Source organism: Dyadobacter sp. UC 10, assembly GCF_008369915.1.
Lineage (GTDB): Bacteria > Bacteroidota > Bacteroidia > Cytophagales > Spirosomataceae > Dyadobacter.
In genome coordinates this window covers 4,737,975-4,968,660 of record NZ_VSRN01000001.1, presented here as the reverse complement: position 1 = coordinate 4,968,660, position 230,686 = coordinate 4,737,975, and the positions used below count along the sequence as shown (strand labels likewise).

Genomic DNA, 230,686 nt, shown 5'->3' with positions numbered 1-230,686 from the left:
GCGCGGCAAGAGAAACGGTCGCCAGTAAAATGCCTGTGTTTTTTAATTTCACTTTGTCTTTTGATCTAATTTGAAAACAAAAACTGCATTCCTAGCTCAGGATGATTTCGCGTTTCTTTGGATCCCAGCTTACTCTTTTGCCCGTATGCAAAGCCTCGGTGGCCATGATATTCGCGACGGAGTGGTTGAAACCAACGCGTGCGGGGGCATTCGATTCTTTCCGGCTGCGGATACAATCCATCCAGTTGCGCATATGCAGCGAAGTCATCGGGTCGGCACCTGTGTTGGCGTCAGTCGCGATTTTGTCGCCGGTTTTCAGGGACATTTCAGGGAGCAAGTTCGCCTGTAAACCCATTCCCTTGGCATCTTTTTCTTTCAAGCCGCCTTCCGACGTAATCTTATTCGTATCCAGGTTGATCATACCACCATTTGAATAGTAGTACTCTTTCACGCCGCCCGCTTCATTATTGAAACGCGACGAATAGATCACCTGAAAACCTTTGCTCTTATCGTCAAAAGGACCATATTCAAATGCGGCGCTGAAAGTGTCCACATTGGTACGACCGTCTTTCCAGGTGTAAATACCACCGTTTGCCACTACATTACGCGGCGCGTCCAGTCCCGAAAACCAGTGGACGGTATCAATCTGGTGTGCCATCCATTGTCCTGGAATACCAGATGAATATGGATAGAAAAGGCGGAATTCAAGGTAGTAGCGTGGGTTCCACTCTACTTTCGGACGGTTCATCAGGAATCGGTCCCAATCGGTATCTTCTTTGCGGATCTGCGAAACGAGCTCTTTTCTTCTCCACCTGCCTGGCTGGTTTACATTCCAGGTCATTTCAACCGTAGTAATATCTCCAAACTTGCCGGATTTGATATATTCATAAGCTGCCCAGTAGTTCGGCGCGCTGCGGCGCTGAGAACCTACCTGCACGATCTGTTTCGAACTTTCCACCGCTTTCAATGCCACTTTTGCATCTTCCAGGGTTTCGGCAAAAGGCTTCTCCACATACACATCCCGGCCCGACTTAACTGCCTCGGCGCAATGCAGTGCATGTTGAAAATCCGCCGTACTGATGATCACCGCGTCCACATCCTTACGACCGAGCAGTTCTTCGTTGTTACGTGCCTTTATAAATTCCTTTGATGCATAAGCCTTGTCTTTCATAAACGCAGCCGCTTCGTCGCGCCGACGGTTCCACAGATCAGATACGCCCATAAATTCGAAATTCAATTCTTTGGCGTGATCAGAAAAACTGGGGGCCAGTGAGCTACGAAAACGGTCTGAAAAGCCGATTATCCCCACACGCACGCGGTCGTTCGCACCCAAAATCCGACGGTAACTCGCTGCTCCGAAAGCGTTGGCACCAACCGCTACACCTGCGGAAGCCAATGCTGCATTTTTTAGAAATTCCCTTCTACTTTTCATCTTTTATAAAGGTTAATTTTTGATTGTCAGGCGTGATTGCTGAACAGCAATCAGTTGTAAATAATAGCTGCCGGTTTATCTACTGTAATTTTTAATCTTTTTTAGGCCAGAAATTCAATTCAATTCCCGCACTTTTAAACTCCTGAAAGAAACATTGTCACCGTGGTCCTGCAATAGCAGATTCCCCTGGGTCGACATGCCGAAACCTTCAAAATTTTTGAACTTGGAACCCATCACGAACTCCTTGAACTGCGGTGAGCCACGTACATATTCCACCACTTTATAGCCATTCAAAAAGTGTTGAACAGTACCATCTTTCTGAACAACAATGCGGCCCTGGTTCCATTCGCCGATTTTCTTTACCGAATTTTTCGGCCTTTCGGCGGGTATCACGTCGTAAAACGAAGCGATCGTCCGGTTACCATTTTTACCCAATTTTGCGTCCGGATGTTTTTCGTCATCCAATACCTGGTACTCGCAGCCTATTCCGGATTTTCCTTTTGAATTGAATTTCTGGTCAACAAAATACTTCACCCCGCTATTTGCGCCCTCGGTAAGCTTGAAGTCGAACTCAAACTCAAATGCGGGGCCGTACAGCTTCTCTGTCACAATATCATTTCCTGTTTCTGAACCATCTGATTTTGCAATCGTAATGGTGCCGTCTTGATAAGCCCAGCGTTTGGAAGGAAAATCGGTGCCGCCGTAAGAGCGCCACTGATCTGCTGTTTTCCCGTCGTAGAGCAGCGACCAGCCCTGGGCTTTTTCCGCTGCATCGAGTGCATTAGGAATCAGGTTTACAATACGGATATTCGTTGCAGGGCTCGGTTTCAGGTTTGTTGTCTGAATGCGGACATTTTTCCAGCTTACCTGCGTTCCTTCGAGGTCCTTACTACCGATAGAATGCACCTGCAGACAAATAAAGCCGCTGGCAGTCATATCATCGACCAAATGTGCGACCGGCACCCCATTCAAAAACGTACGGATCGAATTGCCGATCGCCTCGATGCGGTATTTGTTCCAGGCTTCTTTTTTGAATGCTTTTTTAGCTTCCGGGTTCAGGTCGAGCGGGTAAAGCCAGCCGCGGCGGGCCTCGTCGTACAAGCCGGCTGAATAAGCGCGGTCGCTTGGGTCGATTTCGACCTGATACCCGTGAACCCGGCCGTTCTGATAATCCGGTTTGGAAAGACTGCGTATCTGAATGCCGGAATTAAGTTTGTTATCTACTTTTACTTCCAGTTCGAGGATAAAATCACCGTAATCCTTTTCGGTAGTCAGAAATGAATTAGGCGTTCCCATGACAGAAGTACCCACTATCGTCCCGTCTTTTACTTCATATTTCGCCTGTCCGTTCAGCTGTTTCCAGCCGGTCAGATCCTTTCCGTTAAATAGATCAACCCAGCCGTTTTTAGACTTTTGAGCCTGCACCTGACACAGTGTAACGAACAATAACATGCCTGCCAGGGTAATTCTGTATTTTTTCATTGCGATACCGGAATATTTGATATAACTAAAACGGAGCGTCTTGCCATATTTTGATAAACGAACTAATTGAATAACTACCCTTACAAATGCAGTTAGGACTAGTAATTTACTTTAAATGCACGTTAAATGCATTAAAACACGGCTCTTCAAAACATTTACAAATGTTTACACCGGATATTTCAACACCTCAGTAATGTATTTTTTATTAATCCCGGCGCAGATCAGCGGGGACTTTTCCGGATCAGGCACACCGTCCAGTTCCACGACCGCCCAGCCTTTGAATTTAATCTTGTCCAACGAAGCAAACACAGCCGGAACGTCCACCCTACCCTGCCCCAGCTCTACAAACTTGTAGCCATTTTTGGTCTCCGCCGGTTTGGTATCTTTCAAATGCAGGGAATGCAGAATGCTTTTATATTTGATGACAGCATCCTGAGGCTCTCCGCCTCCTTGCTTGTAATGTGCGATATCGAGTAACAATTTAATATACCTCGGATCCATTGCCTGCACTATCACATCCACTTCTTCCGGCGTTTCGCCCAGCTGGTTCATGTGGTTATGATAAACCGCCTGTACACCCAGATCCGCCGTTTGCTTACCGATCTCGTTCATTACCTGGGCCAGCTTTTTCAACTCCTCAGTAGTTGGCTGCCGGTCTTTCGGCCGCAGACTGTTGGTCAGCTGCAATGCATTTCCTCCCAAAGCTTTCACAAAACTCGCGTGTGCCACGTGCGTATCTACCGTACTTTCAAACTTCGCCGGGTCAGTTTCCACATTCCCGCTTGAAAACATAGCAAGCGTCAGTTTGTGTTTCACCAAAGCATCCTTCAACTCCGAAACCTTATTACGGTACGGCCCGAAAGTATTGGCTCTCAGCTGGATACCTTTAAACCCCAAACCGGCCAGATCTGCAATGGCCTGCTCGTCCTTGCCTCCCCAGGTAATCGACGAATAGCCGATTTTGAAATCTCCTTTTTTCAGAAATGCCTCAGCCCAGCTATCAGCTGTGACCAATGCAGCTCCGGCGGCGAGTGAATATTTCAGAAAATCCCTGCGGTCAGGGTTAGATGTAAAATTCATTTTCATATGGTTTTTTATATAAAGTCAATGTATTGTTACATCATAGACTACATAAACAAAGACAGCCCCTGAACGGAGGGGCTGTCTTTATTGGGAGTATGCGAAACTATTCCGGCAAACTTGTCAGCGGCGGTACATTTCGTTCGTAACCGGCATACCCTTTGTTTTGATTGATAATACCCCGCGTATTACCCTGGATCGTCGGCGATGGAATCGGCCAGAGCACGTGATAAGGGCTGATCAGGTATTCGTCGCCATGCCGGGTTTTTACGCCTTTATTATAGAAGTTGTTTTTTTCCATAATCCGGTCATAAAAGAAATTGTTGTCAGAAAAATCATTCAGATTATACGTTTTTCCGTTATAAGCCGGCTTCCCGGTCATCGCCAAAATATAGGAAATGCGCGTCAGCTCAGTTTTGCGCGGTTCTTCGTAATACAATTCCCTGGCGCGCTCATCCAGTATAGTGCCGATATTGATCCTCGCCGGGGCGATTGGTGCAGCACCGGCACGGGCACGTACTGCATTCAGGTCCTTGGCTGCATTGGCAAGGTCGCCTTTCCAGAAATATGCTTCTGCTCGCAATAAATGGGTTTCTGCTAGCCGGAACACATACCAGTCGGTATGACCTCCAGCAGCCTGAACTCGCTCTGGGTCGGGGACAAATAATTTGTAATGCGGCCAGTCAAACCAGCAGCGGATCGTATCAATAGTGAGTACAGCACCTGTATTAGTCCGTAGCTGAAGATTTTTACCATAGTAAGGGTCCTTACCTTTCAGGGCCGGATTATTGTAGACCAGATCCTGCATACGCATCCAGTTCCCCGGCGCGTGACGCAGATCATTTTTATCGTCCCAAACCGCGTGCGTGGAATACCACGTCGGGCGGAGCCTGCCTATTCCACGGCCCACTTTGTTGACCTGATCAATTTCAATATTGTAAGTATCGATCGTCCCTCTGTTTCCGGTCGGCGTATTGATATTGTTGAACCAGAACGGTACCCCGTTCCGCATACTCTGAATCCCTCCTTCAAAGTTTCCGTCGATCAGCAATCGGTCGATTACAAGCAGTAGTGCTTCTGTATTGTTTGCAAGCGATTTATTTTCCGGACGGTGCAAATCCCAGATCACATTCCGTGTCGCATCGTTTTGGTTCACCCCGAATCTCGATGTCATCAGCTTGTGTGCACCTCCGTCGATGACATTACCAGCCGATTTGATCGCATCATCAAAAAGGCCTAGCGAAAGGTTGATTTTGGTAAGCAAATGACTAACAGCTCCTTTTGTGACCGTACCTTTATCCGGGTTTGCCGGTACCCACTGTTCTGCAAATTCCAGGTCCTCTTTCATCTTTTGCAAAATGACCTCTCTTTTGGTGGAGTAGAAATCCAGTTTAGGCTCCACTACTTCATCCAATATCAATGGAACATCTCCAAACTGGTGAACAAGGCGATAATAGCGGAATGCCCTGTGGAAATACGCCGCTCCCAGGATTTCATTCTTTTGCTGTTCGCTTGCATATTTAGGCTGGTCAATTCTGGAAATAGCCACATTCGCGTATTTGATACCCTTGTAACCTTCCAGCCAATACCAGCCTATTTTGTTGTAATCCGTATGATTCAACTGGGCATCGGGCGTTATCTGAAGGTTCATGTTCTGCGCCGGGCCTGATTTATCCGTAGTACCTTCTACGGCAATATCCGAGAAAATACTTTCGGTGAGAATCGGCGGATTATCTCCATACCATTCATAACGCATATTGCGCTCACAAGCGATCAGCGTTGCGCGCAAGCCTTCCGGATCGTTGAATGTATTTTCCGGGGCAAAAAAGGATAGCGGTTTGGGTTCGAGCCGCGATTTATCACAACTCAGTAGCGAGGCGAAGAGCATGAAAAAGCCTGCCGCCTTCCGATATCCGGTGATTTTAGTTGCTATTTTTTTCATAGTAAGCTTTTCAATTTTAACCGATTACAATGTCAGATCAATACCCAGGCTGAGTATTCTCGGTGACGGTACATTATTGTTGTCCTGATCAGGTTCTGCATCCCACCAGTCCCACTTAGGCGCGTAGTAGCCCAGGTTTTTAGCAGAGAAAAAGAACTTCAGATTGCTCACCTTGATCTTTTCAACCACACTTTTCGGCAAAGAATACCCTAGGGAGATATTGTCTAGGCGGATAAAAGATCTGTCCTGGTAAACACCGAAGCCGCTTGCGCCACCTTCGCTGGAATAGAGGCGAGCCCATTCGTTGGAGCGGTTTTCCTCAGTCCAGTAAGGGAAACGGTATGAACTGGTACGATCAAGAAATCCGTCGCGGTTCTTCCGCTGGTTGAAAGAGGCTTTGTGACCCCAATATGAATATATCGAGATACCCACGTCAAGCGTTTTGAAAAGTTTAAAGTCGTTCCGCAAAGTCCAGCGGAAACGAGGATTTGTCCATCCCTGAAACTGCTTGTCGGCATTGGTGAATTTCCCGTCTCCGTCCACATCTTCCAGCTTGAAGTCACCAGGTTTTACGCCGTATTTCGCGGCCTGATCCCGCTCTTCTACCTGCCATACTCCCAATATTTTGTAGTCCCAGATCTCGTCAAGCGAATGTCCGATAAATCGGCGGTTAGCTACATCGTCTTTCTCCCGACCATTTTCATCCAGGTCTCCATAAAGTCTTGCAATTTTATTCCGGTTCAATTGAAACGTAAATGTGGACCGCCAGGAGAAATTTTCACGGTTCATGTTCACTGAATTCAGCGTCGCTTCAATACCTCTGTTTTGGACTTCTCCCAGATTATCCCATACAGAGCTGAATCCAAGGATATCGGGCAATGCACGCTGCACAAGCAAGTCGGTTGTGGATGAACGGTACACTTCCAGTGATCCTTCCAGTTTATTGTCGAACAAACCGAAATCAATACCGAGGTTGTAAGATGCAGTGCGCTCCCATCTCAGGTTCGCATTCTGCATTCTGTTTACATAAAGCTGATTCGCCAGATACACTGTCCCATCGGGTCTTACATGAAGATATTTGCCCGTTTGTAAGTCGGAGATTGCCGAATACAGACCAATATCTCTGTTTCCGTTACTACCCCAGGTAGCACGCAGTTTTCCGTAGTTCATCCAGCTGCTTTTCCAGAAAGCCTCGTCCGTAAACACCCAACCCAGTGCAACAGATGCGAAGGTAGCGCGTGGGTTAGCCTGCCCGAATGCAGAGTATCCGTCACGACGGGTCGAAAGCGTCACCATGTATTTGTCTTTCCAGGAATAGAATAGCCGCGCCATCAAGGCATCGCCGGTGCTGTATTCATCATAGGCCGAGACTGTTGGGTTAATACCAGTGCTGATCCCATGGTAACCCAATGCATCTGTTGGCAAAAAGCCTTTGTTAGTCATCGTATTGTCCCACCGCTGATACTTCTCGGAATTGGCAAGCAAGGTCAGATCGAAATTGTGCTTGCCGAAAGTCTTGTTCCATTTCAGAATGTTGTCAACCTGCCAGCGAAATTCTTTTCGGTTTTGGCGACTTGCGCTTCCGCCCGTGGCCGCCCACTCGGCGTGCTTCGCAGATTCATGATTAAACCGCTCGAAAAATTCAAAACGCGGTGTATAATTGATCCGGTAGGAAAAACCAAAAGGCAGCGTGACCAAACCATATAAGGTCGTATTGAAGGTGGTGATCTTTTGTCTCCGGTCAATAAACTGACGGGCGTAGTAGGGATGGTTACCACCGCTGGCTTCACTATTCGGTCTCCATTTGTAGCTTCCATCAGCCTCAAATTCAGATCCCCAGGGAGATAGAATCCTAGCGAGACCATAGTCCACAGGCACCTGGCTTTCATCCCTGTCCGCAAATTGGGTATTAATCCCTACGGAAAAGAACTTCGCCACCTGGCCTTCGAGATTAACCCGTCCCCTGACCGTACTAAACTTATCGCCTGTGATAATACCCTCATTGCTCAGGTATCCCAGCGACATGAAATAGGACACGGCATCCTTCTTTCCTGACAAACTTACCGTGTGATCCTGTCTCTTGCCGGTTTGAAAAACTTTTGAATTCCAATCCACACTTCTCCCGGCTTTGTAATTTTCTATCTCAATGGGCTGCATCCCCAAACGCTGCAGCCAAACCGTAGTAGGATCTCCCGTTGAGCCATCGTATGCCAGCCACTGGTCCAGTGAAATATTGGAAGGCAGGCCCGCAGGATTTTCGAACTGAAAAGGCTGGTAGCTGGAATTGATATTTTTCATTACCTCGCCCCGCCAGTCAATAAACTCCTCTGCACCGAGCACTGGCTGCTTCTTTGAAATAGTACCTATTCCAACATTCGAATTGATATTCACCCTTGCTTTTCCTTCTACCCCCTTTTTGGTAGTGATCAGAATCACGCCGCTTGCTGCCTTCGAACCGAATACCGCCGCCGAACTGGCGTCTTTCAGCACATCAATTGTTTCAATGTCATTGGGATTGATATCAGACAGCTCTCCATAATAAATCGCTCCGTCGAGCACCAGCAATGGGCTTGTACTTGCATTGATCGAATTACGGCCGCGAACCAGCAAGCTGCCGCCACCTTTTGCAGACGGCGTCATACCTACATTCAAGCCGGCAATGTTTCCCCTCAAAATATCCTGAACCGAGTTTGGGTTTTCATTCTCCAGCTTGGAAGTGTTGATCTGGGAAACGGCCCCGGTCAGATCCCGCTTTTTTTGCGTTCCATATCCCACAACGACAACTTCGTCGAGCGCCTTCTGATCGCTCAAAAGTGATACATTTACCGTAGACGCGTTCCCGACTGTTTTTTCCTGAGAGATGTAGCCTACTGATGAGAAGACCAGAACCGAGTTGGCAGAGGGAACAATAATCTCAAACTTGCCGTCCACATCCGTTGTAGTTCCAAGGGTCGAGCCCTTTACCAGGACAGTTACCCCGGGAACCGGGGAGCTGTCGTCCGCTGACAATACCGTTCCGCTGACCTTTTGATCAGCTAGAACCAACTCTTTAGATCCGGCCGAAACAATCGTGGTGGCACTGGCTGTGGTGAAGTCACAAATTGCTGCCAGAATGCAAACCATCGACACTCGCAGGAAGAGCCAGGTAGATCCTTTTTTCATTTTTAATTAGAAAAGATTAATTAAACTGGTGATTGAAATATATCAATTTACGCAGACGTAATTGAATCTTTCCCACCCTGACACTCACTCTTTCTGAAAGTTACCAGCAATAAACGTCCCCTCATTATACGTTTTGACCAAAACACGATAAGAATCAGCGACTTAGCACTATTTCTACAATACAATGAAATTTTTGTAATTAAAATAAAAAAAAATGCAGACCGGCGCTACTTCATTCCCCGGTTTGAAGCCTGGGAAATCGGTACTGCTGGTCTGCTTTATTTTCTTAAAACTTACAAAATCCGTCGCTCAATACCCCGGGTTTTGAGGATAGGCAGCCGGTCCGCCGGCTGTGCGGTCGATTTGATCCTGTGGGATCGGTCTCAGATTATGAAACTCTTTTACGTTGGTAGCGCCCTCCGGATTGTGTGCCTTAACCCTTTCAACAAGGATACCCCAGCGTTTCAGATCAAACCAACGAAACATTTCGCCTGCCAGCTCCCGCTCGCGTTCTTCCATGATGAATTCCATTGTCGCTTTCGCTGCGGTGATCTCCATAGCAGCCTCCTTGCCAGGCCACGCAGCTCTGCGGCGTACCACATTGATATGGGCAGCTGCTTCCGCATTTTTCTTTTGCATAATAAGCGCCTCAGCAGCAATCAGATGCGTTTCCGCCAGGCGGAACATCAAAAAGTCCCTGCTTCCCTGCTCATAAGTACGGTCGGGACGAAGCGCATCGAGGAACTTGCGGTTCACAGGGAACAGGTTTGCTTTGTATAAGCTTGGGGTAAGTACCTGATAAGGTCGCTTGGCCCGCTCCTCCACCGACATTTCATAACCTGGTATAAAGATCGTCGTGTCACCGGATGCAAAAGTCAGCTCTTTCTTGGATGTATCGAACAAGTTGGTATATTTTCCAGGCTTGTTGCTCAGCCAGGTATCTTTGAACGTTTTCTTGTAACGTGAATCATTAACCCGGTCGGCAGGAGCGAAAACCTTTTCCAGCATATATGTAGTGGGTCTGAAGCGCTTGAACGGCCGGCCGTTCTCCGTATCGCGCTGCATTCCTGCCTGGGTATCGTACTCCATCCCGAAATACAAATGTGTACGGTTTCCGATTCCGTTGGTCAGCGGGTCCGAGGTATATTGGGTTGCAAAAATCACTTCATTATTGATCTCGCCACCGCCTTGTACCCACACACTCGCAAAGTCAGGCAACAGGGAGAACGAGTAATTTTTGACCACGTTTTCCGCATAAGTAGCAGCTTTCACAAAATCGTCGGCCGCTTTTGCTTCCGAAGTTGCCTTGGTTAAGTATACCCTTGCCAGCAAATGCTCCGCTGCTGCTTTTGTAACCCGGCCATAATCAGAAGTTGCCAGCCCAAGGTCAGGCAGCCCCGATTCCAGATCGGAAATGATTTGCGCGTAGATCTCCGGGACCGGGGCACGTGTAAATTCCTTCTGCGACACAAGGTTGCCTTTTGTCACCAGAGAGACCGGGCCAAACATCTGAACCAGAATAAAATAATGGTGCGCTCTCAAAAACTTAACCTCAGCCACCCGACGCTTTACAAGCGCCGCGTCCAGCGCAGTCATTTCAGGAGCTACGTCAATCACGATGTTGGCTGTATTGATAGCCGGGTAAAAGCTGTTCCAGATTGCATTCGTAACCCCCAAACGCCCGTCTATCTGAGAGGTATACTCATTCACGAATTTGAAAGATCCGTCAGCCCCCATCGTGTAAGTATCCGTTCCGAACACAGTCAGGGTCATGGCATCCTCCGTTCCGTAATAGTTCCGCAGTGAACTGTAAACACCCTTCACCGCGGCCTCGAAACCTGCCGGGGTATTGATATATTCACTTCCGACCTGCGAGATCGGGGTTTCGTCAAGAAGGTCATTGCAGGACTGGCTTCCCAAAAGCAGTATAGCAGCCAGTAAGGTTTTAAAACGAAGTAACACTTTCATATTTCTTTGAGATTAATTTTGATATCTGTTCGGGTATACTAGATTTTCAGATTGATACCGAAAGTGATCTGTCTGACAGCCGGTGTCTGGCTAGAGTTGATATCGCCGTCAGTTTCGTTGTCAATACCCTTGTATTTGGTTCTGTACTCAGAGAAGATAAATGGCTGCTGAGCGCTCATAAATACGCGAAGACTACCAATTTTCATCTTTTCCGTCAGCTTATCCGGGAAATTGTAGCCCAGGTTGATGTTACGAACCTTGATAAACGTTCCGTCGAAATACAATACAGTTGACCGGAATGGAGGGAACTCCTGGCTTTGATTTGGTCTTGGAAATTCATTGGTCGGGTTCTCGGGCGTCCAATAGTCAATATCCAGGTTGTTGTAGCGGCCGGCCAGTGTCATATTATCCTGGTGGAACAAGCTACGGAACATACTTCCAAACCTTGCAAATACGAATACCGACAAATCAAATCCTTTGTATTCAAACCGGTTGGTCATACCTGCTGAGAACTTCGGAACCTGTGATCCCAGAATAACCCTGTCGAACGGATCAATTTTACCATCTCCGTTTGTATCCTGAATCTTGATCTGCCCTGGTACGCTCTGGTATTTCTTGGCCTGCTCCAATTCACTTGTCTGCCAGATACCAATCTTTTTATAGTCAAAATAAGCGGTCAGCGGCTGTCCGATAAAGCGGGCATTACCGATGTCATCTACTTTTCCATTGAAGAGTTCAAGTATTTTCTCTTTGTTTTTTGTCAACTGAAAATCGGTATTCCAGCGAAAGCCGCCTGGCGCATCAACATTCACGGTAGATAAAGTTACCTCGATACCGGTATTGCGTGTGCTGCCGACATTCCGCCGAACCTGGTTGAACCCGCTGGTAATAGGCAATTGATCAAACAAAAGCAGGTCTCTTGTATCCGCCTGGTAGTATTCAAGTGACCCCGATACGCGGCCTTTGAAAACGCTGAAATCCAAACCAATGTTACCGGTTGTGGTTGTTTCCCATTTCAGCTCCGAGTTACCCAGCGAACCCGGTGCATAACCGAAAGCGCCGGCAGCTCCGAAAGCGTAGGAAGTTCTGCCTAGCAAAGCCTGCGTCTGATACGGATCGATAGCCGTGTTACCGGTTGAACCATAGCTCGCACGAAGCTTCAACTCATCCACCCAGCTTACATTTTTCAGGACAGGCTCGCTGCTGATATTCCAGCCGACAGCTACTGAGGGGAAAAATCCGTATTTCGTATCCGCCCCGAACCGGGAAGAACCATCGTATCGTCCGGTTAATGTAAACAGGTATTTTTCATTAAAATCGTAGTTGATACGCGCCATGTATGAGTTCAACACCCACTGGCTGAGAGATGAAGCTACACCACTGATGATTGTGGCTTGCCCCAGGTTGTAGAACTGCTGTGTTTCAGCCGGTATACCTGTTACGTTAATAAAGTTTTGCTCAAGATCATCTTTCTGCAATGAATGCAAAAGCGTCACCCCCAGGTTGTGCTTCCCACCCAATTGTTTGTTATACATTAAAATATTTTCCAATGTATAGTTAAACTGGTATTCGTTGAACTGGTAACCGGTAGGTTCGCCTCCACGCCGCGCATTGGTCTGCGAGCCGGTGAAACGTCCGATGCGGCGGTTGTTCAGATCCGGGCCGAAGTTGACGCGGTATTTCAGCCCTTCCAGAATCGCCCATTCTGCATAGATACTGTTGAATATCCTGAAACGTTTGGTCAGGTCGACCTGTGCGCCTGGAATGATCTCAGCGATCGGATTGGTTCTCAAACCGTCGGAAGTAGGCAGGAAGATCAGTTTTCCGTTGTCATCGTAAGGCTTTCCAAGTGGATTTTCAGCTAACGCTCCACCGTAAGGGTTGAAGTTTTCACCGTTCCTGGTGCTGTAAACCCCCATCATGGAAGTACCGATCTTGATCCGCTTTGTAATCTGATGATCCAGATTTATACGGAAGGTATAGCGTGTAAAATCCTGATTATAAATGATCCCTTTATCGTTGAAGTAGTTACCGGAAATCGCAAACTGCGTTTTTTCCGTTCCTCCCTGCACCCCAACCTGGTGGCTCTGGATTGTTCCCGGACGCAACAAATAGGATTGATAGTCGGTAGAACGATTGTTTTTAATCCCGTCCAACTCGATCGGCTCGAAAAGCTTAGCATCCGCCTCGGGCGTCGCCGGGCCTGCCGGATATAGCGGCAGACCGGTTTTCGCGTCAATAACCGCTCTTCTCGATTCCCGTTTGTATTCTGCAAATTCGGGACCGTTCATGACGTCGATTTGCCCCAGCTCTTTGGAAGAACCGTAATAACCGTCGTAGCTCACTACCGTTTTACCTGGCTTACCGCGTTTTGTCGTGATCAGAACAACACCGTTAGAGCCACGAGAACCGTAAATGGCGGTCGCAGAAGCATCTTTCAAAACCTCCATCGAAGCAATGTCGTTCGGGTTGAAATCGTCGATATTTCCTGCCAAAGGAATACCATCTACCACATAAAGCGGGTCATTGGATGCATTAATAGACCTTCTCCCGCGGATCCTGACCGTCGGGCCGGCGCCTGGCTTACTGCTGTTTTGTACCACATCCACACCCGCGGCCCGTCCCTGCAATGCCTGGCGTGCATTCGTGATCGGCAATTCCCCGATCTCTTTGGAACCGACAGAAGATATGGCACCTGTAAGCTGGCTTTTCTTTTGCGTTCCATAACCAACAACCACTACTTCTCCAAGCGTTTTCAGATCACTCACAAGTTCAAGATCGACAACGCTTTTGCTACCTAATTCGATCTCCTGCGTCACGAAACCCACCGCAGAAAACACAAGCACTCCACCGTTGTCCGGTACGTCTATCTTGAATTTTCCATCAGTGTCGGTATTGGTACCTGTCCGGCTGCCTTTCAGCACAACTGAAACTCCGGGGATAGGTGTCTTGTCTTCTGCCGCGAGTATTTTACCTGTTACAGACCGGTCGATCACCGAGACCACATTTTCGCCTGGCCTGAAACCAAACGTGTGCCCTGCTGAACCTGTAACAATTACACCCGCCATTGTCAGCCGTATCAGATGCTGACTAATAGTCGTAAAGTTTTTTTTCATACGCGTAAGTTTAATTACCATTAAAGTGTTTCTGATTTAAGTTGACGGTGATTGAAATATATACCCCTACAAGAAAAATAATATTTTTTCTTTGAATAGTAAAAATAAGTAACTAGTAGGTACCTTATTGGGTCGCAAGGTGATTTGAGGCACGCGTTCAAAATTGATTATTGAACAATTCCAATAACCATATTATCTAAACAGATAATGCAATTCGAAAATCTGGTTGAGAATAGAGATTCGTGAAGAAAATCGAAAAGATTCTAGGAATTTTATTTATGCAATCGTTATCGGGAACGTTGCCATCATATGCATTAACAAATAAATTATTGTAAAATCTTGACATAAAGTTCAATTATATATACATAACTGAACATTGCGGACACAATTGTTTTGGACTTAACCCAGATTTAATTTGAAATCACCAGCAGAAAAGTACCAGCATACCGGTAGGTGATTTCGTAACCGGGTAGTTACCGGGAAGTTAACTAGGCGGCAGTTTCAGTGGTTACTGAAAATAAAGTAGAATAAAAAAAAAAGGAAGGTTACCGACATCAATATCAAAATAATACCCTTTGTCAGAAAACCTGCGTTGGGTGAATCAGGAGAGTTTTTCTTCTGGTCACGGTCGCCGATAATGTCCAGTGAGCTGCGGATCCTTCCCCATATCGAATTAACTTCCTGATTAGACAGCATTTCTGGCTTCCAGTCAGAAGCGATCAGCACTAGTTCACGTGCTTTATCCACTGTGTCTTTTCGTGACGGGTATTTAATGATCCAGTTTTCCCAAAAAGACCGGATCGCCTGGTCATCAGGAAACCGCACCCAGCGAATGAAGAGGTTTTCCATCGCCAATTCCTCTGCCGATAACTCTGAAAACGGTTTCATTTTTAGTAGCGCGTTAATATTAATAAGCCCGAAAGAGCCTGACTTGTCCAACAGAACCTGTGTTAATTCTCTGTTAAGCTTTTCATTTGAAAAAGAAACCGGTTCGCCGATTATACTCACCTTATTATCCCTTCCAGAGGTTACTGGCGCTGATCCCACAGCTACTGCCCGCACAGGATTTCAAATTTCAGTAAGGTGAAGCATACATATCCGCGCGGATGACCGTCATGTCCGCAACCACACTAAACATAATTTGCTATGAAACACTTACTTCGTGCATCACTGCTCGTCTCCTGCCTGCTACAAATGGCATTTGGACAAAACAAAATGCTTTGGAACGGTGAAAATCCGGGTACCCCTGCCTGTAATACTGCATACGGATCTATTCTATCCGGGCCCGATGCCCACGCAGGCGACTACTATTTCCGGGCAGAACCAGACAACTGGCATGCCCCGCGGATCGGCTTCAATTGTACAGGAATGTGGCGGGGGGATATTTCCCGGTTCGATGAGCTCCGCTTTTTCATTAAATCCAATAAACCGCTTCAAACTACATCCATTCGTTTCACCACCTTCTACGCGCAGGGAAAATGGGTGAGTCTGGCACCCTACCTGCCTGCCGGAACATTGATCGGGACTGATTACCAGGAGGTCGTGATCCCGATCGACTCACTCAAAACAACCGGTTACGACCTGAGTTCGGTCGACTACCTCGAATTCGCGACATCCGGAGCAAGCGGGACCCTGTTTTACATTGATGATATTTTACTGACCGATATTACCTCCCCAACCATCTCCGCGCAGCCGCTCTCTTACCAGGTAATCAGGCTAGCGGTCGACGAGCGTTTTGACACTACCGGCTGCTATCAAACTTCAAGCTACGAAATGAGCAGCACCACGGATCCGGAATATCAGCCCGCGAAAAACCCCTTGCGCGTGGGCCGACATCTCCGCGTTGCCGGATTAGCCCCCATTTCGGGCACTCCGCTTATCCAATCGGAACTGTTTCTGGTATTTGAAAAGCCTTTCGAGAACGGTATCGAATACCGGCTGCAGGCAGAGAATTTGAAAGATCCGGCGGGCAATATGACTTCACTGGACACCAGTTTCACTTTTTCTGATCAGGTCAAGCTGGGTAATGTAAAGCTAAACCAGGTCGGCTACCTGCCCGAAAGCCCGAAGCTGGGAAAACTGGGCAACTTTCTCGGCGATGCCTGGTTTCTACCGATCGATCAGTTGAATAGCCCCGATTTTCAGGTTTTGGACGGGGCTGATAATGTTAAGTTCTCCGGAAAAAGCAGCTTCCTGAAATCAGATTCGGCTTTTAGCGGAGAAATGGTTTTCGAACTTGATTTCTCCGCTTTCAAAACTCCCGGTACTTATTATTTGTATGTGCCTGGTTACGGCAGGTCGGAAGAGTTCAGGATATCAGCCGATGTATATAATGGAACCTACTTTCACACAGCGAGGGCGCTCTATTTTCAAAGATCCGGGGCACTTTCTCAGGAAAACGCATTTGAATGGGCAAGAAACGGACTGCCTAGTACCGCTGCGGAGATACACTCAAGCCACTCTTCTTCAAACCTTTTCAGTGCAACAGATTACCCGCCCGGCAGCAGTATACCGATGCAGGGAGGCTGGCTCGACGCCGGCGATTATGGCAGATATGTTCCGACGGCAGCCAGCGCACTTTTTATTCTGTTCACGGCTGTTGAGCTCTATCCTGAAAAATTCCCGGACAACCATCTTAATATTCCTGAAAGTGGTAACAAAATCCCGGATATACTTGACGAAGCGAAATACGAAACGACGTGGCTGAAATCAATGCAGGCACCGGATGGTGGCGTTTACTTCCGGGTTACTCCCGCGATCTGGTCTACGGGAATGCCCGAGGATGAGTCAAATACCCTTTACGTTTCAGTGAAAACGACCCAATCCACCGCCTTGTTTGCCGCGGCGATGGCGATGGCTTACAGGAACCTGAAACCATATTACCCGGCCCACGCAGATTCCTGTCTTGCGCTGGCTGAAAAAGCCTGGGATTTTTTGCAAGCACATCCGGAGGCTTCCGCACCGGTCGTCACGCCGGGTATTTCAGCAGGCCCGTACCCTGACCCTGAAGACCGCGACAACCGCGCCTGGGCTGCAGCAGAGCTGTACAAATCGACCGGCAACGCGCAATATCAGGCTGAATTCCTGGCATATTATGCACAAATACCGCACGAATTCCAGGCTACCATGAGCTGGCAGCAACATACTTTTAAGGCCGCCTGGGCTTATGCGACCTCGAAGTTCCCAACAGATGCGGCAGTTGTAACAGAATTCAAAAACAGTCTTGAAACTATCCTCATACCTGAGTATAATAACCGGACGATGTCGGTACATGCCTACCACGGGGCTTATCACCCATTTAAAGGATATATAGGGTATGGAACGTTTGCAATGGCCCAGAGCTACGCATTTGATTATGTTTTGTTCAGCTATTTACTTGGACAGCCTGCGCTGCTGGACTTTGCGAAAATGCAGCTCGATATTCCACTGGGCAATAACCCCTTGTCGCTGACATTCATAACGGGGACCGGAAATAATAGTCCGAAGTATCCGCTGCATTGGTCCACGGTTGCGGATCATTTCCCCAATCCGGTACCTGGCTTACCGGTTTTCGGACCGGCAGCTTCACTGGTAATGAACCGCCCGTCGAGCTTCGCTATTCAGGATTCGCTTAACCGGTATCCTTATGGTTTCAAAAAAGAAGATCCTTACCCGGTTCTGAGAAGATATACGGATGCCAGGGAAGCGGTAGAAATGTCGGAGTTCACGGTTCAGGAAATTGCGGTTACTGCGGCAGTATTCGCATTTTTCAGCGCTGTGGTCAACGAGGCGCTTCCGGTTAAACTTTCCGCTTTTAATGCTGCTGCCGATGCATGCAAGGTGTTGCTGCAATGGACAACTTCGGAAGAGATTAACGCGGGGTATTTCGCCGTCGAGCGGAGCGCGGATGCCCGTAATTTCTCAGAAATCGGCCGGATTGCAGCCACCGGTAACAGCCGTCTGAGCAATAACTATACTTTCGCGGATTCACTTCCCGGCGCGAAAAACTATTACAGATTAAGGCAAATTGATCTGGACGGAACCTCTGAATACTCGCTGATCCGGTTCGCGGAAGGACCTTGCGCCGAGTCCAGCCTGATATTGAAGCACATTGGCCGAAACCACTACCAAATTCAAATAAAAGAACCTAATCAAATGCCTGTCCGGGAATTGACCGGGCATATTTACCATATTACGGGTTTCGAAAAACGCACGTTCCGGATTCCGAAAAACGGTTTTGCAGATCTTAACTGTGCAGGATTCGGTCCAGGTGTTTACATTTTGAAAGTGTTGGACAACCGGAAGGAAGAATTTTTTACCGGCAAATTATTGATTTACTAATCTCACACCTTGAACCCAGCCATTGAATAACGAGAACTGAAAATGGCAATTATTTTCTGCAAACTGGTCTGGTTTCTGCAGCTGCCGGAGCTATACACTATCCCGAAACCGACTTGCAAAATCCAGAGCATATTGCGGAGGAAGAGCTGCTACACCTTTTGCAGGCAGACGACCGCCCGGCATTCCATTATTTTTACAAAAAGTACCACCGGCGGGTGCAGAATTATGCACTCAGGTTCACCCAATGCCGCGAAAATGCGCAGGACGTGGCACAGGATGTATTTCTCAAATTGTGGGAAAACCGCAAAAAACTGGCAAACGTAAGTTGCCTGGAAGCCTATTTGTTCAAGATATGTAAAAACAAAAGCCTGACCCTGCTCAACAGGAAACTTTGCGAAAAACGAATGCTTCTGAATATAGTTTATACCGGTCAGGATTTCGAAGCCGAAGCTTGCAAACAGGTAGCCGCTGAGCAATTTGAGCGACTCATTTATTTGGCAATCAGTCGACTGCCGCCACGGCGGAGGCATGTCTTCCGGCTTTGTAAACTGGAAGGCAAAACTCACAGGGAAGTTGCTGCCGAGCTTCATATCAGCCCGGGTACAATCCATGATCATATCGTGAAAGCCACGAGGGCAATTCGTAAATTTCTTTACCTTTGCGGCTCATTTCAGGAGACTTAGTACAACAATTACACAATGACTTCGCATCAAATACGTCAGGCTTTTCTCGATTTTTTTCGCAGTAAGGAACACCTTATCGTTCCCTCGGCACCACTGGTTGCAAAAAATGACCCTACCCTTATGTTCAATAATTCGGGTATGGCCCAGTTCAAAGACTACTTTCTGGGCAATGGTACACCTCCTTCGCGAAGAATTGCCGATACGCAGAAATGCCTCCGTGTTTCGGGCAAACACAATGATTTAGAGGATGTTGGATTTGACACGTATCACCACACGATGTTCGAAATGCTCGGCAACTGGTCATTTGGTGATTATTTTAAAAAAGAAGCGATTGCGTGGGCGTGGGAACTTCTGACGGAGGTTTATAAGCTGCCGAAAGACAGGTTGTACGTTTCCGTTTTCGAGGGCAATGCCAGCGACGGCGTACCTTTTGACCAGGAAGCCTGGGATTTGTGGAAAGGCATTGTAGGCGAAGACCGCATTATTCTTGGGAACAAAAAAGACAATTTCTGGGAAATGGGCGATACAGGTCCCTGTGGGCCCTGTTCTGAAATCCATGTTGACCTGAGAACCCCTGCCGAAGTTGCCGAAGTTCCTGGTAAGTCGCTCGTGAACAACGACCATCCGCAGGTTGTAGAGATCTGGAACCTGGTATTTATGCAGTTCGAGCGCAAGGCCGACGGCTCTCTGGTCCCCCTGCCCGCCACACACGTGGATACCGGAATGGGCTTCGAACGGCTTTGTATGGCCATTCAGCAAAAAATTTCCAATTACGATACCGATGTTTTCCAGAATACCATTCAGGTTTTGGAAACGCTCTCGGGTAAAAAATACGGCTCAGGCGAAGAACCGTTCGCAGATATCGCGATGCGCGTTATCTCTGATCACATACGCGCCGTTGCATTTGCCATTACCGACGGCCAGCTTCCTTCCAACGTGAAAGCCGGCTATGTGATACGCCGCATTTTGCGCCGTGCGGTCCGCTACGGTTATTCTTACCTCGGTTTTCAGGAGCCGTTTTTCTACAAGCTGGTAGCAGTGCTTTCCGAGCAGTTCAAAGACGTTTTCCCGGAACTGAAAGCGCAGGAGGAATTTGTCGCGAAAGTGATTCTGGAAGAAGAAAAAAGCTTTTTACGGACGCTTGAATCCGGTTTGAAACGACTGGATACCATCACTTCGACACTCAAAGCAAAAGGTATCAATACGATTCCCGGCGATGAAGTTTTCGAACTGAGCGACACTTTCGGCTTTCCGGTCGACCTTACCGCTTTGATTGCCAGGGAAAAAGGACTGCTGGTCGACGAAGCCGGGTTTCAGGATGCATTGGCAGAGCAGAAAAAACGCTCCCGCCAGGATGCCGCCAAAGAAGCTACGGACTGGATCGAGCTGCGCGAAGCCGATGGAGTGGAATTCCTCGGTTATGATTTTGAAGAAACACACAGCCATATTGTAAAATACCGAAAGATGAAGACCAAAGGCGGAGAAGAATACCATATTGTACTCGATCGGACACCATTTTACGCTGAAATGGGTGGACAAGTTGGGGATACGGGCGTACTGATCGTCAAAGGGGGTGAAAAAGAGGACGGAGGAAGGAAGATTAATATTGTCGATACAAAAAAGGAGAATGACCTTTTTGTACATATTTCGCGCGATAAGGATCTGGATGATGTATTGCAGAATGCGGGTATCGTCACTGCGAAGATCGACAATACAAGAAGACAGCAAATCCAGGCAAACCACACTGCTACGCATTTAATGCTGTCTGCGATGCGCGAAGTACTGGGCACGCATATCGGACAAAAAGGTTCTTTCCTAAACGACGAAGTTTTGCGTTTCGACTTCTCGCATTTCACGAAAGTTACCGACGAGGAACTGGCGAAAATTGAAGACCGCGTCAATGAAAAGATCCGAGAGAACATAACATTGGATGAACGTCGCAATGTACCGATCCAGCAGGCTTTGGACGCAGGCGCGACGGCTACTTTCGGTGAAAAATATGGTGATTTCGTCCGTCTGATCATTTTTGACCCAAACTATTCTTTCGAACTTTGCGGTGGAACACACGTGCCTTCGACCGGTAAAATCGGGGTGTTCAAGTTTGTGTCGGAGGGCTCTGTTTCGGCAGGCGTTCGTCGGGTGGAAGCGGTTACGGGCGAAAAAGCACTTGCAATGCTGCGCGATCAGGAAGCGGTTCTGACGCAAATCAAAGATTTACTTAAAAATCCAACCGACCTCGTAAAAGCTGTGGAAAGTCTGATCGACGAGCGCAGCGCTTTGCAGAAAAAGATCGTTTCACTGGAAAATGAGAAAATTCAGTCGTTGAAAATTTCGCTGATTGAAAATATGGAACGGCACACTACTTTCAACCTGATCGTTGAGAAAGTAAATGTTCCTTCTGCCGATTCATTGAAGCAATTGTCCTACGAACTGCGGGACCAGGTTGAAAACCTCATCGCAGTTTTTGGTGCAGAGATCGGTGGAAAACCGCAGCTGTCTGTTTTTATCGCCGAAAATATCGTGCAGGAAACGGGGTTGAATGCAGGTAAGATCGTAAAAGAACTTGCGCAGGAAATTCGCGGAGGCGGTGGCGGCCAGCCATTTTTTGCGACTGCCGGCGGCTCCGACGCTTCCGGGCTCGACAATGCGCTGGACAAGGCAAAGAGCTTATTTTAAGATCAATTGAACTGGCATAAATGCAAAAGAGCGGATCTGATAAAGATACCGCTCTTTTTTTGCAGCGTGTCTTACGCAACGTTGAGTATACTATTCTTCTGTTTTGAGCTGCCCGCGAATTTCTCCGTCCGGATATTTCGCGCTGTGAATGTTCACGTAATATAAGCCCGCTTTCAAATCGGCAACCTGCGCCTCCGTCAGCGTATCAACAAACGCGAATGGCGAGGAGAATTCTTTTCCAAAGTCGATCACCACTGACCCGGTCGAGTCTGCCGGCGCTTTGTGAATATGCCAGGCTGTTGGTGTAAATACTGAATCCGTTGCTGTTGAATCGGAAGTGGAATCGCTGTACATAATGTTAAGTTTCAGAATTCTCGACTCCTGATCCAACGTACCATCTACTGAACCGGTAGCTGTTGAAGGATTAGCTGGTACCTCGTTCGCCCCGGAGAGTGTAGTACTCACTTTCAACTCGGGCAGTACGGGAGTTGGGTCTGTTGTGTTATCGTCATCATTACATGCTGCGACCATCCCGGCGACTAAAAACACACCCACAAATGCTAATTTTCTCATAGTCCTTTGTTTTCGTACATAATTGGTTTGGCCACTCACAGGGAAAATATAGTTCCCCGGAGTGGCCAAACCAACAAACAACTGATTATGAGAAAATTACAATTTTGAGGCTACAACCTGAATGTGTGGAGTATGACGACCTATTGCCGAATTTTACAACAACTTCTACAAAAAATTGATGCTGCTGTTAGAGAATGATCTGCAAGCCAGCGTTAAATCCAATGAATACCCCCTGGAAGTCGGTAGACTTGCTGTTTTTCCAAAGATACTTGTCAACAAAACTGAATTCGTCTTCACGCTCGTGGGTCACGTAGTTGACAGTAGGCCCTGCAAAGATCTCAAAGCGGCTCCCGAGCTTATATCCAGGCAAAATGCGTACTGAGTTCTTGAAATAATGGCCGCCTTCGAAGTCAGAAAGTGAGTGGCTGACAGCTTCCAGGTTAATGCGCAACTGTTTTGCAAGACCAATATGAGCACCTAATCCTGCCTCTACGGCATACAATGGTTTTGGGTTACTTTTCAGGTTATACCCCACTCCCGCGATCCCGTATAAAACGCGGCCTCCTGATCTGAATGAAGCAATACTCGTCATGGATTCGTCCAATGTGAGAGCTATTGATTTTTCCCCGGTTTTAATAAAATTGAAGATTGCGATCGGGTAATCGCTGCTGTCAGCAATGTTGACAAAACCGGCAAGCTGAATACCCCTTACCTTCCTCGCGATATTCATAAATCCGGAAACCTGGGCATTCGTTGTGCCCGCCTTATTCAGGAAACCCGAGATCTGCGCGCCTTGTACACTATCTTTCACGATGTTGGTAAAACCGGCTATCTGCAACCCTTGTGCGCCGCCTGACAAATTCATGAAACCTGCTGCCTGTGCCCCTTTTGCTTTTCCCTTAACGATATTGGCAAAACCCGCCATTTGCATTCCAGAAGCAGATTTGCCTACCATATTCAGCGCACCTGCAACCTGCATTCCACGCGCGCTCCCGCCGATCAGATTTACAGCTCCCGCGATTTGCCCTCCCGACGCATCCTTTTTGATCAGGTTAGCTGCGCCTGCAATCGCCGCGCCCGTTTCATTTGCCGATACTCCGGCAATCGCATGCAGAGAAAAACGATTGGTATAGCTGGCAGCGCGCTGGCCGTTTGAACTTACGGGATAAATAAATCCGACATGAACAAGCGAAACAGAGTCGCGCTGTGCAAAAGCATTGAATGAAAAAATAGCAAACAGAATCGTGATTATGGATGAATTCGGTGACATTACAAGTCGATTTTTCATGGGTGATGTATTTAAAATAATGGATTCAAATACACACGGCTTTCACGATCGGTACAGTTGCAGGCCTACAACACATCTCGCCGCCGTATGTATAATACTGACAACGTGAAGTGGGGTGACCCTAAAAATGGGCGGCTTTTTCTTAATTTTTTAAGAAATTCGGGTATATTCAAACTGAGTTTCGCAATTCAATCAGCTAACAATCAATCATGCACCAGGACGAAATCAGACTCAACCAAAAATTGGAAGAGTTGAGGTTAACCACGTTAGAATCTGGGTCAGCATTTATGATTCGGGATACCGAGTTCTTCGCGGATGGATTTATCAACGAATATCCCGACGGCTCAATGAAGCTCATGCAGCTCAGTGAAGACCAACGTTTCGCCATTGAAATACGAACTTTAACTATTTCAGAAGTGGCTCAAATCAGAAAAAAACACGGTATCGCAGGCGTACTCTATGCCTGAACTTTTTGTGATAACTGGCCCAAATGGTGCCGGGAAGTCTGTTCTGGGTTCGGAGCTATTGCCCATTGCAATAAACCTGACTGTTTTCGATGGAGATAAAACCTTCTATCAGTTATTTGATCGGTTTTATCAGGAAAATAAAGTATCCAAATATGCCAGAGAAAGAGCGGGAGAGGCATTGCAGGTGACTTTCGACCGGCTAGTAGAAGACGCGATTTTGCTCGAAAATAGTTTTGCTTACGAAGGTCATTTTAGTGCCGAGAGTTCCTGGCAGGTAATTGAGCGGTTCAAAAGTGTCGGTTACAAGATCAATTTCACATTTCTATCACTTGAAACCGTTGAACTTTCCTTGCAGCGTGTCGCTATGCGGGTAGCGCATGGTGGTCACTTCGTTTCTCCTATTCACATCAGACATAATTTCTACGCCAACATTGAAATGCTGGATGCGCATTTGCATTTAATGGATCGGCTCGAAATAATCGATAACAGCAGCTTCAAATCGAGCCTATTGCTGAAAATGAGAAATGGAATCGTTACTTATTTTAGGCCGCAATTGTTCCCACCCTGGAACAAAAACATTGCGCCTCAGCTTTTTGAAAAAATTGCGGATTGCATGTAAACTTTAAAATTTTCCATAACGCCAGCTAATCCCCCCCTGCCAGCCTAGCCAGGATGCTATTGTGTCATTGATTTTGCTAGAAGGATAGTGGGCAGGGGGATATGATCTGTAACCGGGGTTGGGCTCTTTCAGATCATTGTAGTAAAAAGAATAGGTCGGGCCGGCGAACACGACGAGCCGCCTCACTGGCTTCCATGTGACCGCAGATTGGAACCGATGCAGGAACGGGGTATTTTCCCAGCTTCCCTGGTAGATATTCAGGCTAACCAGCTCGGTAAGAAAGCCGAATTTTTTAAATGGAAAAAACTCTTTGCCAAAACCGAAACCGAACTGATAAGTCCGTTTTTCAGCCCCGGCGTCGGCCCCACCAGTAAGAATGCTGTAAAAACGATGCGTACCCATTTTCCAGGCGAGATTAACAGGCGCAATTTCAGTAGCGAAAACAGAGATATTCGAAGTACTTTTTTTAATGATGTTGATTAATCCAAGACTGGCTCCGGATGAGCTGTCGGCAATGTTCACTACCCCAAGCTGAAAGCCTTTCATATTTTCAGCAAAATTAAAAGGGCCTATTTGCATTCCCTGCATTTCATTTTTGACAATATTTAACCCGCCGGTGATCTGTATTCCGTGCATTGACTGCCTGGTACGATTCGCCGCCCCACCGATTTGCGCTCCTCTAAAATCGCCGGAAGTGTGATTAACTGCTCCCGAAATCTGCATTCCGCTGCCTTGCCCACCAATGAGTCCCAACGCGCCTGAAACCTGCACACCTTCGAAAGTACCTCGCGCCCTATTCATAAAACCACTTACCTGGACTCCTTTTACACTTTTCTTGACGATTCCACTAAATCCGGAAACTTGTACGCCACGCAGCGAATCGATGATCTGATTATGAAATCCCGCAATTTGCACGCCTTCCACTTTACCTGAAACCACATTAAATGCACCCGCCACCTGCAGGTAACGTACATCTTGCCTGGATATATTAAACCCACCTGCCAGCTCGGCTCCGTTCACACCAGCAGTATAACCACCTAATATATTGAGTGAGAATTTATTAACCACCTGCGGACTCATTTTTCCGTGTGTGCCCAGGCCCGGCGTGAGCGAAGCCTGATAAGGCAATGCAGTAAAAAACCGGCTGATATTTCTGCTCTGCATCCTCGTCCTTGCGGAAAGAAATAATCTGCCCAGCCAGGTAGACTGACCTTCCGAATACCGTACGATAAGCGGGTCGAGTTCCACAGCTTTCTGATTGATCAGTATGCGCATTTCTTCATGTAAAGGCTGTTCGATCACAATCGTCGTATCGGCATAACCCACTTTACTGATCACCAGATTTACCGGAAAACCGCGCTCCCGTACCCGCAAACGAAAGTGTCCATTATCCTCCGACATCGTCGAGACGAGCAGCTGACGTGAATAAACGCTGGCAAAATCGACCGGCGTATTATTTTCCTTATCGATGATATAACCTGCAATATGAATAGACTTGTCTTTCAACGCAGGCAAAATAATCACATAGTCACCCTTTTCGCGGTACTGATATTTATCCTTGAAAAGCAGCTGCAAAACGTCCCGGACAGGCTTTTGGCTAACATTGAGCGTTACCAGACTATCGCCAGAAACGATATTGCTGTTGTAAGAAAAGTAAAACTTGCCCTGTTCACTGATCATTCTCAAAACCTCAGAAACCGGTTGCCCTTTCACTGAAACGGCAACCGGTTTATCAAGTATTTGCTGCGCCTGCGACAGGATCGGAATCGTGATCAGGATGACGGCCAGCCGCAAAGCAAGGATAAAGCTAAAAGTCAGATTCATTCCGAAAGATAAGGTCTATTTCAAAATGATCCGCTTTCCGTCTTTCTGTGCGGTTATTGAAAAAGTTTCGCTGATCACTGCAATGATGTTTTCCAGCGTTTTTTGTTCAAAAGTGGTGTTAATCGGAAAGTGGCGGATCCGCTCATTTTCAATTACAATATCGGCGTCGTAGGCTTCATTCAGGATTTCCACGAGCCGCCACAATGGAGTATTGTCGCAAACCAGCTTATTGGTCCGGTAATAGTTGTAAAAATCATCCTCCGATCTCTGCTTTACCAAACCCTTTACGGCACGGATAGCCGTCGCTTTTTCTTTGGGCCTTACCTTGATTTTCTGCGTGTCGCGGGTTACTTCCACCAGCCCGGTCTCCACAATCACCTCCGTTTTCTCCTTACTATCTTTTACATTAAATGAGGTACCTACTACCCTGACGGTCACATTATTGACAGAAATAATGAAGGGCTTGCTCTTGTCAGGCGTTACATCGAAAAACGCTTCTCCGGTCAGTGCGACATTTCTTTTGTCACCTTCGAAATGCGCAGGATACGTGATGGTTGATTTTCGGTTTAAGAACACAACAGAACCATCGGGTAACGTATCGGTCAAAGTCCGGTCGCCGGAGCTGATGGTAATGGGCTGGTTATTAAGTTGATTGCCTACTAAAAGATAGGCCAGCCAGCCCGAGCAAACCGTCAGCAATATGGCAGCCGCAATCCTCCACGGATTAAAGACCGGCTTTTGATACATAGGAACGACGGTTGCCTCGCCCGGTTCGGCTTGAACCTTCTTTTTGAATCGCTCCCAGGCAGCATTTTCATCTACCAAACTCCTGATCTCCAACTCTTTGCTTTGCTGCCAGATCAATTCGAAATGCTCGAAGTAACGCAGGTTATCATCGCTGTCAGACAACCATTGATTAATTTCCATTTGTTCTGCCTCTGTCGCTTCGTCAAGCAGCGATTTGACGAGCAGATCATCTATCGGGCGGTCTAATTCTTGTTTCATGACTGATTAACTGAGGAAAAATAGAATGAATGAGGCCGGTAAAAAATCGACCAGTTTAAGTCTTAAAAGTCGCAATGCTTTGCCCATCTGGTTTTCTACCGTTTTCACGGGCAAGTCGAGGCGATCGGCGATTTCCTGGTATTTGAGCTCCTCGAAACGGCTCATCTGGAATATGGTCCTGCACTTTTCCGGCAGTTCCCTCAATGCGATGTCCAGTCTCGTTTCCAGTTCCGACAGCTCGATTACGTGCGCGGCATTGTCACTGTGCTCGATCTGGTGGACCGCATAGGACTGGTAGGCATCGCGCACTTTCAGGTGCTTGATATAGTTCAGGCTCTCGTGGTACACAGACCGGTATAAATAGCCGCTGATCGACTCACGGATTTCGAAATGGTCGGCTTTTTCCCATAACCGGCAAAAAACATTCTGTACCATTTCTTCGGCCATAAAATCGTCCCGCAGGATCGTGCGGGCATAGGCGTGCAGGCCTTTGAAGTGTTTTTTAAAGATTTTCTCAAACTCCCACTCCCTGTCACTGCTCAAATGTGTTACATGATCGGCTATGGCTACATTCATTGCACTCGTCAGATTTTAAATAAAAAAGCGCCCGACTTGGGTTGTTCATTGGAATGACAACCAGTCGGGCGCTTACCCTAAATTTTCTAACGAATATTTGCTACCGTCTAATTTTTCTTCCCAGCCTTTTCAGAATCAGCTGCTTTGCTGGTTTTATAGCGTTTATCGGGCGTGCCGTCTTTTTTCAAATTCTTGTTTTCGTTGTAACGTTTGTCCGGTGTACCGTCTTTTTTCAATTTTTTGTTTTCGGCGTAACGTTTGTCGGGCGTGCCATCCTTTTTGGTTTTAACCTCGTTTTTGGCTTTTTCCTGCGTTGCCTGTGCGAAAATCGGGGCAGTCACGGCAAGAAATGCCAGCATTAACAGTGCGTTCAGATTTTTCATAGTTCAAATTTTAAAGTGAGCGATAGTTGGTTAGATAACTAATATATCTGTCAAAGTTGAAAAGTCAATCCAGTACCTCTAATCAAAATAAAATTTAATGGTGATTTAATACAAAATAACTAGCCTCGGGAATCTTGCGTCTGCTCACATTCTATCAATACAGTGAAATCGGACTTTCTAATTGAGGGCATCGGAGTAATAATTAATATTTTTGCATCAATAAAATCTATTTGAAAATCAACTTCAATCGATTCGCCTTACAAATCCGACCTAATAGTTCCACTTAGTAAATGAATATCCAGCAACTCGAATACATCGTCGCCGTAGACAATTACCGCCATTTTGTTCAGGCTGCCGAGCATTGTAATGTAACGCAGCCTACCCTTTCTATGATGATCAGGAAACTGGAAGAAGAGCTTTCTGTCAAAATTTTCGACCGCACCAAACAGCCGATCGTCCCCACCAGCATTGGCCGGGAGATTATTGATCAGGCGAAAATGATACTGCGCGAAACTTCCCGGATGAATGAGATCGCCAAGCATTTCAACGGCGACCTGTCCGGCGAGCTGCGCGTTGGCATAATCCCAACGATCGCCCCCTATTTGCTGCCTCATTTCGTTAATCCTTTCATTTCCGAATATCCGGAGATCAAGCTGCACGTTTCAGAAATGATCACCGAAAAGATTATTTCTGAGCTTAAAATAGGAAATCTGGACGTGGGGATCATTGCTTCGTTGTCGGAAGAAAGCAGCTTGCAGGAGATACCTTTATATAAGGAGCGCTTTTTCGCTTTTGTTTCCGAAAATACAGATCTCTATTCCAAACAATACATTTTGCCTACCGACATTGAACCAAACGAATTGTGGCTATTGGAAGAGGGGCATTGTTTCAGGACCCAGATACAGAGATTGTGTGAACTGAGCCGGAACAGCCAGTTTGGCAGCAGTTTCAGCTACCGGTCGGGCAGTATGGAAACTTTAATCCGGATGGTGGAGCGGAATGGCGGGATCACAATCTTGCCTGAAATGGCTGTCATGGAGCTTTCTGATGACCGCAAAAAGCATATCAGAAGTTTCAAATTTCCCGAACCCGCCCGCGAAGTCTGCCTGATCGTCAACCGCGAGCAGATGAAAACACGGCTGATCGAAGTGCTCAAAAATGGCATTACCAGCTATTTGCCCGCAGAAGTTTTCGAGCAGCGTCCGGAATTGAGGGTACTTTAAGCGCCGTAGGCAATAGGCCGTAGGCAGTATGCTAAATGCCGAAAATCACAGCATTCAGCTAACAGCTAATAGCTAACAGCCAATAGCCAATAGCTTAAAGCTTAAAGCCCACCGCTTAAAGCTTCGCCCCCCGACGCTCTCGCAGATAACCCTCCATTTTTGTCAGGTCAAATGCATTGAAAGTCATATCTTTTGTCAATCCGCCTTTTCTTGCATTGGCTACACCGTAATGCATATCCAGGTAGCCTTCCATGGCATGGGCATCGGGGTTAATGCTGAGCAGTACCCCTTTTTCCATACAATACGAAATCCAGCGCCAGTCCAGGTCCAGTCGCCAGGGTGAAGCGTTGATTTCGATCACTACCTGATTAGCAGCACAAGCGTCTATAATAACCTTATGGTCAATGGGGTATCCTTCACGTGAAAGCAAAAGCCTGCCCGTTGGGTGGCCTAAAATGGTGGTATAGGGATTTTCGATCGCTTTCAGTAGCCTGGCAGTCGCCTTTTCCTGCGACATCGTAAGGTTACTGTGCACGGAAGCCACGATATAATCGAAAGACGCCAGTATTTCGGTCGGGTAATCCAGCGAACCGTCGCCCAGGATATCTGATTCTATTCCTTTTAATATTTTAAATGGCTTTGCGGGATTTTCAGTTGCGAAACGGGCATTCAGCTTTTCAATTTCTGCATGCTGACGGACCACATCTTCAATCGGAAGTCCTTGTGCGTAGACGGCAGTTTGCGAGTGATCGGCGATCCCGAGATATTCAAAACCAAGCTCCCGGCAGTACAGCGCCATTTGCTCCAAGGTATGCTGCCCGTCGGAATAGGTACTGTGATTGTGTAAAATACCTTTGAGATCGTCCCAGGTGACCAGGTCTTCGGTCTTATGGGTTTCGGCCCAGACAAATTCCTGCGCCCCTTCCCGCATCTCAGGAACAATATATGGAAAGCCTGCTTTTTCATAAATAGCGGCTTCGTTATCTGCAATTTCATAGTTAGCCTGCCGCCAGATACTGGCTCCGGACGAATTCTGAAAACCGAGGTGTTCTGCGTCTGCGGTTTCCAGAAACAATTCATTTACAGCACGTTCAGGTTTCACCGCCACGACTTCGATCGTAACTGCCACATCCTGCACATTTCCCCGCCAAACGAATGGAGAGGATTGTTTCTCGTTCTGCACCAGCCATTCAATTTCTCGGATCGTATTTTGTAATAAAGCCGGCGATTCGGTAACCGCCAAAATGCGGATCGTCTCCACTATTTCGGATTTGCGGCGTATATCGCCTGCGGCTTCCACCAGTTCGAAGGTTTTTTTCAGTTCATCGATAATAGCATTCGCAACTGCTTCCGCCTTATCCATTCTCAATTTACCGGCCTGGTCTTTCAGGAATGCCAGCGAATCAAGTATTTTTTGCTGGATACTGTTCCCGAAACCTTTCAATTTAGAAACCGCGCCGTTCAGGCAGGCCAGTTCGAGTTCGTGGAGATTGTCAATGCCCAGTTCCCGCCACAGTACCGCAATCTTTTTAGGACCAATTCCTTTGATATTGAACATTTCCATCACTCCGAGCGGCGTATTGCTGATCAGCTCTTCCAGTTCAGGAAATGTACCTGTCTGCGCGATTTGAGCAATTTTAGCAGCTGTGCTCTTCCCTACTCCCTGCAACTTGGTAAGCTCCTGCTCGGTCATATTACGCAACTCACCTTCCTTGTATTTGTCAAGATAAAAAGCTGCAACCGAGTATCCCTTAATTTTGAAAGGATCGGCATTATGCAATTCGAGCAATTTGGCGGTTAGTTCAAGGAGTTCGACGATTTCAGGATTGCTCATAGGATGAAGATTAACGGAATGTTCTGCGAATTAAAAAGTATGCGGCAGCATTTCCAAGTGATTTACATCTTAGCTCCTGCTTCCATGCGGCTCAGTAGTTATTTTATTGGCTGTACTTAACTAGTTGAACAGGCTGATTTGATCAGAAAGGACTGCAATAAATGCAAAATTTTTCAGCAGATAGCCCATTTGGACAAAACCACAGTTAAACCAAAAAACTTACCTTTTTATATACAATGAACATTGATCAATTAAAAAGCTATCGCGCAGAAATTCACAATCACCTTACCAATGAATTGTTACCGTTCTGGGAAAATCGATGTGTAGATAGGGAAAATGGTGGCTTTATCACGCATTTCGACAATGCAGGAAACGATTCTGGCGAAGATGAAAAATCGCTGATCGCGCAAACCAGAACAGTTTTTACTTTTTCGTCCGCACACCGGGCGGGTTATGGTGAAGGCCGATATGTAGAAATCGCCAGGCACGGGGTTGATTTTTTGATCGATAAGATGTGGGATAAGGAATACGGCGGTTTTTACTGGCTGATGGACCGCAAAGGGAATGTCAAAATTGATGAAAAGATCATCTATGGTCACAGTTTCGCCATGTACAGCCTGGCCGAATATACGCTGGCAACCGGCGATCCGCGTGGTTTGGAATATGCGGAAAAAGTTTTTGACCTGCTTCAAAAATACGGGGCAGATACCTATTACGGCGGGTACTTCGAAATGTTCCACCGCAACTGGGAGCTGAAAGGCGCTGGCCCCGCAGGTGGCGACCGCAAGACGCTCGATGCGCATATGCATTTAATGGAGGCATTTACGACATTGTACGAAGCCAGCCAGCAGCAGGTCCACAAACGTAAATTACTTGAAATCATCCAGTTATTGATCAATAAAATCATGCACCCCGTTTATAAAACAGGTATCCCACAGTTCTGGGCTGACTGGTCGGTGGCGCCGCAGATCAAATTTGACATTATCTGGGGCTGGGACAGATTCAGTGAAGACGGGATGAAAAGTGCTGCGGAGGACAATACCAGTTACGGGCACAATGTAGAGTTTGCCTGGCTGCTCATGCACGCCCTCGACATAGCCGGGGTACCTTATGACGAATACCAGGAGCAACTTCTGGCTTCCTACGACCATGCGGTCGAGCATGGAATCGATTGGGAGTATGGCGGGGTTTATGTGGAAGGCTCACACGCGGGCGAGGTTTATGACCGTGAAAAAGAGTTCTGGCAACAGGCCGAGGTGATCATAGGCATGCTCGATGCTTACCGGGTTTACGGAGATGAAAAATATCTCAAAGCCTACAACGCAACCCACCGTTTTGTATTCGATCACATGATACACTCGGAAGTAGGCGAATGGTTGCCCTTGCTCACGCGCCAGGGGGAACCGATCTGGAAACATATGAGTCATTCCTGGAAGGTCAATTACCACTCGGTGCGCTCGATGGTACAGGGAATTGTCCGGCTTGATAAGCTGATCAACGCATAAAATTTTAAGGTAAGAACAAGGCAAATCATTATATTTGCGTCATCACCACAGGCATTCGTCTGTGGTGATTTCCTTTTGGAGGAACGACCTCCCCCGTATTGGGAAAGCACGCCGGGACGACCTGGCCTAACCCAATACGAGACAAAATGGCTTGGGTATTATTAGTTATTGCAGGGTTACTGGAAGTAGTTTGGGCCTACACCATGAAACAATCCGAGGGGTTCACCCGATTAGGCCCGTCCATCATCACATTTATCGCAATGATCGCCAGCTTTGGGTTGCTTTCTATGGCAATGCGGTCGCTTCCTCTGGGCACAGCGTATACGATCTGGACGGGAATCGGCGCGATCGGGGCTTTTGCTGTGGGTATCGCTTTCCTGGGTGAAAGTGTTAATTTATTGCGCCTGCTTGCGGCGGGGCTGATTTTAGCGGGAATTATATTAATGAAGCTTTCCACCTCGAATAGCTAAAAGTAGAGCTTATTAAGTATAGGGCCAGTGACAATGCCGGGCCGACGATTCGCAAAAACTTGGACAGTTGAGGGAAATTCTTACTCAAAATCAATACTGACGAGGCCTTTCCAGGCTCATGAACGAATGGTATGGTTCTTGAACATTAGTTTGAAATGAATTTGCAAACTAAATAACCAAAGTCATGAGTGCTTTCACACAACAAGTAAAAGGAAACTGGAATGAATTGAAAGGAAAATTCAAGCAACAATATGCTGATTTGACTGACGATGACCTGCTATATGAGGATGGAAAAGAGGATGAACTTCTTGGAAAACTTCAGAAAAAACTAGGTAAGACCAGAGAGGAAGTAGAATCGGAAGTGGCGAGTTGGTCGAGATAGTTTTAAGCAGAAGTATAAAAGCCCCGGAATCAATGATTTCGGGGCTTTTTTTCGTAAATAGCACTCCAAAACAATCCTTTTTTCTGTTCAAATTTTCTATTCAAAAAATCACACTACCAAAGTATGAATACAAATGAGATACCTGTCGGAATCGTAGGCCTGGGCTTAATGGGTTGCAGTATTGTCACCTGCATGTTGATTGCCGGTCATCAGGTTGCCGCCGTTGCCCCGCTCAGTGCGGACATGGACAATGCTGAACGGCGCATTCGCGAGCATTTACAAAATTCCTGGGAAAATGGTCTGATCGATAACGAGCCTGAATACTATTTGCGTAGGCTGATTATTACAGAGGATTACGACATCCTGTATCCGTGTAAGCTGGTCGTTGAGTGTACGATAGAAAATGTTGATATCAAGGATTCTGTTTATAAAAAAATCGAATCTGTGATCAAGCCTGACGCGATTTTAACAAGCAACACTTCCGCCATTCCGATCAGCCAGCTCCAAAAACTGACTAAATATCCGGAGCGTTTTCTCGGCCTGCACTGGGCGGAACCTGCACACACCACTCGTTTCTTGGAAATCATCTGCGGCGAGCAGTCGGATATTAAATACGGAGAATACCTCTATGAACTTTCACATGAATGGGGAAAGGAACCGATTCTGGTCAGGAAGGACATTGCCGGTTTTATCACCAATCGCTTAATGTATGCAATGTACCGCGAAGCGATCAGTCTGGTAGAAAACGGATATGCGACGATTGAGGATGTAGATCGCTCCTGCCGCAATAATGCGGGCTATTTCATGACACTGGTCGGTGTTTTTCGCTGGATGGACCTGACGGGAGTTCCTGCGTATCACACAGTTATGAAAAACCTGCTCCCCACATTGAACAACAGTACGAAAGTTCCCGAGCTGATTGACAAGGTAGTACGTGAGGGCGGCAGAGGAGTACTCAATTCCCACGGTTTTTACGATTATGAACCCGGCGAGGCGGAAGTCTGGGAGGAAACTTTCAAGGAATTTACCTACGAAATCAGAGAGTTGGCACTGAAGTATCCTGCTGACATTGTAAAGCGGCGTCTGGCGGAAAAAAATAATTTAAAAGATATCGCGGAATCGTGATTCTTTTCAGTCTAAAAGCGGTTGTTCTAACAGACTTCATTAGTTTTGAAGTACCTTAATTCGACTCCAAATGGACGATTTCATTGCCGCGAGATCCCAAATGGCCCTTTCTCTGGGATTTCATATTATTTTTTCCTGCATCGGTATGGTCATGCCGTTTTTCATGGCGGTTGCTCATTTTTACTGGCTCAAAACCGGTGACACAGTTTACAAGAACGTTACAAAAGCGTGGAGTAAAGGCGTCGCTATATTCTTCGCAACCGGAGCAGTCTCGGGGACTGTCTTATCCTTCGAGCTGGGGCTGCTCTGGCCGGAGTTTATGAAGCACGCCGGACCGATTTTCGGAATGCCGTTTTCTCTCGAAGGAACGGCATTTTTTATTGAAGCGATCGCGCTGGGCTTTTTTCTATATGGCTGGGACCGCTTTAATAAATGGTTTCACTGGTTTACCGGCGTGGTCGTAGGCGTAAGCGGGCTGGCTTCGGGGATTCTGGTTGTTGCCGCCAATGCCTGGATGAACAGTCCGGCCGGTTTTGATTTTGTAAATGGACAGTACCTTAACATCGATCCGATCCAGGCAATGTTCAACAAAGCATGGTTTTCGCAGGCCCTGCACATGACGGTCGCGGCATTTGTAGCCACCGGTTTTGCCGTGGCAGGAGTACATGCCTTGATGATCATGCGTGGGCAAAATGTTCGTTTCCATACCAAATCATTTAAAATAGCGGCGATATTCGGTTGTGCGGCAGCTATTTTGCAACCATTAAGCGGCGATATATCTGCCAAGGATGTGGCAGTAAGACAACCCGCAAAGCTGGCTGCCATGGAGGCGCATTTTCATACTGAAAAAGCCGCGTCGCTCATTTTGGGGGGCATTCCCGATGAAGAAAACCAGGAAGTTAAGTATGCCTTGAAATTACCCGGCTTCCTAAGCTTTCTGGCCCATGGTGATTTCAAATCAGAAGTGACAGGACTGGATCAAATTCCTGCTGAAAACCACCCTCCGGTGGCGATTACCCATTATGCGTTTCAGATTATGGTCGGAATGGGAATGGCTATGCTGGCGATTTCACTGCTCTATTTTCTTGCATTATGGAAGAAACGGTCATGGCTGGATGCCAGATGGTTGCTTAAACTTTTCGTTTTCGCGACACCTCTAGGCTTCATCGCAGTGGAAGCCGGGTGGACCGTCACAGAAGTAGGCCGGCAGCCCTGGATCATTTACGGAGTAATGCGCACCGCCGACGCCGTAACACCCATGCCAGGTATTGCATATTCATTCTATCTGTTTACTGCAGTCTATGTTTCCCTGGCAGTTTTCGTTGCATTCATGCTCTACCGCCAAATCAAGATGGTGGGGACGTTATATGATAATCACTAAAAAATGCTCTACGTAGTAATTACATTTCTCTGGGCTTCCATTTTGCTCTACCTGTTACTGGGGGGAGCGGATTTCGGGGCGGGTATTATTGAACTGTTTACTTCGAAAAAGAACAAAGCAGTTACGCGCAAAACACTCTATTCGGCGATTGGCCCTATCTGGGAGGCTAATCACATGTGGCTCATTATTGCAATAGTAATTTTGTTTGTAGGATTTCCGGTGATCTATTCAACCATGTCGATCTACCTGCATATTCCACTCACGGTGATGTTAATGGGAATTATCGCCAGAGGAACTGCATTCACTTTCCGGCATTATGATGCGGTGGTCGACGATATGCAATCTATTTACAACACGATCTTTGCCATTTCAAGCTTTATCACGCCTCTGTTTCTAGGAATAATAGCAGGAAGTGCGGTCTCCGGACATATTGATCCAGATGCGGATACTTTTCTCGACGCCTATATTTTCAGCTGGCTTAACTGGTTTTCAGTCGCGGTGGGGCTTTTCACAGCATCTATCTGCGGGTTTCTAGCGTCGGTATATTTGATAGGAGAGACTGAAAGTGAAACGGACAGGTTGCGGTTTGCGCACAAAGCGCAGTTTTTCAATATTGCTGCTGTTGTGTGCGGAATATTGGTCTTCACTGCGGCTTATTTCGAAAACATTCCGTTGTTAGAATGGGTCTTTGGAAATTGGGTGGGGAGAATTGCAATTATGGCTGCTACGCTTTCACTGGTCTACATGTGGTACGAGTTGTACCAGGGCAGGATCAGCCTGTTGCGACCTTTGGCTGGCTTTCAAGTGACAATGATCCTGCTGACTACCACCTTCCGGCATTTTCCTAATATTGTGATTTTGAAAAACGGGTACTTATCACTGATGGAACATAGCGGACAGGAAAAAACAATGCAGGCGCTTGGAATGGCTTTACTTTTAGGCAGCGTGTTCATCCTGCCTGCATTGTTTTACCTGATTTATAGCTTCCAACGTAAACCCTATCAGGAGCAATCAGGTCACTGAAATAAAAAGGAGGTATAAAATAACGATTACAGGCAGACCGCTGACAGCCAGCGACCAGCCCATTGAATGCTTCTGCATCAGATAGTAGGATATAGCAGCCAAACCAAGCAGCAAAAGAATCGGTAACATTACCATTCCCCTTCCTGCCGCATCCTGACCGGAACTCATGGAGGAAAGCAGGAGAAAAACCGCAGCAGCAACGTCTACCAAAAGGCATATCCAGATCAGTATAACCATCGTATTTCTATTTAACTGAGATAGCAGAACTTTTCGCAAGACTCGCCTCGATGGCTTCTAATCTTTTACGCAATTCCATGACTTCGCCTGCACTCGAACTCAACCTTTCGTTTTCGCTGCTTAGCTTCCTGTTTTCCTGCTTTAACTCTTTAACAGCTTCCAGCAGGTGTGGAATGAGGCCAATATAGTTGACCGATTTATAACCGTCCTTCCCAGTCTCCACCAGCTCAGGAAAAACTGCTTCAACTTCCTGGGCGATCAGGCCGGTTTGTAAGCCCTGGCTCCGCTGCGGGTCTTTCCAGTAGTATTGTCTGCCGGATATGGAAGTCAGTTTTTCAAAGCTGGGTGTAAGCGGGCGTATATCTCGTTTAAGGCGAAGGTCAGAATTTTGTGTAAGGGCACCGGTCAAGAAAGCATTTCCATTTTTGTTGACAGTAAATTTCCATCCGAAATTCTCAAAGTAAAATCCTGCCTGATCATTGTCGTAACCGCCAATGAAACAATATTGTGCGCCTCCGTTATCGTCCAGCCACAGCCCTGCGGTATACCCTGGGTTACTTCGCAGCCGCATTCTGTGGCCGACATCCAGGATGTGGGTTGGCTGTAAAACATTGTTTCCTATACCTACATTCCCATTGTACAAAATTGTGAGGGCATTACTCCGTGGGCCATCATGTTTTTGATCTCCGTTGCCTATCTGAAAAAGCCGCTGAGTTGGTAGGATTTCGTCAGTCACCACGTCGGAAATATCATTACTCATCCCCATCGCAATCCCATATTTCACCCGGCTCTCTAAATTATAACCAAAGGTAGCCGAATGAGCATTCAGGCTTTGATTGGCAGTACCGATAGCTATTGAGTTATTCGCAAGCGCGTTAACCCCGTATCCGAACGCAACCGAGCGTCTTGCAGCCTCAGTGTAAGCGCCCATCGCAATCCCATTTTCTCCTGTTGATTTCACCCTGAATCCAAATGCAAAACCATCTGGTGCCGCCATTGCGTTAAATCCTCCCGCAAAGGAAAAATGCCCTATGTTAGCATCCGTCCACACATTTTCATCCGACCATGCGCCAAATCGCAATGCTGCTCTTTTGGGGTACCATAAAAGGCGGTGTATTCCTGGCCCCCATTCCAATTCCGGTAAAGATTTTCCTAGTAAGAGGCTCCCCTCCTGTATCACCGGATCAAAATTCTTCCACCTCCCTGCTTCCGCCGCATGCAAAGCGTAAGGCACGCTCAACAACTGCGTCGCGCCAAGATTCACATAATTACCTCCCCCATCAGGGTCAAGCTCCGTTTGAAGAAAAAACTTATCGCTGTCCCATTTAATTGAGCCGAAATCCCCGCTTTGCACAAGCCCTGCGCCGACTGAAATATTAAAGATCCCGGTGGCAGAAGTCTGAGTGACGTGTGTTTCCTGATACACAGGTGCCCCAAGCGCAGTGGTTGGACGGATCGTTAAGCGCAGGCTGACATTTCGGTTTACAATGGCCTTTCCAGCCGCATCACGGGCCGCTCCCTGGAAGGCAAATCGCTGAGGTACCTGAGCCGCTGAGCAAAGAGCAAGCAGCATGGCTAAAAGAAAAAATAAAGGAAGTTTCATAGTAAAGAGAATTGAGTGATTGATGCGAGAATGATCAGATCACAAACATAACCTAGCGGTGGAAGGGCTCTGATTCCGATTACTCTGCGGTAGACCGCATTGAACCAATGGAAGAAGAGATAAATGTGTGCGTGTCCATTTAATAATCTGCTTTTACCGATTGCACATTAGAACTGTCAGGTGCTGCTCCCGCGCGTACCTTGCATTGAATCTTAGCAGAATATACAAGCCTGCCGAGCGAATCCTGTCCTTTTCAATCCATGATAAAAGTCCTGATAATCGACGATGAACCACGGGCGCGGCATATCCTGCACTATTACATCAGTACACTGGCACCGGAAGTGTCTGAGATAAGGATGGCAGGTTCGGTACGGGAGGCCCAGCAAATCCTCGACACGTACTGTCCCGGGATCGTATTCCTGGACATCGAAATGCCCCATCAAAGTGGATTCGATCTTCTGCTCCGCATACGTAAACCCACTTTTGACATTATTTTCACAACCGCCCACAACCAATATGCCATCCAGGCTATACGATTCAGTGCACTGGACTATCTGCTCAAACCAATCAATCCCGACGAATTGATCATGGCGATAAAGCGGCATTTGAGTAAACAAGACTCTGTACGACAAAAAACGCAGCTCTATGAAAACCTTGTAAAAAACGTCAAAAAGAAGGATGGGAAGGGTCTTCGGTTGGCTGTCCCGTCCAACGAAGGTGTGTTTTTCTTTCTTGTTGAAGAGATCCTTCGCCTTGAAGCCGACCGTAATTATACGCTGATCCACTTGAAAGACAGGAGGCCGTTTATCGCCAGCAAAACGCTTAAACACTTCGAAGATATGCTGGAAGGTTTCAAGTTTGTGCGCACACACAAGTCACATCTGGTCAATCTGGACCATGTTGTCCGAATCAGCAACAGCAACGAATTCGTAATCATGTCCGACGGTGTGCAGATAAAAGTTTCCAGGCGTAAAAAAGAGGAAGTGCTGCGTATGCTTCATATCAGATAGCGATTCGGGCGTGTTTGGGCAGTATAAAAAAAATCAGACTCCTTTGAGTTGAATTGTTTTATTTTACACCCGTTCCTGAATTTCTAATTTCTACCTCTATGACCGATCGTAAAACGCGGCTGGCAATTATCCTTATCACGTCATTATTTTTCCTTTGGGGCTTCGCGCTTAATCTCAACCCAATTTTAATCCCGCATTTGAAGAAAGCCTGTCAGCTCAGCGACTTCGAATCGGCTCTGATCGATTCGGCCTCCTACATCGCCTACTTTCTGATTGCCCTTCCCGCCGGACTTTTTATGAAAAAATACGGCTATAAGGCTAGTATTACTTTGGGATTGCTATTGTTTGCATTCGGTACCTTTCTCTTTTACCCGGCAGCAGAAATGCGGCATTTCGGTTTTTTTCTGATCGCGTTATTTATTATTGCGAGCGGACTGACTATGCTTGAAACCGCCGCAAATCCGTACATAACCGTACTGGGAGATGCCGATTCGGCCACACAGCGGCTCAATTTTGCACAATCTTTCAACGGTCTCGCCGCCTTTCTGGCGCCTTTGATGGGGGGGACGTTTATTCTTTCCGGAAAAACATTAACCGAACAGGAACAGCAGGCGATGTCCGGTGCGGAGCTCGACAGTTACCTCAATGCAGAAGCCGCCTCCGTGCAGGTTCCATTTATTGTAATCGGCCTGGTAGTGCTCCTAGTCGCCATTATGATCTGGCGCACCGCACTTCCCGAAATTAAAGATGAAGAAGAAACACCGGGAACTACCCGAGGCTCGATCTGGGGAGAAACAAACCTGTTGCTGGGTACGCTTGCACAGTTTTTCTATGTTGGGGCGCAGGTATGCATTAGCAGTTTTTTTATAAGGTTTTCTGATAAAGTTGCTGGGATTGACGAAAAAACGGCGGCTTATCTGTTGTCCGGTGCGTTTCTAAGCTTTATGATCGGCCGGTTTATTGGCACCTATCTGATGCGTTTTGTCGCCCCTCCCCGCCTGCTTGCGCTGTACAGTATTATTAACGTAGCATTGCTCGCGCTGGCCGTAACCACTTCGGGCATGGCGGCGGTTTATGCGCTTGTTGGTGTCCAGTTCTTTATGTCGATCATGTTTCCCACGATTTTTGCATTGAGTATCAGGGGGCTGGGCGAAAAAACGAAGATCGGCTCTTCGCTGGTTATCATGTCCATTGTCGGAGGGGCATTTTTCCCTGTGATTATGGGTCAGGTGTCGGATGTTTCGTCCATCCAAACAGCCTATGTCGTGCCGGCGGTTTGTTTTATTGTTGTTTTCTATTTCGCAATCAAGAATAACAGGATCAAAAAAGTGACGCTTGGGACGTCCCATTAAGGTTTTCAGCAATCGGGTTTTATTTCAATTTAAATCATATGGACTTACAGCTTTTTAATAAAATAGTCATTGTAACAGGCGGCGCGAAGGGCATTGGAGAAGGAATTGTGCAGGTATTAGCCAAAGAAGGCGCTATTCCTGTCATTGTAGGAAGAAACGAAAACGATAACCAGAAACTGGTGACTGAGCTTGCTTCAAAAGGCTTCGAATCTTTTCAGGTAGCCGCAGAACTGACCCGCCCGGAAGAATCAGAAAAGGCAGTTAAAGCTGTGATCGAAAAATATGGCCGGATCGACGGGCTGGTTAATAATGCCGGGGTAAACGATGGTGTCGGGCTTGAAAAAGGTGATTACGAAAGCTTCATCGCGTCTTTGCACAAAAACGTAGTGCATTACTATTTAATGGCACAATATGCATTGCCTGAGTTAAAGAAATCGAAGGGTGCGATTGTGAATATCAGCTCCAAAACGGCGGATACCGGCCAGGGCGGAACTTCTGCCTATGCCGCTGCAAATGGAGGCAGAAATGCGCTGACGCGGGAATGGGCAGTGGAGCTCCTGAAATACGGGATCCGCGTCAATTCAGTGATCGTAGCCGAATGCTGGACGCCGCTTTATGAACGCTGGATCGAAACTTTGCCAAACCCGGCCGAGAAACTCGAATCCATCACCGCACATATTCCGCTGGAAAACCGGATGACGACCGCCGAGGAAATTGCGAATATGACCGTATTCCTGCTTTCACAGCGTTCCAGCCACACGACTGGCCAGTTGATTTACGTAGATGGCGGTTATGTGCATTTGGACCGCGCGCTGGCCAATTCTTAGCTCGCCGCTGCTATTTTCTCAACGAAAAATTAACATTTACCAAAATGAAAACGCTGGTTTGCACCACACCGGGGCATTTCGCCTACCAGGAAATGCTCACTCCTGAAATCCAGGAAGGCTATACTTTGATCCGAATTCGTAGAATTGGCATCTGCGGCACCGATCTGCATGCATTTGAAGGCACCCAGCCTTTCTTCAATTATCCGAGGATTTTGGGACACGAACTGGCAGGAGAAATTGTAGAAACCGACAGGCCGGATTTTTCGGTGGGAGAAATCGTCACTTTTATCCCCTACTTCAATTGCAAAAAATGCGTGGCCTGCCGGAACGGAAAGCCCAACTGCTGTACCAGTCTGAAAGTATCCGGGGTGCATATTGACGGCGGAATGGTGGAATACCTCTCCGTCCCCTCCTATTCACTGGTTCACGGCGACGGGCTGAGCTTTGACGAGCTGGCATTGGTCGAGCCGCTGGCAATAGGTGCGCATGGCGTCAAGCGGGCAATGGTGCAAAAAGGTGAAAATGTGCTGGTAGTAGGCGCGGGACCTATTGGTTTGGGAACAATGGAGTTTGCAAGAATAGCAGGCGGAAATGTGATCGCGCTCGATATTAACGATTCAAGACTGGCTTTTTGCAAAGAAAAACTTGGCGTGGCGCATACTATCAATGCAGTAACCGGGGACGTCGCGGCTACACTCGCCAACCTGACCGACGGAGAAATGCCTACCGTGATCATTGACGCAACCGGCAGCCTGCGGGCGATCAATAATGCATTCGCTTACCTCGCGCATGGCGGGAGATATGTGCTGGTAGGGTTGCAGAAAGGAGACATTTCATTCAGTCACCCCGAATTTCACAAGCGGGAAGCCACATTGATGAGCAGCCGCAACGCAACCCGGGAGGACTTTGAGCACGTCATTTCAAGCATGAAAAGCAGGCTGGTTGACCCGAAAACCTATATCACGCATCGCGTTAATTTTGATGAAGTGGAAAGCAATTTTCAAGGCTGGCTGGATCCCGCAAACGGGGTTATCAAAGCAATGGTTTCGCTGGACTAGATTCAGTTCGTTTTCTTGTAATTCAATATCGCCCAGCCATTCAGAACCACTGACATTAATGTGACAGCACCCAGATGAGGCAGTACGTCAACCAGCGTACTGCCTTTTAATATCACCATCCGCATCACCTCGATCATATATCTCACCGGATTAAAGCGGGTGATTACTTTCGCCCAATCGGGCATACTGTCGATCGAAGTAAACAGTCCGCCGAGCAATATAAACAGCATCATGAAAAAGAACATGATGAACATCGCCTGCTGCTGCGTGTCGCAAAATGTGGAGACCAGCAAACCGAAGCCAAGCACAGTGAGCAGGTAAACGGCGATAAACAGATATAACACCAGCAGATTACCTACCGGCGCAATGCCATACACAAACCGGGCGAGCAGCAGCCCGATCGTGAAAACGATATTGGCCAGAACCCAGAAGGGAATCAGCTTGCCTAGAATGAATATATGTTTTTTGATAGGTGTAACATTGATCTGCTCGATGGTACCTATCTCTTTTTCCTTCACAATATTCAGGGCCGACAAAAACCCGCCGACCATTGTCACCAATATCGCCATAATGCCCGGCACGATGAAAAGTTTGTAATTCAATACCGGATTAAACCAGTTGGAAACGACGATATCAATCACCGGAACCTGACTATATCGGGGTTGCTGAACGAGTTGCATCCGGATATCCGCATTGAAATTCCCGATAATCGTGTTCAGGTAAGAGCCACCCAGATTGGCTTTTGTACCATTGATCGCATTGACGGCCACAAAAAGCTTTTGCTTATCCTCGCGGATCAGGTTTTTTTCAAAACCGTGCGGGATTTCAAGGATCAGATCTGCCTCGTCGGATTCGATCAGCCTGAAAGCTTCGTTAAATGAGCGATTGTAACCCTGCAATCTGAAATAGCCAGAGGCAATCACTTTCGAAATCAACTTTTGAGAATAAGGTGACCTATCGTTATCAACCACCGCCAGATTGACATTCCTGACCTCATAATCGGCAGCCAGCGGCATGATGATCAGTTGAATAACGGGCATAAAAAAGATCATCATCACAATCGCCTTATCTCTGAAAATCTGCCGGAATTCTTTCCTGAGTAAAAATCTGAGTGTCCTCATTGCAGGCGGATTTTAAAACTTTTTAAACTGATCGTCAATAAAAACAGGGTCATCCCAAGCAGTATCAGCGTTTCTTTCCACAATGCAGACAAACCTAACCCTTTGATCATGATCGATTTGACTATGATGTAAAACCATTTGGAAGGGACGATATTGGAGATAAACTGCAATGGCAGCGGCATATTTTCAATCGGGAACAAAAAACCGCTGAACATCATCGTCGGCAGCAGCATGCCCATCAGCGAGATCAGCATGGCGATCTGCTGCGAGTCGGTTTTGATGGAAATAAATATCCCGAGCGCCAGACAGGTGATGATGAACAATGTGCTTTCCGCAAACAGCAACACAATACTGCCTTTCACCGGAAGTTCGAGCGCGAAAACGCTCAGGAAAAGGATCGCACTCACATTTACCAGCGACAGCAAAAGATAGGGAAATGCTTTCGCAAAAATCACGAGCACCGGCTTGAAAGGAGAAACCAGCAATATCTCCATCGTGCCCGTTTCCTTTTCCCTGACAATTGAAATCGCGGTCATCATCACCGAAACGAGCATTAACACCAGCGCCATCACACCAGGTACAAATCCATGCGCGCCTTTGAGCTGCGGATTGTAAAGCATGCGCGTCTCCGGAATGATCTGGTAAGGTATTTCCAGATTTTCGTTCAGGCGGGTTTGGTAATCGAGGACGATCGCAGAAAGGTAGCTGGTGATCATATTGGCTGTGTTAATGTCGGTCGCGTCCGCAATGATCTGAATCTGCGCTTTATTGTTGTGTAAAAGCTCCTGATTAAAATGGACCGGAAAAACCACCACCGCCTTTATTTTCCCTTTTTGAAATGTGGACAGGATTTCATCGTGCGTCAGTGCGGCCTGGCTGAATTTAAAATAGCGGCTTGCGCCAATCTTCGAAATCAGCTGCTGCGACGCATTGTCTTTTGCATAATCCACCAGCAATATCTCCGAATCCTTCACCTCGTTGGTCAGTGCAAACCCGAAAATCAATATCTGGGCAATCGGCATTCCAAACAAAATGAGCAGGGTCCGGCGGTCTCGCAGGACGTGATAAAATTCCTTTCTGACGAATGCAATGAATTGTTTCATAGCTTATTCTCCCCTTTTTGCGCCCCGCGCCAGTTGATAAAATACCTCGTCCATGGAGCTCGCGCCAAAGCGGCTTCTCAGGTTAGCGGGCGTATCGAGCACCTCTATTTTTCCGTCGACCATAATCGAAATGCGATTACAGTATTCAGCTTCATCCATATAATGCGTGGTCACAAAAACGGTAATGCCACGATCGGCAGCCTCGTAGATCAGGTCCCAGAACTGCCGCCGCGTCACCGGATCTACCCCGCCGGTCGGCTCGTCGAGAAAAACGATTTTGGGCTCGTGCAAAACAGCGACCGAAAACGAAAGCTTTTGTTTCCAGCCAAGCGGCAATGCAGCCACCAGCTTTTTAGTCTCCGTTTCTAAGCCTAGCCGGCCCACCATTTCCTGCGATTTGCTTTCAATATCCCGGTCAGAAAGCCCGTAAATACCGCCGAAGAATTCGATGTTTTCAAGTACGGTCAGGTTTTCGTAGAGCGAAAATTTCTGGCTCATATAACCGATATTCCGCTTGATATTTTCGGTTTGGGTATACACATCAAAGCCTGCAATCGTCGCTGATCCGGAAGTAGGCGCCGAAAGTCCGCACAGCATGCGCATTGCGGTTGTTTTGCCCGCTCCGTTCGCGCCCAGAAAGCCGAATATCTCCCCTTTATTTACCTCAAATGTAATTTCATTCGTCGCCACGAAATCGCCGAAACGCTTTGTCAGCTTGTCACAAACGATCACTTTCTCATCCTGTGCCATATCTTGCGGCCACGCCGTTTTTAATTCAATAACCTGATAAATGAATCCTCAATGGTTGCGTCGATCTTCATGATCTCAATGTTTTTCATACCGAGCCCTCCGAGATAATCCCGCAGGCCATTTTCACTTTCCGTTTGGGTTGAAATATGCGCGTATTCGCCGAATGCGTAGCTATTGATCCGCTCCGGATATGTTTCCAGTGCTTTCAGCAGCGGGTACATTTGTTCAGATTTCACGGCCCAGAGCGGGTCGGGGTAGCTGCCTGTAATGTTCATTGGTTGATCGATCGACAAGATCTTTCCGCTCTGTATCAGTGCAATACGGTCGCAAAGTGCGGCTTCATCCATGTAAGGCGTGGAAACGATGATCGTAATATCCTGCGCTTTCAGCCGCCGCAGCATTTCCCAGAATTCCTTCCGCGAAACCGGGTCGACGCCCGTCGTGGGCTCATCCAAAAACAAGGTCGTCGGTTTGTGGATCAGCGCACAGCATAATGCCAGCTTTTGCTTCATTCCACCCGACAATTTCCCTGCTCTCCTATTCTTAAAAGGCTCGATCTGAACATAGATATCCTCGATCAAATGGTAATTTTCATGAATAGTAGTCCCGAAAACCGTGGCGAAAAAGTTTAAATTCTCTTCTACCGTCAGATCCTGGTAAAGTGAAAATTTGCCCGGCATATAACCGACCGTATTCCTGATCTCCCTGAAATTACGTACCACATCAAACCCGTCCACTGTCGCAGTTCCCTGGTCCGGAAGCAAAAGCGTAGTCAATACTCTGAAAATGCTCGTTTTCCCTGCTCCGTCAGGTCCTATTAATCCAAACAGCTCGCCTTTTTTAACCGCAAACGAAACATCGTCGACAGCCAGCGTCTTTTCCTTTCCGTATGTTTTGGTAATATGTTGCAGGTTGATCGCGTCCATATCTTACAGAATTACCTCCCCGTACATGCCGATTTTCAACAAACCGTCATTTTTTACCCTGATTTTCACCGCGTAAACCAGGTTGGCGCGCTCATCTTTTGTCTGGATTGTTTTGGGCGTAAATTCCGCTTTATCACTAATCCACTCGATCATGCCCGGCACCTGCCGGTATTTCCCCTCGGCGCTGTCAATCAACACTTTAACCTGCTGATTGAGCTTAATTCCCGTCAACTGATCGCCGGTAACATAAGCGCGAAGTACCAAGGTCGACAGGTCGGCAACCTTATACAGCGGCTTACCTGCGACCGCCATTTCGTTTACTTCCGCATATTTGGACAAAACAGTCCCCGTAGTTTCATTGATGATCTTCGCCTTGGCCAGCTGGTCGTTGATCTGCTCAATCTGCACGTAAAGCGGCTTTGCATCCGCCCGGAGCCCGGAAGTCTGCGTTTTTAGTACCGAAGCCTGCGCCGCGTCCTGCCTGCGGATCACTTCCAGTTGCTTTTGCAGCTCCTCCACCTGCGCGGTGATATCGTCAAGCTGTTTGGGCGTCGCGGCGTCGGCTTTCAGCAGGTTCTGTACCCGTTGTTTTTCATGGAGTAAATTGTCCAGCCGGACTTCCGAAACCGCTATCTGTTGTTTATATACGTTGGTTTGCGCCGCAATATCCGGAACCCGGCTACCAGTCGCCCTGATTTGCGCTTCAAGCTGCTTTTTTTTCAAATGCAGTTGCAAACTGTCCACATACCCTACTACCTGGCCCGCTTTCAGCTGCTGCCCTTCTTTCAGGTCAAGCTTCAAAATGCGGCCGGTCGCCTCTGCCGACACGATCGTTTCCACTGCTTCAAAAGTCCCCGATGCATCGTAGACATTCTTCTCCGGGCCGCACGAAGCGAGCAAAGTCACTATTAATGAGAGATATACTATGGTTTTCATGCTATTCGATCGGTTTTCCTAATGTGGTTTGAAGGTTGTACGCTGACACCAGCAGCTGGATTTCATGCAGGATCTTTGCCTGCCGCGACTGATCTTCTGCATTCACTTCGCGCAGATAGTCGCTGCTATTGATAATCCCATTTTCCAGCTGCGCGGCCGAAGCAGCTTTGATACGCTCGCGCAGTGCGATAATCTCGTCGTCGGTTGCCAGTAGTTGCTCAAATCTTTCCAGTTCGGCATTTTGCTGGCGGGCACTTAGACTGGTATTAAACAAAAATGTCTCGCGTTGTAACTGAATAGCCTGCCTGTTATTACCGATCAGTTTCCGCTCATTTTTCGCCGTGTAAAGTCCTGACAGCGACCAGCTCAGCCGCGCTCCGGTAATGTAATAGGGATCAAAACTGTTGTTCAGGATATTCAGCGCCGGCCTTCCAAAACCTCCCTGAAAAAACAGATTAAGCCTCGGCCTGTTCTTAACCGATATCAATTGCTCCTGAACTGCAAGGCTCTGGTTTTGAACCGTGTATAAGGTCAGCTCTGGGCGATCTATACCAGTTTCAGGTTTTAAAAATCCAGGTTTTACCAAAGTTACCGCCTCGCCCAGCTGCTGGTTGAGCAGCATACTGAGCATATCCAGATACGCTTTTCGGCTCGTTTTCAGCTCGATATCGCGTTGCTGCGCTTTTAACAATTCCGCTTTCAGGATATTGGCATTGCTTTTCAATGCAGTACCATTCGTGATCTGAGCTTCCACCTTATTGATACCCAGCTGAATATCCCTTTTCAGCATATCGCTTTGCTCCAATTGCGCATCCGCGATCAATACCCCAAAAAACAGCTGGTTAACCCGCTCGTTCAGCTTATACAGCTCCACTTCCAGTTTTTGCTCTTCGACCAAAGCACTGGCTTCCTGCGCTTTTACGTGCGTTTTCACGTTACCTCCATCGTAAACTACCTGGTTCGCCTCACCATAGAGCTTATATTGATCCTTGCTGATCTTCGGAAATTCAACGCCAGGGATCGACACCGGCAACCTGAACTCCGTCACCTCGGACTGATAGGTTGCCTGTCCCTGAATGCTAAATTGCGGCAGATATCCCTTTTTGGCATTCTCGACTGAAAATTCCCTGCTTGCCGCGATCAGGTCGCGCTGTTTGATCATCGGGTAATTTTGCCGCGCCAGCTTGTAAGCTTCCTCTATCGTCAGAATCTGATCCTGCGCCCTGGCGGGAGGTAATAACCACCAGAAAATCAGCTGACATGCTAAGATTTTGATTAGTTTAATCATTTTGTTTACTCATTTTATTTAATCATTTGATTAATGAAAGGGCAAAAAAAATCAGGTTTCGTCGAGCATCAGTCTGATCCATTTCGGGATCAGTTTCTTCCGCTGCTCCAACAGTGCAATGTAGTTTCCTTCGCTACCCGCGATTGGCTGCAAAATAGGTTTTGCCAGAAATGGGAAAAGGGTCATTCCCAGCAGGTTCATCAAAAAGTGGAATGGGCTGATATCACTTCGCCGTTCTGCAATCTGTTTGATAAAAACCGACTCAGTCAGCAATTTCTTGGCCTGAAAACGGTTCGCAAGCTGCTCGGGATTGTTCCTGATCTCGCTCAATACAAATATCGGCAGGTCGGGATGCTCGATGAGCATGGATATATAGTTGTCCGTAACCTTTTCCAACTTCTGTTCCAAAGTGGTAGAAGAATCGTTCAAAACAGGCGCCAATACGCTGAAAAGCTTATCTATACGCTCCGCCATGACGATCTGAAACAACTTTTCCTTGCTCCTGAAATAATAGTTCAGTAGCGCCAGATTAATCCCCGACTCTTCCGCAATATCCCTGGTACGTGCGTTTCCATAACCTTTTTGGGTAAACACCTTTACTGCCGCTTCTTTGATTTTCTGCTCGGTCGTGAGATCCAGTTCCGCCTTCGCCATGCCATTTTTACTTTGAATACAACAAAACTAAACCCGGAATCTGATTTAACCAAATTTTTTAATCAAATGATTAATATTTAATGAACCTCTTCTCTGACCGACCATCACGATTCCCCCAATGCTGTCGAATTTCCCATAACTGCCGCATTACTTTCAAGTTCGCTGAGAAAAGGGGTTGAAATATTAATTACCCTTGTAATTTTGTGATTGCTTTGCGCCCAAATTGAACTTCAAAGCATTGGAATAGTAGCTATTTTCATGAAGAAAATCCGTAATTTTTGCATTATTGCCCATATTGACCACGGCAAAAGTACACTGGCCGACCGCCTTTTGGAATTTACCAAAACCGTAACGAAGCGCGAAATGCAGGCGCAGCTACTGGACAATATGGACCTGGAACGTGAGCGAGGCATCACGATCAAGAGCCACGCGATCCAGATGAACTATCTTTATAAAGGAGAAGAATACATTCTTAACCTGATCGATACGCCCGGCCACGTCGATTTTTCTTACGAAGTTTCCCGCTCGATCGCCGCCTGCGAAGGCGCATTGCTCCTGGTCGACGCCTCACAAGGCACAGAAGCCCAGACGATTTCGAACCTTTACCTGGCGATTAACCACGATCTGGTAATTATTCCGGTACTGAATAAAATCGACCTGCCCGGCGCGATGCCAGAGGAAATTAAGGACGAAATGGTGGATTTGCTCGATTGTAACCGCGAAGACATTATCCCCGCCAGCGGCAAGGAAGGAATCGGGATTGAGGAGATTTTAAATGCAATTATTGAACGTATTCCAGCTCCCGTCGGCGATCCGAAGGCACCACTGCAAGCCTTGATTTTTGACTCCGTATTCAACTCTTACCGCGGTATTGAAGTTATTTTCCGGGTTAAAAACGGTACGATCAGAAAAGGCGACCGCGTCAAGTTTATGGCGACTGGCAAAGAATATATTGCTGATGAAATCGGCACGCTCGGACTCGCGCAAATCCCCAAGCAAGTAGTGGAATGCGGCGACGTGGGTTACCTGATTTCGGGCATCAAAGTAGCCAAAGAAGTAAAAGTAGGCGATACTTTCACGCACATCGACCGCCCGGCGAAAGAAGCGATAGTCGGTTTCTCAGAAGTAAAACCGATGGTTTTTGCAGGTATTTACCCGGTAGATACCAGCGAATTCGAAGAGCTGCGCGAGGCAATGGAAAAGTTGCAGCTGAACGATGCGGCGCTGGTTTGGGAACCTGAAACTTCGGCCGCCCTCGGCTTCGGCTTCCGTTGCGGCTTCCTGGGTATGCTGCACATGGAAATCGTGCAGGAAAGGCTTGAAAGGGAGTTTGATATGACGGTAATCACTACCGTCCCTTCCGTGCAGTTCCGCGTTTTGACAACCAAAGACAAGCTGCTCAACATCAGCGCACCTTCCGAAATGCCTGAGCCTAATTTTATCAAGACCATTGAAGAACCTTATATTAACGCGCAGATCATTACGAAGGCAGACTACATTGGGCCGATCCTCAACCTTTGTATGGACAAAAGGGGTATCCTGAAAAACCAGGTTTATCTGACTTCCGAGCGCGTGGAGCTGCAATTCCTGATCCCGCTGGCGGAAGTTGTTTTCGACTTTTTTGATAAATTGAAAACCATTTCACGCGGTTATGCCTCGCTTGATTACGAACTGGCGGGTTACCAGGAGTCGGATATGGTGAAGCTGGACGTCATGTTAAATGGCGAGCCGGTGGATGCACTTTCAGCGATTGTACACCGGTCGAAATCTTACGAATGGGGTAAAAAGCTCTGCGAAAAACTGCGGGAGCTAATCCCTCGGCAAATGTTCGAAATTGCGATCCAGGCCGCGATCGGTCAAAAGATTATTGCCCGCGAAACCGTGAAAGCAATGCGGAAAGACGTTTTGGCGAAATGTTACGGTGGTGATATTTCCCGTAAACGTAAACTGCTGGAAAAACAGAAAAAGGGTAAAAAGAGAATGCGTCAGGTTGGAAATGTGGAGATTCCGCAGGAAGCATTCATGGCGGTTTTGAAAATAAATTAATGCAAGAAAATGAAGGCAAAAGGTCGGCAATTCCAGTTTTTATGGGTACTGCTGATCTTTTGCCTTTATCATTTACCTACCATTCTGTTTGGTAAAAAAGCCTATTACAATGCCTTCGACTCCCTCGATTCGTACGTTACCTGGTACCGGATCGTTACGCAGGGCGGTTATGCCTGGGCTCCTCCATTTTCTATCATAACGCCTTTCATGGGCGGCGTGCCCAAGTTCACGCTCGTCAGCACTTACAATATTTATTACTGGCTGAACCTGATTCTGCCCACTTTCAATGCTTATCAGATTTTAACATGGCTGATCAGCTTCGTTGCATTGACCGGCATGTGGTTGCTTTCGCGCAAGCATTTGGGTATGGACCGCATTTCTGCTGGCTTTTTAGCATTGTCCTTTGCATTCACGCCTTTTTTGCAAACGTGGGTTTTCAGTATCGCCGGCCAGCCGCTGCTGCTATACGCGATCCTGAATATCAGAAAGCAGGAGCGCAACTCGTGGAACTGGCTGATCGTCGCTTTCTTCCCTTTTACTTCCAATTTTCAGTCGGCCGGGGTGTTTATTCTGTTCGGTCTTGGCTTGCTGATCTTGTATGACAAATATAAAAAACGCCCTGTTTCCCGGCTGGTCACTGCATTGATAGTGCTGCTCGTGGTTTTCTCCGCAACCAAAATTGATCTGATAGAGAACATCCTCGGCGGCTCGGGTTTTGAGTCGCACCGCATGGAAATGCGCCGGTTTTCTACGCCGGTCACGACTTGCATGATCGTAGCGGCCAGGTATTTTTTATTAGGAAATATAGACGTTGCGCTTTCCCTGCACAGCTTTGTCCTGCTCCCCTTCACGCTGCTCACGTTTTGTTTCTTTTTAGTCAAAAATAAAAAACTGCCTATCCCCCTGTTTCTGACGCTGACGGTGATCTCCCTGATCTGCGTTTATATCGGAGCGTTGCAGTGGGAGCCGGTCGTGAATCTCCGGAACCAATCGGACCTGCTGCGGATGTATAGTCTGGAGCGCTTTCATATTTTCCTGCAGCTACTTTGGCACGTCGCTACGGCCCAGGCAATTTTATTGGTCCCGGTCCCTTTCAGAAAGCGACTGGTTACCTGGGTTTGTGCATTACAATTAATCGTTTGTTTTGCCTATCAGCCAGGATATTACGCCACGTTTTTTAGTAAAATAGTTAGAATACAACCCTACCACTACATTTTCAGGTACGAGGATTATTATGCGGAGGAGATGTTTGCCCGGATCAAATCATACATTCCTCAACCTTCGGACAGCTATCGTGTAGCCTCCATCGGTATCCCGCCGGCCATTCCGCAATACAACGGTTTCCGGACGATCGATGGGTATTCGAGCAACTATCCGCTGACTTACAAGCATGCTTTTCGTAAAATCATCGCTACCGAGCTGGAAAAGAACGAGGTTAACAAGGGTTTTTTTGACTATTGGGGCAGTCAGTGTATCATTGTTTACGACCAGGGAACCGGCTTTTTTGACACCCAGATGACAAAGTATAAAACGCCCGGAACCAGGGACATAACCCTCTCGCCGGTGGCCCTTAAAGCATTATCCTGCTCCTACATTTTGTCGGCGGAAACCATTTCAGACCCTGAAAAATCGGGTTTACAGGAAGTAGCGACTTTTGAGTCGAAAATCTGGAAGGTAATATTGTACAAGGTTCGTTGAATAAATGTTATTTACCTTTCACTAATTATTTTGAGGTGCAAAAAGTAATTTGACGTAGGCAAAGTTGTTCCAACTATCTTTTTATTCTATATTCAGGCATCGTGAATCTCAACGGACTGGATATGAGTATAGTTGTATCTAACATCAAGTTCCATAACAACCAGCAGCTCGATTACTTTGGTCACAAGATCAAAAAGACCATGATCCCTGTTTATTCGCCTTATGTGAGGCGCCACGTGAGGGAAGTGATCGACTTTGGAGGAATCAAAAAAACAGACAGGATTATCGATGTGGCTTGCGGTATGGGCAAATACACGCTCAACTTCCTTGCCCAGGGTTACAAGGTCGAAGGCCTTGACCTCTCCCCTTTCCTGTTGCAGCAGCTGCTGATCCACAACGACAACAAATTCCCGGTCAAGCTGCACGCAGCCGATATTCTCGATGCCCCGGAAGAGCTGACCGAGCAGTTTGATGTGGTGATGGGTTTCATGGCATTACATCATTTTCACAATCTGGCGGCTTGTTTTCAGGCGATGTACCGGATCGCTAAGCCGGGTGCGAAAATCGTTTTTCTCGAACCCAATGCGTACAATCCGCTGTATTACGCGCAAATCGCATTTACGCCCGGCATGTCTTGGGAAGGCGATAAAGGTGTCGCGGACATGACCAAAAGCAAATTGTTCAATGCAATGACCTACGCGGGCTGGACAGATCTGAAAATCAAACGTTTCGGATTTTACCCCCCATTTCTATCCAATACAATGCTTGGACAAAAAAGTGAGCCGGTACTGGAAAAGATCCCCGGACTCAATACGTTTCTTCCCTTCCAAATTATCACTGGACGCAAGCTGTAAATGGAAAGCAACAGAGAAAACTGGATCGTATCCTACCCGGACGATGGCAATTCGGTTTGCTACGAGATGGAAGATATGTCTTTCTGGTACCAGCACCGAAACGAATGCCTGGTACAGGCAATGAAGGCCAATGACTTCCCGGCTCAATTTTACGATATCGGCGGAGGAAACGGCATTACTGCGCAGGCCATGCAAAATGCGGGGTACGAAGTTACATTGCTCGAACCTTATCGTGCAGGTATCGACAATGCGATCAAAAGAGGGATCAAAAAAACGATTCACAGCACATTGGAAGCTTATTTGCCGGAGGCACCAGGTACAGTCCCGGCAGCGGGCTTTTTCGATGTCATGGAGCATATTGAAGATGATCATGCTTTTTTAAAACAAATAAACTCCCTGCTCGAAGAAAACGGCCTGATCATGCTGACCGTTCCTGCATTTCAGAGCTTATGGTCTGACAACGATGAGCAGCTGGGACATTTCAGGAGATATGACCTGAAACAACTGGAACGGAAACTGGCTCTTGCAGGATTTAAAATACAATATAAAAGCTACTTTTTCTCACTGGTCTGGCTGCCGATGTGGCTGATGCGCGTTTTGCCAAACAGACTGGGAAAGCGAAAAGTAAATACCCCTCAAAAGAAGAAATCAGAACATATGGCGGGCAGTCCGTCGACGTCGCGCTTTTTACGGAGCCTGCTGCACTGGGAAATCGGTGCGATCAGGAATAAACATATCATACCTTTTGGAACAAGTTGCCTGGTAATCGCGAAGAAAACGATAAGCTTGTGAATCTAACATTGCCGATCAGGGAATTTCAGCTTTTTCTATTCTCAACCGATCCTGTCACCGCGCGAAAAGCGATCAATGCGGGGATAGATGCTATTATCATAGACTGGGAAAATCAGGGCAAAAAGCTCCGGCAGGAGAATTTTGACACCCAGATCAATTACGATACCTACGACGACCTCTGCCGGATTCGGGATGCGGTACCGTCCGGTCAGCTCATATGCCGGATCAACGGCTTTTCGAAAGAACATACGCCGATGGAGGTGGAACTGGCAATTCAGGCCGGAGCCGACGAGATTTTCCTGCCAATGGTCTGCGATGTGGAGCAGGTAGTTCAAACTTACAACCTGATCAGCGGAAGGGCTGAACTGAATATACTGGTGGAGACGGTCCAGTCACTGGAATGTCTTTCAGAGCTGAGCAAACTGGATCTTAACCGCGCTTATGTCGGATTGAACGATTTGCATATTCAGCAAAACAGCCGGAACATTTTTGTCCCGCTAATGGACGGTACCATAGAAAGCGTCCGACGGCATTTCGACATTTCGCTGGGGGCGGGAGGCGTGACCTATCCCCCAAATGGCAGGCCAATCGCCAGTAAGTACCTGATCAATGAATATGCACGTCTGGGAATCGATTTCAGCTTTTTGCGGCGTACTTTTTTAAAAGATCATCTCTCAATGGACATGGATTACATGGTCCACCACATTAAAACCGCTTACTATAATGCATTGCTCAGAACCGCGGAACAAATAGAAGAGGATTTCAGGTATTTCCGGGAGCAGGTAGGAAGCTGGACAGCCAATCCGCACTACATATGATCCTGCTGATGTACGAGCCGGTTCCCGAGCATTTAACCATATTAAAGGAAATTGCCGGCGACCGGGAAATCAGGTGGGCGACAACCGAAGAGGAAGCAAAATTGCTGATCCGGAATGCCGAGATTGTACTAGGCAATCGTTTTTTCATTCAAAGCCTGCCTTTTGCTGAAAAGCTTCGCTGGATGCAGTCCAATTCTGTGGGGGTCGATATTATCCTGGCAAAAAAGGAGATCCTGCAACAAAAAAACATTATCCTTACCTGTGCCAAGGGCGTTTATGATACCGAATTAGCCGAACATACCATCGCATTACTGCTCAGCCTTTTCCGATCACTACATTTACTGCGCGACGAACAAAAAGCACATTCCTGGCAGCGCCACCGGCTATCTACGTTAAATAATAGCAATTGCCTGATCATCGGCTGGGGAAGTTTGGGAAAGGAAATTGCGCGGTTATTGCATGCATTCGGGGCAAATGTAGCAGGAGTAAGAAGCCGGGAAGAGGATTCAGAGGAAAACGGTTTCACGATTTTCGGTTCAAAAAACTGGAAAAATCAGCTGCCTCAAACCGACGCGCTGATCGTTTGTCTGCCCAAAACGGAAAGCACCTATCATTTCGTAGGAAAAAGTGAACTGGAACAGCTGCCTGTCAATGCATTTGTAGTAAATATCGGTCGCGGCGGTACTTTGGATGACAATGCGGTATTGAGGCAAATTCAATTGAATAAACTGGCAGGCGCGGCACTGGATGTTTTTGAAAACGAACCTCTGCCGGCAGCGCACGAAATTTGGGACGAGCCGCGGATACTCGTCAGTCCGCATGTGGGGCGCAGCCTGGAAGGTCCGGCTTTCAAATGGCAGTCAATTTTTGAGGAGAATCTCAGGCGATACCTGACCGGAGCGCCGATGCTCCACGTTGTCGATTACGAAAAGGGTTACTGATGGTTGATCTGAGTGTAGTTATTCCAGTTTACAAAAGTGCAAACACGTTAGTAGCACTGCACCGGCGGCTGGGAGCAGTTTTTCGAAGTGCGGGACTTACCGGTGAGGTCATTTATGTAAATGATGCTTCCCCCGACAATTCGGTTGAGATGCTCCGGTCACTTCCGGAAACTACTCCATTTCAAATTGTTAATCTTCGTCATAACCTGGGACAAAGCAGCGCACTCCTGGCTGGGATGCTGCATTGCAACGGAAATCTGATAGCGACGATGGACGCCGATTTACAGGACGAGCCCGAAGTATTGCCCAAGCTGATCCACGCATTGGAGAGCAACGACATCGTTTTTGCACAAAGGAGCGGCAGGTATGAGTCGGGAACGAAATTAGTCACTTCCGCCCTATTCAAATCAATAGTTCATATTGCTTCTTCGGGGCGCATCCCAATGCAGGCGGGGTTATTTTTAGTAATCAAAAAAAATGCTGCGCTGCGCCTCGTTCCTTATCTGCCGTTTTCACCTTATCTGATTGGTTTGATAGCCAAAGAAAAGCTGACCTGCACCGCCATTCCTGTCACCCGGAGGGAGAATGATCTGGGCGAAACTTCTTATACTTTTCGTAAAAGAATGCATGTAGCCGGGCGCTTTTTCAATACCCTTCGAATGAAGCCGGTATCCGACGTCGTGGCCTCAAAGCGCTGGCTATCGTCACACCTTGCTGACTAGGAAATCCACCTAATTGGTCAATTTTATCCTATAAACGCCGCGCGTATTCACGTTTTATTGTAATTTTGACTAAAATCTAATTTTTAGACCAAGAAACTAAAATACCTTAACAAGCGATATGGCAGAAGTAATTCGTATGCCCAAAATGAGCGACACCATGGAAGAGGGTGTTATCGCAGAATGGCACAAAAAAGTAGGTGATAAAATAAAATCCGGGGATATCCTGGCCGAAGTCGAAACCGACAAAGCCACGATGGAAATGGAATCTTACTATGATGGTACGCTGCTGTATATAGGCGTAAATAAAGGTGATTCAGTGCCTGTGGATGGTGTCATGGCGGTTGTGGGTAAGGAAGGTGAAGATTACAAATCACTGCTTGAAGGAGGTAGCGGCAATGGCGCTGCATCCAACGGAAGCGCTGAGGCTGCCCCGAAAGAAGAGGCTAAGGCGGAAGCCGCAGCTCCTGCAGTAGAAACTGCCACTCCCGAGCAACCAGCCAGCAAACCTGCCGCTCCTGCCGCATCCAATGCCTCTACCGAAAAAATCAATGCGGTTGTGGTTCGTATGCCGAAAATGAGCGATACGATGGAGGAGGGAACCTTGGTTTCCTGGCAGAAAAAAGTGGGTGACAAAGTGAAATCCGGCGATATATTGGCGGAAGTCGAGACTGATAAGGCGACGATGGAGCTGGAAGCATATGAAGACGGAACCTTGCTGCACGTTGGTATCAAAGAAGGCGAATCTGTGCCTGTTGATGCAATCATCGCTGTAATCGGTGAAGAAGGTGCGAATGTGGAAGCATTGATCGCCCGTGAAAACGGCGAAGCAGCTCCGGAAGCAGCAGCTCCTGCGGCAGAAAGCAAGGAAGCGCCGGCAACTGACAATGGTTCCGGAAAATCGGTATCAGTAGCTGATTCCAGCGAACGTATCAAAGCTTCTCCACTTGCAAAACGGCTGGCTGACGAAAAAGGCATTAACCTGGGCCAGGTGGAAGGCAGCGGAGAAAATGGCCGCATCGTGAAACGCGACGTGGATGAATTCAAACCAGCCGCAAAAGCTGCTGCACCTGAAAAAGCAGCAGAACCAGCCGCAGCAGCTCCAAAACCGGCAGAACAGGCAGCAAGTGCGCCTGCTGCGCCAGCGCAAGGTGATTTCACCGACACGCCGATCTCACAAATGCGTAAAACAATTGCCCGCAGGCTAAGCGAAAGCTTGTTCACTGCGCCGCATTTCTACGTCACCATGGAGATCGTGATGGATAAAGCAATGGCGCTTCGTCCGCAGCTGAATGAAGTGAGCCCGGCGAAGATTTCTTTCAACGACATGGTGATCAAAGCCTGCGCGGTTGCATTGAAACAACATCCTGCGGTTAACTCGGCCTGGCTGGGAGACAAGATCAGAAAATACAATTATGTAAATATAGGTGTAGCTGTGGCCGTAGACGAAGGTTTACTGGTACCAGTTGTGCGCGACGCTGACAAAAAGACGCTCTCTGCGATTTCAGGCGAAGTGAAAGAACTGGCCGGAAAAGCGAAAGACAAAAAATTGCAGCCAAAAGAGTGGGAAGGAAACACATTCTCCGTTTCTAACCTGGGTATGTTCGGGGTGGATGAATTTACGGCAATCATTAATCCACCGGATTCTTGTATCCTTGCCGTGGGTGGTATCAAAAAGGTTGCCGCATTCAAAGAAGACGGAACGGTGTATCCGACCAATATCATGAAAGTAACACTTTCCGCTGATCACCGTGTGGTGGATGGCGCTACTGCTGCTCAGTTCCTGCTGACTGTTAAAAAGTTATTAGAAGAGCCTATGAGCATGCTGGTTTAGTGACAAAATCGGTGATCTGATCATATTAAATGAACAAAGTGTCAGGCTATCCCGTCTGGCACTTTTGTTTTAAATCGCTATTTAATCATTTGAGCATCTTATTCATGGAAAAAATACACGCAACGACTGTACTTGGGGTACTTCATAATGGGACTGTGTCACTGGGCGCCGACGGCCAGGCGACGATGGGCAATACGGTTGCCAAAGGGAACGTAAAGAAAATCAGGGTATTAATGGGCGGTAAGATCCTCGCCGGTTTTGCCGGCTCAACAGCCGACGCATTTACATTGATCGAAAGATTTGAAGAAAAATTAAATGCTTACGGAGGCAATATGAAACGCGCCGCTATTGAATTGGCAAAAGATTGGCGCACAGATCGTTATCTTCGAAAACTGGAAGCAATGATGATCACAGCCAGTAAAGATGAAATACTGGTTATTTCAGGTACCGGAGACGTATTGGAACCCGAAAATGGTATTGCTGCAATCGGATCAGGCGGGAACTTCGCATTGTCTGCAGCGCAGGCATTGAAAAAACACGCGCCACATTTATCAGCAGAAGAAATGGTACGGGAAAGCCTGACAGTCGCGGCTGATCTTTGTATTTATACGAATCACAATTTTGTAATTGAAAAGGTGCATTCCTAACAGCTAGCAGCTAACAGCTAGTAGCCATTAGCTGCTAGCTTTTTTCAATATCGGTCTCAAAACCATTCCAATTGCCTTCTTTGCTTTGTGTTCGAAAAGCATTTTCTTCTTTTCAACTTTGCCGGTTATATTTCTGATTTTGGCCAAAAGCGAATACTTTCCTTCGAGAGAAGCGTCGGTCCCGTAATGTTCTTTAAGATACTGCCATGCATTCGCCTCACTCAGATTATAATTATCCTGCTTCGAATAGGCATGAATTCCCTGCCCGATCGGATTAAACTGGGAGTGGGAAGCGTAATCTTCGAGTACAAAATGCTGAAAGCGGAAACCCTGGTTCACCATTTGGTGGAACCAGCCGGTACCTAAATCAGCCGTAAAGCCCCAGTTTCCTCCAAAACATACATTATCACCTTTTGGTAGCGTTTGCTGCCGGTACAATGACAATCTGATCATACAGGCATATTCGTTCAGCCTGCATTCCGGCATGGGATGCACGCGGCCGGTTCGCAGTACTTCTATATCCTTTTCCTTCCGCGGCGTATTATAAGTTTCATGAAGTAAAATCGCCTCTTCCTGCGTCGGAACGTATTGTTCAAATTTGGAACCATGACACAATTTTGCCGAAAAGCCCGGACACGACCAGCATTGGCCGATCGAACCGGTACCCGCTACATTCGGATCCTGGAAAACGGGCAGCATTTCGCCGATCATATCGCGGTGAAAAACCATGTCGTTGTGCATGATGAACAGGTAATCGCTTTCCGCTTTTTCCAGCGCGTATTGGTAAGGGATCTGGTACCGGTAATCGCTGTCGCGTTTCGTGCGTTCGTAATCCAGGTAACCCAGCTGGTAAAAATATTTGGGAAAATACAGGTCAATATCGATCAGCGGGCGGATCGTTTTGATGACGTGATACACATCTCCGAACTTGTCGTAAGGCTGTGTTTTCTCAACGGTAATATAAAGTTTATTGACGTGCTGACCGCTGAATTTTAGCAGGGAAAGTATCGAAATAATGGTCTGGTAGGGTTTTCCGTAGTAGATTACACATACGTCAATTTTCTTCATAGCCTGATTTTGCATTCAATTATCCCGTAAAACTATGCAAGACTTGTCACAATTGCGCCATTAAGGTCATAAGCTTTACCAGCTCGTCGGAAACAATCCGCTGACTGCCCGGCATATATTTGTTGGCGATAATGGTAAAACTCATTAAAGTCCCTGCTTTGGAAGTGAAGTATCCGGCATAAGCCCGCGTGCCTTCAATAGAGCCGCTTTTGGCATGCACATTCCCCGCTGCCTTCGTGCCTTTGCCCAGATTTCTTACAGTACCGTTCTGGCCGAGTATCGCAATACTTTTGTAAAAATCGTTGAAGCTGACATCCTTATTCGCCAGGTTTAAAATTTCCGTCAGACTACCGGCAGTAATAGATCCCGAAGGAGAAAGTCCGCTGCCATCTTTAATATAAAAACCCCTCAGATCAGCCCCCTTACCCGACCAGTAACTGGTGACCGCCCTGGCCGCATTGTCAAAATCTGACTGCCCCGAAAGTCTTTTGCCCGCTTGCTTCAAAAAAGCGTCGGCGTATAGATTAATACTCCAGAAATTGGTTTGCTGGCAAAGCTCCCGTAAAGCCGGAGATTTGTATTCGTCCAAAACCTTTCTCTGACTTGAAACCGTAAGTGTACCGGGAGCTGGCAGATTTTGATCGTAAATGGTCACTGCTGTGTTGCCTAATGCAGTTTTCAATGCAAATGCAGCATATTCCGCAGGATTCGGGATAGAACCTTTTACCGAAAAACCAGCCACCCCGGCCGGTACAGTTCCTGTCAACACGACGCGGTTTCCAAGCGGGCTGCTGTACAAAATCGTTTTATCACCAGATCCTCTTTCTCCTGTTGTAACCTGGTTTGTAAATGTTAAATAGGGAATAGCCGGCTCAATCCCCAGGAAAGTCGCCGGATCGCCCGGTTCAACACCCGGTTTAAATTTGGCGCGATACAGATTTTCGTTGAAATTGAGTCCCTCAACACCCGCTCCGTAATAGTTTCCCATATCTCCCCAGATCCACGTGCTGGCCACAGTATTATTGTCAAAAAATGAAGCGTCGGGCAACACTTTTCCTTTAATATGCCTGATACCAGCCTTTTTCACAGCCGCTACCCAGCGGTTAATCAATTCCGCGGATTTGAGAAAACCTGTAAACCGGTCGCTGCCGAGGGATGGATCGCCGGTGCCGCGAATGTAAAGGTTACCTATCAAACTGTCTCCTTTGACCTGCCCGTCATGTTCGAGATACGTTTGATATTTAAAATCCCCTCCAAACACCGCGAGCACAGTCGCTGTTGAAACAAGTTTTAAAGTCGATGCCGACGGCAGTGAAAGTTCCTGGTGAAGTCCAAACACAGTTGTGCGTTCTTTTACCGCCTTCACACTAATAGCCAGCGACCCGCTGCGCATGATTTCGCTGTTCTGGAATTCCAAAGCCGCGTCGCGCAGGTTATTCAATGCGGTACTGTCGATATTTTGGGCAAAAACCGTATTGCAAAAAAATATAAGACAGGCAAGCGAAAGCAATTTCATATAGTTAAATACAGCTGTTGGTGAGGCCCGAATCCTTGACCCAAAATCTAAACTAATCAGTAAAGTCCAAATCACAGTCTGTTTTTTGGTACTTTTGTCGGATGCATGAAACCAGTATAGGTTTTCACCCCATTTTTATATGAAATTGACATTTTGGGGAGCTGCACAACAAGTGACCGGTAGCATGTTCCTGTTGGAATCGGATGATTACCGGATTTTGATTGACTGCGGCTCAGATTTTGACCTGGACGAAATTGGCAGGAAAAACAGATATGAAGAGCAAAAAGGCGTATTTCCGTTTGAACCAAGTCTGATCAACACAGTACTTTTAACGCACGCTCACATTGATCACTCAGGCAACATTCCTAATTTATACAAAGAGGGTTTCGAAGGCCGCGTAGTTTGTACCGAGCCTACGCTTGCCCTAACCTCGCTCCTGCTCAAAGACGCCGCCAACCTGCACCAGAAACGATTGAATGCGCGGCTGGGATCCAAAAAGCGCGGCAAGAAACAGCGGGAAGTTCCAAAGGATTATTATGTTGAAAAGCATGTACTGGAAGCGATGGACAATTTTGTGCCCGTTTCTTTCGGCCAGCGCTACCGCATTGCTGATAATGTAACTGTTACCTTTTACGCTGCGGGACATTTGCTCGGTGCGGCGCATATTGTGGTCGAGGTTTATGAAAACGGCGAAAAGAAACGGCTTTGCTTTTCGGGGGATATCGGCAGAAAAAACTATCCACTATTGATTGATCCTCAGGAAGTTCCACAGGTAGATTACCTGATCTGCGAATCAACTTACGGGAACAGGCTGCACGAAAATACCGCCTCGCCGGTGGAAGCACTGGCGGATGTGATCAAGCGTACCTGCATTGATATTCCGGGACGGCTGATCATTCCTTCTTTTAGCGTGGGCCGCACACAGGCGTTACTTTATACGCTTAACAAGCTTTATCTCGATAAATCCTTTCCTTACATCAAAGTATTCTCAGATAGCCCGCTCGCGCACAGCAGTACGAAGGTTTACCAAAAGCACGGCCGGATGCTTAATAAAGAAGCGCGGAGTTTTCAGGAGGACAATGATATGCTTTTTGATTTTGAGAATCTGATTTACCTGGAAAGCTCGGACGCCAGCCGGGCAGTGTCGAATTATAATGAACCGTGCATTATCATCTCTTCATCAGGAATGGTGCAGGGTGGACGGGTGGAACAGCATGTGGAGGCCAATATCGGGAATCCTTATGCTACTATTTTGATGATCGGTTATGCTTCCGAAGGCACATTGGGATGGCGGCTGCTTAACGGGCAGGATACCATCTCGATACGTGGAAAGCAGCTGCCTGTCTTGGCTAATATTGAAAAAATTGACGTATTTAGCGGCCACGGAGATCAGAACGATCTCTTGAAGTTTGTAAAAATGCAGGACCCTGAGAAGCTGAAAGGCATTTTCCTCGTTCACGGAGAGCAGCAAAGCATGGCTGATTTCCAGTCTAAAATTCAAGAAATTGGCTATAATACGGTAGAGATACCGCTACGGGGACGGACTTACGAACTCTGAAAAACGGCCCCTCATCAACCAGAACCTAAATATGAGAACATACCTGGATTTCGAAAAACCTATGGCCGAGCTAGAACGTAAGCTCGAAGAAATGAAGACATTGGCACAAGAAAACAATGTAGATTTTTCGGACGCCATTTCCTTGCTGGAAAACAATATCACAAATCTTCGAAAAGAAATATTTGAAAACCTCACGCGCTGGCAGCGTGTGCAGCTTTCCCGCCACCCTGACCGTCCCTACACGCTCGACTATATTGAGCTGATCTGCGACGAATTCATTGAACTTCATGGCGACCGTCAGGTGCGCGACGATCCGGCTATTATCGGTGGTTTGGCCAATGTAGGCGGACAGTCTTTTATGCTGATTGGTCAGCAAAAAGGCCGCAATACTAAGCAGCGCCAGCACAGGAACTTTGGTATGCCCAATCCGGAAGGTTACCGCAAAGCATTGCGGTTGATGAAGCTGGCTGAGAAATTCAATAAGCCTATCGTAACACTAATAGACACGCCGGGCGCATTTCCCGGAATGGAGGCAGAGGAACGCGGACAAGGTGAAGCAATCGCCCGCAACCTGAAAGAAATGTTCATGCTGAAAGTGCCCGTAATCTGTATCGTGATCGGCGAAGGTGCTTCGGGAGGTGCATTAGGAATCGCGATCGGAGACCGGGTGTTGATGCTTGAAAATACCTGGTATTCAGTCATTTCTCCCGAAAACTGCTCGGCAATCCTTTGGAGAAGCTGGGATTTCAAAGAGCAGGCGGCAGAGGCAATGAAAATTACTGCCCGCGATATGAAGAAAAACAAGCTCATCGACGGTATTATCTCTGAACCTCTTGGCGGTGCTCATCTCGACCATAACTGGATGGCGGAAGAACTGAAAAGGGTTATTCTAGAAAATATCAACGAACTAAACACGATCAGCGAGCAGGACAGGATCGATCAAAGAATCGACAAGTTCTGCGCAATGGGAGTGGTTGTTGAATAGCTATTGGCTGTTAGCTATTGGCTGTTAGCTATTGGCTTTTAGCTTTTAGCTGTTAGCAAGTAAAAAAATGCAGTGAATAAGAAAGTGCTGACAGGTACAAGCAAATAATAATCAGTTAAGAACAGCCAAGGGCTAAAAGCTAACGGCTAATAGCCAACAGCTAAAAGCCAAAAGCCAAAAGCCAACCGCCAAAAACAACATCAATGAAAAACACCCGAATAAAGAATATCATTTTTGATCTGGGCGATGTCATTCTGAATATTGATGTGCCAGTGGCTTCCAGGTCATTTGCTGAATTGAGCGGTAGGGAACAGAGTGAAATTCTTGCTATCTTCAATGAAAACGAGATATTCCGGCAGTTTGAGACAGGATCACTGGATGAAGCGGGATTCAGAAATTTTATCCGTGAAATCCTGGACTTTCCTGATCTGTCCGACGAAGCAATCGACACGGCCTGGAACAGCCTGCTGCTGGACCTGCCGCCGGAGAGGGTTGATCTTTTGAAGAAGCTGGCTGCCGATTACAGGTTGTTCCTGCTCAGCAATACCAGCTCTATTCATATTACCCAGGTAAACAAAATACTGAAAGCCTCGACCGGAATTGAAAAACTTGAGGATCTTTTCGAAACCGTTTTCCTATCCTACGAAATGGGCGTTATGAAACCTAATCCGTTGATATACCAAAAAGTACTCGATCAGGCAGGCATCAAAGCCGAAGAAACTTTGTTCCTCGATGATAACTACGATAACATTCAAGCTGCCGCTAAACTTGGCATTGAAACCATTCACGTTCAAAAGCCTGACACCATTCTGGAATATCTGAAAGATTATGCAGTCTAGCGCGCGTACCTATTTGATTCAGGGAATTTTATTCATTGTTACCGTCGTAACGACCACAATGGCCGGTGCCGAATGGATGTTTGGTAATATTTTCTCTTTTGTTTACAATTTTTTCGCTTCGCTGGGTGACGTTGATCCTGCTATCACTGCGGAAGCGCAGTCTAAATTGTTGGGCTGGCCGCAATTTTTACAAGGCTTTCACTTTTCAATACCTTTTCTTGCTATTCTCACGATCCACGAGTTTGGCCACTATTTCGTCGCAAAAGCGCACCACGTGAAGGTTACCCTGCCGTTTTACATTCCGCTGTGGTTTGGGATACCTCAGAGTATCGGGACAATGGGCGCCTTTATCCGCATTAAATCTGTGGTCACGTCCCGTCTCAAATTTTTCGATATCGGAATTGCGGGTCCATTGGCCGGTTTTATAGCGGCTCTGGCCGTTCTATGGTACGGTTTCACGCATTTGCCGCCCGCTGAGTACATTTTTACGATACATCCTGAATACGCCCGCTACGGATTCAGCTACCCCCAGTTCGTTTACGAAAATGCGAGTGGCAACCTGATTTTAGGTGATAATATTCTTTTCTGGCTGTTCAAAAATTACGTAGCAGACCCCTCGCTACTGCCGCATCCCAATGAAATGGTGCATTATCCGTACATTTTTGCGGGTTACCTGGCGCTTTTTTTTACTTCCCTGAACCTGATCCCAATAGGCCAGCTCGATGGCGGGCATATTTTATATGGATTGATCGGTAAGAAAAAATTCAATGTGGTAGCGCCTGTACTGTTCGGCTTTTTCGCATTTTATGCAGGCCTCGGCCTTTTCACCGCTGAATCTTTCGCGACAGGTAACGATGCCATTTTTTACGAACAACTCATTTATCTCACGATTTACATTTACCTGCTCTATATCTGTTTCAAAAGGGTAAGTGAAATCAACGCTACGGCCTTTATGATCAGTTTGATTATTGTGGTGGCGCAATTTGCAGTTTCGTATTTCCGTCCGGAGTGGGAAGGATCCACGGGTTTTCTGCCTTTTGTATTCATTCTCGGTCGCTTTCTGGGCATCAAGCATCCTGAAACCGAACAAAATGAACCGCTCGATGCACCCCGCATTATCCTGGGAGTCTGCGCCCTGATCATCTTTGTCATTTCTTTCAGTCCCAACCCTTTTATCATCGTCGAGTAATGAGCGGCGTGGCGATAAACCGTTTCTCCCGCAGAAAATTCCTGAAAGCGGCAGGAGCTGCGCCATTGATTCTGATGGATTTCAAGGCTCAAAATGCATTCATCAATACCGTTGACGGAAAAATAAAACCGGCTGAACTCGGCCCTGCATTGATCCATGAACATGTACTGGTCGATTTTATCGGCGCAGACAAAATTTCGTCCGATCGCTGGCAGCATGAGGATGTGATTAAAAAAGTGCTGCCTTATTTACTCGAAGTAAAAAAGAAAGGTATCAAAAGTATAGTCGAATGCACACCTGCCTTTATCGGTCGCGATGTCAGATTGCTTCAAAAATTAGCAGTAGCTTCCGGACTTAAACTGGTTACCAATACCGGCTATTACGGCGCTTCCGACAACAAATACCTGCCTGCATGGGCATTTACAGAAACTGCCGAAGCGCTCGCGGCCCGCTGGATATCAGAATACGAAAACGGGATCGATGGAACGAATGTAAAACCGGGATTTATCAAAACCGGCGTGAATAGCGGCCCTCTTTCTGCATTACATCAAAAGCTGGTTACCGCCGCTGCACTGACACACCTCAAAACCGGACTGACCATTTGCTCACACACGGGCCCGGCACTTCCTGCCAACCAGGAAATTGAAATATTGAAAAAACTGGGTGTCGATCCGAAAGCATTCGTCTGGGTGCACGCAAACGGAACGCGCGAAGAGATTGTGAATACTGCTAAAAGTGGCTGTTGGGTGAGTCTGGATGGAATTGGTGACGAGGATAAAAGTGTTACCGCAAACGGCGAGCTTATTTTATTTCTTAAAAAAGAAGGCTTTTTCAACCAGCTGCTCATTTCACACGACGCCGGCTGGTATCGTCCGGGAGAGCCCGGGGGCGGCGAATTCCGAGGCTACACGACCATTTCCGACAAGGTTATCCCCTATTTAAAAGCGAATGGCTTACGCGAAAAGGAAGTGCAGCAGTTGATGGTGCACAATCCGGCGAATGCATTTACAGTAAGCGTCAGGAAATTATAGCAGGTTTCAGACAGGCATTTCAATGGTAAATGCTGTCCATCCGTCTTCACCGGTACGCAGTGAGAAACCAAATCCGTGATTTACGAGAATCTCTCTGGTCAGTGTCAGCCCTATACCCTGTCCGTCTTTCTTAGTGCTGAAAAAAGGATTAAAAAGTTTCGCATCACTATCAATAGGGTTCCCGTTATTTCGGATCACTATCCCTGATTCTGAAACATACAACTCGACATGATTGCCTGCAACGCACGCTTCAATCGCATTCTTGATAATATTAACAAGGACATGCTCGATTTGGCCCAGGTCAAGCATTTTGATAACGTCGTATTCTGACAGAAACAAATGCATTTTAATCCCTTTATCAGCCGCTGCCGGTTCCATGAAGATAGAAACGTCTTTTACAAGTTTCCCCACATTGGCCGGAGCTTTGACCGGCAAAGGCAGCCTCACTACATCCGCAAAATTGCGCATAAAACGCGTCAGGCGCTGGTTTCTCTCCGAAGCAATACCCAATGCCTCTTTCAAATCCTGGTACTCTGCGTCAGGCAGGATGTGTTGCGTGGTTTGTAAGATCGAATCCGTCGCGCCGAGGGTATTGTTCACCTCATGCGCCATCATCCTGATCACTTTTCCATAGGCATTTTTTTCAGATTCCAGTATTTCATTGGTCAGTTCCTCAATCATTAAAAACGACCTTTTGAAACCTTTATCCATAAAATGCGACCGCTGCACCTTGAAAGTCACGACACCATTGGTCTTCACCACGCGAGAATCGCCATCCTGCATATTAACCAGCTCTTCCAGAATGGATTGCGCAGTATCTCCTAATTCCTTGCCGACGAGATCGTCAGCCTGTTTGCCAAAATGAGCCTTCGCTTTGAGATTAAGTGATTCAATGCGGTTATCATAATCCAGGATAATAATCGAAATAGGTGAAGCCTCAATTAACTTTTCCAGAAAGAAATGCTGCTCATAGAGCCGCGTCCGTTCTTCCCGAAGCTGATCGATCATCAGATTATAAACTTCGATTAAAGTGTCGATCTCGCCTTTCCCGGTAGGCACAAATTTAATCGAGAAGTCTTTGTCCTTGATTGCCTCGATCCCTGATTTCACAAATTGGATAGGTTGCATAAAATTGCGGTATAACTGAATGGAAACCACGGCTGAAAGCAACAGGAACACCTCCGATACGATAAACAGCAGCTTATCCTGAGCCAGTATTTTATACACAAGGCCGATCAGCACCAGGTGCAGTACCGTTATATAACCGATGTATTTAGTCCGTGTAGAGATTTTCATTGCTCGTCCGGATCGAAAGAGATACCGTATTTTTCCAGTCTGCGGTACAATGCAAACCGGGTGATCCCGAGCGACCGCGCCACCTTACTGATTTTGTTCTGATGAAATTGCATTGCCCTGGCGATCATCTGGTATTCCATTTCTTCCAAAGTGACCGATCCGACTTCCGGTAAATTTTTCGCAGCCGCCGATTGTCCGACCGTCAGGTTCTTTTGAAAATCCGCAATGTCCAGCACATCTTTTGACGAAAGCAGGACGGTACGTTCCACCAGGTTTTTCAATTGCCTGATATTACCCTGTAACTGCAACGTTTTGAGCCATTTGAGTGCCGCCGGACTGATCGTGATATCGGGTCGCTGGTAGATGATTTTCAGGTTATTTACAAAAAAACCTGACAGTAAGGGGATATCGTCGGGGCGCTCGCGCAATGCGGGCAGCTTTACTGTAATCAGGTTAATGCGGTAATAAAGATCTTCGCGGAAAGTACCGTTGGCGACCATTTCTTCCAGATTCCGGTTGGTAGCGCAGATGATCCGCACATCAACCGTCCGGCTCTTGCTGCTGCCCAGCGGTTCAAATGTGCGTTCCTGCAATACCCGAAGTAATTTCACCTGGCTCGACAGATCGAGCTCCCCTATTTCGTCCAGAAAAATCGAACCTTTATGTGCCATTTCAAACCGGCCCAGGCGATCCGACTTGGCATCGGTAAATGCGCCTCTCACGTGCCCGAACAGCTCACTTTCAAATAAGGTAGATGAAATTCCACCCAGGTTCACTTTCACAAATGGCCTCGCCTTTCGTTTGCTATTTGAATGGATTGCCTCTGCGATCAGCTCTTTCCCGGTACCGCTTTCGCCGGTGATCAGGACGGGCGCGTCGGTAGCTGCCACCCGGCCCACCGTCCCAAGGATATCGAGTAGCTTGGCATCCTGTCCTACGATATTTTCGAAATGGTATTTTTGTTCGAGCTTACGGCGGCTGTCAGACTGCGGCTCCTGAGCAGCCAGGTTCAAAATAGTCCGCACCGACTGGATCAGATATTCATTCTGCCAGGGTTTGGTGATAAAGTCGGTCGCGCCTTCCTTCATTCCCTTTACCGCCAGATCAATCGTCCCCCAGCCTGTGATCAGGATCACCGGAATGGCGGGATAACTCTTTTTAATACGCTGCAAAAGCTGCATTCCCTCTTTCCCTGAAGTTTCAATGGAAAAGTTAAGATCTAATAAAATCAGTTCAGGCCTGACCGTCCGCAGCACTTCAAACGCCTCCTCGGGCGAGCCCGCACCCTGCACAGAAAACCCTTCCTTTTTTAAAAGTAGTGCAAGAGAAGTCCGGATCGCAATATCATCGTCGACTATAAGAAGCATATTAAATTGGCATTAGGCAGTAGGCATTAAGCAGTAGGCTTTCGGCGGCTCATTCACCGTTCCACGGCGGCTCATTCAATCATTCAATCATTCAGTCATTCAGTCATTCATCGCACCGACGACCCGGTCATTCAACATTACTCCTCATGCAGCGCCACTGCCGGGTGGATCCTGGCAGCTTGCTTGCTGGGAAACCAGGCGCAGAGGGTTACGATCAGGTAAATGACTAGAATAGCTGCGAAAATAGCGATAATATATACTTCCCGATCGAGATCAAAAACATTCATGAGCGGGAATTGAACTGCGAACAGCAAACCCAGGATCATACTGAAAGTTGCGAGCACCCATATTTCCCCCAGGAACTGCGTGGTAACCCTCCCCTCTGTTGCGCCCATCGCACGCCGCAGACCGATTTCTCCTTTTCTTTTGGAGATATTCAGATTTAGAATACCAAACAGGCCCAAGGCTACATTAGTAAGCAAGAATCCACTCACAATGAGAAAGATAAGTACCGGAACAAGGGTCAGATTATGCCTGTTTTTCAATGATTCTTTCAGGTAACTTATTTCAATGCCCCAGCCTGGAAGCATAACCGCCATATCCCTGACCAGTTTGGCCTCGAAATTAGCGTCTGTTCCGGGTTTTGTTTTAATTAAAAGATTCGAATTCCAGCCATCGTCCTGCGCAATGAGTTGAAAAAGCGCCGGCCCATCGGTCATAAATTCTCCTTTTGCCTTAAACTTATCCACGACGCCAATAACCTTGAAAGAAGTTTTATCATCGACTTTAATCACTTTCCCTATCGCTGCCTCGTCCTGAAACAGTTTCGCTTCCATTGCCTTATTGATCACAATAGGTACGAACTTGGCGACCCGGTCACCTTCGCGGTACCAGCGGCCTTTCAGCATCGGCAGGTCCATTGTCCGGCTAAACTCGCTGTCGGTATAGTAAAAGTCTGCGCCGACGGTCACTTTATTATATGTGACAGAATTACCGATCTGATTGGCTGAAAAAGGCGTGTTGCTACTCATGCGGGAAACTGACTCAACCTCGGGATAAGCCTTCACGCGCTGCAAAGCACGATTCAGTTTCGACGAAACTTCAACAGTATCCTGGTTGTTCGCCAAATCCATGTTCCAAACATTTTCGTACTCAAAACCAATCGGTTTGAGATAGTTACGCACATTATAGACAATCAGCGAAAGCACGCCGAATAAAACCATAAACGAAGCCCAGATCTCGATAATCAACAAAGAATGAGCCCCCTTTTTGTTCCAGATGAGTTTGAAGAGATGTGAAAACATAATTTTGAATGACTGAATGACCGGATCGCCGGTGCGATGAATGACTGAATGATTGACGGGTCGCCGGGACGATAAATGACCTGGTGACCAAAAATGCTTAAATCGGCGGCACGACAGCCTATTGCTTATGGCCCATGGCCTACTGCCGTCACGCCTTTAATGCGTCCACGATTTTCAGTTTCGACATTCTGAATGCCGGGAGGACGCCGGAGAGGAAACCGAACAGGAGGCAAACCGCTATACTTACCAAAAACACCGGGACATTGATCGTCAGATCGGCATAGGCGATCCAGCCGCTCGCATTGATCATGCTGATTATCAGCAGGGAAAAGATCAATGCAAATGCGCCGCCGATAAAAGTGATGAATACATTTTCAATGATGAACTGCCAGAGCAGCGCCTTCGCAGGTGCCCCGAAAGCCTTCCGGACCCCTATTTCGGAAGCACGCTCAAGAATCCGGCTCACATTCACATTGACCAGGTTGATCGCAGGCAGCCCCATGAACATCAGTAATACAAACCCGACAATCGCATAAAACATAACCCTTTGCGTATCATTTCTCGCCAGCGTATTCAAGAAGTGGTCAAAATATTGGTCAGCCTTGACGATCAGTACCGGGTATTGCTTGCGGTCGGGGATCTCGGAATCAGGGATACGGGCAATGCTATTGTCAAATTCAGCCTGCACGCCGGGAATTTCAGACTTGCTTTTAGTCAGTATTACTGCTATGAACCTACCGCGCAGCCCTTTGTTTTCATAATTGCTTTTCGGCGCTGTATAAGGAAAATATACGTCCGAGTAGCTATACAAACGCGTCGGCGGGCTACCTTTTACGACGCCGATCACCCTGTAATTTACATTCTCAATCTCGATATTTTTCCCCACTACATTACCTCCATCGGCATCAAAATACTGCTCACGCAATGCGTCAGTAATTACTGCTACGTGGTCGCTGTTTTTAATGTTGGTCTCGTTGTAGGGCTTTCCTTCCAGAAACTGAAATCCCATTACCTCCCAAAATTCAGCATCCGTATACTTGGTATTCAGCTTGATGCGCTTTCCATTTACGTAGGTGTTTGAAAAGCTGAAATTGGAGAAAATGGACACTTTCTCCGCCGATTTAAGTGGTTTGGCATGTTTGACCAGGAAATCGAAACTGGCTGGCCCCGACGACATGGTGGTTCCCGAAGAATCCGTCTGGATCACCGTCCCGACATACACCGACCTGTCGCGCTTGTTTTCGGGATAGTGACTGCCAAACAAATGATCAATAAAAGAAGTCAGCACCATCAGCACCGTCAGCGTCAGACTTATACCGAACAAAGTAATAAAAGTATAGAAAGGATGCCGCAGCAAAACTTTCCAGGCGATTTTGATATAGTTGGATAGCATATTTTTATGTATTAAGAATTTTTTGTTTGGGAGGAAGGAGGAAAGGGACGATGGAGGAAAGGGACAATGATAAAAACACAAACTCACACAACGCACCATCGAACCTCCTTCCTCCTTCCTCCCTTCCTCCTTCCTCCCTCCTTCCTCTCTTCAAACCACCTGCGTTCCGTCAAAAAGGCGAATCAGCCTGTGCGTTTTTTTGGCCATGGCGTCGTCGTGGGTTACCATGACGATCGTGGCACCGCCTTCATTGAGTTTCTGGAGAATGTTCAAAATTTCATTGCCCATCACACTATCCAGATTACCCGTAGGTTCGTCGGCGAGGATGATTTCGGGTTTACCCACAATTGCGCGCGCGATTGCTACCCGCTGTTTTTGTCCGCCCGATAATTGTTTTGGGAAATGCTTCATTCTGTTACTCAATCCCACTTTTTCCAGTGCCTCCTGCGCCAGCTCCTTTCTTTCTTTGGAAGAACTGCTGCGGTACAAAAGCGGGATTTCCACATTATCGATCACCGAAAGGTCATTGATCAAGTGGAAACTTTGAAAGATGAAACCCAGTTTCTGGTTACGTAAATGTGCCAGACTTTTGTCGGTATACTTCTCAACCCGGCTGCCATCGATCTCGATATATCCCTTCGAAGGCGCATCGAGGAGCCCCATGATATTGAGCAGCGTACTTTTCCCACACCCCGACGGCCCCATAATCGAAACAAACTCCCCCTTCTTTACATTAAGATTAATATTATTAAGTGCCAGCGTCTCAATAGAACTGGTCCGGTAAACTTTTTCAACATTTTCAAGTCTGATCATGGCAGTTGGTAAATTAATTTTGAATGAGTGAATGAATGAATGTTTTAACAAATGACGATTTCTGAAAGCCAATGGCTAAAAGCTGACAGCCAATCGCCAACAGCTCCCCTAATACCCAATCTTCCTGTTAAGTTCGAAATCATACAATGTGAGCAGTCTCAGGCTGTAATAAGATTGCCAGTAATCTCTTAGTGCAAGAATATAATCTCTTCGCGCGATATCCTTTTCCTGGGTGGCTATGCCGAGATCGGTTACGCTGAGGTCACTGAGGATGAATCTTTCTTTGGCGATCTGGTACCTTTCTGCGGCGATCTCGTCGGCCAGCTTTGTCAGTTTCGCCTGCTTTTGCAGCATTTGTAAAAGTGTTACCTGCGTAAATATCTCCTGCTCGAACGTAAGCTTGTCCTGCTCTACCGATTGCTGCGCGAATTCCTGGTTCGCCCGCGCCACTTCCGTCCGGGCTTTGTTGCGGCCCCACGTGAGGATAGGCAGTACCAACTGCAACTCCACAAATTCGCGGTCCTGCGGACTTACATAAATCTCTCCCGGCTTGCTTCCCTGGTTTGAAAGACCGAAAGTGGCATTCAGTGAGGCGTTCAATCCATTATCTTTCCTGGCAGACTGAACGTCTCTTTCCGCTTCCAGCAACTTCCGACGAAAACCGATTGCGGCCGACCGGTTTGCAAAAGCTTCGTCCAACGCAATGCGGGTATCAATGTCAAATTCCTTCGCTTCCAGCGGGATACCCAGTTCCAGGTTTCGCTCATCCCTCGATCCCATGTACAACTTCAACTTAAGGGACGCCACTGCGGCCGACTGCTGCGCCGAGGCCAGATCTTTTTGTGCAGTAAGCAAGCCCATTTGCAGTTGTAGCAGGTCATTTTGAGAGATTTTCCCTAACTCCAGCTTGTGCTGCGCGATTTTGTACAAAGTATCATTGTTGCTCCTGTTTTTTTCCGCTATCTGTAAATTCACCTGCGCTACCAATAACTCAAAATAGTACCCCGTAGCGTCCAGCGCAACCTGTTCGAGCGACTGGATAAATTGCTGGTTACCTTCCTGGTATTTCAAAGGCTGGATCTTGCGGTCCCATTTCAATGGATTAAACTGAAAAAGCGGCTGCTTCAAACCAACTTCGAAAGGGATACCGTTATAGCGCGTGGTTTTTCTGGCAAAATCGTCAAAACGCTGCATTTGCTGCTGCACATAAATGGTACCGCCGGTCAATGCGATGCTCTGGCTGAGCGAAAGTCCCAATATGCCGTTATTGTACGACACAGGTTGAAAAAGAATGGTACCGTCGGGCTGCACGACCTCTACAAAACTTCTGGTGAATCCCGGAACCGTCCCTTCCAGGCCGAGCTGCGGCTTGTAATCAGCCAAAAAAGACCGGTACTGCCAGTAATTTGTCTTTTTCTGGGTGACTGCCTGCTTGGAAGCGATCGAATGCTCGCGTGCGATCTGTACCACCTCCGGCAAAGTCAGCTGCTGCACTTGTGCGTAGCTATTCCCGCACCATAAAATGATCAGAACAGGGAAAAGTGATCTCATAGCGCGGCTCATTGAATGATTAACTCTTCCAGGTGTTCGTAATCGTTCAAATCCGTCAGGATCACCTTCTCCCCCACTTTCAAGCCGCTTTTAACTTCCACAAAATCAAAATTGGATAATCCTAGCTCCACTTCCCGCCGGTGTGCTACGCCATTTTCCAGTACGAAAATGTATTGTTTACGTTTCCCGGTAAATGCAGGCCCGTTTGCAACACGGAGCGTTTTCGCACTTTTACTGGTCACCACATACACTTCCACCTTCATATTAGGCCGCAACGACTCGTTTTTCGCATTATCCAGCTGAATTGTGAAACCGATCACACCATCTTTTACAGAAGGTTTAACCTGTGTGATCAATCCCCGCATTTCAGTTTCATTGACTTTGATGATTACCGGCAGTCCCGATTTGACCTGATCGGCGTATACGTCCGAGCAACTGCCCTCCACCCTGAAGCTGCCCAGGTCGGCTACTTTCGCCAGCATTTCGCCTTCGTTTACCGACGAGCCGATATTTTCGTTAACCCATGTCAGAACCCCTTTACGATCGGCCACGATATCTGCCATTCTCAACTTGTGCTGCAATTCTTTGAGATTCTTCCCCTCAATCTGCGCACCAAGTTCAGTTTCCCGTAGGCTTGCGCCCATTGATTCGCGGTTATATTTGAGGTCGTTTTCCAGCTGCTGCTTTTCCAGTTCCGCAATCTTCAAAGCATTTTCGGCCCTGGTAATGTCCTCCGCAGTCCCGCCACCGACTTTCTGCAAACGCCTGGCATCCTCGTAATCCGCTCTTAGCTTATTGATATTCAGAGATTTGATCTTGTCATTAATCTCCGCGTCGTACAGATCTTTATTCAGCTTCATTTTCAGCTGATCAATGCTGTTACGTTTCAATTCGAGCTGGTCCTGGTAACGTTCAAATTCTATTTCGGTCAGGGATTTATCCAGTTCCACGATCGGCTGGCCAGGCTGCACACGGGTGCCTGGTGTGATCAGGATGCGCTTAATGCTGGCTCGGATCGGGCTGGTGAAGATTTGCTCGTACGCCGGGATCACCTCGCCGGAAGCTGTGAGAGTGTTCTCAACATCGCCGGTTTCCACTACCGACGTCCTGATCCGCGCGCTTTCCAAAGTGCTGGAAAGTGATTTCTTAAAAAAGTAAAAAATAACACCCAATGCGCCGACGATGGCAAGAATTACGAGCCATCGCCGGTTTCTCGATGTTTTCAGATAGTCAGGGGCAATTTCCCGGTCCATTGGAGGCTATTGATTGTTTTCAAATTCATGGCTAATATGCCTTCTAATATTCGAAATTCATGCCAATAGCTAAACAACTTATTATCAATATTTTAACCCGAAATTAAAAACAAAAAACCGTGCGGAAGCGCACGGTTTGTGTGATTTGGAACAGCAGAAAAGCAGATCAGGTTTTGAGCTTTTTCTTTTTCGCGGCAGGGAAAAGGATGTTGTTCAATATCAGCCGGTACCCTGCCGAGTTCGGGTGCAGGTTCAGGTCGGTAGGTTCTTCCCCTACTCGGTGCTGGTAATCCTCCGGATCGTGGCCACCATAAAATGTGAAAAAGCCTTTTCCGTGCGTGCTGTGAATGTAACGGGCTTCCTTAGCCGGCTTATTTTCGGCCAAAATAATCACCTCCGGCTTGATCAGCCTGTTTTTAAAAGCTGTAGTCTGTCCTAAAAAACCTTTGATCAATGTTTTGTGATTCTGGGTCAGCATGCTGGGTACCGGGTCCCATTTGGCGGAAAACTGAAATAATGAGAAGAAATCGTTCGATTCGAGTAAACCGCGTTCGTCCGGCTGGTTATCAATATCAGAAAACTCGATTTCGTACGGATATGGTATCGTTTTGAAATCTTTGAAGGCAAAGGTATTTTCGTAATTGAGCTTACTGTTGGCCGTTGGATCTGCCGGCGTGCCGTCATACATCGCGTCCACAATGTCGATACCCTCGGCGGCCAGTGTAATATCAAAAGTGTCGGTTGCATTGCACATGGCAAACATGTACCCGCCTCCGCTTACAAATTCCGCGATTTTTTTCGCGACAGCCAGCTTCATCTGCGGCACGTTCGCAAACTGAAATTTAGCCGCAGTTTCCTCTGCTTCCATTTTCTGCTCGCGGTACCACGGAAAATCCTTGTATTGGTAAAACTTACCGAACTGGCCTGTAAAGTCCTCGTGATGCAAATGCAGCCAATCATATTCAGGAAGTTTGGTACTCAATACTTCTTCGTCATAAATCACATCATATGGAATTTCAGCGTAAGTAAGTACCAACGTTACCGCATCGTCCCAGGGCAATTTGGATTTAGGCGAATAAACCGCCACTTTCGGCGCCTTTTGTAGTTTGACCGCATCCATGTTCACATCAGGCGCGCTGATCTGATTCAGTATCTGTCCGGCCTGCCCCTCTGAAATCACCTCAAAACTTACTCCGCGCACCGTCATTTCAGAAGCGAACTGTTGGGTGTAATTGACCATAAAGCTGCCTCCCCGGTAGTTGAGCAGCCAGTCCATTTCCATTTCAAAGGTTTTAAGAATCCAGAAAGATATTCCATATGCCTTCAAATGATTCTTTTGACTATCATCCATCGGTATCAGGATCCTGTTGGACATCCCTTTCAAAGACATTGCCAAAAAAATGATAAGCGGGACAATCAGGCGTATCATTGGTTTGATTCTTTCACGTATCATGCGCAGTTTTACATATTGTAATGATTAAATATAGAAATAAAATCAAACGATCAGGAAACCATACCAGACGGATCGGCGATTTATATTTCTGACACTGGTCTTTTTTAACGACAGACGACAGATTATGGTGCATCAGCTATCGTACTTATGAATATTCGCGAAAACGTAGACGAAGGCCTCAGGTCGATTCAAAGTAACCTTTTAAGAACGGTGCTCACGGCAATGATCATTGCAATCGGCATTACGTCGCTGGTTGGTATCCTCACGGCGATCGAAGGCATTCAAAGTTCTGTAAACAGCAGTTTCGCCGATCTGGGCGCCAATACATTTACGGTGCGAAACCGGTACGACGATGATTTTTTCAGCCGCGGCCGCAGAAGTAAAAAGTACCCTCCGATCAACTATCGGGAAGCCAGAAGTTTTGCCGAAACCTTCCGGAAAACTTACGCGGACGCGAAAGTGTCACTCTCTGCCGACATTGCAGGTGCAGTCCAGGTGAATTATCAATCTAAAAAAACGAATCCAAACAGCAGCGTAGTCGGTACGGATGATCAGTTCCTGACAATCAAAGGCTATAAAATCGACCAGGGAAGGAATATTGACAGGAACGATATGGAAAAGTCACTGAATGTAGCGGTGCTTGGCCAGGAAATCGCCAGGAAACTTTTCGAACGGGCGGATCCGATCAACAAAGAGATCACATTCATGGGCAGCCGGTACAAAGTGATCGGCGTGTTACAGAAAAAAGGCTCGCTCGGCGGCGACAATGACTCCGACCGGATCATCATCATCCCGCTTGAAAACGGCCGGGGGTTGGCTGCTAATCAATCCCTCACGTACAGCACTACCGCCTCTGCGCCCAATATTGCGGATGGAGATCTGGTTGTAGAAGAAGCGCGGGGAATTATGCGGCGACTGCGCCACGACGCATTAGGCAGGGAGGACTCCTTTGAAATCGATCGTGCAGATGCCATTGCCAAGGATTTTGAGGAAGTGTCGGGATACCTGCGGCTTGGTGGCTTCGGAATCGGGATTATCACCTTGCTTGGCGCCTCCATCGCATTGATGAATATTATGCTCGTATCCGTCACCGAGCGTACCCGTGAAATCGGCATCAGGAAATCTCTTGGCGCCACCCCCGGCGTAATCCGTTTTCAGTTTTTGATAGAAGCGATCGTCGTGTGTATTCTCGGGGGGATCGGCGGCCTGCTCCTGGGAATCGTTATTGGAAATATCATTTCGACCTCGATCAGCACCGACAGCAGCTTTGTAGTTCCGTGGCTTTGGATGGCGATGGGCATTGCGGTTTGCGTGTTCGTAGGCGTGATCTCCGGAATTTATCCTGCAATAAAAGCATCACGTCTGGATCCGATAGAAGCATTGCGCTATGAGTAAGGCAGTTAGCGGGCGACCTTTATAAAATGTGTTTTAAACGCCTAATTTTTTCTTCCCTGGGCTTGCTAAATATGTTTTTCTCCCTACTTTTGCACTCCCAACAAGTAAGAGAATGCCCAGATGGCGGAATCGGTAGACGCGTTGGTCTCAAACACCAATGAGGTTACACTCGTGCCGGTTCGACTCCGGCTCTGGGTACATAGAAAGGGTTCAAATAATTGAAAATCAATTATTTGAACCCTATTCTTTTTCTTGCGTTACGCGATTGGTCACGCATTGACACTTAAACTACGGATCAAATCAAAAACTTGTGGAGCGGATAGGATTTATCTAGGTTTGTGTTTTTAATCAAACCAGTTTGTTTTGGAGAGTTTCCTGCCGCTTATCGAGTTAATCTTACCGGATTTTATAATTGAGAATTACTTACTGACCCATGTAGAGAAGTCAGAGGAACGTTATCACGTCTATTTGGAAGAGAAAAATTATCCAGAAGCTGATCCAATAAAGGCAGACTTGCTCTCCAAAGGTTATTTCCCCACCATTACCCTGCAGGATTTCCCAATTCGGGGCCACAAGGTATTCCTTCATATTAAACGTCGTAGGTGGCTCAATACCAAGACTGGCAAAGTTGTCCATAGAGACTGGACAGAAGTAGCAGAAGGCACGCGAATGACTATTGAATTCGCGGATTTTTTAAAAGAAATTGGTGGATACGAGGGCTAATGATATTTGGAGCATTGGTCGTTTCTATGGCGTTGATGGTAGGGCTTTGCTACGGCAGTATCGTGATTTTCAGAGTGGATTTAAAGATTGGAAGCAAAGAGGTCATGCAAAAAAATGGCTCTTGTATCCCGAAAACCTAGGATCTCATCTATCGATCGACGAAACCAGTCTTTCGCACGGCGAATTGTATACAATCCTTACCAATAAATCTGCCAAAGGTGGCCGTGGCAGCATTGTAGCAATAGTGGCTGGAACTAAGGCAGAAGCAGTGATTGAAGTACTTCGCAAAATCCCGGAACCACTGCGGAAGAAAGTGTCAGAAATCACCCTGGACATGGCGGGCAGTATGTCCTTGATTGCCAAGCGATGCTTTCCACGGGCGGTGCGAGTGACTGACCGTTTCCATGTTCAAAGACTCGCAGTTGATGCCCTCCAAGATATCCGGATCAAACATCGCTGGGAAGTCCTGGATCAGGAAAGCGATGCTATTGAGCAGGCTAAAATGTCTCAGAATGAATATCATCCAGAGATATTATCTAATGGCGACACCATTAAACAGCTACTGGCTCGAAGCAGGTACGCGCTATACAAAAAGCCCAATACCTGGACAGACAGCCAAAAAGAACGCGCCCTGCTTCTTTTTGAACGCTTCCCCGATTTGAAAAAAGCGTACGAGCTAACGATAGGGCTCAGTAACATCTTCACGACTACAACGGAAAAAATATATGGGTTGACCAGATTAGCCAAATGGCATGAAAAGGTCCGGCAATCTGGCTTCAAGTCATTCAATACCGTAGCCCGCTCGATTGAAAACCACTATAAGACAATCGTTAATTACTTTGATAACCGCAGCACTAACGCATCTGCCGAATCCTTCAACGCGAAAATCAAAGCGTTCAGAGCACAGTTCAGAGGGGTAAGAAACGTTGAGTTCTTCCTGTATCGCCTTACTCAATTATATGCTTAATCCAAGTTGCTCCACAAGTTTTGGTCTTGAGCCTAAACTACTCCATTCTGACCTGCCTCAAGGATCAATCTCGCGTATCGAGGGACATTTTTGAAAGCAGTTGTTCACGATCGTAACCTCAACATCAATGTCAAGGCAAACCCTAATTTATTGAGGTCGAGCCAACGTTGATTAATTCCGGCGAGTCATTCAAAATCGGCATGCTAGTGGACGGGCCACATTCAACTTTGAATATTCCAGCAAGGATAGAGGGAATTACAGAAATACTGCTTATTGCACCACAAAACACTTCGTTTGCGCTCCGCATTACGCTAATTGTAAGCTTGAAAACCCACTAACAACTAGTTAACTAACCTTTTAATCCTGATATTTTTGAAATAAGCCTTGTTCCCGTGATCCTGCAGTGCGATTTTACCTTCGTCAGAAATCGCGTAGTCCGGAAAATCATTCCATTTGCCACTGTTTCGCTCTTTTTTCCATTCTTCTGAGGATACTTCGAAGGATAAAATAAGCGCGCCGTTCAGCCAGTGCTGCACTTTCCCGTTGTCGTACACAATCCGGCTGGTGTTCCATTCGCCCACCTGTTTCAGCTTTTTCTCAGGTCCCGCTATTTTCATAGCGTAGTCAGCACCCGTTTTTTGCCAGTCTTCCAGCTTTTCGGGAAAACCGATATCGTCAATGATCTGGTATTCAGGGCCCGTTTCGTAGGGAGCTTTGTATTTCGGATCTTCCACCACATGGTACATCACGCCGCTGTTACTACCCTTGTCAACCTTCCATTCCCAGCTAAGGTCGAAATCCTTGAATGTGCCGTCGTACACCAGATCTCCCCCGTGCGCATCTTTGGCAGCACCCAGACAAACCAATGCACTGTCTTGTACAACCCAGTTTTTCACTTCTTTGCCGGGCTGGTTGAATACATGCCAGCCCGACAGCGAAGCCCCGTCGAACAAGACTAACTCCTCTCCCGCCCCCGACGATTCAATGGATACGGAATCCTGGTCATTTTCAGAATCCGACTCTGGTTTGGAAGTACAGGATAACGCAACAGCCACGGTCACAGCGGCTAGCAATGATAAAAGTTTCATACAATTATGTTTGGTTTAGTGATTATTCAAATTGCCTCTTCCGGGCTGCATTCGCCTTCTTCCGGCCTTTCAATGAAGCCCTCGTTTGTATTGATCGGCATTTCAGCCCGATCGATTTTCTTAAATACTTTCCCTAGAGAATACGGACTAATCTTCGACGACGCTACAATTTGCCCGGAACCTGGCGGCGTGCTGTCATACCAGAAGGTGCGCAAATCGCCGGGCGGAAGTTTGACGTTCAGGGTTTGCAGAATGTCTATACAAATGCCCGCCCCTGTTCGGTCAGCCTGCATACTTCCCCTGCTTTCGAGTGAAGAAAGGTAGCCTACCAGCAAATCAAATTGGGCGCTATCCAGTTGGAAGCCGACAGTCAGATCGATACTTTGCAGCGGCCTGGTCATTTTTACAATATGTGCCGCTTTGTTGGTTGAATCGGCATAAAAGGCGATAGTCCTTGTAAGTACAGCGCCCTCCTCATCCTCCGTACTCAACTGCATGTACACCCTACCGGCAGGATACCCGCTCGGATTGAATGGATTAAAAGGAAAATTCACATCTGCCACAGGCTGGTCGACCAGTATCCGCAGCGTGCGCACGACCTTCTTATCCCGGACAAAACAAGCGAAGTAGGAATCGGGATCGGCGACCAGCCCGGCTGGCTGCTGCCTGGGTTCCACGGCTATAAAATTGACATAGCATATGTAAATCACCGGCAGCATTACCGCCAGTATTTCCGGAAAACGTTTCATGGGATTTTTTATTTTTAGTTAGTTGTCGTGAAGGTGGTAAGCGACCAAGTGATCAATCAAATTGGGTACAATCGCGCCGGTTTCCATGCCAAATGCATCGGCCGTTTCCCTGAGCATATCTGCATAATAGTAACCGACCGATCCCACACAATTGAAAATCAGCGAGCGGAAATCAGGATATGCACTGACCAGATTCTGAAAAAATTCATGGAAACTATCCCGGATCACACCCTCCGAGTAGGCTTTGTCCATATCGGGGTGATTCAGGAATAATACATAGTTAGCGCAGTACCGATTCGGTAACGGAGTACTATATACTTCATCCATTACTACGACCGGTGTCTTTTTGTATTCCTGATAGAAAAGCTTCCGGGCCTTTTCCGGCATGCGGCCCCGGATATAGTCAGATAAGATCTTTCTTCCCATATAAGAACCGCTGCCTTCGTCTCCCATTAAAAAACCAAGTGACTCGATTTGCTGGTCTATCTGCACGCCATCGTATGTACAGGTATTGGTACCCGTACCCAGGATCGCAACAAAACCAGCTTCTTTTTGCAGCAAACCGCGCGCTGCCGCCAGCAGGTCCACTTCCACCTGCAATGCTACGCCCGGAAAAAATTGTTCGAGCGCATCGGCTACCAATGCTTTTTTCTCATCCTGACAACCTGCGCCGTAGAATATTACTTCGCTGATTTTCGATGTGTCGACAAACTGCGGAATGCTATTTCCAAGCGACTCAAAGATGTATTTTGAATCGACAAAAAATGGATTATACCCCTCTGTAACGAATTTACAGACTTCCTGACCCGCACTGATCAGACACCAATCTGTTTTGGTTGAGCCACTATCCGCAATCAATTTCATAGCAATCAGGCATTAAATGTTTCCTCCCGCTTGCCGGCTTTGTAACCCGACAGGGAGTAATAAAGAATAAACAAATAGCAAGGCACCAGCAGCCAATAAGCCGACTGCGGGTCGTGCTGATCGGCATAGTAACCGTATACTAGCGGGATTACCGCCCCGCCCGCGATCGCCATTACCAATAAAGCCGAGCCGAGGTTGAGTAATGCACCAAGCCCGTCCAGCGCCAGCGGCCAGATCGACGGAAAAACGAGCGCATTGGCGAAACCGAGAAAAGCAATGAAGAAGACAGAAGTGCTGCCTTCCGTAAAGATAGCCGCCAGCGCAAAAGCAACTCCTAATACCGCAGAGCCTGTGAGTGCGGTGCGCTGACTGATAAACCGTGGAATACTGAAAATTCCGATCAAATATCCGGCAAGCATGGAAGTGAGTGTAAATGAGGTAAAAAACCGCGCGCTCGCCATATCCACGCCTTTAAAAGATGCATAACCGATAATCGTATTGCCCGCGATCACCTCCACGCCTGTGTAAAAAAACAATGTTGCCACACCCAGCAGCAAATGTGCGTGAGACCAGATCCCGGCAGGTTTTTTGTTTCCCAAAATCCCTGAATCGTCAGCTTCTCCTTCCAGTTCAGGCAGGGATGATTTTTGTACAAAAACAGCCAGCGCAATCAGGACAATCGTGATCACAATGTAAGGGTTGATCACTTTAAGCGCCAGTGCATCCAGTTCTTTTGCCCTTTCCACAACTGAAAGCGATGCGATCGCATCAATTTGTTCCTGTGTATTGTCAAGAAGCACAAAGCCCAATGCGAGCGGCCCGAGTATTCCCGCGACGCCATTGCAGATACCCATCAGGCTGATCCGCTGCGCCGCACCTTCCATAGGCCCCAAAACGGTAACGTAAGGATTGGAAGCTGTTTGTAAAATAGCCAGACCCGTTCCCTGGATAAACAATCCGATCAGAAAAAGCTCAAATGTTCTTACAAATGCTGCCGGAATGAAAACCAGTGAGCCTACCGCCATTACAGCCAATCCCAGCGCCATCCCATTTTTGAAACCGGTTCTTTTCAAAAGCATTCCCGACGGTACCGCCATCACGAAATAGCTGATATAGAAAGCAAACCCCACCAGCTGCGACTGAAAATGATTGAGCTCGCAGGCAATCTGCAGGTATGGGACCAGCACGGAATTCATCCACGTCACAAACCCGAAAACGAAAAACAGAAAACCGATGATAACGAGTGGGCGCATACTTCAATAATTTTTAGTAGAGATCCGGTTCACCACACGATCCAGAATGTCTAATGGAAATAGAGACGGAAGTCCGTACCAGAAACAAGACCCTTCGCCTTCATACACCCGCGTTTTAATATGCCGCTCCACGGGCAGATAACTGGATACATCATTACAATAACCGGCCACCGAAACCAGCTTGTCGGGCCATAGCTTTTTAATGGCCAGACCATATTCCGTCACCACTTCCCGCGAAAGCCCGATCAGTTTCCACTCTCCTATGTTGATCGTCTGGATATAAACCGGCATTGATTTGGGCATCGTGTTTTGTTCGAGGTGACTGAGCATCAGATCGGCCCAGGCTACATTTCGCTCCGGCTCCATTTGCGCACCCAGCCTCCGGTTAGCCTCCCGGAACTCGACCAGCTTGTCTTTGCTCCACGGCCTAGTTTCGGCCAGGACACTATCCATATGAAATGAAATGGGTCCCGAAAGTGGCTTCATATTGCTGTCGATTACCTTCAAGGCATCGGCAGCAAGCTTCGCTCCGGTAATCTCCGGCTCGTCCACGGGATTGATATCTCCCGCGCAGCCCTGCATAAAAAGCGCAGTCGTTTTGATCTTGCCAGCTTCTTCGAGCGCATTTCTCATAAATCCCGGATAGTTGCTGCTGACTGTGAAATGTTTGACACCGGTGGTACCGGCCACCGGGTGGCAGCCGCTCAGTACCATCACCGTTTTTTCGCTTCCGTCTGTCCGCTCGGCAGTCAGCACGTCCACGGCGTTATCGTAAGGTGTAGCCAGTTCGCCGTTACTCCTGTTGCGGCCAATCGCAGTTATGCCCCGGCCCACTTTCACGTATGAAGGCGCCGAGGATGCCAGCGCCCGGTCGGCCGCTTTCAGCATGGCTGGGCGCACGACTTTGTTCATGTAAGCTTCGTCGGGATACCGGTTATGCGGTGCCCAGGTCAGCCATTTTTGCGTTCCGGGTGCAAAGTGCGTGTGCGACGCATTGATCAGGATCGCTTCCTCGGGTAGCCGGTGCTTTTTAGCAATATCTTTTTTAATTCCATTGATAAAACTTCCATCAAACCCGCATAGGTCCAGGCACATCAGCAGCACCAGGCTTTGCTCACTTTTCAATGCAAGCGCCCGCGCAAACAGTTGTTCCGGCTCCTTTCCGTGGATCACCGCGGCTTCAAAAACCGAATCAGATTCAGTCAATGCATACAATTTACCCTGTGACACAAAAATCTGTTTCGGTACCACACGCGGGATCTGTCCGTTGGAATAAGCCGCGCGCATCCAGCCCCTTTCCGGATTGGCCAGGTGCAGCCGGTACAGCGTATCACTTCCGGCAGCGGCGTACATGTAATTGCTTTTGACGACAAAACTGGTTATTCCCGGCAATGCGGGAATACTGGGTTTGGATTTCCCGCCACTGATATTGCCTTTGCTGTCCAGCTTATAGGTTACCTTGTCGACAACCGCAGTTTGCACCGAGCCTTTTCCGGCTTTGGGGATTGATCTGGAAATTGCAGAATTGCTGCCCCTCAACCCTTTGGGAAGCCAGGTGAATGCAAAGCGCCCCGCCCAAGGCGCGGCATAGCCTGAAAGTGGGACCGAAAAAGATTCCTCTCCCGGTTCCAGACTTTCACTGGCAACACCTACCTGGTACACCTGCTGGGCATTTACCAACTCACTTCCTGCGAGCAATACCACCAAAAACAATCCTGTCAGACTACGCATCATGTCTACTTTGTTTCTAAAAAATCCATTGCATTGCTCACACTTCCCCGGCTTACCAGCAGGTCTTTTGCTTCGGTATAGTCTGAGATATTCCCCATTCGCATCAGCATTTTCACCGCGCGGTCCACGATTTTGTCGTTGATCAGCTTCACGTTCACCATCTTATTTCCCTTCACCCTCCCCAGCCGGATCATCGTGGTCGTGCTGATCATATCAAAGATCATTTTTTGCGCAGTCCCGCATTTCATGCGCGTACTGCCCGTAATAAACTCGGGGCCGGTAATTACTTCCACCGGAAAATCGGCGTAGCTGGCTATTCCCGAATCGGGGTTGCTCACAATGCAGCCGGTTGTTATCCCCGCAGCCATGCATTGCCGCAATGCGCCGAGTACAAATGGAGTACTGCCGCTGGCCGATATGCCGACTACGATGTCATTTGCACTTACTTCCGCCTCCAGAAGCGCAATCCACCCTGCTTCGGGATCATCTTCTTTTTCTTCAAGCGCATCCGCAAGTTTGGGAATTCCGCCTGCCAGGATTGCATTAAAAACACCCTTTTCAATACCGTAAGTTGTCGGCAGCTCGATAACGTCCAGCACGGAAAGTCGGCCGCCGCTGCCTGCGCCGACGTAAAACAATCGACCGCCGTTTTCTATCTTCTGTACGATCGCGGCGATCAGGTTTTGTATTGCGGGCAAAGCGATCTCTATCGCCTCGGCCACGGTTTTATCTTCCTGGTTGATCAGCGTGGTAATTTCCTCAATACTCTTTTGATCGAGGTGATCGTACCGGGAATCACTTTCTGTAATTCTAGTCATATTCGTTATCATGCTTTGGCCAGCTGCGGCGCGTATTTTTGAATTCTTTTAATCGCATAGGCGATCTGTTCCATGTCCTTTCTGGTGCCCAGCAACATATTCTGGAAAAACCAGACCGATTCATTGTTGGTCAGATAATCGTTTTGCGGACACTGGTTTCTTTCCAGCCAGTCTTTCATGGTTTTCTCTCCATATACTTTCAGATAATGCCGGTTGCTGGCCAATCCTGTCACATACGAGTTCTTGTTCATTTGCCCATAACCTACCGCACACGGAACTCCTTCTGCACCAAGGGCATTCAGGAACTTTTCGCGGCTTAAACCGGCAAAACCTTCTTTATTATACCTGAACATATAAAGGTGGAATGCGCTCTTGGTTACCCCCTTATATAGTTTTGCGGGTGTTATTCCCTTTATTTCGTTCAAAAGGCTGGAAAGGTAAGCTGCATTCTTCCAGCGGGTTTCAGTCTGTTCCACCACGCGCGACATTTGCGCACGCAACAGATTCCCCTGAAACTCGGTCAGCCGCAGGTTTGTACCGCGTGTACCGGACGACCCCGGCAGGAAACCCGTCGATTTTTCACCTTGTCCCTGGTTATGAAAATCGTAGCAGGTTTGGGCAAACTTTTCATTGTTGGTGATAATAGCGCCACCTTCACCGGAGTTAAGGTTTTTGGTAGCCTGAAAACTGAATGCGCCGCCCAGGCCCAGGTTGCCCACTTTTTTACCCTTCCATTCTGCCAAATGCGCCTGGCATGCATCTTCGATCACAGGTATCCCCGCTTTTTCCGCCATTGGGATAATCGTATCCAGGTCGGCCGGAGAGCCGCCGATGTGCACCGGCATGATCAGCTTCGTTTGCTTCGTGATCGCCGGTGTAATTTTCGAAGGATCGATCTGGAAGCTTTCAGGATCAGTATCGACCAGGATCGGCAATGCGTAGTTGAGTGTCACCACATTGTAAGTGGCGATGAATGTGTATACCGGGATAATTACCTCGTCGCCGGGGCCGATATCCAATGCGCCCAGCATGGTTTGCAGCGCGCTTGTTCCGCTTGAAACACCGAGTGCGTGCTTTGCACCAAATAGCTTGCTGTATTCCTGTTCAAACTTATCAACCACACTGTTACCGCCAAGCCTGCCCCAGTTTTTGCTGTCCAATGTTTGTAAAATAGCGGATTTCTCGGTGTTGTCGGCGATCGGCCAGGCAGCGAACGGGCCGGGATGTGCTTTACTGCCACCCAGCAATGCAGGCTTGGAATCATCCGCTGTTTTTCCGATCGAAAACGTTGGAAAACTGACCGTAGCGCCTAATGTTGCGAGCGACGCGCTTTGTATAAATTCCCTTCTGTCAATATTCTGGTCCATTGAAATATCTGTTTTATTAAGAAAAAAATAATAATGCTTTGTTACTCAGTTTTCAGCACAAGCTGTGGACTGTAATTGTAGTAGTTACCGGGGTTAACCGTGCGCGCAGCCGCCCTGATATAGTAAGTTGTTTTGGGACTCAGGCCCGTGAGCTGATAGGTACGCTCGCCCGAATCAGGAATTTTATCAGCTGAAACATCATCCAGAATCGTTTTTCCATGCGGGAAGACCAGCATATTGGGGTTTGGAGAAGTGCTCCATGTAATGCCCAGCGCCGCGGCCTCCTGTTGCGCGTTCACTTTCTGATACGATATCTTCACCGTGGCAGCGTTCGTCGACGAACTTACCAGCGTGCTTTTCACCCGCATATTCGGAATCACTTCAATATCCACACTTTCGTTTTTGGAAAGAGAAACCGGTTGCTCGGCCCTGACGAGTGTAAAAGGTCCCTCCGCCACCAGCCGGTACTCCGCCGGGAACATTTTACTGTTCACAAAATTTCCGTCCGGAAACGTGCTCAGCAACAGCGGCTGCTCCGAACTTCCTTCATAGGTTTTCACAACGGTACCCGCATTGATCCCGCCCGATTCCACCAGTTCTTTGCTTTCCGAATCGATGATCTTCCCCGTCAGTTGCAGGGAAGGTTTTTCGTAATTATCAATGGAGCAGCCGGAAAGCAATGCGGCTACCATGAAAATGCTTACAGATCGTTTCATAAGGTTGTCGTTTTTGATTACATCCCGGATATTACCATCCGGGATTATTGCGAATGTTGGCATTGGAGCGGATGTAGGCGGATAAGTCGCTGTAATAGTCGCGCTCCTGGAACAGCCGCGTGTAGCCATTGTCGATCGGCGCTCCCGATTGCTTCCTGAATGTGTACTTGTAATTTCCATCCTTATATTGCAGGTAGGGCCACAATCCGTGCATCTGGGTATTGCGGAAAAGGCTGGTTCCGATGCGCCATCTTCTCATATCCCAGAACCTTTTGTCTTCAAATGCCAGCTCTATCTTTCTCTCGTTGCGGACTTTTTCGAGCGTCAACTGCGCGGTGGTCAGTTTGGCAATACCTGCCCTGGACCGTATCTGGTTGATTGCATTCAATGCAGCGGCTTTGTCAAGATTTGCCTCAAAATTGGCTTCTGCCAGGTTCAGCAGGATCTCCGCATATCTGAAATCGACGTAATTCTGCGCTGAGCGTCCGTCGGGTACGATCCCTCCTTTTGTATTGATGTATTTGCGCAGATAAAATCCTGTTTTCCCAACATCGCCAAGCGGCGCAGGCCCATCCAGCCCGACCTGCTTGCGGCTCGGGTCTAATGGAAAATCAGCTCCCGGCGCATCGTACACAGTTCCGTTTGGCGCCACAATCCCGCGGTAGATCTGAATATTTCGGCCAATGAACGGAGATTCAGACCTCGAAACCGTTGCTTTGAACCTGGGGTCTTTATTTTTAAAAAGCACATCCGGCGTTTCGAAAACCTTATTCTCATAGTCCAGCTTTCCGGGTGTACCGTCGATATTCTCGTAGGATTCCACCATTTCCAGCGTCACCGATCCCACACTTCCGCAGCAGGCCGGCTTGAAACTATGCGGCAGCACGTAAGTATCATACAAATGCGTTTTGTTAGGGTCGCTGTATGCTTTTTGGAAGATTACTTCCACGTTGTTCTCATCCGTAAAAATGCTCTCGTAATTAGCCGCCGGGTCGCCCGACCCTGTTTCCGGATCGTAGCTTTTCGCGTACAGCGAATATTTCTTTCCATCAACAATCGCTTTGGAAGCATCCAGTGAATGCCGGTAATACTGCAGTGCCTGGTCTGCCGGAATGCCGATCAGCCCATTGAGTTGGACCGCGCCATACTTAGCGATCGACGCGGCGTAAAGCATGGAACGTGATTTGAGCGCCAGTGCCGACCATTTGGTGGCCCTGTTGGAATTGGTTGCATCCCAGCTTTCGGGCAGCCCGGCAGCCGCCGCATCCAGTTCGGCGAGGATGTAATCATATACTTCTTTTTCGGTATTGCGGGAAACTCTGAGTGCCTCGATATCAGTGTCAAAGCCCTGGACTTCGGTAATAATTGGCATACCACCGTACTTTTTGACCAGATCAAAATAGTAGTAGGCGCGGATAAACCGGCACTCCGCAGTCCGCGTAGCGATTTCCTCAGCTGTAAGTGCGCTCGTCGGGATCATTTCCAGGAAATAATTGGCCTTCCTGATCCATGAGTACATGGTCGTGTTCAGCGCCAGAGCCTGAATGCCGTAATCAGACACAAATATAGAACCCGCATAAGGGTGGGAAGCTTCGTCGGTGTAGTGAAATTCAAAGGCAGCGCCGCCCCGTGCCATTCCCGTTGGGATGTTGTCGTACAGCGCGACCAGGTAAAGATCGACCAGCTGGGTTGACTGCCACACATCCGCGTCTGACACCAGGTTCAGCGGCTTGCGGTCGAGCACATCATCAACGCAACCCATAAAGGCCAGCAGCATAAATGAAAGTAATATTTTGCTCTTCATCGTAGTCAGTTAAAAAGTGATATTAAAGCCCAGGTTGTACGTTTTTTGCAGCGGGTAAACCGAATTTCTGCCGGTAGGCGTTTCCGGGTCCATGTATTCCAGACCTGAAAAAGTGATCAGGTTTTGTCCGCTCAAAAAGGCTGTCAACGATTTCACGCCGATCCGTTCCAACCGCGGCAGGTCGATTGTATAGTTGATATTCAATGCTTTCAAACGAATGTAAGAGGCATCTTTTAACCAAAAAGAAGAAAACCGGTTGTTGTTATTCGTACCATTGTTACGGATCGCCGGATAGCGGCCGGGTATCCATTCCGAATCCGGGTTGGTAATATCCGCGCGGTGCCACCGGTCCATAAAGTACGCGTAGGTGCTCATATCATTGGCAAAAGGCTGGATCAGGAAATGCTGCATTTGCATTACAAAATTGGCCCCGCCCTGCCAGTTCATGGTCACTGAGAATTTCTTCCAGGATGCGTTGAGGTTCAACCCGTACATGATCTCCGGAATTTCGCCGCGACCCAGCGGCTGCCCATCGTAATCATTGATCACCCCGTCATTGTTGAAATCCTGGTACTTTATATCTCCCGGAAGCAGCGTGGAATTCCCAAGTGCGTCCTGAACGGGCGAGCTGAGGATTTCCTCTTCCGACTGAAACTGCCCAACCGCTTTCAAACCCCAGAACCTGTTTTTCCACCTGCCCTGAACGCTGTTTCGCCAGTATGCATCCTGCGAGGGAAATTCGCCCTGTTCGTAATCCGTCCATTTCGATTTCGAGAATGAGACATTTCCTGAAATATTGAATTTCACCTGACTGATCTTGTTGGAATGACTTACCACAAGCTCCATACCCGAAGTCTGGTCTGCATTCAGGTTCTCCGCAGGCAGTCCGGCGCCAAATGTACTTGGCAGCTGCAATGCCCTTGTGCCCAGCATACCTTTACGCTGGCGTCTGAAAATATCGAATTCAACGTCCAGCAGGTGATTTTTAAGACCAAAATCAATTCCCGCATTAAACATGCTCGTACGCTCCCAGGTAATGTTGGGATTGGGCACACCTGCATCAACCAGTCCGCTTGAAACTTCATTGCCTCCCATAATATAGGTTTGGGAAGGATAATTGTAACCTGCCAAATATTGGAAAGCGCCGGTATTATCATTCCCGGATTCCCCGTACGAGCCGCGCAGTTTCAGGTTTCCGAGAAAGGGAAGACGGTCTGAAATGAATTTCTCTTCCGACAATCTCCATCCTGCCGAAACTCCTGAGAAGAGTCCCCAGCGTCTCTCAACCGGAAAGCGCGGCGATCCGTCATACCGAAAGCTGTATTCGAGGAGGTATTTGCCATCGTAATCGTAGCTGAACCTGCCCACGAGGCTTTGTCTCCCATCATCCATCGCAGTTCCCGAATTGGTCTGGCCCAGTAGCGGGCCCGCGAAGAGCTGGTCGATCGGCACTACATAATTATCCCTTCTGGCAGAAATGCTCGTTCCTTTAATCTCATTTTCCTCATACAGAAGCATTGCGCCTACATTATGGTGATTTGCGATGAGCTTATTGTAGTTGAGCGAAGCCTGAATCCGGGTTGACGAATTTTCTCCTTTTCCCAATACAAGAAAATTACTGTCGCGCCCGCCTACTACCCGCGATTTTCCCGTGGCCGGGTCCCAAACGTGGTGCTTGATCTGCTTTTGCCAGTGCTTGGAATCTTCATATAGCAAATCGTAGGCCGCCAGAAACCGGGCATTTAAGCCGTCAACAAAAGGGATTTTGTAATCAATGGCGAGGTTACCCTGCAATGCATTCCGGCGGTTTCTGGCATATCCCGATAGTTCCGGTTCCAGGTATCCGGAAAGCCCGTAGTTGGTATTTGCGATCTTTCCATCTGGCGTTTTTGGGTTCACGATTGGCCAGGAGTATTGCAGCCAGGAAGCCATTAAGTAAGCGTCCTGCACGAGGTCGTTCCGCGTTTCGCTCCTTGCACCTATATCCACGGACACTTTCAGGTTGTCATTAATCTGCGCCTCTACATTCGACCTGAAATTGTATTTTTTGTAAGTCTGGTCTCCCTCGCCCCACATGGCAGTAGCTTTGTGCCCGCCCAGCAAAAAGAAATATTTGATCTTATCGCTTCCTCCTCTTACGCTTAGGTTTTGCTGCACAACCGGCGTATAATCTCTTACATATAAATCGTAATAGTTATAGTTTGGAAAATTCATCGGGTCGCTGCCGTCGCGGAATTTCTGCACATCGGCCTGGCTGTAAACCGGTGTGCCTCCGATGTTTACGGCTGCCTCATTTTTCAATGTTGCAAATTCTTCGGAGTTAACCAGCCTTGGATATTTGGTCACATGCTGCACCGAGTAATTCATCGAATAACTCAGCTCAGGTTTGCCCGAAACGCCTTTTTTGGTTGTTACAAGGATTACACCGTTACCTCCGCTGACGCCGTATACCGACGCAGATGCCGCATCTTTCAATATGGTGATACTCTCGATCTCATTCGGATCAAGCCGGAAGAAATCCCTGCCTACGATACCATCAACCACCACAAGCGCATTCCCGAAACCGCGGATCGACAAAGTAGGATCATCTTTCCCGGGTTCGCCGCTACGCTGTACGGATATGAGCCCCGGCAGGTTTCCGGCAAGCAGGTTACCCACGTTCCCCGACGGTACGACAGACAGCTGCTTCGCATCCATCGTAGCCACAGAGCCGGTGAGATTTACTTTTTTCTGCGTTCCATAACCTACTACCACCAGCTCTTCCAGCGAGTTGAGCGCCGGTTTCAATACCATTGACACAAAACTTTTCGTACCTACCGACGTTTCCTGCGAGGTAAATCCGATAAAGCTGAAAACTAGGACTGCGGAAGTATCTGCCACCTTAATCTCAAATTCACCTTTTTCATCCGTAATCACGCCGGCTGTGGATCCTTTGAGCAGGACACTCACGCCGGGTAATGCTTCGTTCTTTTCTGAATCCGTCACTCTTCCTTTCACCACGATTTCAGCCTGTTGCGGCGCTAACACGCGTGGCCCATCACTGACCAGCGTTTTCAGATTGCTGTGATCGGGCCCTTTTTTTTGACTGGGTGTTATTTCCGGCGTACCTGCTGCTTTTGTGCTTGCGGGCAGTATCACAAATGAATTCCCCCTTACTTTTCTGTGTCTGAGACCGACTGGTGCAAGCAACTGCCTCAGGTTTTCTTCAAGCGTACTTTTGGGCTTCACCGTCATTCCCTTCGCTTCGAGTCCTTCCAGGAGTTTTTCTTCAAAAAGAATATCTGCTTTATAGAGTTCCTTCAATTGCAGAATTACCTCCCGTACCTGTTTTACTTGTGTTTCGGATCTTTCCTGGCTCACTTTGTGCTGTGGAGACAATGCCAGGATCTGCGCTGGGATCTCAATGGAAATGAAAAGAAATACAGCCGCGGACCAAATGCTGATAAACCTAAATTTTTGTCTCATGTAGCAAGAAAGGTTTAGTAATGGACATGGGTTTAATTGGTGTTTGTGGGTTTAGGAATAAGGTGCACTTGCTTTTTTACTTTAATTACTTCAATACCAAGCATTTCTTTAAGAACTTCCAGAAGGTCATCGGCCGTCTGAGCTTTGAAAGTTCCTGTCAGCTGCCTGCTTGCCAGCGAAGGGTCGTCAATCCGGATGTCTGTTCCGAAAACGTCTCGGATCTGTACTGCAATTTCTGTAAGTGTAGTGTGGTTGAATGCAAAACGCTGTTCCTTCCAGGCTGTCTGACTGGAAAGCTCCCCGGGAGAAAGTGCCTGGATATAAATGCTTCCGTCCGGCGCAAAACTTCCTTTTTCACCGGGTTTCATGACGGTAGGTTCGAGCGAGTTTACAGAGGCCAGCTCTACTTTTCCTTTGTTTAATGTTACGTCAGTTTTATTATTCCTGCTGTATACTGAAAACTCGGTCCCCAATACAGTAACCGTATTATTGCCAGGGGTATGGACTACAAAACGAAGCTTATCATCCCGCCTTCTCACATGAAACTCCGCTTCTCCGGCTAGACGAACTTCCCTGGACCATACGGCGAAGGTGAACCGGGGCACGCGCAGGGTACTGTTGGAATTGAGTACCACGCTGCTGCTGTCAGAAAGTGTAAATGAGCGCAATTCACCGTACGCTGTCTCATAGTTTTCATAAAGGATATGATCGCGAAAAAAGTACCCGGTCAATCCGAGCACGAATAGGCAGGCTGCTACTTTAACAGCAACCAGGCTGGTTAAAGCGTGAAGCGGACGGATTGCCGCATCCTTGCGAAGCCGGCGTGGCTGCCGTTCGGTGCTGTGTATACGTTTGAGATTTTTAGAGAATGCGGCTGGGAGATCCGGCAAAAACTGCGGCTGGCATTTTTCCCATTCTTCGAGATATGCATAATAGATTTCGAGATTTTTTGGATCTGCCAGGCTCTCCGCAATCATTTTCTTTTGCAGCGCCGAAGCATGTCCCGAAAAATAGTTGAACATGATCTCTTTTGTAATTATAAATTCCATTTCAATTTTGTGTTGATTCTCTTGTTAATTGGCTAATTCTACCTGCTCCAACCCTACTTCCCCGGCATTCTGTAAGCAGTCAGCGCCTTGCGGAACACGGCCAGCGCCTTGCTCATGTGTCCCTCTATCGCTTTCACGGATACACCCATTGTTTTCGCAATTTCAGAGTAAGACTTTCCTTCAAACCGGTTGAGCAGAAATACCTTGCGACATTGGGGAGGCAGTGAGGCGGCGATCTTTTCTATGTACATGCAGAGTTCATCGTATTCAAGTACCTGATCCGGTTCGGGTGTTCCGCCCATTTCATCATCCTCCTGCAATTCGAAATTATCCTCCTTAAAAAACTCCCATTTCAGATAGTTAAGGGCCTTGTACCGGACGGAAGCAAACAGGTAAGCCCGAAAAGATGTATTGATCTGCTGATAAGCCTGATTTTTCCAAAAAGTATAAAATACCTCTGAAACCAGATCCTCGGCAACCTCCCTCGTATATACGTACCTCGCCGCGTGGCTGCATAGTGAACCGTAGTATTGCCTGAAAAGCAGTTCATAGCCGGTAAGCGCGTTGATGTGAAAAGCTTGCCGGATAAAGTACTCCTTGTCCTGCGTGCAATCCGCTGCATGAATCTCACCGATCGTCACCGAAGCTTCAATTGGTATGCTGCCCGAAGCGGTTGTTAGCTCAGTTTTTTTCTGATTCAATGTCCTGATTGATTGATGCTTTCAATAGTAAAGACAAGTTCCGCTACAAAACACCCTAGCTCTGCATAATAAATTAAACTTTTATCATTGCACGACAGTATCCCACTTACGCTTAATTTCTGGCTTCCAAAGATAGAAATGACAAATTATTGGCACTACTATGTGTTTTAAAACCCACTTCCGACCGCATCCTTCCCGCTCTTCGGAGAGCGAGCTAATTCCTTCTATTTGATCTACCTGATCGGCAATTTTAATTTTTTCAAGGTTTTTTGTTTTTATTTGCGGAGAAAGCGCATCTTGAAACCGTTTACCGAACATACCGACGATCAGGCACTTTGGGCCGCTATGAGGGCAGGCGATGAGTCTGCTTTCGAGTCGTTGTATAACCGGTATTTTCAGATCCTTTTCAGTTATGGGAAGAAGCTTGCAGCGGAAGAAATAGTCAGCGATGCGATACAGGATTTGTTTATCAACATCTGGCGGAGTCGTCGCACGCTGGGCCAGGCGGAGTCGGTCAGGTTTTACCTGTTCAGATCCGTCCGCCGGGAAATCGTAAGAAGTCTGAAAAACGAAACGAGGGGTGAGGATTGGGAGGATCTTGATGAAAACCTGCTGCCTGTCCAGATGTCGCCCGAGACGATTTACGCGGGCGACGAAGAAACTTTTGAACAAACCGAACAGATCCGCCGCTGGCTGGACCTGCTTCCACCCCGCCAACACGAAGCCCTGCTGCTCCGTTACTATCATAACCTCGAATACGCAGAAGTTGCCCAGGTGCTTAACATCAAGGAGCAGACCGCCCGGAATCTGGTGCAGAAAGCACTGGCCATTTTGAAAAGGGTTGCCATTCTGTTGATTGTCGGGCTTTTACTTAATCAGTAATTTTTTTTCAAAGAATATTGCTTTTACAAGGTTAAAACCAACCCCGCTACTCTCTGTACATAAAAGGAACCACACGAACCCCTTTTATGAACTACGAACATTACTTGGTAAAGGACTTTCTCGAGGACACTGCATTTCGAAAATGGGTGCAGTCGCCCTCGGCAGAATCAAATGCATTCTGGCAAAAATTCCTCGACCAGCACCCTCAGAAATCCACAGAAGTCGCACAGGCCCGGAAGTTTTTGCTGGCATTGGACGAACACGTCAGCAGCGGTTTCGTCCCGGAAGAGCAGCAAAAGCAGGTTTTCCGTAATATCAAAACGCAATTGAACCAGGAAGACGAACGTCCGGTCCGGAGGTTTTTCCCCACCTGGCCCTACTGGTCGGCCGCCGCGTCAATCGTTTTGCTGCTGGGCTTCTGGTTTTACGGCAAGCAGTCCGACAAAAGCTATTCCTATCAGTCCAATGTAATCGACTCAGGAAGACGGCTGGTCGAAAAGGTCAATAATGGCGGTACGCCCATGTCCATTGTCTTTGCCGACGGCAGCAAGGTGCGCCTGGCACCTGCAAGCCGGATTTCCTTTCCGGAGGAATTTAATGCAGGTGATAAACGTGAGGTTTTCCTGAGCGGAGAGGCATTTTTTGATGTAGCCAAAAATCCTGAACGCCCGTTTTTTGTGTATTCCAATGAGCTGGTTACGAAAGTGCTGGGTACCAGTTTTAACATTAAAGCTTACGAACAGGATCAGGACATTACGATCAATGTTACCTCGGGAAAAGTGGCAGTATCTATTGCTGAGGATGCCAAACCGGCTGCGGGCAGCACCGAAGGTAAAGTGCGGGACTTATTGCTGCTTCCCAACCAGCAGGCAGTTTTGTCAAGAAAAGAAGCCGAGCTGGTGCGGTCGCTCGTGAAGGAGCCGGTGCTGGTGAAAGCCAATGCGACGCACAAGGACTTCGTCTTTGTCAGAACGCCGGTAGACGAAGTTTTTGAAAAGCTCAAAACCGATTACAGCGTTCAGATCACTTACGACGCTGCATTGTTTGCCCGCTGCGAGCTCACCGCCGACCTTACTGCCGAGTCGCTTTACGAGAAACTGGACGTGATTTGCAAGACCATCGAGGCCACTTATAAATCGGAAGACGGCCGGATCGTCGTCACCGGAAACGGTTGTAACTAACCCTTTTTCATGAACCCTAAACCCTTACCTATGCATTAAAAGTACCGTGTGCCAGAAAAGAAAAAACCGGTGATGCTGAAACATCACCGGCCCTGAAAATCCCCGATCATGTTGCCATGAACATCGCTTGAGACCCGATGTGGGGTGTTTTGCTTCAATGTTGGTCAAACCAAAACAATCAAAATTATGAAAATAATTGACGCTATCCCTCTGTGGGTAGTCAAAACCATGCGATGGACATTTCTACAATGCTGTATAGCAGCCATCATTGCCAATATCTCCTTAGCGGCCGACGTGCGTGCGCAGGAATTGCTTAACCGCAAAGTATCTGTCAGCGTCGTCAACCAGCAGATCTTTTCCGTACTTCAATCAATTGAAAAAAGCGCGGATGTCAAATTTTCTTATAGCCCGAACCTGATCCAGGCTTCCCGTAAAGTTTCCCTGCAATTTTCCAATGAAAAGCTTTCGGTTGTCCTGGACAAACTCTTGAAGCCCTATAACCTGCAATACGAGATCGTAGGCCGGCAGATCATCCTGAGACGAAACCTGCCGGATGTGCCCGAACAAGTCCCGGTGAAGGAAAAAGCGGAGGAAAAATCAGCCCTGAAAGTATCGGGAACCGTTTCCGATCAGTCGGGTGTGGGACTGCCGGGCGTGAATGTGCTCGTCAAAGGCACGCAAACCGGCGCGATCACAGACGAAAACGGCAGATACAGCTTTGACATTCCGGATGCAGGCGCAACCCTCGTTTTTTCCTTTGTCGGTTATATCTCCCAGGAAATCGTGGTCGGCACGCAGACGAGCGTTGATGTGATTTTAAAACAAGACGATAAGCTGCTGAGCGAGGTAGTGGTGGTGGGTTATGGTGTGGTCAAAAAACGCGACCTGACCGGGTCGGTGGCCTCCATCGGTTCCACGGAGCTGAAAGAACAGCCCGTCAGCTCTTTCAACCAGGCGTTACAAGGCCGGGTGCCCGGTGTGCAGGTGACCAATTCGTCCAATGCGCCCGGGGGCGGCATTACGATCCGTGTGCGCGGCGGAAACTCTATTTCGGCCAGCAACGATCCGCTTTATGTGATCGACGGATTTCCGATGACCAACCCGGACCCAGCCAGCGGCGCAGGCAACTCGACCTCCTACCCTAACCCGCTCGCGGCCATTAACCCCAACGACATCGAGTCTATCGAAATCCTGAAAGACGCGTCGGCCACGGCCATCTACGGTTCCAGAGGTGCGAATGGCGTGGTGCTCGTTACAACAAAACGTGGCAAGGAAGGCCAGGCAACGGTCGATTTCGACGCATTTTACGGCGTGCAGCAGGTGACCCAGATGCTGGATATGGCCACTGCCGCCGAGCATACTGCCTCGAAAAACGAGCAATTGCGCAACCTGAATTTCGCCGAACGCTACGGCGATCCGAAGGGGGCTTACCCGAAGAAACCAGCGGATTATGGCGCAGGCACCAACTGGCAAAAGGAGATTTTCCGCAGCGCGCCCATGCAAAGTTACCAGCTATCAGTGTCGGGCGGCACGGAGAAGATCCGCTATCTGGTTAGCGGCAACTATTTCAGCCAGAACGGGATCGTGATCACTTCCGGTTTCAAGCGTTACACGACGCGCGTCAACCTGGATGCGAGGGTTAGCAAGCGTGTGAAGATGGGGACGAACTTTACGATCAGTCGCAGTAATAATAACAGTGTTAATGAAACCGGGTCGCTTAGTCTCGTCGGGCTTGCGCTGCGTGCCTCACCGGCCAGCCCCATCTTCGATGCGAATGGAAACTACCAGTTGCTGAACGTCGGTCCCGGCTCGGGATTCAGTTCGGTAGCCAACCCTGTAGCCGTCGCGCGGACTTCCACCAACACCCTTTTGACCGATCGTATATTGGGTAGCGTTTTCACGGATATCACCCTGGCGGAAGGTTTGACTGCCCGCGTAAGTCTGGGTGCAGACATCCTTAACACGCGGCGCAACATTTTTTACACCCCGCAAACATTGATCGGCAACACGCAGAATGGCTACGGCAGTAATGGCTCGTCCAACAACCTGAACCTGCTCAACGAAAACGTGCTGACCTACTCGCGCTCACGCGGGGCACATGCATTCGACGTGGTGGCCGGGGTGACATTCCAGAGCAACCGCGAAGAGCGGGCCTATGCCGAGGCGCAGGATTTTCCCAGCTATTCGCTCGGTGCGAATAATATCGGAATGGGCAACAAGCCACTGCCGCCCCGCAGCGATCTCAGGGAATGGGGCCTGAATTCGTATCTGGGACGCGTGAATTACCGGTTTTCGGATAAATACCTGTTTACACTCACCGGCCGGATCGACGGTTCCTCGCGCTTTGGGACCAACAACAAATACGGCTTTTTCCCCTCCGGTGCATTTGCCTGGCGTGTTTCCGACGAGGCTTTTATGAAAAGCGTGAAAGCGGTGAGCGACCTGAAATTCCGCGTGAGTTACGGCGTGACGGGAAACGATGGGATTGGTTTGTATAACTCTTTGTCGCAATACACCACTTCTCGCGGCGTGTTCGGCGATCAAGAAGTGCTGATCAATCAGGCTTCCCGCATTGCCAACCCTGATTTGCGCTGGGAAAAAACGGCCCAGTTTGATGTTGGTTTTGACCTGGGAATACTTAATAACCGCATTTTACTCACCGCCGATTATTATATCAAAACCACGAGCGACCTGCTTCTTCAGGTGCAGCTTCCGGCCACCACGGGATTTGCGGAGGTTACCAGAAACATTGGTAGTCTGGTCAACAAAGGGTTTGAAGTGGGGATTAACACGGTAAACCTCGACGGCAACTTCAAATGGAGAACCAACGCCAACCTTTCACTGAACCGCAACAGGGTGTTAAAGCTCAATAATGCAGACCAGATTTTCACAGGTAACTCCATCGTCAAAGTGGGCGAATCGGTAGGGTCTTTTTACGGAAATGTTTTCGACGGGATCTGGCAAAATGCAGAGGAGATCAAAGCGGCGGGAAACCTGGCCCGGGCCGGTGATCTGCCGGGTGCGATCCGTTACAAAGATGTCAATGGTGACGGGGTTTTTAATGAAGCCAGCGACCGACAGATCCTCGGCAATGGCCTTCCTAAATTCATTTTCGGTATGACCAACAATTTTACATTCAAGGGCTTCGATCTGTCCATTTTTATCCAGGGCGTGCAGGGGAACAAAATCCTGAACGAAACGCGCAAATCCATGGAGCAGTCGGACCCGAGCGACAACCTCCTGCGGACGGTGATCGAAGGCGCCTGGCGTGCCGACCGGCCTTCCAACACATTGCCCTCGATCCGGCAGTGGCGGAGCACAGGCACCGATTCATTTTACATCGAAGACGGCTCTTTCGTGCGGCTTAAAAATATTTCACTCGGCTACGTGATCCCTTTCAAACCGGGCTGGATCAAAAGGGTGCGCGCTTATGTGAGCGGCCAAAACCTGGTGACCCTGACCAAATACAGGGGTTTTGATCCGGAGGTCAATTCCAATTTCAGCAGCAATGTGCAATATGGTCTCGACAGCTATGCTTACCCGGCGGCGCGTGTTTACACAGTAGGCGCTTCGCTGTCATTCTAAACCCGAAATTTTGATATCATGAAAATAAAAAACTACCTGATACTGACCGTGATGCTCATGCTGTCGGTATCCTGCGAAGACAATCTGAAAGAAGAGCCTCTGAGCTTTCTGGAAGAATCCAATTCATTTAATTCCCCCGCCGATGCGACCTCCGCGTTGAATGCGGTCTACGACCGGCTGAAAGGCATTTACGGCATGACGATGATCGATCTGGCCGACCTGAACAGCGACGAATGCGAAGTGCGCGAGGACAATGGAGGCGGAAATGAAATCCATAAAAACCTTTTTAACAGCGGCACGCGCCTTTTCGACACTTTTTATACCAACAGCTACACGCTCATCGACCGGGCAAACCGCGTGATCGCCAATGTGCCCGGCATTGCCATGGATACCAAGCTGCGCGACCAGATCGTGGGCGAAGCCAAGTTCCTGCGTGCACTGGCGTATTTTAATCTGGTGCAGGCATTCGGCGACATTCCGCTGGTGACGGTGGTAAGCAATGATGTGGTGAATGTGGAAATGCCCCGCGACCCGGTGGAAAAGGTTTATCAGCAAATCGTAGCCGACCTGCTCGATGCCGAAAAAGTATTGCCTGCGAAATACACGCTGGCGACGGAAACCGGACGTGCGACCGTCGGTGCTGCGAAAAGCGTGCTGGCGAAAGTATACCTGACCCGCAAGGATTGGGCGAATGCGGCGGCCAAAGCGAAAGAGGTGATCGACGCGGCGACATACAGTCTGGTCCCAGATTACCGCGACGTATTTCTTCCTGAAAAAGAAAACGGTCCCGAGCACATTTTTTCGGTGCAGTACAGCTGTGTGCTGCCGACATACGGAAGCGGCATGGCGGAGAGCTTTGCGATCTATTTCAGCTACCCGATCAACCTGACGGGCGGCAGTTACCAGGTGATACCTGCACACGTGGCATCCTATCAACCAGGCGATTACCGCAAAACGGTGACGGTGATCGAAGAGAAAACGATCGCCAACGGGACGGTTGTCAAGTCGCGCACAGGCCCGCATATGGACAAATACTGGGACCCGCTGGCCTGCGGAGCCGGCCGCGCGAGAAACAACTTTATCGTAATGCGCTACGCCGATGTGCTGCTGATGTACGCGGAAGCATTGAACGAAGCAGGTACCGCAACGGCGGAAGCCTACGCGGCTATCAACCAGATAAGAGCCCGCGCCAGAAATGGCGGCGCGGCCACTGTTTTGCCCGACCTTAAAAACCTCACCCAGGCTCAATTCCGCGAAAGCGTGTACCAGGAACGCAGCTGGGAACTGTGTTTCGAAGGTCACCGCCGCTGGGACTTGCTGCGAACTGGTCGTTACATTCCGCAGATGCAGAAAATAGGCGTGACAGCGGAAGAGCGGCACTTGCTCTACCCGATTCCCGTACAGGAAATCGACGTAAATCCCGCATTGGAACAAAATCCTGGTTACTGATTCTTCACGGCTGGCGGGCATTCGTTTTCCCGCCGGCTCAAATTTAACCTTATGAAACATTTACTGATACTTGTTTTTGCATTGCTATCATGGACGGGCATGGCCCAGGAGAAATACGACGTGATCGTGTACGGAGGCACGCCGGGGGGCGTAATTGCTGCTGCGGCGGCCGGGCGAGAAGGAGCGAAAGTGCTGCTGATCGAGCAGACGAACCATGTGGGCGGGCTCAATACGAGCGGGATAGGCACCGCCGAATCGGAGCATATGATCGAGGAAACCATTTCAGGGCTGCCCCTGGAATTTTACCAGAGAATGTCGAAGTTTTATGGAAAGGACAAGGTCGAGTTTTACTTCGAGTCACACGTAGCCGAGAAGACTTTCAATGACCTGCTTTCGGAGGCGGGCGTGAAGGTTTTGTATGGAGGTTTTGTTCAAAAAGTCAATAAAAAAGGAAATGCGATCCAGTCGATCAAACTCACAGACGGTAAAGATTTTACTGCAAAAGTTTTCCTCGATTGTACTTACGAAGGTGATTTAATGTCCCGCTCGGGGGTTTCGTACACCTGGGGCCGCGAAAGCAAACAGCAATATGGCGAATCTTACGCGGGCGTCAGGTTTATGGACGAGCCCATTGAAGCGTCGCCTTACGATGATTCCGGAAAATTGCTGCCCGGTTTTGTCGAGCGCAGCACATTGACCGAAGGCCAGGCCGACAAACGTGTGATGAATTACAATTTCCGCGTAGTGATGTCGACGCTGGATAATCGTGTCCCCTTTCCCAAGCCGGAGCAATACAATCCGGACCGTTTTGTTTTGTTGAAACGCCTTTTGAAAAACAAACCTGAAACCAAATTCCGCGACCTGATCGACCTGTACAAATGGAATTACCCGACGGGAAAATTTGAAACCAACAACAAACAAAAATCGGTGATCTCGCTGGGGCATTTCGGGGGCAATGTCGATTATCCCGATGCGGATTATGCCGCACAAAAGGCTATTTATGAAGATCACAAAAACTGGACATTAGGTTTTCTATATTTTCTGGCCAATGACCCTTCGGTGCCCAAAGCCCTGCACGATGAGGTGAACCAGTACGGACTCACCGCGGACGAATTCAAGGATAACGGGCATTTCCCCTACTATCTCTACGTCCGTGAGGCGCGCAGGATGAAAGGAGCATTGATCCAGACCCAGAAGGACATTCTCGAAACACGCGCGAAACCAGACGCGATCGCCCTGGGCTCACACTGGATCGACAGCCACCATGTACAGCGCGTGGCGGTTTCCAAAACCCATTTTGTGAACGAGGGCCGCATCTGGCATACGACGGCGGCACCTTACGAATTTTCATATCGGACACTCACGCCGAAAGCTTCTGAATGCACCAACCTTCTCGTGCCGGTTTGTCTGTCGGTCTCGCATGTAGCCTTTTGTTCGGCACGGGTAGAATCGACCTGGATGCAGCTTGGAAACAGTGCGGGCATTGCCGCGGCGATGGCTGCGAAACAACAAAAAACCGTACAGGCGATCGACGTGAAGGCATTGCAGGCGCGGCTCAAAGAAAAAGGCGTGATCATCAGCATCGACGCCCAGGTGTGGAACGACAAGGAAACCCGTAAAAAATAGGTAATGCAAAAATGGATCGGAACGCTCCTGCTGCTGGCTGTGGCATGGGCAGGTTATGGACAAGAAAAGTTCGACGTGGTCATTTATGGTGGCACGGCAGCAGGATATGCATCGGCCATTCAGGTCGCGCGACTGGGTAAAACGGTCGCGCTGCTTGAACCTTCGGCTCACATCGGCGGGAATGTGGTGGAAGGTTTGGGCGGGGCGGATATTGATAACCACAAGGAATTCCGGAACAGTCCGGCGGTGAGCGGCATTGCGCTGGAATTTTACAGGCGCGTGGCCGATGTGTACGGACGCAGGGAAGCTTTTGAAAAAATGCTTTCGGAAAAACGCAAAGATCCCGGCCTTTGGAGAATGGAATCGAAAGTAGCCGAAAAGGTGATCGCCGACTGGCTGGCCGAGCACAAAGTCCCCGTTTTTAAAAATACAGCACTGGCGGAATCTGCGGACGCTGTAAAAAAAATCAACGCTAAGATTACCCAAATAAGGTCGGTCGACGGCCGGACTTTTTCGGCGGCTGTTTTTATAGATGCAACCATAGAGGGCGATCTGCTGGCGGCAGCGGGCATCAGCACAGTTGTCGGCCGGGAGTCGAACAGCACTTACGGAGAGACGCTGAATGGTATACGCGGCGAAACGACGCATGCACAATTCAGTGTAAGGGTAGATCCTTACCGCATTCCCGGTGACGCGAAAAGCGGCCTGATCCCGACCATTCAGGACGAGCCGCTGGGCAAGCCGGGCGAAGGCGATGATCATTTGCAGGCATTTTGTTTTCGGGTTTGTCTGACCAAAAATCAAAACAACCGTCTGCCTTTTTACAAGCCGGAAGGCTACCAACGTAGTGAATACGAGATTTATATTCGCTATCTCAAAGCCGGCGGCAAACTGTACACGCCCCATGCAAATCTGCCCAACGAAAAAACCGACCTCGGCGCCTGGCACGATCTCTCGCACAATTTGTACGGCATGAACAAAGCTTATCCGCTGGGCAGTTATACCAAACGAAAAGACATCCTTGACTACCACGCGACGTTCACAAAGGGACTTTTCTACTTTCTTTCCACCGACCCGGAAGTGGCAACGCTCGCGCCGCAGTTGCAGCAGGAATGGGCCAGATGGGGTTATGCCAAAGACGAATTCCCCGATAACAACCATTTCCCGCGTATGTTCTACGTGCGTGATGCACGTCGCATGGTTTCTGACTATGTGGTTACCCAACACCACGTAAAACGCAAAAATCCGACGCCGGTTGAAGACCCCGTTTGCATTGCCTACTGGCCCACGGACGTGCACAGTGTGCGCCGCATTGTGCGCGATGGAGCGGCCTATAACGAGGGGTTTGTTTTCGGAGGAGATTACTGGCGGCCGCTGCCGGTATCGTACCGCTCAATGGTTCCCAAAAAGGCTGAATGCATAAATCTGATCACACCGACCTGCATTTCGTCCAGCCACATTGCCTACGGTGCGGTCCGCATTGAATGGACATTCATGCTGCTGGGCCAGGCGGCAGGTGTAGCAGCCGCCCTTAGCATTGACCAAAAACTTCCTGTTCAGAATTTAAAATATCAATTATTATCAAATCAATTAAAACAATTTAAAGTAGTCCTTGATCACAGACAGGTTGGCGCCCCGGAATGAAAGGCGGCGTGCGATAGCAAGGATAGTTCAATTAATGTAAATAATGCTTTTCAAGCAATGTCTTGTACGCTGCAACATCTGCTTCCCACTTGTCTTATAATAGGTACCTTTACGACAACACCACCCCTATAAGTCAATGAACGAGGTAAATGAATACGCTAAGCTAAGATCCGCTATTGAAGGTCTGGTCGATCTTTCCGATCAGGAATGGAATGCATTGAAGAGTGCCTTTACAATCCGAGTTGTCAGAAGCAAAACAATCATTACCAGGGAAGGGGATATTGCAAATGAATTATACTTTGTTTGTTCAGGTTTGGCCCGGCTCTTCTATCACACAAAAGATAGTGATCAGATTACTGCTTTTATATTCAGCGAAAATATGTTCGCCAGTTGTCTTGAAAGCTTCATCAACCAGCAGCCCAGCATCCAGACCCTGGAAACGCTGGAAGACTGCACATTGCTGGTGCTCAGCAAAGAAAACCTGGAAACCCTATATGCGCAGCTTCCCAAAAGCCATGTCATCATGCGCAAAGTAATGGAAGCACGGTTTATTTCCGCACAGCAGCTTTTGTCGTCTTATATTCTGGCTAGCCCCCAGGAGCGCTATGGGCTTTTTGCAGTGCGTTACCCCGAACTGGTCCAGCGCGTGCCGCAATATATTTTGGCATCCTTCCTCGGTATCACGCCTGTTTCGCTTAGCCGTATCCGTAAGCGGATTGCCCGTCCAGATTGATTTCTTATCTTTTGTTAAGGAATGGCCTTACCGACTACGGGTATCTTTGCTAACAATCAATTTGCAAATGATATGAATAGGGCCACAAGGATTATCCTGGTTTCCATCTTACTTTGTCCCCTTCTAGGTATTTCACAAGGCCAGCCTGCACAGAACCGTTTCGAGCTGGAAGCAGACCCGATAGCCTTCATATTTAAAGGCTACTCCTTTCATGCAGGATATACCATAGAACATGTCAGGTTCGATATCGGTGTTTTTGGTATTAAACAACCCAATTTTGCCCTGGAAAACAAGCTGTTTTCTGTTTTTAGCTCAGGGGCAGGAATAAAGGTGGATTATCTGGTACGAAAAAACAAGGGGATTTTCGTGGGGTTGCAATCGGATTATGCAACAGATAAAATTGGCCTGAAAAACGACGATCAGCGGCAGTCAACAGGCGGTATGACACTCGGCCTGAGAACAGGATACCGTTTTATGCTTGGCAATAAGCAAAACCAATATAAGGGCCTTTACCTGGTTCCGTGGGTGGCATTGATACATTCCTTTAATCCTTCCATGATAACCAGAAACGGGCACCGATATTCTCAATCGCAATGGTCTGTTTTCCCTACTCTTCACTTGGGATACAGGTTTTAACGTCGGGCTTTGTTTGAAGGCAACCTTCGGAGGTGAAGTCCCGGAAATGATTTCGAAAGCATATAGCACAAGCTGAACGGACAGCTTGCGCCATATGCTAATCTCAGATTACAACTTTTCGATCACCACATCTTTCAATTCACCAGTGAAGGTGAAAGGTGCCTTATAAGCGGGTGTCACGGTTGTACCGACGTCCCTGCCAACTTCCAAACCTTCATAACCGCTGGCAGCTGTGGCCACTGTACCCAGGTTCAATATTCCAGCCTTTTCGTTATTGATAAACAAAGTAACGGCCTTGTCTTTTTTGTCGTTGCCGTATATAACCTCTGCCTTCAAGGTGATTTCACCTGCCGGCAACGGCTTGTCCGATGCTACTTCACGCACTTCTCCTTCTGAATTATATGCAAAAACCAACTTCTTGTCTTTTACATACAAGCTCAGTCCCGACAATGTATTCCCAAACGATAATAGCACACCTTCTGCACCTTTTGAAGGAATAACGGCCCGCGCAGAAATGGAGTAAGATGAAGTGCCAAACCGGAATGCCGACGCACTGGTAAAACTTGATTCGGGGTACAGGGTTATCTTCGTTTTTCCATCATAAATACTTTGGTTGGCGATTTCCCACTTGTCTTTCAACGGATATACATTGTATTTCCAGGCTTCCTGATCAAATACCTCCGCCAGCTCTTTCACCTTGTCCGGATACTTGTCTGCCAGATCGTTCAGCTCATTGAAATCTTCTCTGAGGTTATACAAATGCCACTTTTCTTCTCTTTCAGGGATCCTTTTGGAGCGGTCGTGCGGGAAAGATGCTTTCCAGCCGTCTTTGTAAATCGCATAAGATCCTGTCATTTCGTGGTACTGCACCGTGTGACGCTCGGCCGCATTTTTGTTGGCAACATCCACTGAATACCCCAGACTCACCCCTTCGATCGGCTCCTGCTTGTACCCGTTGATCACGTCCGGCACCTTTGCTCCGGCCAGTTCGAGCGTAGTCGGAAGGATATCATTTACGTGCGAATACTGGTGGCGGATACCGCCCTTGTCCTTGATCTTATTGGGATAAAAAAGGATCAGCGGATCGTGCGTCCCCCCCTCGAAGTTCCCGTAACTTTTATAATAACGGAAAGGCGTGTTCGTAGCCGCCGCCCAGCCATCCGGGTAAAGAACGGATGAATTTTCTGTACCCAGCTGGTCGATATTTTTAACATATCTGGCTACGGTTTGTTGCTCTGTTTCATTTGGTTTATTGGCCAAAAATCGTCCGACCTCGCGCCCGGCACCCTCTGCCCCGTTGTCCCCAACCAGCACCACTACCAATGTATTATCCAGCTGACCTATCTGCTCGATATGGTTGATAATGCGCCCGATCTCGTGATCCGTATGTGAAACAAAAGCAGCATAAACTTCAATGTACCTTTCAAAAAGCCTCTTTTCATCCCCCGAAAGTGCATCCCAATCTTTCACACCCTGGTTTTTGGGAGCCGGTTTGATGTTCGCCGGGACTACACCGAGCGCTTTTTGGTTTTTCAATACCGTCTCCTTGTATTTATCCCAGCCTGCGCTGAATTTACCTTTGTATTTGTTAATCCATTCCTGACTGACCTGAATTGGCGCGTGTACTGCACCAGGCGCGAAGTAGAGGAAGAAAGGCTTATCAGGAGCCGCGGACTTCTGACCGGAAATGTAGCGGATGGCCTCATTGGCGAGCAGCTCAGTTACGTGCCTGCCTTGTGGATCCTCAGGTTCGCGCTGCGTATCGCGGTATAAGGTCGGGTGCCATTGGTCTGTCGCAGCTACCTCGGGCGCAAATCCGAAATAATGATCAAAACCCCTACCGGTCGGCCAACGGTTAAAAGGCCCCGCCTGTGTGGCGTCGGACGGATGTGTAAGATGGTATTTACCGACTGCGAAGGTATTATAGCCATTTTCCCTCAAAATTTCTCCGACCGTAGCTTTTTCAAAAGGAAGGTAACCGTCGTACCCGGGCGTGTTATAGGAATTGCTGGCAAAAAACCCGAAATGGACAGAATGCTGGTTTCTTCCCGTCAGCAACGCGGCGCGGGTGGGCGCGCAGAATGCAGTAGTATGGAAATTGGTATAGCGCAAGCCTTGCTTGGCAAGCCGGTCAATGTTGGGCGTCTCGATCAGCCCGCCAAACGCGGAAATCGCCCCGTAACCAATGTCATCAATCTGGATCCATACAATGTTCGGCGCGCCTGCTGGTGCCCTGGGATTGATCTTCGGCGCCGATTCCGTAGTTGTTTCAACAGTTTTGCCAATTTTCCCTTCAAAAGCTGGTGTAGGGCTATGCTGCCCCAGCACCGTGTTCCAGGTCAGTAAAAAAAAGTACAACGAAACACATGTTCCAGTTTTAAATCGTCTTTTCATATCGAAAAATTTAAGAGGTTAAAACCAAAAAAAAGTATTGGGGCAGTGGGTGGTTAGCTATTAGCGGTTAGCTATTGGCGGTTAGTGATTAGCGGTTAGTGATTAGCGGTTCAATTGCGCTTACCGTGACAAGTTCTTTCAGCCAGGTTTCAAAGCACTCATTCATCGCACCAGCGACCCGGTCATTCATCGCACCGGCGACCCGGTCAGTCATTCAATCATTCAGTCATTCAGTCATTCAATCATTCATTCATCGCACCGGCGACCCGGTCATTCAATCATTAAAACTCAACTCACGGCACCAGATCCCTCTTCGGTCTCACATACTTACCATGCTCATCCAGCGGGCGGGGATCGGCGTAGTTGGGGTTGATATAGCCTACTGCCTTTTCTTGTTTTGACAATTCCCCCTGCAATTGCGTTTTCAGCTTTTCCCCCTCTTTGGTATGGAAGAGATTTCTGGATTCGCCCGGGTCGCTGCTGAGGTCATATAATTCCGACCAGCCCTCTTCTCCCGGATATAGGATTAGTTTGCTTCTTTCGGTCCGGAGCGCTTTGATCGTAGGGGTTTGGTTATTTCGTTCGTAGAAATATTCATAGAGAAATGAGGTTCGCCAATCTTTGGCTTTGTCCTCTATCAGCGGCACCCAGCTTTTGCCCTGAAACGATTTGGGCGCTGCTACGCCCGCCAGGTCCAGCAACGAAGGCGCGGCATCCAGGTTAAGTACCATTTTGTCTATTTTTTTGCCCTTTGGAAAACGGGCGGGATAGCGGACCAGCAGCGGGATGCGAATCGACTCTTCGTAGGCCGCGCGCTTGTCACCCAAACCGTGCTCACCAAAGAAAAACCCATTGTCACTCGAAAAAATAATGACGGTATTCTGGTCAAGCTTCAAAGAGTCGAGCGTTTGCAAAATGCGCCCCACATTTTCATCAACTGCCTTTAATGCACCGAAATACCCTCTGATCCGCTGCTCATTGTTCGCTGTCCACGGGCCGCCTTTGGACTGGGATGCATTCGCATTGTTATTGCCGGGCCTTCCGGTTTCGATCTGCCCTTTGTAAGGAAATAGTGCCGCCTCATTACCTGGCTCGGTCAGCTTAACTTTGGCATAAGTATCCTGATGACGCACCGGCGGCTGAAAAGGCCCATGCCCCGACTTGAATGCGAGTGTTACCAGAAAGGTCTTTTCCCTGTTTTCGCGGATGTAGTCGATTGCATTCGTGGTAGATACGTCATCAACCCATCCCTGACTGGGCCGGGCTTTGCCATTGACCTCAATGGGGCAATCGAAATACTTACCTTGTCCTACAAAACTGGCTGAATAGTCAAACCCGGGCCGCTTGCCGGTTTCATTTCCCATGTGCCATTTGCCAAAATACGCAGTGTTATAACCTGCTTTACGGAGCTCGGTGGCGTAAGTTACAGTCGTGTCAGACAGGCCTGTATGGTTATTGGCAATCCCATTCAAATGATTGTACCGGCTGTTGAGCAGTGTCGAGCGGCTTGGCGAGCAAAGTGAATTGATCACGAATGCATTGCGGAAGCGAACTCCTTCATGAGCCAGACGGTCCAGGTTTGGCGTTGAAAACCAGGGGAAGCGCGCTTTGTCACCTTGCTCCTGCTGTACCACACTCAAGGCATCAAATCGCTGATCATCCGTGTAGATAAAGATAATATTAGGCTTTGAAGGCGACTGGGCACGGGCAACAAGTGCAAGGGCAACCAATGCGGCAGAAAGAATAGATTTGAGCATCGTATTTAAGTTAGTTTGGTTGTTAAACCATTGCCGGTGTTGTCACCGGCAAATGTGAGTCGGCGCAGGTTGTTGGTGACAACACCAACAATGCCTTAGGGTAAAAAAGGTGCTAATAGCTAAAAGCCAACAGCCAATAGCTAATAGCTAATAGCTAATAGCTAAAAGCTAAAAGCCAATAGCTAAAAGCCAACACCCACCATCACCACCCCGGGTTCTGTTTTCCCTGCAACTTTGGATTATTGTCAATTTCCTGCTGTGGGATCGGGTATAGGTAGTGTTTGGGTTGTACATTATTTTTCCCGGCTGCTTTTAAGGATTTGATCAGGTATGCCTCCGCACCGGTGAGCGGTTTGTAGCGGATCAGGTCAAACCAGCGGGAGTATTCAAATACAAATTCCAGGCGGCGGTCAATGCGCAGCGAGTCGCGGAACTGCGCCTGGGTAAGCCCGGGTGTGAGGTTGTCCAACCCGGCGCGGTTCCGTACTTTGTTATAGGACGCGTATGCTGCCGCAGTTGGACCAGACTGCTCGTTAATTGCCTCCGCGTGGATCAGCAGCACATCTGAAAACCGCAGAATCGGCACGTTGGCAGCTGATTGTCCGAGGTTACCAACCTGCGCAGGGTCCCACCATTTATTGAAGTGCGGGTTTGGCTTTGTATTTCCGGAAATTGGATCTTTTACCGTCAGCTGATAAGTCTGCCCGTTCGCGGGACTTACAATAGAAGTGATAAAGCTCACGTCCCGACGTTTGTCTTGGGCAGAATACAGCTCGTAAATGCCGGGCATCGGCTGTTCAGCAAAATTTCCATTCATGCCGGGAATCCCCGTGGGCGCCGAGCGCATGGCCTGGTTGTTTCCATGAGAATCTGCATTGGACTCAAACTGTGCAGAGAAGATATGCTCGATCCCGTTTTTGTTTGCCGGCAAGAACACCTGCGCATAAGTGGCAAAGAGCCCGTAACCAAACGGTCCCTCGATTACCTCCGCGGCCTTGGCGACCGCATTGGCATAGTCATACTTCGTAAGATACACCTTCGCCAGCAGCGAGCGGGCCGCGCCACCGGTTGCGCGGCCCGCATCAGCGGCGGTATACCTGGATCCCGAAGCTCCGAATGTATCATTTGGCAGCCCGTGCGCGTCGGTAAGATCCTGGATGATCTGTTGGTAAACCTGCTCTGCCGGTGTTCTTTCGACATATAATGCTTCCGGACTGAGGGACGTGGTTTCATGAACGACCAGCGGCACGTCACCGTAAAGGCGCACCAGGTTGAAGTAATACAATGCACGCAAAAATTTGGCTTCCAGCACCAGCCGGTTTCTCAGGGTAGCGTCCATTTCGACAGCCGGGATTTTGTCAATGGCGATATTTGCGCGATTGATCGCATCATAGTGCTGCTGCCATATTTCCCGCACACGCAGGCCGGTGGATGAATGTGAAAGTACCGACTGTGAACGCACATCTGCATTGGTAGCACCCGGCCCCGGCTGTACGTCATCGCTCATCATATCCATTCCGGTCGAAAAAAGTACATGATAGGGAGTCTGTCCGGTAGCATTCAGGCGGAAGTAAATAGCATTTACCCCGGCGATCGCGTCCGCCTGGGTTTTAAAAAACTGATCGGACGCAATGAAGGATTTCGGGGCTTCTGACAGATCAACGCAGGAGGTTGCTGCAAGCTGAACCAGCCAGGCCAGCAGGAGGGATTTGAAAGTAATGGAATATGTTTTCATAATAAATGCGCTTGAAATAACTGTAACTAGAATGTAAGTGTTAATCCGCCCAGGAATGTTTTGCTTGCCGGATATACGCCATTATCCACCCCCTGCGTCAGGGTTGCCTGTTCGTTACGGCTCACTTCCGGATCGTAACCGGTGTATTTGGTCCACGTGACCAGGTTTTGAGCAGTAACATAAATGCGCAGTTGACTGATACCGATCTTGCCGGTCAGGACTGCCGGGAGGGAGTACCCCAGGCTCAGGTTTTTCAGTCGCAGGTAGGACCCGTCCTCGATAAACCTGTCTGAAACAGTTACCGCAGGGTTTTCAATTGCCCGGTGGATTACATTGCTTGGATTGGTTGGTGTCCAGCGGTCGAGCATCGTCGTCGAGCCGTTGATATAACCTGTTCCCAGTTCCAGGTTGGCCTGATTGGCATTGTATACCTTGTTGCCTGACTGCCCTTGCAGCAACACATTCAGGTCGAAGCCTTTGTAGTTGAAATTGTTGGTTAAACCAAATAAGAACTTAGGCTGCGCATTGCCTACTATTACGCGGTCGTGCGCCTGGGTAATGGTCCCGTCGGGTACACCATTCGGCCCGCTGATGTCTACATACCGCTGACTACCTGCACGATCACTTGCCAGGAATTTTGGAAGATTTGCAATATCGTCACCGGTCTGGAAAATTCCGTCTGCTTTCAGCACAAGAAATGAACCGATCGGCGAGCCTACCTGCGCAATGGAGTTGCCCGAGATCACCTGCGAAACACCAGGCCCGAGGCTGAGTACCTTATTTTTGTTGGTTGAAAAAACAAAATCAGTTGTCCAGCCGAGCTCTCCTTCGCTGTTGACAGTATTCACCGACAGCTCGATCCCCTTGTTTTCAACTGCACCATAGTTCTGGAATGCATTGGCATAGCCCGATGTATAAGGCAAAGGAACGTCGAGCAACAGGTCGGAAGTTTTCTTGTAGTAGGCGTCCAGGGTCACATTGATGCGGTTTTTGAAGAACCCCAGGTCCAGACCGGCGTCGTACTGGGCGGTTTGCTCCCAGCCCAGGTTCGGGTTTGCGATTCCGTTTGGCGCGTAACCTGCCACGAGTTTCCGGCCGAACAGGTAGCTGTAATAAGCTTCCTGGGCGAGCGAAGTGTAGGGGGCAATCTCCTGGTTGCCTGTGATACCCCCGCTGATCCTGAATTTAAGGTTGCTGATCTCGCCGATGTTTTTGATAAAATCCTCCCTTCCAAGATTCCAGGAAAGTGCCGCCGAAGGGAAAAAGCCCCATTTGTTATCATTTCCCAAACGAGACGATCCATCGGCACGTGCAGTGACAGTCAGGTTGTATTTCTGACGGAACGTATAATTTACCCGTCCCAGGTATGACAGCAAAGTCCATTTGAAATAATTAGAAGAAGCATTCTGGAAAGTAGTACCGCCGCCCAGGTTATGATATTCAAATGCATCTGTAACGAAGGTAGCTGAGCGCGCCACGGTGTTTTCTGTGGTGGAAGCCTGCTGGGTTATCCCGATCACAGCGTCGAGCGCGTGGTCCTGGTTAAATGTTTTGTTGTAGCTCAATGTGTTCTCGTTCAGCCAGCCTATCGTGTTTTTGTTCCCCACAATCCCCTGTCCACCCAGCCCCGCTCCTTCCTGCAAAGTCGAGGGCAGGTAGCGGTTTTGCTTGTTGAGCAGGATGTCGGTACCGATGGAAACTTTTGCTTTCAGCCCGTCCGCGATCTGGTACTCGCCGTAGGCATTTCCGAATCCCCGGAAGATGTGCGTCTCATTGACCTGCAGGTACAATGTCGCGATCGGATTGGCGAGCGGGCTGTCATAAATACTCCGCAATGTGAATCCATTTGCCGAATTTGGATCGTAGATCGGCATGGTCGGCGGCATTTGCAGCAGGTTAGGTACTACGTTTTCGGGTGCTACATTGGCGGACGATTTGCTTCCCGAGAAGTTAATGCCCAGCTTAAAGCGCTTGTTCATGTCCCGGTCGAGGTTAATGCGGAAGGAATACCGTTCGAAATCAGAATTTTGGAGAATACCGTCCTGTTTGAAATAGTTACCGGACACCGCAAAGCGCGTTTTATCATCCCCGCCTGAAAACGAAAGACTGTGGTTCTGGATCGCTGCCTGTCTGAATGCCGCATCCTGCCAGTCGGTACCCACGCCGGGCTGACCCAGGCTGTCTATTTCAGCTTGTGAAAACGCCGGCGCCTTTTTCGAATCGGCCAGCGCATCATTTTTAAGCAAAGCCCATTGCTGTGCGTTCAAAAGCGGCAGCGTTTTCAGCACTTTTTGTACACCATAATAGCCATCGTAAGTGATTACATTCTTGCCTGCATTCCCTTTTTTAGTTGTAATAATTACCACTCCATTTGCGCCGCGCGAACCGTAAATGGCTGTCGCCGACGCATCTTTCAGGATATCAATGGACTCAATGTCGCTGGGGTTCAGCGTAGACAAAGCATTGATGGTCGGGCCATTTGTGACGCCCGCATCGGCGTAGCTGTTATTATTGTAGACCGGAAACCCGTCGATCACATACAGCGGCTCGTTGGCACCATTGATCGAATTACCTCCCCGGATCTTGATACTGACTGAACTTCCCGGCTGCCCCGAAGACTGGGTTACCTGCACGCCCGCTGCCCTGCCCTGCAATGCGCGGTCGAGTGAGCTGATCGGCACGCCTTTTAAATCGCCGGTCGAAATGGATGAAACAGAGCCCGTCAAATCGCCTTTTTTCTGGGTACCATAACCAATTACCACTACCTGATCCAGCACGTTGGCTGTTTTTAATACAACGTCAATGGGTTCCGCCGCCAGTTCGTAGATCTCTACTTCCTGCTGCTGATAACCAGTCAAACTGACCTGGATCGTGAATGGGACTTCCTTCCCGGCCGGGATCTCGAATTTTCCGTCAGGGTCTGAAACGGCGTATTTGGATGTGCCTTTTTGCACAATGGTCGCGCCAGGCAACGATTGGCCGCTGTCGTCTTTAACAAAGCCACTGACAAGGTCCTGCGCTTGCGCCAGACCCATTACCAGCACCAGACCGGCAATTAGGTAAAATTGCTTCATGAATCTGTTGGTGGCTCACAGACTACCCTATAAATTTGATAGACAAAGTAAACTTTTAAAAATCGAAGAAAAAAGATTTTTCTTGAAAATTTCGGTTTAATGGTACACCCGGCTATTTAGTTGACGAGATTTCAGGATGAAAAGTCGGGACGCTCCTACTCTTTCCAATACCTATCCTGCGTATACCTCGGTTGATTCTTGTCCATGGTGCGCTCGAATTTCTCAGGTTCGTATTTCATTGGGAGAATGTTTTTTGCTGTGTGAGCTACTGTGTCGCCAGTTTCCTGCTGCCATTGAGCCAACAACTTTTTCAGGCTTTCTTCCTTTGCACGGTACTGCGGTTTTCCCGAAAGATTGTCCAGTTCGAGTGGATCTTTTTTCAGATTAAATAGCTGTGTGTAGTCCCGGTTGGGGTAACGGATCAGCTTCCATTCTTTATCCCGCACGGCGCGGATCAGGTTTCGGTAAGCGGTAAAGCTGCTCTCCCGCACGCCTGTTGATTCCCCTGAGATGACGGCAGCGAGACTTTTTCCGTCTATATGATCCGGATTTGGAAGCCCAGTTTTAGCAGCCAGCGTCGGGAAAATATCATACAGGTATACCAGGGCATCTGACTTGCGATTCTCCGGAATGCCCGGACCGGTGATTACAAAAGGCACTTTCATGCTGTGTTCATACAGGCTTTGCTTGCCGAGCAATCCGTGACTTCCAACTGCGAGCCCATTGTCGGCAGCGAAAACGATGATTGTATTTTCATAAAGACCTTTGTCTTTCAATGACCTTATTAAATCACCGATTCTCGTGTCCAGATGCGAAATAAGCCCGTAATAATCAGATAAGGTCGCTTGGATCACTTCCGGCGTGCGCGGCCAGGGAGCCAGATTTTCATCCCGCACCTGCGCTTCGCCGTAATCAAACAGGTGAACGGGCTTGTAATTTCCGGGTAGCGGAATGTCTTTTTCAGGATATTTCCCAATGTAATCTTCGCGCGGCGATCGCGGGTCGTGCGGGGCAGTGTACGCGACATAGCAAAAGAACGGACTCGACTTGTCGCCTTTTGCATATTCGTCCAGATAAGAAAGCGCCGACCCGGTAAAAATATCCGTTGAAAACCCTTTCACCTCCACTTCGCCTAATTTACCGTCTGAGCCCAGATCGCGCACCGGCACTTTGAAATGGTCGCTCATTCCTCCGAGCATCACGGTCTTTCCTTTTTGAAAGGAAGCCTCGAAAGTCTTCGCCCCATTATGCCACTTGCCGGTCCCGAAGGTCTGGTAGCCATTTTCGGCAAAATGTTGCGGCATGGTGTGCACACCGTCGAGCACGTCATAGACGTGAAAAAGGCTTTTTCCGCTCATTAACATTGCCCGGCTTGGCGCGCAGATCGCGCCGTGGTGCCCTCCCATGACGTAGCAATTTAAGAACTGCACGCCCGAACTGGCAAGCAGGTCGATATTCGGCGTTTCAACCACCGTGTTACCGGCATAGCCCAGCGCGTCAGCACGGAGATCGTCGGCAAAAATAAAGAGGATATTGGGACGTGTGGCTTGCTTTTCATCTGCTTTCTTAAAAGCTACGAATGCGGAAAGTGCGATGAATGCCGCAAAAAAGATCGCTGCCCAGCTGCCGGATTGTAGCGTAAATATTTTCATACCAAGTGTTAAACGCTGTATTTTTTAAGAACTGACTCATTAAATCCATGCCCCAGCCCCGGCGCGTCGGGAATGTGCATGTAGCCTTCATCAAAATGCTCCGCTGGGGACAATAGCTCCGCGCGCCACGGTACCTCACCATATGCATATTCGAGAATTGAAAAGTTGGGGATCGTGGCACAGACCTGCACACTTGCTGCCGTGGAAACAGGCCCGCTGGGGTTGTGCGGAGCAACTGTCATGTTATCGGCACTTTCGGCCAATGCAGAAATAAAACGCAGTTCCTGAATTCCGCCGCAATGCTTCACGTCGGGCATGATGATGTCCAGGGCGCGGGTTGAAATAATTCTGGCAAATCCTTGCCGTCCAAAAATTGATTCTCCGCCCGCAGAACCTTGCGAGATCGCATCGGTGATCGCCTTGGTATCTTCGACATTCTTTTCAGGATCGATGGCCTCTTCATACCAATATAAACTGGCGCTTTCAAGACGTTTTGCCGTGGAAATCGCCAGGTCTCTATTCAAATGGCTGTGCACGTCGATCAGCAGGTCAATATTTTGCCCGATCGTTTTCCGAACTGCCTCCACGCACGAAACCGCATAGTCAATGTCTGAATCTATCTGCGACTGACCAGCTGATTTTAAAGGTTTCATATCGTCGAATGGCGCGAGCTTCACTGCTTTAAAACCACTGCTTAAAGCATTTTCAGCATTTTTCTGAAACTCAGGGATCAGCCTGCGCCCATTTGCATCCCGCGCGTTGGTAGCCCGGTTAATATTCGCATACACTTTCAATTTGTCACGCAGCTTTCCGCCCAGCAAATCGTAAACAGGTACGCCGAGCGCCTTTCCTTTCAAATCCCACAATGCATGCTCGATCGCGCTGAACGCGGTGACGGCAGCCTTCCCTTTTTCCATAGCAGTTTTTAACCCACGCTGGCGAAATTGCTCGATATGAAACGGAGATTCCCCTTTTACAAGCCCGAAGAAATATTTGATCTCTGCATGCAGCTGCCCCGGGCCGTCTTTCACAGCGAAACCATGGGAAGCTTCACCCAACCCGGTAATACCTCTGTTTGTTTTAAGTTCGACAAAATGCCAGTTCCCACGCGTATTGACCTTCACCTCGTGGATCCGGATATCTGTAACGACCAGTTTCTGATCCGCAACCTGCGGTAGCATCAAGGCGGCCGGGATCCCAGCCGCATGTTTTGTAAACGTCCTTCTGTTCATATTGAAAAAGCGATCACGGAGCGCTTGATTTTCTTCCCGAAGCAATTTATATACTAAACCGATAGAGTATATGCATTTATTCAAAATTTTTATAGTTTTGGACTGCAGGTAAAGTCACAAAACTGGCGGTGCTACCCATATGCTGATTTCCTCCAATTACCGCAAGCGTCACTCATGATAAACCATCAATCATAAATACTGACAAAGATGAACCTGAATTACATGGCGCTGGCAGTCCCGGTGTTTTTGCTGTTTATTGGGCTGGAATATTTGCTCTCCAAAAAACTCGGTCGCAACGTCTTCAACTTCACAAGTTCGATCACCAATATGAATGTAGGTGTGGCAGAACGCCTGATTGATATGTTCACGGCGGCCTCTTTCTACTTTTTTTATGAGTATCTGCACGAACATTACGCCATTTTCGATATCAAGCCGGGTATTTTGATGTGGGTTTCACTGATACTCGCTACCGATCTGATCTGGTATTGGTACCACCGGTTTGGACATGAGATCAATGTTTTCTGGGGATTTCACGTCGTGCATCATACCAGCGAAGAGTTCAACTATACAGCGGGCACAAGGATCACCGTTTTTCAGGCTTTTATACGGACGGCATTCTGGGCAGTATTGCCAGTAATCGGCTTTCCACCGGCGATGATCACGACCATGCTGATCATACACGGATTCTACCCGTTTTTTACCCATACCCAACTGATTGGAAAATTGGGGATCCTGGAACATATCCTGGTCACGCCTTCACATCATCGCGTGCACCATGCCAGCAACGAGGCTTATCTGGACAAGAATTTTGGCGACATGTTTATTATATGGGATAAATTGTTCGGGACTTTTGCAGAGGAAAAAGAAACGCCCAGATATGGTCTGACCAGACAGTTGGGAAGCCACAGCTTTTTGTGGCAGCACTTTCATTATCTGATCGAGCTTACCTATGCTGTCAAAAAAGCTCCCGGGTTTTTTCAGAAGCTGAAAATTATTTTCGGGCGCCCTGCCGACTTCGATCCCGCGCTCAGAGAGATGGCTGAAAAAAGGTTTTTGTCGAAACACAAAGTGCGCACCCGCTCTCAGAAATTTCGCTCCTATGCGGTCATTCAGTTTGCCTTGATGGTCACGACACTGTTCTTCCTCTTACTTTTCGAGCACTACATCGCTACTTACATCCAGGTTTTGGTTGCGCTTACCATATTTGTAACGCTGATCAATTGCGGAGCTATTCTGGAACAACGAAGGTGGGTTTTTTATATCGAATTCATCCGTGCAAGCCTAATTGTGATCATCACATTCTATTATTTTCCACATCCGACAACTTTCCTTTTCCTTTCTTCGCTGACCATTGCCTGCCTGGCCTATTTCTCAAATTTGCAGAACAAATATCTGAGCCTTATCTATGGACGCTAAGGTTGGTTACGAGGCCCGTGTACCAGATATCACTACATATGCCGGCGGTTTTTTTTGCCGGATTGTCTAACCGGTTTCTGTATTTCTTTGCCGGAAAAACGATGACGCACAGTGAGAATCGGCCTGTTTATATCTTCTTAATTGCATATTGATAGATAATGACATTAAGATCTTTTTTTACCATTACGGCAATATTAGTCGCTGTTACTGTCACCTCCTGGCTGATTGGCGGACGCAGTAGTGAAGTCGACTACAATGCGGACGTCAAGCCGATCCTGAACAAAAACTGCATGGGCTGTCATGGTGGCGTGAAAAAAGCCGGCGATGTAAGTTTCCTTTTCGAGCACGAAATGCTGGAACCGGGCAAATCGGGCAAGATTCCGGTGGTGCGCGGCGATGCCCATGCCAGCGAGATGATCCGGCGCATTATCACCGACGATCCCGATGAAAAAATGCCGAAAAATGCGCCGCCGCTCAGCGACGAGGAAGTCAATATTTTAAAGGACTGGATCGATCGGGGGGCGAAATGGGAGAAACATTGGTCGTATAAAAAAATTGAGCGGCCGGAAGTGCCTTCACCTGACAACGTCTGGAATCTTTTCGGTGTGTTTAAAAACAGAAATTCCAAATGGGCAAAAAACGAGATCGACCATTTTGTCCTGGATAAGCTGGATGATCATGATCTCGCACCTTCCAGGGAAACCGACCGGGCAACCTTGTTGCGTCGTGTCTGCCTGGACCTGACAGGCTTACCTCCTACCGAAAAAGAAGTCGCTGATTTTCAAAACGACAAATCCCCGAATGCATACGAAAAAATAGTCGACCAACTGTTGCAATCGAATGCCTACGGTGAAAAATGGGCGGCGATGTGGATGGATTTGGCGCGTTACGCGGATACCAAAGGCTACGAACGCGACGGTGCCAGAAGGATCTGGAGATACCGCGATTATGTCATCAAATCTTTCAATAAAGACAAACCTTTCGACCAGTTTACAGTCGAGCAGCTGGCGGGTGATTTGCTGGGCGAAAAAAACAGCTTTCCCTCAGAAGAACAGCTGACTGCCACCGGTTTCCACCGCAATACGATGAACAACGACGAGGGCGGCACGGTGGACGAAGAGTTCCGCGTGGCAGCCCAGCTCGACCGCGTGGGCACGACCTGGGAGGTGTGGCAGGGCACTACTTTCGCCTGCATTCAATGCCACAGCCACCCTTACGACCCGATTTCGCACGACGAGTATTACAAATACATGGCGTATTTCAACAATACCCGCGACGAGGACGTGCCGAGCGAAACGCCGACGCTGCGTTTTTACAAAAATGAAGATTCATTGAAAGTCCAGAAAATTGTCGACTGGGTTTCATTAAAAGACAAAAACCAGGCGCGAGAGGTAGAAAAATTCCTGCGTTTGACCGAGCCGAAAGTCAATTCCCACGACTTCAGGATGATCAGCAATTCGACGTTGCTGGACAGTAAATACATGGGTATCAAAGGAAATGGCACAGCCAGTCTGTCGGGCGCGACGCTTACGGGCAAGTCGCAAATGCTGATGCAATACAGTACCAAGGCTGAAAATGCGGTTTTGACCATTTCCGAAGACACTTTAAAACCGGATTTCATCGCCAGATTCCCGGTGCCGAAGTCCGGCAGAGACACGATTATAGTAGCGACCATTCCGAACATTACGGGTAAAAAGGACCTGTATTTTCAATTAAAAAGTCCGAAAAATCCGGAAGAGTGGGTAAGCGTCAAATGGATCGCATTCCAGAAAAACCTGCCGGGCTCGGGCGATCCTGATCAACCGCAGATTGCAGCGGAATACATGAGACTGCTCGGCCGGAAAGTGGAAGAAACGCCGGTATTGTGGGAAGGCGAGGGTGATCTGGTGCGGAAAACAAATGTGTTTGTAAGAGGCAACTGGCTTGTCAAAGGCGCCGAAGTAAAACCGGACGTGCCCGCGATGCTGCCGCCGGTACCAAAACAATACCCGCAAAACAGGCTCGGACTGGCCAGATGGATGACCCACCGCGACAACCCGCTGACTTCCCGCGTGATCGTAAACCGCTTCTGGGAACAGCTTTTCGGCAGAGGTATTGTAGAAACGGTTGAAGATTTCGGCTCGCAGGGCAGCGAACCTTCGCATCAGGAACTGCTCGACTGGCTGGCGGTGGAATTCATGGAAAAAGACCAGTGGAGCGTCAAAAAGCTGCTGAAAAGAATGGTCATGTCGGCGACCTACCGTCAGAATTCGGCTGTCGACGAGCGTACCAAACAGATCGACCCTGCGAATATGTGGCTTTCGCATGCTTCCCGCGTGCGGCTGAGCGCGGAACAGATCCGCGACCAGGCGCTGGCAGTTTCAGGGTTGCTATCTACCAAAATGTATGGCAAAAGCGTGATGCCGCCGCAGCCGGACGGCATTTGGCAAACACCTTACAACGGCGACACCTGGGTGCTGAGCGAAGGCGAGGACAAGTACCGCCGCGCATTGTATACCTATTGGAAACGCAGCGCCCCCTACCCCTCGATGATGACATTCGACAGCCCGACGCGGGAGTTCTGCCAGTCGCGGCGCATCCGGACGAATACACCTTTGCAGGCATTGAACACATTGAACGATCCGGTCTTTCTGGAAGCGGCGGAAACCCTGGCTGTTGAATTAATAAAACGCAAACCGACGGCGCAGCAGCAGTTAACCGAAGGTTATCGATTGCTTTCGTTTAAATCTTTGGATAAAAAACAGCTGGCGCTGCTGATGGGAATCTATCATGAGGCTTTGAAAACCTACCAAAAGCAACCCGGCGAGATGAAAAAGATATTGGTCAACCAGAAAAGCCCGTCGCCGGAACTGGCGGCGCTCACGGTGTCTACAAATGTGCTGCTGAACCTGGATAATGTTTTGACAAAAGAGTAATGGAAAAACTGCTCAAAGAATTACAACATACTGATCTGCAACGCCAAACAAGGCGGCATTTCCTGCAATCGTGCGGTTTTGGGCTGGGTGCTCTGGGACTTGGTTCGTTGCTCAGCTCATGCGACGGCTCGGGAAAACAGGCCACGATCAGCGATGCCGCAGGTGAAAACCTGATCCCCCAATTTGCCCCGAAAGCCAAGCGCGTGATTTACATTCACATGGCCGGCGCACCTTCGCAGCTGGAATTGTTCGATTACAAACCGCAGCTTGAAAAATACCACGGCAAGGATTGTCCCGCAGAGTTTCTGGAAGGCAAAAAATTTGCATTCATTCAGGGTGTCCCAAAAATGCTTGGCCCGCAGGGGAAGTTTGCGCAGTATGGTCAGTCGGGCGCGTGGATGTCGGACTATATCCCTTATTTACAAACGATTGCCGACGAGATCACTTTTCTGAAAGCCATGCACACCGACCAGTTCAACCACGCTCCGGCGCAGCTTCTGCTGCACACCGGCAGCGCGCGGCTGGGGCGGCCGAGCCTCGGCGCGTGGGCGACTTACGGGCTGGGATCCGAAAATCAGAACCTGCCGGGCTTCATTGTTTTAGCTTCCGGCGGGAAAGATCCGGATGCAGGGAAAAGCGTTTTTGGCAGCGGTTTTCTGCCGTCAGTTTATCAGGGCGTGCAATGCCGCACAGGCGGCGACCCCGTACTTTTTGTAGGAAATCCGGACGGTATGAACCGTGATATCCGCAAAAAGACCATTGAAACCATTAACAATATTAATAAGCTTGCTTACGAAGATGTGCGCGACGACGAGATCCTGACGCGCATTAAACAATATGAAATGGCCTTCCGGATGCAAATGTCGGTGCCGGAGGTGATGGATGTTTCCAAGGAGCCGCAGTACATTCTGGATATGTACGGTGTAAAAGCGGGCGAGGGAAGCTTTGCAATGAACTGTCTGCTGGCACGAAAACTGGCGGAAAACGATGTGCGTTTTGTGCAGCTTTTCGACTGGGGCTGGGACGCGCACGGTACTTCGGCAGCAGGGAATGTCGGCCAGGGGCTGCGTAACAAATGCCTGGAATCCGACCGGGCCGTGGCTGCATTGATTCAAGACCTGAAAATGCGCGGGCTGCTGGAAGACACATTGGTTGTCTGGGGAGGGGAATTCGGCCGGACGCCCATGCAGGAAAACCGGAACGGGCTCGTGTTGCCATTCATGGGCCGCGATCATCACCTCGAAGCATTCACGATGTGGATGGCAGGTGGCGGCGTCAAAAAAGGATTCTCTTTCGGAGAAACCGACGAACTGGGCTATTATGGTGTAAAAGACCGCGTCCATGTCCACGACCTGAATGCGACCATTTTGCATTTGCTGGGTTTTGATCACGAAAAATTCACCTATCCATTTCAGGGAAGGAATTTCAGGCTGACCGATACCGAAGGGAAGATTGTAAACTCCGTACTGGCATAATCATACATGCAACCTATATGATTGGCATATTTCGCATATCCCGTCCGTTGCGCGTACGAAAAACTCCTTGGCGAAAGCTGAGGGGCTTTTTTGCTTTTACGATCAATGAATGGCAACTCAGACTTTCCCTTGATCATTTTTAAAAGGCTATTGGTCCGACTCCGTTGAAGGGGCTAAACAGGTTTTTTATGCAACCATATAAAAACCAAGGTAGATTTGCCTGCCCCAAAATGAAATATTGGATTCGTCGGGATATCGAAAGATAATGGTACTTTTTGTAAGTTTAATTTACAAATAACCTAAACAAATGAAGCAGTCTTTCTACGTCCTGATCTGTGTGGCCTTCCTTTTCTGGCAGTGCGGGAGAGAGGAAAAACTAATGGTAAAGGCGGTAGAAATAAAGGAAATTGATGTTCTCCGCTTTACAATACCCGGAATCGATCAGAAAAACATCTACGTTGGTGAAAATGTAATTGTGGTGCATTTACCAGAAAATTACGCCAAAGGAAATTACATCAAACCTGATATTGTCTTTGGAGCCGGCTATTCTTCGCAATCTAAACTTCTGAATGGGTTTAGTTTCGAAGGGCAGGAGATCAGGCTCGAGCTGGAAAGTGCCACCCGTCCAAGAAGGACTTTTAATGTCATTGTCATACCATATAAAGCTATTCAGCTCAACAGGCCAACTCAAACTTACGACTTCACTATCGGCCCTGAGAAAACGTTTACGGCATCTTTTGATCTCAAAGGAACACTGGCGACTGTAAATGATAGCGGAAAGGTTGTATATGAGCCGCTGGTCCGTTTTATCGACAAAGCAACGGGACTAATCGCCCTGGAATTGCTTGTGGATCACGGTTATGAAAATTCCGGTAACGAATCAACTTTCACATTGCCACCCCCGATTTTACCAGGCGAATACACCGCGGAAATTGTTTGGGGTACTAAAAGAGAACTGCTGTCATCTCATGTTACAGTCAAACCCGGCGCAGTCCGGTTCAAAAGAGGATCGTGGCGCATGCTGGAAGATCACCGCTATTTTGAGATAACGGCTTTCAATTTACCCCCCACAGCTAAATATGAAGCAATTATTCAAAATGATTTCGTATCACCACAGCGCATTTCGCTGAAGTATGAGAAACCCGGGACATTGTCGGGGAATTTGCCAGCTGCGATCGGTTTGGGAAATTACAAGATTACCTATCTGATGAATGGAAAAGAGCAAAAGCCTTATGAAGAAAGAGCGTGGCTGGACAGGTATTCGGGCGATGACCATTTCTACATCCGAAAAAATAGTACGCAACCGATCCTCAGAATAGTGACGCAACCGTCACTACGCGGCTTCTTTACCACACCTTACGGATATGATCTTGCTTATTACCCTGCTGCCAGCATCGTCAACCGGAAAGAACCTCTAATTGCTTACACCCAGGCCTGGGGAGGATTTCCCGATCACAATGAGATGATTCTGGTGAACCAAAGTACTGGAAAAGAATATAGTCTGCCGTACTCCGGCGACGTATATGGAATTTTCGATTACTATCTTTCATTCCTCTCTTACCCGATCCCAAGCCATGTGCCCGTCGGGAAATATGCGGTGTACGTCGTCCGGGGAACAGAGAAAACGGAACGTTACAGCCAGATTATCACATTGAAATAAATTAAGGCAATTGTCTGGCAGAAGCAGGTCAAAAAGCTTCGTTGTTTCACCGAAGGTTATCTGCGGTTAGTGATTATATGCCACAAGCTTCATGATCCGTAAAAATATTTTGCTCTAAATACCTTAACAGACCGTAATTTGCACCATTTACGCCTTCGCTTATTACTCAGCGCTCATTAATGACCAGCTACAAATAAGGCATCTGGAGAATGATGAACGTGCCTGACGAGCCATACATTGACTCTTTACTCGAACAAACCCGCTTTCGTAGCGGAAAACAGGTGCCGTTCAGTCGGGCACCGGAAGTTTATGCAAGGCTTGCCAAGACGCCATTTCCCTCTTTGTATGCAATGGCGGCCTGGTTTGAGGATATTGCCGAGCTAACGACCATTTACCACCTCACAACCAAATTGAAGCAGCCATTTTATATCATCGTTACTAAAAACAACGTGGAGCTGGCCCGGTTTGAACCAATGAAAAATGTGCTGGTCAAGCAGCGATTACGTCAGCTTACGCCTTTTTATGAGCCCTGATTTCGCCTTCCGGGAAAAATGTACATGGCGCATGGCCTTTTATCCATTCTTCCGGGGGACCGAACCTGCCACCTTTGTAATGTCAAAACACAACGACAATTTGCTAACGGTTAGCAGGTTAACTCCAAAAATCAAACTTACTACTCAGATGAAAACGATTGCCTTCACCATCGCGTTCTTATCCACTTTTATCCAAAGCCAATTCCTTTTTGCACAAACACGCAAACCGGCATCGCTGGGAAGGGAAGAATACATTGAAGTGGAAAAAAATGTAAAACTGCACGTAATCGACCTTGGCGAAGGTCAGCCAGTGGTGCTCATCCACGGATGGCCACTGAACAACGAGATGTACGAATATCAATACCAGTATCTGGTGGAAAAAGGGTTCAGGGTTATCGGCATTTCCCTCCGCGGTTTCGGAAAGTCAGACAGGCCCTACGGAAAATACGACTTCGATACTTTCTCCGACGACATTAAAGTGGTGCTGGAAAAACTTAAAATTGAGCATGCGACACTGGGTGGCTTTTCAATGGGAAGCGCGGTAACCCTACACTTTGTGACCAAATACAATGGCGCACATATCAAAAAATTAGTCTTATTCGGAACATCCGGCCCATCATGGAAACAGCGCGAAGGCTACCCTTATGGCGTCACCGACCAGGCCGCAGATGACCTGATCAAGCAGACCAAAATAAACCGGGAACAACTGGTGGCAGGATTTGGAAAAGCCTTTGAAGGCAGGGAAGGCAGCCTCTCACCAGAATCTATCAAATGGCTGGAAAGCATCAACCTGAATGCATCACCTTTTGCTATCACTCAGTCTATCACAGCATTACGCGACCTGGATCTTCGTCCTGCGTTATCAAAAATCAAACTGCCTGTCGCGATATTCCATGCTGTAAACGACAAATTATGTGACTTCTCACAGGCTGAGCAGCTCAACAAAGCCATCAAAGGTTCTTATATCGTCAAATTTGAAAAGGGCGGACACGCATTTTTCCTGGAAGAAATGGATAAATTCAACGCAGAGCTTGAAAAGTTTGCCAGAAATTAAATAACACCATTACACCTGTGAAGCGATGGATGCGCTTCACAGGTTTTTACCTATTCCAACGCATAGCATTTCTGTCATTCAAAGCATATACAGCCATGAGTACAACCGTTTTCAGCAACAATTTAAAAACGTTGGGATTGTTGCATGTAAGCCGGCAGCAAACGGATGTGATCAATGGGCCAGCCTACAAGGAATATATTAAGATACTTTATCTACCGGCTGGCTATCAGCTTAAAGTAGATTTCACCTGTTACGAAACGCAGCAACCAACATTGTTTTTTGTCAGCCCGAACCAATACCTGGAACTACGAGCAGCCGGCCAGGAAAGTGGCTATTTTGTTTTTTACAACCGCGATTTTTACTGCATTCAGATCCATGACCAGGAAGTTGCGTGTGATGGCTTGCTGTTCAACAACATCCGCAATATGCCCAAAGTAGAGCTTTCGGAAGTCGAACATGTTTTTTTGAGGGGAGTGTTTGAAGAAATGATCCAGGAATTCCGCCTCAACGACAGCTCATTGGAGGAGATGGTCCGCACCTATCTTAAACAATTGCTTATCCGCGCGACGCGCTCCTGGAAAAGACAACACCTGACCCATGATGTGACCGATCAACAAAGCGATCTGGAATTTTTCCGAAAGTTTACCAGGCTCGTGGAAACGCATTATAAATCCAAACACACCGTTGCCGATTACGCCGATTTCCTGTGCATGGCACCGAAAACCATCACCCACAAATTCAACCGTCTGCGGCTTCCGCAACCCAACGAAGTGATCAAGAACCGGATTATCCTGGAAGCAAAACGGCTATTGGCCCATACTTCCCTCACTGCAAAGGAAATCGCATACAACCTTGGCTACGATGACCCTGCTTATTTCAGCAGGCTATTTACGACCAAAACAGGCGAATCGCCATCCAGTTTCCGGGCGAACTTTTTGGGGACCCAACTCCTTTGATGCAATCGCCGAAGTTATATCAAGGTGAACGGCGCATCAAACCGGTAACAACCGCTGTCCAGGTAATTCCCGGAACAGAACATTTACTTGGAAGCTGCATCCATCCTGATCTATGCCAGTTGCTCCAGCTGCATGAACACCGGGACCAGCGACTTTCCTTTTTCTGACAATGCATATTCAATATGCAGCGGTTTGAGCCTGATGACCGTTTTTGTCAGCAAATCCTGCTCTTCCATTTCCTTCAAAGCTACGGCAATGGCCTGCTTGCTGGAACCTTCCAACTGGCGTAAAAGCGAGTTAAAACGTACGGGTTCTCTCAACGCCATTCTGAAAATCTGCGGTTTCCACTTGCCCGACAATTGCTTCAAAAGGCTTTCCGCCGGACATTGGTTTGGTTCGTCGGCATTGTTTTTCATTAGAATTGAGTTTAAAATATGAGAGAACACATACGATCAGCAACACCATCAATTCATGAAAAGTTACAGCCAGCGACATGGTCAACTTTTCTTGACTAATTGACCAGGGAATATATAAGACTGAAATTTGTGGCATAATTAATCTAACAACCGTCCAGACTACCCGGTCAGGTGACGGCCAAAAATCAGATAATGGAAAATACAAACAATAACCCGTTGCTATGTGACATTGAATCAGGCGTTTGCGAAATGCCGGATATGGCTGCTGCATCGGTCGATCAGGTACAAGCTGCTACCCGGAAAGGCGTTAGACTCATTTATTTTACCGATCCGATCTGTTCATCGTGCTGGGGTATTGAGCCGCAGTTGCGCAAATTGAAACTGGAATACGGCCAGCACTTTGAAATCGATTACCGAATGGGCGGCCTGCTGCCGGACTGGAGTTATAACAGCGGCGGAATCAGTAAACCTTCCGATGTAGCGCATCATTGGGACGAAGTGAGCCGGCATTACGATATGCCCATAGATGGTGATGTGTGGCTGGAAGATCCGCTCGATTCGTCCTACCCACCTTCCATCGCCTTCAAAGCAGCCCAGTTACAGAGTTCCGACAAGGCTATTCAGTTCCTGCGTGCCTTGCGTGAAATGCTCTTTCTGCAAAAGATCAACATTGCGAAATGGGAGCATATGGCAGTGGGTGCAAAAACAGTGGGCCTGGATGTGGAGCAGCTGGAAAATGATTTTGATGGTCGTGCCAAAGATTTGTTCAGGCAAGATCTGGAATTAGCGGCGCAGCTGGGTGTGAGAGGTTTCCCGACCATGTTTTTTGTAGATGAGCAAGGTAGCCAGGAGAAGGTTTATGGCACGAAACCATACCAGGTTTATGAGGCTGCATTGCTAAAACAATTGCCTGGTGCAACCAAAAGCAACATCGATACGGATTGGAAAGCACTTTTTAACAAATTCAACACGCTGACCTTACGTGAGTTTTCCGAACTTTCGCAAATCCCCCGCCCGCAGGCGGAATCGTTATTGGTGAACCAAGCCGATGCAGGAAATCTGAGCGAACTGACCACCAAAAATGGCTCGCTCTGGCGGCTGGTCGGGCAATAATCCCTACCCGCTCTGAAGGAATAAAACAGGCGAAACGCACGTGTTTTTGCGATTTTTTTTTGCAAAGATGGCTTTCATTGAAAACTTACGACACGGGTGTTTCGCCTTACACTGCCCTGTTTCATTTATTTCACCAAAATCAATTCCACTGCGCGGATATCGGCGAATTTCTCTCCTTGAATGTCTGTTGCTACAAGCTTTAATACTCCCCTACCTTTTTGTAAATCCACTTCTCCGACCTCTAATGTTTTAAATTCCTTTTCATAGGATTCGGCTTGTCTTTTTACCCGGTCGGGGCTTTCGATCAGCGGTGGGTCAAATACATCCCTGATCTTTCCTGAGATACTTTTTTGATTGAATGTAAGCGTAAATGCATCGCCGGGTTCGGGGCTGGTGTAATAGATATTTACCTTGTATTTACCGCTTGTATTCACCGCTACATTCCAGGTTACGTATGATTCGAGGTCATTCCAGTTTGCGATCCACGAAGAATTAGGCGCGGATGCACTGTAAGAAAGCGTGCTGTTTTTGGATCGATGCAGGACCGCATCCTGCGAAGGAAGAACTGCTTTGGGAAATTGCCGGTAACCAACCGGAAGCCAGCGCGCAGTATCAATGCTTTTGCTCATTTCAGACTGCCAGTTTTCCAGCGCTGCTGAGAGTGTTCCAGTCAGTTCCGGCTCTTTGGAGGCGATGTCATTTTGCTGAGTAGAATCTTTGGAAAGGTCAAAAAGTGAGCCGCCGGAAAACAGGTAATTTCCTTTTCGTATACTGCTGCTTTTATTAATGGAAGTGAAAAGTACGCGCTCAGGAACCTGCGGAATTTTTCCTGTCAATGCTGGTTTCAGACTGATCCCATCGAGCGGTTTTGATCCTTTTGATGAAATCCCGGCAAGATCGGTCAGTGTAGGGAGCAGGTCAATATAGGCTGCATTACCGCCGACTACCTTACCAGCAGCAATTTTGCCCGGCCAGCGAATCAAAAACGGCACTCGTACACCACCTTCGTCAGCCATACCCTTGCGACCCTTCATATCCCCGTTCCAGCGCCAGGAATTGGGCCCGTTATCGGTCATATAAATCACGATTGTATTTTCAGAAAGTTTGAGCTGATCGAGTTTTGACAGGATCCGGCCAACATTTTCATCGATATTCTCGCACATCGCCAGTGCCGAAATAGTTACTTCAAGCTCCTCCCCGCTCTTGTTTTTACCAAACATTTTGACTCCTCTTGCTTTTACCCGGTCATAATATTTGTCCGGAACCTGAAAAGGCGAATGCGGCGCATTGTAAGGCACATAGCAAACAAAAGGCTGAGCCCTGTTTTTTTCGATGAAGGCAATGGCCTTGTCTGTCAGATCGTCGGTGATGTAACCATTACTGCGAACCGCCTTACCATTGTGATCAAGCATCGTGTTAAAATAATTGGCATAATGCCCGCTCAGAAAACCATAGAATTCATCAAATCCGCGACCGTTCGGATGATACGGATACTGACTCCCATTATGCCATTTTCCGAAAGCCCCCGTCGCATAACCAGCTTTTTTGAACATATCAGCGAATGTTACCTCGTCCGGGTTCATGAATTCTTTTGAGCTGGAAACACCCCAGACGCCCGTCCGATAGTGATAACGGCCGGTCAGCAGGCCTGCCCGCGTAGGCGCGCACAAAGGCGCTACATAGAATCGTGAAAACCGCGCACCTTCCCGACCGATCCTGTCGATATTAGGTGTGCTTACATTGACATTTCCATGAATGCTCAAATCGCCCCATCCCTGATCATCTGTGAGAATGAAAACAATGTTCGGGCGGGTTTGGGCATTCACTTGTTCATTAGTACAAAACGCAGTCAGCAAAGTCAGGAGGCACAGCAAGTGCTGATTTCGAAGGTATTTCATGGGCGCACGGCAAGAGGTTGATTCGTATACTGGGATTCTAAGGCGACTTCGGAAAATTCCGTATCTCCCCACTCAATCTGGGAAAAGACTCAAGATAGTCACCATTACCGGTTTCACGGGGATCTTTCCTTGCAACCTGATAAATTTCAATCGCTTTCTGAAACAGGTTGAGCCAGACTATCCGACAAATCCCAACAATGGCGTGACAGTTATTTCCCAAAGCCGATTGTAATCCGATGCAACGCCTGGTTTCGGGCGGCACCGAAGGGCCTGCCTGATAGCAGGACGCGCAGGAAACGCTGTCGTGGTCAGTTCGCCGTGGATCGTTGGATATTACTTTGGTTTGCTGAGCAATCCTGTCAGTTTCAACTGGACGCCTAAGGAAGTGAGCTGTAACTTTTCTGCGGTGACGGGACCAATCGGGTATTTGACATATGGTTCGACTCCCAGACCGTAATGTTTCATTTGATAATTAAATCCCAATCCAAAGTAAAGTGCGCCGCCGAAGGCCCAGTCGCCCTTTTTATCCTCTTCCGTTACCGAGCTGAAATCCTCGATAGTTTGTGTCGAAACCACGACAGGCCCTCCTGCGGTTTCGGATAACGTTGTAATTGTGCGGCTGGTTTTATAAAAATAATCCGACACTTGTCCTGTGCTGCCCAGCCACGATAAACCGCCAACTGCGGTGATCGCGGCCTTGTTGAAAGTCTTGACGCTGTATTGGACATGCACGGGCACTTCCACATTGAACCACTGATAACGAGCGCGTTGCAACTGTGCTATTCCACCCGAAAGCGTCGAGGCAATGGCATCTATTTCTACATTTAAAGACTGTCTGCTTCCGGATGCACCTGTAACGAGGGCCATTCTAGGTGTAATAGGGATGTATAAAGCGCCGCCCACACCATAATTCATTTCCAGGTGCGTGCATGCGGCCTGGTTTGATTGCTGAGAAACAGCTACGCCAAAACGAAACGATCCGGGCAGACGAGCAGGTGGTTCTGAAAGCTGCTGCCTAACCGGAATATATAGCTTGCCGAACTGGACATTTTGAAACGTGAACGGCCGGGATTGCAGAACATCCAGGCTCCGTAACTCTTGCTCTTTCGTCTGATCTGTTGTCGCGATTGCACTTGCAGGCTGGTATTCAGGCATTCCGATTAAAGGCCCTTTCCTGAAACTTTGCTGACTGCGTATTTCAGTCGCTATTCTCTCTTTCTTTCCATTCACCTGACTCAAATCCGGCCTGGAATTCAGGCTGTTTGCTTTTTCAGAAGACAATTTTCCCAGGTTTTCTTTGCCGGAAACCCTGTCGTTCCTGATCTGATTTACCGCAGTTTTGTTATTCGCCGTTTTCTCCGCGGGTATTAGTTGGCTTACCAAAATGGCTGTTCCAAAAATAACCAGCACAGCAGCCGCATTCAGCCAATACATGACAACCCTCCTTTTCCGCTTCCGCTGGTCCCGCAATCGTTCAAAATGCTCCCAGGCGCCGAGCTGGTAAGGCTCGGTGTGCGCCCAAAGCTGGTCGATGATCCGCTTGTTGTCGGGTTCCTGGTCTGACATCTTAATTGCTTCCGTTTTGTATCGCTATCATTTTCCGCAGGCTCTGCTTTCCTTTTGCAAGGTAAGCCCGTGAGGATGAAGCGGTGATAGACAGCATTTTACCAATTTCTTCATGGCTGTAACCCTCCACTTCATACAAGTTGAACACCACTTTCCAAACGGGCGGAAGTTTGTCGAGCAGCTGCAAAATCTCAGCAACCGACTGATTTGAAGTCACTTCCTCCTCTATTTCCGCATGCTCAAAAACGGCATCCAAATCGATTACAGCAAAGTTTTTCTTCTCCTTTCGAAAGTAGTCAATGGCTGTGCGAACAACCATGGCGCGCATCCAAGCCCTGAAAGACCGGATTTCCGAAACTTGCCTGGGTAGCTGATCAAATATTTTGAGAAAAGAATCACTGACCGCTTCCTGCGCCAGATCGTAAACCGAGAGATATCGCACGCAGATGCCCATCACCAAACCAAAAAAATGCTTAAAAACCCATTGCTGCGCTTTGGGATCTTTTTTCGCACAGCGTTCAATCCATTGTTTTTCATCGGTTGTACAATCAGATAGCCATTCCACAGGAACATATAACGGTATTGCCCCCGGCCTATCCCGGGGGCAATAGAAGATAAGGTGATTGAATAGGACGCTGTGTTACTTCGGGCTGGACGTGCTTCCGTCGGGATCAACTGTTGTATCCTGTTTTTTTGAACCGTTTGACACATGCACAATGACATCAGACGCATCTGCTGCACTGCCAAAGAGCTTTTGGAGATCCACTTCCAGCGTGTAATCATGCATCATGGCATCCTGAACGCCATCAGGCGTATCATAACCCACCACTAACCTGGCCTGCATTGGATACGAAAGCATCAGCGAGCCGTCCCAAACCACCTTGTAATTCTCAATGCCGCCGGCGCCAGTCACATGTATCTTCAGCGTGTTCCCCGTTCTGTCAACGTTTTTGATTTCAAAAGGCGTCCCGTCAAACGTCTCGCGTGCTGCCATAAGCTTATTATACTCATCACGGTTTGTCTGGATGAGTAAGCCGTTATCCGGCTCAGGAGCAATGTTGTTTTCCTTGTTACAAGAAAAAGAGATGAACAGGACAAGAAGCAGAAGAAGCGTAGTACGCTGTGAGAATTGTGTTTTCATTTTGCTAACAGATTTAAATGGTTACATCATGATGTCGTAGAAAGACTTTGAAACGCTACTGCAACAGGAAAGAAATATTGTTCCCAATTGACTGACATTGAGCCGGAATGGTTGAAAGGCTTCACTTCAAATTCTGTAAAGCGAGGCAATACCAGCGATCAAACGGGCAGGATTGCCGATGAACTGAGCTGGCTAGGAAAACCGCAGATTTATTTTTGCTGTGATATTATTTAATTCAAAATCAGATCCGGAACATGAGATCCATCCTACTTATCCTGACCCAGCTCTTGCTGATTCGGGCGTCTTACTCACAGTCGGATACGGCTCGGTCACATCTTGATAGTGACATTCTTGACAAAAGCGAAATAGAAGCTATTACAGCAGCCATCCCCCGATTGATAGAGAATCATTATGTCGACAGTATTGCAGGCAGCAGCATTTGCAGCGAATTCCGTAAGCTTTCGTCGTCCGGCAAATATTTGCGTTACAATCAGAAGAAAGCGCTGGCGGACGAGCTGACCAAAGACCTCCGGGAAATTAGCAAAGACGGCCATCTATATGTCCAGGGCAGGGAGAATGGTAGGGCAGACAGTAGAAACTGGGAACAACTGGAAAAGGGCAGAGAGCAGAAATACAATTACGGTTTTACGCGCATGGAGATTTTAGACGATGACATCGCTTACCTCAGGATCACAGAATTTATGCACCCAAAAAGATCCATGCAAACTGCTGTGGCGGCAATGAAACTGGTTGAAAACAGGCGAAACCTGATTATTGATCTGCGGGGAAATGGCGGCGGCTACCCGGGTATTATGGAATACATCCTGAACCATTATTTTGACGGCGAACCCATAGAAATTTCAACTACGAAATCTGCAAAAGGGACTTGTCAGGTGACACTAAGTTCTGATCTGATTTATGGAAAACTCCGGATCGGCACACCACTCTACATCTTGATTGACCATAAAACCGCCTCGGCTGCTGAATATTTTGCCTATACCTTACAGGCCTTCAAAAAGGCAATTGTTGTGGGCCAGCCCAGCGCAGGAGGGGCCAATCGAAATGAGTATTTTGACTTGCCAGCTGGACTCAGAATGTCTGTCTCCATTGCAAGTCCGGTCAATCCTGTCACACAAACCAACTGGGAGGGAAAAGGAGTAATCCCTGACATTGCTACGGCCGACCCGGAGCGCAAATCGGTCGAATTGATACGAGCCCGGGACGGGAAATAGATTTCAACTTCGAAGGATCATATCAGGTCGGGTTATTTGCTATTTCAAGATGACGTTCCACCTCCTTCCGCTCTTCCGTAGAAAGATGTAGTTCAATGAGCCTGAGGCTTTCATGATCTTTGGGACGCCAGTCGGATCTGGGAATCTCCTGTTCGTAAGTCAAAAACTCGAAATACATCGCCTGCCAGCTGATGCACCGGATGAGTTTACCGTTAAGTTTTCCTTCCGGCTCCGGCGGGCAGGAACCGGAAGGAAATCCCGGCAATATATACGCCTCACCAATTTTTGAACAAGGTTCGCAATCGATCAGTATGTCATTTTTACTCATCAAAAAACCATAATCCATTTGTTCGTATCCCGAAAATCCGAGATTGCGGAGCAAATCAATATAGCTATCATGATGCTCAGCCGGGTAGGCAATATCGATATCTTCATGTTCTCTGGTAATTTGTCCGATGCGGGCATCAATCGCCCAGCCACTTTCGAGCCACAATGTTATCCCTTCGGAGGACGCGGCGTTGAATATCGATTCCATGTTTCTAATGTGTGATGCGACGGCTTCTGACCAGAATCCCTGGCCATTTTTTTGAAATGAATACTGCATATGACATCGTTTGTTTTACCGGATCATTCCCAAGAATTATCGTACAAAAATACCGCCGCAACCAGATTTTTAAATGCAGAACTTGACATATAAGCCTAACAATAACCAATTTAGCATATCAGGCAGGCCATCAGACACCCGAAACGGACAAAACAGAATACCATGTCAAAATTCATCCGGAAATATCAGCTAAAAACAGGCGCGCTTCTGGCGGCTGTCCTGCCTGGTGTTTTTGTATTTTCCGGGTCCAGCGGCTCTGAGGCTCTGCTGCGTTTTGTATTTTCATTTTGCTGCATTTTCTCTTTTTGGACAATCAATTTTGCATTGATTGACTTCTCCGGTTTTAGGGAAAGTAAAAAAAGCGCCAGAAAACTGGTGCTGCGCATCCTGCTTTCGACGGTTTGTGCAATAGCCATATTTCTGACCATCGGTTTTGCAGACAACTCCGAATTACTCCTCTCGCAGGTAAGAGGCGCATTGATACATTCCCCGAAAGCCTGGTTCTATCTCATACTCAGGATCATCCTTTTAAATGGCCTCGTAATCCTGATCAAATATTTTTATGACGTCGCAGAAAAAAGCAGGCGGGTGCAGGCTGAACTGGAAACCCTGAAACGCGAAAATCTCATTGCTTTGCACGAATCATTAAAACAGCAGTTAAACCCGCATTTCCTTTTCAATTCACTCAACACCCTGAAATCCCTTGTCAAACAGGATCAGATGCAATCGCTGAAATTTATCGATCAGCTGGCGTCGATTTACAGATATATGCTGGTTCACAATGGAATGACGGAAGTGACGCTGGATGAAGAAATCTGCTTTTTGAAATCTTACGTCAACCTGCTGCAAATACGCTATGGAGAGGCATTTACTGTGGATATCCAAATTCCTGCCAGCATCCTGGCTGCAACCGTTCCTCCCAACACCCTCCAACTGCTGATTGAAAACGTGGTGAAGCATAATGTCTTTTCGCAAAAGCGACCGTTGAAAGTTTGCATTTATGTAGCGGACGGATTTTTAGTTGTGAAGAATAACCTCCAGTTCAAAAAGGCCGGTGAAACTTCTCAGGTAGGTTTAAATAATATTAATAACCGCTTTGAAATCCTCAAAGGCCGCGGCATCCGCGTGGAGAAGGATGCAAACCATTTTGAAGTTTTACTGCCAATCGCCGATTGATATGAACATTGTAATCATTGAAGACGAAGTCCACACTGCCTGGGACATTCAGAATTGCATAAAAACACTCCGGCCTGACAATCAAATACTTGCAGTGCTGGACAGCGTGGAAACTGCGACAGAATGGTTCCTGAATAACCCACAGCCAGAGCTGGTCATCTCCGACATTCAACTGGGCGACGGACTTGCATTTGAAATATTTAAAAAGATTGAATTGAGCTGCCCGATCATCTTTTGCACGGCCTATGACGAATATGCCATTCAGGCTTTTCAGAGCAACGGCATTGATTATATATTGAAACCGATCAATGAAAATCTGTTCGAGAAAAGCCTGAGGAAGCTCGAATCCATCGCCCAAATGCTGGCCCCCAAACACGACATTGATGCATTTGAAAAAATAATTACCTCCATTCAATCACGTAACCGAAAATATAAAAGCAGCTTTCTGATCCATTTCCGGAACCAGCTTATTCCCGTCGCGACTGAAAATATTTTACTGTTTAAGGTATGTCATGAAACCACAGAGCTATTCATGCAGGATGGCAGAAAGTTTCAGTTATACAAGCCGTTGGATTCCATAGAGGCGCAGGTTGATCCCAAAAAATTTTACCGTGCAAACCGGCAAACGTTACTCGCATTCGAAGCCATTCACCGCATCGAACATTATGACGACCGAAAATTAATGGTCAAACTGGAAGGCGTGGCCAGCGAGCCGGTCATCGTCAGCAAGGCAAAATCCACTGCTTTCCTTGCCTGGGTCGAAAACCGGTAAGCATTTTTTAATCCTGGCAATTTCGAATAACGTGCTGCACGGCCGCGACCAGCCCGGTCATGGCACAAAAACTTGCCGCGATACTTCCCGCAACCCGAACCCAATGCAGAGAACGGAACTCCCCTGCTGCCGTAATAAGCGTCTGCGCATCATGCACTTTCATTCCTTCGGTAAACATGATCGCATTGCGCGGCCAGAAATACAATGCCGACGCGATAAAGTCAAATGCCACAACGAGTAAAAAGCAGGTTAGAAAATAATAAAACACCTGTCGCTGCCCCCTCCAAAACCACAATGCGGCCAACCCGATTACCAGCGAAGAAGCCCCGAGCGGAGGAAAAAAGCTGCCTGGACTTGCATGACTCAAAAACGCCATGGAAGTTGAAAGCGATTTCGGCACATCGCTGAAAATATTGGGGTACAACACAAAAGTATCAAATAACAAAGCGCCCGTTATCACGGTCTGGATCCAGCAATAAATCATACCTGTGACGACGGGTATAGTAAAAATGACCCGGCCGTTTTTGTCGAAATTCATCATGGTGAATGGTTATGTTACAGGCGAAAACGTTTTCATGATGCCTGATTTTACCCTCGTAAAATTAATGTACAGCGCACACGCCCGCTTGCAATTGATGGCGTCAAATGGCTGTTTCGTTCCCCTTTCTGGCTGGTTGCTGGAAGGTATGCTTTCCGGTAGTGCGCAACTTTACTACACTCGCATCCGGGCTTTTGAAGCCCGGACAATCTGGCGGATGAAGCGGTCAATGACGGTCCTTAAATGGAGCTATCCAGGGCATACACCCGCTTAGTTTTGTATTTCAAAACTGAACGAAATAATGCCATGAATTGGAAAAGTTGGATGCTTCCCGGGGCGATCTTTATCGCTTCCGGATGTAAAATTCAGTATCAAACAGAAAAAATTGAATACAGAGCCGAATCAAGGGATATCAGGGAAGGAAAAAGACTTACTATGCTGGTCTGCGGATCGTGCCATTATAATTTCGAGACGAAGGATTTCAGCGGAAAAAAGCTGGAAGACTCTCCTGGAATTATCGGTAAGATATACTCCGCAAACATCACCCGGGATCCCGAACACGGTGCCGGCAAATACTCGCCCGGAGAACTCGCTTACCTGATCCGCACGGGCATCAGCAGGACGGGACGGCTGATGCCCTACATGCACCGCCCCAATATGGCCAATCAGGACCTGGACGCTATCATTGCTTATTTGAAATCTGACGACCCGGCAGTACAACCATCAGCAAGAAAAGCAGGAAAAACCAAGTACACGCCTATTGGCCGGCTTGGTCTGAGTATGGTAAAAGCCGGAGAATACCGCGACAGCAGCATTCAGAAACCCAAAAGCGACGCGGTGCTGCTCGGAAAATATCTGGTCGACAACCTGGCGTGCTATCATTGCCATTCCAAAAGTTTTGCCTCCCTGGACGCACTGGATCCTGCCAAATCGAAGGGATTTATGGGCGGGGGGAACAAATTGCGCGACGCCAGCCGAAAAAAGATCAGGACACCCAATCTTACCCCGCATGCAACGGGCATTCAGGATTGGACCGAAGCCGAATTCAGACGTGCCATTACGGAGGGTGTCGCAAAAGACAACTCGGTGATCAGTTATCCTATGCCCTTGTTTCCTGAACTGACCGAAGAAGAAAGCGCAGCCATATATGTATATTTAAAAACCATCCCACCGATAAAAAATAAGGTTAAACGATAATATGCTGGCTATTTCCAAACTCACCCCCGATGCGCACGACGAGGCTGCGAGGTTGCTGGCTACAACAATGTCCAGCAACCCGATTAACCGGGCAGTTTTTAAAAGCGCAAATCAGGAGGCGATACGAAAGCAGGAGCAAATGTTTCGGTTCGTATTGGCAAGGCCTGGTTTTACAACCTTCGCAGCCACGATAGATGGACGCATCGCCGGTGTAATGTGCTACACTACTTCCGACAACTGTCAATTGAATCCGTTAGCGCACCTGCCCCCGGTACTTTCCCTGGCTGCGGCGCTGAGACTGACCATGATACCAGTCTTGCGATGGCAAAAAGCCTGGGGAAAACGAGATCCGAAAGGCTATCACCTTCATTTTGGGCCACTGGCAGTGGCGAATGAATACCAGGGGCAACAGATAGGGAGCGGCCTTCTGGAGGTGTTTTGCAAACACGCCGATGCAATGCAACACCCTGCCTTTTTAGAAACGGATAAATCCGAGAATTTGGCCCTGTACCAAAGATTCGGATTCAAAGTCGTAGCATCGGATATAGTTTTGGGTATAAAAACCTGGTTCATGCAGCGAGAGCCGCAGTTTTAGACCCATTTGTCCAAAAATGCGACCTGGTCTTCAACCGTGTCTGACAGCATTTTGTGGTAAAAATCGAAGTGGTCAGCTTCGTAAATTCTGCAGGCACCTAATGGTATGGATCGGGCGATCTTTTCCTGAAATGCAGGGTTTGCGTAAATTTCGTTTCTGGCAATGCACACCAGCACCGGCGTGTCAGCTCCGGGGGCTTCATCGGGCCGGTAACGCGGAGGATCCAGATAAAAGCGGGGTGTAAACCGATTCTTCCAGAACCGGCTTTTCCTTTGCAGGTTCCGGAAATTTTCACGCAGGTCTTCTCCCTGAAAAACAGCAAGTTCGCCGCGCTCGCCATATACCTTCATATAATACGGAGACAACCCAAGCAGGCCTTTGACCGAATCCACCATCGCCGCAAGCAGGAGCTTCAACTTAAAACCGACGGATAAACGCACCAATGCCCGCGCGTCCTTGCTAACCATATCAAATGCAGGAACCTGAGCGATAACGGCAGCCAGGTTCGGGATCCTGGCTGCTGTATAAAATACGTGTCCACCGCCGAGTGACGTTCCCCATAGCACGATTCTCAATCTGTCAACCCGCCGGTCTTGCCTGATAAAATCTACGGCGGCAATGATGTCTTCACGCTGTTTATGAATATCGATAAGCTGCCTGGGCGTTCCTTCGCTTTGTCCAAAAAAGCGATAATCGAAAGTGAGTACCAGATATCCGGCTGCTGCAAACCGTTGCGCATAATCGGGCAAAAGCCAGTCCATTGTACCGGTGAACCCATTGACCATCACGATGCAGGGCAATGGTGACTGCTGATTTTCATTGACATAAATGCGACCTGCGCAACGTGTTCCGTGCGAATCAAAATAAACCGCTTCTTCCAGCATTTCAGGCATATCGTCTTCTTTAAATTTGTTTTTTAAAGGTCTTGAAACAGCCTGTTTTGTGACAAAGCTAGCGGCCGGTAAGCCTTTTGATTTCCACGCCATCGCTCCACTTGCCCATGAACGTCTGTTCTTTTGTTTCGGTGAAGGCGGTGGGGCATCCTTTATTGTTCCTGCTGCAATCGATCAGGGCATCGGCGAGGCGCCAGTAGCAATAATAGTCGGTGGCATCTACCTCGGGGGATGCGGCCAGTTTGCCGTCCTTGCTATCAAAATCCAGGTCTGCGCATGTAGGTTCATTGTGTCCGGCAGTGATCGAGTCGTTCCCGTAGCCGTCGGGGTAATGCATGAGCAAGTTCTTATTGGATGCTGAGATGGCCTTCGATTCAGCATATACTTTTTTCATAAAAACACTGTCTACCATCGTATCCTGCTTCTCAATGATCATCAGCAGCTTCAACGAAGCAGGCAGCCCGGCATAGGATTTTGCCTGGCCTGAGGGCACCGGCCCCACACCAGCTGCGGCCAGAAAGATGCCTTTCGGCTGCGGTATGCCCAGTTCGGCAGCATTGAGTGCCAGATTCGCGGTCACCACACCCCCATAGGAATGACCAATGATCACAAGCTGGTCCGTCCCGGCCTTGATTTTCAATTCTCCGGATGCCAAAACCTGTAAAGCCCTTTTAATCCCTGCGGCAGCATTGGGTGTGAATTCTGCCGGCTTCGTCCGCGCGTCCTTTTGATAGCGGGGATAAATCACAATGTTGCCCTGCCTCACCAAATGCTTGATCCAGGCACCATAATTGGCAGGATTCCAGCCTCCATAGCCGTGATTAAACACGATAACTGGGGCCGAAACCGGCGCAGGAGATGCAGGTAAATACAACCAGTAACCGGTGGGCCCGTCATCATAATTTTTCTTGATCACCTCGGCATGCTGGTACCCACTGCCTCCATAACCAGACGTAGGCTGCCCGGGCTGGCTGGGTTTGCCGGGGTCAGGCGTGCTGTTTTGGCAACTGGCAGCCATGGATACGAGAAATATTAATCCAAAAATCAATCGCATTGTTTTCATGTTATTCTATTTTTCTGACTAAAAATTCAATGTTATGTAGCTAAAAATCACCTCGGCCGGAAAGCAAACAGAGTCCCGTCAAAGGCAGGCACATACACGTTACCTTCCGGGCCAATCGTAGTTCCGACCGTAAAGAGCGTTTTGCCGGGGAATGGCATGCGGTCGAGGACTTCACCCGTTTTTGTGTCAACGACTACCAGTTCTTTGTAGGATTTATCGGGCGAACCCGCAACGGTGGCATACACCAGGTTCCCGGCTGTCTGCATAGGCAACCCCAGGTGGTTCAGGCTGTCCTTTTTCCACACCAGTTTCGCTTCCTGACCGACATCCTGAATGCACATGAGCGGCGCTGTACCGCCACCGGCAGGCATAATAAGGCCTTCGGGCGAAGTGGACTGGCTCCCTCCCGGCTCATAACCAATATTATATTTCCATATGCTATTGCCCTTGGCCGCGTCGATGGCGTGCAGGCCGCCCGCATTATCATTGACATAAATGCGCGAACCGTCTGACGAAATATCCGGGCTGGAGGCGCTGCCGCCGGGAAGCTCTTTATGCTCCCACAACGGTTTGATCGCAGGCCCGTCCTTTTCCGAGTAAACCATCGCCCGAACGCTGGCCCGGGCCGCTCCCGGTGCCCAGTAAGTAAAAAAGAACCGGCCCGTCTGCTGGTCGATGGCAACCGTATTTGCGCAGGGACAATCCGCAGTGCCGCGCATGCAGGCCCTGGGATCAAAGTCCGGGTCAGACGGAAGTTCGGCTGAAAGCGGGTGCGGATCTAAAACAAATGCACCTGTCTTTCGGTCGAGCACATAAATGACGCCGATGTGGGTAATGAAGATCAGCCTGCCGGTCTGTGTGAATTGCGCGGAGAATGGAAAGCCCTTGATCTTCGTTTCCCAGAGCAGGTTTCCGGATGCGTCAAATGCATGCATAGCTTCATTATCCGCGATGAAAAGTCGTCCCTGCTCATCGAGGAGGGCAGACGAAGCAACAGCGAATTTGTTTACTTTATCGGTACACCAAACCGTTTTTCCCGTCCGGGGATCCAATGCATACAAATAGCAGTCACCGGCATTGGTCGTTATGTAAACTTGCCCTTGCCTGCCAATGGTCGGGCCAAGGTTAATGGTACCGTCAAATTTGCGATGCCACGCGAGTTCAACTTTGCGGGGACCTTGCAAAGGCGAGTAATCGGAGTTGCGGCTGTCGGCATGCACAGCCGACCAGCCTGGACCATAGGCAGGGTCCAATATTTCGGATCTGCCCGGTTCGCTGGTTTTGCACCCTGCCAAAAACAATCCGGCCATCAGCAAGCCCCTCCCCAATGACCAATTAAGACCTCCTGTTTTTCCTGATTTCATCTTTTCGTTCCTGTTGCTGCTGTTTAAACTGATTGAATTGTTCCTGGCTCAAAACCTGTTTCAGCTCGGCCTCTTTTTCGCTTTGAAGTGCCCTTACCGCTTTCAGCTTAAACATTCTGCTGCCGTTGCCGAGCATGATCGGATCCAGTTTTTGGGCATAGGTCAGATTGATTTTTTCCACTTTCCCGGTCTGCGCCGAATCCAGTTTCAGGGTGGTGGCCATGCGTTGTGTCTGCATTTTTGCCCGTTCTGTGGCGGGCTTTTCCATCAGCACCTTCTGTGCGAATAAGGGATTTGAAAGGAATACCAGCCCGAAAAGCGCGGTCATGATTACATGTTTCTTTTCCATGGTTTGATAGATTTTTGTTGTATCTGTTTCAAACCAACTTTCTAAATTTTGCAAATGGAAAAAAATTCATCGAACGCGGCGATTTCCTGCATAAAATCACAAAAAGCCCCTTTGAGCGACCCAGGGCGACCATTGAAATCCATTCATGTGAAAAAAGGATTCGTTTATGCGAAGAATTGGTAAGTTGAGCGGACAATTTTTTGCATAGGTCACTTTTATCTTACACTTGCAGGAAAAACAAAGAACAATGGATAGCAGGGAGTGGAAATATAAACTGGCCAACCCGTATGTGCTCGGGATTTGTTACTGGCTGATCTGGCTATTCCTGTTATCCAGCTTTCAACCGTTCGGCAATGCGGCTTGGGCCGCTTCCGTTAATGTGGCTGCACAGGGAATCACTGCATTCGCGACCATTTGTTTTTTGATCCCGCATTATCTTGAAAAGAGGAAATATCTGGCTTACGCAGCACAGGTTGCGATCTTGATCTTTCTGCTTACGGTACTTTATATGAAACTTACCGAGCCGGGTTTGCATTTGTTGGCGGGCAAACGTGAAATCAGATATCCGCGTGCATTCCAGTTCGGCAGGATGTATTTTTTTCTGTTTGTAATCCACATTGTCAGTACGGCCTACAAGTTTGCATCCGATCGCTTTTATGCATTGCAACGACAGTCAGAGCTGCACAGGAAACAGTTGGAAACAGAGCTGCAAGTCCTTAAAAACCAGATCAATCCGCATTTTCTTTTTAATACATTGAACAATGTGTACACGCTGGCTTACCTGAAAGACGACAATGCTGCGCCCATGATCATGAAGCTTTCGGAGCTGCTGCGCTACACGCTTTATGATTGCCAGGCCGACCGGGTTAAGCTTGAAAAAGAGGTGGAGTTTTTGCGTAACATTATTGCCATGCAACAGCTTAAATCGGATGTTTACCAAAAGCGTGTTTCGCTGGAAACCTCCGGTGTACAGCCGAACCATTTCATTGCTCCGTTGCTCCTTTTAGTGTTTATTGAAAACAGCTTTAAATTTTCAGACCTGGATACGAATCCCGACGGGCATATCCATATCTCATTGCGCGTGGATATGTCAGGAACCTTGCATTTCGAGTGCGGGAATACAACAAAGCAACCTTTAAATGAGGAACCGAAAGCAGGAATCGGGCTGGCCAATGTGCGCAAAAGATTGCAGCTGATATATCCTGAAAATTATGAATTACAGGTAGCTGAGATGGAAGGTGAATTCTTGGTCAGCTTAAAAATATTTCACTTATGACTGTAAACTGCCTGATTGTCGATGACGAGCTGCTTGCCCGGCGGCTGCTGACCGATTATATCTCTAAAATACCGGAATTAAACCTGGTTGCTGCGTGCGCATCGGCCATGGAGGCGCAAAGTTTTTTGCAGAAACAGCGCATTGATTTACTTTTTCTGGACATCCAGATGCCGGATGTGACCGGGCTGTCTTTTCTCCGTTCTTTACAAAACAAACCGGTGACCATTTTCACGACGGCCTACACAGAATACGCTTTGCAAGGTTATGAGCTTTTTGTGCTTGATTATCTGGTCAAACCAATTTCCTTCGAGCGGTTTTTCCAGGCAACCAGCCGGGCAACGGAATACATCTGTCTTTTGAACAAAAAAGTGCCCGCAGAACGCGGTAGCAATGCTGTTTTGCCTAAAAACGATGAACAGGAAAATGCATATCTGTTTGTCAAAGCCGATTCCAAAATCCACAAAATCGCTTATACCAACATTGACCTTATCGAAGCATATGGGGAATATGTGCTCATTTTCTGCGGGAAAGAAAAGATCATGACTTTGGGGCAACTGGGAAAAATGGAACAAATGCTGCCCCGGCCCGCATTTGTGCGCGTGCACCGCTCTTTTATCATAAATTTTGCAAAAGTTGGCGCGATTCAGGGAAACACCATTTATATAGGAGAAAGGCAGGTCCCACTCAGCAAAAGTTATCGTGAAGCATTCATGGAGCTGGTTCAAAATGGAAGGCTTTTCCTGGGCTAATAACTGACTTTCATCTTGTCCGGATTACGTATGATATACATTTTCGAGAAAGCCATTTTATCTACCTCAAAACAAAAGATCGTTTCGGGTTTTTGGCCTGAAAAAAATACAAGTCCCAGGCGCCCGTTAACCCGCAGAATCTGAACAGTCTGCGCCTGAACGCTTTCCATGCCTGATATGGCTTCAAGCAACTGCATCACGTTATCCGCTCCTGTCACTGGCTTCAATGCCGCCGAAGCTTTCCCTCCGCCGTCGGAATAAATGATAACGTCTTTCTTCAGCAGCGATGCCAGCGACTTGATATCTCCTTGCTGATGTGCCCGAAGAAACGCGTCGAGCAGTTCCCGGTGTGACTTACCGTTGGTCTGCCGTAACGGTTCGGATCTGAGTTTCACCCGTGCGCGCGAAAGGATCTTGCGGCAATTGGTTTCACTGGTCTGTACTATTTCGGCTAGTGAGGCATACGAGTAATCAAAGGCTTCCCGAAGGACAAACACAGCCCTTTCAACCGGGTTAAGCTGTTCGATAAGGCTCATTAAGCCATAAGAAAGTATATCCGTTTTTTCTTCGTCCGCGGCCGGCAGTTCCGTCTGCAGATAGGGCTCGGGCAGCCATGTTCCCGGATATTGCTCCCGCTCTTTTTTGAGCTTCTTCAAACGGTCAATGGATTTATTGGCAACCACCCGGGTCAGATATGCTTTTTCATTTTGCACTTCTCTGTCGGGAGTGCTCAGAATATCCTCGAAACAATCCTGAACCACATCCTCAGCCTCCTGTATCTGACCAAGTATGTTGTAGGCTACTGAAAATAAATAGGATTTATACAGTGGCAATGCGTCTTTCATATGATAAATGCTAACTCGGACGAACCGGCGACCTTTTCTTCCGGATATTACTCAGCGATACCGGCGTCATGCCAAGATAGGACGCGATCATGTATTGAGGTACGCGCTGACCAATGGAAGGATAGGTGTTTAAAAACTTTTCATACCGCTCTTCCGCCGATTCCGTGATCAGTTCGCTCTTTTGCACTAACAAATGTGCCAGCGATCGCTGATAGGCCAGCCGGAAAAACCGCTCCATTACCGGCGCTTTGAAATAGAGCTCTTCAAGATGCTCAAATGAAATGCGGACTACAACCGATTCTTCCAGAGCCTGGATATTTAACGTTGCCGGTGACTGGTCGATAAAGCTCATCAAGTCGCCCAGCCACCAATCTTCCAGCGCAAACCTGCTGATGTGCTCGTTCCCCTGCTCGTCTACAATGAATGTCCGGAAGGATCCCCTGGTTACAAATGCGGTGTGCCGGCAAACCTGACCCTTTGTTAACACCATATCTTTCTTCTTGAAAGACGCAACCTGGAAATGTTCTTCGATTAAACACAACTCTTCGGTTGTCAGGTCAACATAGTTTTTCATGTGCGTGACGAGCTTTTTAAAATGATCCGTAAAAATCTCAGCAGCAGCCATTTATTAAAATACTTTAATTTTTTTATCGTCTAACCGCACGAAATTTGACACAAAAAATCAACGCAATGCTTTTGAAAAGAATCATATCGCTAATGTTTGCCGGAATTTTTTCGACTTGCTCAAATTCAGATGAAATGAAAAAAAACCTATTAGTATTAAAAGAAACCATGGAAGAAGTGGATAAGACCTGGGATTTTACTCCATTGATCAGTATTCTCTCAGACAACGTTGTTTTCGAAGCTACAATTCGCGAAGGCACGCCGATCAGCGGTCAATTCAAAGGCAAAAAGGCTGTTTCTGACTACTTCATGAAGATATTGCCGGCTACGGCGGTATTCAAACAACAGGCTCCGATGGAATTTGTAGCGCACGACGATAAAGTGATCATACTGGGTGACGATGCCTATACTTTAAAGAAAAACAATCGGACTTTCCGAAGCCCTTACGCCATGATCGTCACTTTTGATCGTGGATTGATTACCAAAATCCTGATCATTCAGGATCTGTCCGGCTTCCTTGAAGTATATCGTAACAATGTCAATTAGCAGCGGATCAATCTGCCACATGAACTTCTGCCCGGTGCAAAACAGGGAAGTTGACCGAGTTGGCGATAAAGCACAATTCGTTGGCTTTCCCATGTAAGCTGATCGCCTTTTCAATCATGGAGGGATCAGATACATGCACTACCGGATTCAGTGTTACTTCTGCAAACCTCCCTCCCCCATCCAGTGTTTCAACCATGATTCCGGCAGCCTTATCCACGTAGTCGGTCACCCTCACAGACGCTTCCGAGCAAAGGTGCAGGTACCATAACATATGGCAGGACGACAATGAGGATAACAGCAGCTCTTCCGGGTTATGCCTGGTGCGGTCCCCTCTGAAAGCCGGATCGGAAGAAGCATGTAGTACTGGCTTGTTTTCAATTTCGATGACGTGATCGCGTCCGTAGGCCTGATAACCGGATGTTCCGGTACCCTTGTTGCCTGTCCAGATGATTGTCGCTGCGTAGTGATGTTCTTTACCCATATGATGAGATTAAAAGTTTACTTAACGGGTTCCCTTAAAATTGTTCTCAACTTTTCGGGTGCTACTTTTCTAAAATCCGAAAGATAGATTTCATGATGCAATCCATTTTTCTGCAAGTTATGCGCTGTCATAAATGATTGCATCTTTTTCAAAGATTGAATTTCGGTTGAAAATGGGCCCACATGGAGCATCTGAACAGCCTTACCTTCCTGCATTTGGTAAAATTCGACATCTGCCGCCAATCGGATTTTCTTTTTAACAGTGACAGTTTGCACGGCAGCTTTCAGCAGATTTTCGTTCACAAAGTCAGGCATTCGAATCAGCATTCTGTATTCCCATACACTGCGGGGGACAAGTGCCGGAGCTTCTTCCATGGAGACATTTTTATACGCACTGTCGTCAAAACTCCACTGCCCCTGAAGCTTTGGGACTACGAAATCTTTGCCTTCTGATTTACAAAGAAACTTAATCGCGTACGCGGTAGCATACAGGGCCTGCAACTTGTCAGCATATTCCTGCTCTGCCGGGTCTCCTTTGCCCGTGATCGAAATAAACTGCGCCTTTTCAATGTCTACCAGCTGCGGGCTTTCATCAGCATTGTAATATGCTTTGTAGTGTTGGGTCAAATCTAGTTTTTTCATCTAGTTAGAATTTTTAAGCAAAAAAAAGCGCCCGCATTGACAGCACTATGTCAGCAGCTTGTGAAAATATTTTAATCAAAACCAGACTTTCCTAAGCCGTACCAATCCCCTGCATTTCCAGCGGGATCTTCCGGATCCTTTTACCGCTGGCAGCGAAGATCGCATTCAATACTGCCGGAACGCCCAGCGGACTGGATACTTCACCTACTCCGCCCGGCCTTTGTTCATCGGTGTCAACGAAATGCACTTCCATAGGGGGACATTCATTCATACGCAGCAACTTGTTTTCATGGAAGTTGGTATGCACCGCCCGGCCATTTTTAATAGGCAGTCCACCATATAATAATGCGGTAAGGCTCCATACAATGCCCCCGGTCATTTGTTGCTCGACACCCGACGGATTAATGACTTTCCCGCAGTCGATGGCAATGGTCATTTTGTTGATAGTAAGCTTGTTTTCATGCATGGTAACGTCTGCAATAACTGCACAATAGCTGTATCCGAATGTACTTACTGCGATGCCCTTTCCCCGGCCTGGCGGTAATGGTTCACCCCATTTCGCTTTTTCGGCGGCCAGTTTCAATACCCGCAAGATCCTCGACCCGTGAACTGGTATCGCATCCCCGACATAAGTATCTTTTCCACCGTTTAAAAGCGCCAGACGGAATTCGAGCGGATCGCGTTTCAATTCCGCGGCTACTTCGTCCAGAAAGCACTCACCATAAAACCGACCATGACCATCCACGCCTCGCCAGGCCGATGAATGCACCAGTTCCTGCTGGATCATATCTTCAAAATCATAGCGCACATTCGGGATTGCATATGCCATTGACGGCAGTTTCGGGTCCATATACCTGGCCGACCAGGTGTAAGTCCTGATCTCCTTTTCGTACCACGCATACAAATTGTTGTCCTTGTCTAATGCAGCCTGATATTCCATGTGCTGGAAAAGGTGCGCCAAATTCGCCTGATGGTCGTCCTCACGTGTCCAGATCATTTTCACTGGTACATTGCCCGCCTGCCTGGAAACAAAAGCTGCTTCCACTGCCATATCAGGGTAATACCGTCTGCCAAAACCACCTCCCGACGGGCAAAGATGGATCTTAACGCTGTCCTGAGAAAACCCGAAAACACGGCGTATTTCGCTGTCAATCAGATGCGGCGCCTGCGTTCCGATCCAGATTTCACATCCATCTTCGCCCATATGCGCAGTGCAGTTGAGCGGTTCCATGCAAGAATGCAGCTGCTGTGGATAAACGTACGAAGCGCGCACTGTTTTGCGAACATGGTTCAGGTCAGCCACCGCATTGGCATCGCCGATAAAACCAGTGGGATCGGTCCGGTGCGTGGCGCGCGCCCATGCCATTTCTTCGAAATCGGGCGAACTCAGCTTTCCGTTCGGGCCTTCGTCCCACTGAATGATGAGCTTAGCCTGCATTTGCCTGGCAGCCCAGAATGAATCTGCGACAACAGCCACGCCTTCGCGGATATCGTACGGCATATATGGAGCATTCAGCTGCAAACCTGCAATTGGCTGCGTACTGAAGACGTCCCTGGCCCCTGCAATCTTCATTGCTTCCGAAGCGTCGAAAGATTTTAGTTTCCCTTTAAAAACCGGACAACGTGCAATGACCGCATAAAGCATCCCGGGCACCTTCACATCCATCCCATATTTGAGTTCGCCGGTAACGATTTTGGGTACAAGCTTGGCCGGTTTTGACTTTCCGATGATCTGGAAATCAATCGCTTTTTTCAGTTCGACCTTAGCCGGGACCGGCAACTTGGCTGCGGATAGCGCCAATGCTCCGAAAGCGAGTTTCTTCGCCGTGTTTTTCTGAAACACATAATGTTTTTCAGCATAGCACTGCTCCGGCGCCGTGTTCCATTGCCTGGCTGCGGCTGCGATGAGCATTTGCTTTACCGTCGCGCCCGCTGTGCGCAGCAGGTCCCACTGATAAATGATCGTGCAGCTTCCGCCCGTATCATGCCCGCCATTCCTGTCATTCTGATAGCGCTGCATATCGGCATCCGGAAAGGCTATTCTCACTTTTTCCCAATCCGCACAAAGTTCATCCGCCAGAATCTGCGCCATAGCCGTGGCGACGCCCTGCCCCATTTCATGTTTTACAAATTGGAACAGTACATCGCCATTGGCGTCAATTCGTACAAAGTCACCCAGAGCTGTGCCGGGCACTACCGTGCCGGGCGCAACCAGTTTTGCCTCCCAGGAACCAGCCATCAATTCCTGGAATGATAACAACAACCCACCGGCGACGCCGGCCGAACGGATAAAATCTCGTCTTTGCATGGCTTTCAGTATTAGTTACGCATGGTTGAAGCTTTTTTGATAGCCTTGTGAATGCGCTGGTAAGTGCCACAGCGGCAAATATTGCCCGACATGGCCGTGGTTATTTCCATATCCGTGGGCCTGGCATTCCCGCGAAGCAGTGCAGCGGCGTTCATGATCTGGCCCGCCTGGCAGTAACCGCATTGCGGAACATCCTCCTGTTGCCAGGCCAGCTGCAGCGGATGGTCGCCTTTTTCTGACAGGCCTTCTATGGTCGTGATCTTTTGGTTGCCTACTGCCGAAACCGGCACTGAACACGAGCGGGTTGCATTACCATCCAAATGGACCGTACAAGCACCACACTGACCAATTCCGCAACCATATTTGGTCCCTGTCAATCCCACGAAATCACGGATCGCCCACAGGAGCGGCATATCGGGGTCGACGTCGATTTTGACTTTCCGCGCATTGATGTGTAGTTCCACGGTTACCATAGCTGCAATGTTTACGCACAGGCGTGCAGTGTTTTTATGCAAATCAATGCAAAACCGGCATGTAAAAACCGGCAATTTGACTAGCGTTTGTTTCGTGCGACAGACATTTATTTTGCCTTACAAAAGGCGTTTGTCGGGTTAGGCGGCGTGGCTCGAAAACAGGATCAGGATTGCATGATATCATGCCTTGTCAGCGCCTTTAAAGTTTCATTCTTGTAATTTCGGCCGATCGGAATGGTGAAGTCACTTACTTTGATGCTTTGCGGCGTGAAGGTCACGATCTGGTCGAGCGGGACGATGAAGGAGCGGTGCACGCGCTTGAATTTGGTTTCGGGGAGCTTTTGCTCCAGATAACTGATCTTGTTGTAGGAAATGATCTGCCCACTGGTTGTTTTCACCCGGACATAATCGCGGAGGCTTTCAACGTATAAAATGTCTTTCAAAAAAACCTTCACCATTTCCCGCTCCGCACGCAGGTAGATGTAGGACTCATTGAAATCATGCAGCAACTTATATTCCGCCCCTGGCTGAAATACAGGCTCTTTAAACCCATACACTTTGCTGATGGCTTTGAAAAACCTTTCAAAAGTGATTGGTTTCAGGAGGTAATCGACCACATCCAGATCAAACGCTTCGATAGCATAATCGCGGTAAGCTGTTGTGAAAATGACCCTGGTTTTGACCGGCAACGATTTGATCAGATCAATACCCGTTATTTTGGGCATCTGAATATCCAGAAAAAGCAGGTCAGCTGGCGTGCTATGGAGATATGTAAGTGCTTCCACAGCATTGGAACAGCATTTTGCCAGGTGAAGGCCGTCCACACGTTCGATGTAAGAGGAGATCAGTTCGGTAGCCAGCGGCTCGTCGTCAATTACCAGGCAATTCATCTTCGCTATATTTCTATTTTCAAAATGACCAGATAAGTCTCTTCATCCATGATATTTAGTTCATAACGATCTTTATAGATCAGTTCCAGCCGTTTCCTGACATTCACCAGCCCGATACCGCCCAATGCTTCGTTTGTGTAAGCCGAAGGGGTTTGACTTTTACTATTCTCCACCTTGATAATGAGCTGGTTATCACTTGTAAGGATATCAATATTGACCCAAACCTTTCCAATATCATTACTAAACCCGTGCTTGAAACTGTTTTCTACAAAAGGCAGGATTAGCAAAGGGGCAATTTGAATGTGTCTGATCGCATTGAAAACATTCAGTGAAACGTCCAGCCGGTCTTCGTAACGGATCTTTTCCAGGGTAATGTAGTTCTCAATGTAATCGATTTCCTTTTGCAGCGGCACAATGGTCTTGTTGCTGTCATGAAGCATGTAGCTCAGCAGCTCCGAAAGTTTATGAACGATTTCTGGGGCCTTTTCCGACCTGGTAACCGTAAGTGAATACAGGTTATTGAGCGTATTAAACAAAAAATGCGGGTGGATCTGGGCTTTCAACAGTTTCAGTTCCGCTTCGAGCTTATCGTTTTTCAACTGCTGCTTTTCCTGCTGGCTGCTGTACCATTGCTTTCCTACATGTAACACCACCACAATCGCGACCACCGAATAGACTCCGAACGTTTCGATGATGACCTTGGGCAGATACCAAACCGGGACATCGAGCGCCTGCGGATAGTATTTGGGGTAAATAAGGTGGTAACTGACTGCCCGCTGCATAAATCCAAAGAAAATGATTGAGGCAAACAAATAGGCATAGAATCTGACCGGCCTGCTTTTGTCATGATACACTGTCGTCATCAGGTAGAGGGTAAAGTAGGTAGCCGCGATCTTGACGGGCATGGCTATGGCCGCGATCACAATACGCGACAACGGATCAGCCTCGATAATGGAGGAGATCGGGCCGTCGTACAAATAGTAGGCAATCCAGAATAAAAGATGCCGCAGCAGTCTCTTGAACTGACTGTAACTGGTTGAAATACTGAGCATAGCCATGCTGCCTTGGAACCCTGCAAGATAACGTATTGCGAAAATCCGGAATGCAAAATTCGACCAACGACAATTTAGCCTGACGAAACGACTGCTATTACCGGCTATTTTCTGCGAGAGATAAATTCGCCGTTGCCGATCGGAACGGTGAGGCAGTCAAACCTCGGATCCGCGAGCGCATTGGTGATCATGGGTTTCAAAGCCTGAAACTGATCTGTTGCATTGTCGGCCACTATCAAACCGTTCCTGACCATTTTCCCGGCAATCGCATCGAAGCAGGACTGATAGATTTCTTTTTCTGCATCGAGAAAACAAAATGCAATGTCGCCCAGGCGATCTGCTTCTTCCAGGAAATCATTGTGGATCAGCTCAATGTATTCTTCCAGCCCCGCGATCCGGAACGTTTCGCGGGCGAGAGCAACCTTTTCCGCCGACACCTCGAAGGTTTTTACCTTTCTACCCGTTTCCTTCGCAGCAAAAGCCAGCCATACCGTGGAATAGCCTGCGCTCGTTCCGATTTCGATGATATCCCCGGCGGGCGCATTGACCAGCAACAATGATAGAAACTGACCTGTTTCCCTGGTGATTTGCCTCAAACGCTGCTCCCTCGCAGTCCCGTCCGTACGGTCTTGCCGGTCTATGTTTTCCAGAAAGCGCATTCGTTCTTCAAGTTCCTTTGAAAATTCGCTGAACATGCCCGATGTTATTGGTTTCGACAATATACTTTGAACGCATCCAGGATCTTTGGCCAGCCCTGCTCGGAATCCATGGCCTCGGCATAGCCGGACGCACCATCACCATGTTTTTCGAAATTACTGTGGATCAACGTAATATCGGTTGCGTCATACAAGGATTTGGTAAAAAGGATACTTACCAAGCTCGCTTTGTCCGGATCCGGTTCGGGAATCCGGGCTGGGCTGATCTGCCAGGTAAAACTCAATTTCACGCTTTGCGTAAATTCTGTGACCCTTCCCCAATCGCATCGAAAGCCAAATGGGCCTGTCTCGGTGCACAGACCGTTGACCTGCGGGTTGATCCGGATTTCAACCAGCTTTTCACCCGACCAGGTATACGCTTTCGGCCACCACTGATTCAGTTCATAAACGAAGTAGTTAAATGCATCGTGAGGTGTAGCTGGTACGACTATCTTCTTTGTTACATTCATAAAGTTTACCCGTATGTCTTACCCAAATAGATTTTGTGACATTTTTTTTACTTTTTAAATTCACTTATCCCGTTTACTTTAAAACGTGCGTTATTATCTTTGGAAATCCTTCAAAGCAGCATAATTTATTCAAATACTTCCGAATTGATAAGTTTCAATAAACAGTGGATTGGCCTGAGCCTTTTGATGCTAATGCTTGTAAAAGCATGGTTGATCCCGCTTGTTTGTCTGGATTACGAACTTCGGAAAGAATATATTGCCAAAACGCTGTGTGTGAACAGGAACAAGCCCATACTTAATTGTAACGGGAAGTGCTACCTGGCCAAAAAGCTTGCTGCTGCCAATCAACAGCAGGAGCGCCAGGCCGAGCATGACTATATTGCCAGCCTGATCTACCAGGTGATGGACACCCGGAGCGGTTATGCATTCGAATGCACCCCAGTTTCCTTTCTTTTTACTGATGCGGTGCAATATCGTTATCAGTCTCCGTTTATCGACCGCCTGCTGATCGGCAGCATCTTCCGCCCGCCAGTCGTTTAGTAACCTGTCATTCTTTTCTTGTCTTAACAGTTTACTAAAACATCCATTTTCCCGGCAATGATTTGCTGAGACCAACCTCATATTGTATGAAAAGTATCAATCAATACTGCGCGGCTGCATTCGCAGCCTGCCTGGTCATCCTGTTAACTTCGTGTTCCACCCCTGCCAGTCCAGGCCCCAAACCCGACGTCCCCGCCGGCGGGAAGATCCGGATCGAATTTGACAATGTTGTTGGCGACACAAACCTGGTTTTGAACAATGTTACCTACCACAATGCGTCAAATGAGGATTTTGTGGTTACCAAATTCAATTACTTCATTTCCAACATCAAGCTGACCAGGGCCGACGGAAGTGTATATGTCGTTCCGCAGGATTCCAGTTACTTCCTGATCAAAGAGGGAACCACAGCGACGCAACTCGTCACGCTGAACAATGTACCTTTCGGGGATTACACGGCGGCTGAATTTATGGTGGGCGTGGACAGTGCCCGAAATACTGCCCCCATTGAAAAGCGGTATGGCGTGCTCGATCCATCGGGTTCGATGATGGATGACGGAATGTACTGGGCCTGGAATTCGGGCTACATTTTCACTAAACTGGAAGGTACTTCTTCAAAGGGAAACCCGGTGAATGGTAAATTTTACTACCATATCGGTCTGTTTGGTGGGTATAGTGAGCGGACGGTCAACAACACGCGCGTTGTAAAACTGAGTTTTGGGGAATCAAAAGCCAGTGTCACCGAGAGCAAGGTTCCCGAAGTTCGCCTTCTGGTCGATGTCCTCAAAATTTTTGATGGCCCTGCTACGAATATCCGCATTGCTGAATACAAAAGCATTATGGCCGGCCAACCCGCAAAATCGCAGCAGGTGGCAGATAATTATGTCAACATGTTCACATTAGACCGCATCCGCTAGGTCAATGGGTTTTACGCTTTTGATATGAACAGAGCTATTTTCCTGGTAATGCTTTCGCTGATCTGTTGCAGTACAGCTGAGCAGAAAGATCCCCTGCCCCACAAGACAGGCCCAACACCCATTGTCTGGACCAAACCCAAAGGATTTCCCGATCCGGTGTACGATTTGTCCCGCAACCCGTTGACCGAAGAAGGTGTGCGACTGGGCCGGTTCCTATTTTATGACGGCATACTTTCGAGAACAAACCTGATCGGGTGCGGCACCTGCCATCAGCAGGCAGCGGCATTTACCCATCATGGCCATGAATTAAGCCACGGTGTCGACGACCGGTTGGGTGTCCGCAACTCGCCTGCTATCCAGAACATGGCATGGAACACTTCCTTTTTTTGGGACGGCGGTGTGCACGATCTGGATTTAGTGCCTTTTAATCCAATCGAAAACCCCGTTGAAATGGATGAGAAAGTACTGAACGTGCTGGATAAGTTAAGAAAAACGCCCAGCCCGGTGTCAAAAATCCCGGTCGATTACCCCGGGATGTTCAAGGATGCATTTGGAACGGATGAAATCAATACGGAACGGATGATGAAGGCGCTGTCACAGTTTATGATGACGATGGTTTCGGCCAGTTCAAAGTATGACTACTACCTTGCCGGAGATGCGAATGCGCTCAATGCGCTGGAAAAACAGGGTCTTTCTGTTTTTGAAAAAAATTGCAGCTCCTGCCACCAGGGGGTCCTTTTTACTGACAACAGTTTCCGGAACAATGGCCTTTTGCCCATGCGGAATAACGATCAGGGACGTGCAGCCAATACGGGAAAGGATGCCGACGCGTACAAATTCAAGGTGCCGGGCCTTCGTAATGTGGGTTTTACTGCGCCTTACATGCATGACGGGCGTTACCACACATTGGAGGAAGTGCTGGATCATTACACAAACAACGTCCAAAAACTGGAAACGCTGGACCCGCTCCTGGTACAGTCCGACGGAAAACCAGGCATTGCGTTAACCCAGACCGAAAAACAAAGCCTGATTGCATTCCTGAAAACACTTTCCGACGAGCAGTTTGTCCGGGACACCCGATTTTCCGATCCGGGGATTGGCAATTCACTTTAATTTAAATAACAGGTTAAACAACTTTTTATGAAACAATATTTGATTTTAATCATGGCCGCACTCGCCATAACCGCATGCAACAGCAACCAGAAGCGTGAAAATCATACTGCTCATCACGATACATCCCATGCCAATCACGGACACCCGAAGGCGAAGCAGCTTATGAACCTGCACGACAGTATCATGGTAAAAATGGATGAAATAATGCTCGTTAAGAAGCGGCTAACAAGTATTGCAAATGAACTGGACAGTTTGAATGCGGCAAGTCCGGGTCCGAAATTGCAAAAGCAAAAACAGAAGGCAGAAATCCTGATCGAGCAACTCGGCCGGGCAGATAAGTCGATGATGGGCTGGATGCACCAGTACAAGGCAGATACCCTTGAAAACCTTGACGCAGATCAGCAGGATGTCTACATCGCTGATCAAACCGCTAAGATGGACCTGGTAAACGGTCAGATGCTCGATGCAATATCAAAGTCAAAGGAATTTATTGAAAACAGAAATTTATGAAATATCTAATCGCATGCGTACTGGCGCTGATGATCGGTGCGTGCAAACATAAAAAACTGCCGATACTGGGCGAGCCGGATATTGTGGTAAAAATCGTAGATGGCAAAAAAACGGAAGTAACGGAATATCCGAAAATTCCGGACTATGCTTTTATCAACCATAAAAATCAGGTGTTTACCCAAAAGCAGATGGAGGGGAAGATTTATGTGGCAGATTTCTTTTTCACAACGTGCCCGACGATCTGCCCTGTCATGAAATCGAACATGCTAACGGTTGTGGAGCGTTTCAAAGATAATCCTGAAATCAGCATCCTTTCGCATACGATCGACCCTGAACATGATACACCTGCCGTGTTGGGAAAATATGCCGAAGACCTGGGCCTGAAAGGCGACATGTGGCAGTTCGTTACCGGTGACCGGGAAAAAATCTATGAAATTGGTCAAAAGCATTACCTGGTTAGCGCAATGGCAGACCCCGATGCGCCGGGAGGTTTCATTCACAGCGGCTCATTCGTACTGGTCGATAAAAACAAATATGTCCGTGGAATTTATGACGGCACTTCCAGTGAGAGTACAGCCAGGCTCATAGCTGATATGGCTGTACTGTTGGAGGAGTAGATCCTCCTTATGCAGCGCAATTATCGATAGTATCCAACCACGGCCAAACCACTGTGGTTGAATACTATCGCCAAAAAAACTCATCCGCCCGACCTAAATCCTGCATATATTGCATTTGTCAAAGCAACATGCAGACGGACCTTTCCCACGCAAGGCCCATACCTCCTGAAAAACAGGGATACCATGAAAACAGACGTGAAGTTGCTCATTGTTGAGGACGATATGATCATCGCCGCCGACATGGCCATGCAACTTAGCAAGCTGGGATATGAAGTGAGCGGAATTGTGCCCCGGGGCGAAGAGCTGATCGCAACTACTGCCGCCTCTTCACGGCGAACAAAGAATACTTGCTGACCGCCACCCTGAAAGTGATGGAAGACAAGCTTCCGGCCAGTGTTTTTGCGCGGGTCCACCGCTCCTATCTGGTGAATCTTACGCAAATGGACGAAGTAGGCGAAGGGCATATCGGGATCAAGGGAAAGAGTGTGGCGTTAAGCCATAACCTCCGCGACGCATTGCTAAAAAGGATCAGGAAGTTTAGGATGATTCTTCGGTAAGTTGGCACTCAAAATTGATATGGCGATAGCCGTGGGGTTAATCACCTACAATGGTACCTTCGTGTGGAATATCCGCCTTCCCTTTCCTACCTGCTTTTGTCTTTTCGGACGTGCTATGCCCTTTTATCTGAAACCCGATCAACCAAACAGGCAATGCGCCTAGCGGTACGGCGGCCGACAGGATTTCAATACACACCCACTCAGCAAAAATTTTTCACATTTTTTTTAAAAAAAATCCTGATTGGACTAAGGGGCATTTTCTCAGAAGTTGTCTTGTATATTATGGACCGGTTCAAAGAAAAATCTGTCCTGCTCCTTATGACTGATAACCTGCCACACAATTCCCCCGGGAAGAACATTGAGTCAGACAAAGTGTTGAACCTCGGACCCAGGCCGGCTCAGACCGACGGTCCGATCGATAGTGAATGGATGATCCGGAATGGTTTTGAAAAAAGTCCGAAACACGGTTTTGAATTGTTGTTCAAACGCTACCACAAAGTACTGTGCAGTCACGCCGCGCGCTTCGTATATTCAGATACGGTAGCTCAGGATATTGTCAGCGAGGTTTTTTGCAAACTATGGAAATCCCGGTCGTACGAAAAAATCACTACCTCTTACCGCTTTTATTTATTCCGCTCCGTGAGGAATGAGGCCTATAATTATATCAGGCTGGAATTTCAGCCGACGGAACAACTGGAAGTCGCTGCAGGCCACGTATCCAGCAACGGCCAGCTGCCGGACATGATCACGCAGTATGAAGAAATCCTGAACCATGTGGAGCGGCTTGTACAAAACCTTCCGCCTCAGTGCCGTAAGATTTTCCTGATGAGCCGTTTTGAGGAAAAAAAGTATCAGGAGATCGCAGACGAGCTGGGCATATCTATTAAAACGGTAGAAGTACACATCAGCCGGGCGCTGCTTTCGTTGCGCCACGGATTAAAAGAACATTGGATTTAATATGAAACCAACAATCAGCAAGAGGCTCATATTCGACCATTTTGCAAACAAAACTTCTCCGCTGCAACGCACTGCCATTGAAAACTGGCTGACAGACAGGGACAACGAAGAGCTTTATTATCAATGGCTGGAAGAATGGGAACGAAACCACCTTCAATACGATGCGCCAAGCGAGATAGCGCTGGAAAATTTTTTTTCAATCGTTGAACAAGAGGAATCCGCAAGGCCTGAGGAGCACATAAGCTTCTATGAGAAGCTGGCAAACTGGACCAATTACCACGCCGGAAAAATCGCCGCGGTGATCGCGATCGCACTCGGACTGGCCTGGTACAACCGGGATACAATCACTTATATCTCGTACAAAACCGGTTACGGAGAGATTGAAACTTTTGAGCTCAGCGACGGCAGCAAAGTGAAGCTAAACGGGAACTCGGTATTGAAGCTGTCCCGCTGGAATTTTGGAGAAACGAAAAGAGAGGTTTTCCTGAAAGGCGACGCGAGCTTTGACGTAGAACACCTTAAAAATCACCAGAAATTCATCGTCAATACGCCCGAAAACTTTACTGTGGAGGTATTAGGCACCGAATTTACAATGTCGGCGCGAAAATTCGGGTCCAAAGTGGTACTCACCAACGGAAAAGTGAAACTGCATTACAAGGAAGCTGCCAAGGAGAAGGAACTCGTGATGAAACCCGGGGATGTAGTGAAGCTCAAAAAAGACCGGCCCATGGAAATAACCCGCACGGAAGCACCTGAAACTTACTCTGAGTGGGAAAACAAACGCTTCGTGTTCGACGAAACTACCCTGGAAGAAATGGGCTATCAGCTTCAGGAAACCTATGGACTAGAAGTGACTTTCAGTAACCAGGCGATCGCCAACCGGCAACTGATGGGGTCTTTTAAAGGACGTACCATCGACGAATTTTTACAATCGATCGCGGAGGTACTCGACCTCTCGGTAAGCCGGGAAAATAACAAAGTGCTTTTTACAGACCATTAAAAAAAGCGGCCGATACCTGGTATGTACGACCGCCTCCCATACCCAAACTGTCCCTAATCAACTTAACCCATCATGTCCAGACATTACTACCCGGCTACCATTTGGGGAGCTCTCCTCTTTCTCCATTTGCTGATTTCTGTCCCGGCAGGTGCCCAGGCGCTGGCTATAAACCAGACAAAGCAAGACAAAACGAATGCGCAGCGTCCCGCTAAAACGCTCTTGCTGAAAGATGCGCTCAACGAGCTGAAACATCACTTTCGGATCGATATTCTTTTCGACTCGCAGGCCACAAACGGTGTGCAGGTACCCAACTTTCGCATCAACAAACAATGGAATGTAGAAAAGAACCTGGACGAAATGCTTACTCCGCTGGGCCTGACTTACAAAAAGGTAAACAAAAGCTCGTATCTGATCGTCGACCGGAGCAGCAGCGCCAGTAGACCTGCATCCGGAACGATCAAAACGGCTGGTTTTGAAGATGGAGCTGAATCGCCGGGCGGATTGAACAAGACAGCTGCAAATGAGACAGAATCGACTGGTACATCAGCCCAGGCACGCGCGGATGTGACTATTTCTGGTAAAGTAACCGATGAGGCGGGCGAACCTTTGCCGGGTGTGAGTGTGATGGTCAAAGGTACCCAGCAGGGCACAGCCACCAGCGTGTCGGGTGAGTACAGACTGACACTGAACGCATTACCCGTATCACTGGTGTTTTCGTTTGTCGGATATTTATCAAAAGAAATAGAAGTAACCAGCCAGTCGAACCTCTCGGTTAAGCTGGCCGCTGATACGAAGGCGCTCGAAGAAGTGGTGGTAGTGGGATACGGTACCGTTAAAAAAAGTGACCTGACCGGTGCGGTATCCAAGATCGGCGAAGGAAATATCAAAGCAACCCCCATAGTGTCACTCGACCGCGCCATGCAGGGCCGTGCGGCAGGCGTACAGGTAGTAAGTAACTCAGCCAGACCCGGCGGCAGCTCCACGATCCGTATCCGCGGTTCGGGTTCCGTCAATGCCAGTAATGACCCGCTTTACGTGGTCGACGGATTTCCTACAGATAACCTGAACTCCATCAACCCAAACGACATCGAATCCATTGAAATCCTCAAAGACGCTTCGGCAACAGCCATTTACGGTTCTAGGGGTTCCAATGGCGTGGTGATGGTCACTACCAAACACGGCAAAGCCGGAAAAACGGTGGTGAGCTATGAAGGATATTATGGAATTCAGTCTGTACGCCGCAAAATACCCTTGCTGAACGGACAGCAATTTGCCGAGTTTGTGAACGATGCACAGGTTAACAATGGAGGCACCCCCTATTTCGACGGTTCCACCGCCGACAGACCGTTACCCTCGGCAATCGGCGAAGGAACCGACTGGCAGGATGCCATCATCCGGAATGCGCCCATCCAGAATCACCAGCTCGGTATCTCGGGCGGCTCTGAAAAATCAAGGTATGCGATCTCCTTTGGCTATTATGACCAGGGAGGTATTATCAAAAACTCCAACTTCAAACGGTATACGTTGCGATCGAACATTGACTCGGATGTTTCGTCACGGATCAAGGTCGGTCTTACTTTTCAGGGAGCCTATACACAGAATAACGACGCGCAGACAGAACCTACGGGCAACCTCGCTTACACGGGCGTGATCAGTGCAGCGCTCAACTATTCCCCCACGTTCAAACAATACAATAACGACGGCACCTACTACAAAAACCAGGGACAATTGAATGGGCTCGGTGCCGACAATCCGCTGGCGCTATTGAATGAGTTTACAAACAGAACCACGGCAATCAGGTTACTCGCCAACTCTTTTGTCGACATCAAAATTATGGAAGGGCTGAACCTCAGAAGCAGCATCGGGGCCGACGTACAGGCTTCCCGCTTCAACTATTATGTCACCAGGAACGCGCTTGTAGGCGCCAGTGCGCTGGGAAGCGCGGCGGTGACCACGAGGCAGCGGCTCAACTGGCTCAATGAGAACACATTGAACTACACCAAAACCTTTAACCCTAAAAATTCATTCAGCGCTTTGATCGGTTACACGATCCAGGAGATCAAGACAGAAGAAGCTGTCGCCAGAGCCAATACATTCTCGGACGATTTCGCCGAATACAACAACCTGGAAGCCGGATCCACGCTGATCGCCCCATCTTCCTCCGCCAGTGAATGGGCGCTGATCTCCTACCTGGCACGTGTGAACTACGGCTACGACGATCGTTTCTTACTCACCCTGACCGGCCGCCGCGACGGCTCCTCAAGATTTGGCCCCAACCGCAAGCAAGGCTTTTTCCCATCGGGAGCGCTGGCCTGGAAGCTGCATAATGAGAAGTGGTTCAGCAACATTACTGCGTTTACCGAGGCAAAGCTGCGTACCAGCTACGGATTGTCGGGTAATCAGGAAATCGGTAATTACAGATATCTGGCCAACATCAGCGCCGCTCCATACGTGATCGGCGGTGTACTGAACACCGGTTCGGCCACGGCAAGTATCGGCAATCCTGACCTCAGATGGGAGAGAAACGCACAATTCGACATTGGCCTTGACCTGGGCCTGTTCCGCAACAGGATCAGTATTTCCGCCGATTATTATTACAAAAAGACATCCGACCTGCTTTTCGACGTGAGCGTACCTACTTCGTCAGGGTTTTCAACAACACTCAAAAACATTGGCAGCGTGCAGAACAAAGGGCTGGAACTGGCGCTCAATACCATTAACGTCGACAAAGGCGGTCTGAGGTGGAGTTCTGAATTCAACATTACATTCAACCGGAACAAAATCCTGACCCTCGACGGTCGCCAGGAATTCCGGACCGGCTCTGACGCGACGATCTCCAACACTTCCCAAAACCCCATCCTGCTTCGCGTTGGAAGCGAGCTGGGTAACTATTTCGGGTTGGTGATGGACGGGATTTTCCAAAACCAGGGGGAAATCGACAACTCGGCACAGAAAACAGCCAAGCCGGGTGATATCCGCTACGTAGACCGCAACGGCAACGGCGCCATCAATGACAACGACCGCGACATCCTCGGCAGCGCCAATCCTGACTTTTTCGGAGGGATCAATAACACGGTGTCTTACAAGGGTTTTGAGTTCAATGTCTTCGTTCAGGGATCTTATGGTAATGAAATCCTGAATTACGGTTCGTTCGACCAGCTGAATTTTACAGGCGGTAATAACCAGTCGGCCCGGGTACTTGACCGCTGGACGCCTGGCAACCCAAGTAATACCATCCCCCGCGCCAATGCCGCCGGCGGCTCACGGCTCTTGTCGACTTTGCATGTGGAAGACGGTTCTTATTTGAGGTTCAAGAACATCTCGCTGGGCTATAACCTGCCCCAGCAATGGCGCAGCAAACTGCGGTCGCAGCAGGCCAAAATCTACGTTGCCGCACAAAACCTGTTCACGCTCACCAAATACACCGGCTACGATCCGGAAGTGAACCGGTATGGAAGCTCTTCACTGAGCCAGGGTATCGACTACGGCGGGTATCCTGCTGCCAAAACCATTCTTGTAGGACTGAATCTGACATTCTAAAATTCAAAACCCATGAAACGTTACCTCATATATCTGATTCCTGCCCTGCTGACGATGTCCTGCGAAAGCAAGCTCGACCTGACGCCCGTCACCAACCTGACAAATGCAACCTACTATAAAACTGCCGAAGACGCCAAAGCTGCATTAGGCGCCTGTTACGCCGCCATCGGCAACCTCGATCCGTTTGCCGACCTGGTGACGACCGACGACGCCATCCCGTTCCTTACGGGTGCCGCCGACCGTCCGCAGCTCTGGCGTTACGAAATCACGACGGCCAACTCCTTCATCGCCCAATACGCAGGCAGCTTCCGCGGTATCAACCGGTCGAATATTGTGATTGACAGGCTGCCGGGAATTACCATGGATGAAGGCTTGAAAACCCGCTATATCGCCGAAGCACGGTTTTTGCGGGCACTGCATTATTTCAATCTGGTGAGATGGTACGGCGGCGTACCGATTGTCACATCCGAAACTGCATCACTCGAAGGCCTCGAAGTGGAAAAAGCTTCTGTTCAGGATGTATACAAATTGATTATTGACGACCTGACTGCCGCTGAAAATGTGCTTCCCGTGACCTACCCTGCGACCGATGTGGGCCGCGCTACAAAAGGTGCTGCAATGGGAATGCTTGCTTATGTGTATATCACCATGGCCGGTACCGATCGCCAGTCTCCCCACTGGGCACAGGCGGCTGCAAAACTCAAACAGGTGATCGACTCCGGTGTGTATGACCTTCACGCCAATTTTGCCGATGCATTTGCGCTTTCGGCCAGAGGCGGCAAAGAGAATGTATTTGAAGTTCAATACCTTACAGATGTTCGGGGGCACGGCCATGGCAGAGGATACGGTGTGAGAGGCGCGCTCATTTACCCGAGCGGCGGCAGCGGTATTGCCCGCCCAACCCAAAGTTTGTTTGATCTTTATCCAGCCGGGGATGCCAGAAAACCGGTTACGTTTCTGACCTCCTATACCTACAATGGTACTACCACCGAGCTGTCGGTCACGAATCCGGATTTTACAAAAGCCGTTGCATTTCAAAAATTGTGGGATAAAACGGCGAAAACCAGCGGGGGCGAAGGAACCAGCATTCCAGTCCTGCGCTACTCCGATTTGCTTTTACTTTATGCAGAAGCTTTAAATGAAGTCAACAACGGACCAACTGCCGAAGCCTATGCCGCACTGAACAAAGTAAGAACGAGAGCGAAACTCACCGCACTCGCCGGCCTGACTTACCAGACTTTCAAAGAAGCGGTATGGCTGGAACGACGCCTGGAACTGACCTTCGAGAATAAACGACGGTTTGACCTGCTGCGTACAGGCAGGCTGCTCGACGCCGTAAAGGCCGAAACCAGCTTCAACCGGAACCCGAAGATCCAGCCATTTCACGTACTGTTCCCATTCCCGCAATCGGACACGGATGCAAATCCAAAACTGAAACAAAATGAGGGTTACTAAGCAAGCCAAATCGCTATATTATTTATGAAAAACTGTTTGGTAATCTTATTGATCTGCACGCTGGCAGCTGCGTTTTCGGGGATGATTTATCCGGAACAAAATGCCCCCGGCGGTGCGGCCGGCATTCCGATCCGGAAAGTAGCTTCGGGCAAGATCATTCACCGTTTTCACGATACCTCGCCTATCAGCCCGTCGGGTAAATACATTGCCTTGTTCCGCATCCCTTTCGAGGACCATTATCCCGAAGCTGGCGATATGGGTGAAGTAGTATTGATCGATATTGCAACTGGGAAGGAAACCGTCATTGAACGTTCGTTCGGCTGGGAAATGCAGGTCGGCGCGAACGTGCAGTGGGGTGCTACCGATCACGAATTATTTTACAATCAGGTAGATACGAGTACCTGGAAAGCCTACACGATCCTGCACGATCCGATCCGCAAAACTTCCCGGAAATGGGAAGGCGCGACATTCATGGTTACGCCCGACGGAAAACAGACGGCAAGCCACAATATGATCAACTCAGTGAATGCACAGTCTGGTTACGGGGTAATTCTCCCTGAGAAATTCCGCAGCAAAAATTCTGGCGTGGTTAATAACGATGGCCTTTTTGTAACGGATGTAAAAACGGGCGAAACCAAAATGATTGCGTCCATTAAACGGATTTTTGACGAAGCAACACCGAAAATCGGCATCGACGACCCGGAGAACTACGAGATCTACACATTTAAGGCCATGTGGAATGCGCAGGGCACCCGGCTGATGACCTGTCTGATCATTAAACCGAAAACGGGCGGCCCCAGAAAAGTAGCGCTCATCACGATCAGGCCGGACGGTACCGAAATCCGCACGGCGATTACCACGAAGCAATATTCAAAAGGCGGGCACCATATGGCCTGGATGCCCGACGGCGACCATTTTTCCATGAACCTGGAAGTGGATAGCACCAAAAACGGCCTCGAACTGATCACTGCCAGATACGACGGCTCCGAAATAAAAACCGTGTTCTCACCAGGCTCCGGCCACCCCAGTTTTCATCCGAAAGGACTCCCGCTGATCATTACCGACGCTTATAACCACGAAAAAAGTGTGGCAAAAGGAGATGGGATCGTGCCTATCCGCCTGATGAATACGAAGACCGGCAAGGAGATCCTTCTTGCGAATGTGAGGGTACCGAGCGTAAAAGACAATTCCTTCCGGATGGACGCCCACCCTACCTGGGACCGCACCGGCCGGTACGTGATTTTCAATGGCTACGACGACAATAACAGGGGCGTGTACATTGCCGACCTGCAAAAGACAATTGAAGAACTAAAACCTTAACCACTTGTCCCGGACAAGTCAAAAACCTTAAAAATGGACAGGCGTAAATTTCTAAATCTGACATTACCAGCCACCGGCGCAGTTTTACTGACCAGCTCGTTACTCAGCGAGCAGGCAATGGCCGAGATCGGCCGGCAGTTCGACGGCAAGAATGCGGTCGGACATTACGATATTGTAATCAACGGAGCGGGGCTTTCGGGTTATTTTGCCGCGTTACATGCTGCTTCGAAAGGAAAGAAGGTACTAATCGTGGAAAAACGATCGAGCCCGGGGTTCGAGCTGGCAGCAAAAAGCCGGCTCTGGCTGGATGCGCAGGGATTTGATACATTGCGTCCCGACTTGCAGGAACTGCTCTTGCCCGAGCAGGAACAGATGGAAATCAAGAACACAAAAGGTACCGGCAAAGGAAAAAGTCAGCTCGGCGATCACATCGCGCTTTTTAAAGGCAGTATCCGTAAAGGAATGGTACGAAACCTGCTGCTGGGGAAAGTGGACATGCTGCTGATGACCGATACCTGTGGTTTGTTCGAAAGCAAAGGTCAGGTGAGCGGCGTGCTGCTCGCTACCAAACAAGGCGTTTTTTCAGTGCCCTGCAAAGCCTTTATTGACGCATCCGACCAGCTTTTGTTTAGCAGAAGGCTGGCAGGAAAGTCGCTGAAAGTGCAGAAAGCGGGTTTTGTAATGGAGATCAATAAGGTAAGCAAACCTGCCTTCAAAGAGATCAGAACCGATCCATCCTTTGGATTGGATGGAAATAAGCTGACAGTATATCCGGGAAAACTCTCGGACGATCACGCATTTCTTGCATTTGAATATGCAGTCGATACCGATAAACTGGAAGAAATAGAGCACAAAGGCAGGCAGATCGCGACGCAGCTCGGCACTAAAATAAAAACGCTGGGTGCGGGCTTTTCCACCGCTCAAATCCAGCAATATGCACTCGAAGCCTCTCTCACCATGGCCGACAATGCAGTACCGACCACCTCTCTGAACGGACATTACGTACTGGACAGCAATGCGGCCACGATTTCTGCTTCTTCACTTTTAGCCCTCGAGAAAAATGCGCAGGCATTGGTAGACAAAGTCAAGATCCCGTCGCAGAACGCAGCTCCGCAAAACCTGATCCTTCCGGGTAAAAAACTGGATATCAAGAAGGTGAAGTTCGAAGAAGTGGACGAACCGGGCTTTAACGTCCCGCTTCAAGCTGTACATCTGGACTGGATGGACGCGGTCGTTTCCAGAAAGCAAACGCAGGTGATCGTCGCCGGCGGAGGTACTGCCGGGGCACTCGCAGCGGCCGGCTCCGTGGAAAAAGGCGCTGATACCATTGTAGTCGATTATTTCAATGACCTCGGCGGCACCAAAACCATGGGCGGCGTAATGGGCTATTACCACGGCGTGAAGGATAATGTGTTTTTCAAAAAACAAAATGAAGAGGCGGAAAGACTTGCTCTGGAAGCCAATATGAACAAAAAAATCGGGCGGCAGATTTATCACCTGCGGTCGGTTGTGGACAAGGGCGGGCAGTTCCTGACCTCGGCGATTTTGTGCGAGGCTGTTACCAAAGACAATACAGTAAAAGGCGTGGTCGTGTGCCGCCACGGGCAGCTGGAACTGGTACTTGCCGACGTCACCATTGATGCAACCGGCGACGGCGATGTAGCTGCGATGGCGGGCGCAAGCTTCCAGATCGGCGATTCGCGCATTGGTTTTACCCAAAATTATAGTCAGTGGGATATTGCCGGCGCGGGAAAACTACCTTCGGCTACCAACCGTGATTACGACATTCTCGACAACCGGAAAGTCTCCGAACAACAGCGCGGACTTTTTATCTCGCATTACGAGGCGCATTGCTACGACTTCCACCCGTTCATGACCGTCCGGGAATCGCGGCGTATCGACGGCATTCACAACATCGACCTGATCGACTGTGTTGAAAAAAGGCATTTTGAAGATGTGCTGGCGCTGGCGAGCAGTGATTTTGACCCGCATAATGTGGCTTCCTCAGAGTACAGCAAATGCGGTTTCCTGCTGCCCCACTCCAATGATATTACCGTTGAGATTCCATACCGTTCCATTGTTCCCAAAAAGCTCGATGGATTACTGATATCCGGACGTGGTTTCGGACAAAGCCGCAATGCGCTGCAATTCACCCGGATGACTGCCGATTTGCTCGTACTCGGCTATCTGACCGGGCAAATCGCAGCGGATGTGGCCTGGAAAAAGGTTCGCCCGAGAGATTACAGTGTCAGCACATTGCAGAAAGAATGGGTTTCGCTGGGATACCTTCCGGCCGAATATTTGAGTAAAAAACCAGGAGACCTCCGTGCCGACAAAGCCGAAATAGAGCGCCGCGTGCAGCAGCTCGAATCCGGCGCCTCTGAATATTTATACGAATGCAGCCGGGTGGAAAAATCGCTGATCCTCCCGCTGATCAAGGAACGTTTTGCAAAGACCGATCGCAAAGAGGGAAAGTTGCTGCTCGCCAAAATGCTGGCCTGGTTTGGCGATGCGGAAGGCAATACGCTGATCGGCGAGGAACTTGCCAATTTGTTTGAGCTGGAACAGGAAGACGGATATCCAAAGGGGTATATCGACGACTACGACAACATCCGCGGTCGCCCGAAAAACAAGCTGGAAGGATTATTCTGGAAGATCAATCAGAACATCGCACTGCTGGGCATGTCGGGTAGCGGCTCGGAGACGGCGAAAATCAGGCACATTCTTGATAAAACAGCCTCCGGTGGCGGAATGGTACCTCGCACCAGCGATTACTTTAATGAGCGGATCGATATTAAATTCGTCCCGTTCCACAACCGGATCATCAGCCTCGCGGTATATGCTGAACGTCTGCCTGATCCTTCATTAATCAGCGGGTTTGAAAACGTATTGAAAGACCCGAATGTCGGCGGTTTTGTTACTTCAACCTATGAAAAGGTAAGGTGGAGGGTTTATGGCGGCTCGCTCGAAATCAGTGTGGCGGCGGCTATGGCGCGGTGCGGAAGCAAAAAAGGATACGAACTTTTGCAAGCTTACCTCGGCGACCTGCATTACAACTATAAAACCTTCGCACTCAGCGAACTCAAAGAACTCACGGGAAAAAACTGGGACTACAAGCCGCAAGACTGGCAGAAATACGTGGCCGGACTCTCCTACCCGCAACCTGTGAAGGCATTGAAAAAGGAAGTAGAAATCTAGTATCAATGCTAAAAAAACGACTGATAACGTTGCTTTTCCTGCTTTCCACCACGCTGACTTTCGGGCAGCTGGTGGAAAGAACATATTATAGAACTCCCGAGTTGGAAAAATTGACTCTGAACACAGAAGCGTTCTCAGCGAGCATCAACGACGACCATATGGAACCCTTTGCCGTCCGGGAATTTACTACCCCGGACGGTATCATTTACTGGTACCGGCGCATTGCCACCGAGGTATGCCTCACGGGCGATTGCCGCCCTATTGACGTCGGTATTTACTGGGACGGGACGGGTGATTTTGCCGGACTGGAAGTGTTTAAAGAACCTTTGACCAAAACCGATCACAGCGACTTTTCCACCTTCGATTACCGGAGACTAATGTCGATTTTGAACGACGACTGGTCGCCTTTGCGGGAATATTCGCTGAGCGAGCTGGTAGACGAAAAAAAAGAAGACAGCGTGGATGTGGTAAGCGGCGCTACAAAACACGAAATCGCGCAGGCGGCGGTTGAAAAGGCCGTTTATACCACACATACCCTCTGGCATTTGATCCATATGGGAGAAAAAGAACAGCTTGCCAAACTTACAGCCGCCCGATTGACCGAAAAAAACCACCTGGAAAAAGCATTACAGGCGCAGCGCGAAAAGTATCAGCCTTTTTTGCTCGATATGTTCGCGCAGGGTAACCTGCCTCAAAATGCATTCACCGAATCGCTGGTACTGGGCGGTCTGGCCGATTCCACGAACCCTGCCCTGCGCGCAGTCTCGCTCAATGCATTACAGCAGCTGGATCTCGCGCAGCCCGTATTACAGGACCGGCTCGCAACGATTTACAAAAACAAGAAACAACCCGAGCGCGTGGAGATACTAACCAGATTACGACCCGCAGCCCGGCTCTCGGAAAGCTTTTACAATACCCTGGCAGCAGACCTGCATGCGGACAATCCCTGGATGTCCGTCAAGATCCTCGCTGCATTAAAACACAGCACCAAGCAATCCCCCGAGGTGCTCGAAACCGTCAAAAAATTAGCTCAGAGCGATATTCCTGTTGTCCAAAAGGCGGTAAAAGAATTTGAAGAAACCCGGAAAACGGGCAGCATCACTCCCTGACCATGAAAGCAATGCACTAGATCAAACCAGCCAGCAGATTGGAATATCAAAATGACCTTACAGAAAAGGACCGGGAAAGCCGCAACTCCCCGCCCGTGAGCGATGCAGAAAATGCATCCGATGATCAGTACTGGTGGCAACGTTTGAGGGAAAATGACGCCGGGGCACTGGCCTACTTTTACAGCCGCCACGCCGACTGGCTGCTGCGGTATGGTTTGTCGGTCGTCTACGAACGGGCAGTTGTGAAAGATGCGGTGCAGGAATTGTTTCTGGTGATTTGGAACAGCCGCCACACCTTGTCAGCGCCGAAATCGGTAAAATTCTATTTCATGGCATCGCTCAGGCGGTTGATCCTGAAAAATGTCCGCACCGATCTGCGCCTTTGCGACCCCATAGAGGATGTGGAAGATGTTGTCACGACAGATTCGGCCGAGGAAATGCATCAGGCCGTGCAGAAGGCAGTAAGGTCGCTACCCGCGCGGCAGCAGGAACTCATTTTCCTGAAATTTTACCAAAAACTGACCTACGAGCAGATCGAGGAACTGACCGGATTGAAATATCAGATCCTTCGTAACACCATCCACCGCGCCATGAAATCGCTTCGCACCATGCTCACCCAGCATGCCGTCCCCTCGCTCACGGCCGCCTTTTTATTATTCCTATAAAAATTTATTTTTTTCTCAGATCACGAAGGTTACAAAACACAGTATGCGATCTCTATTCAATAAAGAGTGGGGAGATACTATCAAGACAGTTGCACCCTATGGACTACCGTACATTTGAGGTTCAGGATTTCCTGGCCGATGAAAATTTTACTCAATGGGTATTACAACCCGATGCCGAACATGATGATTTCTGGACAAACTGGCTCGCGGCCCATCCCGACAGGAAGGACGTTGCAGACCAAGCCAGGCTGCTTATCGAAAACATCGACTTTACCGAGACGTGGAGCGCCGGCGAAAGACACGATATGTGGAAATATATTCAAACGGGAACATCGAGATCCGCAGTTCTGCCAGCCGGAAAAATGCAGCGCTGGCTGCGAATCTCTTATGCAGCAGTATTCGCCTTGCTGGTATTTGCCGGCGGATGGTTTTATCTGACTTCACGCCCCGTCAGGTTTCAGACGCCGTATGGCAAACAGCAGCTTGTAACTCTCGATGACGGCAGCAGGATCATGCTCAATGCGAACTCGGAACTTACGGTGCGGCGGGATTTCGGCAAAGAGGCAAAACGGGAAGTCTGGATACGCGGGGAGGCATTTTTCGATGTAGCTAAGCTGATGAAACAGGAAAAAAAAATACCCTTTATCGTGCATACCGATCAGCTGGATATTCATGTGCTGGGCACGGCATTCAACATCACCAATCGCCGCGGCCGCGTGGACGTGGCGCTGGAACACGGTTCTGTAAAACTGGTGGATGCCAGTAATGCCTCGAATTCCATGCTGCTCAAACCCGGTGAAAAGGCAACACAGACTGCCACGGAAGCTCCGCTAAAAAAGGAGGTGGTCGACGTGAAAGAATATTCGAGCTGGCGGCAGAAGGTATACCAATACAAAGGCAAAAAATTGCAGGAACTGGCAGAAATGATCGGTGACTCTTATGGTATTGAGGTCATTATCGAAAATGAAGCACTGAAAGAAGAAACTTTCACCGGCTCATTTCCTACAGATTCGGTGGAGACGTTTTTTGAAAAGCTGGGTAAGCTGTATCCCCTCGAAATAGAAAAAAAGGGAAACAAATATTACCTGCGATAAAGATACCCCGCCCCACTACGACCGCGAATCTTGGCGGATAGGGTCAAGTCGGGCGGGTTTGATTATTAATCAATCCTAAACCTAAAAAAACTATGTCAAAAAAGCTACGAGACATGATGTTTTGGGCATTTGCCATGCTGGTGCTCTGTCCCCCGGAGATGGGCCTTGCACAAGCGGTTGCCTCAAACAGGGAACTTCCCAAAGCCACACAGCAGCAGTCGCAGGCTGCCGGCACGATCTCCCTGCGAGAGGCACTCGGCGCGTTGAGTAAAAAGCACGGGATCATTTTCGAGTTCAATGATAACCTCATCAGGAACAAATCGGTAGATCCGGAGTTACTGAAAACTTCGGAAAAAGTTGAAAAAACGCTTTCACGTATACTGGAACCGTTATCGATCCGGTTTGAACGTTACGGACAGAATTCTTACCTGATCTTTGCACCTTCCAAACCCAAAGCCGGCAATGCGGACGAGGCTTCCCTGTTGCAAACCATTACGCCCGGCACTATTGGCGAAATCACTGCATTCGTCGGGACCAAAACCCGCGACGCAGAGGAGATTGAGGTGAAAGGAACCGTTTCGGGAGTGGACGGAGAGGGGCTTCCGGGCGTTAGTGTGATCGTCGAAGGCACTACCCGCGGCGCGCTGACAGATTCAAAAGGTATATTCAAAATCAGCGTACCCGATGGAGATGCGAAGTTATTATTCTCGTTTGTGGGTTATCTCAGCCAGCGCATCGCAGTGGGCAACCAAACGATTATTGACGTGATCCTGAAAGAAGATACCAAGGCGCTGGAAGAAGTGGTGGTGGTAGGATACGGTACGATCAACAAAAGCGACCTTACCGGCTCCGTCGCCAAAATCAATGCAGAAGGTGTGGACGAGCGGCCCATTGCTTCGGTTGAACAGTTTCTGCAGGGACAGGTTTCCGGCGTGCAGATCACCCAAAACACCGGTGCGCCAGGCGGAGGCATTTCATTCAACATTCGTGGTGCTACTTCAGTGAGTGGCTCCAACCAGCCGCTGGTGGTGATAGACGGTTACCCGGTCGATTCCGATAATGGGGGAGTCAAAATGTCAGGCGGCAGCCAGTCGGGTTACCTGGGACAACTTCCGCAGGACAACGCCCTGGCCAACCTCAACCCGAGCGATATCGAATCCATTGAAATCCTGAAAGATGCCTCTGCTACGGCCATTTATGGTTCGCGCGCCTCCAATGGGGTCGTCCTCGTCACGACCAAAAGAGGTAAGGCAGGCGCCGACCGCATCTCGTACAGTTTTCGTTATGATGTAAGTGAACTGCCAAAAAAGATCGGCGTGCTCAACACGGCCGAGTACCTGCAATATTCCAATGAAGGGTATCTGAACAATGGCCGGGATTCGATCTACACAGCAGCTCAGATCGCCGACCTGAGCCAGGTAAATACCAACTGGCAGGACCTCATTTACCGGCAGGCGCGTACGCAAAATCATCAGCTCAGCATTTCCGGAGGGCAGGACAAAATGCGGTATGCGATCAGTCTGGGATATCTCTCACAGGGAGGTATTGTTAAAAACTCCAACTATGAAAGAGGTTCGATACGCATTAACCTCGACCGGCAATTTAACAGCAAATTCAAATTCGGCGTGAATATGAGCGGCACGCTGAGCAGGAACCGCGCTGCCATGCAATCTTCCAACATCAGCGACGCATCCATGTCTGTCGTCCGCGGGGCACTTACTTCGCGCCCGTTCGACTCGCCGTTCAGCGCGGAGGATGAACTTGAGATCGACCAGACGCAGGTAGGCAACCCGCTCACGCTCGTAAACCTGGCCGACGACCAGAACCGGATGACCACCGTGCTGGCCAATATTTTCGGTGAGTATTCGGTCGCCAAAGGATTGACTTTCAGGGTCAACAGCGGCGTGAATGTAAGCTCGGCCCATCGTGATTTTTACCACCCTCGCGGCACAAGTCTGGGAAATCTGGAAGGCGGCTACGCGTACCGTGGCCACATCAATTCTTTCAATTACCTGACGGAATACACGCTTAACTACACCAAGGTTCTCGGAGGCAAGCATAGCATTAATGCGGTGGGTGGTTACACCTGGCAGCAATGGAACCGCCGTAGTTTTGGGATCAATGCGCTCAACTTCCCGAACGATAACCTGCTTTACTACGACATGGGAAGCGCAACCTCTATTACCAACCCGTCCACAAACACCACAGAATGGGCACTGGGCTCATTTTTAGGGCGTCTGAATTATAGTTTTGACAAAAGATACCTGATCACTTTCACCGGTCGTTCCGACGGATCGACCCGGTTGGCCGAAGGCAACAAATGGGCATTTTTCCCGTCACTGGCATTAGGCTGGAATGTCCACAATGAGAATTTCCTCAAAAGTGTCAATGCGATTTCCGAACTGAAAGTGCGCGCCAGCTACGGCCTTTCGGGTAACCAGGCGGTGGGTGTGGGTTCTACCAAAGCCATGCTTCAATCGACCGGCAGTGTCGCTAACCAGAGTATTCAGATCGGATATGTACTTGCTAACCTGCCCAACAGCAGCCTGCATTGGGAAACCACCCGGCAAACCAATGTCGGCGCCGATATCGCTCTGTTTGGAAACCGGCTTTCGTTTGGTTTTGATTATTACAAAAAGCGCACGCACGACCTGCTGATCAGCCTCACCATCCCGCCATCAAACGGTTTTTCTTCTTACAGTACCAACCAGGGTGTCATCCAGAACCAGGGCGTTGAATTCGACGTAAAGGCGCGGGCACTGGCAGGAGCATTTTCGTGGGATATTTCCGGAAACATTTCAAGGAACCGGAACAAGGTGATCAGCCTGGGCGACGGTCTTACTTCATTTGTAGGCCCTACTTTCGGGGCAGTTTCGAGCCAGTCGCTGACCATCGCGAAAGTGGGCAGCCCGATCGGCGCGTTTTACGGCTACCGGATCGGGGGAATTTATCAGAATACGGCCCAGATCGACGCCGGACCGACAGATTCTTATACACGTAATCCGGGTTCGTTTATGTTCCGCGATATCAGCGGCCCGGAAGGAAAACCCGATGGTGTGATCACGACGGACGACCGGGAGATTATCGGCAGCCCCTATCCCGATTTCATCTTCGGTCTCACCAACACATTCGAATGGAGAGGCTTATCGTTGAATGTATTCTTCCAGGGGAGCATTGGTCAGGATGTGATCAATGCCAACCGCCACGTCATGGACGCACTAAACCGCGGAACAGCTTCCAATGTGCGCCAGGAAGCCTGGGACAATCGCTGGCGGGGCGAGGGTACCAGCAATGTTTACCCCAAACCTGATATGGTTGATCCTTTTCAAAGCCGTTTCACAGACTTTATCGTGGAAGATGCCTCGTTTGTCCGACTTAAAAACATCACCCTCGCCTATACCCTGCCAAAGACAAAATTACGGGTATTCAAGACCGTGAAGCTGTTTGTTTCCGGCGGTAACCTGCTCACCTGGACGGATTACAAAGGCTACGACCCCGAGATCAACAGCAAAGGCGACAATTCCATGCTGTCGGGCATCGACAACGGGAGTATCCCTCAGTACAAAACCTATTCATTTGGAATCAATGCCGGCTTCTGATATCCGGCAACAAACGATCATTGGTATGAAAATGAAGTTTAAATCCATCATCTGTTCACTCCTTTTTTGCCTGAGCGTTTCGAGCTGCAGTCTGGAAGAGCAGATCTATTCCTCAGCGATCGCTGAAACTTTTGTAAAGTCGGAACAGGACGTCCTGGCGCTGGTCAACGGAGGCTACTCCCTTTTGCCCACATTTGATTGTTTTAAGTCGAACCTTACGTACAGCATCATGTTCGGCAGCGACGACGTAGCGAGTACGAGCTCAACCCACCGTGCATTCAATGAAAGGACTGTCTCCGCATCGAATGGCTATTTCATTACACCGTGGAGGAGTTTCTACCGTGTGATCAACCACGCCAATGCCGTGATTGAGACGGTACAGAAAAGTGCGGTAGGCTCCGGGGCATTCAGGGCGCGGATCATTGGCGAAATGCAGTTCATGCGCGCATTATCGTATTTTTACCTGGTCAGAATGCATGGAGGCGTGCCCATTCACACCGAATCGGTAACAGGTAACTCTGATTTTTATCCAAAAAGAAACACCCTGGAAGAGGTGTATGCGCTGCTGCTGGAAGATTTTCAAAAAGCCAGCACCACCCTCCTGCCTTACAGCCAGCAGGCTCCTGCGGAGTCGGGCCACGCAACCAAAGGTGCTGCCCAGGCCATGCTCGCGCTGGCGCATCTGACTTATGCCAATCACCACGATTTGTCGGGAAAGGCGGATCAGGCAGTAGCCAATTACCAGCTGGCAAAAAGCTATGCAGATAGTGTGATCAACTCAAATCAGTACAGCCTGATGGGCAACTATGCGAGCCTTTTTGATGTAGGCCAGGAAAAAAATGCCTATCAGGAAGTGATTTTCGCGATCCAGTTTACGCGAGACGCCACCGCCGCCAGTGCCGGCGCACGCGGTTCCGAACTGGCTTACTATACCCAGCCTTCCAACCGTTACAACATCTGTGGCAACGTCACCAATGGCGCGGGAGCAGGTACGGCGCGCGTACAGCCCTGGTTTTACGACCAGTACAATACGGGTGAATACGCGGGCGATTACCGCACGGAAGTATCTTTCGTAACACGTTTCAAGAACCAGAACCTGACCACAGACAGGATCACGTATCCTGAAAAACGAAAAGCCACAGAAACCACGGAGCAGTTCCCATATCTGAATAAGTACATTGACCCAAGCGGATACCAGGCCCGGAACAACGAGAACGACTTCTTTGTGATCCGGCTTTCGGAGGTATTTCTGATCAAAGCAGAGGCAGAGAATGAGCTCAATGGTCCAACCGCCGAGGCTTATGCGGCATTTAACAAGCTGCGTGAAAGAGCCCGGAAAGCCGACGGGACGGTCCGCACTTTTCCGGCCGACCTCAAAACCGGCCTATCCAAAGCACAGTTCAGGTTAAAGATCTTCGACGAGCGCGGATTGGAGCTCGTGGGCGAAGGTCATCGCTGGTTCGACTCGGTGCGGATGAGATACCTCGATACCGAAAAAACAATGATCCAATACCGCTACGAGGACTTTTACCCGACATTGGACAAAACAGCGCCGGTATTTAGTGCGACGACCAATACCTGGGGAGGCGGGCGCGTGCAGCCTGCAAACATCGTAGCCTGGACGCCAAAATTCCTGATCTGGCCCATTCCAAGTTCCGAGATCGACGCTAATCCGAATATGACGCAGAATGCGGGGTGGTAAGCATGCACCTATTCCTAAACCCTATGAAAAAACTACTAATCCTATTCCTCCTCTGCTCCGTGGCGCAGGCACAAACGGAAGATTACACGACGCCCGTCGTGCAGGTAGAACCGCTCGATATGAAACGGGTAAGCGAGATCGCGGCGATGCTGCCTGATACGCCCCGCGGCTTTGGGGAAACATACAAGAACCGTAAAGCCTGGGACGAGCTGGCGAACAGCGGGCGTTTTGAAAAAGTCAAACGAGAGGCAAAAGCGTATCTCGATAAGCCTTTTCCTCCGTTTGACGAAACCCGGTACATGCGGATGTTCACCCACGGCGATTCGCAGGCGGGCAAAGACCTGATGGGTGAGCGGCTGCGGTGGCTGATCAAACTTACCTGGGCGGAATGCCTGGAAAATAAGGGCACTTATATGCTGAAAATTGAGGAAGTGCTCGCCGGGCTTTTGACGCAAAAAACATGGGTTAATCCACGCAATTTCCTGGAAAGAAACCACCAGAGCCTGGTCGAGCTTGCTTGTGCGCAATATGCCCAGAACATTGCGCAGGCGATGTATTTGCTGGACGACAAGCTGAATGCAAAAACCCGCGAACAGATTAACCTAACGATCCGCAAACGCATGTTCGAACCTATTTTGGCTACGATTGACGGTAAAAATGCGGATCACGGCTGGCTGAAAAGTACCAACAACTGGAACGCAGTGTGCCTCTCGGGCATTGCCGGAACCGCATTGACCATCCTTCCAGGCAAAAAAGAACGGGCGCAATTTGTGGCCATCGCCGAGCGCTACCACCAGAATTTCGTAGCAGGATTTCTGAGCGACGGCTACTGTACGGAAGGGATCAGCTATTACAATTATGGTTTTGGAAGATTTGTCAGCTTGCGTGAGATCGTATTTGTAGCGACAAAAGGAAAGCTCGATTTTTTTGATACTCCTAAAATGGCCAGAATCGCAGCATTCCCGATACACTCGGAGATCATCAACGATACGTACCCTGCGATCGCGGACTGCAAATCGGGCATCAAACCTTCACGGAATATCGTGTGGTACGCGGCTAAAAACCTCGGTATTGACGCCGGGCGTTACGACCAGACCAAATCCGAACCTACCACGCTCGATCTGGTTGCGGACGTGATGTACGAATTCCCGAATACAGCATCGGCCAAAACGGGCGGCAGCAAAGCCGGCGAATATGCGGCTCCATTGCGTTCCTATTTCGACGCTGCCGGAATACTTACGGTGAGACCGGGGGACAGAGGTGGCCTCGGGGCGGCATTGAAAGGCGGCCGGAATAATGAGCACCATAATCACAACGACGTTGGCTCCTACACCATTGCCGCAGGCAGCGAACTCATCATGGGCGACCCCGGCGCAATTCCTTACACTGCCAAAACATTCAGCGACGAGCGCTACACCTACAAATCGCTCGGTTCGTACGGTCACCCCGTGCCGCTGGTGGCGGGTACGCAGCAACGCACAGGCAGAGAGGCGCATGCGGAGATTGTTTCAACAAAGTTCTCCAATGAAAAAGATGTGATGCTGATGGATCTTACCTCTGCCTATGAAGTACCCGGACTTCAATCACTGAAACGTGAATTCACCTATTTGCGCGGAAAAAATAATGAGCTTAACGTGAGTGATGAGATCGTTTTCGACACACCGCAGCGGTTTGAAACACCGATTGTGACCCGCAGTACATGGGAGAAAAATGGCGAAAACCGTATCCTGCTAACCAATGGAAAAGAAAAGATCCAGGTTACCATTGACACAAATGGTATTCCCTATGACATTGAAAATGAAGAGATCAGCGAAGAAAAAGGAGAACCTTATACCAGGCTGGCGGTGCGGCTGAAAGCGCCTGTCAGAACTGCGACGGTATCTATCCGGTATGCACCGGTCACTAATCCATAAGCATATGACATTTAAACTAAAATACATTTTTAAAAGCTGGATCGCGGGCCTGGTATCTCTGACATTTCCGCTGGCAGCATGGGCGCAGCACGATGCCATCCCACTCCGCCCGATCGACCAGAAACGCGTGGCAGAAATCGCGGGCCAGTTAACCGACCAGCCTTCGGGCTTTGGAGAGCCCATATCAAAGCGGCAGAATTGGGATAAGCTGCGCAAATCGGGCGGCTACGATGCTTTTTTGAAAGAAATGGAAACATTCACTTTCCCCGAATTCAGCAAGGCCGATTACTTCTCCCTCTCCGACGGCAGTGCCTCGTCCTCGGCCAAAGGACTTACCATGATGCGAAACCGCGCCAAAGGATTGTCGATGGTAACCCTCGCGGAATGCCTGGAAAACAATGGAAAATATCTGCAGCAAACGGAAGCTGGCCTGCGTGATATTATCCGGCAAAAATCCTGGGTTTCGCCGCGTATCGATTACGATTTTATCAACTACAATGGAAAGCAGTATACTATTGACCTGACCTCCGCATTATATGCCCATACCATTGCACAAACCTTGTTTCTGCTGGGCGACCAACTGAATCCAGAACTTCGGAAAGAGGCGGTGCAGGCTTTGTATATGCGTGTTTTTGATCCATTAAAACGGATTTTCGAAAAACAGGATACGCAATATCACAGCTGGCTGACCGGTACCAACAACTGGAACGCCGTATGCCTGTCGGGTGTAATCGGTGCTGCACTAACAGTAATTCCGGATAAAAAAGAAAGGGCACTGTACGCCTGGATCGGGGAGGAATATTCGAAAAATACACTGGCTGGTTTTGGCGACGATGGATACTGCTCCGAGGGTGTGACCTATTTCAATTACGGTTTCGGACATTATGCGATGCTGCGCGAAAATCTCTGGCAGGCAACGCGCGGCAAGATCGACTTATTCAATATCCCGAAAGTGCGGGAGATTGCGCAGTATATTCCGAAGCTGGAAGTGATCAATGGCGTTTTCCCAGCGATTTCGGATAGTAAGACCGGCAGCGCGCCCGATTCGAGCCTGATGAACTACCTTACCCGCAGCCTGAACCTGGGACTTTCGGATTATGAAAAAATCAGGCTGACCGGCCGGGTGAACAACAACCGGATGGATGTTTTTATGGTCTTTCCCAATTCGACCGACGCGGGGGGTATTGTTAAAAATGCGCAGCGAAAAAATGAAAATCCGCTAAGATCATTTTTTGATAAATCGGGCATTCTGGTTGTGCGCCCAAAGTCGAACAATGCATTGGCCGCCGTGCTGAAAGGCGGCAATAATGCCGAGCATCACAACCATAATGATGTGGGTTCGTACTCGGTGGTTTTGGGAAAAGATATCCTGGCGGGCGATCCGGGCAGTATTCCGTATACCGCCAATATTTTCCAGGCTGAGTTTCGGTATACTTATAAGTCAAATGCTTCATACGGTCACCCCTTGCCGCTGGTCGCCGGTCAGCAGCAAAAAGTTGGTCCCGAAGCGCAGGCCAAAGTATTGCGTTCCGATTTCAGTGAGGAAAAAGATATGTTGGTTCTGGATCTCGCATCGACCTATGATGCTCCTACCCTTTCGAAACTGGAAAGACATTTTACGTACAGCCGCGCCGCATCCGGCCCCCTGGCGGTGGAGGATGTTTTTGAGTTTTCACAACCCGAGAACTTCCAGACTGCCTGCATTACCCGGGCGAAAATCACCGCCGCCTCACCGGGAAAATGGCTGCTCGCGATCGGCGGCAGACAGGCCACATTGACCGTCGACACGGGTGGATTACCGTACGATGTGACCCAGGAAGAAATCAGCGAAGGCGGCACGCCGTACACCCGACTGGCCATTGTTTTAAAAGAAAAGAACAGAAAAGGAAAAGTCACGCTCACCTACCAGCCATGAAACCGATACTTACATTTTGCACTGCATTACTTTGTCTTTTTGCAGTAAAAACAATCGCCCAAACGCCCGAAACGCCGCTGGTATCCATTGATTTTGAAGCAATGAAAAAGGTACGGGACGCTGGGAAAGACATTGACTTACCCCGAAAAAAACTAATCGAAAAAGCCGATAAAATATGGAAGGAAAAACCGCTTCGGGTAGTCGATGGCGACATGCCGCCTTCGGGAAACAAGCATGACTTTTTCGCGATCGGCAAACTGGCATTTCCCAATCCCAAAACACCAAATGGAATGCCCTATATCCGCAAGGACGGTGTTACCAACCCCGAAGCCGACGGTGACCGCTACGACCTGAGCCGGTATAACACCACTTTGTCGCGCGTGAATGAGCTTTCGCTTGCCTGGTTTTACACAAAGGATGAAAAGTATGCGAAAAAGGCTGCCGAGTTGCTGCGTGTTTGGTTTCTGGATCCGGAAACCCGCATGAACCCAAATTTGAACAATGCTTCTGCCCTGCCCGGCGTGCACGACGGCATGCCGATCGGGATCATTTTCAGCGTTGCGCTGATCCGGATGGTCGACCATGTGAAGATTCTTGCATTGTCCAAAAGCTGGACGCCAGAGGATAACAAGGCCTTGAAAAAATGGTTTGCCGAGTACCGCGACTGGCTGCTGGAAAGCGACATGGGGAAGATCGAAGCCAAAGCCGGCAACAATCACGGAAGCTGGTATGCCGCTCAGGTAGCCGCGTTTTCCATTTACAATGGGGAATTTGAAAAAGCAAAACCAATGATCGAACTGGCAAAAAAACAGATCGCCCAGCAGATAGAGCCAGACGGCAGCATGCCGCGCGAGTACAAGCGTGAGCGCTCGCTGCATTACTCCATTTATGGTTTACAGGCATTTAGCTACCTGGCGCGCTGCGCGGAAATCGTCGGCGGAGACCTCTGGAATTTCAAAAGCACGGATGAGAAAAGTCTCAACCTCGCCTTTTCCTTTTTGTATCCCTATGTGACTTACCAAAAAGAATGGCCATGGAAGAACATTGCCAAAGGCCAGCCGCTCGGTCGTGGCGTGCTGGAAGTATATCAATGGGCTGCCAAAGCGTGGCCGGATTCTGAATTTGCCCGTGTAAATCCGTCGATCTGGAAAGAAGTGCCGGCACAATCCACCGACTACCTGTACTGGCCGCGACCTTAACCCCAAAACCTGCTAAAACCATGATGAACCGACGAGAATTTTTAAGAGATACGCCCCTGCTGATGGGCCTGGTAATGGGCGCCATAGAGGGTGCCGCGGCTGCCCCGGCAAAAGTAATTATACTGCGCTCTTCCTGGCAGACGGTCAACATTGGCGACATCGGGCATACTCCGGGCGTGTTGACGCTTTTGGAAAAACACATGCCACAGGCGGAAGTACGGCTGTGGCCTTCGGATGTGGGCGACGGCGTGGAGGAAATGCTGGCGAAAAGATTTCCAAAGGTTAAGATTATCAAAACCGACGAAGAAAAGCAGAAAGCATTAAAGGAAGGCGACTTTATGCTGCACGGCTCGGGGCCGTCGCTGGTGGCGAAAAAAGATATGGACCTATGGCGCAAACAGACCGGCAAACCGTACGGCATTTACGGCATTACCTTTCCCGGCGGCTATGTATTTCAGGAGCAGGCGGCGAAGTTTGACCCGCTCGACATGGAGATCATGAACCAGGCCAGGTTCTGCTATTTCCGTGACTCGGTTTCCTACGAATTTGCCAGGTCTAATGGTCTGACCTGCAAAGAAACCGGCTTTTCGCCCGATGGGGCATTTGCGGTAGACCTGAGAAATGACGCGCCCGCGATTGCATTTTTGAAAGAACACAACCTGAAAGACGGTGAGTTTGTGTGCGTGATCCCGCAATACCGTTTTACGCCCTGGTGGGAGCTGAAAAGCAAAAACCGTGCGGTAGATAAAGCGAAGGAGGCGTATAATGACAAAATGAAGGAGCAGGACAACAAGCCGATCCGCGAGGCGATTATTGCCGTGGTGAGGCAGACCAACAAAAAAGTCCTGATCGTGCCTGAAAACGAAACGCAGGTGCGGATCGGAAAAGAAATGCTCTACGACCCGCTGCCCGACGATGTAAAGGAAAAAGTGGTGTGGCGCAGCACCTACTGGCTTACCGATGAAGCGATCAGTACCTATGTTCGCTCGGCGGGGCTGTTTGGCATTGAAATGCATTCGCCGATTATGTGCGTTGCCAATGGTATTCCCGCGATTGTATGCCGGTTTAAGGAGCAAACCAGCAAGGGTTTTATGTGGAAAGATGTAGGCCTGGGCGAATGGCTTTTTGATCTCGACACACCCGAAGATATAGCCCGCATTACGCCTGCCGTGCTCGATATGATCCAGAACCCGGCGAAGTCGCAGGCGAAGGTGAAGAAGGCGATGAAGCTTGTCGACGGTATTTTCAAAAAGACAATGGGAGTTTTGAAAAAAGAAGTGTATGTCTGAAACTATGGATAAAATTATTTGTCAAAAAAATTTATAATGATGATACAAACCAACCGCCGGAATTTCCTGCGCACTTCCTCACTCGCAATCGCTGCACTGATCAGTCAGAACCTTTCGGCCCAGCCGGCCAGGAAAAAAGTAGTGATCCTTCGCTCTTCCTGGCAGACTGTCAATATTGGCGACATCGGCCACACACCTGGCGTACTCACCATTCTGGAAAAACACCTTCCCGACGTGGAAATAAGGCTGTGGCCGAGCAGCATTGGGAATGGCGTAAAAGAAATCCTCGAACAGCGTTTTCCGAAAGTCAGGATCGTGAATACGCCGGAGTTGATCAAACAGGCATTTGCGGAAGGCGATTTTCTGCTGCACGGATCAGGGCCGTTCCTGGTGGCGCGCGCCGATGTGAAAAAATGGCGGGAGGAAACCGGCAAACCATATGGTATATACGGCATCACTTTTCCTGGTTTCTACGGTGCACCGACCGAGGCGCAGGTTGCGTCGCTCAAAACGGACACCGAACTGCTGAGCAATGCTGCGTTTACGTTTTTCAGGGATTCGCCTTCGCTGGATTATGCGAAAGCAAACGGCGTGAAATGTCCGGTTATGGAGTTTGGCCCCGATGGGGCCTTTGCGGTAGACCTTCGCAATGATAAACTGGCCGATGAATTTTTGAAACAAAACAGGCTGGAAGCCGGCAAATTCCTGTGCGTGATCCCGCGCCAAAGGTATACGCCCTATTGGGAAGTCAAATCGAGAAACACGCCTTTCGACGCATTTAAAGACGGCAAAAACAAGGAAATGCAGGAACACGATAATGCGCCGCTGCGGCAGGCGATCATCGCAGTACTGGATAAAACGGACCTGAAAATACTGATCTGTCCGGAAGACGAAACGCACGTAAAACTGGGGAAGGAAGCTATTCTTGATAAATTACCCGGGCAATACCGCAGCCGCGTGGTGTGGCGCGACCGCTACTGGCTCACCGACGAAGCCCTCAGCACTTACCTGAAATCCGCCGGGTTGTTCGGGCTCGAAATGCATTCACCGATCATGTGCATTGGTCACGGTATTCCCGCGATCGTTTGCCGCTTTACCGAGCAAACCACCAAGGGTTTTATGTGGCGCGACATTGGTCTCAACGACTGGCTTTTTGACATGGATAAATCCGAGGAAGTCGCCCGCATTGTGCCGACAGTACTTGCGATGGCACAAAACCCGGCCCAGGCCAGGCAGAAAGCATCGAACGCAAAAAAGGTTGTCGAGGCCCGTCAGAAAGCGACGATGGAAATTTTGGGAAAGGCGTTGAAATGAGGTTGGCACCAGCGTTAGAGGAAACAGTTTTTATCTGAAATCAGTTATTCTGATATTGGTTTGTTAACGCAAAATGTCAGGGTCTTCTGCACGGGTAAAGCAGACGTAACTTCACAGAATCATGAATCGCACTATATTTCCTCTTTCTCTGAAAATCACCCTGGCAACTGCACTACTGATCCTCAACACATTAGGTTCAGCATTCGCGCAATGCACAAAAACAATCCAGGATTCGCAGGACCAGCACATTTTCACTGGTGACGAAATTCAATATCTCGAAGACACCGCCGGCAACTTCACGCTTGCAGACATTCTGTCGCCCGAAATGAATGCCCGTTTTCGGAATAATCCGGCGAATACGCCGCAGAACTATAATCTGAAATCGGCTTACTGGTTCAGGATCAAAATCCAACACAATCCGGGCAGCGATAAAAACTGGATACTGGAATTTTTCGATCAGACCATCGACGATATCACTGCGTACTTACCTGATGGAAAAGGTGGCTACGAAATGCGGCAAATGGGCGATCAGTTACCATTCAGGAACCGGGAATACTCGCACAAAAACTTCGAACTGAACATTCCCAACGATGCTGCATTTGTCGGCACCTATTATTTCCGCGTAAAATCACACCAGACCGCCGACGCGATTATTGTGCTGCGTTCTGTGAGCCGGTTTATAAAATACGCGCTCGACGAGTATTTTATTTTCGGCATATTCTATGGTATGGTGCTGGTATTCAGCTTCTATAACCTGATGATGTACCTGGCAATACGTCAGGTGCAGTACCTGTATTATGTATTGTATAACCTCTGCGTCGGGCTTTTTGAAATGTGTATCGATGGCGTGGCTTACCAATATCTGTGGCCGGAAGCGCCCGAATGGAACCAGTATGCCTACGGAGTCGCGCTTTACGGGGTCAGCATTTTTGCATTACAATTCACACGTACGCTCCTTTATACGCGAAGAAAAGCACCTGTCCTTGACCGCATTATCGTCTGGATTATGGCGCTGCGGACTGTCTTTTTTGTAGTCTGTCTTTTCTTCAATACCGACTGGTTCAGTTACAAATTTGTGGAGCTCGTGCCGCTGCTGGTGGCTTTTTACACGGGGATTTACATTTACAGAAAAGGGTATCGCCCGGCCAGATTTTTCGTTCTGGGGTACACATTTCTTTCCATCGGATTCTTGCACAAGCTGTTACTGATGCTTCACGTCGAAGGTTTGAATTTCGGGGTAATCACCTATTATAGCCTGAGTATCTGCTTCGTACTCGAAATGATCTTCCTCTCTTTCGCGATCGGGGACAAGGTCCGGATTTTGAAAACCAAAAAGGATAAGGCGCAAAAGCAGATCATTCATCAAATGCGCCTGAACGAAAAACTGAAAGACTCGCTGAATGTAAGACTGGAAGCGGAAGTCAAGGAACGGACCAAGGAAGTGTTGGAAAAATCAGCCATCATCCAGGCGCAGATTCAGGAGCTGACGGACGTGAATGCACTTTTGCAGCAACAGAAAGAAGAGATCCTGCAAATGAACCAGCTGCTCGAAAAAGATAACGAGGTGCTGCATACCAGCGTTGTGAAAGTCACGCAGGCAAGGGTCATGTCTGCGGAAGTTGATTTTGAGGAATTCAGCAAGATTTACCCGGATAATGAAAGCTGTTTCAAATTCCTCGCCCTTATGAAATGGAATGCCGGCGCAAACAACGATCACTATGAATGCCGCAAATGTGGACATGACCATTATTTCCACGGACATTCGCCTCACAGTCGCCGCTGCGCGAAATGTGATTATGACGAATCGGTGATCTCGCATACGATTTTCCAGAATACCCGCATTCCGATCAACAAGGCCTTCTACATGGTCTTTTTGCTGTATACGACCAAAGGCAAAATTTCTTCCCACAAGCTGTCGGAAATCCTCTCCATCCGGCAAGGCACCTGCTGGGCTTATGCGAGCAGGATCAAAAAAGTAATGCAGGACCGCCGCAAAGAGATTGCTGCTTCGAGGACCGGGGAAGGCTGGAGCCTGCTGGTACTGGACCACTCCCTCGAACCCGTCTGACGTTTTTCACTTTTTTTTCACTAATAGTCTACGGTCGGCAGGCGTATCAGCACTTGTCTGTCTGTGATTTTGAAATGGCTTGATACTAGCTGTAAATCAGGTATATCAGCAGTGATAATGCGCGGTACCAAACCGTATCAATTTTAATATAACTATCTATTTTTCAGGATATTATAATATTTTAATGCTATTGACTTTCTGAAAACATAGCTACATTTGCTGCATAGAATTGTCCAATAAATTATCCGATTAGTTACCATAAAATTCATTAACAATCTATGGGAAAGAGAATTACGTTGTTCATAGCCATCGTTTTAACTTCGATAACACTTGCAACCGCGCAGGAGATCGTCGTGAAAGGCGTGATCAGGGATCAGCAAAATCAGTCGCTACCGGGAGCCAGTGTCCTGGTGAAGGGAACGCAAACCGGGACCGTTACCGACGTCGACGGAAACTACTCTATTCCGGTGCCCGGCGGCGACGCGGTACTGGTAGTTTCGTTTATTGGTTACGAAACCAAGGAAGTCGCGGTAGGCAATCAGACGCAAATAGATGTGATACTCGGCGGCGATCAGAAAACTTTGAATGAAATCGTCGTGATCGGTTACGGTACCCAGAAGCGCGGCGACGTAACCACTTCGATCGCATCCGTGGATACCAAAGACATCGAAGAACGTCCTATTTTGCAGGCTGCGCAGGCATTGCAGGGAAAAGCGGCGGGTGTGCAGGTTACGCAGCCTTCGGGCAAGCCCGGCAGCGCATTATCCATTCGTGTACGCGGAGCGACTTCCGTGCAAGCTGGTAACGAGCCGCTTTACGTGATCGACGGTGTGCCTACGATGGACACGCGCGACCTGAATGTGAACGATATTGAAAGCATACAGGTATTGAAAGACGCCTCATCCGCAGCAATTTATGGCGCGAGGGCTTCCAACGGGGTTGTAATAGTAACGACCAAAAGAGGGAAGGCCAACCAGTCACAGATCAACTTCTCGGCCTACTATGGTATTTCCAATATCGCTAAAAAAATCAACGTACTGAACCCGCAGCAATATGCGGATCTGATGAACGAAATGGGCCACAATGTGACCGTAGGCAGGGAAACGACCGACTGGAACAAGGAAGTTTTCACCACCGGCTCCAATCAGAACTACCAGCTCTCATTTTCAGGCGGAAATGATAAGAACAGATATTTCGTCTCCGGTGCAATTACGCAGGACAAAGGTATTATCAAGCCCGCCGCCTACCGCCGGTATTCATTCCGCATGAACCTTGATAACCAGATCAAAAGCTGGTTCAAACTCACCACCAACATCAGCTATTCCAATGCGAAGATCCGCGACGTGAAGGATAACAACAATGCGGGACGTAATGCGGTGGTACTCGGCGCATTGGGCGCGCCGCCGACGATGGGGATATACTCGCAAGATTCAATCCGGGGCACCATTTTCTCGACAAACCCGTTGAAAGCAGGCTGGGACAATCCGCTGGCGGCGATGTTCGGGCCGGATCAGTCACAAAGGGACAATCGTATTTTCGGTAATGTATCAGGTGATTTTACGCTGGCAAAAGGGCTGGTATACCGTTCCAATTTCGGGATCGATTACATGAACCATTCCAACGATTACTACCTCGATCCTTACCGCACTACGGAAGGCTGGGGCGCGAATGGCAGTACGCACGGCCTGGGCAACGCAACCCGCTCCAAATCACTTACTTACCTGTGGGAAAACACGGTGAACTACGAGAAAAAGGTCGATAAGCACGAATTTTCGGCACTGGCGGGTACCACGATCCAGAGCAACAACTGGAACAATGCCTATATCGCCGGTCGCGACTTTCCCGCCGATGGCGTCGTGAAAACGATCAATGCAGCCAATGAGATTACCAATGCATACACCGAGCAATCGGAGTGGTTTCTGAACTCGTATCTGGGACGGTTGATGTACAATTTTGACAGCAAATACCTGATTACCGCCAACTTCCGTGCGGACGGTTCCTCGAAACTGGCGAAAGGAAATCAATGGGGCTTTTTCCCGTCGGTATCCGCCGGCTGGCGTATCTCTGCCGAGCCTTTTATGCAGGACGTCAAATTTATCAGCGACCTGAAATTGCGCGGGGGCTGGGGACAGAACGGTAACCAGGAAGGTCTGGCGAACTATGCTTCTTACGGACTTAACAGCTATACCCGCCGCGAGCCGACAACGCCGCCATCAGGCCCTGCCGTGACGCCGCCTGTTTATGCGCCAAACCCGGATTTGCGCTGGGAAACAACCACGCAAACCAACATCGGGATTGATTTGAGCATGCTGCAGGGCAGGTTGACATTGACTGCGGATGCGTATCTGAAAAAAACCAACGACCTGCTCCTGAATGTACCGCTGCCGAATACCAGCGGCTATAATTATATGCCGAGAAATTCAGGCAAACTGGAAAACAAGGGTCTGGAATTTGTACTGTCGAGCGTGAATTTTGACAAAAGCGATTTCCAGTGGAATACGGACTTCAATATTGCATTTAACCGCAATAAAATCACCGAGTTGCAGCTGAGCGAAATCTATCGCTATGCCGACGTGGAAGGTCGCAGCGACCAGATCATTATTTTGCAGGAAGGTGTTTCGCTCGGCACATTCTACGGCTACATCGCGGACGGTGTGAACCCGGAGACCGGGGACATGATTTATCGCGACGTCAACGGGGACGGAAGCTTCTCCCCTTCCGACCGCACGATCATCGGCTCAGCGCAGCCTAAATTCACTTACGGAATGAATAACAGCCTGACTTACAAAAGCTTCGGCCTGTCGTTTCTTTTCCAGGGCTCGCAGGGGAATAAGGCCTTCAATGCATCCAGACTGGAAACAGAAGGAATGTACGACAGCAAAAACCAGTCAACCGAAGTGCTGGGCCGCTGGACAAAGCCGGGTGACATTACCGACATCCCGAGAGCAACCGACGGGAATGTCAATAACTCGCTGATCTCGTCACGCTTTATCGAAGACGCCTCGTTTTTGCGCCTGAAAAGTGCCACGATCTCTTACAATCTGAGCAGAAATGTAGCTGAAAAGATTAAGCTGGGCCGGGCATCGATTTACCTGACTGCGCAAAACCTTTTCACGCTAACCAAATATAAAGGCTTTGATCCTGAGGTGAATGCATTTACAGGCAGCGGTGCTACACTGGGTATCGATTATGGTACTTATCCCGTGTCCCGCGCGTTTGTAGCTGGTTTGAATGTTACTTTTTAATGGAAGAAATGATGAAAAAGATCAATTATATAACATGGGCACTGGCAGCTTCGGTACTTTTCTCCTGCCAGGATCAACTTAATTTACAGCCTGTTTCCCAGACCGTTGTGGGCGAAGGCGGTGCTGGAACAGCCGGTTCAGCCATCAAGGATGCGGCCAGTGCCGAGGCTGCATTGGCAGGTACCTACGCGATTTTCAAAAATGGTTCTGCCGAGTATTATGTGATGGATTATTTTATCCTCGGCGACGGTCAGTCGGACAACGCTTACGCCGGTGCCGATAATGCGGCCTGGTTTGAGGTAGATGAATTCCGCATTCTTTCCACGAATGCCGTAGCTGCGCGGGACTGGTCGTATTTATACAATCACATCGCCAGCGCCAACTCGGTCATTGCCAATGTTCCGAAAGTGACACATGCTTCCCTATCAGCCGATCGTAAGGCGCAGATGGTGGGAGAGGCGAAATTTATCCGCGCGCGTGCCTATTTTGACCTGGTCCGTATTTACGGCGATGTTCCTTTGGTGGTAGATGAATTGCCCACGATCACTTCCGACAATGTTGAGGAGATTTACGGCCAGCTGTACCCAGCGAGAAATACCGCGGAAGAAGTGTATGCGCAGATTATCAAAGACCTGGAAGAAGCCGCGCCTGCGGTGCCGAAAACAGGCCCGAATAAGAATACGGTCACGCCGGGGGCAGTGCATACATTGCTTTCGAAAGTGTACGCCACCCGCAAAGACTGGGCGAAGGTGAAGGAAAATGCCGACAAGGTGATCGCATTGGGGTATACCTTAATGCCCAACTTCGAAGACCTGTGGGACGGAAAGCATGAAAACAGCGCGGAAGCGATCTTTGAGCTGAACTTTCAGGATTGGGCAACAGGTGGAAACTGGGGCTCCTCGATGTTCTACGGTACCGACTGGAAAAAATTCAACACGCCATCCAATGATCTTATTAAAGCATTTGACGACGAAAAAGATGCAGTGCGCAAGGCCTCGACGATTTTCACGGCTAACGTAACCGGCAAATGGTCAGACAAATACTGGTCGTTGAATACCTTTCCGTTTGCCTACAAAATGCGCAATACTGACGCTTCGCAAAACATCATTATGTACCGTTTGGCAGATGTATTGCTGCTGAAAGCAGAGGCGGCGAACGAAACCGGCGACCTGACGACCGCCCGAACTTTGGTAAACCAGATCAGGACCCGGGCCAAACTGCCTGCGACTACCGCGGCTGACCAGGCAGCGATGCGACTGGCGATTGAAAAAGAACGTCGTCTGGAACTGGCATTCGAAGGCCAGCGCTGGTACGATCTGACCCGCACCGCCCGCGTGGTACCGGTGATGGAAGCTGTCAAAGACGGTGCAGGCAAAAGCTTGAACTATAAACTGACCGACACCAGATTGTTCTGGCCGGTCCCGCAGGGCGAAATAGATAAAAATGCCAATTTGAAACAGAATAACGGTTATTAAGAAATCCATGTCAAGTCATGCCGCAGAATGGGCATTGTCAAAATGTCTCTTCCGGCGTGACTTTTATTTTACATCAACTCATGAAAAACGTTCTGATTGCGACGGTAGCGGGCCTGGGCATTGCATTGAGCAGCTGTTCGGCAAAGGCACCGGTGAATGAAGATCCCAAACCACAGGATACCCTCACTGCCAATAAAGTGGCGGTGTGGGTTACAAACGGGTCACAAAGCAAATTACTGAAAAGTGACAACCCGCTTGCGATCGTAAAAGCCGGCTCCGTCTCTCCGTCCGAAAACCTGATCAACATTGATTTCAATACGAAATTGCAGGAAATGGAAGGTTTCGGCGGCGCGATGACGGGTTCTTCTGCTTATCTGATCAATCAAAAACTGAATGCAACCCAACGTGCGGATCTGCTGAAAGATCTTTTCGACCCGCAGGCCGGAATTGGCATGAGCTACATCCGCGTGACAATGGGCGCGTCGGACTTTTCGCTGGAAGATTTTACTTACAATGATCTGCCTGCAGGACAAACCGACGCTTCTTTGGCCAAATTCTCCATTGCGAAAGACCAAACGGATCTGATTCCGGTATTGAAATCGGTGGTCGCATTGCAGCCTTCGATCAAAATCATGGCCACGCCCTGGTCGGCGCCGGCGTGGATGAAAAACAATGGAAAACTGGCGGGCGGAAGTTTGAAACCGGAATGGTATGGCGCCTACGCCAATTATTTTGTGAAATATCTGGATGCTTACAAAAGCGCAGGTATTACGATAGACGCGCTTTCCGTGCAGAACGAACCGCTGCATGAAGCTGCATATCCCTCCATGGGAATGGATTCGGCAGCGCAATTGGTTTTTATCAAAAATCACCTGGGCCCGCTTTTTCAATCCAGATCCATTCAAACAAAAGTCCTGCTTTACGATCACAACTGGGACCGGCCGGGTTACCCGGTTTCAATCCTGAAAGATCCGCAGGCAAATCAGTTCGTAGCGGGTTCGGCATTTCATGCTTATGGCGGAAGTGTGTCCGCGATGAGCCAGGTACACGATCAGTTTCCGGATAAGGAATTGTATTTCACCGAAATATCAGGCGGGCGCTGGGCGACCAATTTCTCCGACAATTTGAAATGGAATATGTCCAATATCTTCATCGGCACCGCCAACAACTGGTCGAAGAATGCATTGCTTTGGAACATTGCCCTGGATGAAAACGACGGCCCGAAAAACAAAGGCTGTGATAACTGCCGCGGCGTGGTGACCATTCATGCCGACGGTAGCATTACTAAAAACGTTGAATACTACACCATCGCCCACATGTCGAAATTCGTGCGCCCCGGCGCATTCCGCGTGCAGTCCGGCAAACTAAGTGCTGCCAGCGGCCTTGAACACGTTGCATTCGTGAATCCCGACGACTCCAATGTGCTGGTGATTTTGAACCAGAGCGGGGATAACAAAAAGTTTACAGTGGCGATGAACGGAAATCAGTTCAGCTATACAATCGACCCGAATGCAGTAGCGACGCTGGTTTGGAAGTAAGCTTGTAGCAAAAACTAGGTAATACGCAGTCAGTTCAAGCGTCACTTCTGAGCCAGACCTCACGATACTGCTCGGGGTGGCGCCTGAACTGTGCGTTCACATAAGGGCAAAGCGGCAGGATCATCAGGCTATTCTCTTTTGCGTAGCTGACGAGCCGGTCGAGCAATAATTTCGCAAAGCCCCTGCCTTCGAATTCCGGATATACCTCAGTGTGATAAACCGTTAATTTTTCGTTTCTGACGGATACTGCCATCTCTCCCACTTTAATGTCGTCGGAGAACAAAAGGATCTCGCCAAAGCCATTATCTCTCAAAATTACTTTCGTATTTTCCATTACCATCATTCCTGCTTATCTGAAACATGTCCCTCAATACGCAATACGCCGGAAGGGCATTTGCGGGATCAAATGCAAAGTTCATCAGCTCTGAAAAAGTGAGAGATGATATATGTCTAGAAAAGCAATAGACATTTGTCTACTTTTTCACAGGCAGGTATCGGCCTGAACTACTTGCGCAGCAGCTGCCGCTTGACGCGGCTGAGCGTATCCTTAGTGATCCCCAGGTAGGAAGCGATGACATGCTGGGGAAAACGTTCAATCAGCTCTGGGTAAGTTGCAAACAGATCCGCATAGCGTTTTTCGGCGGTAAAGCTGATGGAAGAAGTAATTCGTCTCTGATTGGCAATGTTGTTCCTGTTGTCCATTTCTCTCGTCATCTCACAGTAAGCAGGCACCTTCCTGATCAGTTCATCCGTCGCCGCCTTATTGATGAGCAGCATTTCTGTATTCTCCCAGGCATCGATATGATACGCACTCGGCGTGTTCATCAGGAAACTTTCGCGGTCGCCCATCCACCAGTTTTCAATACCCAGCCGGGCAACATGCTCAGTACCTTTATCATCGACCATATATTGTCTCATCGCGCCATGAGTGATAAACGCGAAGTTTTTACATACATCTCCGGCCTGTAAAAAGTACTGTCTTTTCCTGAGCTTGAAAGGCGTTAAGGCCTGCCTGATCAGGTTCATTTCATCCTCGGAGAGAGGTTCGGAACTGTATCTTTTTAAATAGTCAAAAAAAGCATCGTACATACAACATATATTAAGTCCTGCTTTGCCTCTGCCAGTTTGGAAAACAGGTTCCCAAGCGTTATTAATGGATTACGACAAATATAAGGCATATTGCCCTTTGTGGCTTCGGGTACGTCAGCATAGACATTTGTCTACCTCATTTATCGACTTATATCATCTTTTACTCCCGCCCGATGCTGCAATTTTGCTTTTGTCAATCTAAGAAAACAAATAAGGTAAACAGGATAAGATGGAAATAGGCGTAGATAGTTTTGCTTCGGCCATGTTCGGGAGCAAGGAGCTTGGGAGTCAGGACGCGATGGAGCAACTGCTGGACAGAATTGTCGCAGCGGATCAGGCAGGGCTTGATATTTTCGGGATCGGCGAACACCACAAAAAAGAATTTCTGGACTCTGCTCCGGCAGTAATATTGGCAGCAGCTGCAGCACGGACCAAAAACATCCGGTTAACAAGTGCGGTCACCGTCCTGAGTACCTCTGACCCTGTTCGCGTATTTCAAAATTTTGCGACCATGGATATTATTTCAAAAGGACGTGCAGAAATGATCGTTGGCCGGGGTTCTTCGATAGAAGCGTTCCCATTGTTCGGGTATAATCTGAACGACTATGACGCTTTATTTAATGAGAAACTAAAACTGCTGCTGCAAATCCGTGATCAGGAATTTGTTACGTGGTCGGGAAAGTTCAGACCGGAACTGAAAGATCAGCCGGTATATCCCCGTCCCGTTCAGGAGAAGTTACCGGTCTGGCTCGGTGTCGGCGGAACGCCGCAATCATTTGTACGTGCGGGTTCGCTGGGGCTTCCGTTAATGGTCGCGGTCATAGGCGGTGAGACTGAGCGCTTTCGGCCGCTGATCGATCTTTACAGGAAGTCAGGACATGAAGCGGGGTACAGCCCGGCACAGCTTCAGGTTGGACTGCATTCGCCCGGTTATGTCGGTGTGAACGATGAGGCAGCGATCGCAGATTATTACCCGGGCTACCAAGAATCCTGGACCAAAATAGGCCGCGAACGCGGCTGGCCACCTGTTACGAAAGGTCAGTTTGACCAGTTGGTATCAGAGAAAGGCGTCCTGGTAGTCGGTGGGCCGGAAACCGTTGCCGAAAAACTGCTACGCCACAGCGAAGCACTTGGCGGGATAGACCGTTTTATGTTCCAGATGGATATAGCAGGCCTTACACACCAGCAATTAATGACGTCAATTGAGCTGATCGGCAATAAAGTAATCCCGCTATTGAGGCAACATAAAACAGTGCATTCGCGCTGATCACTTTGAACATTGATCCTTACACAACTTCAAAATATTCCGCAGGCAAAACACAAAATGAAAAAGAAAAGCAGTTTTTCGACACAGGGTCAGAGAGCGGATATCGGCGACCTGATCATTTATCGCATGCTACCGAACAGATATGCTGATGCGGTCGGCCCGTTTGTTTTTTTAGATCATGTCGCTCCGGCAGTCCAAACAAAGGTTAATAAGGAAGGTACAGGCGCGCACCCGCACCGGGGAATCGCTACTTTAACTTATGTACTACATGGAGAGGACGAACACTTTGACAGTGCGGGGAACTATGCAAAGGTACATTCCGGCGGGGTGCAATGGATGAATGCCGGAAATGGGATCATTCACGACGAAACGCTGAACCATGATTCGGTAACAGACTCCCGGCTGGTGCACGCTTTTCAGTTCTGGGTCAATTTGCCGTCCACAGTAAAAGCTGAAAAACCGGCGTATTTAGCCATAGAAGGCAATGAAGTGCCTTATAAAGATTTACCGGACAGACGCGGTTGGATCAAGGTGATCGCGGGTTCATTTGAAGAGCTTTCCTCTGCGGTACCGACCTATTCAGAACAGTTTCTCTATCATATTCATTTGGAGCCAGGTGTCAGTTTTGTAATCGACTTTGCAGGTAAACTGGAAGTAGCGGCTTTCCTGCCGGTCCTGCCTGCTTCCATCAACGACGAGCATTTCAATGCCGGAGATTTTATAGAATTTGGCCGGGAGGATGGAAGTCTGGAACTGCGGAATGACAATACGGAAGGATGTGACTTTTTAGTGTTTGGCGGAGAACCCTATACGGAGCCGATCGTGGCAGAAGGACCATTTGTCATGAACGCCGAATTAGAGATCGCCCATGCTTACCGGGATTTTTACAACGGCAAATATGGTAAAATCGATTATGAAAAGCAGAGGGCCGGGAAGTAATGCTTTTCTCCTGGGACAATCCATAATAAATCTGACAAAGTCAAACCACACCTGTGAGTTTTGAATAGCTCATGTAATGAAGCTGAATTGTTCAAAACCTCGAAAATTGACTAATATTGAGGTTATGATGAAAAGCATGACCAGCAGGAGCGACTCACAGATGATGGAATTGATATTGAATGTTGCGTCCGGAGACAGTCGTATTCTGGCTGTATTGCAGGACGGGTCAAGATCCAATCCGAATGTAACTGCCGATATTTTCCAGGACTTCGATATTATCTATGTGGTGGAAGATCCGGAGCCTTTTTTGCGGGATTATAGCTGGGTGGATGTTTTTGGTGAAAGGATGATCATGCAGTTACCGGAAGATATGGAACTGTATCCCCCGTCTCCCGAACTTGCGGGAGCTTTCTCCTACCTGATGTTATTTACAGATGGGAACCGGATTGACCTGGTGATGGTGCCACTGCAAAGCCTCCATCATTTCACTGCCGATAGCCTCTGCAAGGTGTTGTTAGACAAGAGCGGAATTTTTAACGCCAGCCCGCTGCCTTCGGCAAGCGATGCCAGTTATCAGGTCCATAAACCGTCGGCCCGCTCGTTTACCGATTGCTGTAATGAATTCTGGTTCACGAGCGGCAGTATGGGCAAGGCGCTCTGGCGTGGCGAGGTGATTTACGGTCAGGAATTATTAAACCAGGTGATCCGGGGAGCACTGCTGCAAATGCTGGATTGGCATATTGGATGCCGGCATGGATTTAGGGTAAATCCCGGTAAATCGGGAAAGTTCTATCAACGGTATCTGGAGCCCGAATTGTACGAAAAGTTACTCGCAACCTACCCGTTAGCCAGCTTGCCTCATATTTGGGACGCTACATTTGCTGCTATCGAATTGTTCAGCTACTCTGCAAAGTTTATTGCATCTGAATTGGGCTACGAGTATCCGGCAGATTGGGACGAACATCTCACAGCTCATTTGCAACATGTCCGAAAGCTACCCGCCGATGCTCAAAAGATTTATGGGAATTGAAATGATCTTAATCACTGCTTTTCGGGCAACTCGATCAGGCGGTAACTTGTGCTGCGTCCCCCACTCGACTCTTGCACAAGAACTTGCTGGTCTACAAGTCCCTGGATATCCCTTAGTGCCGTATCATGAGATGTTTTTGTCATTTTGGCCCATTTAGAGGAATTCAGTTTTCCTTCGAAGCCATCCATCAATTTGTTAAGCATTAATCGCTGGCGGTCATTGAGGGTCTTATTATTAAATACAGACCAGTATTCCGCCTTTTGAATGACATTTTCGAGCAAATTTTCGGTCTGGTTCAGCGCCCGACTGAAACACAGCAAAAACCATTTAAGCCAGGCGGTAATGTCGAGTTCGTCACTACGCTGCGTCTTTTCGAGAATTTCATAGTAAGCTTCGCGTTCTATGCGGATCTGAGCGGACATGCTATAAAAACGTTGAGAGCTTTTATCCGAGCGCGCAAGCTGCATGTCTGCGATCGTTCGTGCCAGGCGACCATTACCATCGTCAAACGGGTGTATGGTTACAAACCAGAGGTGAGCGATTCCTGCTTTCAAAACCGGGTCTGCTGCGTCTATTTTATTAAACCAATTGATAAAAAGGTCCATATCGCCGGGAACCTTATCAGCAGCCGGTGCCTCAAAATGTACCTGTTCTCTTCCCATACCTCCGGAAACAACTTGCATTGGCACATCGCGCCAGGCCGCGGTAGTTATTTTTGACATTCCGCTTCGACCGGTCGGGAAAAGCGCTGCATGCCAGCCGAACATCCGGTCGGCAGACAGCGGTGCCTGATAATTCGTTGTTGCGTCCAACATCACATCAACGACGCCTTCCACAGAACGGTCAGCTTTCGAGACCCCACCTGCGTTCATTCCAAGTTTCAAGGCTATTGATGACCTGACTTGATCCGCGTCCAGGAATTCACCTTCAATCTCATTTGACTTCAAAACTTCGGTTGTAAGTGATTCTAAAACCGCTTCCTCTCTCAACGCGACACCGAGGTTTTCCATCTTACCGACAAGCCTTCCCTGCTTGTTACGCACTTCTCCTAGGATGTCCAACAAAGTGTCGGAATTCCATGTAAAGCTTGGCCACTCTCGTCGCTGGTGTATATACATCTTAATCTACGCACGATATGCGTCAAATATAACCAATATTCGCCGCATAATCTGTTATTCGACGCAAATGGTGATGGCAGGCGATTGGCCCTTTAACTAGCCGCCCGCTACTCGATCAGCAACTGGTAGGCTACAAAATGTTTGACCCCAAAACGCTTGTACCATTCCTCAATAGGTACCTGGCTTTGCGCAAGGGCGCAGTACTGAAAATATCCGTCTTTTTCATAGGGTAGCGTGTACACTAAAAACGTAAACTTCTTCCCGACAGGAATCTTCGCTTGCTCGCGCCGGTAAGGCAGAATATCCGTTCGGAAACTGTATTGCCCAGCCTGGCCCGCTTCCGCTTTGAACAGCTTGCGCTGCCCCTTTCTGGGAAACCGGAAAAAGACTTCCAGTGTGGCGACGTCTGCCGCTCGCGCGTAAACATCAAAAGCCATCTTACCGGTAGAATCAAGTTGAAAGAGATCCTTGCGGCTGGTTAGATTCACTTCCGGCTGAGCGACCCCGTTTCGATACTCCTGATAAGTTAACTGAAAAAACTTGCCGCCCAGTCTGGGATCATTCAATTCGAGATGATGTTTTTCAACCCCGATGACGGACATCAGCTCCTGAAGTTCAGTATTCGTTGCACCAAACACTGCTTTTACAACCGTACTATCATTATGCTGAGCGGATACCCAAAAAGGAAGGCTGACGGCCAAGGCCAGAAATAGTTTTCGCGTGATTAAATGAATATGGGGAAAAATTGAAATTGCTGCCCAGAGTTTGAACGCGGCCGGGTTAAACGCCGTCGATAAGTGGGATTGGAGCTTGAATCGTGTTGTCATGTCTTTTTTGACAAACCACGTTTAAAAAAGGCAGATACTGAGTTAACACTCCGTTAAACCAGGTTAATTAAGGTTAACGCGTTCCCGGACCAGCCTGAAATTATTTATCTTCACTTATGAAACAGCCGGTAAACCTGATCCTGACGCTGATGGCACTTTGTATTGCGGGCATCATTGGTTTGCAGTTATTCTGGAATTATCAGAATTATCGGGCAACCGTCCAATCCTTTCAGCACGATATTAATCAAACGCTCACGCAGGCGGTTGATCTCGAAATGGCTCAACGTCGTCAGGGACTGATCAACCAGGTTAAATTGTGGCTAGCGGACACTTCACTAATTCAAATTACCTGTGATATCAATAACCGGGATAGCAGTACGGTCTTCCATATCAATGACCGTCACCCTAAGTTTAAGGGCGGTTCAGGGATGTCATTTGGAATCGGCGATTTCAAGCCCAGGTTGACTCAATTAAGCCCATCGGTAAAACGCATGGTGATTAATCACTTAGCGGACCGGCGGATTAGGAAGGATCTGGAGGGAGGCGTCGTATATTATTATACGCAACGCCTCGGAGATAGTTTAAATCTGGCTTTTGAGCGAAGTCATATGCGCTTGCACGAATTGGATAGCATTTACGAAAATCTGCTAGCTAATAAAGGGATCGATGCCCGGTATATCTTGACGACCACCCGCCAGGGCGGCACCGGTTATTGGACGCAGCCGGTAGGTACTTCCTTTCGCAAACCTTACGCCAACGAATGGGTGCGTGCCCGTTTCGACCCGCCATCGCATTACTTTTTCAAAACCATGAAATGGGTTATCCTGGGCACATTCCTGCTCGTTGCCATCAGTTTGTTTTGTTTCAGTTACACCGCAAAGACGTTACTGTCCCAAGACAAATTAGCCCGGCTCAAGGATGATTTTATTAACAACATGAGCCATGAGCTCAATACGCCACTCACCTCGATTAAAATTACGGCCGAAGCTCTGAAAACCTTTAACCACCCGCCGCAGGTTCAAAAAAAATACCTTGATATTATTACGTACCAGACCGATAAATTAACCGGATTGACGGCCCAGATCTTAAATGCCAACCGCAAAATCACCTTAGCCGACGAGCCCTGGCAGGCGGTCAATGTATGCCAGCTTCTGGATCAGGCTATTCGGGAACTTCCGCTTCGGCACAACCTTCCGGAAGCCTGGCTGTCCTATCAGCCCCAAACTAAGCCGGTGCTGGTGAACGCCCGGGCTACCAGCTTATTAGCGGTGTTCACCAATGTGCTGGACAATGCCGTCAAATATGGCTCAGCTCATCCACAGCTCGCTATCAGTCTGATTACCAAAGACCGATGGGTTGAAGTTGGTATTGCCGACAACGGCATTGGCGTACCTGCGGAATTTCGGACCAAAATATTCGAACCCTTCTTTCGGATACCACGGGGGAACGTGCATGATGTGAAAGGTTACGGCCTGGGCCTCAGCTACGTGAAGCAAATTCTTACGCAGCACGGCGGGTCTATCCGGGCGGAAGCCAACGAACCGATTGGCAGTTTGTTTTGGATTCGTATTCCCTTATGCTGATGAAAAAAGCCCATATCCTCCTGGTGGAAGATGAACCCTTTCTGGCCCAGGTTGTTGCCGATAGCCTGGAACAGCGTCAATACCAGGTCACCCATGCCGGGGATGGTCAACAGGCCCTAGACCTGTTTCGAACCCAGCCCTTTTCACTTTGTATTGTCGACGTAATGCTCCCCACCACCGATGGATTTACTTTGGTTGAGAAAATCCGCCTGGTGGATCAGGCCATTCCTATTCTGTATCTGACCGCCCGCACGGCCACCAAAGACCTCATGGAGGGTTATCGCAGTGGGGGGAATGATTATCTGAAAAAACCGTTCAGCCTCGAAGAGTTGTTCCTACGGATCCGGGAGCTGCTGAAACGTTCCGCTCCCTCCGCTTTGCGGCCAGCGGAAACGGTCTCTATTGGCCGCTATGCCTTTTTGGCGCATCAACAGAGCCTTCAATTACCCGATCAGGGGGTTATCCGCCTTTCTCACCGGGAAACCCAACTACTCCAGCTGCTATACGATCATCAAAACCAGATTCTGGAGCGCCGGCACATCTTATTGGGATTGTGGGGAGACGACAGTTATTTCCACGGGCGTACACTGGACGTATTCATTACCAAATTACGAAAGCATCTGAAGGCAGACCCATCGGTTGAAATTCTTACGCTCAGGGGAGTAGGCTATCGGTTGGTTTGTTGATCGGGGCTGGTGGAATAACAGCATTTGCTCCATATGCAAAGATACTGAGCAACTATTCGCTACGAAGACTGCTAACCGGATTCATCAAGGCGGCTTTGATACTTTGAAACGACACAGTGAAAGCGGCGATCGTCATCACCACGAGCGCGGCCAGCGCGAAAACCCACCATTCGATATTGATCTTATAGGCAAAACCTTCAAGCCAATGGCTCATAACAAACCATCCTACCGGGGATGCGATCAGAATAGCGATCATTACCAGTTTCAGAAAATCTTTTGAAAGCAATGACACAACGCCTGCAATGGATGCGCCAAGCACTTTCCGTATTCCGATTTCTTTAACGCGCTGCTCTGCTGAGAACAGGGCAAGTCCCAGCAAGCCCAGACTTGAAATCAGGATAGCAAGCGGTGCCAGCAGGTTTGAAAGTTTGGCAATAACCTGTTCACTGCGATAGAGTTTATCAAACTCCTGATCCAGAAACTGGTAAGTGAATGGATAATTCGGGTTGATTTCTTTGTAAACAGCCCCTATTCCCGCAAGCGCCTCCCTGGTCTTGCCAGGTTTGGTGCGAATGAGAATGACACCGAAATATTCATTTTCCTTTACATCAATGATCAGGGGTTTGATCTTTTCATGCAGGGATTGTGTGTGGTAATCTTTGAGAACACCAATGATATGCCCTTTCTTTTTCCAGGCGGAAACCCATTTACCAATCGGATTTTTGAGGCCCATTTGTCTTACCGCCTCTTCATTGACCAGAAAAGCATCCGTCGAATCAGTGGCCATCGATTTCGAAAAATCCCGCCCTGCTGCAATTTCCAGTTTCATCAGTTTTATAAAATCCATCCCCACCGAAGCCGGGCTGAAATAGACAGCCGAGTTCTTTTCTTTCCCCTCCCAGTCAATCGCTTCGGCCACAGAAAAACCCATATCGTGCGGCGCCTCGGTACTTCGGTCTACCATCGCCACGCCCGGGAGCTCAGACACACGTTCTTTAAAAAGGAGATAATTATTACGGTTGGCTAGTTGTCCCTCCACACGAAGATAAACCAGGTTTTCCCGGTCGAATCCCAGATGTGTATTTTGAACAAAACGGGTTTGCTGGGAAATAACGATCGTGGCAATAAGCAGCACAATGGACATTGCAAACTGAAAGACCGTTAACCCCTGCCTGAACCACAGACCGCTTTTCGTAAAACGAACCACACCTTTCAGTATCCGCATCGGTTTAAGGGAAGACAGATATAATGCAGGGTAGCTCCCTGCTGCAATCCCGGTTACCAGTACCAAGGCGATTAGAAAAATCCAAAACGATGGCTCAGCAACAGGAAAACTGAGTTCTTTACCTGTAAGATTATTAAAAGCAGATAGCAGCAACATTAAAAATGCCAGTGAGACAAGCATGGCCAGGAACGAGAACAGCATTGATTCACCAAAAAACTGAAACACAAGGCTCGTTCTGGATGACCCGACGACCTTTCGCAACCCCACTTCCTTCGCACGTTTTACAGAACGGGCTGTCGACAAATTCATGAAATTAATGCAGGCGATCAGGAGTATAAAAAGGCCCACACCACTAAAAATCCGTAAATATTCAATGCGCCCGCCTTCGGGTTTGCCATTTGCGAAAGAGCCGTAAAGATACTGGTCCGAAAACCGGATCAGCCCCGCCCGCTGCTCCACGCCCGGCCTTTTTTCAATACGCTTGGTGATATAACTATTTAGCTTACTTTCCACTTTTGAAACGTCTGCCCCTTCCGCAAGTTTCAGATAGGAACGGATCTCATTCGATGCGAATTCCAGCTTCGTTTTTTGAGCTTCCCAATTAAAAAGATAATCAAATTTCAGGGAGCTGTGGCGCGGGATATCGTCAAAAACAGCCGTAACTTTAAAATTTATCCGGTTTTCAAAACGCATCGTTTTTCCTATTGCTTTGGCCGGGCTGCCAAAGAACATTTCCGCCATATGCTTTGAAATCGCAACACCGCTGACATCCTTCAGAGCTGTCTCCGCGGTGCCTTCGATGAGCTTGAAACTGAAAATTTTGAAGAAATCCGCCCCTGCCCGCGAGCCTTCCATCTTTATCTTTTTTTCTCCAACCTGAAACGTTTCCGGGTGGCCCCACGGAAGCTCATAACCAGTAGCATAGTATGCCTGATATTCTATTTCGGGAATTGCCTCATTGACATTTTCCAGCGCAAAAGAGGGATAACTTGAGCCTGGCGCTACCAGGAAAGAAGCAGAATAGGATCCATCCACTTTCCCGTTTGCGATAGACGTTTCATACACCGCAAACAGGTCCTTTCCATTGGTGTGAAAATTATCCACCCGCTTTTCGTCCTGAACCCATAGAAAAATAAAGAGACAACATAAAATACCTATGGCGAGCCCGCAGATATTGATGGCCGAGATACCCTTATTTTTAACAAGGTTTCTAAATGCGATTTTGAAATAGTTTTTTATCATGGCAGGACCTAGGAAAAAGGGTGAAGGATATTCATTTTTTTGACGCTCCATAAAGGCCGGCCGCACGTAAGCCATTGCTTCGAGCAGGTAACGTTTTCTGGCACTGGCTTTTCCATGGGCCAGTATGCGACGGGCATACCGTTCATGCAAATCGCCAAGCACTTCTTCACGGAGATGTGGCGCAATCAGCCTGTTAAGGAATGAAGTCAGATAGCGGGGCGGTTCTTCGGATGCTCTGTCCGGGCGCTTGTGTTTCGATTGCATCGGAGAGTTGGTTAACTGATCAGTTCCATTCAAGGCGAATAGCCGGTAAGATCCGGTCCCAGAATCTGTTGCGCACTGCACGCGACTCTTCCAGGATTCGTCCGCCCAATGCTGTTACCGAGTACAGACGCTTACGGCGGCCTCCCCTCTCGGCTGTCGCTTCACCCCAGGCAGACCGCAGATAACCTTTTTGCTCAAGGCGCTGCATGGCTGCGTGCACGGCGCCAGAGGTAACGATATGGCCGGTTTCACGTTCCAGCTCTTCTGCGACGGTTATGGTGTACGCATTGTTGGACAAGGCGGCAACTGCCAACAGCACAATTTCTTCAAACTCTCCCAAATCGCTTCGTCTCATCGATCAGGCGTTTTTTTTAGTTATACATATATGATCCATTTCGGTATAACAAAACATATGCCAATAAAAGAGAATTGGCCTTTCCGGTTCAGAATAGACACGATAAGGTAATCATCGGTCATGCTAATTGTTCAGAACCGGACAACAGGCGTTCGTCTTTGGACAAATTTTTTAAAACGGAATGCAGATACTTAAATGCTTGAAAAGAGGACGAATGATCCCCGCAGTAGCCTGGCCAGCTGTTCCACCGCTTTATCCTTCATCTGACATTTTTGTTTACAATGTCATCAGAAAATGGACAGAAAAACTTTCGTTGTCACTTCATTGATTACAATAAATTTTACAAAACCGTCATTACCTTTCTTTTTTGATGCATTTTGGTTATTTTTTCTTACGTAAAATATTTTTGTTTTGATAAAAAACATATATTTGTTTCGATACCTTTCGATTCAATCATTTCTAGACCACTAACCTTCCATATTTATGGGAAACAAAATGTTTACTGAATGTCATAGTTATTTCCGCAGTGCTTACGGACTGCCGCTGCGGATGCTTTTCGCAACGCTGTTGTTGCTTGTTTGTTGCAGCTCCGGACAGGCGCAGACCGCTGGCCGGGCTAATCAAGTCACTGTAAGCGGGCAGGTTACCGAAAAAGCGACGGGCCAGGCGCTGGTCGGCGTTTCTGTGCGGGTGAAGAATAGCACCGATGGTGTGGTTTCTGATGCGAACGGAAATTACAGGATTCAGGTGCCGGCAAACAGCACATTACTTTTTACGTATATAGGCTATGGTGATGTGGAAGAGGTCGTTGGAAACCGTTCGACGATTTCACCACAACTTGAGAACAGTGACAAGGCATTGAACGAGGTTGTGGTTGTCGGTTACGGTAGCCAGTCGAAGCGGGAAATTACCGGTTCGGTGGTTTCGGTAGGTGCGAAGCAGATCCAGGACCGGCCGGTGGTTTCTTTTGGCGAAGCATTGGCCGGACAGGTAGCCGGGGTGCAGATACAGCAGACTTCGGCGGCTCCGGGAGGTGGTTTGTCCATTAAAATCAGGGGCACAGGATCCATCACAGCAGGTATTCAGCCTTTGTATGTGATCGATGGTGTGCCGCTGGACAACTCAGTAACCAACTCAGCCGCCCAGGGCGGCGACATCGGGAGCCAGTCTCCGGTGAACCCGCTGGCAAGCATTAACCCTGGTGATATTCAGTCGATTGACATACTGAAAGATGCGGCTGCGACTTCCATTTACGGATCGCGCGGATCGAATGGCGTGGTGATCATCACCACCAAGCAAGGCGCGGCGGGTAAGTCTCAGATCAGCATCAATGCAAGCTATGGCTTCCAGAAGATCGCAGATAGAGTGGGCCTGATGACGAACGAAGAATATGCACGCCGCCAGATCGACATACGGAATAACGACTGGGTGCGGGCCGGTGGAAAAGCGACGGACCCCAACTCTGTTCGGAGCGGACCAGGCTTCAAAATCCCTGACGAATTTAAAAATCCATCAGCCTATCCGTATACCGACTGGCAGGAAGAGCTCTATCGCACCGCACCCATGCAAAACTACCAGATTGCGGCTTCGGGCGGGACTGAGAATGCGCGGTATTATGTGTCAGGAAACTATCAGAACCAGGAAGGTATTATCGTCAATTCCGGCTTCAAGAAATATGCTTTCCGCCTGAACGTAGATGCCAAAGTATCCGACAGGATCAGAGTGGGCGCGCGCGTGGCACCGTCTTACACCAACAACCGCATTGCCACATCCGGTGGTATTCAGGACTACGGGGCGGTAGCTGTGACGGTCATGTCGACACCGGGCTTTTATCCTGTAAGGACTCCAGACGGCGCGTATTCAAGATCTTTCACGCTGCATTTCGACGATGGTACCACGCAAAACATTATCTATAACAATGCACTCGCATTCGGCGAGGGTATTCAGAACACCATGAACCAGTTCAGCACGGTCGGAAGTTTGTTTACGACTGTTGACATTTTGAAAAACCTGCAATTCAAAACCAGCATCAATGCGGATGTCAACACTTTCAGCAACAACAAGTTTTCGCCTTCTTACATTAGTGTAAGCCCGTCAAATGGCCGTTCTTTTTCATCCGCGAACATTAGCTGGATCAATGAAAACACGCTGACTTACGACAATTCATTTGCCGAAAAACATCATGTAAATGTGCTGGTGGGAGTAACAGGACAAAAATCGTCCTTCAATTCAAACTCGGTCAACGCCAACTCTTTCCCGAACGACCTGGTACCTACATTGAATGCGGGTATTGTGACAGGTGGAAGTTCGAGCCGCTCGCAATGGACACTCCTGTCCTTCCTGAGCCGCGCGACTTACAATTATGACGAAAAATACTTCCTGACTGCCACTTTCCGCCGCGACGGTTCGTCCCGCTTCGGGGCTGACAACAAATGGGGTAACTTCCCGTCTGTCTCGGCCGGATGGAGAATCGGCCAGGAGAAATTCATGGCTAATGTGCCTGCTATCAGCGAGTTGAAAGTTCGGGCAAGCTATGGTCTGATTGGAAACAACCAGATCCCGGACTATGCTTCTGTGGGCTTGATCAACAGCGCCAATTACATTTTGGGAGCAGGCGACGGCGCGATCATCAACGGTCTGGCGCAGGGCTCGCTGGGTAACTCTATTCTGGGTTGGGAAAAAGCCAAAGAAGTGGATTTCGGTATTGATTTAGGACTTTTCCAAAACCGCCTTTTCCTGAATCTGGACTACTATAACAAACTGACTTCCGACCTGCTCCTCAATGTTCCGGTGCCGCTTTCGACCGGTTTTGAAACAGCGCTGCGTAACCTGGGAAGTCTGCGCAACAAGGGGTTTGAAGTTGCTCTGGAAACCCGAAATTTTACGCGAAAAAATTTCACCTGGTCTACAAACGCCAACATTTCATTTAATACCAACATAGTAGAAACACTGGGAGCCAGCGGCGCGCCGATTATCGTGGCCAACCGTGCACAGGAAAACTCTCTGACCCACATTACGCAGATCGGAAAACCGCTGGGAAGTTATTACGGACTCGTTTTCGACGGCATTTACAACACCCAGGCCGAAATAGACGGTTCTGCGCGCCTACCAAACACATTTCCGGGTGATGTCCGTTTCAAAGACCTGAATGGCGACAAGCTGATTAACGATGCTGACAGAACCATTATCGGAAACAACCTGCCGAAGTTCACCTATGGCATCACGAACAACTTCAATGTTGGCAATTTCGACTTCGGCGTGTCGCTGCAAGGCGTGCAGGATGTGGATGTGATGAACCTGACCAAACGCAGCGTTTACCGTAACAATGCGTCGATCTCAAACAACTACTGGCGCTCACCAGAGGAACCTGGCGATGGCAAAACGTGGGCTGCGAATAATTCGGCCAACAACCGGAACATTTCATCCTACTTCGTGGAAGACGCCTCGTTCCTGCGCATCAGAAACGTCACAATCGGCTATCGTTTTGACAAAATATTTGGCGGAAAAGTCTTTAAAAATGCACGGGCGTACATGAACATTCAGAACCTGCACACCTTCACCAAATACAGCGGCTATAACCCCGAAGTAAACACGACCGAGGGTGACCCGTGGATTTCTTCCGCACTCACGCCGGGTATCGACTATGGTACTTATCCTGTGGCGAGAACGATTGTATTTGGACTCAACCTTGGTTTCTAAGCTAAACCCGGATTAAACTCTTAACATTGATTGATTATGATCTCAAAAAATATCAAAATAGCGGTCGCTCTGGTTATCCTGGCATTTTCAGGAACCTCATGCGAAGATTTCCTCGAATCAAAACCCATTTCACAAATCGGCGAAACGGACTTTTTTAAAACAGAATCCGACTTCCGGCAGGCCGTAGTAGGTGCCTATGGCGCGCTTGGGCAAGTGTATTCCGGTAATGGATACTATTCGCTGCTGGTCGACCTGCGTTCGGATAACACCACCGAGCTTGGCCCCGGGGGAGGCGGTAACGATGCAAAAAGAAATATCGACGAATTCAGGGAAACAACTGATAATGAGCACTTAACTGCATTCTGGCAAACCAGCTATATTCTGATCGCCAGAACCAACAGCATCCTCGCCCGCATTGATGCTTCGCCTGTTTCCGATAACCTGAAAAAACAATTTTCCGGCGAAGCACTTTCTCTGAGAGCATTGGCCTATTTCAACCTGGTACGGCTGTGGGGTGGCGTTCCGCTGGTGACGGAGCCGGTGACGGATATTGATGCCAGCTACAAAGTGGGCCGTGCGTCTGTTGCCGAAGTTTACGCGCAGATCGAGGCTGACCTGGTGAAGGCAGGAGGCCTGCTTCCCGCCACATATCCTGCGGCGGAAGCAGGAAAAATAACCAAAGGCGCTGCGGAAAGTCTGCTTGGACAGGTTTATTTAACACAGAAAAAATATACAGAGGCGGTTGCTGAGTTCAAAAAAGTGGTAACTGCGGGCACTTACAGCCTGTTGCCGGTATATGCAAACCTTTACAAGGCTAGCCAGCAGGGTAATGCCGAGGCGGTTTTACAGGTTCAATACAGAACGATGTCAAATGGTCTGGGCTCCAACCTCCCGAACCACTTTGCGCCTACGGGCTCGCAGAACATCGTGATCCCGACCGGCGGGGCGTATGGATTTAACCAGCCGACAGAAGATATCGCAGCCGCCTACACAGCAGGCGATGTTCGCCGGAACAACATCGCTGACGGTTATACGCAAGCAGGCAATTTTGTTGCTGCCAAATACATCCGCGGCTATGTGGAGCGCGAAACCGGTGGCGGCAATGCCGACTCGGGCGCAGATTGGTATGTGATTCGTTATGCCGATGTTCTCCTGAATTACGCTGAGGCACTCAATGAAGCAAACAAAGCACCAAATGCCGATGCCTATGCGGCGATTAATCTGGTGCGCAAACGTGCCGGACTTCCTGATCTTGCCGGACTGACTTACGAGACATTCAAAACAGCCGTATACAATGAGGAGCGACTTGAATCGCCATTTGAAGGGCACCGCTGGTTTGACCTGCTGCGTACCGGTCGCGCGATGGAAGTGATGAATGCAAAACTATCCGGCCCTGGTAAACCAACAGTGGGTATTTCGACACCGATCAAGCCTTATCAGCTTCTATACCCGGTCCCGACATTGGTTGTGACCACCAGCAGCCCCGCCATTGTGCAAAATGAGGGATATTGACCGCAGAATTTGAATAGAATACATGTAAAATTTAATACCCCGGAAAGCGAGCACTTCCGGGGTATTTTTTTGGGTAAATAAAGTCAAATTGGTACTTATCTGCCTATTTCTCAACCCTCTTAAAAATAATGGCATCAACCAACACCTGCCCTTCCGAACCCTCGCTCACAATATCGACATAACCGTCCATTCCCTCCAGAAACTCAAATTTCCCTATGGAAAGCGATTCAGTTGGTTCTACCCAAATTTCCTCCCCGCCATTTTTAGAATGAACTCTCACTTTAAACCTGGGTACCGCATTCAGCTTACTATCCACCGGGAATTTTTTCCCGTTCGCAGTAGCCCTAAGCTGGGGATCAAAAGGGGTTTGCTCTGAGAACAACAGCTCGTAGGTACCTGCTGCCAGATCGGGCCGGAACCTGACAAACTCTCCTTCCGTTGCCCGGCCGCCGTTGGTCAGATACAAATCACCGAATCCTTTCTCCTTCCACCTTTTAAACTGCGGCGCAATCCAGAAGTAGGGCGTACTGTAAAACCGGTTTTCACGCAAGTCTGCATTATCGACAATTTCGCGTTTCAGGTTCCCAATTTCATTATGCGCCGGAGGATACGTCGGAACCGTCAGGTTTACCATCAAATACTGCACGGCATTGACACTCCCCGGAACCTCCACACGTATACGCGCGCTGTACACTCCCGTGGTAAGGTTAGTCGCGTTGACGGATATCTTCAACTTTTGATCGTTCCCCTGTCCTTCCGTTTGCCAATCCAGCCAGCCTGTTCCGCTCAGATATTCGATCGTTGGCGCGTTAACTTTCCCGAGTACACCTTTCCCGACATTCATCAGCGCGACCATTTTTGCATTCGGCTGCGGCCTCGTTGGTCGGGCAAGAAAGTGGAGTGTATTTGGGATAAACTTTCTTTCCAATGCATACACATCCATCACGTGGGCCGGCCGGATGCGAAACGAAGGTTCTTCACTGCAAGCCAATGCGAGTGCAGGTGTGGTTTTCAAGGCAGAATTCCGGCCGGGGCTGCCAATGGCCCGACCGTCTATCGCAATATGCTGCGTAAAACTGCTGCGCGTGACTCCGTCATCTACCAGAAGTGTTACCGGATAAATGCCCGGTTTTACAAACACGTGCTTTGGGTTCTTTTCGATAGCAATGCCACCGTCTCCGAATGTCCAGTAGTACAGCAGTTCGCGACCAACGTTTTTGTATTCATTCCGTGATTTTTCACCAATAAAGGAAACCCTTTCCCCGGCCTTCCCCGGCCTGAACGGACCGATGATCGCCTTCGTTTCACCTGCCCGCTCACGGTTATCTTCGAAAGTCTGCCAAAACAGAATCCATGGATCAAGCAAAACCTCGGTTTCATTCTCCATGGTTTTTACCCGGAATACAAAATGCGAATGGGTATTATTGCCTACATGCACGCCTGAACCGTCCGAATAATACACGCCCGCTCCAATGGGCTTATGTTCCGGAATGCGCAGGTTCAGCATGTGGTGATTCTGAATGCTCCACTTGTCGCCATTTTCCCAGGTATGAATGCCCCGCCACCTGTTGTTGTTATCGCCCTTGTCAAGACTAAAAACAAAGTAATGGTCATCAATAGGGAACGGCGTAAAGTGCGGCGTTCCCGCAGGATTGTTCAGATCCAGGCCGCCATGCAACTCAAACCCGTTGTAAGCGCCCAGCCAGCAATCGTCGCCATTGTAACTATTCGAAATGCGCAGGAAATTTTCGCTATTGGGAAACATCGGGTAAAGTCTCGACGGCGCAATACGGTTGGTCATATCAGTCACCACGAAACGAGCGTGTTTGCGCGGCACCGATTCACTGCTTTTCCCGCCGTGCTCGTCCTTGATGATCTGCCCGATCGTCTTCACCCCGTCAAACCAGATCCGCATTCCATTGATCACATAAGGCTCATAAAAGCTTTCCTGAGACCCTACATAACGCTCCATTTTCATTAGATGCCCGTCTATCAAAACCTGACAGGTAAAATGATACAGCGTGGCACCTCCCGGCTGGTCTTCCCTGAGTTTTCCGAGGTTGGTAATGATGACATCCGACGATATTTCCTTCAAAACCATCGTCCGCGTTTCACCGTTCCGGAGCGTGAATTTGAGCGTATCCTCCTTATTCATTTCGACAGGTGTCAGCGTAGCTTTGGCCTTTCGCAAAATGGTTTCGCCACTGGCGGAAACTCCAGAAAAAAGCAGAAAAACCATAGCTGCCAGATCAAATCGGAACATTGGTATCAAAGGATATGGTCGTAAGCAGGTAAGTCTTTATGAAATCGGTTCGGGATAAGAAAGTGCGCCGCGCCGCAAGCTGCCTTACGCACGCCCAGAACCTGTCCCACAATAACGCATGCGAAACCTGATCAGATATGCTGACGGTATCGTTCAAAAGGGCTCCGGATTATGGCTGTAATTATGCCACGTTCTCTACCATTTCGAGCTTCGTTTTAACCAGTTCCGTGATTTTGCAGGTTGCCTTTGGAAAGACTTTACGAAGATCAATATCCTGATTACTAGACAGTTCAAATTTCAGCGAAGCCATGAAAATGTTCTTGATTTCAGTCGCCAGGTTTACTTTGCAGATACCATTTGAGATCGCCTGCTGCACCTGTGCATGTGGCACGCCCGAGCTGCCGTGCAAAACGAGTGTCGCCGCAGTCTTTTCTGCAATTTTGCGCAGCAGATCAATATCCAGCCTGGGCTCTTCTTTATAAAATCCGTGGGCTGTACCGATTGCTACCGCAAGCGCATCCACGCCCGTTTCCTCCACAAAAGCAGCTGCTTCATCCGGCTGGGTAAAGCCCGTAGTATGGTGCGATTGGCCCAGTTTGGCCACATACCCCAGCTCGGCTTCCACGTGTGCATTGTAACTTTTAGCACGTTCAACCACTTCGCGGGTTAGCTTCACATTCTCTTCAAAAGGCAGCTCGCTCCCATCGATCATCACCGAATCAAAACCCGCATCCAGGCATCGCTGTACCAGGTCCACGGAGCCACCGTGATCCAAATGGATCCAGCCTTCCACGCCAAATTCTTCCAATCCGTTTCTTCCCAGGTTCACGGCAGTTTTGAGCCCCATATAGTCAATAGAGCTTTGGGTAAGCTGCAGGATCACAGGCTGTTTCAGTTCGGCCGCCGCCTGCAGTACGCCGTGGAGTGTTTCCAGATCGTAGTAATTGGTCGCCAGCAAACCTTTTTTCAGCTGTGTTAATTCGCGTAGTTTCTGCTTTAATTTCATGACAGGCTTAATTCTATTCCCCAAAAATCCTTTATGTTTTCGCTGATTTTGTTCAAATCGCAGAATGCACCCGTTCCACCCGCTGCAGTCGTATTCATGGCGCCCATGAGGTTACCTTCCCGCAGGCAGTCTTCAAGCGAAGCGCCCGCCATGTATTTCCGTATGAATCCTGCATTGAAGGAATCTCCGGCACCGATCGCATCCACAAAATGCTCCACTTCGAAAGCGGGTACCGTTACCTGCTGATCGCCGCAAATGCCCAGGCTGCCGTTTCTGCCCATTTTCAATGCAAGCGTATTCAGGTACGGCCGGATTTTTTCGATGCCGCTGCTGATCGAATCCGTTTTCGTTAACGCCAGCAGTTCCGATTCGTTGGGCATAAATACGTCCACAAAAGGCAGGCAGCGCACATAGTCGAACGCCCATTCCTCGGCAGGGTCCCATTGCAGGTCCAGCGACGTGGTCATACCAGCGGCGCGGGCATTGATTAAAATCTGCTCAATATCATTCAGAAGCCCTTTCTGAAGAAAAAGGCTCGATATATGCAAATGCTGATAAACAGAGGGTTTACCAAAAGGTATATCATGGATAGTCAGCGCGTTCATAGCACCCTGATAAGTCACATTGGCGCGGTCCTGTCCGTAGTTTAATATCATGGTACAGCCTGTCTTCTCGTCATGTAGTCTGGTTACATGCCGGCAGCTGACCGCCTTGCGTTCGAGTTCGTTCAGGATAAAATCACCGAAATAATCTTCTCCTATCACACCACAGAACGTAGTATCCATACCCATTGCAGCACTGTTGGCCGCCATAATAGCCGCAGAGCTGCCCAGGCACATATTCATTTCATCCGCAATCGTTTCCTTGCTCAGCTGAGGGAAAGCCTGGATATTGTTCAAAATCAGGTCGACATTCAGCTCGCCTACAACCAGGAGTTTTGGGGCTACCATACGCTATGCTGTTTATTCTTGATAAATATTCACCCCCTGCACCACTCTGCTGATCGATCCGGACACCGACGGACTATCCGGATTGATACCCGAATGCACCGCGCTGTAATAACCCATTAACTGCCCCACGAGCGTAGCCGGGATCATCTGGTATTGATTTTCGGGATCAATGTTCAATTCTATTTTACTACTATTTGGCAAAGCCAGTCCATCCACTCCACCTATCTGCAGCGAATAAATTGCCCGCGCATCGCGTGAAATGTCCTCAACCAGATCGCGCTCGTAGCGCAGGATGTGCGGATTTCTTGAAAACAGGTATACCATGAGCGTATTGTCATTTACAAAGGCCCGGGGTCCGTGCCTGAATGCCAGAAACGAATCGGACATACAAACCTGCTTTCCGTCAGTCAGTTCGAGCAATTTGAGGTGGCACTCTCTGGCTATTCCGAGGAATTCGCCGGAGCCCAGAAACACGACCCGCTCAAAGCCGCTCAGCACCAGGTTTTTCAGCAGGGATCGTTTTTCGAGAATTACATTTCCCTGTTCCGCAATGCGTTGAATTTTCTCAAATTCTTCGTCTAAAGCGTCCACCTGCGCCACAAGCAGCACACTCAGCAACATGCAGGTGAAACTGCTCGTCATCGCCAGACTCTTGTCATTAGTAGCCTCGGGCAGTACGATCCGATAAAAACGGTCAGGCCCACTTGCATTCATATTGGCCAGCGCCCCTTCTCCATTACAGGTAATAATCAGGTGATAAATCTCATCACAGCAGGCATTGGCCAACCGTACCGCTTCGACGCTTTCCGGGCTATTTCCTGAGCGGGCAAACGAGACCAAAAGCGTTGGCACCGTCCGGATAAAGACCGAATTGGGCTGGGTTACGATTTCTGTTGTCGGCACTGCCTGAACAGGCCTGCGCCATACTTTCTGTAAAGTCCCCTGCGCGGCGTCGCCGATGTAACCCGAGGTACCGGCACCGGTCAAAACGATTCGCAGATCTTCCTTTTGCAAAACCGGCCCTAAAAATCCGCCGATTGCCTCACTTTCGTCTTTTACTAGCTGATATACCTCTTGCCAGAGCTCAGGTTGCGATAGAATTTCCCGCTGGGTGTGTGCTTCCGCACTGCTTTCAAGCTCCGTTGTTTCATTTTTATGCATTATTCTCGCGGTCGATTAGAAGACGGTTGTTTGGTGACATTTGAAAGACTATGCCACGACAATTCAAATTAAACATCATAAAACGAAAGTAAAAAATATTATTAAACCTTTCTTTTAATTTATTTATGCTTACTCATATATTGCGGATAAATAATAGTGAATTTGTAGCAAGCAACTTCTCCGATGAGGACATATCTTGCAAAATCAATCACTACCTGAACCCGCATTTATGATTTCAAAGGAAATAAAAGCCTCGCCCCGGGGACTTTTGATAGCAGATTTATACAAGATCAGAAAAGTCGGCACGCCCCTGCTTTCTCCTGCTAATGACAACCTGGTATATCAGGTCTCCGTCGCGGATGCAGTGAAGAATGAGCGGTTCGATTCAATAGAACTCCTGGCGGTCGACAAAGCGGCAAAAACGATCCTGGGAAATGGCACTCCGCACGCATGGTCGCCCGACGGCAGCAAACTTCTTTATGAAAATGAGTGTGGAGAACTTCATATTTATACGCTATCAAATGCATCTAGCCATTTTTTAGTCCGGCGCCACGAATCTTCCTATTTCATAAATCATCTTGCAGAAACAAACTGTATCTGGTCGCCGGATGGAAAGTACATTGCATATCCCGGTGCAGATATCATAGATTCCGGGGAAGAGCCTGATGAAATCCGCGTTTTCGACGATCTGCTTTACAAATCCAAAGGCGGTCGCGGAAGACCTGTGTATGCCGATCATGCCTATACGCACATATACCTGATTCCGGCCGAAGGAGGATCGCCTGTACTGATTACCGCTGGCCATTTCAACGAGCATTCCATTACCTGGTCGCCGGATAGTCGCTACCTTGCATTTATCAGCAACAGGACAGCACAACCGGACGATATCCAGCAAAGTAATGTTTGGAAAGTAGATATTCAATCACTGGAAATCACAAGACTTACTGACCATACCGGTTTGGCATACCAACCGAAATGGTCACCCGACGGGATGCATATTGCACTCCTGGCAACTTCCGGGAGCATTGGTACGAACGACAGCCCTGCCGAGGACACGCATGTAGCCCTGGTATCTTTCAATGGAGGGGATTTCCGATACCTGACCAAATCTCTCGACAGGCGGATCGAGCACATTCGCTGGCATCCGTCGGGCAAGTACATTTACTTTACTGCGGGCGATCGGGGCGACACTTCCATTTATCGGGTAAGTGTTGATAATGAAACGGTTGAAATGGTTCAGGGAGGCGGAGGCTGCATTTCTGAGTTCTGTCTCGATCGGAAAGGAGCGGATTTTGTGTTTGTAAAATCTTGTACAAACCAGCCTGCGGAGCTATTCAAAAGCAAAAATCAAGGCGCTATAATTGAGCAAATCACGCGTGAAAACGCAGGTTGGCTTCAAAATAAAACACTCCAAAACGCTGAAACATGCTGGTTTGAAAGTTTCGATAGCACGAAGGTGCAAGGCTGGCTAATGCCGCCGGTCGATTTTGATGAAACTCAAAAATACCCACTCATTCTCCTGATTCACGGCGGGCCGCACAATATGTTCGGCCACGATTTTGACGAACGCATGCATTTGCTTTCAGCGGCAGGCTATGCGGTCGTTTATATCAATCCAAGAGGCAGCCACGGTTACGGACAAACATTTTCAAATGGCACGCTCATGAACTGGGGCGGGGGCGATTATCAGGATCTCATGGCGGGCGTAGATTTTATTTTGAGTCAGAATCCATGGCTTGATCCCGAAAAACTGGGAGTAACCGGCCAGAGCTACGGCGGCTATATGACCAACTGGATCATTACGCAAACCTCCCGTTTCAAAGCGGCAGTGAGCGATGGGGGACTAAGTAATCTGGTCAGTTTCGCAGGCACTTCGCTATATCATTCATTAATGGAATCCGAATTTGGCGGACGGGCTTTTAACCGTTTTGACGAACTATGGAAATGGTCGCCTCTGCATAATGTGGCCCGGGCTACTACGCCAACATTGATTTTACACGGCGAAACCGACAACGAAGTGCCTTTTTCGCAAGCCGAAGAAATGTATGTCGCACTGAAAAAACGAGGTGTAGCAACCCGGCTCGTGCAATACAAAGGCGAAGGCCACGGCTGGCGGCCGGAACTAAGCCCGCGCAACAAAGCTGACCTGAATGCGAGAATGATCCAGTGGTTTGACACCTACGTAAAAACGACACCTAATGAGCAGTAAGACAAACAGTTGGCTGATATATGTAATTATTCATGTTCTGTTCATCGGAGTATGGGGCGCTGTAATTGAAATCCCTGAAAAGAACGGTTTTCCTGCAACATTAGGATACGTTGTTTGGGCACTCACAATGGTGCCCGCCGCATTGGCTGCTTTAAAAATAAAGGGCTGGAAGCTGGATTTCAACAAACGCGCCATGATCTGGGGAGGCGCAGCAGGGTTATTAGGCGCAGGAGGTCAGCTCGTGCTTTTCTTTGTGCTGCGCATTGCGCCGGCTTACCTTGTTTTTCCGCTGCTTTCGTTAACCCCGGTTGTGACAATCCTGATGGCGGTTTTTCTACTTCACGAAAAAACGGGTAAAATGGGCTGGATCGGCGTCGGGATCGCGCTGATCTCTATTTTTATGCTGTCCTACCAGCCGGCCGGCGCTACCCAGGTGAGCGGCTACACCTGGATGCTGCTCACAGCTATTCCACTTTTTGCCTGGGGTGCGCAGGGATATATCATGCGTTTTGCCAATGAGATTATGTCGGCCGAGAGCCTGTATTTTTATATGATGGTGACATCGGTAATGCTCATTCCATTTGCATTATATCTCACTGATTTCAGCCAGCCGATCGAATGGAACTTCAAAGGTCCGTACCTGTCGGCGATCATCCAGTCGCTCAATGCATTTGGTGCACTCTGTCTGGTATATGCATTCCGGTACGGAAAAGCGATTATCATTGCACCCATTACTACGGCACTTTCGCCGGTGCTCACGGTTGCCTTATCTCTGGCTTTGTACCAAACCATACCGCACCCCGTCATCATTGGGGGCATTGCTTTGGCCATTATCTCGGCCATATTGATGGGATTCGAGGAAGTTAAAGGTTGAAATGAAATTTAAAAGAAAGATTTCGAAAGAAATTTGGCTTCATACTACGCAAAGTGTGTTCGATTTTTTACATTAGCGTCGATAAAATATTTACCCCTAAACCTTTAACCTTTGACACCTACTATACAACTCTGGCTGTTTTTGATGTGCACAGCCACTGCTTTCGCTCAGAAAACGGACAAAAACGTTGCCTTCATCGAATATCCTGATTTCCCCGAAGCACATTCCACATGGGGCTCGATCGGGTATAATGCGGCATCCAACACGGTGCATATCGGCGTTACCAACCATGCCAACAATATCGGTTTGTACACCTTTGATGCGACGACAAATGCCATGAAACTGAATGGTTTTATCAAGGATATGGCCCATTTACGGCCGTTTCAGTGGCAGGGAAAAATACATTCCAAGATCGTAGCGGCTCCTGATGGTTCAATCTATTTTTCAACAGATGGAGGCGAATCCCGGGAGGAATACCTGATGGAACATCCGCAGGGTTATGCGGGCGGGTTTTTCATGAAATGGAATCCAAAAACAGGACTGCAAAATCTGGGAATAGGCATGCAATATGAGAGTATCAAAGATGTTGACATTGACCCAAAAACCGGGATACTATATGGTATTACCTATCCGCAGGCGCATTTCCTGGTATACGATCCAGCCAGAAACAACCTGCGGGACTTTGGCCGCCTGGCCAGCTCGCACGTGCCGCGTGTATTGTTCACCGACTGGTGGGGAAACTGCTACTATGTAGACTGGCGGCAGCGGCTGGTGAAGTATGAGAAAGACAGCGACTCATTAGTATTTGCAAGAGAAAGTCTGCCCGCATTTCCCGGCACCCCCGGCTCGAAGATCATCACGGGCGTAACCGCTTATGCCAAAGACGAAGCGAAAGGGATTATTTACCTGATCACGTACGGCGCAAAACTCATCGCATTTCACCCTGAAAAGAACGGAATCGGTAAAGTAGAAGACCTCGGAGGCGTGATCGAAACGAACAAAGCACCCGCATGGGGACCCTATGTACCTAATCTGAACATCGGTGAAAATGGAAAGTTGTATTATATCATTGGCGGCCACGGAAACTATGTATTAAAAGACAAAACCGTGCTCGTGGAATACGACCCTGCAACACGCAAAAAGTCCATTTTGCGCGAATATCCCATCACCGAGATCACCGAGGCCACAGGCTGCGATATCCGGGATAAAGACGGAAACCTGTACTTCGCCGCCCGTCGCAATCCTTCGGGCGTAGGCGATTCAACCCGCCCCTTTATGATCCAGTTCAATCCTGAAAAAGAAATTCGGAAATGAGAAATCTGACCAAAAAAATACTTTTCCCAACCTTATACCTCGCCTGCTCTGCCCCGCTGCTGGCTCAGTACACGTTTTTTACACCAAAGGATGCATTTGCGATAGAGGTTTCCTTGCCGAATAGTGCCGAAAAACGCCTGCCGATATACCGCAATGCAATCACTTCCCTGACTGTGCAGGGCGACCACATTCTGGGTGGTACTACGGCGAAGGAAGGCTTGTCTCCGTACCTTTTCGTGGCATCGATTTCCAGCCGGAAAGTTGTGACGATGAGAGATTTGCAGGAAATTGTTCCCGGGCAGAAAAGCATTGCTACAGGTTTTTGTAAAGGTGCTGGCAACAAATTATACGCTGGTACAATAGGTCAAAAAAACCAGCCAGCCGGTCATTTGTTGCAGGTTAGTATTGGAAATGGAAATGCTATTGAAGTAAGAGATTTGGGCATTCCTGTCGCCGGAGAAGGCATTTTTGCGCTGCTCAGTGACAAACAGGGCACCGAGCTTTACGGGATCAGCTACCCGGGCGGGCGCTTCTTTACCTACAATATTGCAACTAAAAAGACTGTGGTATTTGACCAGGTCGCCCCCAAAGAAAAGGAGCTGAAAGACGCGCATGATTTCGCGATCGGGCCGGAGGCTTACCTCTGTAAAGCGCTTGTTCAGGATAATGCAGGATTGGTTTACGGCAGTACCGCAGGCAACAAGCTATTTGCATTTGACCCAGCGAAAAAGACTTTTCAGTTTCTGGAAACGCCGCTACCGGCTGTCTGGGGACGTGAGGTTTTAGGACAAGTGGAAGCCTGGGCGAAAGCGCCGGATGGAAAACTGTACGGCGGCAATGCGGGTGACGGTCAGCTGTTTGTACTGAATCCGGCTACCAAAAAGATCAAAAACCTGGGTAAGCCTATGATGATGGGCAGGTTGCAGGCTTTGGCTTTCGGGCGTGACGGTAAGTTGTACGGATTGGCTGGTGGCGCGCCGGGCTACTCGCATTTGTTTTCCTATGATGAAAATGCGGGTTTTGTCGACCTGGGTAATCCTGAATTCAAGATGGTGGAACCTGGGATCGAGCAGGGCATTTTGTGGCGAGGCTTTCAGTTGAGTACGCTGGCTGCCTCGGCAGATGGAAAATATATGGTCATGGGCGAAGATGAGGCATTGAGCCAGTTGATGATTTTTCCCGTTGGCCAATAATCGCTACCCACATTCCTGAAAGAATTTCAATATGATCAGATTTACAAAACTTATCCTCTGCTTTATCGCGCTGAATGCATTCAGCCCTGAGACTAAAATTTACGCGGCCGACGCGTGGCAGTTACGGGCCTTACCTTCCTCCGTCCGCCTTGATCCGGTTACGAATGAAATCATAGAGCACCGCTTTAAAGGTGTTCCTTCCAATCAAGCCGGGAAAGGAAATCTGCTCGACAAAAACTGGCTGTTTGACGGTAAACAGGTTTCCCTTCACGGCGCTCGGGGCGAATATGTCTCGTTTCAATTGGTCTTGTCTAATGAATCTGACGCAGAATTAACCGGCATCAAGCTTGATATGACGCCATTCAAAAACGGAAGTACCGAGTTGAGCATGAAGCCCGAGCTGTTTCTGGAATGGTCTGTCAATGTGCAGAGTACGAGTACGGGTTACCCCAAATCCACTCTCGGCAAAGGCTGGTATCCCGACGCACTGATCCCATTTAAATACATCCAAACCGACTCGGCCCATGTACGCGGCCGCTGGGTGTACCCTTTTACATTGCCCGACTTCAACAACCGGATCAGCGGGCAACGTTCGCAGATTATTTGGGTGGATCAGTTTATCCCGCTCGATGCACAAAAGGCAAGACCAGGCACGTACCGGAGTGTAATTAGTGTTACGATTGGCGGGCAAACCAAACAGATACCGATCAGCCTGACAGTCTGGGACTTCGAGCTGCCGAACGAAAACGCTTTCAAAGCCAGTCTGCAACACGAAGGTTTTTTGAGCAGAATGGACGAAAAGCAGGAACTGGCGGTGTACCAGCTCTTCAAAAAAAATCGTATTTCTTTAATGGACCCAACTTACGATCCTGAGATTCAGGTAAAAAATGGTAAAGTTGAAATCCAATGGGACAAGTTCGATAAGAGACTAAAAAAATACCTCACCGGCCAGGCTTTCACCAAAGAACATGGTTATGCAGACGGTCCCGGTTACGGCGAGCCGCTTGAAACTTTTGCACTTCCATTTGACGTGTATGGAAAACACGGCACTGCCGGCTGGCCGGACATCGGTAAACCGGAAGTGGAACGCAATGCGGCCAATCAGGCGATTTACACGAGCAGCATCCGGCAGGTACGTCAGCATTTATTACCGATGGTGAATCCTAAAAAAACGCTTCTAACGGTTTATTTGAATGGTTTGGATGAATCGTACTTCCCCGAAGCATGGTCGCGGATGGTGTTTTACGGTAATCTCTTTAAGAAAGAATATCCTGAAGCCAGGTTCCGCGTGGATGGTGGCTATACCAAGGACGCCATGGACGTGATCGGCAAATCGATTACCGACTGGGCTTCGCATACGATCAGCTATAACATTGATACCGTAAAGCATTACCAGCAAATGGGCATCAAAGACTGGCTCTACGGCCCAATGCTCTACGAACACAAGCTCAACAGCTGGGTAGGCAGCTCGACATTCATTGATTTACCGCTTATCAACGACCGCGCGATCAGCTGGTCTTGCTGGAAATACAAAACCTACTCCTGGATCAGCTGGGGTATTGGCGCCGGTTGGGAAAGGGGCTGGTATGATCCCGAATCCTGGAAGGACTTTTACAAGGAAGCTTCCGAAGCCGACGCGGAATTTACCTACCGGCAATTTAATGGAAACGGCTCGGTCATTTACAAACCCGGCATGGTGCCCAATGTGTCGGAACCTTGTCCGTCTATCCGCCTGAAAACCATGCGCGATGGTGTGCAGGATTACGAATACCTGCGCCTGCTCGCGAAGCTTGACGGTAATTCCAAACGTGCTGATGCGCTTGTTGATCAGCTAATCAAAGAGCCTTTTGGAGACAAATCCATTGGTAATCTGGATGTGTGGAGCTATGACCAGGAGCAATGGTACAAAGTGCGCATGGAGCTTGCGGAGCTCATTTTGAAGCGTATAAAATAATTTCAGATTGCTATTCCTAAACCTTTCATCATTGCTGCGTGCGAGCTCATTTTAATTTTTCAATCTTACCCTTTTTTCCAATGCTGGCGCTCGCCCTGCCGCTGCTGGTGTTGTCACCAGCAGCCCGCGCGCAAAAAGCCAGCATCACAGAAAAAGCACAACCCTTCAAAACTTATCCCTATTCCGACCCTAATCCGATTCCCGTAATGGGCGTCGGCAAAAAAGTGTCACCATTTTATCCCTACTACGTTTTTGACGGCTATACCAACAAAAGCACGACCAAAAACTGGAAGGTGGTCGAGCTGGAAAATCCCTACATTAAAGTGCAGGTGCTGCCGGAAGTAGGGGGCAAAGTCATGGGCGCTATTGAAAAATCAACCGGCGAAGAGTTTGTCTACACCAATCACGTGATGAAATTCCGGGCGATCGGCATTCGTGGTCCGTGGACGAGCGGCGGCATTGAGCATAACTTTGGCCTCGACCTCGGCCACGCCCCCTGGGCAGCCGCGCCGGTGGATTATGTGATGCAAAATAATGCTGACGGAAGTGTCACCTGTGTTGTGGGCGGCCTCGACCTCGCTTCCCGGACGCAGTGGCGGGTTAAAATTGTATTGCCAAAAGACAAAGCTTATTTCGAAACGCAAAGCCTTTGGTATAATCCCCTACCCCTGCACGACGCCTACCTTTCGTGGGAGAATGCGGCATTCCGGGCGTCGGAGGATATGCAGTTCTTTTTCCCGGGTACGCATCATGTTGGTCACGATGGAAATGCGAGTCCCTGGCCCATTGATGAAAACGGTGTGGATCTGTCGTATTACAAAAACGTCAATTCCGGCGGGGACAAGTCCTACCACGTCATGGGCATGCATACCAATTGGTTCGGCGGGTACTGGCATAACAAAAATTTTGGATTTGGCCACTGGGCTCCTTATTCAGATGCGCCGGGCAAGAAACTATGGATCTGGTCACGGGCCCGAGAAGGTGCGATCTGGGAAGATTTGCTTACGGATTCAGACGGACAATACATTGAAGCACAATCGGGTGTGACATTCAATCAGGCGGCGGAGCGCAGCGGATTTCACAGTCCATTTAATCAAAAAAATCTGGGGCCCTTTTATTCTGAGACCAAAACGGAATACTGGTTTCCAGTGAAAGCCGCTGGCGGAATGATGGATGCTTCACCTTATGGTACGCTCAATGTAGCGGCGCGGGGCGATAGTCTCAGGATCATCCTTAATCCGATCTCTTCGATTCAGGACACGCTGAAAGTGACGGTGGCCGGGAAGATAATTTATCAATCTCCGCTTCAACTCAAACCCATGGAGGTTTATACCAAAGCGATTTCCTTGTCTGCGACCGATCAAAAATCGGTACGGGTGAGCATTGGTAACGATCGGCTGCTGTATGCAGCGCAGCCCGAAAAGGTACTGGATCGACCAGTGATTTCGACTGACAAACAAGATCCGCACTCCGCAGAGCGACTTTTCGAGCTGGGTGAGGATGAAAATGCAATGCGCAACTTTGAAGGCGCGCGCCAACGTTTTTTGGATTGTTTGAAAAAAGAACCCACGCACAGCGGCGCATTGGTCCGGCTGGCCGAATACCATTATCGTAATGGCGAATATGCAAAAGGGCTGGATTTTGCCAGAAAAGTATTGGCTGAAAACACCTATCACGGCGGCGCCAATTATTTATACGGAGCACTTTACCGAAAGCTGGGCGACCTGACGAAAGCGGAGGAAGCGTTGTCGGTGGCGACCTGGACGATGGAATACAAATCCGGCGCGTACACGCAGCTGGCCGGTATTGCATTGCAAAAGCAGGATTTTGAAAAAGCCGAATCCGACGCCCGGAAAGCATTGGATTACAACCGGAATAACCTGGTAGCGTATCAATCGCTGGGCACCGCGTTTCGAAAATTAAACAAGCCAGATCAGGCGACACAGGTTTGGCAAGAGCTGCTGCATGTAGACCCGCTCAACCATTATGCGCATTTCGAGCAGTATTTGCTTGGTCCAACCAAAGAAACCCAGGCCATTTTTCAAAACGCGATCCGCAACGAGCTGCCGCATGAAACCTACCTGGAACTGGCAATGGATTATGTGAACCAGGGACAAAATCAGGAGGCAAAGCAAGTGCTCGCACTGGCCCCCGCCTACCCTACTGTTTCTTACTGGCTTGCATATCTTAACCGGGATTCAACGCCCGAAGAAAGCAAAAAGCAATTGAAAAGCGCCATTGAAATGTCGCCGGAGCTGGTTTTCCCTTTCCGGCTCGAAACGATTCCCGTTTTGATTTGGGCTGAAAAACAAAATTCTTCCTGGAAAAACCGCTACTACCTGGGATTAATTTATTGGCACATCGGAGATAAAGAAAATGCCAAAAAACAATTTGCAGCCTGCAATAATGAGGCAGATTATGCGCCTTTCTATATTGCAAGAGGAATCCTTTTCCAAAATAATGCT

At 48.5% G+C, this 230,686-nt stretch carries 183 protein-coding genes and 1 tRNA gene (2 of these 184 only partly in view); 99 read left to right on the top strand and 85 right to left on the bottom strand.

Translation table 11 applies throughout. The features are described from left to right. The 9 genes from FXO21_RS20485 to FXO21_RS20445 all read right to left on the bottom strand — a co-directional run. Positions 1-52, bottom strand: the 5' end (the start) of a protein-coding gene (locus tag FXO21_RS20485; protein ID WP_149641837.1) for a DUF6807 domain-containing protein. Its footprint begins 995 nt before the window's first position; the window shows 52 of its 1,047 coding nt (coding positions 1-52); the start codon lies at positions 50-52; its stop codon lies off the left edge, out of view. Between the two features lie 39 nt (positions 53-91). Beyond that, positions 92-1,432 carry a Gfo/Idh/MocA family protein gene (locus FXO21_RS20480; protein ID WP_149641836.1) on the bottom strand — a complete coding sequence of 447 codons (1,341 nt, stop codon included), beginning with the start codon at positions 1,430-1,432 and terminating at the stop codon, positions 92-94. A gap of 114 nt (positions 1,433-1,546) precedes the next feature. Continuing rightward, the gene (locus FXO21_RS20475) at positions 1,547-2,914 is read right to left on the bottom strand and encodes a 3-keto-disaccharide hydrolase (RefSeq protein WP_149641835.1); all 1,368 of its coding nucleotides are present in this window, start codon (positions 2,912-2,914) and stop codon (positions 1,547-1,549) included. Between the two features lie 165 nt (positions 2,915-3,079). After that, positions 3,080-3,994, bottom strand: coding sequence for a TIM barrel protein (locus tag FXO21_RS20470; protein ID WP_149641834.1), 915 nt, complete (start codon positions 3,992-3,994; stop codon positions 3,080-3,082). A 106-nt stretch (positions 3,995-4,100) separates the two neighbouring features. After that, entirely contained in the window at positions 4,101-5,936 is a 1,836-nt protein-coding gene (locus FXO21_RS20465; RefSeq protein WP_192579278.1) for a RagB/SusD family nutrient uptake outer membrane protein, read from the bottom strand. A gap of 24 nt (positions 5,937-5,960) precedes the next feature. Further along, positions 5,961-9,098: a SusC/RagA family TonB-linked outer membrane protein gene (locus tag FXO21_RS20460; RefSeq protein WP_225865772.1), complete on the bottom strand. Its 3,138-nt coding sequence runs from the start codon at positions 9,096-9,098 to the stop codon at positions 5,961-5,963. 309 nt (positions 9,099-9,407) lie between these two features. Next, positions 9,408-11,066, bottom strand: a complete 1,659-nt coding sequence (locus FXO21_RS20455) for a RagB/SusD family nutrient uptake outer membrane protein (RefSeq protein WP_149641833.1) — start codon at positions 11,064-11,066, stop codon at positions 9,408-9,410. A 38-nt stretch (positions 11,067-11,104) separates the two neighbouring features. Then, the gene (locus tag FXO21_RS20450; RefSeq protein WP_225865771.1) at positions 11,105-14,182 is read right to left on the bottom strand and encodes a SusC/RagA family TonB-linked outer membrane protein; all 3,078 of its coding nucleotides are present in this window, start codon (positions 14,180-14,182) and stop codon (positions 11,105-11,107) included. Between the two features lie 501 nt (positions 14,183-14,683). Further along, a complete protein-coding gene (locus tag FXO21_RS20445; RefSeq protein WP_149641832.1) occupies positions 14,684-15,070 on the bottom strand; it encodes a hypothetical protein in 387 nt (128 codons plus the stop codon). Positions 15,071-15,328: 258 nt separating this feature from the next. Between FXO21_RS20445 and FXO21_RS20440 the strand changes: the two genes are divergently transcribed. The 3 genes from FXO21_RS20440 (at position 15,329) to alaS (ending at position 21,861) form a co-directional block, all read left to right on the top strand. Then, the gene (locus FXO21_RS20440) at positions 15,329-18,502 is read left to right on the top strand and encodes a glycoside hydrolase family 9 protein (protein ID WP_225865770.1); all 3,174 of its coding nucleotides are present in this window, start codon (positions 15,329-15,331) and stop codon (positions 18,500-18,502) included. 113 nt (positions 18,503-18,615) lie between these two features. Beyond that, positions 18,616-19,185, top strand: a complete 570-nt coding sequence (locus FXO21_RS20435) for an RNA polymerase sigma-70 factor (protein ID WP_192579277.1) — start codon at positions 18,616-18,618, stop codon at positions 19,183-19,185. Positions 19,186-19,200: 15 nt separating this feature from the next. Beyond that, positions 19,201-21,861: an alanine--tRNA ligase gene (gene alaS, locus FXO21_RS20430; RefSeq protein ID WP_149641830.1), complete on the top strand. Its 2,661-nt coding sequence runs from the start codon at positions 19,201-19,203 to the stop codon at positions 21,859-21,861. 90 nt (positions 21,862-21,951) lie between these two features. On the opposite strand, the gene FXO21_RS20425 is transcribed toward alaS, so the two are convergent. Beyond that, a complete protein-coding gene (locus tag FXO21_RS20425) occupies positions 21,952-22,434 on the bottom strand; it encodes a CHRD domain-containing protein (protein WP_149641829.1) in 483 nt (160 codons plus the stop codon). A gap of 187 nt (positions 22,435-22,621) precedes the next feature. Further along, a complete protein-coding gene (locus FXO21_RS20420; RefSeq protein ID WP_149641828.1) occupies positions 22,622-23,722 on the bottom strand; it encodes a hypothetical protein in 1,101 nt (366 codons plus the stop codon). A 287-nt stretch (positions 23,723-24,009) separates the two neighbouring features. Between FXO21_RS20420 and FXO21_RS20415 the strand changes: the two genes are divergently transcribed. Together FXO21_RS20415 and FXO21_RS20410 are read left to right on the top strand one after the other, a co-directional pair. Next, positions 24,010-24,189: a hypothetical protein gene (locus FXO21_RS20415; protein ID WP_225865769.1), complete on the top strand. Its 180-nt coding sequence runs from the start codon at positions 24,010-24,012 to the stop codon at positions 24,187-24,189. After that, positions 24,182-24,808: a zeta toxin family protein gene (locus FXO21_RS20410; protein WP_149641826.1), complete on the top strand. Its 627-nt coding sequence runs from the start codon at positions 24,182-24,184 to the stop codon at positions 24,806-24,808. Before FXO21_RS20415 ends, FXO21_RS20410 begins: the two co-directional genes overlap by 8 nt. A gap of 3 nt (positions 24,809-24,811) precedes the next feature. Here the strand turns inward: FXO21_RS20410 and FXO21_RS20405 are convergent, their stop codons facing one another. The 4 genes from FXO21_RS20405 to FXO21_RS20390 form a co-directional block, all read right to left on the bottom strand. Continuing rightward, positions 24,812-26,632 (bottom strand): STN and carboxypeptidase regulatory-like domain-containing protein, encoded by a 1,821-nt coding sequence (locus FXO21_RS20405; RefSeq protein WP_149641825.1) that lies wholly within the window; start codon positions 26,630-26,632, stop codon positions 24,812-24,814. A 15-nt stretch (positions 26,633-26,647) separates the two neighbouring features. Further along, positions 26,648-27,637, bottom strand: coding sequence for a FecR family protein (locus FXO21_RS20400; protein ID WP_149641824.1), 990 nt, complete (start codon positions 27,635-27,637; stop codon positions 26,648-26,650). Between the two features lie 6 nt (positions 27,638-27,643). Next, positions 27,644-28,213, bottom strand: a complete 570-nt coding sequence (locus FXO21_RS20395; protein ID WP_149641823.1) for an RNA polymerase sigma-70 factor — start codon at positions 28,211-28,213, stop codon at positions 27,644-27,646. A 107-nt stretch (positions 28,214-28,320) separates the two neighbouring features. After that, the gene (locus tag FXO21_RS20390; protein WP_149641822.1) at positions 28,321-28,596 is read right to left on the bottom strand and encodes a hypothetical protein; all 276 of its coding nucleotides are present in this window, start codon (positions 28,594-28,596) and stop codon (positions 28,321-28,323) included. Between the two features lie 290 nt (positions 28,597-28,886). Here FXO21_RS20390 and FXO21_RS20385 point away from each other — a divergent pair, with 290 nt between their 5' ends. Continuing rightward, a complete protein-coding gene (locus tag FXO21_RS20385; protein ID WP_149641821.1) occupies positions 28,887-29,819 on the top strand; it encodes a hydrogen peroxide-inducible genes activator in 933 nt (310 codons plus the stop codon). Positions 29,820-29,934: 115 nt separating this feature from the next. Here FXO21_RS20385 and FXO21_RS20380 read toward each other — a convergent pair whose 3' ends face one another. Beyond that, the gene (locus FXO21_RS20380; protein ID WP_149641820.1) at positions 29,935-31,653 is read right to left on the bottom strand and encodes a DNA polymerase/3'-5' exonuclease PolX; all 1,719 of its coding nucleotides are present in this window, start codon (positions 31,651-31,653) and stop codon (positions 29,935-29,937) included. Positions 31,654-31,889: 236 nt separating this feature from the next. Here FXO21_RS20380 and FXO21_RS20375 point away from each other — a divergent pair, with 236 nt between their 5' ends. The 6 genes from FXO21_RS20375 (at position 31,890) to FXO21_RS20350 (ending at position 37,539) form a co-directional block, all read left to right on the top strand. After that, positions 31,890-33,158 carry an AGE family epimerase/isomerase gene (locus tag FXO21_RS20375; protein WP_149641819.1) on the top strand — a complete coding sequence of 423 codons (1,269 nt, stop codon included), beginning with the start codon at positions 31,890-31,892 and terminating at the stop codon, positions 33,156-33,158. Between the two features lie 146 nt (positions 33,159-33,304). Then, the gene (gene sugE / locus FXO21_RS20370) at positions 33,305-33,628 is read left to right on the top strand and encodes a quaternary ammonium compound efflux SMR transporter SugE (protein ID WP_149641818.1); all 324 of its coding nucleotides are present in this window, start codon (positions 33,305-33,307) and stop codon (positions 33,626-33,628) included. 184 nt (positions 33,629-33,812) lie between these two features. Then, a complete protein-coding gene (locus FXO21_RS20365; protein ID WP_149641817.1) occupies positions 33,813-34,010 on the top strand; it encodes a CsbD family protein in 198 nt (65 codons plus the stop codon). Positions 34,011-34,133: 123 nt separating this feature from the next. Then, positions 34,134-35,135: a 3-hydroxyacyl-CoA dehydrogenase family protein gene (locus FXO21_RS20360; protein ID WP_149641816.1), complete on the top strand. Its 1,002-nt coding sequence runs from the start codon at positions 34,134-34,136 to the stop codon at positions 35,133-35,135. 70 nt (positions 35,136-35,205) lie between these two features. Continuing rightward, positions 35,206-36,516 (top strand): cytochrome ubiquinol oxidase subunit I, encoded by a 1,311-nt coding sequence (locus tag FXO21_RS20355; RefSeq protein WP_149641815.1) that lies wholly within the window; start codon positions 35,206-35,208, stop codon positions 36,514-36,516. Positions 36,517-36,519: 3 nt separating this feature from the next. Beyond that, positions 36,520-37,539 carry a cytochrome d ubiquinol oxidase subunit II gene (locus FXO21_RS20350; protein WP_149641814.1) on the top strand — a complete coding sequence of 340 codons (1,020 nt, stop codon included), beginning with the start codon at positions 36,520-36,522 and terminating at the stop codon, positions 37,537-37,539. Here FXO21_RS20350 and FXO21_RS20345 read toward each other — a convergent pair. Together FXO21_RS20345 and FXO21_RS20340 are read right to left on the bottom strand one after the other, a co-directional pair. Continuing rightward, positions 37,528-37,776 (bottom strand): hypothetical protein, encoded by a 249-nt coding sequence (locus FXO21_RS20345; RefSeq protein WP_149641813.1) that lies wholly within the window; start codon positions 37,774-37,776, stop codon positions 37,528-37,530. The genes FXO21_RS20350 and FXO21_RS20345 overlap by 12 nt on opposite strands. A 7-nt stretch (positions 37,777-37,783) precedes the next feature. Then, entirely contained in the window at positions 37,784-39,379 is a 1,596-nt protein-coding gene (locus tag FXO21_RS20340) for a tail fiber domain-containing protein (protein ID WP_149641812.1), read from the bottom strand. A gap of 260 nt (positions 39,380-39,639) precedes the next feature. Here FXO21_RS20340 and FXO21_RS20335 point away from each other — a divergent pair, with 260 nt between their 5' ends. From FXO21_RS20335 to FXO21_RS20320, 4 genes are all read left to right on the top strand, one after another. Continuing rightward, on the top strand, positions 39,640-40,389 hold the full coding sequence (locus FXO21_RS20335) for a LytR/AlgR family response regulator transcription factor (protein ID WP_149641811.1): 750 nt from the start codon (positions 39,640-39,642) through the stop codon (positions 40,387-40,389). Between the two features lie 98 nt (positions 40,390-40,487). Further along, positions 40,488-41,741, top strand: coding sequence for an L-fucose:H+ symporter permease (gene fucP, locus FXO21_RS20330; RefSeq protein WP_149641810.1), 1,254 nt, complete (start codon positions 40,488-40,490; stop codon positions 41,739-41,741). A 38-nt stretch (positions 41,742-41,779) separates the two neighbouring features. Further along, positions 41,780-42,568 (top strand): L-fucose dehydrogenase, encoded by a 789-nt coding sequence (locus FXO21_RS20325; protein WP_149641809.1) that lies wholly within the window; start codon positions 41,780-41,782, stop codon positions 42,566-42,568. A gap of 44 nt (positions 42,569-42,612) precedes the next feature. Continuing rightward, complete coding sequence (locus FXO21_RS20320; protein ID WP_149641808.1) at positions 42,613-43,626, top strand: zinc-binding alcohol dehydrogenase family protein; 1,014 nt, start codon at positions 42,613-42,615, stop codon at positions 43,624-43,626. A 2-nt stretch (positions 43,627-43,628) separates the two neighbouring features. Here FXO21_RS20320 and FXO21_RS20315 read toward each other — a convergent pair whose 3' ends face one another. The 7 genes from FXO21_RS20315 to FXO21_RS20285 are packed head-to-tail and all read right to left on the bottom strand — an operon-like array spanning position 43,629 to position 50,404. Then, entirely contained in the window at positions 43,629-44,747 is a 1,119-nt protein-coding gene (locus FXO21_RS20315) for an ABC transporter permease (protein WP_149641807.1), read from the bottom strand. Continuing rightward, complete coding sequence (locus tag FXO21_RS20310; protein ID WP_149641806.1) at positions 44,744-45,850, bottom strand: ABC transporter permease; 1,107 nt, start codon at positions 45,848-45,850, stop codon at positions 44,744-44,746. Before FXO21_RS20310 ends, FXO21_RS20315 begins: the two co-directional genes overlap by 4 nt. Before the next feature lie 3 nt (positions 45,851-45,853). Beyond that, on the bottom strand, positions 45,854-46,600 hold the full coding sequence (locus tag FXO21_RS20305) for an ABC transporter ATP-binding protein (protein WP_149641805.1): 747 nt from the start codon (positions 46,598-46,600) through the stop codon (positions 45,854-45,856). 20 nt (positions 46,601-46,620) lie between these two features. Then, entirely contained in the window at positions 46,621-47,526 is a 906-nt protein-coding gene (locus FXO21_RS20300) for an ABC transporter ATP-binding protein (RefSeq protein ID WP_149641804.1), read from the bottom strand. Positions 47,527-47,529: 3 nt separating this feature from the next. Next, the gene (locus FXO21_RS20295) at positions 47,530-48,462 is read right to left on the bottom strand and encodes an HlyD family secretion protein (protein ID WP_149641803.1); all 933 of its coding nucleotides are present in this window, start codon (positions 48,460-48,462) and stop codon (positions 47,530-47,532) included. A gap of 1 nt (position 48,463) precedes the next feature. After that, complete coding sequence (locus FXO21_RS20290; RefSeq protein WP_149641802.1) at positions 48,464-49,750, bottom strand: TolC family protein; 1,287 nt, start codon at positions 49,748-49,750, stop codon at positions 48,464-48,466. Between the two features lie 51 nt (positions 49,751-49,801). After that, entirely contained in the window at positions 49,802-50,404 is a 603-nt protein-coding gene (locus FXO21_RS20285; protein ID WP_149641801.1) for a TetR/AcrR family transcriptional regulator, read from the bottom strand. A 258-nt stretch (positions 50,405-50,662) separates the two neighbouring features. On the opposite strand from FXO21_RS20285, the gene lepA reads away from it, so the two are divergent. The 9 genes from lepA (at position 50,663) to hslV (ending at position 60,753) form a co-directional block, all read left to right on the top strand. After that, the gene (gene lepA, locus FXO21_RS20280) at positions 50,663-52,450 is read left to right on the top strand and encodes a translation elongation factor 4 (RefSeq protein WP_149641800.1); all 1,788 of its coding nucleotides are present in this window, start codon (positions 50,663-50,665) and stop codon (positions 52,448-52,450) included. Positions 52,451-52,459: 9 nt separating this feature from the next. Continuing rightward, a complete protein-coding gene (locus tag FXO21_RS20275) occupies positions 52,460-54,148 on the top strand; it encodes a DUF6044 family protein (RefSeq protein ID WP_149641799.1) in 1,689 nt (562 codons plus the stop codon). A 122-nt stretch (positions 54,149-54,270) separates the two neighbouring features. Beyond that, positions 54,271-55,002, top strand: a complete 732-nt coding sequence (locus FXO21_RS20270; RefSeq protein ID WP_149641798.1) for a class I SAM-dependent methyltransferase — start codon at positions 54,271-54,273, stop codon at positions 55,000-55,002. After that, positions 55,003-55,794, top strand: a complete 792-nt coding sequence (locus FXO21_RS20265; RefSeq protein ID WP_149641797.1) for a class I SAM-dependent methyltransferase — start codon at positions 55,003-55,005, stop codon at positions 55,792-55,794. Continuing rightward, the gene (locus FXO21_RS20260) at positions 55,791-56,612 is read left to right on the top strand and encodes an aldolase/citrate lyase family protein (protein WP_192579276.1); all 822 of its coding nucleotides are present in this window, start codon (positions 55,791-55,793) and stop codon (positions 56,610-56,612) included. The genes FXO21_RS20265 and FXO21_RS20260 overlap by 4 nt, the downstream gene beginning before the upstream one ends. After that, positions 56,609-57,553 (top strand): D-2-hydroxyacid dehydrogenase, encoded by a 945-nt coding sequence (locus FXO21_RS20255; RefSeq protein ID WP_149641795.1) that lies wholly within the window; start codon positions 56,609-56,611, stop codon positions 57,551-57,553. Before FXO21_RS20260 ends, FXO21_RS20255 begins: the two co-directional genes overlap by 4 nt. Further along, a complete protein-coding gene (locus tag FXO21_RS20250) occupies positions 57,553-58,275 on the top strand; it encodes a glycosyltransferase family 2 protein (protein ID WP_149641794.1) in 723 nt (240 codons plus the stop codon). Before FXO21_RS20255 ends, FXO21_RS20250 begins: the two co-directional genes overlap by 1 nt. 118 nt (positions 58,276-58,393) lie before the next feature. Further along, the gene (locus tag FXO21_RS20245; RefSeq protein ID WP_149641793.1) at positions 58,394-60,106 is read left to right on the top strand and encodes a pyruvate dehydrogenase complex dihydrolipoamide acetyltransferase; all 1,713 of its coding nucleotides are present in this window, start codon (positions 58,394-58,396) and stop codon (positions 60,104-60,106) included. Positions 60,107-60,210: 104 nt separating this feature from the next. After that, positions 60,211-60,753 carry an ATP-dependent protease subunit HslV gene (gene hslV, locus FXO21_RS20240; protein WP_149641792.1) on the top strand — a complete coding sequence of 181 codons (543 nt, stop codon included), beginning with the start codon at positions 60,211-60,213 and terminating at the stop codon, positions 60,751-60,753. A gap of 27 nt (positions 60,754-60,780) precedes the next feature. Here hslV and FXO21_RS20235 read toward each other — a convergent pair whose 3' ends face one another. Then, complete coding sequence (locus FXO21_RS20235) at positions 60,781-61,821, bottom strand: hypothetical protein (protein WP_149641791.1); 1,041 nt, start codon at positions 61,819-61,821, stop codon at positions 60,781-60,783. Positions 61,822-61,867: 46 nt separating this feature from the next. Next, entirely contained in the window at positions 61,868-63,337 is a 1,470-nt protein-coding gene (dacB, locus tag FXO21_RS20230; RefSeq protein ID WP_149641790.1) for a D-alanyl-D-alanine carboxypeptidase/D-alanyl-D-alanine endopeptidase, read from the bottom strand. A gap of 139 nt (positions 63,338-63,476) precedes the next feature. Between dacB and FXO21_RS20225 the strand changes: the two genes are divergently transcribed. The 5 genes from FXO21_RS20225 (at position 63,477) to FXO21_RS20205 (ending at position 68,939) form a co-directional block, all read left to right on the top strand. Further along, entirely contained in the window at positions 63,477-64,895 is a 1,419-nt protein-coding gene (locus FXO21_RS20225) for an MBL fold metallo-hydrolase RNA specificity domain-containing protein (RefSeq protein WP_149641789.1), read from the top strand. Between the two features lie 31 nt (positions 64,896-64,926). After that, a complete protein-coding gene (locus FXO21_RS20220) occupies positions 64,927-65,880 on the top strand; it encodes an acetyl-CoA carboxylase carboxyltransferase subunit alpha (RefSeq protein ID WP_149641788.1) in 954 nt (317 codons plus the stop codon). 203 nt (positions 65,881-66,083) lie between these two features. After that, positions 66,084-66,719, top strand: a complete 636-nt coding sequence (locus tag FXO21_RS20215; protein WP_149641787.1) for an HAD family hydrolase — start codon at positions 66,084-66,086, stop codon at positions 66,717-66,719. After that, positions 66,709-67,908 (top strand): site-2 protease family protein, encoded by a 1,200-nt coding sequence (locus FXO21_RS20210; protein WP_149641786.1) that lies wholly within the window; start codon positions 66,709-66,711, stop codon positions 67,906-67,908. The genes FXO21_RS20215 and FXO21_RS20210 overlap by 11 nt, the downstream gene beginning before the upstream one ends. Then, positions 67,908-68,939: a phosphotriesterase family protein gene (locus FXO21_RS20205; RefSeq protein WP_149641785.1), complete on the top strand. Its 1,032-nt coding sequence runs from the start codon at positions 67,908-67,910 to the stop codon at positions 68,937-68,939. Before FXO21_RS20210 ends, FXO21_RS20205 begins: the two co-directional genes overlap by 1 nt. 6 nt (positions 68,940-68,945) lie before the next feature. Here the strand turns inward: FXO21_RS20205 and FXO21_RS20200 are convergent, their stop codons facing one another. From FXO21_RS20200 to FXO21_RS20165, 8 genes are all read right to left on the bottom strand, one after another. Then, positions 68,946-70,235, bottom strand: coding sequence for a sensor histidine kinase (locus tag FXO21_RS20200; RefSeq protein WP_149641784.1), 1,290 nt, complete (start codon positions 70,233-70,235; stop codon positions 68,946-68,948). After that, complete coding sequence (locus tag FXO21_RS20195; protein WP_149641783.1) at positions 70,232-71,602, bottom strand: sigma-54-dependent transcriptional regulator; 1,371 nt, start codon at positions 71,600-71,602, stop codon at positions 70,232-70,234. The genes FXO21_RS20200 and FXO21_RS20195 overlap by 4 nt, the downstream gene beginning before the upstream one ends. 137 nt (positions 71,603-71,739) lie before the next feature. Beyond that, complete coding sequence (locus FXO21_RS20190) at positions 71,740-72,906, bottom strand: ABC transporter permease (RefSeq protein ID WP_149641782.1); 1,167 nt, start codon at positions 72,904-72,906, stop codon at positions 71,740-71,742. A 148-nt stretch (positions 72,907-73,054) separates the two neighbouring features. Beyond that, positions 73,055-74,299: an ABC transporter permease gene (locus FXO21_RS20185; protein WP_149641781.1), complete on the bottom strand. Its 1,245-nt coding sequence runs from the start codon at positions 74,297-74,299 to the stop codon at positions 73,055-73,057. 150 nt (positions 74,300-74,449) lie between these two features. Further along, entirely contained in the window at positions 74,450-75,112 is a 663-nt protein-coding gene (locus tag FXO21_RS20180; protein ID WP_149641780.1) for an ABC transporter ATP-binding protein, read from the bottom strand. Between the two features lie 108 nt (positions 75,113-75,220). Continuing rightward, a complete protein-coding gene (locus FXO21_RS20175; protein WP_149641779.1) occupies positions 75,221-76,663 on the bottom strand; it encodes a TolC family protein in 1,443 nt (480 codons plus the stop codon). Positions 76,664-76,671: 8 nt separating this feature from the next. Continuing rightward, on the bottom strand, positions 76,672-77,916 hold the full coding sequence (locus FXO21_RS20170; protein ID WP_149641778.1) for an efflux RND transporter periplasmic adaptor subunit: 1,245 nt from the start codon (positions 77,914-77,916) through the stop codon (positions 76,672-76,674). A 166-nt stretch (positions 77,917-78,082) separates the two neighbouring features. After that, on the bottom strand, positions 78,083-79,345 hold the full coding sequence (locus tag FXO21_RS20165; RefSeq protein WP_149643559.1) for an asparagine synthetase B: 1,263 nt from the start codon (positions 79,343-79,345) through the stop codon (positions 78,083-78,085). A 171-nt stretch (positions 79,346-79,516) separates the two neighbouring features. Here FXO21_RS20165 and FXO21_RS20160 point away from each other — a divergent pair, with 171 nt between their 5' ends. The 4 genes from FXO21_RS20160 to FXO21_RS20145 all read left to right on the top strand — a co-directional run bounded on the left by FXO21_RS20160 (position 79,517) and on the right by FXO21_RS20145 (position 82,454). Further along, entirely contained in the window at positions 79,517-80,764 is a 1,248-nt protein-coding gene (locus tag FXO21_RS20160; protein ID WP_149641777.1) for an ABC transporter permease, read from the top strand. A gap of 114 nt (positions 80,765-80,878) precedes the next feature. Then, positions 80,879-80,962, top strand: a tRNA-Leu gene (locus tag FXO21_RS20155). 165 nt (positions 80,963-81,127) lie between these two features. Continuing rightward, positions 81,128-81,487 (top strand): ISAon1 family transposase N-terminal region protein, encoded by a 360-nt coding sequence (locus FXO21_RS20150; RefSeq protein WP_149638820.1) that lies wholly within the window; start codon positions 81,128-81,130, stop codon positions 81,485-81,487. Next, on the top strand, positions 81,471-82,454 hold the full coding sequence (locus tag FXO21_RS20145) for an ISAon1 family transposase (protein ID WP_225865555.1): 984 nt from the start codon (positions 81,471-81,473) through the stop codon (positions 82,452-82,454). Before FXO21_RS20150 ends, FXO21_RS20145 begins: the two co-directional genes overlap by 17 nt. Before the next feature lie 341 nt (positions 82,455-82,795). Here the strand turns inward: FXO21_RS20145 and FXO21_RS20140 are convergent, their stop codons facing one another. Genes FXO21_RS20140 through FXO21_RS20085 form a run of 12 tightly spaced genes read right to left on the bottom strand, consistent with a single transcriptional unit; the run spans position 82,796 to position 98,059 of the window. After that, positions 82,796-83,542 carry a 3-keto-disaccharide hydrolase gene (locus FXO21_RS20140; protein WP_149641776.1) on the bottom strand — a complete coding sequence of 249 codons (747 nt, stop codon included), beginning with the start codon at positions 83,540-83,542 and terminating at the stop codon, positions 82,796-82,798. Positions 83,543-83,568: 26 nt separating this feature from the next. After that, on the bottom strand, positions 83,569-84,291 hold the full coding sequence (locus tag FXO21_RS20135) for a hypothetical protein (protein WP_149641775.1): 723 nt from the start codon (positions 84,289-84,291) through the stop codon (positions 83,569-83,571). An 18-nt stretch (positions 84,292-84,309) separates the two neighbouring features. Continuing rightward, a complete protein-coding gene (locus FXO21_RS20130; RefSeq protein ID WP_149641774.1) occupies positions 84,310-85,155 on the bottom strand; it encodes an N-acetylglucosamine kinase in 846 nt (281 codons plus the stop codon). 5 nt (positions 85,156-85,160) lie between these two features. After that, entirely contained in the window at positions 85,161-86,408 is a 1,248-nt protein-coding gene (locus FXO21_RS20125) for a sugar MFS transporter (protein ID WP_149641773.1), read from the bottom strand. 3 nt (positions 86,409-86,411) lie between these two features. After that, on the bottom strand, positions 86,412-88,142 hold the full coding sequence (locus FXO21_RS20120; protein ID WP_149641772.1) for a hypothetical protein: 1,731 nt from the start codon (positions 88,140-88,142) through the stop codon (positions 86,412-86,414). A 2-nt stretch (positions 88,143-88,144) separates the two neighbouring features. Further along, a complete protein-coding gene (locus FXO21_RS20115; RefSeq protein ID WP_149641771.1) occupies positions 88,145-88,957 on the bottom strand; it encodes an N-acetylmuramic acid 6-phosphate etherase in 813 nt (270 codons plus the stop codon). Between the two features lie 8 nt (positions 88,958-88,965). Then, a complete protein-coding gene (locus FXO21_RS20110) occupies positions 88,966-90,324 on the bottom strand; it encodes a DegT/DnrJ/EryC1/StrS family aminotransferase (RefSeq protein WP_149641770.1) in 1,359 nt (452 codons plus the stop codon). Between the two features lie 41 nt (positions 90,325-90,365). Continuing rightward, positions 90,366-91,040: a DUF3823 domain-containing protein gene (locus FXO21_RS20105; protein ID WP_192579274.1), complete on the bottom strand. Its 675-nt coding sequence runs from the start codon at positions 91,038-91,040 to the stop codon at positions 90,366-90,368. A gap of 31 nt (positions 91,041-91,071) precedes the next feature. Next, positions 91,072-92,844, bottom strand: coding sequence for a RagB/SusD family nutrient uptake outer membrane protein (locus FXO21_RS20100; protein ID WP_149641768.1), 1,773 nt, complete (start codon positions 92,842-92,844; stop codon positions 91,072-91,074). A gap of 9 nt (positions 92,845-92,853) precedes the next feature. Continuing rightward, entirely contained in the window at positions 92,854-96,309 is a 3,456-nt protein-coding gene (locus FXO21_RS20095) for a SusC/RagA family TonB-linked outer membrane protein (protein WP_149641767.1), read from the bottom strand. A 32-nt stretch (positions 96,310-96,341) separates the two neighbouring features. Then, positions 96,342-97,358: a FecR family protein gene (locus FXO21_RS20090; RefSeq protein ID WP_149641766.1), complete on the bottom strand. Its 1,017-nt coding sequence runs from the start codon at positions 97,356-97,358 to the stop codon at positions 96,342-96,344. Positions 97,359-97,411: 53 nt separating this feature from the next. Continuing rightward, positions 97,412-98,059 carry an RNA polymerase sigma-70 factor gene (locus FXO21_RS20085; RefSeq protein WP_192579273.1) on the bottom strand — a complete coding sequence of 216 codons (648 nt, stop codon included), beginning with the start codon at positions 98,057-98,059 and terminating at the stop codon, positions 97,412-97,414. 297 nt (positions 98,060-98,356) lie between these two features. Between FXO21_RS20085 and FXO21_RS20080 the strand changes: the two genes are divergently transcribed. The 8 genes from FXO21_RS20080 (at position 98,357) to FXO21_RS20045 (ending at position 109,795) form a co-directional block, all read left to right on the top strand. Then, positions 98,357-98,941: an RNA polymerase sigma factor gene (locus tag FXO21_RS20080; RefSeq protein ID WP_149641764.1), complete on the top strand. Its 585-nt coding sequence runs from the start codon at positions 98,357-98,359 to the stop codon at positions 98,939-98,941. A gap of 86 nt (positions 98,942-99,027) precedes the next feature. Further along, positions 99,028-100,122 carry a FecR family protein gene (locus FXO21_RS20075; RefSeq protein ID WP_149641763.1) on the top strand — a complete coding sequence of 365 codons (1,095 nt, stop codon included), beginning with the start codon at positions 99,028-99,030 and terminating at the stop codon, positions 100,120-100,122. A gap of 186 nt (positions 100,123-100,308) precedes the next feature. Continuing rightward, entirely contained in the window at positions 100,309-103,707 is a 3,399-nt protein-coding gene (locus FXO21_RS20070; protein ID WP_149641762.1) for a TonB-dependent receptor, read from the top strand. Between the two features lie 18 nt (positions 103,708-103,725). After that, positions 103,726-105,156: a RagB/SusD family nutrient uptake outer membrane protein gene (locus tag FXO21_RS20065; protein WP_149641761.1), complete on the top strand. Its 1,431-nt coding sequence runs from the start codon at positions 103,726-103,728 to the stop codon at positions 105,154-105,156. 51 nt (positions 105,157-105,207) lie between these two features. Beyond that, positions 105,208-106,782 carry an FAD-dependent oxidoreductase gene (locus tag FXO21_RS20060; RefSeq protein WP_149641760.1) on the top strand — a complete coding sequence of 525 codons (1,575 nt, stop codon included), beginning with the start codon at positions 105,208-105,210 and terminating at the stop codon, positions 106,780-106,782. Between the two features lie 3 nt (positions 106,783-106,785). Then, positions 106,786-108,426, top strand: a complete 1,641-nt coding sequence (locus FXO21_RS20055; RefSeq protein ID WP_149641759.1) for an FAD-dependent oxidoreductase — start codon at positions 106,786-106,788, stop codon at positions 108,424-108,426. A 136-nt stretch (positions 108,427-108,562) separates the two neighbouring features. Beyond that, on the top strand, positions 108,563-109,159 hold the full coding sequence (locus FXO21_RS20050; protein WP_149641758.1) for a Crp/Fnr family transcriptional regulator: 597 nt from the start codon (positions 108,563-108,565) through the stop codon (positions 109,157-109,159). Between the two features lie 72 nt (positions 109,160-109,231). After that, entirely contained in the window at positions 109,232-109,795 is a 564-nt protein-coding gene (locus FXO21_RS20045) for a hypothetical protein (RefSeq protein WP_149641757.1), read from the top strand. Between the two features lie 108 nt (positions 109,796-109,903). On the opposite strand, the gene FXO21_RS20040 is transcribed toward FXO21_RS20045, so the two are convergent. From FXO21_RS20040 to FXO21_RS20015, 7 genes are all read right to left on the bottom strand, one after another. Then, the gene (locus FXO21_RS20040; protein ID WP_149641756.1) at positions 109,904-112,189 is read right to left on the bottom strand and encodes an arylsulfatase; all 2,286 of its coding nucleotides are present in this window, start codon (positions 112,187-112,189) and stop codon (positions 109,904-109,906) included. An 88-nt stretch (positions 112,190-112,277) separates the two neighbouring features. After that, positions 112,278-112,403 carry a hypothetical protein gene (locus FXO21_RS29100; RefSeq protein ID WP_255486610.1) on the bottom strand — a complete coding sequence of 42 codons (126 nt, stop codon included), beginning with the start codon at positions 112,401-112,403 and terminating at the stop codon, positions 112,278-112,280. Between the two features lie 79 nt (positions 112,404-112,482). Next, positions 112,483-113,946: a sulfatase family protein gene (locus FXO21_RS20035; protein ID WP_149641755.1), complete on the bottom strand. Its 1,464-nt coding sequence runs from the start codon at positions 113,944-113,946 to the stop codon at positions 112,483-112,485. Positions 113,947-114,148: 202 nt separating this feature from the next. Continuing rightward, entirely contained in the window at positions 114,149-115,681 is a 1,533-nt protein-coding gene (locus FXO21_RS20030) for a RagB/SusD family nutrient uptake outer membrane protein (protein WP_149641754.1), read from the bottom strand. A 26-nt stretch (positions 115,682-115,707) separates the two neighbouring features. Further along, a complete protein-coding gene (locus tag FXO21_RS20025) occupies positions 115,708-118,755 on the bottom strand; it encodes a SusC/RagA family TonB-linked outer membrane protein (protein WP_149641753.1) in 3,048 nt (1,015 codons plus the stop codon). 155 nt (positions 118,756-118,910) lie between these two features. Continuing rightward, complete coding sequence (locus FXO21_RS20020) at positions 118,911-120,407, bottom strand: sulfatase-like hydrolase/transferase (protein ID WP_149641752.1); 1,497 nt, start codon at positions 120,405-120,407, stop codon at positions 118,911-118,913. Positions 120,408-120,415: 8 nt separating this feature from the next. Next, a complete protein-coding gene (locus FXO21_RS20015; protein WP_149641751.1) occupies positions 120,416-121,639 on the bottom strand; it encodes a mandelate racemase/muconate lactonizing enzyme family protein in 1,224 nt (407 codons plus the stop codon). A gap of 207 nt (positions 121,640-121,846) precedes the next feature. Here FXO21_RS20015 and FXO21_RS20010 point away from each other — a divergent pair, with 207 nt between their 5' ends. The 7 genes from FXO21_RS20010 (at position 121,847) to FXO21_RS19980 (ending at position 131,648) form a co-directional block, all read left to right on the top strand. After that, on the top strand, positions 121,847-123,055 hold the full coding sequence (locus FXO21_RS20010) for a sterol desaturase family protein (RefSeq protein WP_149641750.1): 1,209 nt from the start codon (positions 121,847-121,849) through the stop codon (positions 123,053-123,055). Positions 123,056-123,213: 158 nt separating this feature from the next. Then, on the top strand, positions 123,214-125,970 hold the full coding sequence (locus tag FXO21_RS20005; RefSeq protein ID WP_149641749.1) for a DUF1553 domain-containing protein: 2,757 nt from the start codon (positions 123,214-123,216) through the stop codon (positions 125,968-125,970). Next, positions 125,970-127,445 (top strand): DUF1501 domain-containing protein, encoded by a 1,476-nt coding sequence (locus FXO21_RS20000; protein ID WP_149641748.1) that lies wholly within the window; start codon positions 125,970-125,972, stop codon positions 127,443-127,445. Before FXO21_RS20005 ends, FXO21_RS20000 begins: the two co-directional genes overlap by 1 nt. Positions 127,446-127,752: 307 nt before the next feature. Further along, the gene (locus tag FXO21_RS19995; protein WP_149641747.1) at positions 127,753-129,105 is read left to right on the top strand and encodes a hypothetical protein; all 1,353 of its coding nucleotides are present in this window, start codon (positions 127,753-127,755) and stop codon (positions 129,103-129,105) included. A gap of 209 nt (positions 129,106-129,314) precedes the next feature. Then, entirely contained in the window at positions 129,315-129,638 is a 324-nt protein-coding gene (locus tag FXO21_RS19990) for a hypothetical protein (protein ID WP_225865768.1), read from the top strand. A gap of 148 nt (positions 129,639-129,786) precedes the next feature. Next, on the top strand, positions 129,787-130,692 hold the full coding sequence (locus FXO21_RS19985; RefSeq protein ID WP_149641746.1) for an alpha/beta fold hydrolase: 906 nt from the start codon (positions 129,787-129,789) through the stop codon (positions 130,690-130,692). A gap of 95 nt (positions 130,693-130,787) precedes the next feature. Then, complete coding sequence (locus tag FXO21_RS19980; protein WP_149641745.1) at positions 130,788-131,648, top strand: helix-turn-helix domain-containing protein; 861 nt, start codon at positions 130,788-130,790, stop codon at positions 131,646-131,648. 110 nt (positions 131,649-131,758) lie between these two features. Here the strand turns inward: FXO21_RS19980 and FXO21_RS19975 are convergent, their stop codons facing one another. Next, positions 131,759-132,064 carry a winged helix-turn-helix transcriptional regulator gene (locus FXO21_RS19975; RefSeq protein WP_149641744.1) on the bottom strand — a complete coding sequence of 102 codons (306 nt, stop codon included), beginning with the start codon at positions 132,062-132,064 and terminating at the stop codon, positions 131,759-131,761. A gap of 192 nt (positions 132,065-132,256) precedes the next feature. Here FXO21_RS19975 and FXO21_RS19970 point away from each other — a divergent pair, with 192 nt between their 5' ends. Next, a complete protein-coding gene (locus tag FXO21_RS19970) occupies positions 132,257-133,177 on the top strand; it encodes a ClpXP adapter SpxH family protein (protein WP_149641743.1) in 921 nt (306 codons plus the stop codon). Positions 133,178-133,302: 125 nt separating this feature from the next. Here the strand turns inward: FXO21_RS19970 and FXO21_RS19965 are convergent, their stop codons facing one another. The 4 genes from FXO21_RS19965 to FXO21_RS19950 form a co-directional block, all read right to left on the bottom strand. Beyond that, positions 133,303-135,075: a sulfatase-like hydrolase/transferase gene (locus tag FXO21_RS19965; protein WP_149641742.1), complete on the bottom strand. Its 1,773-nt coding sequence runs from the start codon at positions 135,073-135,075 to the stop codon at positions 133,303-133,305. 333 nt (positions 135,076-135,408) lie between these two features. Next, positions 135,409-136,641: a hypothetical protein gene (locus FXO21_RS19960; protein ID WP_149641741.1), complete on the bottom strand. Its 1,233-nt coding sequence runs from the start codon at positions 136,639-136,641 to the stop codon at positions 135,409-135,411. 1 nt (position 136,642) lies between these two features. Next, positions 136,643-137,206, bottom strand: a complete 564-nt coding sequence (locus FXO21_RS19955; protein WP_149641740.1) for an RNA polymerase sigma factor — start codon at positions 137,204-137,206, stop codon at positions 136,643-136,645. A 75-nt stretch (positions 137,207-137,281) separates the two neighbouring features. Further along, a complete protein-coding gene (locus tag FXO21_RS19950; protein WP_149641739.1) occupies positions 137,282-137,782 on the bottom strand; it encodes a hypothetical protein in 501 nt (166 codons plus the stop codon). 254 nt (positions 137,783-138,036) lie between these two features. Between FXO21_RS19950 and FXO21_RS19945 the strand changes: the two genes are divergently transcribed. Then, entirely contained in the window at positions 138,037-139,014 is a 978-nt protein-coding gene (locus FXO21_RS19945; RefSeq protein WP_149641738.1) for a S41 family peptidase, read from the top strand. A 22-nt stretch (positions 139,015-139,036) separates the two neighbouring features. Here the strand turns inward: FXO21_RS19945 and FXO21_RS19940 are convergent, their stop codons facing one another. Beyond that, on the bottom strand, positions 139,037-139,549 hold the full coding sequence (locus FXO21_RS19940; RefSeq protein WP_225865767.1) for a nucleotidyltransferase domain-containing protein: 513 nt from the start codon (positions 139,547-139,549) through the stop codon (positions 139,037-139,039). 231 nt (positions 139,550-139,780) lie between these two features. On the opposite strand from FXO21_RS19940, the gene FXO21_RS19935 reads away from it, so the two are divergent. Next, positions 139,781-140,794 carry a sensor histidine kinase gene (locus tag FXO21_RS19935; RefSeq protein ID WP_149641736.1) on the top strand — a complete coding sequence of 338 codons (1,014 nt, stop codon included), beginning with the start codon at positions 139,781-139,783 and terminating at the stop codon, positions 140,792-140,794. A gap of 1 nt (position 140,795) precedes the next feature. After that, positions 140,796-141,566 carry a LytR/AlgR family response regulator transcription factor gene (locus FXO21_RS19930; RefSeq protein WP_192579272.1) on the top strand — a complete coding sequence of 257 codons (771 nt, stop codon included), beginning with the start codon at positions 140,796-140,798 and terminating at the stop codon, positions 141,564-141,566. A 7-nt stretch (positions 141,567-141,573) separates the two neighbouring features. On the opposite strand, the gene FXO21_RS19925 is transcribed toward FXO21_RS19930, so the two are convergent. Further along, positions 141,574-142,107, bottom strand: coding sequence for a DUF1772 domain-containing protein (locus FXO21_RS19925; RefSeq protein ID WP_149641734.1), 534 nt, complete (start codon positions 142,105-142,107; stop codon positions 141,574-141,576). On the opposite strand from FXO21_RS19925, the gene FXO21_RS19920 reads away from it, so the two are divergent. The 3 genes from FXO21_RS19920 to FXO21_RS19910 are packed head-to-tail and all read left to right on the top strand — an operon-like array spanning position 142,091 to position 143,896. Next, a complete protein-coding gene (locus FXO21_RS19920) occupies positions 142,091-142,378 on the top strand; it encodes a hypothetical protein (protein WP_149641733.1) in 288 nt (95 codons plus the stop codon). The two genes, FXO21_RS19925 and FXO21_RS19920, sit on opposite strands and share 17 nt — an antisense overlap. Before the next feature lie 32 nt (positions 142,379-142,410). Further along, the gene (locus tag FXO21_RS19915) at positions 142,411-143,301 is read left to right on the top strand and encodes a c-type cytochrome (protein WP_192579271.1); all 891 of its coding nucleotides are present in this window, start codon (positions 142,411-142,413) and stop codon (positions 143,299-143,301) included. Between the two features lies 1 nt (position 143,302). Continuing rightward, a complete protein-coding gene (locus FXO21_RS19910) occupies positions 143,303-143,896 on the top strand; it encodes a GNAT family N-acetyltransferase (RefSeq protein ID WP_149641731.1) in 594 nt (197 codons plus the stop codon). Here the strand turns inward: FXO21_RS19910 and FXO21_RS19905 are convergent. The 4 genes from FXO21_RS19905 to FXO21_RS19890 form a co-directional block, all read right to left on the bottom strand. Continuing rightward, positions 143,893-144,789 (bottom strand): alpha/beta hydrolase, encoded by an 897-nt coding sequence (locus tag FXO21_RS19905; RefSeq protein WP_192579270.1) that lies wholly within the window; start codon positions 144,787-144,789, stop codon positions 143,893-143,895. The genes FXO21_RS19910 and FXO21_RS19905 overlap by 4 nt on opposite strands. Positions 144,790-144,847: 58 nt before the next feature. After that, positions 144,848-145,807, bottom strand: coding sequence for an alpha/beta hydrolase family protein (locus tag FXO21_RS19900; RefSeq protein WP_192579269.1), 960 nt, complete (start codon positions 145,805-145,807; stop codon positions 144,848-144,850). A gap of 92 nt (positions 145,808-145,899) precedes the next feature. Beyond that, positions 145,900-147,216, bottom strand: coding sequence for an outer membrane protein assembly factor BamB family protein (locus FXO21_RS19895; protein WP_149641728.1), 1,317 nt, complete (start codon positions 147,214-147,216; stop codon positions 145,900-145,902). After that, a complete protein-coding gene (locus tag FXO21_RS19890; RefSeq protein WP_149641727.1) occupies positions 147,188-147,565 on the bottom strand; it encodes a hypothetical protein in 378 nt (125 codons plus the stop codon). Before FXO21_RS19890 ends, FXO21_RS19895 begins: the two co-directional genes overlap by 29 nt. Before the next feature lie 247 nt (positions 147,566-147,812). Here FXO21_RS19890 and FXO21_RS19885 point away from each other — a divergent pair, with 247 nt between their 5' ends. Together FXO21_RS19885 and FXO21_RS19880 are read left to right on the top strand one after the other, a co-directional pair. Then, complete coding sequence (locus FXO21_RS19885) at positions 147,813-148,841, top strand: sensor histidine kinase (RefSeq protein ID WP_149641726.1); 1,029 nt, start codon at positions 147,813-147,815, stop codon at positions 148,839-148,841. Continuing rightward, entirely contained in the window at positions 148,838-149,590 is a 753-nt protein-coding gene (locus tag FXO21_RS19880) for a LytR/AlgR family response regulator transcription factor (RefSeq protein ID WP_149641725.1), read from the top strand. Before FXO21_RS19885 ends, FXO21_RS19880 begins: the two co-directional genes overlap by 4 nt. On the opposite strand, the gene FXO21_RS19875 is transcribed toward FXO21_RS19880, so the two are convergent. Together FXO21_RS19875 and FXO21_RS19870 are read right to left on the bottom strand one after the other, a co-directional pair. Continuing rightward, entirely contained in the window at positions 149,587-150,435 is an 849-nt protein-coding gene (locus FXO21_RS19875) for a sigma-70 family RNA polymerase sigma factor (RefSeq protein WP_149641724.1), read from the bottom strand. The genes FXO21_RS19880 and FXO21_RS19875 overlap by 4 nt on opposite strands. A gap of 10 nt (positions 150,436-150,445) precedes the next feature. Then, positions 150,446-151,060, bottom strand: a complete 615-nt coding sequence (locus tag FXO21_RS19870) for a Crp/Fnr family transcriptional regulator (protein ID WP_149641723.1) — start codon at positions 151,058-151,060, stop codon at positions 150,446-150,448. Positions 151,061-151,194: 134 nt separating this feature from the next. Between FXO21_RS19870 and FXO21_RS19865 the strand changes: the two genes are divergently transcribed. Further along, entirely contained in the window at positions 151,195-151,605 is a 411-nt protein-coding gene (locus FXO21_RS19865; RefSeq protein WP_149641722.1) for a nuclear transport factor 2 family protein, read from the top strand. A gap of 7 nt (positions 151,606-151,612) precedes the next feature. On the opposite strand, the gene FXO21_RS19860 is transcribed toward FXO21_RS19865, so the two are convergent. The 8 genes from FXO21_RS19860 to FXO21_RS19825 form a co-directional block, all read right to left on the bottom strand. Further along, positions 151,613-152,086 (bottom strand): OsmC family protein, encoded by a 474-nt coding sequence (locus FXO21_RS19860; RefSeq protein WP_149641721.1) that lies wholly within the window; start codon positions 152,084-152,086, stop codon positions 151,613-151,615. A gap of 17 nt (positions 152,087-152,103) precedes the next feature. Next, a complete protein-coding gene (locus tag FXO21_RS19855) occupies positions 152,104-152,727 on the bottom strand; it encodes a GyrI-like domain-containing protein (protein WP_149641720.1) in 624 nt (207 codons plus the stop codon). A gap of 91 nt (positions 152,728-152,818) precedes the next feature. After that, the gene (locus FXO21_RS19850) at positions 152,819-155,035 is read right to left on the bottom strand and encodes a xanthine dehydrogenase family protein molybdopterin-binding subunit (protein ID WP_149641719.1); all 2,217 of its coding nucleotides are present in this window, start codon (positions 155,033-155,035) and stop codon (positions 152,819-152,821) included. Positions 155,036-155,046: 11 nt separating this feature from the next. After that, on the bottom strand, positions 155,047-155,508 hold the full coding sequence (locus FXO21_RS19845; protein WP_149641718.1) for a (2Fe-2S)-binding protein: 462 nt from the start codon (positions 155,506-155,508) through the stop codon (positions 155,047-155,049). A 164-nt stretch (positions 155,509-155,672) separates the two neighbouring features. After that, on the bottom strand, positions 155,673-156,398 hold the full coding sequence (locus FXO21_RS19840; protein ID WP_149641717.1) for a LytR/AlgR family response regulator transcription factor: 726 nt from the start codon (positions 156,396-156,398) through the stop codon (positions 155,673-155,675). Positions 156,399-156,403: 5 nt separating this feature from the next. After that, entirely contained in the window at positions 156,404-157,450 is a 1,047-nt protein-coding gene (locus FXO21_RS19835; RefSeq protein WP_192579267.1) for a sensor histidine kinase, read from the bottom strand. A 104-nt stretch (positions 157,451-157,554) separates the two neighbouring features. Then, the gene (locus tag FXO21_RS19830) at positions 157,555-158,145 is read right to left on the bottom strand and encodes an O-methyltransferase (RefSeq protein ID WP_149641715.1); all 591 of its coding nucleotides are present in this window, start codon (positions 158,143-158,145) and stop codon (positions 157,555-157,557) included. A gap of 8 nt (positions 158,146-158,153) precedes the next feature. After that, complete coding sequence (locus FXO21_RS19825) at positions 158,154-158,615, bottom strand: SRPBCC family protein (protein ID WP_149641714.1); 462 nt, start codon at positions 158,613-158,615, stop codon at positions 158,154-158,156. Positions 158,616-158,759: 144 nt separating this feature from the next. On the opposite strand from FXO21_RS19825, the gene FXO21_RS19820 reads away from it, so the two are divergent. The 27 genes from FXO21_RS19820 to FXO21_RS19695 all read left to right on the top strand — a co-directional run bounded on the left by FXO21_RS19820 (position 158,760) and on the right by FXO21_RS19695 (position 198,461). Then, positions 158,760-159,155, top strand: coding sequence for a hypothetical protein (locus FXO21_RS19820; RefSeq protein ID WP_225865766.1), 396 nt, complete (start codon positions 158,760-158,762; stop codon positions 159,153-159,155). Between the two features lie 86 nt (positions 159,156-159,241). After that, complete coding sequence (locus FXO21_RS19815; RefSeq protein WP_149641713.1) at positions 159,242-160,069, top strand: MbnP family protein; 828 nt, start codon at positions 159,242-159,244, stop codon at positions 160,067-160,069. Between the two features lie 24 nt (positions 160,070-160,093). Beyond that, complete coding sequence (locus FXO21_RS19810; RefSeq protein WP_149641712.1) at positions 160,094-161,182, top strand: cytochrome-c peroxidase; 1,089 nt, start codon at positions 160,094-160,096, stop codon at positions 161,180-161,182. Positions 161,183-161,209: 27 nt separating this feature from the next. Continuing rightward, on the top strand, positions 161,210-161,692 hold the full coding sequence (locus FXO21_RS19805; RefSeq protein WP_149641711.1) for a hypothetical protein: 483 nt from the start codon (positions 161,210-161,212) through the stop codon (positions 161,690-161,692). Continuing rightward, positions 161,689-162,309, top strand: a complete 621-nt coding sequence (locus FXO21_RS19800) for an SCO family protein (RefSeq protein ID WP_149641710.1) — start codon at positions 161,689-161,691, stop codon at positions 162,307-162,309. Before FXO21_RS19805 ends, FXO21_RS19800 begins: the two co-directional genes overlap by 4 nt. Before the next feature lie 183 nt (positions 162,310-162,492). Beyond that, on the top strand, positions 162,493-162,663 hold the full coding sequence (locus tag FXO21_RS29000) for a response regulator (RefSeq protein ID WP_225865765.1): 171 nt from the start codon (positions 162,493-162,495) through the stop codon (positions 162,661-162,663). Further along, positions 162,657-162,866 carry a LytTR family transcriptional regulator DNA-binding domain-containing protein gene (locus tag FXO21_RS28995; protein WP_229245222.1) on the top strand — a complete coding sequence of 70 codons (210 nt, stop codon included), beginning with the start codon at positions 162,657-162,659 and terminating at the stop codon, positions 162,864-162,866. Before FXO21_RS29000 ends, FXO21_RS28995 begins: the two co-directional genes overlap by 7 nt. A 318-nt stretch (positions 162,867-163,184) precedes the next feature. Then, entirely contained in the window at positions 163,185-163,823 is a 639-nt protein-coding gene (locus tag FXO21_RS19790) for an RNA polymerase sigma-70 factor (protein ID WP_149641709.1), read from the top strand. A 1-nt stretch (position 163,824) separates the two neighbouring features. Next, positions 163,825-164,823: a FecR family protein gene (locus FXO21_RS19785; RefSeq protein ID WP_149641708.1), complete on the top strand. Its 999-nt coding sequence runs from the start codon at positions 163,825-163,827 to the stop codon at positions 164,821-164,823. Positions 164,824-164,895: 72 nt separating this feature from the next. Beyond that, on the top strand, positions 164,896-168,363 hold the full coding sequence (locus FXO21_RS19780; RefSeq protein ID WP_225865764.1) for a SusC/RagA family TonB-linked outer membrane protein: 3,468 nt from the start codon (positions 164,896-164,898) through the stop codon (positions 168,361-168,363). A gap of 12 nt (positions 168,364-168,375) precedes the next feature. Then, a complete protein-coding gene (locus tag FXO21_RS19775) occupies positions 168,376-169,818 on the top strand; it encodes a RagB/SusD family nutrient uptake outer membrane protein (RefSeq protein WP_149641707.1) in 1,443 nt (480 codons plus the stop codon). A 24-nt stretch (positions 169,819-169,842) separates the two neighbouring features. Beyond that, positions 169,843-171,138: a TolB-like translocation protein gene (locus tag FXO21_RS19770; RefSeq protein ID WP_149641706.1), complete on the top strand. Its 1,296-nt coding sequence runs from the start codon at positions 169,843-169,845 to the stop codon at positions 171,136-171,138. A gap of 33 nt (positions 171,139-171,171) precedes the next feature. Beyond that, positions 171,172-174,336, top strand: coding sequence for an FAD-dependent oxidoreductase (locus tag FXO21_RS19765; RefSeq protein WP_149641705.1), 3,165 nt, complete (start codon positions 171,172-171,174; stop codon positions 174,334-174,336). A 5-nt stretch (positions 174,337-174,341) separates the two neighbouring features. Further along, entirely contained in the window at positions 174,342-175,445 is a 1,104-nt protein-coding gene (locus tag FXO21_RS19760; protein ID WP_149641704.1) for a hypothetical protein, read from the top strand. 38 nt (positions 175,446-175,483) lie between these two features. After that, complete coding sequence (locus tag FXO21_RS19755; protein WP_192579265.1) at positions 175,484-176,110, top strand: RNA polymerase sigma factor; 627 nt, start codon at positions 175,484-175,486, stop codon at positions 176,108-176,110. Between the two features lie 98 nt (positions 176,111-176,208). Continuing rightward, positions 176,209-177,204: a FecR family protein gene (locus tag FXO21_RS19750; RefSeq protein WP_149641702.1), complete on the top strand. Its 996-nt coding sequence runs from the start codon at positions 176,209-176,211 to the stop codon at positions 177,202-177,204. A gap of 92 nt (positions 177,205-177,296) precedes the next feature. Further along, a complete protein-coding gene (locus FXO21_RS19745) occupies positions 177,297-180,803 on the top strand; it encodes a SusC/RagA family TonB-linked outer membrane protein (protein ID WP_149641701.1) in 3,507 nt (1,168 codons plus the stop codon). A gap of 25 nt (positions 180,804-180,828) precedes the next feature. Beyond that, a complete protein-coding gene (locus FXO21_RS19740) occupies positions 180,829-182,505 on the top strand; it encodes a RagB/SusD family nutrient uptake outer membrane protein (RefSeq protein WP_192579264.1) in 1,677 nt (558 codons plus the stop codon). A gap of 23 nt (positions 182,506-182,528) precedes the next feature. Next, the gene (locus tag FXO21_RS19735; RefSeq protein ID WP_192579263.1) at positions 182,529-184,418 is read left to right on the top strand and encodes a heparinase II/III family protein; all 1,890 of its coding nucleotides are present in this window, start codon (positions 182,529-182,531) and stop codon (positions 184,416-184,418) included. Between the two features lie 4 nt (positions 184,419-184,422). After that, positions 184,423-186,333 (top strand): heparinase II/III family protein, encoded by a 1,911-nt coding sequence (locus tag FXO21_RS19730; RefSeq protein WP_192579262.1) that lies wholly within the window; start codon positions 184,423-184,425, stop codon positions 186,331-186,333. Further along, positions 186,330-187,532: an alginate lyase family protein gene (locus FXO21_RS19725; protein ID WP_192579261.1), complete on the top strand. Its 1,203-nt coding sequence runs from the start codon at positions 186,330-186,332 to the stop codon at positions 187,530-187,532. Before FXO21_RS19730 ends, FXO21_RS19725 begins: the two co-directional genes overlap by 4 nt. Before the next feature lie 20 nt (positions 187,533-187,552). Beyond that, positions 187,553-188,821 (top strand): polysaccharide pyruvyl transferase family protein, encoded by a 1,269-nt coding sequence (locus FXO21_RS19720; RefSeq protein WP_149641696.1) that lies wholly within the window; start codon positions 187,553-187,555, stop codon positions 188,819-188,821. A gap of 36 nt (positions 188,822-188,857) precedes the next feature. Beyond that, the gene (locus FXO21_RS19715) at positions 188,858-190,135 is read left to right on the top strand and encodes a polysaccharide pyruvyl transferase family protein (RefSeq protein ID WP_225865763.1); all 1,278 of its coding nucleotides are present in this window, start codon (positions 188,858-188,860) and stop codon (positions 190,133-190,135) included. 121 nt (positions 190,136-190,256) lie between these two features. Beyond that, complete coding sequence (locus FXO21_RS19710; protein WP_149641695.1) at positions 190,257-192,203, top strand: 7TM diverse intracellular signaling domain-containing protein; 1,947 nt, start codon at positions 190,257-190,259, stop codon at positions 192,201-192,203. Positions 192,204-192,481: 278 nt separating this feature from the next. Next, positions 192,482-195,448, top strand: a complete 2,967-nt coding sequence (locus tag FXO21_RS19705) for a SusC/RagA family TonB-linked outer membrane protein (RefSeq protein WP_225865762.1) — start codon at positions 192,482-192,484, stop codon at positions 195,446-195,448. 8 nt (positions 195,449-195,456) lie between these two features. After that, a complete protein-coding gene (locus tag FXO21_RS19700; RefSeq protein ID WP_225865761.1) occupies positions 195,457-196,923 on the top strand; it encodes a RagB/SusD family nutrient uptake outer membrane protein in 1,467 nt (488 codons plus the stop codon). Positions 196,924-197,003: 80 nt separating this feature from the next. Continuing rightward, on the top strand, positions 197,004-198,461 hold the full coding sequence (locus tag FXO21_RS19695; protein ID WP_149641694.1) for a glycoside hydrolase family 30 protein: 1,458 nt from the start codon (positions 197,004-197,006) through the stop codon (positions 198,459-198,461). Between the two features lie 34 nt (positions 198,462-198,495). Here FXO21_RS19695 and FXO21_RS19690 read toward each other — a convergent pair whose 3' ends face one another. Together FXO21_RS19690 and FXO21_RS19685 are read right to left on the bottom strand one after the other, a co-directional pair. Next, positions 198,496-198,795, bottom strand: a complete 300-nt coding sequence (locus tag FXO21_RS19690; RefSeq protein ID WP_149641693.1) for a GNAT family N-acetyltransferase — start codon at positions 198,793-198,795, stop codon at positions 198,496-198,498. Positions 198,796-198,965: 170 nt separating this feature from the next. Further along, positions 198,966-199,550: a Crp/Fnr family transcriptional regulator gene (locus FXO21_RS19685; protein ID WP_149641692.1), complete on the bottom strand. Its 585-nt coding sequence runs from the start codon at positions 199,548-199,550 to the stop codon at positions 198,966-198,968. 229 nt (positions 199,551-199,779) lie between these two features. Here FXO21_RS19685 and FXO21_RS19680 point away from each other — a divergent pair, with 229 nt between their 5' ends. The 3 genes from FXO21_RS19680 to FXO21_RS19670 all read left to right on the top strand — a co-directional run bounded on the left by FXO21_RS19680 (position 199,780) and on the right by FXO21_RS19670 (position 202,786). Further along, positions 199,780-200,817 (top strand): LLM class flavin-dependent oxidoreductase, encoded by a 1,038-nt coding sequence (locus FXO21_RS19680; protein ID WP_149641691.1) that lies wholly within the window; start codon positions 199,780-199,782, stop codon positions 200,815-200,817. Between the two features lie 57 nt (positions 200,818-200,874). Continuing rightward, complete coding sequence (locus FXO21_RS19675; protein ID WP_149641690.1) at positions 200,875-201,756, top strand: pirin family protein; 882 nt, start codon at positions 200,875-200,877, stop codon at positions 201,754-201,756. Positions 201,757-201,880: 124 nt separating this feature from the next. Beyond that, positions 201,881-202,786, top strand: coding sequence for an aminoglycoside 6-adenylyltransferase (locus FXO21_RS19670; protein WP_149641689.1), 906 nt, complete (start codon positions 201,881-201,883; stop codon positions 202,784-202,786). An 11-nt stretch (positions 202,787-202,797) separates the two neighbouring features. Here FXO21_RS19670 and FXO21_RS19665 read toward each other — a convergent pair whose 3' ends face one another. Together FXO21_RS19665 and FXO21_RS19660 are read right to left on the bottom strand one after the other, a co-directional pair. Then, complete coding sequence (locus FXO21_RS19665; protein ID WP_149641688.1) at positions 202,798-203,904, bottom strand: Fic family protein; 1,107 nt, start codon at positions 203,902-203,904, stop codon at positions 202,798-202,800. Between the two features lie 107 nt (positions 203,905-204,011). Next, the gene (locus tag FXO21_RS19660; protein WP_149641687.1) at positions 204,012-204,731 is read right to left on the bottom strand and encodes a hypothetical protein; all 720 of its coding nucleotides are present in this window, start codon (positions 204,729-204,731) and stop codon (positions 204,012-204,014) included. A 116-nt stretch (positions 204,732-204,847) separates the two neighbouring features. On the opposite strand from FXO21_RS19660, the gene FXO21_RS19655 reads away from it, so the two are divergent. Together FXO21_RS19655 and FXO21_RS19650 are read left to right on the top strand one after the other, a co-directional pair. After that, positions 204,848-206,314 (top strand): sensor histidine kinase, encoded by a 1,467-nt coding sequence (locus FXO21_RS19655; RefSeq protein WP_149641686.1) that lies wholly within the window; start codon positions 204,848-204,850, stop codon positions 206,312-206,314. Beyond that, entirely contained in the window at positions 206,314-207,000 is a 687-nt protein-coding gene (locus tag FXO21_RS19650; RefSeq protein WP_149641685.1) for a response regulator transcription factor, read from the top strand. Before FXO21_RS19655 ends, FXO21_RS19650 begins: the two co-directional genes overlap by 1 nt. A gap of 52 nt (positions 207,001-207,052) precedes the next feature. Here FXO21_RS19650 and FXO21_RS19645 read toward each other — a convergent pair whose 3' ends face one another. Both FXO21_RS19645 and FXO21_RS19640 read right to left on the bottom strand, forming a co-directional pair. Next, positions 207,053-209,731 carry an ABC transporter permease gene (locus FXO21_RS19645; RefSeq protein WP_225865760.1) on the bottom strand — a complete coding sequence of 893 codons (2,679 nt, stop codon included), beginning with the start codon at positions 209,729-209,731 and terminating at the stop codon, positions 207,053-207,055. Between the two features lie 19 nt (positions 209,732-209,750). After that, positions 209,751-210,086 (bottom strand): PadR family transcriptional regulator, encoded by a 336-nt coding sequence (locus FXO21_RS19640; protein WP_149641684.1) that lies wholly within the window; start codon positions 210,084-210,086, stop codon positions 209,751-209,753. Positions 210,087-210,569: 483 nt separating this feature from the next. Here FXO21_RS19640 and FXO21_RS19635 point away from each other — a divergent pair, with 483 nt between their 5' ends. Both FXO21_RS19635 and FXO21_RS19630 read left to right on the top strand, forming a co-directional pair. Next, positions 210,570-213,785: a SusC/RagA family TonB-linked outer membrane protein gene (locus FXO21_RS19635; protein ID WP_149641683.1), complete on the top strand. Its 3,216-nt coding sequence runs from the start codon at positions 210,570-210,572 to the stop codon at positions 213,783-213,785. A 36-nt stretch (positions 213,786-213,821) separates the two neighbouring features. Then, a complete protein-coding gene (locus FXO21_RS19630; protein ID WP_149641682.1) occupies positions 213,822-215,297 on the top strand; it encodes a RagB/SusD family nutrient uptake outer membrane protein in 1,476 nt (491 codons plus the stop codon). Positions 215,298-215,400: 103 nt separating this feature from the next. Here FXO21_RS19630 and FXO21_RS19625 read toward each other — a convergent pair whose 3' ends face one another. From FXO21_RS19625 to FXO21_RS19610, 4 genes are all read right to left on the bottom strand, one after another. Continuing rightward, positions 215,401-217,560 carry a PKD domain-containing protein gene (locus FXO21_RS19625; RefSeq protein WP_149641681.1) on the bottom strand — a complete coding sequence of 720 codons (2,160 nt, stop codon included), beginning with the start codon at positions 217,558-217,560 and terminating at the stop codon, positions 215,401-215,403. Positions 217,561-217,741: 181 nt separating this feature from the next. Beyond that, entirely contained in the window at positions 217,742-218,566 is an 825-nt protein-coding gene (locus FXO21_RS19620) for a class II fructose-bisphosphate aldolase (protein ID WP_149641680.1), read from the bottom strand. Then, positions 218,563-219,516 carry a carbohydrate kinase family protein gene (locus FXO21_RS19615; RefSeq protein WP_149641679.1) on the bottom strand — a complete coding sequence of 318 codons (954 nt, stop codon included), beginning with the start codon at positions 219,514-219,516 and terminating at the stop codon, positions 218,563-218,565. The genes FXO21_RS19620 and FXO21_RS19615 overlap by 4 nt, the downstream gene beginning before the upstream one ends. A 12-nt stretch (positions 219,517-219,528) precedes the next feature. Further along, on the bottom strand, positions 219,529-220,677 hold the full coding sequence (locus FXO21_RS19610) for an SIS domain-containing protein (RefSeq protein WP_149641678.1): 1,149 nt from the start codon (positions 220,675-220,677) through the stop codon (positions 219,529-219,531). A 229-nt stretch (positions 220,678-220,906) separates the two neighbouring features. Between FXO21_RS19610 and FXO21_RS19605 the strand changes: the two genes are divergently transcribed. The 6 genes from FXO21_RS19605 to FXO21_RS19580 all read left to right on the top strand — a co-directional run. After that, the gene (locus FXO21_RS19605) at positions 220,907-222,886 is read left to right on the top strand and encodes a S9 family peptidase (RefSeq protein ID WP_149641677.1); all 1,980 of its coding nucleotides are present in this window, start codon (positions 220,907-220,909) and stop codon (positions 222,884-222,886) included. Beyond that, entirely contained in the window at positions 222,876-223,760 is an 885-nt protein-coding gene (locus FXO21_RS19600) for a DMT family transporter (RefSeq protein ID WP_149641676.1), read from the top strand. Before FXO21_RS19605 ends, FXO21_RS19600 begins: the two co-directional genes overlap by 11 nt. A gap of 111 nt (positions 223,761-223,871) precedes the next feature. Beyond that, on the top strand, positions 223,872-225,074 hold the full coding sequence (locus tag FXO21_RS19595) for a hypothetical protein (protein WP_149641675.1): 1,203 nt from the start codon (positions 223,872-223,874) through the stop codon (positions 225,072-225,074). Then, positions 225,071-226,267, top strand: a complete 1,197-nt coding sequence (locus FXO21_RS19590) for an NHL repeat-containing protein (RefSeq protein WP_149641674.1) — start codon at positions 225,071-225,073, stop codon at positions 226,265-226,267. The genes FXO21_RS19595 and FXO21_RS19590 overlap by 4 nt, the downstream gene beginning before the upstream one ends. Before the next feature lie 31 nt (positions 226,268-226,298). Further along, complete coding sequence (locus tag FXO21_RS19585) at positions 226,299-228,221, top strand: glycoside hydrolase domain-containing protein (protein ID WP_149641673.1); 1,923 nt, start codon at positions 226,299-226,301, stop codon at positions 228,219-228,221. A gap of 80 nt (positions 228,222-228,301) precedes the next feature. Further along, on the top strand, positions 228,302-230,686 hold the 5' portion of the coding sequence (locus FXO21_RS19580; RefSeq protein ID WP_149641672.1) for a DUF5107 domain-containing protein. It continues 825 nt past the right edge of the window; the window shows 2,385 of its 3,210 coding nt (coding positions 1-2,385); the start codon lies at positions 228,302-228,304; its stop codon lies beyond the right edge, outside the window.

Bases quoted from the DNA above. Each gene is read 5' to 3' on its own strand.
- FXO21_RS20035 (WP_149641755.1), bottom strand. From the start codon at position 113,946: ATGCTCAAATCTATTCTTTCTGCCGCATTGGTTGCCCTTGCACTTGTT.
- FXO21_RS29000 (WP_225865765.1), top strand. From the start codon at position 162,493: ATGAAAACAGACGTGAAGTTGCTCATTGTTGAGGACGATATGATCATC.
- FXO21_RS19725 (WP_192579261.1), top strand. From the start codon at position 186,330: ATGAAACCGATACTTACATTTTGCACTGCATTACTTTGTCTTTTTGCA.
- FXO21_RS20440 (WP_225865770.1), top strand. From the start codon at position 15,329: ATGAAACACTTACTTCGTGCATCACTGCTCGTCTCCTGCCTGCTACAA.
- FXO21_RS20425 (WP_149641829.1), bottom strand. From the start codon at position 22,434: ATGAGAAAATTAGCATTTGTGGGTGTGTTTTTAGTCGCCGGGATGGTC.
- dacB (WP_149641790.1), bottom strand. From the start codon at position 63,337: ATGAAATTGCTTTCGCTTGCCTGTCTTATATTTTTTTGCAATACGGTT.
- FXO21_RS19600 (WP_149641676.1), top strand. From the start codon at position 222,876: ATGAGCAGTAAGACAAACAGTTGGCTGATATATGTAATTATTCATGTT.
- FXO21_RS20275 (WP_149641799.1), top strand. From the start codon at position 52,460: ATGAAGGCAAAAGGTCGGCAATTCCAGTTTTTATGGGTACTGCTGATC.
- FXO21_RS20460 (WP_225865772.1), bottom strand. From the start codon at position 9,098: ATGAAAAAAGGATCTACCTGGCTCTTCCTGCGAGTGTCGATGGTTTGC.
- FXO21_RS19915 (WP_192579271.1), top strand. From the start codon at position 142,411: ATGAATTGGAAAAGTTGGATGCTTCCCGGGGCGATCTTTATCGCTTCC.
- FXO21_RS19660 (WP_149641687.1), bottom strand. From the start codon at position 204,731: ATGACAACACGATTCAAGCTCCAATCCCACTTATCGACGGCGTTTAAC.
- FXO21_RS19800 (WP_149641710.1), top strand. From the start codon at position 161,689: ATGAAATATCTAATCGCATGCGTACTGGCGCTGATGATCGGTGCGTGC.
- FXO21_RS20015 (WP_149641751.1), bottom strand. From the start codon at position 121,639: ATGAACAGAAGGACGTTTACAAAACATGCGGCTGGGATCCCGGCCGCC.
- FXO21_RS19750 (WP_149641702.1), top strand. From the start codon at position 176,209: ATGGACTACCGTACATTTGAGGTTCAGGATTTCCTGGCCGATGAAAAT.
- FXO21_RS19980 (WP_149641745.1), top strand. From the start codon at position 130,788: ATGAGTACAACCGTTTTCAGCAACAATTTAAAAACGTTGGGATTGTTG.
- FXO21_RS19640 (WP_149641684.1), bottom strand. From the start codon at position 210,086: ATGAGACGAAGCGATTTGGGAGAGTTTGAAGAAATTGTGCTGTTGGCA.
- FXO21_RS19715 (WP_225865763.1), top strand. From the start codon at position 188,858: ATGATGATACAAACCAACCGCCGGAATTTCCTGCGCACTTCCTCACTC.
- FXO21_RS19940 (WP_225865767.1), bottom strand. From the start codon at position 139,549: ATGGAATCGATATTCAACGCCGCGTCCTCCGAAGGGATAACATTGTGG.
- FXO21_RS19815 (WP_149641713.1), top strand. From the start codon at position 159,242: ATGAAAAGTATCAATCAATACTGCGCGGCTGCATTCGCAGCCTGCCTG.
- FXO21_RS19855 (WP_149641720.1), bottom strand. From the start codon at position 152,727: ATGAAAAAACTAGATTTGACCCAACACTACAAAGCATATTACAATGCT.
- FXO21_RS20375 (WP_149641819.1), top strand. From the start codon at position 31,890: ATGAACATTGATCAATTAAAAAGCTATCGCGCAGAAATTCACAATCAC.
- FXO21_RS19735 (WP_192579263.1), top strand. From the start codon at position 182,529: ATGAAAAAACTACTAATCCTATTCCTCCTCTGCTCCGTGGCGCAGGCA.
- FXO21_RS19620 (WP_149641680.1), bottom strand. From the start codon at position 218,566: ATGAAATTAAAGCAGAAACTACGCGAATTAACACAGCTGAAAAAAGGT.
- FXO21_RS20225 (WP_149641789.1), top strand. From the start codon at position 63,477: ATGAAATTGACATTTTGGGGAGCTGCACAACAAGTGACCGGTAGCATG.
- FXO21_RS19860 (WP_149641721.1), bottom strand. From the start codon at position 152,086: ATGGGTAAAGAACATCACTACGCAGCGACAATCATCTGGACAGGCAAC.
- FXO21_RS20250 (WP_149641794.1), top strand. From the start codon at position 57,553: ATGGTTGATCTGAGTGTAGTTATTCCAGTTTACAAAAGTGCAAACACG.
- FXO21_RS19655 (WP_149641686.1), top strand. From the start codon at position 204,848: ATGAAACAGCCGGTAAACCTGATCCTGACGCTGATGGCACTTTGTATT.
- FXO21_RS19710 (WP_149641695.1), top strand. From the start codon at position 190,257: ATGAATCGCACTATATTTCCTCTTTCTCTGAAAATCACCCTGGCAACT.
- FXO21_RS20400 (WP_149641824.1), bottom strand. From the start codon at position 27,637: ATGAAACAAGAATTAGACCGCCCGATAGATGATCTGCTCGTCAAATCG.
- FXO21_RS20175 (WP_149641779.1), bottom strand. From the start codon at position 76,663: ATGAGATCACTTTTCCCTGTTCTGATCATTTTATGGTGCGGGAATAGC.
- FXO21_RS20205 (WP_149641785.1), top strand. From the start codon at position 67,908: ATGAGCGGCGTGGCGATAAACCGTTTCTCCCGCAGAAAATTCCTGAAA.
- FXO21_RS20345 (WP_149641813.1), bottom strand. From the start codon at position 37,776: ATGGTTATACTGATCTGGATATGCCTTTTGGTAGACGTTGCTGCTGCG.
- FXO21_RS19705 (WP_225865762.1), top strand. From the start codon at position 192,482: ATGGGAAAGAGAATTACGTTGTTCATAGCCATCGTTTTAACTTCGATA.
- FXO21_RS19890 (WP_149641727.1), bottom strand. From the start codon at position 147,565: ATGGAAAAGAAACATGTAATCATGACCGCGCTTTTCGGGCTGGTATTC.
- FXO21_RS19760 (WP_149641704.1), top strand. From the start codon at position 174,342: ATGCTAAAAAAACGACTGATAACGTTGCTTTTCCTGCTTTCCACCACG.
- FXO21_RS20075 (WP_149641763.1), top strand. From the start codon at position 99,028: ATGAACTACGAACATTACTTGGTAAAGGACTTTCTCGAGGACACTGCA.
- FXO21_RS20220 (WP_149641788.1), top strand. From the start codon at position 64,927: ATGAGAACATACCTGGATTTCGAAAAACCTATGGCCGAGCTAGAACGT.
- FXO21_RS20390 (WP_149641822.1), bottom strand. From the start codon at position 28,596: ATGAAAAATCTGAACGCACTGTTAATGCTGGCATTTCTTGCCGTGACT.
- FXO21_RS20455 (WP_149641833.1), bottom strand. From the start codon at position 11,066: ATGAAAGTGTTACTTCGTTTTAAAACCTTACTGGCTGCTATACTGCTT.
- FXO21_RS29100 (WP_255486610.1), bottom strand. From the start codon at position 112,403: ATGACTGACCGGGTCGCCGGTGCGATGAATGACCGGGTCGCTGGTGCG.
- FXO21_RS20055 (WP_149641759.1), top strand. From the start codon at position 106,786: ATGCAAAAATGGATCGGAACGCTCCTGCTGCTGGCTGTGGCATGGGCA.
- FXO21_RS19885 (WP_149641726.1), top strand. From the start codon at position 147,813: ATGGATAGCAGGGAGTGGAAATATAAACTGGCCAACCCGTATGTGCTC.
- FXO21_RS20070 (WP_149641762.1), top strand. From the start codon at position 100,309: ATGAAAATAATTGACGCTATCCCTCTGTGGGTAGTCAAAACCATGCGA.
- FXO21_RS20385 (WP_149641821.1), top strand. From the start codon at position 28,887: ATGAATATCCAGCAACTCGAATACATCGTCGCCGTAGACAATTACCGC.
- FXO21_RS19720 (WP_149641696.1), top strand. From the start codon at position 187,553: ATGATGAACCGACGAGAATTTTTAAGAGATACGCCCCTGCTGATGGGC.
- FXO21_RS20265 (WP_149641797.1), top strand. From the start codon at position 55,003: ATGGAAAGCAACAGAGAAAACTGGATCGTATCCTACCCGGACGATGGC.
- FXO21_RS20110 (WP_149641770.1), bottom strand. From the start codon at position 90,324: ATGGACCAGAATATTGACAGAAGGGAATTTATACAAAGCGCGTCGCTC.
- FXO21_RS19785 (WP_149641708.1), top strand. From the start codon at position 163,825: ATGAAACCAACAATCAGCAAGAGGCTCATATTCGACCATTTTGCAAAC.
- FXO21_RS20480 (WP_149641836.1), bottom strand. From the start codon at position 1,432: ATGAAAAGTAGAAGGGAATTTCTAAAAAATGCAGCATTGGCTTCCGCA.
- FXO21_RS20470 (WP_149641834.1), bottom strand. From the start codon at position 3,994: ATGAATTTTACATCTAACCCTGACCGCAGGGATTTTCTGAAATATTCA.
- FXO21_RS19590 (WP_149641674.1), top strand. From the start codon at position 225,071: ATGAGAAATCTGACCAAAAAAATACTTTTCCCAACCTTATACCTCGCC.
- FXO21_RS19990 (WP_225865768.1), top strand. From the start codon at position 129,315: ATGATGAACGTGCCTGACGAGCCATACATTGACTCTTTACTCGAACAA.
- FXO21_RS19945 (WP_149641738.1), top strand. From the start codon at position 138,037: ATGAGATCCATCCTACTTATCCTGACCCAGCTCTTGCTGATTCGGGCG.
- FXO21_RS19865 (WP_149641722.1), top strand. From the start codon at position 151,195: ATGAAAAAAAACCTATTAGTATTAAAAGAAACCATGGAAGAAGTGGAT.
- FXO21_RS19985 (WP_149641746.1), top strand. From the start codon at position 129,787: ATGAAAACGATTGCCTTCACCATCGCGTTCTTATCCACTTTTATCCAA.
- FXO21_RS20395 (WP_149641823.1), bottom strand. From the start codon at position 28,213: ATGAATGTAGCCATAGCCGATCATGTAACACATTTGAGCAGTGACAGG.
- FXO21_RS20030 (WP_149641754.1), bottom strand. From the start codon at position 115,681: ATGAAAACATATTCCATTACTTTCAAATCCCTCCTGCTGGCCTGGCTG.
- FXO21_RS20365 (WP_149641817.1), top strand. From the start codon at position 33,813: ATGAGTGCTTTCACACAACAAGTAAAAGGAAACTGGAATGAATTGAAA.
- FXO21_RS20420 (WP_149641828.1), bottom strand. From the start codon at position 23,722: ATGAAAAATCGACTTGTAATGTCACCGAATTCATCCATAATCACGATT.
- FXO21_RS19700 (WP_225865761.1), top strand. From the start codon at position 195,457: ATGATGAAAAAGATCAATTATATAACATGGGCACTGGCAGCTTCGGTA.
- lepA (WP_149641800.1), top strand. From the start codon at position 50,663: ATGAAGAAAATCCGTAATTTTTGCATTATTGCCCATATTGACCACGGC.
- FXO21_RS20415 (WP_225865769.1), top strand. From the start codon at position 24,010: ATGATTCGGGATACCGAGTTCTTCGCGGATGGATTTATCAACGAATAT.
- FXO21_RS20405 (WP_149641825.1), bottom strand. From the start codon at position 26,632: ATGAATCTGACTTTTAGCTTTATCCTTGCTTTGCGGCTGGCCGTCATC.
- FXO21_RS19605 (WP_149641677.1), top strand. From the start codon at position 220,907: ATGATTTCAAAGGAAATAAAAGCCTCGCCCCGGGGACTTTTGATAGCA.
- FXO21_RS20290 (WP_149641802.1), bottom strand. From the start codon at position 49,750: ATGATTAAACTAATCAAAATCTTAGCATGTCAGCTGATTTTCTGGTGG.
- FXO21_RS20450 (WP_225865771.1), bottom strand. From the start codon at position 14,182: ATGAAAAAAAACTTTACGACTATTAGTCAGCATCTGATACGGCTGACA.
- FXO21_RS19805 (WP_149641711.1), top strand. From the start codon at position 161,210: ATGAAACAATATTTGATTTTAATCATGGCCGCACTCGCCATAACCGCA.
- hslV (WP_149641792.1), top strand. From the start codon at position 60,211: ATGGAAAAAATACACGCAACGACTGTACTTGGGGTACTTCATAATGGG.
- FXO21_RS20255 (WP_149641795.1), top strand. From the start codon at position 56,609: ATGATCCTGCTGATGTACGAGCCGGTTCCCGAGCATTTAACCATATTA.
- FXO21_RS20010 (WP_149641750.1), top strand. From the start codon at position 121,847: ATGAACCTGAATTACATGGCGCTGGCAGTCCCGGTGTTTTTGCTGTTT.
- FXO21_RS19675 (WP_149641690.1), top strand. From the start codon at position 200,875: ATGAAAAAGAAAAGCAGTTTTTCGACACAGGGTCAGAGAGCGGATATC.
- FXO21_RS19740 (WP_192579264.1), top strand. From the start codon at position 180,829: ATGAAAATGAAGTTTAAATCCATCATCTGTTCACTCCTTTTTTGCCTG.
- FXO21_RS19840 (WP_149641717.1), bottom strand. From the start codon at position 156,398: ATGAATTGCCTGGTAATTGACGACGAGCCGCTGGCTACCGAACTGATC.
- FXO21_RS20050 (WP_149641758.1), top strand. From the start codon at position 108,563: ATGAACGAGGTAAATGAATACGCTAAGCTAAGATCCGCTATTGAAGGT.
- FXO21_RS20295 (WP_149641803.1), bottom strand. From the start codon at position 48,462: ATGAAAACCATAGTATATCTCTCATTAATAGTGACTTTGCTCGCTTCG.
- FXO21_RS20060 (WP_149641760.1), top strand. From the start codon at position 105,208: ATGAAACATTTACTGATACTTGTTTTTGCATTGCTATCATGGACGGGC.
- FXO21_RS20235 (WP_149641791.1), bottom strand. From the start codon at position 61,821: ATGAAGAAAATTGACGTATGTGTAATCTACTACGGAAAACCCTACCAG.
- FXO21_RS20210 (WP_149641786.1), top strand. From the start codon at position 66,709: ATGCAGTCTAGCGCGCGTACCTATTTGATTCAGGGAATTTTATTCATT.
- FXO21_RS20325 (WP_149641809.1), top strand. From the start codon at position 41,780: ATGGACTTACAGCTTTTTAATAAAATAGTCATTGTAACAGGCGGCGCG.
- FXO21_RS19685 (WP_149641692.1), bottom strand. From the start codon at position 199,550: ATGTACGATGCTTTTTTTGACTATTTAAAAAGATACAGTTCCGAACCT.
- FXO21_RS19970 (WP_149641743.1), top strand. From the start codon at position 132,257: ATGGAAAATACAAACAATAACCCGTTGCTATGTGACATTGAATCAGGC.
- FXO21_RS20360 (WP_149641816.1), top strand. From the start codon at position 34,134: ATGAATACAAATGAGATACCTGTCGGAATCGTAGGCCTGGGCTTAATG.
- FXO21_RS19810 (WP_149641712.1), top strand. From the start codon at position 160,094: ATGAACAGAGCTATTTTCCTGGTAATGCTTTCGCTGATCTGTTGCAGT.
- FXO21_RS20310 (WP_149641806.1), bottom strand. From the start codon at position 45,850: ATGAAACAATTCATTGCATTCGTCAGAAAGGAATTTTATCACGTCCTG.
- FXO21_RS20190 (WP_149641782.1), bottom strand. From the start codon at position 72,906: ATGTTTTCACATCTCTTCAAACTCATCTGGAACAAAAAGGGGGCTCAT.
- FXO21_RS20045 (WP_149641757.1), top strand. From the start codon at position 109,232: ATGAATAGGGCCACAAGGATTATCCTGGTTTCCATCTTACTTTGTCCC.
- FXO21_RS20475 (WP_149641835.1), bottom strand. From the start codon at position 2,914: ATGAAAAAATACAGAATTACCCTGGCAGGCATGTTATTGTTCGTTACA.
- FXO21_RS20115 (WP_149641771.1), bottom strand. From the start codon at position 88,957: ATGACTAGAATTACAGAAAGTGATTCCCGGTACGATCACCTCGATCAA.
- FXO21_RS20195 (WP_149641783.1), bottom strand. From the start codon at position 71,602: ATGCTTCTTATAGTCGACGATGATATTGCGATCCGGACTTCTCTTGCA.
- FXO21_RS20065 (WP_149641761.1), top strand. From the start codon at position 103,726: ATGAAAATAAAAAACTACCTGATACTGACCGTGATGCTCATGCTGTCG.
- FXO21_RS19825 (WP_149641714.1), bottom strand. From the start codon at position 158,615: ATGAATGTAACAAAGAAGATAGTCGTACCAGCTACACCTCACGATGCA.
- FXO21_RS20200 (WP_149641784.1), bottom strand. From the start codon at position 70,235: ATGAAAATCTCTACACGGACTAAATACATCGGTTATATAACGGTACTG.
- FXO21_RS20165 (WP_149643559.1), bottom strand. From the start codon at position 79,345: ATGATACGCCTGATTGTCCCGCTTATCATTTTTTTGGCAATGTCTTTG.
- FXO21_RS20300 (WP_149641804.1), bottom strand. From the start codon at position 47,526: ATGGACGCGATCAACCTGCAACATATTACCAAAACATACGGAAAGGAA.
- FXO21_RS20245 (WP_149641793.1), top strand. From the start codon at position 58,394: ATGGCAGAAGTAATTCGTATGCCCAAAATGAGCGACACCATGGAAGAG.
- FXO21_RS19870 (WP_149641723.1), bottom strand. From the start codon at position 151,060: ATGGCTGCTGCTGAGATTTTTACGGATCATTTTAAAAAGCTCGTCACG.
- FXO21_RS20350 (WP_149641814.1), top strand. From the start codon at position 36,520: ATGCTCTACGTAGTAATTACATTTCTCTGGGCTTCCATTTTGCTCTAC.
- FXO21_RS19905 (WP_192579270.1), bottom strand. From the start codon at position 144,789: ATGCCTGAAATGCTGGAAGAAGCGGTTTATTTTGATTCGCACGGAACA.
- FXO21_RS20100 (WP_149641768.1), bottom strand. From the start codon at position 92,844: ATGAAGAGCAAAATATTACTTTCATTTATGCTGCTGGCCTTTATGGGT.
- FXO21_RS20380 (WP_149641820.1), bottom strand. From the start codon at position 31,653: ATGAGCAATCCTGAAATCGTCGAACTCCTTGAACTAACCGCCAAATTG.
- FXO21_RS20125 (WP_149641773.1), bottom strand. From the start codon at position 86,408: ATGCGCCCACTCGTTATCATCGGTTTTCTGTTTTTCGTTTTCGGGTTT.
- FXO21_RS19670 (WP_149641689.1), top strand. From the start codon at position 201,881: ATGATGAAAAGCATGACCAGCAGGAGCGACTCACAGATGATGGAATTG.
- FXO21_RS19790 (WP_149641709.1), top strand. From the start codon at position 163,185: ATGACTGATAACCTGCCACACAATTCCCCCGGGAAGAACATTGAGTCA.
- alaS (WP_149641830.1), top strand. From the start codon at position 19,201: ATGACTTCGCATCAAATACGTCAGGCTTTTCTCGATTTTTTTCGCAGT.
- FXO21_RS19965 (WP_149641742.1), bottom strand. From the start codon at position 135,075: ATGAAATACCTTCGAAATCAGCACTTGCTGTGCCTCCTGACTTTGCTG.
- FXO21_RS19680 (WP_149641691.1), top strand. From the start codon at position 199,780: ATGGAAATAGGCGTAGATAGTTTTGCTTCGGCCATGTTCGGGAGCAAG.
- FXO21_RS19695 (WP_149641694.1), top strand. From the start codon at position 197,004: ATGAAAAACGTTCTGATTGCGACGGTAGCGGGCCTGGGCATTGCATTG.
- FXO21_RS19630 (WP_149641682.1), top strand. From the start codon at position 213,822: ATGATCTCAAAAAATATCAAAATAGCGGTCGCTCTGGTTATCCTGGCA.
- FXO21_RS20305 (WP_149641805.1), bottom strand. From the start codon at position 46,600: ATGGCACAGGATGAGAAAGTGATCGTTTGTGACAAGCTGACAAAGCGT.
- FXO21_RS19935 (WP_149641736.1), top strand. From the start codon at position 139,781: ATGTCAAAATTCATCCGGAAATATCAGCTAAAAACAGGCGCGCTTCTG.
- FXO21_RS19845 (WP_149641718.1), bottom strand. From the start codon at position 155,508: ATGGTAACCGTGGAACTACACATCAATGCGCGGAAAGTCAAAATCGAC.
- FXO21_RS19730 (WP_192579262.1), top strand. From the start codon at position 184,423: ATGACATTTAAACTAAAATACATTTTTAAAAGCTGGATCGCGGGCCTG.
- FXO21_RS19745 (WP_149641701.1), top strand. From the start codon at position 177,297: ATGTCAAAAAAGCTACGAGACATGATGTTTTGGGCATTTGCCATGCTG.
- FXO21_RS19930 (WP_192579272.1), top strand. From the start codon at position 140,796: ATGAACATTGTAATCATTGAAGACGAAGTCCACACTGCCTGGGACATT.
- FXO21_RS19770 (WP_149641706.1), top strand. From the start codon at position 169,843: ATGAAAAACTGTTTGGTAATCTTATTGATCTGCACGCTGGCAGCTGCG.
- FXO21_RS19775 (WP_149641707.1), top strand. From the start codon at position 168,376: ATGAAACGTTACCTCATATATCTGATTCCTGCCCTGCTGACGATGTCC.
- FXO21_RS19895 (WP_149641728.1), bottom strand. From the start codon at position 147,216: ATGAAATCAGGAAAAACAGGAGGTCTTAATTGGTCATTGGGGAGGGGC.
- FXO21_RS19625 (WP_149641681.1), bottom strand. From the start codon at position 217,560: ATGTTCCGATTTGATCTGGCAGCTATGGTTTTTCTGCTTTTTTCTGGA.
- FXO21_RS20020 (WP_149641752.1), bottom strand. From the start codon at position 120,407: ATGAAAATATTTACGCTACAATCCGGCAGCTGGGCAGCGATCTTTTTT.
- FXO21_RS20445 (WP_149641832.1), bottom strand. From the start codon at position 15,070: ATGAAACCGTTTTCAGAGTTATCGGCAGAGGAATTGGCGATGGAAAAC.
- sugE (WP_149641818.1), top strand. From the start codon at position 33,305: ATGGCTTGGGTATTATTAGTTATTGCAGGGTTACTGGAAGTAGTTTGG.
- FXO21_RS19635 (WP_149641683.1), top strand. From the start codon at position 210,570: ATGGGAAACAAAATGTTTACTGAATGTCATAGTTATTTCCGCAGTGCT.
- FXO21_RS19830 (WP_149641715.1), bottom strand. From the start codon at position 158,145: ATGTTCAGCGAATTTTCAAAGGAACTTGAAGAACGAATGCGCTTTCTG.
- FXO21_RS20000 (WP_149641748.1), top strand. From the start codon at position 125,970: ATGGAAAAACTGCTCAAAGAATTACAACATACTGATCTGCAACGCCAA.
- FXO21_RS19765 (WP_149641705.1), top strand. From the start codon at position 171,172: ATGGACAGGCGTAAATTTCTAAATCTGACATTACCAGCCACCGGCGCA.
- FXO21_RS20160 (WP_149641777.1), top strand. From the start codon at position 79,517: ATGAATATTCGCGAAAACGTAGACGAAGGCCTCAGGTCGATTCAAAGT.
- FXO21_RS19585 (WP_149641673.1), top strand. From the start codon at position 226,299: ATGATCAGATTTACAAAACTTATCCTCTGCTTTATCGCGCTGAATGCA.
- FXO21_RS19850 (WP_149641719.1), bottom strand. From the start codon at position 155,035: ATGCAAAGACGAGATTTTATCCGTTCGGCCGGCGTCGCCGGTGGGTTG.
- FXO21_RS19925 (WP_149641734.1), bottom strand. From the start codon at position 142,107: ATGATGAATTTCGACAAAAACGGCCGGGTCATTTTTACTATACCCGTC.
- FXO21_RS19910 (WP_149641731.1), top strand. From the start codon at position 143,303: ATGCTGGCTATTTCCAAACTCACCCCCGATGCGCACGACGAGGCTGCG.
- FXO21_RS20185 (WP_149641781.1), bottom strand. From the start codon at position 74,299: ATGCTATCCAACTATATCAAAATCGCCTGGAAAGTTTTGCTGCGGCAT.
- FXO21_RS20095 (WP_149641767.1), bottom strand. From the start codon at position 96,309: ATGAGACAAAAATTTAGGTTTATCAGCATTTGGTCCGCGGCTGTATTT.
- FXO21_RS19900 (WP_192579269.1), bottom strand. From the start codon at position 145,807: ATGGCTGCCAGTTGCCAAAACAGCACGCCTGACCCCGGCAAACCCAGC.
- FXO21_RS20040 (WP_149641756.1), bottom strand. From the start codon at position 112,189: ATGAAAAGACGATTTAAAACTGGAACATGTGTTTCGTTGTACTTTTTT.
- FXO21_RS19780 (WP_225865764.1), top strand. From the start codon at position 164,896: ATGTCCAGACATTACTACCCGGCTACCATTTGGGGAGCTCTCCTCTTT.
- FXO21_RS20335 (WP_149641811.1), top strand. From the start codon at position 39,640: ATGATAAAAGTCCTGATAATCGACGATGAACCACGGGCGCGGCATATC.
- FXO21_RS20315 (WP_149641807.1), bottom strand. From the start codon at position 44,747: ATGAGGACACTCAGATTTTTACTCAGGAAAGAATTCCGGCAGATTTTC.
- FXO21_RS20215 (WP_149641787.1), top strand. From the start codon at position 66,084: ATGAAAAACACCCGAATAAAGAATATCATTTTTGATCTGGGCGATGTC.
- FXO21_RS20180 (WP_149641780.1), bottom strand. From the start codon at position 75,112: ATGATCAGACTTGAAAATGTTGAAAAAGTTTACCGGACCAGTTCTATT.
- FXO21_RS20285 (WP_149641801.1), bottom strand. From the start codon at position 50,404: ATGGCGAAGGCGGAACTGGATCTCACGACCGAGCAGAAAATCAAAGAA.
- FXO21_RS20120 (WP_149641772.1), bottom strand. From the start codon at position 88,142: ATGATGCGTAGTCTGACAGGATTGTTTTTGGTGGTATTGCTCGCAGGA.
- fucP (WP_149641810.1), top strand. From the start codon at position 40,488: ATGACCGATCGTAAAACGCGGCTGGCAATTATCCTTATCACGTCATTA.
- FXO21_RS19950 (WP_149641739.1), bottom strand. From the start codon at position 137,782: ATGAAAACACAATTCTCACAGCGTACTACGCTTCTTCTGCTTCTTGTC.
- FXO21_RS19615 (WP_149641679.1), bottom strand. From the start codon at position 219,516: ATGGTAGCCCCAAAACTCCTGGTTGTAGGCGAGCTGAATGTCGACCTG.
- FXO21_RS19975 (WP_149641744.1), bottom strand. From the start codon at position 132,064: ATGAAAAACAATGCCGACGAACCAAACCAATGTCCGGCGGAAAGCCTT.
- FXO21_RS20135 (WP_149641775.1), bottom strand. From the start codon at position 84,291: ATGAAACGTTTTCCGGAAATACTGGCGGTAATGCTGCCGGTGATTTAC.
- FXO21_RS19880 (WP_149641725.1), top strand. From the start codon at position 148,838: ATGACTGTAAACTGCCTGATTGTCGATGACGAGCTGCTTGCCCGGCGG.
- FXO21_RS20090 (WP_149641766.1), bottom strand. From the start codon at position 97,358: ATGGAATTTATAATTACAAAAGAGATCATGTTCAACTATTTTTCGGGA.
- FXO21_RS20340 (WP_149641812.1), bottom strand. From the start codon at position 39,379: ATGAAACTTCCTTTATTTTTTCTTTTAGCCATGCTGCTTGCTCTTTGC.
- FXO21_RS20355 (WP_149641815.1), top strand. From the start codon at position 35,206: ATGGACGATTTCATTGCCGCGAGATCCCAAATGGCCCTTTCTCTGGGA.
- FXO21_RS19835 (WP_192579267.1), bottom strand. From the start codon at position 157,450: ATGCTCAGTATTTCAACCAGTTACAGTCAGTTCAAGAGACTGCTGCGG.
- FXO21_RS20130 (WP_149641774.1), bottom strand. From the start codon at position 85,155: ATGAAATTGATTGCGGATAGTGGCTCAACCAAAACAGATTGGTGTCTG.
- FXO21_RS20005 (WP_149641749.1), top strand. From the start codon at position 123,214: ATGACATTAAGATCTTTTTTTACCATTACGGCAATATTAGTCGCTGTT.
- FXO21_RS19995 (WP_149641747.1), top strand. From the start codon at position 127,753: ATGAAGCAGTCTTTCTACGTCCTGATCTGTGTGGCCTTCCTTTTCTGG.
- FXO21_RS19875 (WP_149641724.1), bottom strand. From the start codon at position 150,435: ATGAAAGACGCATTGCCACTGTATAAATCCTATTTATTTTCAGTAGCC.
- FXO21_RS19610 (WP_149641678.1), bottom strand. From the start codon at position 220,677: ATGCATAAAAATGAAACAACGGAGCTTGAAAGCAGTGCGGAAGCACAC.
- FXO21_RS19645 (WP_225865760.1), bottom strand. From the start codon at position 209,731: ATGCAATCGAAACACAAGCGCCCGGACAGAGCATCCGAAGAACCGCCC.
- FXO21_RS20270 (WP_149641798.1), top strand. From the start codon at position 54,271: ATGAGTATAGTTGTATCTAACATCAAGTTCCATAACAACCAGCAGCTC.
- FXO21_RS20320 (WP_149641808.1), top strand. From the start codon at position 42,613: ATGAAAACGCTGGTTTGCACCACACCGGGGCATTTCGCCTACCAGGAA.
- FXO21_RS19690 (WP_149641693.1), bottom strand. From the start codon at position 198,795: ATGGAAAATACGAAAGTAATTTTGAGAGATAATGGCTTTGGCGAGATC.
- FXO21_RS20410 (WP_149641826.1), top strand. From the start codon at position 24,182: ATGCCTGAACTTTTTGTGATAACTGGCCCAAATGGTGCCGGGAAGTCT.
- FXO21_RS20025 (WP_149641753.1), bottom strand. From the start codon at position 118,755: ATGAAGCAATTTTACCTAATTGCCGGTCTGGTGCTGGTAATGGGTCTG.
- FXO21_RS20105 (WP_192579274.1), bottom strand. From the start codon at position 91,040: ATGAAACGATCTGTAAGCATTTTCATGGTAGCCGCATTGCTTTCCGGC.
- FXO21_RS20140 (WP_149641776.1), bottom strand. From the start codon at position 83,542: ATGAAACTTTTATCATTGCTAGCCGCTGTGACCGTGGCTGTTGCGTTA.
- FXO21_RS19650 (WP_149641685.1), top strand. From the start codon at position 206,314: ATGAAAAAAGCCCATATCCTCCTGGTGGAAGATGAACCCTTTCTGGCC.
- FXO21_RS20465 (WP_192579278.1), bottom strand. From the start codon at position 5,936: ATGAAAAAAATAGCAACTAAAATCACCGGATATCGGAAGGCGGCAGGC.
- FXO21_RS19960 (WP_149641741.1), bottom strand. From the start codon at position 136,641: ATGTCAGACCAGGAACCCGACAACAAGCGGATCATCGACCAGCTTTGG.
- FXO21_RS19665 (WP_149641688.1), bottom strand. From the start codon at position 203,904: ATGTATATACACCAGCGACGAGAGTGGCCAAGCTTTACATGGAATTCC.
- FXO21_RS20170 (WP_149641778.1), bottom strand. From the start codon at position 77,916: ATGGACCGGGAAATTGCCCCTGACTATCTGAAAACATCGAGAAACCGG.